The following is a 230686-nucleotide window of genomic DNA, read 5'->3' as shown; positions in this document are numbered from 1 at the left end:
ACGCTTTCCCGATGATAGCGCATTAATTCTGACTCGCCAGAAGGGAAAGCTGTTGTCTTAATAATAGTGACGATAAAGAGATAATTATGACTACGTTAAAAAAACTTCCATTAGCCATGGCGGTTATCGCCGCGCTTTGCCCGGTATCTGTGCTCGCTCAGGAATACACTCAGGAACAGATTGACGCCATGGTGGCGAAGGCCGTGGATAAGGCGCTGGCCGAGCGCCAGGCAAAAATCGACGCCGCCATGAACAAGAAAGCCGATGTGGTCACCGAGCCGCAAAGCCCCGCCCAGACGCCGGATCTGGCTATCCCGTTCGGCGTGAAGTTCACCGGTTACGCCCGCTATGGCGCGCATTACCAGAGCGGCGACCAGAAATATGTGGCGGTCGACGGCTCCTATAACGGCGCCTCCGCGATTGGTCGTCTCGGCAACGAAGGCAACGGCGGCGAATTCCAGCTCTCGAAAGCCTTTAAAGGCGGCAACGGCGCCATCTGGGATGTCAACGTGATGTTTGACCACTGGGGCGACGAGGTGAACCTGAAAAAAGCCTACGCGGGCGTCACTAACCTGCTGGAATCCAACCCGAACGCCTATTTCTGGGCTGGTCGCGATTTCCACCAGCGTCCGCAACAGGGCATTAACGACTACTTCTGGATGAACCACGACGGCCAGGGCGCCGGGGTGAAAAACTTCGATCTGGGCGGCGTGCAGTTTGATGTCGCGGTCGTGGCCGCCGTGGAATCCTGTAGCCCGGAAGTGATGGAAGACGAGGCGAACCCGTCGCGCATCTCCTGTACCGGCGGCTCCGGCACGGGCGACAAAGGCAACTACGCGGCGACGTCTAAAATTCACGGTATGAAAGTCGGCCCGCTCGATCTGGAGCTGTACGCCAACTACGGCTTCGACTCAAAAGCCGTGGATCGCGACGATCGCCTGAAAGCCTGGCAGGGCGGCGTGGTGCTGAGCCACACTAATGACAGCGGCGTGAATAAGCTTATCGCCCGCTACTCCGACAATTCAGATAACAGCGTTTATAACAAAACTGACGATCTGACCACGGTGTATGCGAGCTTTGAAGGGCTGCATAAATTCACGCAACAGGCGCAGGTGGAGTATCTGCTGGCGTTCCACGATTACGATAACGACCGCGATGACCGCGATAACCGCCGCAATTACAACGCCATCGTGCGCCCGATGTATTTCTGGAACGACGTTCACTCCACCTGGCTGGAAGCGGGCTGGCAGCGCGTCGATTATCAGGAAGGCGGCGATAACGACGGCTGGAAAGTGACGCTCTCGCAGAATATGTCTATCGCCATGGGCCCGGAATTCCGCCCGATGCTGCGCTTCTACGTCACTGGCGGCGAGGTGGATAACAAACGCACCGCGCGCGTCAACAATACCGACGACACCACGCTTGATTCCCTGAACATCGGCGCGATGTGGGAAGCCTGGTGGTAATAACTCCCTGCCGCGCGGCGCACGTCGCGCGGTCTCCCTCCCTTTTTTCATGGGCTGACGTCAGATGCAAACACTGCAACAATGAACCGGTATACGTCATCTCTCTTGCGAGCCACGTTTCCGGTCGCAGGGTGACATGAGAAAGCGTGTCATGCCTGTCTGTGACCTGACGCTGCAACGCCCGAGAATGCGGCACATCATCGCGCGCGATTTGCTGGCAGAAACAGGCCGTATTCCGATGGGATATTTGACAGAAAGTGTGTGTCTTGTACTGACCTAATCCCTGTCATCACTCGCCGTCCGGCGCATTACACTTTTCCTTTCTTACTCTGCAGGATGCCTTGTCATGAATAAGCTCTCCAGTGCACCGCGTGCCCCCCTTAATTTTCAACCGTTGACGTTGGAAGCGCCCCGCATTAAAGCGCATCGCTGGTGGTTGAAAGTATCCGCTGTCAGGCCGGGCGACATTTTGCTGGTGCAGAACACCGGGTTACAGAGCGCAGGGATCCGCTTTGCCGATGGGAGTTTGTTTTCACACGCGGCGCTCTGGATGCATAGCGGGGAGCAGTTTCAGCCGGTACGCCTGGCGGAGGCCGATGGGCACGGCATAGGATTTACCGACCTTCCTGTCATCACCATTGATAATGAGGGAGTAAAGAGTGATGTCTGGCTTATGCCAGGCAATCCACGTCATTGCAAACTGCTGCGTCACAGGGATATCGGGTCGGTTCCCGAAAGCATCGCGAAACAGGCTGCAGAAGAGATGCGAAACGACTGGTTCTATAGCGATTACGCTTATCTGCATCGCCTGGCTGACGCCAGCCGTCACCCACCCGCAGTGCGCCGCCTCTACAGCGTCATGCTTCAGGGTATTGATAGGGTCGCCAGTAAAAAACATGGTCGCAAAACGCTCTTTTGCTCCGAACTGGTCGCGGTGTACTACGAAAAAATCGGGCTGACGTTATTTGATCCGCCTAGAGATCCGGCGCTGGTCTCGCCTGCGTCACTGGCCCAGCATGCCGTCGGTCTGTATGAAGTTCAGGGGGCGTTTGTGAATACCGACGCTTTAGCGGATACGGCCATCGCAAGTGGACTGCATCTCGACGATCCGCGCGCGCAAGGCTGGCTGCCGCTGCATGTCAACCAGGCGCGTAAGGGCTATCAGTTGGATAAGCTGGACAGCACGTTGAAGGAATCGATCGCCACCCTGCGTAAACACAACCTGGAAAACTATAGGGCGGCGCATGAAGATTGCTTAAACAGGCTGGCGAAGCTAGAGCAGCTGGCGTTAATCGTTGATAAACCGCAGGCGATGAAAAAAATTACGACTTACCGTAAGTCTGAACAGGGTCTTTATAATCTGCTGGTTAACCTCGAATCATCCCTGCCGGTGACCCATGCGGCAGGACATACGCTGACGCTTAGCGACGAGCAAGAGTTTCATCTGTCGCTGAGAGTGCTATCGTTACTCGCTCAGCTGCGTTTTTCCGTCTGGAAGCTTAACCTCACGTTATTAAGACACGTGCTGCGTGGCTCAAAACGAGCCCGTAAACCCTTCAATACACAGCGTCCCCTCAAACTCGCCCGGCTTTACCAGATTTACCGTCAGTTGCGCGAGGGCCATACCCGGAGAAGCAACACGCTTGAAGCAGAGATTAAAAAAAGTGCTGAAGGGCTGAGTGCAAACGATGTTAAGCATATGACTCAGTGGCTGCAGGCTTACCCGTAAACCTATATGCGCGGCGGTTTAGTCCCGCCGCGCTCACGGTTTTAGTGAGTCTGTGGCTGCGTCTGCAGCGTGCCCTCCTGCGGTTTTTCCTCTTCCGGCGCGTCAGGCTGGATAATCACACGGCTTGGCAGCGCCAGCCGCACGCCCAGCTCCTGTAGCCCTTCCATGATGCGCAGGTTGATCTCCTGCTGCAGATCCATGTACTGGTTGTAATCCGCCGTATTAATGATGTGCACCACTTCATAGGTCAGGCGATCCTGATCGAAAGTGGCAAAGTGGGCGCGGTCGAAGCGAGTATCGCCACTCTTCTCAATAATCGACTTCACCATCGGGCCAATCTGGCGCAGTTTTTCGGGCGGCGTGGAGAGCGAGACGCCAAACGTAAATACGATGCGGCGCGTCTGCATACGCTTATAGTTGTGGATCGTCTGCTGAAGCAGGATGGCGTTCGCGCAGACGATCTGCTCGCCGCTTAAGCTACGGATGCGCGTGGTTTTCAGCCCGATATGTTCAATGGTGCCGGACACGTCGTTAAAAACGATGAAATCGCCAATTTCAAACGGCTTATCGAAGCCAATTGAAAGCGAGGCGAACACGTCGCTCAGCACCGTCTGCACTGCCAGCGCGATGGCGATACCGCCGACCCCGAGGCTCGCCACCAGCGCGGTGATATTGACCCCGGCATTGGCGAGGATCGACAGCAGCATCACGGCCCAGATCAACGCGCGGATCATCAGCCCCAGAATAATCGTCGTCACCGGGTTGCGATGCGTGCCTGGGCGCATTAGCGAGTGGCGCAACCATGACTGTACCGCCTGATCGAACCAGAGCGCGATTTGCAACGCCAGCACCAGGAACCAGGCGTGGGAAATCGTACTGTGCGTCCGGTCAGGCAGGCTGACAAACTGCAAACTGAAGAGAAACGCGGCAATCAGAATCAGAATGCGCCGCGTCTTTCTCAGCACGTCGAGAAAGACTTTATACGCGGTGCTGTTGTTGTGCTCCTCCGCCCAGCGCGCGATGCGCTTGTGCAGTATATCGATGATTTTACTCACGACCCAGTAAGTGACGGCAGTTATCGCCAGCACCAGCAAGACATTTCCCCAGAACGTTAATGATGTCATCAGGCGCAAAAAATTGGTGTGCAGAATGTACTCCATCCTTCCTCCTTGTCGGCTGCCCTAAAGTGAAACCTGAGTATAGACCATCGCTAAGCGCCCCTTTTTCATTGGGTTATAACGGTACTCCCCATAAAAAAGCCCCTTCATCAGAAGGGGCTTAATCGCGCAATTAAAGCGTAAGGTTCACGGGCCGGTCGGGTTAATACCCTTTACCGCGGGAGATTTTATCCAGATACCCCATAACGAACGCCGACAGGACAAACGTAAGGTGGATAATCACATACCACATCAGTTTATTATCCGGTACGTTCTTCGCATCCATAAAAACGCGCAGCAGGTGAATGGAAGAGATAGCGACAATCGACGCCGCCACTTTATTCTTCAGCGAACTGGCGTCCATTTTGCCAAGCCAGCTCAGCTTTTCCTTACCTTCATGAATATCGAGCTGAGAGACAAAGTTTTCATAACCGGAAAACATCACCATCACCAGCAGCCCGCCTACCAGCGTCATATCGACCAGCGACAGTAACAGCAGGATCAGATCCGACTCGGCGACAGACAGAATGTTCGGCAGAACGTGGATAATTTCCTGGAAGAATTTGACGGTCAGCGCCAGTAAAGCGAGAGAAAGCCCGAAGTAAACCGGGGCCAGCAGCCAGCGCGAGGCGTACATTGCGTTTTCGATAAAGCGTTCCATAGCGTCCTGAAAAATAGCCAGAATGGCTTTCAGTATAACGCACAGAGACGATGGTCTGACAACAGCGGCGCCAGGGCTACGGCGTTCAGACCAGCGTGATATCCACCTGCGGGCGCTCATACTCCGGCCAGACGATGGCCACCAGTTGCGGATACGCCTCCTGGCTGAATTCATGGAAGCAGTGGCGCAGGTTGAGCACTTCGATATCGGAGAAGGTGACTAACTCACCGTTCAGACAGCGTTTTTTTAAATTATCGTAATATTTATAAACCGCTGAATTAAGATTACTGCAACGGCGCTGCGCCTCAAATAAACCCGGTGTGGCGTTGAGCTCTTCAAATGTCATTTTTTTAATGGTGGCGTTAGTAAAATCAATATATTCGTGATTAACGCGCCAGTACCACAACGGAGTAATTGCGTTAAGTAACGCGGAGAAATGGTCTTCACCCTCTTCTTTGTTACGCGGCGGGATCGGGTCTGCGCCAGAACCGTTGTCTGGTTTATTGGCACCATTTTCTTTCATAAAAAAAAGCACGCCGCTTAAAAGCAGCAGCAAGGTAATGACAGAATAAAAAATACTGTTCATGCGCAGGCTCCGTTTTTTTTGATTTTAATTTTACGGCATGTTATTGTCAACGAAAACCATCCGGCGTATTTCTTTATCCTTCTGATATAAAAGGAAATAACATCAATGTTGCCCGACAATCTTGTGCCGGCGCGTTATCGTATTCCCACACCCGACAACCACTCCTCTGGCGAACAAAATAGCGAAAATTTAACTCAGGGAAAGCCAAAGCTCGAAGAATATGAAACGGACATATTGAGCGGCAAATCTCTGGCGGGCCAGAGCGGCAACGTACTGCTGGAAGAACGCGACCGGCATATTAAAGCACGCCTGCTCAGTGTGGTTAAAATTGAGGCGTACACTAAAGTCCTGAATAAACTGGTCGAAGATAATGCTATTAGCGCTGAAGAATTGGCTGAGCTGATCGCCACCAAAACCGCGCAGATAAATGAAGCGGGTAATAAAATTTGGCTTAATCTCATTACCCAGGAAAAAGACGCCCCCGTTTTTTATAAGTTCGAGGATTAACTGGCGTGACGGAAATAACCTCCAGCCACCAATATTTCACTTTAGATAAGCAAGAAGAACAGAAATTTATCTTAAGTCAGAATTTGCAGGCGCTGATTAATGAAAAAAATGAAGCCATAGCCGGGTATACCCGGGCCGTGCTAATGATCCCGGCTGCCCTGGTGCAACTGAAATGGCAGAATCGCCGCGAAATCTATCCGTTTCTGGTAAAAGAAGAGGTCTATGGCGCCGTACTGGAAGAGATAATGAATCGCCATCCGCAGCTGCGCGCGCAAATGATGGCGGCGATAGAAGAGCATTATCAGCAGATTAAAGCGCAGGAAGCCGAAACGCTGATGCTAAGCCGCAAGCTCGCCGAAGGTAGCTACCAGACCTCTTCCGTTACGCCGCTTCCTGAAACGCCCGCCGCCTCACCCGACAAGTAGCGCGCCCGCTTTCTGTCCGCCGTTTTCCTCCTGCGTTATCACCTCCGTCACCTGTTCCAGTGTTCCGATTTGCACCTCGCCGGTACGATTGCGTTTGCTACGGTCTATCAGCAACAGCGATTGCGCCGCCCGGCGCAGCAACAGCGTTTTATATTCCGCATTCCACGAGCGCGCGTCCCAGATGCCGCCTGCCTCATCAATGCCCTGACACGAAAACAGAAACAGATCGATATCGATATGCTTAAGCAGCGCAGGCAGCGACGGGTTTTCATAACAGGCCGCCTGCCGATGCAGAATGCCGCCCGTGCTGATAAGCGTTATCTGCTCACGCCTGGCGACCTCCTGCCCGACCCGCACGCTGTTGGTGAAAATCGTGAGCGGCACGTCCGGCAACTGACGCGCCAGATACCAGCACGTGGTACTGGCGTCGAGCGCCACCACCATACCGGCGTCGAGCCAGTTCAGCGCGTTGCGCGCGATATCCAACTTATGCGCATGATGGCTCTTGAGGCGCGCCTGAAACGGATCGTCATGGCTTTGCACATCGCGACGCAGCACCCGCGCGCGTCCGTGGCTGCGCAGAATCTTCCCGGCGCGCTGAAGTTCGCTCAGATCGCGCCGGATGGTCTCGTGGCTCACAGCAAGGCGACTTGCCAGCGCCTGGGTCGTCAGCGCCTCATGCGCCCATAAGAGCCTGATAATCTTCTGCTGACGCTCATGTTTCATCCTGCTGCTCCGTCGATAACGCGTCTGGGTTGCCTGCTGTTCATTATTGCAGCAGGCTCGCGAAAAGGAGAACCGGCCCGCGCCGGAAATACAGAAAATCCTGATAATTTCCGCCAGCGCAGCATGAGGCACTACCCTTAAAGGACGCTTTGATAACGAGGAGGAACTTATGGCGAACGACCAGAACAAGATCCAGGACCCGACGACCCAGTATTTCACCGGGGAATATCCAAAGCAGAAACAGCCTGCGCCGGGGATTCAGGCCAAAATGGAGCCGGTGCCGGACTGTGGTGAGAAAAGCTACAAGGGCAGCGGGCGTCTTCAGGATCGTAAGGCACTGGTGACAGGGGGCGATTCCGGTATCGGTCGCGCTGCCGCCATTGCTTACGCGCGAGAAGGCGCGGACGTGGTGCTGAACTACCTCCCGGACGAGCAGCAGGACGCCGAAGAGGTCAAGGCGCTGATTGAAGAGGCAGGCCGCAAAGCGGTGCTGATCCCAGGCGATCTGACCGATGAGAAATTTGCCCGCGATCTGGTGCATCGCGCCATTAAAGAACTGGGCGGGCTGGATATCCTGGCGCTGGTGGCCGGTAAACAGACGGCGGTGGAAGATATCGCGAATCTGACCAGCGAGCAGTTCCAGAAAACCTATGCGACCAACGTGTTCGCCCTGTTCTGGATAACCCAGGAAGCGCTGCCGCACCTGAAACCGGGCGCGAGCATTATTACGACGTCGTCTATTCAGGCGTATCAGCCAAGCCCGCACCTGCTGGATTATGCGTCCACCAAGGCCGCTATCCTTAACTACAGCCGCGGGCTTGCCAAACAGGTCGCGGAAAAAGGCATTCGCGTGAATATCGTGGCGCCTGGCCCAATCTGGACACCGCTGCAGATTTGCGGCGGCCAGCCGCAGGAGAAAATCCCGCAGTTCGGCCAGCAGACGCCGCTTAAGCGCGCAGGCCAGCCGGCTGAACTGGCGCCGATTTATGTGTATCTGGCAAGCCAGGAGTCAAGCTACGTTACCGCTGAGGTTCACGGCGTGACCGGCGGCGAACATCTGAGCTAACCCCCATTCGGGACAATAAAAAAGCGCGGCACAGGCCGCGCTTTTTCTTTGCCTGAAGGCTTAAGCGTTACTTCGCCTTCGTCACTTCCTGGCCGACCAGCCCGATTTTCAGATAGCCCGCCTGATGCAGCGTATCCATCACGTTCATCATGGTTTCGTAGTCAACGGTTTTATCCGCGCGGAAGAAAATCGTGGTGTCTTTCTTGCCGCCGGTCTGGGCGTCGAGCGCGCTAATCATGGAATCCCGCGTCACCGGATCGTTGCCGATAAACATCGTTTTATCCGCCTTCACCGACAGATAAACCGGTTTTTCCGGACGCGGCTGCGGCTCGCTGGACGCCGCCGGCAGGTTCACCTTCACATCAACCGTCGCGAGCGGCGCGGCCACCATAAAGATAATCAGCAGCACCAGCATCACGTCGATAAACGGCGTGACGTTAATTTCGTGCATTTCGCCGTTATCATCGAGATTTTCGTTAAAACGCATCGCCATAGGATTAACCTAAACGCAGTTTTTGAGCAGTACGCACCGGCTGCGCGTGCGCGCTCGCCTCAAGATCCAGATCGCGGCTTTGCAGCAGCAGCACCTGGGCGGCCACGTCGCCGAGCGTCGCTTTATAGCCGCCGATCGTGCGCGCGAAGATGTTATAGATAACCACCGCCGGGATAGCGGCGATAAGACCGATGGCCGTCGCGAGCAGCGCTTCGGCGATACCCGGCGCCACGACCGCGAGGTTGGTGGTCTGCGACTGGGCGATGCCGATAAAGCTGTTCATGATGCCCCACACGGTGCCGAACAGTCCGACGAACGGCGAAATCGCGCCGATGGTCGCGAGATAACCGTTGCCGCGCCCCATGTGACGCCCCGCCGCGGCGACGCGACGCTCAAGACGAAAACCGGTGCGCTCTTTAATGCCTTCGTTATCTTCGCAACCCGCCGACAGTTCACGCTCATTCTGCGCTTCTTCAATAAGACGCGCGCTCAGGCTTTTCGGGCCGAAACGTTCGGCCATTTCACGCGCGTCGTCCAGCGTGCGGGCGCCAGCCAGCTCCTGCTGTTCGCGCTTAAGGCGGCGTTTGTGGCCTGACAGCTCAACGCTTTTGCTAAAGAAAATCGCCCAGGTTACGACGGAGGCCAGAATCAGGCCAATCATGACGATTTTCACTACGATGTCGGCATGTTGATACATGCCCCAGACGGAAAGATCCGTCTGCATCAAATTATTTCCCACTGTGCATCTCCAGGACGAAAGTCACAAAACTGCTCACAATGATATCAAAATGACATCGAATTGATAGTAGTTCTCATTAGTATTTGCATGGTGCGCCAGCGCCGCTTTTTTTTCTTTGCGCTCAGACAGGAAAGGCGTTCAGATGATGTTTTTTCATCTTTTGCATCATAACGAAATCAGCGCGAGGCGGCGGCGATTTTCCGTGGTAACGTAGGTTTAGACATCCAGACGTTCAGACAGGGGAAATCCATGACCGACAAACACATTGAGACGGCGCTGATCCAGGCCGGACGCGCAAAACGTTACACGCAAGGCTCGGTGAACAGCGTGATTCAGCGTGCGTCATCGCTGGTGTTTGACAGCGTCGACGCGAAGAAGCAGGCCACAGCCGGGCGCGCGCAGGGCGAACTGTTTTACGGCAGGCGCGGCACGCTGACCCACTTTTCGCTTCAGGAGGCGATGTGCGAGCTGGAAGGCGGCGCAGGCTGCGCGCTGTTTCCCTGCGGCGCGGCGGCGGTCGCCAATACGATTCTGGCGTTTGTCGAACAAGGCGATCACGTGCTGGTGACCAACAGCGCGTATGAGCCGACCCAGGATTTCTGCACCAAAATTCTGACGAAATTCGGCGTCACGACCACATGGTTCGATCCGCTGGCGGGCGAGGGCATCGCGCAGCACCTTCAGCCCAACACCAAAGTGGTGTTTCTGGAATCGCCTGGTTCTGTCACGATGGAAGTGCATGACGTGCCCGCGATTGTCGCGGCGGTGCGTCGCGTCGCGCCGGACGCCATTATTATGATGGACAACACCTGGGCGGCGGGCATTCTCTTTAAGGCGCTCGATTTCGGCGTCGATATCTCGATACAGGCAGGCACCAAATATCTGGTGGGGCACTCCGATGCAATGATAGGCACCGCCGTAGCTAACGCCCGCTGCTGGGAGACGCTTCGCGAGAACGCTTATTTAATGGGCCAGATGGCGGACGCCGATACGGCGTATGTCACCAGCCGCGGCCTGCGCACGCTGGCGGTGCGCCTGCGCCAGCATCATGAAAGCGGTCTGCGCGTGGCGCAGTGGCTGGCGGCGCATCCGCAGGTGGCGCGCGTGAATCATCCGGCGCTGCCGGGCAGTAAAGGCCATGAATTCTGGAAGCGCGATTTCAGCGGCGCCAGCGGCCTCTTCTCTTTTATTCTCGATAAACGACTGAGCGACGCGGAACTGGCGCGTTATCTCGATAATTTCAGGCACTTCAGCATGGCCTATTCCTGGGGCGGCTATGAATCGCTGATCCTCGCCAACCAACCGGAGGAGCTCGCGGCGATCCGTCCGGCGGGCGGCGTCGACTTTAGCGGCACGCTGGTGCGCCTGCACATTGGGCTCGAAAACGTGGAAGATTTAATCGCCGATCTGGACGAAGCCTTCCGTCGCATCGCCTGAAGTGAAAAAAAAACGACTTATCCCAGGAAAAGAGAGGGTTTGTTGAAGCTGTAGTGCAGATGCGGCGATACATTTAAGGGTACAATAGGGGCAATTCCGCTGTTCCACAGGATCTCCCATGGCTGTTATCCAGGATATTATCGCTGCGCTCTGGCATCACGATTTTGCCGCGCTGGCGGACCCGCATGTCGTTGGCGTTGTCTGGTGCGTGATGTTTGCCACGCTGTTTTTAGAAAACGGTCTGCTGCCGGCGTCGTTTCTGCCGGGCGACAGCCTGTTGTTATTGGCGGGCGCGATGATAGCCCAGGGCGTCATGGATTTTGTACCGACGCTTGTGATCCTCACCTCTGCGGCGAGCCTCGGCTGCTGGCTGAGCTACGTACAAGGGAGATGGCTCGGCAATACCCGCATCGTGCGCGGCTGGCTTGCGCAATTACCGGCGAAATATCATCACCGCGCCACCTGCATGTTCGATCGTCACGGCCTGCTGGCGCTGCTGAGCGGCCGTTTCCTGGCGTTTGTGCGCACGCTGCTGCCCACCATGGCGGGCATCTCCGGGCTTTCTAACCGCCGCTTCCAGATCTTCAACTGGCTGAGCGCCGTGATTTGGGTCGGCGTGGTCACCGGCTTTGGCTATGCGCTCAGCATGATCCCGCTCGTGAAACGCCATGAAGATCAGGTGATGACGTTCCTGATGATCCTGCCCATCGCGCTGCTGGTGATTGGCCTGCTCGGCGCGCTGCTGGTGGTATTAAAGAAAAAAGCGCACTAAGACTTTCCCGGCGGAGCGCAGGCTCCGCTCACGACAGCGCGCGCAGGCGCGCGGCATCCTCTCCCGGCGTCACCCCAAAATAGCGTTTAAATTCACGACTGAACTGCGACGCGCTCTCATACCCCACCTGCATCGCCGCCGCGCTGGCCTTCATGCCGTTATGCGCTATCAGCAGCCGTGCTTTCTGCAACCGCCAGGTTTTCAGGTATTGCAGCGGCGAGGTGCTGGTTACCGCTTTGAAATTATGGTGAAACGCCGACACGCTCATGTTGGCTTCCGCCGCCAGTTGCTCCACCGTCAGGCTTTCGGCGTAGCGCGTTTCAATGCGTTTTAGCGCGCGGCTTATCAGGCTGAAATGCGTCTGGCGGCTTACCAGCGCCATCAGCGCCCCGCCGCCCGGCCCTTTCAATACGTGATAGAGGATTTCGCGCACCAGTTGTTTACCCAGAATGCGCGCATCCAGCGGCGTTTCCAGCACCTCCAGCAACCGCTCGACGGCGCAGAGAATCTCATCGGTCAGCACGCCGGAATTAATCCCGCAGGAACAGGGCGCGGGCCGAAAGTGGTCATCCTCGCCAATCTCCATCACCAGCGCCTGAAGCTGGAGCAGATCGATATTAATGCGGATGCCCGCGAGCGGCTCCTGAGGCGTGGCGAAGGTCTCGCACTCAAACGGCAGCGGCACTGTCAGCAGTAAATATTCACGCGGATCGTAACGGAAAACCTTATCGTTGAGATAACCCGTTTTATAGCCGGAAAAGAGAAATATGATGCCAGGCTGATAAATCACCGGCGTGCGCGCGCCGGGCGTCGTACCGTACAGCAGGCGCACCTCCGGCGGCAAAAAACTCAGCGTTTTTTCTTTCTCTTTTAGTCGTTTAATCTCATCGGTGATATTCCGACACACTGCATCGCGGTTCATGAACAGCGGCTCCCGTTCGCCCTTTAATCCGGCGTTCAGTGTGCGCAAAAAAAATGGTTTTCTCCAGAGTCAAAGAGAAATGGGCAAGAGAAAGGCAGGAATGAGCATTGAGGCTGCGCGCTCCCGCGCCGAGAATAGTCTTCAACCTTCCACGCCGTTGCGTGACGTTTCTTCCCTGAGGAGTATTCGATGAACAACTTTAACCTCCATAACCCGACCCATATCGCCTTTGGCAAAGGCGCCATCAGCGAGCTGCGCGCGCTCATTCCGGCCGACAGCCGCGTACTGGTGACTTACGGCGGCGGCAGCGTCAAAAAAACCGGCGTGCTGGATCAAGTGCATAGCGCGCTGAACGGCCTCGACGTGCTGGAGTTTGGCGGCATTGAGCCTAACCCGTCTTACGAGACGCTAATGAACGCCGTTGACCTGGTGCGTAAAGAAAAAGTGACGTTTTTACTGGCCGTCGGCGGCGGTTCGGTGCTCGACGGCACCAAATTTATCGCGGCCGCCGCGCACTATCCGTCATCGCGCGATCCGTGGCATATCCTCGAAACCCGCGGCAGTGAAATCGCCAGCGCCATCCCGATGGGTTCCGTCCTGACGCTGCCTGCGACCGGCTCGGAATCAAACAAAGGCGCGGTCGTTTCGCGTCGCGCCACCGGCGACAAACAGGCATTCCACTCTCCGTATGTTCAGCCGCGTTTCGCCATTCTCGACCCGGTTTACACCTACACCCTGCCGCCGCGTCAGGTGGCGAACGGCGTGGTGGACGCCTTTGTTCACACCGTGGAGCAGTACGTCACGTATCCGGTAAACGCCAAAATCCAGGACCGCTTCGCGGAAGGCATCCTGTTGACGCTTATCGAAGAGGGCCCGAAGGCGCTGAACGAGCCGGAAAACTACGACGTGCGCGCCAACCTGATGTGGGCCGCCACCCAGGCGCTGAACGGCCTTATCGGCGCAGGCGTGCCGCAGGACTGGGCGACGCATATGCTCGGCCATGAACTGACCGCGATGCACGGCCTGGATCACGCCCAGACGCTGGCGGTCGTGCTGCCGGCGCTCTGGAACGAGAAGCGCAATGAGAAGCGCGCCAAACTGCTGCAATACGCAGAGCGCGTCTGGAATATTACTGAGGGCAGCGACGATGAACGCATCGATGCCGCGATTGCCGCCACTCGCCGCTTCTTCGAAACCATGGGCGCCCCGACCCGCCTGAGCGATTACGGTCTGGATGGCAGCTCCATCCCGGCGCTGCTGGCGAAGCTTGAAGAGCACGGCCTCACCGCGCTTGGCGAGCACCAGGATATTACGCTCGACGTGAGCCGCCGCATTTACGAGGCCGCCCGCTAAGCTTTTTGCCTGCGAACTTTCGTTTTTGGCTATTTCGACCAGACTTAACTCACTGACTTGCGCCGGGGCAGTTTGCCCCGGTGTGTTAGCTCAAAAGGAGGAAATATGGCAAATCCAGGCGTAATTAAGCTGCATGACGGCAACCTGATGCCCCAGCTCGGCCTCGGCGTATGGCAGGCGACCAACGATGATGTCGTCACCGCTATCCATAAAGCGCTGGAAGTGGGCTACCGCTCCATCGATACCGCAGCGGCCTATAAGAATGAACAAGGCGTGGGCGACGCGCTGAAAAGCGCGGGCATTGCGCGCGATGCGTTATTCATTACCACCAAACTCTGGAACGACGACCAGAAGCGTCCGCGCGAAGCGCTGGAAGAGAGCCTCGAAAAGCTGCAACTCGACTATGTGGATCTCTATCTGATGCACTGGCCGGTACCGGCTATCGACCGCTATGTCGATGCCTGGAAAGGCATGATTGAGCTTCAGCAGGAAGGGCTTATCAAGAGCATCGGCGTCTGTAACTTTAACGTTGAGCACCTGCAACGGATCATCGATGAAACGGGCGTGACGCCGGTTATCAACCAGATTGAGCTGCACCCGCTGCTGCAACAGCGCCAGTTGCACGCCTGGAACGCCACGCACAAGATCCAGACGGAATCCTGGAGCCCGCTGGCGCAGGGCGGCGAAGGCGTGTTTGACCAGAAAATCATTCGCGAACTGGCGGATAAATATGGCAAGACCCCGGCGCAGATTGTGATTCGCTGGCATCTCGACTGCGGTCTGGTCGTTATCCCGAAATCCGTCACCCCGGCGCGTATCGCCGAAAACTTTAACGTCTGGGATTTCCGCCTGGATAAAGACGAGCTGAGCGAAATCGCAAAACTCGACCAGGGCAAACGCCTCGGCCCGGATCCGGAACAGTTCGGCGGTTAATCGCGACGGTTGGCGGCAAACAGAAAAAACAGCATACTACGCAAGCCTGTTTACGGACGTTTGAGGACCTGTTCCGATGAAGCACCGCTTAGCGTTAGTTATGCTGTTTTTTTCCGCCAGCACGCTGGCGCAGGGGGACGCACAGACCCCTACGCAATTTCTGAAATCGCTCTACCAGAGTTACGCCAAAGGCAACGAACCGGTGGATTTTGCCAGCACCGGCGAGCAGCAGATCCTCTCCGAGCGCCTGCTGAAACTGGTAGAAGAAGATACTCGTCTCTCCGGCGGTGAAGTCGGCTTTCTCGATTACGATCCCATCTGCTATTGCCAGGACTGGGACGATCTGGCCGTTGATAAGATTAACGTGACCAACAGCGACGCCACGCATGCCAAAGCCACGATCACCTTCCGTCCGTTCCGCAGTTCGCCGGATGCCACCACGCAGAGCTTCGCGCTGATTAACGAGAAGGGCCGCTGGCGCATCGACGACATCATGAACGGCAACGGCAGCCTCTATAAGTCGTTGCAGGAGAGCGGCCAGCAGCTGCGCGCCGATAGCACGAACAACGATACCGTCTCTCCCTGAATCCGTTGCAATAAAAAACGGCTTGCCACTGGCAAGCCGTTTTTGTCTGCGTCCGCGTTACTTCGCCGGGCCGCCCGCCAGTTTATCCAGCATCATCACGCTGGACGTTTCGATGTATTTTGGCAGCTCGGAGAAGAGATGAATGATGTGCGCCGATTGCAGATGTTTTTGCAGCAGTTCGCGGCTCTCCCACTCTTCCGTCCAGACAAAACGGCGCGGGTTTTCCGTGTCGCGGTTGAGCTGATACACGATACAGCCCTCTTCGGCGTGCGTTTTTTCGATGACGCCGCGAAACAACTGCTCAAGCGTCTCTTCCTTGCCAGGTTTACTGACGAAAATGGCCACTACCGGAACGGTCATGTTGTACTCCTGCGATCATATTTACTAAGAGAAGCGGCGCGGCTTCTGCCCGTCGCGTTTATTTCGCCTGTGCGCTTAACAGCGCCACCTGAGTCTGCGTCGATACGCGCTCGATATACGCGCTCACCTGCGGGCCGAACGCGGCGCCTTTTACGATAGTGAGCGAGCGCAGCAGCGGGAAGAGGATGAAATCGGTGGTATCAATGGCGCGCCGTCCGGCCACCAGCGGCTCAAGCGCATTTAGCTGCGCGTTGACCTGCGCCAGCAAGGCAGGCGTCTGCGCGCGCAGCGCGGCTAAATCGCCAAACGCGCGCTCTTCACGCGCGGTATAGGCGCGACGGGCCTCAGTGGTCGCCAGCTCGGCGAAATCGCCCTCGGTAAAGCGTGGGATCGCCAGATTAAACAGCGGGGTCGAAACCGACTCGCACCACTGTTTAATCGCCTCATCAACCGGCGCGTCGGTCACGCGCGGCGGCGCAAGCCCATCCACGTAACGCACAATATCCATGCTCTCTGGCATATACGTCCCGTCGTCCTTTTCGAGGATTGGCACCACCTTGCGCCCGACCATGCGGGTCGGGGTCTCGGCGTCGCCTTCCATAATGACCGAGATCTCAACCGGCAGCTTTTTCAGGCCGACAATCATCAGGGCGCGAACGCAGAACGGGCAGTGCTCGTAGATATGCAGCTTCATGCAACTCTCCATGGGGGGCGCGGCGACCGTCACTTATCGCTCGCAAAAAAGACTACTGATGAGTAACCTTACTCGATAGTAACATAACGGGTTTGCGTGACAAGCGCGACGAAAATGCCCGACGCGATACCGTTGCCGCCTGGCTTGCAGTAAGCTAGCGCCGTTTACGCGACCCAAGGAGAGAGGATTTGCAGACTGACGCTGACCACCCGGAAAGCCAGAAACCGAAACGGGGCGCCGCCACCCGCCGTCGGCTGTTGAAACACGCCTGCGCCGAATTCGCGCGGCTTGGCTATCACAGTACCAAAGTCAGCAATATCGTGAAGGCGAGCGGCCTGAGCCAGCCCACCTTTTATCTCTATTTCGCAAGCAAAGAAGCCGCCTATGAAGAACTGGTCAGCGAATTTCGCCTGCGCCTGGAGCGGCTGACCGAAACGCTGCTGATCCGCGATCGCGTCGAGGGCGAAGCGCTGGTGAAAAGCGTGCAGCAGAGCTTTCTCAAGCTGCTCCATTTCCTGGCCGAAGACAAAGCGCTGACCGAAATCGGCTTCTTTCAGCCGCCCGGCTGCACCCAGACCAAAGCCACGCTGGTTAACGCCATCGCCAGTAATATCGCCAAAGAGCAGACCCTCGGCCTGTTTCGCAATGACATCGACGCGCTGCATATGGCCCGCTGCTGTGTGGGCATGATAGACCAGATGGCGCGCGTTCCGGCGCATGAATCCGACCCGCAGGCGCTGGCGCTGGGCTGCGCGCAGCTCTTATGTGAAGGGATCTGGGTGCGCAGCCAGCATCACGACGCCTGAGCCTTTCCCGCCTTCTGCGCCCGGATGACCCGCGTCGGCGCACAATTGCGCAGTACAATGATTGATAAGCCAAAAGTCATCGGCGAAGATACGCGCTACCGCTTCGCTTCGCGATGCCAGCCACGGTTTTTAACCGTTTGCGTGCGCCGAAGCTTTCCTGAACCAGATTATGCCCATTGCGCCAGAAACCAGCGGCATTACCTTATCGCAATAGCGCTTTTCAAGACCGGCAGCCAGAGGAATGGACGATGCAACACCGTCTCACCATTAAAGACATCGCGCGTTTAAGTGGCGTGGGGAAATCCACCGTGTCGCGTGTGCTCAATAACGAGAGCGGCGTCAGCGAACGCACCCGCGAAAAGGTCGAGGCGGTGATGCGCCAGCATGGCTTTTCCCCTTCCCGCTCGGCGCGCGCGATGCGTGGGCAGAGCGATAAAGTGGTGGCGATTATCGTCACCCGTCTGGATTCGCTGTCGGAAAACCTGGCGGTGCAGACCATACTGCCCGCGCTGTATGAACAGGGTTACGATCCCATCATGCTGGAAAGCCGCTTCTCTCCGGCGCTGGTGCAGGAGCATTTAGGCGTGCTGAGCCGCCGCCATATCGACGGCGTGATTTTATTCGGCTTTAGCGGCATCAGCGAGGTGCTGACGACCGCCTGGCAGGAATCGCTGGTGCTGCTGGCGCGCGACGCGCCGGGCTTTGCGTCGGTCTGCTACGAAGATGACGGCGCGATACGGCTGTTGATGCAGCGCCTGTACGACCACGGTCACCGCCATATCAGCTTCCTCGGCGTGCCGCACAGCGATATTACGACCGGCAAGCGGCGCCACGAGTCGTATCTTAATTTCTGTCACGCGCACGGGCTGACGCCCTGCGATACGCTGCCGGGGCTGGCGATGAAGCAGGGTTATGAACACGCCGCCGATGTGCTGAATGAAGAGACCACCGCGCTGGTCTGCGCCACCGATACGCTGGCCATCGGCGCCAGTAAATATCTCCAGCAGCGCGGCGGCGCGCCGGTACAGCTTGCGAGCGTCGGCAATACGCCGCTGCTGAAATTCCTGCACCCTGAAGCGATCGCGGTCGATCCCGGTTATGGCGAAGCCGGGCGCGCGGCGGCGAAACAGCTTATCGATCAGATAACCGGCCGCGCCGCTCCGCGCCAGATAGTGATCCCCGCCCGTCTCGACTAAGCTCCTCTTTTGGCATGTTTATTGTGATCGCGCTCTGTTTTCGGGAACGTTCCCGTTCACGCCATACCGGTTAAAAGTTACTCTGCGCCACAGGCCATCCGCGCCTCGTACCTACCTCTGTGACAGGGCTTCAACATGAGCAAAGTAAACCAACAGGATATCGATAAGCTGATAACCCTCGTGGGTGGCCGCGAGAATATCGCGACCGTCAGCCACTGTATTACCCGTCTGCGCTTTGTGCTGAATCAGCCATCCAAGGCCGATCCGAAAGCGATAGAAGAGCTGCCGATGGTCAAAGGCTGTTTTACCAACGCCGGACAGTTTCAGGTGGTGATCGGCACCAATGTCGGCGATTACTACCAGGCGCTGATCGCCACCAGCGGCCACAGCGCCGCCAGTAAAGATCAGGCCAAACTGGCCGCGCGCCAGAACATGAAATGGCACGAGCGCCTTATCTCCCACTTCGCTGAAATTTTCTTCCCGCTGCTGCCCGCGCTCATTAGCGGCGGTCTGGTGCTCGGCTTTCGCAACGTGATTGGCGATGTGCCGATGCACGACGGCAAAACGCTGGCGCAGATGTTCCCGGCGCTCAAAACCATCTACGACTTTTTATGGCTTATTGGCGAGGCTATCTTCTTCTATCTGCCGGTCGGGATCTGCTGGTCGGCGGTGCGTAAAATGGGCGGCACGCCGATCCTCGGGATCGTACTTGGCGTGACGCTGGTTTCTCCGCAACTGATGAACGCCTACCTGCTCGGCCAGCAAACGCCGGAGGTATGGGACTTCGGGCTCTTTACCATCGCCAAAGTCGGCTATCAGGCGCAGGTGATCCCGGCGCTGCTGGCGGGCCTGGCGCTCGGCATGATTGAAATTCGCTTAAAACGCCTGGTGCCGGATTATCTCTATCTGGTGGTCGTGCCGGTCTGTTCGCTGCTGCTCGCGGTGTTCCTGGCGCATGCGTTTATCGGCCCGTTCGGCCGTCTTATCGGCGACGGCGTGGCGTTCGGCGTGCGTCATCTGATGACCGGCAGCTTCGCCCCCATCGGCGCCGCGCTGTTTGGCTTCCTCTACGCGCCGCTGGTCATCACCGGCGTCCATCAGACCACGCTCGCCGTGGATATGCAGATGATCCAGAGCATGGGCGGCACGCCGGTATGGCCGCTGATTGCCCTGTCGAATATCGCCCAGGGCTCGGCGGTGGTGGGCATCATCATGACCAGCCGCAAACATAACGAGCGCGAAATCTCCGTGCCGGCGGCTATCTCCGCGTATCTCGGCGTCACCGAACCCGCCATGTACGGCATCAACATGAAATATCGCTTCCCGATGCTGTGCGGCATGGTGGGCTCCAGCATCGCCGGGCTGCTGTGCGGGCTGAGCGGCGTGGTGGCGAACGGCATCGGCGTCGGCGGTCTGCCTGCCATTCTCTCCATCCAGCCTGACTACTGGCAGGTGTACGGCATGGCGATGCTGGTGGCTATCATCATTCCTTTCATCCTGACGGTCTTTGTCTATAAGCGAAAATCCCGCCAGGGAACGCTCTTAGTCGTCTAACTTTTATGGTGGTGCGGGGAGCGTTTCGGCGCTCCCCTTTAGCAACAGCGGGAACGCGTTATGAATAACACTCTGCCGTGGTGGCAAAACGGGGTGATTTACCAGATTTACCCGAAGAGTTTCCAGGATACGTCCGGCAACGGCACAGGCGATCTGGCGGGCGTCACCCAACGTCTCGATTATCTGCAAAAACTTGGCGTGGACGCCATCTGGCTGACGCCCTTCTATCTCTCTCCGCAGGTCGATAACGGTTATGACGTGGCGAACTACACCGCCATCGATCCGGGCTACGGCACGCTGGAGGAGTTCGACACGCTGGTGGCCGACGCCCATGCCCGCGGCATCCGGGTGATTCTCGACATGGTGTTTAACCACACCTCGACACAGCACGCCTGGTTTCATGACGCGCTGACCCGCGAGAGCGCGCACCGCGAATTTTACATCTGGCGCGACGGCACGCCGGAAGAAGCGCCCAACAACTGGCGCTCCAAATTTGGCGGCAGTGCCTGGCGCTGGCATGCCGAGAGCGGCCAGTACTATCTGCATCTCTTTGCCCCTGAACAGGCGGATCTCAACTGGGAAAATCCGCAGGTGCGCGACGAGGTGAAAAAGGTCTGTGAATTCTGGGCCGATCGCGGCGTGGACGGCCTGCGTCTCGATGTGATCAATCTGATTTCGAAAGATCAGGATTTCCCGTCGGACGATCGCGGCGACGGGCGGCGTTTTTACACCGACGGACCGCGTATTCATGATTATTTGCAGGAACTGAGCCGCGACGTGTTTCAGCCGCGCGGGCTGATGACGGTGGGCGAAATGTCCTCCACGACGCTTGAGAACTGCCAGCGCTACGCCGCGCTGGAGGGCCACGAGCTCTCGATGACGTTTAACTTTCATCACCTGAAAGTGGATTATCCCGACGGACAGAAGTGGACGCTCGCCGCGCCCGATTTCGTGGCGCTGAAAGCGATTTTCAATCACTGGCAACAGGGGATGCATGGTGTGGCCTGGAACGCGCTGTTCTGGTGTAACCACGATCAGCCGCGCATCGTCTCGCGCTTCGGCGACGAGGGCGCGCTGCGCGTGCCGGCGGCGAAAATGCTTGCGATGGTGCTGCATGGCATGCAGGGCACGCCCTATATCTACCAGGGCGAAGAGCTGGGCATGACCAACCCGCATTTCACGCGCATCATCGATTACCGGGACGTGGAGAGCCACAATATGTTTGCCGAGCGGCGCGCGCAGGGGCAAAGCCCGGAGACGCTGCTCGCGATCCTTGCCAGCAAATCGCGCGATAACAGCCGCACGCCGATGCAGTGGGACGACAGCGACAACGGCGGCTTTACCACCGGCACGCCGTGGATCGGGCTTTGCGATAACTATCGCGAGATCAACGCCGCGCGCGCGCTCGACGATCCGGATTCCGTTTTTTACGCCTATCAACATCTCATCAGGCTGCGTAAAGCGCACCCGATTTTCACCTGGGGCGACTATCACGATCTGCTGGCGGAGCACCCTTACCTCTGGTGCTATCGCCGTGAATGGCAGGGCCAGCAGCTGGTGGTCATGGCGAATCTGTCGCGCGAAGCGCACTGGTGTACGCCGGGCGACTTCGGCGGCGCGTGGCAGGTGTTGATGAGCAACTACCCTGACGCCGCGCCCCGCCCCGGTGAAATCAACCTGCGCCCGTTCGAAGCCGTGATATGGCTGCAGGGGGAAGCGTAGCCCAAAGGGTTAACGCACCAGCGCGTTAACCCGGCTCAGCCACTGCGCGACGCCCGCGTCAAGGTCGGCGTCGCTCAGCACGTGCGTGCCCTGAATCAGCGCTGGCGGCTGCCAGATCATGCCGGTCATGTTGGCCATCGCGTGGAACGGCAGCCAGAATTCTTCTATCGGGTAGCGGTTATAGCCCTGCGGCGAATAGGCCTCTGCGTTGCCGCCGGTCGACACCATCAGCATAAACGGTTTGCCGTGCAGGCGGTCGCCGCCGGTGCCGTAGGCAAAACCGTGCTCCAGTACCTGATCCTGCCACTCTTTTAAAATCGCGGGCGAGCTGTACCACCAGAACGGAAACAGCATTACCACCGCATCATGCGCCAGCAGCAACGCCTGTTCGCGCTGCACGTCTATTTTAAAATCGGGGTATTCACGCGTCAGCTCATGCACGGTCACCTGCGGCAGCGTCTTCAGCGCATCAATGGCGGCACGGTTGACGCGGGATTCATCCGGGTAACGGTGCCCGGCCAGAACCAGAACTTTTTTCATTTTTACTCTCCTCAACGATGGGGTTGAGGTAATGTTGGCATGACGCAGGGTTAACCTGTAGTACAGCTCCAGGCATATCTGTTTCAACCAAAGGTATCAACCATGACGCTTACTCCTGACGTGCATCGCTTATTGCCTGCGTTTCTGGCCGCCGCGCAGAGCCAGAGCTTTTCCGCCGCCGCCCGCCTGCTGGGCGTGACGCCTGCCGCCATCAGCAAAAGCGTTCGCCAACTGGAGGCGCGCCTGGGCCGCGTGCTGTTTCAGCGCAACACGCATTTTGTGGTGCTGACGGAAGAAGGCGCGGCGCTGCGCGATCGGGTGGCGCCGCTGTGGCATGCGCTCACGCAGGCGCTGGAAAAGCCCACCGACGAGCCGCAGGGACTGGTGCGCGTGAGCGTCATTCCCGGCTTTGGGCGTTACCGGCTGATGCCAGAGCTGCCCGCCTTCCAGCAGCGTTACCCGCAAGTGCGGCTGGATCTGGCGATGGACCCGCGCCGCGTTAACCTGATTGGCGAGCGGATGGATGTCGCGATTGGCCAGCGAACGGTGCAGGACAGCCGGATAGTGACGCGCGAAATCCGCCCGATGCGCATGATGCTTGCCGCCTCGCCCGCTTATCTGGCGCGGTTTGGCGCGCCGCAACAACCGCAGGATTTGTTGCATCATCGCTGCCTGGTGCACCGTAATCCCGGTAACGGCAAACTGCAGAGCTGGCTTGCTGACGAACTGGCGATGGAAGAACAGCACGCCTTTCTTATCAGCACCGTTCCCGACGTCCTGGTAGATGCCGCGCTGGCGGATATGGGCATTGTTTCGCTCGCCGACTGGTATCTGGCGCCGCCCATCGCCGCGGGCCGTCTGGCGCCAGTGATGGAGACGCACTGGCCCGCGCCGCAGCCGCTGTGGGTGAAGTATCCGCACCATCGTCTGGCCCCGCGCGTGCGGGCATTCGTCGATTTTTTAATCGAAAAATTCACTGTGTAAATATTTCGACCTCCAACGCAGACCGTAAGCGCGCTCGCCGCTTTGCTTTGTCCTGCATCAATAAAAACGCAAACTTGTTTGATGCAAATCACTATATATAGACATTAGAATCCCCGGCGGCCCAATATCTTGTATTTTCAGGCTAAACTTTCAGCAATCCGGCGTGGATGAAAATCCCGCGCTGCTGTGGATAAAACGGGCCAGTTCCGGCGTTACCGGGGGTTTATTCAGTCAAAATCCCTCTGGCCGCGCGACGGAATGTCTGTGGATAACCTGTGCTTAATATGGAGTGATCATGACACCGCATGTAGTGAAACGAGACGGGTGTAAAGTACCTTTCAATTCAGCGCGCATTCACGAAGCGATTCTTCGTGCGGCGCAGGCAGCGGGAGTCGATGACGCAGACTATTGCGCCACCGTCGCGGAAATCGTCAGCAGCCAGATGCAGGGGCGTCGTGAAGTGGACATTCACGAGATCCAGACGGCGGTAGAAAACCAGCTGATGGCGGGCAATTACAAGCAACTGGCGCGCGCCTATATTGAGTACCGCCACGACCGTGATATCGCCCGTGAAAAACAGGGCCGCCTGAATAAAGAGATCCGCGGGCTGGTTGAACAGACCAACTCGGCGCTCCTGAACGAAAACGCCAATAAAGACAGTAAAGTCATCCCGACCCAGCGCGACCTGCTGGCGGGCATCGTCGCCAAGCACTATGCGCGCCAGTACCTGCTGCCGCGCGACGTCGTGCTCGCCCACGAACGCGGCGAAATTCACTATCACGATCTCGACTACTCGCCCTTCTTCCCGATGTTCAACTGCATGCTGATCGACTTAAAAGGCATGCTGACGCAGGGATTTAAAATGGGCAACGCCGAGATAGAACCGCCGAAATCCATCTCTACCGCCACCGCCGTGACGGCGCAGATCATCGCCCAGGTGGCGAGCCACATCTACGGCGGCACCACCATCAACCGCATCGACGAAGTGCTGGCCCCGTTTGTGACCGCAAGCTTCGAGAAACACCGCCGCACCGCGGTGGAGTGGGAAATCCCGGATGTGGAAGGCTACGCCCGCGCCCGTACCGAGAAAGAGTGCTACGACGCGTTCCAGTCGCTGGAATATGAAGTGAACACGCTGCACACGGCTAATGGTCAGACGCCGTTCGTCACCTTTGGCTTTGGCCTCGGCACCCGTTGGGAATCGCGCCTGATCCAGAGCTCGATTCTGCGCAACCGCATCGCGGGCCTCGGCAAAAACCATAAAACGGCGGTGTTCCCGAAACTGGTGTTCGCGATTCGCGACGGCCTGAACCATAAACCTGGCGATCCGAACTACGACATCAAGCAGCTGGCACTGGAGTGCGCGAGCAAGCGCATGTACCCGGATATTCTTAACTACGACCAGGTTGTGAAAGTGACCGGTTCGTTCAAAACGCCGATGGGTTGCCGCAGTTTTCTTGGCGTGTATGAAGAGAACGGCGAGCAGATCCACGACGGGCGCAATAACCTCGGCGTGATCAGCCTTAACCTGCCGCGCATCGCGCTGGAGGCGAAAGGCGATGAAACCGCGTTCTGGGCGCTGCTTGATGAACGCCTGAAACTCGCCCGCAAAGCGCTGATGACGCGTATCGCTCGTCTTGAAGGCGTGAAAGCGCGCGTGGCGCCAATCCTTTATATGGAAGGCGCGTGCGGCGTGCGCCTTAAACCGGATGACGATATCGCGGAGATTTTCAAAAACGGCCGCGCGTCGATTTCGCTCGGGTATATCGGCATTCATGAAACCATTAACGCGCTGTCCGGCAACCAGCATGTCTATGACAGCGAGGCGCTGCGCGCCAAAGGCATCGCGATTGTCGAGCGTCTGCGTGAGGCGGTAGATCAATGGAAAGACGAGACCGGCTACGGCTTTAGCCTTTACAGCACGCCGAGCGAGAACCTGTGCGATCGTTTCTGCCGCCTCGATACCGCCGAGTTTGGCGTGGTCCCTGGCGTCACCGACAAAGGGTATTACACCAACAGCTTCCACCTGGACGTAGAGAAGAAGGTGAACCCGTACGATAAAATTGATTTCGAAGCGCCCTACCCGCCGCTCGCGAGTGGCGGCTTCATCTGTTACGGCGAATACCCGAACCTTCAGCATAACCTGAAGGCGCTGGAGGACGTGTGGGATTACAGCTATCGCCACGTACCCTATTACGGCACCAATACGCCGATTGATGAGTGTTACGAGTGCGGATTCACCGGCGAATTCGAGTGCACCAGCAAAGGCTTTACCTGCCCGAAATGCGGCAATCACGACGCGTCGCGCGTCTCCGTCACCCGCCGCGTCTGCGGTTATCTCGGCAGCCCCGACGCTCGCCCGTTTAACGCCGGTAAGCAGGAAGAAGTGAAGCGCCGCGTGAAACATCTCGGTAATGGGCAGCTGGGTTAGTCTGGCACGGCGGGTGCGCGTGGCTTACCCGCCCTACGCGTTTCGTTTTTGTAGGGTAGGTAAGCGCAGCGCACCCACCGGGCAACGACTCTGCGCACCCACCGTTCGCCCACCTGCCACGAGGAAACCATGAATTACCATCAATATTACCCCGTTGACGTCGTCAACGGCCCCGGCACGCGCTGCACGCTGTTTGTCTCCGGGTGCGTCCACGAGTGCCGCGGCTGCTATAACAAAAGCACCTGGCGGCTGGACTCCGGTGTGCCGTTCACGCAGGCGATGGAAGATCGCATCATCGCCGATCTGAACGATACGCGCATTAAGCGGCAGGGATTGTCGCTCTCCGGCGGCGATCCGCTCCATCCTGGCAACGTGCCGGACATCCTGCGGTTGATCACGCGAGTGCGCGCCGAATGTCAGGGCAAGGATATCTGGCTGTGGACCGGCTACCGGATCGATGAGCTGACCGCCGCGCAACGTGAGGTGGTGGAACTGATCAACGTGCTGATCGACGGCAAGTTTGTGCAGGATCTGAAAGATCCGGCGCTTATCTGGCGCGGCAGCAGCAACCAGGTGGTGCACCACCTGCGTTAATGATAAGGGCGGACGCCATGTCCGCCTTTGGTGTTTTCACGGCAACGGATGCGGCGTCCAGCCACATCGCTATCCCCTTACGCATAACTCGCTTCGCTACGGCGTAACGCCTGCGGCAGCCCCTCCGTTACCGCATCAATCAATGCCTGGTCCGTCACCTGCTGCGGGTAGACCCCTATCGACTGACTGTAGAGCGGCGGCAGCGTCTGGCACCAGGCGGTCAGTTCGCTTTGCGGAATGGAGGGCACCACGTATTGCAGCGAGTACGGATTTTCAGCGGGCAGCGCCTCTTCCATGGTGGAGCCATACGCGCCTAAATCCATCAGGCTGGCGGCGGAGGTATCATGCCCGAGGGTCAGCACAAAGGTGCCAAATTTCGGGTGCCCGAGGTACTGCAGCGTGCGCTCCCCCTCCTGCTGGAAAAGCTGGTGACGCAGCTGCGCCCAGGCGCGGGTCGTGAGCATAAACGGCGTGTGCGCCGGCGAATGGGCCTGGTTGCCGGGTAAACAGAGCATCAGGTTGCCGAAGGCGTCCAGAAACGCCACCGAACTGCCCTTTCCGCCCTGCTCCACATCGCGCGCTGCCGCCTCCAGCAGCAAGGAGGCCAGCCCAACGTCAGGGGTTCCGGGAGACGGCGCTTTATAGCTCAGGGCCTGGGGATAGACCGCTTTGAGGGCGACGACAATCGGATCGTCAGGTGCCAGGGTCGCCGGGTCGAGCAGTTCGTCGAGGGGCAGATCGTGATTCACGGTATCCTGAACCGTCCCCAGGGTGGCTTCAAAGATCGACAGGCACAGCGCCTGGGTGTTCTGGTCGATAACCGTCTGGCTGAAAAAATCCGCTACCGGTGCCGAGGTAGCTGGCCGGGCAAAGCAGCTGTCACCGTTGACTTCCGGGTAGCTGAACGTCGTTTGCGCCATCGCTCTGAGCGCCGGGGTGAGGGAGGGAAAATCGGCCTGGGTGGTGTAATTGATGCCGGAAAAGGTGTCGAAGGCGGCGGAAACCACGTTAAACCCGCTGCCCAGGATCGCGCCGGAACACATGCAGCACGGATCCAGCGAGGTGACGATAGTGATCGCTTCCGGCGGCGGTAACAGCGCACCCTGCGACAGCTGATCGTAATACCAGTCAATTAACTGGCGCTCACCGTGCGCGGTGGGGTCAAACGTCATCCCCGCCTCCACAACGTTATTGTGCAGCGCGTTCAGCACATACCCGGTATTGTCGAGCATCACGCCGCCGACGCTGAACGTGCCCTGGCAGCAGGCGTGAACCGCCTGATTCGCCGCTTCATTTACCGCGCCTTCTACCGTTTCATAATTCAGGGAGAGCGGTGTGCCGCCCCGGAAAGAACCGTGTCGAATATCCATTTTCATTACCTTACGAATAAGAACCCATCGAATAAACCTGATGCAGGCTTATTTCCTGACGCGTTGTCGCGCCGGGGTAGTATTCGAATACGTGCGGGATGAATTCTGTCGCGGGCTTCACAGTGCAGGCGTGAAACATAATTGGTTACGCTTCCTTATGGCGAACCAATCAAAATTTAATATGGTTCAGGCGTGATTAATTATTACCAAATATCATTCTGCTGCGGCGAGCATGGAAATAAACTGCTGGACCATCGGCGGCTGTTCGTCGCCATACCACAGGGCGTAGAGATCCGCCGGAATCGTCTCCTGCAGCGGAACGAAGGTCACGCCGGGCCAGTGGATCAACCCGCAGCTCGCCGGCAGCAGGGATACCCCCACGCCGGCACTAACCAGCGCCAGCGCGGTCTGAGGCTCCCGAACCTGATGGGTGATGTGCGGATAAAACCCGGCGCTGACGCAGCGCGCGTAGATCTGTGCGGGAAAATCGCTATGGTCAAAAGACAGCGAAATAAACGGGTGATGGGCCAGCGCGGTGAGCGCCAGACGCGGCCGCTGGCTCAGGGCATCCTGCTGCGGTACGGCAACCTGCAGCGTCTCGCGGGTAATGCGCCGGGCGTGAATATCCCGCTCAACGTGCGGCGACAGGCTGCGCTGAATGGCGATATCAATGGTGCGGGCCTTTAACGCCTCGATTTGGGTGAACTGAGACAGCTCGTGCAGCTGCCAGATCACCTGCGGGTAGTGCGCTTTGAAGGCGCTCAACCGGGGAAGCAGCGCGCCCCACAGAGCGCTGCCGATGATGCCAATCTGGATCTGCTGATGCGCATGCCGGCCAATCTGGCGCACGTAGTTGAGCGACTGCTCGGTGGCGCTTAACAGCCTGTCCACCTCCGCTTTCAGCGCGGTACCCGCCGATGAGAGCACTACCTTGCGGCTGGTGCGCTCAAACAGGGCGGTGCCGATGCACTCCTCCAGCTCTTTTATCTGCACGCTCAGGGGCGGCTGGGAGATATTCAGGCGCTGAGCTGCGCGCCCAAAATGCAGCTCCTCCGCCAGCACCTGAAAATAGCGCAGCATGCGCAGGCTGATGCGGCTGTTGGCGTTCAGTTCTGTCATCGTCATTCGCTCCGCAGAAATGATGCCGCATCATGCACGGCCGGTTTACCCGGCGTCAAACTTCCGTGACCGCAGGCTGATGCAGGCGTTCCGCACGGCTACAGGCTATTGCCGCAATCAGCACAACCAGCAGCACGCCGTAGGCCACGGTGGAGGTATTTACCGCCGCATGCAGGCCGTAGTGCTGATTCACCAGCGACGAGACGCTGGCAAACACCAGCGTGCCCACCGTCCCGCACGTCAGAAGTGCGGACACAAGCGTCGGTGAACTCTGGCTGATCTGCAGCGAACCGTAGCTCATCAACCCGGAAAACAGCCCGGAATTGAAGAAGCCGAACACACCGCAGGCCACGAGGATAAGCGGGGTATGCGCGCTGTTGGCGATAATGCCGATGGCGGCGAGTCCGGCCAGGGTGCAGATCAGCAGAAAGGTGCGTAGCCGCATCCACTTGACGGTGAACTGGTTCAGAAACAGACCAATTGCTTTGCTCACCCAGTAGACGGTGGTAAACAGCGCCGCCTCTTCCGCCGGCAGCGCAAAGCGATACTGGAGATAACCCGGCGTCCACATGGTGAAGATGGGTTCCGCCAGTAAAAATGCGAACAGCGCAAAGCAGAGCAGGTAAACGGCAGGCCCCCAGGGTTGCGCAGCCGGTTTTTCAGCGCCCGGTGCGGCGGTTTCCGGCTGAGCGGTGGGAAAGCGGCAGCGCAGGCTAAGCGCGAGCATCAGGGCGCCCAGGGCGCCCATAATGCCGTACATGGCAATCCAGGTAGCGCCCAGCGTAAACAGCCAGGCCAGCAAAAACGACAGCGTTGCCCCGGCGAGGCTAAAGAAAAAGTCGGTGAAAATCAGGCTGGCGGAGCGGCTTTTTTCATCCGGATTGATACGTACCACCAGATAGCTGCCGAGGGTCATGAATATCCCGCCACAGGCACCGATCACCAGCACCGCGATACTGAACGTGGTCAGCGTCGGCGAGATAAACAGCACCAGGCTCATCAGGATAGTCAGGGCCGCCGCGCTCACCAGCGGTGACTTCAGCCCCCATTTTTTCATCAGCATGCCGCCCAGCATGATCGGCACAAACATGCCGAGGTTCATCAGGGTGAACACCTGGCCGATAAAGGCCGGTTCTTTGTTAAATGCCTGGCACAACGGGCCAAGTACGATCCCGAGGGTAGAGACAAGCGCCCCGACGAAGTAGTAGCTGAGGTACGAGATAGCATTCAGATTAGCGCGAGAAACGTTCTGCTGTGTCATGGTGCGGCTCCTGAAGACGGGCAGCGCCCTGCCCGTTGCGCGAGAATTAACGTCCGTAAGATGCAATGAACTGGCTGATAAGACGGATAAAGTCATCGGTCACCGCGGCGGCGCACTTCAGGGTTTGCTCATGGGAGAGCGCCACATCGCTCAGCCCTTCTGCCATGTTGGTGATGGCCGAGACCGCCAGCACCTTCAGCCCGCAGTGGCGCGCGGCAATCACTTCCGGCACCACCGACATCCCGACCACGTCGCCGCCCATGCGCTGCATCATGCGGATCTCGGCTGGGGTTTCGAAGTTCGGCCCGGTGTAGGAGACGAACACGCCGTCATGCAGCGTGATGTCCTGTGCTGCAGCGGCGCGGTGCAGCTCCGCACGCAGCGCGGCGTCATAGGCGTTGGCGAGACTGAAAAAGCGCGGCCCGAAACGTTCGTCGTTCGGTCCTTCCAGCGGCGAGGTGGGCATGGTGTTGATGTGGTCGCTGAGGGCGACCAGGCTACCCGCCGGAATAGCAGGATTGAGCGAACCGGCCGCGTTGGTGCAGAGCAGCAGCTCGCAGCCGAGCAGTTTGAAGGTGCGTACCGCGGAGGTCATCACGCTCATCCCCCGTCCCTCGTAAAAATGCCCACGCCCCTTCATACAGATCATATCGATACCGTGCAGCGACCCCATCACCACCTCGCCGGCATGGCCGACCACGGTGCTGACCGGAAATCCCGGCAGCGCGTCACAGGTCAGCGTGGTGGCGTTGTGCATCTGGTCGGCAAGTGCCCCGAGGCCGGAGCCAAGAATTAAGGCGATGCGCGGCTGAAAGCCCGGCTTTGCGGCCCGCAGCAGGTCAGCGGCCTGGAAAGGTGAATTGGCGCAGTGTGAAAATGTCATGGTAACCCCGAAATAGTGAACGTCCCGCCATTGTGCGAAGCCGCTTTCAGGTAAACCAATTCATTAAGCGGCACGATTGATACGATTTGCGAATCGATGACGCCTGTAAGGGAATTTAGTAATAACTATCAGAGGGTTAACAACAGGCTGCCGACGTACCATGCGCCCGTGCCTGAGGGTGTAATATTCAAAATCGTGACCCTCTTCACGCGCCGCCTCTGCCGTTAACGCATGGTAGATCAAGCCGTTACGGGTTCAGCACAGGCGATCAGAAACGGGTGACGCACTCGGTGGCGACCGCGAGAAAGCCGTCAAAATCTCGACACTCCCTGAGCCGCGGCATGGCGCGCTCGCGCAGGAAGGTGACGAACAGATCGTAAATCGCCATCGCCTCTTCGTACTCGCTTTTGCTGATGGCCAGCAGGAAGATAACGTGCGCCGTTTCATCCCCCCAGGCAATGCCCTGAGGGGCCAGCACGGTATAGACGGCGGTCTTGTGGGCCAGCAGGGCAAACACCCAGGCCAGCATGCGGTCGCCAGGCTGCGCGGTGTGTTCCGTTTGTTGACATAGTGCGTCGCTCATTACCGCTCCGTTGTTAACGCTGAATATATTCTCTGTTGCAATGCGGTAACACTAACGGCGGCGGGCGGGGGTTTGTAGCGAGTTCTTTTCCACTTCAAGGTGGAAGCGCGGGCGGCGGCAGTGATCCATTCCACATAAAAGCCGTGAATAGCTACTTTCTGCTGTATTTATGTGATGAATGTTACCTACGGTAGGGCAACGCGGGGTGAAGAAAGAAGGTTCTGTTTTGCGGCCTGCGCCGAAGGAACGGCGGGCAAATAAGCGCGGCTTATGACAGGGTGTAAAGCGAACGTGCGGCGGCGAACCGCCGCACAGAAAAGGGCTTAGCGATACTTCTTGTGGTAGGTATTGCGGGTGGTTTTGAATTCTTCGGCGCTCGCCTGCGCCTCTTTGATTTTGCCTTCGTCAACGAGCTTGAGCGCGCCGTCAATCTGGCTTACCAGCGTATCAAGACCGTGGCGGAAATCTTTCATTTCCGGGCTGTCAGCCGGTTTATCTTCCAGCTTCGGCGGAGTTTCTTTTTTGGCGTCCAGCGCCGCCTCGCGCATTTTCGTCAGCGCGGTTTTCATTTCGGCCGCATCGCTGGTCTTCTGCACGACTTTCAGGTTTTCATTCAGGGTGTCCATGTTGTCTTCCAGATCCGCCCACGCCGCGGCGCTGGTGAACAACAGAGAGGAGACCGCTAACATCGCTAACGCTTGCTTACGCATTGACTCACCTTTTTATTGTTATGACGAAAAAAAGGCGCCGCAGCGGGCGCCCTTGCCTTACTCACCGGCGATTTTCATCTCCGGCAGCAGTACTGAACCACACTGAATATTGCTACGTGTTTCAATATCGTCACCAATGGTAACCATATTGCGCCACATTTCTTTCAGGTTGCCGGCAATGGTGATTTCGCTCACCGGATACTGGATTTCGCCGTTTTCCACCCAGAAGCCCGCCGCGCCGCGCGAGTAATCGCCGGTGATGCCGCTGACGCCCTGGCCCATCAGCTCGGTGACGACCAGGCCGGTGCCCATCTCTTTCAGCAGTTGCTCAAAGCTCAGGCCGCGGCCTTTGATGCGCCAGTTGTGGATACCGCCCGCGTGACCGGTGCTTTTCAGCCCCAGCTTGCGCGCCGAGTAGTTGGTAAGCAGCCACTGTTGCAGCACGCCGTCTTTGATAATGTCGCGGCGCGAAGTCGCCACACCTTCGCTGTCAAACGGTGTGGAAGCGAGACCTTTCAGAAGATGCGGGTGCTCTTCAATCGTCAGCCACTCCGGCAGGATCTGCTTGCCGAGTGAATCGAGCAGGAACGTGGATTTACGGTAAACCGCGCCGCCGCTGATGGCGCCCACCAGATGACCAAACAGCCCGGTCGCCACTTCACGGCCAAAAATCACCGGCGCTTTCATGGTCGGCAGTTTGCGCGGCGAGAGGCGCGACAGCGTGCGGCGGGCGCACTCTTCGCCCACCCACTCCGGCGATTCCAGATCGCCCAGCGCGCGGCCAATCGTATAGGCGTAATCGCGCTCCATGTCGCCGTTTTCTTCGGCGATAACGCAGCTGGAGAGCGAATGGCGCGTCGAGCTGTAGCTCTGCAACATGCCGTGGCTGTTGCCGAACACTTTGATGCCGTAGTGGCTGTTAAAACTGCCGCCTTCGGTATTGGTGATGCGTTTATCCGCCTTTAAGGCCGCCTGTTCGGCGCGCGCGGCGTAGTCGATAGCCTGTTCCGGTTCGATCTCAGCCGGGTGGAAGAGATCGAGATCCGGAGCGTCAAAGGCCAGCAGATCTTTTTCCGCCACCCCCGCGCACGGGTCCGGCGAGGTGTAACGGGCGATATCCAGCGCCGCCTGTACAGTGCGGGCGATAGCATCCGGGCTTAAATCGGTCGAGGAGGCGCTGCCTTTGCGATTCTGGTGATAAACCGTGATGCCAAGCGCCCCGTCGCTGTTGAACTCGACATTCTCCACCTCACCGTAGCGGGTGCTGACGCTGATGCCGGTCGTTTTGCTGACCGCCACTTCCGCGCCGTCCGACTTGCCGGACGCCAGCTCCAGCGCCTGAGAAACCGCCTGTTCCAGCGCTTTGCGCTGCGCTTCAACTTGTGTGATTACTTTCATCGCGAGTGCCATAATGTAAGGTGAAACTGAAAAGCCACATTTTGTGAGTCTAACAGAGAACCATTTCGCAGTGCGCGCCTTAACTGGTAGTATTAGCCTCTTTTTTTGAGGAGCCTGAGATGACAAAGCAGCCCGATGACTGGCTCGATGAAGTGCCCGATAACGAAAACGACGACGATGATGATGAGATTATCTGGGTCAGCAAAAGTGAAATTAAACGCGACGCCGAAGAGCTGAAGCGCCTTGGCGCCGAACTGGTCGATCTTGGTAAGAACGCGCTGGAGAAAATCCCGCTGGATGACGATCTGCGCGCGGCGATTGAACTGGCGCAGCGCATTAAGAAAGAAGGCCGCCGCCGCCAGATGCAGCTTATTGGCAAAATGTTGCGTCAGCGTGACGATGAGCCGATCCGCCAGGCGCTGGATAAGCTGAAGAACCGCCATAACCAGCAGGTGGCGCTGTTCCATAAGCTGGAACAACTGCGCGATCGTCTGATTGAAGAAGGCGACGACGCAGTACCGGACGTGCTGAACCTGTGGCCGCAGGCGGATCGCCAGCAGCTGCGCTCGCTCATCCGTAACGCCAAAAAAGAGAAAGAAGGCAATAAACCGCCGAAATCCTCACGCCTGATTTTCCAGTATCTGCGTGAACTGGCGGAAAGCCAGCAGTAACGCCCCCGGCTCAGGCGCTGCCTGAGCTGTTTTCCCTTTTTCTATTCCTTTTAGTGATGGTTTATCGCCGCTTTCAGGCGTGGCTTAACGTCGCGTATTATTCCTCTCTTTTTAGCTGAATCGTTAAAGCTAAAACGCCCATTACTCACAATTTTAGTTGCTGCATTCCATACATTTTCATTCTTAATGACTTCTTAATCACAGTTGTCAGCGTAAAAACAGGCTTTTTTTAGACAATTGAAAACGATCACGTTTTCTTTACCTGCGATCCGCCAGGCTGCACGGGCAAAACAAAAATCGATTCAGCTAAAAGGAAGAAAAGATGAACAAAACCGTATGGCTTACCCCGCTTGCCCTGCTGATTTGCGCTCAGGCGAGCGCGCAAACCTGGGTGCTGACCGATGCTGAACAGGGCGTCGAGAAAGGAAACTGGCAAATCAGCAGCCAGAAGCTGAAGCTTTCCGGCGCGCCGTTCAGCATTGAGCAGAAAGTGCTTCATGGCGGCAAGCAGGAAGGCAGCAAAATCATTACCATCACCAGTAAAGACGGCCTGACCATCGTCTTAAGCCCGACGCGCGGTATGAATCTGCTGCGCGCCGACGGGTTTGGCGTGCGCATGGGCTGGGATTCGCCGGTGAAAGAGGTGGTCAACCCGGCGTATATCAATCTGGAAAGCCGCAACGGGCTGGGCTGGCTGGAAGGCTTCAACGAGATGATGGTGCGCTGCGGTTATGAATGGACCGGCCACCCGACCACTGCTGACGGCCAGCTTTACACGCTGCACGGCAAAGCCGGCAACACGCCAGCCTCGCGCGTGGAAGTGGAAGTGAGCGACAGCGCGCCGTATGAAATCAAAGTGCGCGGCCTGCTGAAAGAGAGCACGTTCAAGAAAGCGGATTTGCAGACCCTGACCGAGTTGCGCTACGTGCCGGGCAGCAACCGTTTCAGCATTAACGATGTGCTGACCAACCACGCGGATTACCCGCACGACTACCAGATTATCTACCACAGCAACTTCGGTCAGCCGATTCTGGAAGAAGGCGCGCGCTTTATCGCGCCGCTGGAAAAAGTGAGCCCCTTCAACGATTACGCCAAAGGCGGCCTGAAAGCATGGAACACCTACAGCGGGCCGACCAAAGGCTTCGACGAGATGGTCTTTAACCTGACGCCGCTCGGCGATGCGAAACAGGAGACGGTCGCCGCGGTTGTTAACAAGGCGGGCGACAAAGGGGCGGCGATTAGCTTTAACCTGCAGCAATTGCCGGTGCTGACGATGTGGAAAAACACTGACACCCTGAAACAGGGCTATGTGACCGGCATTGAGCCAGGCACCAGCTACGCCTACCCGGTCACCATCGAGCGCGAACAAAAACGCGTGAAACAGCTTGCGCCAGGCGAAAGCACGCGCTTTGACCTGACCTATACGCTGCTGCATAACGCGCAGCAGGTCTCTGACGTCGAAAAACGCATCGCCGATATCCAGGGCGATAAACAGACCTCGCAGGAAGAGACGCCCATCGCTAAAGAGTAAGCCGGGCCTTAAAAAAAAAGCCTCCGCATGCGGAGGCTTTTTTATCAGCGGAAGCGGCTCAGAGCGCCTGCGCTTTTTCAGCTTTTTTCGCCAGCGCATCCAGCAGTTTCTGATGAATGCCGCCAAACCCGCCGTTGCTCATCACCAGAATGTGATCGCCCGGCTGCGCGGTTTTGACAATCATCTCCACCAGCGTGTCGATGTCAGCGCTCCAGTGCGCCGGCTGAATGCAGGCGTCCGCCACTTCCGCGACCTGCCACGGAATATGATGCGGCTGGAAGAGGAACACTTCGTCGGCGCGTCCGAGCGACGGCGCCAGATCGTCTTTGCAGACGCCCATTTTCATGGTGTTGGAGCGCGGCTCAAGCACGGCGATGATGCGCGCCGTACCGCCCACTTTGCCGCGCAGCGCGGCAAGCGTGGCGAGGATAGCGGTCGGGTGATGCGCAAAATCGTCATACACCGTGACGCCGTTGGCTTCGCCACGCAGCTCAAGGCGGCGACGCGCGTTCACGAACGAGCCGAGCGCCTGCGCGGCATCGGCAGGCGTGACGCCCACATGACGCGCCGCGGCGATGGCCGCCAGCCCGTTCTGCATGTTGTGTTCGCCCACCAGTTGCCACTCCACCTGGCCCACGCATTCGCCGTCCAGCCAGACTTCCCATTTCGAGGCGTCGTTAGTGAGTTTTTTCGCCTGCCAGCGGCCCTGCTCGCCGAGCTGTTCCTGCTCGCTCCAGCAGCCCATCGCCAGCACCTGTTTGAGGTTGATGTCGTTTTCGGGCCAGATGATTTTCCCCTGCCCCGGTACGATGCGCACCAGGTGGTGGAACTGTTTCTGGATGGCTTTCAGATCGTCAAAGATATCCGCATGATCGAATTCCAGGTTGTTAAGCACCAGCGTGCGCGGCGCGTAGTGAACAAACTTGGAGCGTTTATCAAAGAACGCGCAGTCATATTCATCGGCTTCAATCACAAAGAACGGGCTGTCGCCAAGGCGCGCGGAGACGTCGAAATTGCCTGGCACGCCGCCGATGACAAAGCCCGGCTTGTAGCCGCAGGCTTCGAGGATCCAGGTGGCCATACCGGCCGTGGTGGTTTTGCCGTGGGTGCCCGCCACCGCCACAACCCAGCGGTCGCGCAGCACGAAATCGTGCAGCCATTGCGGGCCGGACATATAAGGAATGCCCTGCTCCAGCACCGCTTCGACGCACGGATTGCCGCGGGTCATGGCGTTGCCGATCACCACCAGATCCGGACGCGGCTCAAGCTGCGAGGCGTCATAGCCCTGAATTAAGTCAATCCCTTGCTTTTCCAGCAGGGTACTCATCGGCGGGTAGACGTTCGCGTCCGATCCCGTCACTTCATGACCCAGCGAGCGCGCCAGCATCGCCACGCCGCCCATAAATGTGCCGCAAATTCCCAGTATATGAATACGCATAGGTACAGTCCTTATTAAAACTGAGGCACATTCTACCTGTTTGAAGCGGGGCGAATAAACGCATTTCAGGATAATCCGCATTTTGCTGGCGCGATTCACCTGTGCGCTACAATTTGAATGTTTGTTAAGATTGTTGCGATCGCTTTACTCAACTTCAGGATGCAGGGAAAGTGTTATGAAAACGTTAGGTGAATTTATTGTCGAAAAGCAGCACGAATTTTCTCACGCCACCGGGGAACTGACGGCGCTGCTGTCGGCAATAAAGCTTGGCGCTAAGATCATCCACCGCGATATCAATAAGGCCGGTCTGGTCGATATCCTGGGTGCCAGCGGCGTCGAAAACGTACAGGGCGAGACGCAGCAAAAACTCGATCTGTTCGCCAATGAAAAGCTCAAAGCCGCGCTTAAAGCACGCGATATCGTGGCGGGCATCGCCTCCGAAGAAGAAGACGAGATTGTCGTTTTCGAAGGCTGCGAACACGCGAAGTATGTCGTCCTGATGGATCCGCTGGATGGCTCTTCTAACATTGATGTCAACGTCTCTGTCGGCACCATTTTCTCAATCTATCGCCGTGTGACGCCGGTCGGGACGCCAGTCACGATGGAAGATTTCCTGCAACCGGGCAGCCAGCAGGTCGCCGCGGGTTATGTGGTTTACGGCTCTTCCACCATGCTGGTATATACCACCGGCTGCGGCGTGCACGCCTTTACCTACGATCCGTCGCTCGGCGTGTTCTGCCTGTGCCAGGAGCGTATGCGCTTCCCGGCCAGCGGCAATACGTACTCCATTAACGAAGGGAATTACATTAAATTCCCGATGGGTGTGAAGAAGTACATTAAGTATTGCCAGGAAGAGGATAAAGCGACCCAGCGCCCGTATACCTCGCGGTATATCGGTTCACTGGTGGCGGATTTCCACCGTAACCTGCTGAAAGGCGGGATTTATCTCTACCCGAGCACCGCGAGCCACCCGGAAGGCAAGCTGCGCCTGCTGTATGAGTGCAACCCGATGGCGTTTCTGGCCGAGCAGGCGGGCGGCAAGGCGAGCGACGGCAAGCAGCGTATCCTGGATATTAAACCGGACAGCCTGCACCAGCGCCGTCCGTTCTTCGTCGGCACCGAGCAGATGGTGAATGATGTCGAGCGGTTTATCCGCGAATTCCCGGACGCGTAAGCGCGTTGTCGGAAGATGAAAAAAGGCAGCCACGGCTGCCTTTTTTGTTGGCGGGTAACAGGGACAGGAAAGATGGCGGGTGCGGTTAAAATACGGCGGGCGCGCTGCGCTTACCCGCCCTACGGTTATCTCATTGTTTATTTGTAGGGTGGGTAAGCGCAGCGCACCCACCAGCCTGAAGCGCGCCCACCAGACACCCGTAAATCTTTAACCCGCCGCCTGCAACCGGAACGACGCCATCGCCTCCACCAGCTGTTGCGCCTGCTCTTCCAGCGAGCGGGTCGCGGCGGAGGATTGCTGCACCAGCGCCGCATTCTGCTGGGCGGTTTCGTCCATCTGGCTCACGGCGATATTCACCTGCTCAATGCCGCGGCTCTGCTCCAGCGACGCATCGGCGATTTCACGCACCAGCTTCGTCATTCGCAACACCTCTTCGGCGATCTCATCCATCGTCTCCCCGGCCTGCATGGCCAGTTCGCTCCCCTCGCCTACCTGGCTTTGCGAATTACTGATAAGCGTGCGGATCTCTTTCGCCGCCTCGGCGCTGCGGCTCGCCAGCGTACGGACCTCACCGGCGACGACGGCGAACCCGCGCCCCTGCTCGCCTGCGCGCGCCGCTTCCACCGCCGCGTTCAGCGCGAGGATATTGGTCTGGAACGCAATGGCGTCAATCACGCTCAGGATGTCGCCAATCCGGTCAGAACTGCCGGAAATATCGCGCATCTTCTCAATCACATAACAGACCATCTCACTACCGCGATCGGCGGTATCGGAGACCGCTTTCGCCAGCTGATGCGCCATCCCGGCGTTATCGGCGTTCTGTTTCACCGTCGCGGTGATCTGTTCCATACTCGCCGCGGTCTGCTCAAGCGACGTGGCGGTAGATTCGGTACGCTGCGCCAGATCGACGTTACCCGCCGCCAGCTCGCGGCTCCCGGTATCGATCTGCGCGCTGGCGTCACGCACGCGCATCACCGACTGCGCCAGCGACAGACGCATCGCCTCGATAGCGCTTACCAGCCGCCCCAGCTCGTTATTGCTGGTCGCGGTCAGCGAACGGGTCAGATCGCCTGCCGCCACATGTTCAAGTTGTTCCACCGACTGCGCCAGCGGCCTGAGCAACACGTGCCGCAGCGCCAGCCAGACCAGCGTCATCACCGCCGCGGTCAGCAGCGCCACCAGACCAATCAGCGCCAGCATCACCTCTTTTTGCGTCAGCACGCCGTCCACTTCCTGGCGCCCGCGCGCCTCGCCCCAGCGTTGAAACGCCTGTACGTCAGTGTCAAAGGCGCGGGTCAGCGGGATAAGCCCGTTGCCGAGCAGATCGTAGTAATCATCCGGGCTCTGCTTGTTGAGCGCGGCCATCATCGGCGCGAGCCCCTGCCCGTTCAGCGCGTTAAAGCTCTGGTTAAGTTTGCCGAGCAGCAGCGCGCCCTGTTCGTCATCGACCTCGCTGGTGAGCACCGTTTTCAGCAACTGCTGACCGCGCACCAGCTCGCCCGCGATCGTTTTCACGGACGCCGTCGCGTCGTCCACCATGCCGATTTCCATCTGACGCACCGCCTGACCTGCCTCGTTGCGCGCGCGCAAAAGCAGCGTATACCCTTCGTTCAGACGCATCATTTTTTCGCCCTGCAGCGCGTTAATACGCTGTAAGGACGCAGAACTTTGTGTGAGTGAATAGATGCCCATGGCGCTCACGAGCAGAAGCAAAAAGGCCATAACCGCCAACAGCGCCAGCAGGCCGGTACGGATAGAGAGATTTCTCAACATGGTGGGGTCCCGGTAATCGCGATAGCTTAATCCATTGAAGAAAAAACTATCGGCAATTACCGGAGAAAGTTTATACAGATCAGTCAGATCAATATCTTATTACTGAAAACTTAGTGCGGCGTCACACGGGTGACGTCAGCGCTCTGGCGGTTTTCCCACAGCACCGTCAGCCCGCGCTGCAACGCGATAAAAATAAACAGCAGGAGCCCGATGGCGATTTTAGTCCACCAGGAGCTTAACGTGCCGTCGAAGTTAATATAGGTCTGGATAAGCCCCTGGATAGCCACGCCAAACAGCGTGCCGAGCACCGTCCCTACCCCGCCGGAGAGCAGCGTGCCGCCGATGACCACCGAGGCAATGGCGTCCAGCTCGACGCCCACACCCGCCAGCGCGTAGCCCGCCGAGGTGTAAACCGAAAAGACAATGCCCGCGAGCGTGGCAAGCCCGGTAGAGAGCATGTAAATGCGCACGGTCACGCTGCGGGTGGAGATGCCCATCAGGTTCGCGGACGTGGCGCTGCCGCCGATGGCGTAAACCTGATTGCCAAACCGGGTGCGGTGCGCGAGGAAAATCCCAATCACCACCACGCCCAGCATTAGCAGGCCCATTGCGCTCAGCCGCCCGCCACCAGGGATTTTCCATGCGAGGCTTGAGAGCGTGTCGTAAATCGGGTGGTCAATCGGGATCGACTCCTCAGACACCAGATAGCTGACGCCGCGCAGAAAGAACATCCCGGCGAGCGTAATGATAAACGCCGGGATTTTGAGCGCATCGATAAGCCAGCCCATTAACGCGCCGAACGCGCAGCCCATCAGCAGGACCAGCGGGAACGCCACCAGCGGCGACATGCCCCAGAAGCCGATCGCTTTGGCGAGGAACACGCCGGTGAAGGCGATCACCGAGCCGACGGAGAGATCGATGCCGCCGGAGAGGATCACAAACGTCATGCCGACGGCGATAATGCCGAGAAAGGCGTTATCGGTCAGGATATTGCAAATCACGCGCGTGGAGGCGAAACCGGGGAACTGCGTCAGGCAGTAGAGGTAGCCGAGCACAAATACCGCGAGCGTGATGGTCAGCGGCAGGTTACGTTTTATCATGGCGGCGCACTCCTTTAATCAGACCAATAAATCGCGGCGACTGAACAATCAGCACGCACAGCACCACAACCGCTTTCACGACCTGGTTCAGCTCTGGCGGAAAGCCCGACAGCAGAATCCCGGTATTCATCCCCTGAATAATCAGCGCGCCGACGACCGACAGCGCCAGATTAAAGCGCCCGCCCATCAGCGACGCGCCGCCAATCACCACCGCCAGAATCGCGTCGAGCTCAAGCCACAGCCCGGCGTTGTTGGCGTCCGCGCCGCGAATATCCGCCGCGACGATGATCCCGGCAATCGCCGCGCACAGGCCGCTTAGCATATAGGTAAGCATGACGATAAGCCGGGTACTGACGCCCGCGTTTTTCGCCGCGCGAATGTTGATGCCGACAGCTTCAATAAACATGCCGAGCGCGGTTTTGCGGGTAAAGAGCCAGAACGCCAGCAGCGTCAGAATCGCGATAATGACCGGCGTCGGGAAGAAAAACAGCGAGCCGCTGCCAAGCCAGGCGAGCGACGGTGAGTTGAACGTCACAATCTGCCCGGACGTAATGAGCTGCGCCACACCGCGCCCGGCGACCATCAGAATCAGCGTCGCCACGAAAGGCTGGATCTTCAGCACCGCCACCAGGATGCCGTTCCAGAGACCGGCCAGCACGCCGACGCCAAGCGACGCCAGAATCACGACAGCGAGACTGTGCCCGCCCACGGTCAGCGTCGCGGCGGTCGCGCCCGCAATCGCCATCACCGCGCCGACGGAAAGGTCAATCCCGCCGGTGGCGATGACCAGCGTCATGCCGATCGCGAGCAGCGCCACGGGCGCGGCGCGGTTGAGGATATCTATCGGGCTGCCGAAGAGCCGCCCGTCCTGAAGCACTATCTGGAAAAAGTGATCCGCCACCAGGCCGTCGACCAGCAGCACCAGCATCAGCGCCGCGATTTGCGGCATGCCGGGCGGAAAGCGTAAGCGCCGCTTCGGCGCGCCCGTATCCGGTAATGAACGAGGCATCACGCGTAGCTCCTTATGCCGCAATGGCATTCATAATGGCGCCGACCGAGAGATCCTCAAGCGGGATCTCCGCCACCTGCTGGCGGTCGCGCAGAATAATCACCCGGTCGGCGTAGCCCACCAGCTCTTCCAGCTCAGACGAGATGACCAGCAGGGCCAGCCCGTCGGCGCACAGGGTTTCGATAAGCCGGATGATCTCCGCATGGGCGCCGACGTCGATGCCGCGCGTCGGCTCGTCGAGGATCAGAAACTGCGGTTTCGTCAGCAACCAGCGTGAGAGCAGAACTTTTTGCTGGTTGCCGCCGGAGAGAAATTCAATCGGCTGCTCCGGGCCCGGCGTGCGAATGCCGAGCTGGCGGATAAAGCGGGCGGCAATCTCATCCTGCTCGCGCCGCGGGATCGGACGCAGCCAGCCGCGCTGGGCCTGCAGCGCCAGAATGATGTTTTCGCGCACCGAGGCGGCGCCGATGATGCCGTCGGTTTTCCGGTCTTCAGGGCAAAAGCCGATCCCGAGCCGTGACGCCTGCTGCGGCGAGCGCAGCGTTTGCGGCTTGCCTTTAATAGCGGCGGTGCCGCTGTCTGCCGGGTGAATGCCGAAGATGACTTCCGCCGTTTCGGTGCGTCCTGAGCCGAGCAGGCCCGCCAGGCCGACGATTTCGCCGGGACGCACCTCAAGCGTAAACGGCGCGATAACGCCTTTTTTGCCGTAATCCTGGAATGCCGCGACCGGTTTTTCACTCAGCAGCGTGCGCCCGGCGCGCTGCAGCGCGTTACTTTCAAGTTCGCGCCCCAGCATCATTTTCACCAGTTCGATTTGCGGCAGCTCGGCGGTGTCGCGCGTGCCGACAAATTTCCCGTTACGCAGCACCGTGATGCGATCCGTGACTTCATAGACCTGATCGAGAAAATGCGTGACGAAGATAAGACTGACGCCCTGCGCGCGTAGCTGGCGCATCAGGGTAAAGAGCATCTCGACCTCTTTGGCGTCGAGGCTGGCGGTGGGTTCATCGAGGATCAGCACGCGCGCCGAGAGATCGATGGCGCGGCAGATAGCGACGATCTGCTGCATCGCGACCGAAAAGCGGTTCAGCGGCTCGCGAACGTCAAGATGAAACCCGTAGGATTCGAGCAGCGCCGTGGCGCGCTTTTCCATCTCTTTACGGCGCAGCAGGCCAAAGCGGCGCGGCTCACGGCCAATAAACAGGTTGTCCGCCACCGACATGTTGGGCAGCAGGTTAACCTCCTGGTATACGGTGCCAATGCCGAGCTGTTGCGCATGTGCGGTGTTGCGCGGCCGCACAGCCTCGCCGCCGAGATAAATGGTGCCGCCATCGGGCTGGTAAACGCCGGTCAGCGCTTTAATCAGCGTCGATTTACCGGCGCCGTTTTCGCCGAGTAACGCCATAATTTCCCCGCGACGCAGGCTGAAATCGACATGGTCGAGGGCCTTTACGCCAGGAAACGTTTTGCTTAAGCCTTCCGTTCGCAGGATTTCCTGATGGTTATCGTTATTCATGGTCGGGCTCTCCTGTCGCCTCAGGATGGCGGGTTGTTGGTTCACATGGCGTTGGTTGGGGCGCGGCGGGTGCGCTACGCTTACCCGCCCTGCCTGTCAAAAAGCAGGCAATATGTAGGGCGGGCAAGCAACGCGCACCCGCCGTCAGGGCCGTAAGAAGCGCATCACGCCGGTGAATCAATACCCCATCGTTTTCTTCTTCTCTAACATCTCTTTGGCGGTATCCGGCAGATACAGCACCGACTGGGTAATGGTCAGCTTCGGAGGCTGGGTGCCGTCCTTCTTGAATTTCTCCAGCGCGTCAAACGCCGGCCCCGCCATGTTCGGGGTCAGCTCCACGCTCGCGTTCGCCTCGCCGTCCACCATCGCTTTGAAAATGTCCGGCACGCCGTCGATAGAGCCCGTCAGGATATCTTTGCCCGGTTTCAGCCCGGCCTCTTTAATGGCCTGAATGGCGCCGATCGCCATATCGTCGTTATGGGCGTAAACCATGCAGATGTTTTTGCCGTTGTTCTCGGCCTTGATAAAGCTCTCCATGACTTCTTTACCTTTCGAGCGGGTAAAGTCGCCGGACTGAGAACGGATAATCTTGATGTTCGGCGCTTTGGAAATCGCCTCGGCAAACCCTTTCTTACGATCGATAGCCACGCTCGCGCCGACGGTGCCCTGTAACTCCACCACGTTGCACGGTTTGCCCGCGGCAGTTTTCACCAGCCAGTCGCCGATAAGCTTGCCTTCCAGCACGTTGTCGGCGGTGACGGTGGTCATGTAGAGCGACTTATCTTTGACATCAATGGAGCGGTCCAGCAGCATCACCGGGATCTCCGCGTCTTTCGCCTCTTTCAGCACCGGCTCCCAGCCCGTCGCCACCACCGGCGCGATAAAAATCGCGTCCACGCCCTGGGCGATAAACGAACGTACCGCTTTAATCTGGTTCTCCTGCTTCTGCTGACCATCGGCGACTTTCAGCGTGATGCCGCGTTTTTGCGCCTCGCTTTTCGCAACGCTGGTTTCCGCCGCGCGCCAGCCCGATTCAGAGCCGACCTGTGAAAATCCCACGGTTAACGGGGCGGCTAATGCCATAGACGACATGGCTGCCGAAACTGCTGTGACAACAAGTAAGCGCTTCCACATAAGGGTATCCTCGTAAGGTTATTGTTGGGTAAGAGTCCACCTCAGGCGAAACTATAGACAAGCGTGGATGTAACTGAATGCGTTACATCACAATTCAAAAAAGTAACGAAAAAGTTAAAAATCAGAAGACACGGGATTCCACGCCAGCCGTTATACGGCGCGGCAAGCGCCAGTACGGCCCTGGGCAAAAATTTTTAGCGTAAAAACGCCCGGAAATAACACTTTGTAAACGTTTTCAGTAATTTATTGAGGATGCAGCTGGCTTTATGGATTAACGTGTCATGGGAAAACGCTGAAAGCAGCAGCAGGCGCGCAGGCGAAAGAAAAGAGTCCACGACATTCCAGTGCAGTTGGCTATAATACCTGGCACTTGTTTGCCATACATTTTTAAGGAAACAGACATGAGCTTACTGAACGTACCTGCGGGCAAAGATCTGCCGGAAGACATCTACGTTGTTATTGAAATTCCGGCTAACGCTGATCCTATTAAATATGAAGTGGACAAAGAGAGCGGCGCGCTGTTCGTTGACCGTTTTATGTCCACCGCGATGTTCTATCCGTGCAACTACGGCTACATCAACCACACCCTGTCTCTGGACGGCGACCCGGTTGACGTGCTGGTCCCGACGCCGTACCCGCTGCAGCCTGGCTCCGTGATCCGCTGCCGTCCGGTTGGCGTGCTGAAAATGACCGACGAGTCTGGCGAAGACGCCAAACTGGTTGCGGTACCGCACACCAAACTCTCTAAAGAATACGATCACATCAAAGACGTGAATGATCTGCCGGAACTGCTGAAAGCGCAGATCACGCACTTCTTTGAACACTACAAAGATCTGGAAAAAGGCAAGTGGGTTAAAGTGGAAGGCTGGGAAAACGCCGAAGCTGCTAAAGAAGAGATCCGCGCCTCTTTCGAACGCGCGAAGAAGTAATTCGCCGCGAATGAAAAAACACCGCCCGAAGGCGGTGTTTTTTTATGGGCGTTACGCCAGCGCTTCATCCCGGTGCGCCGCCAGACGGAAGACGCTGACGGAATCCAGCAGCTTCTCGGCCTGATACTGCATCGACTGGGCCGCCGCGGCGGATTCCTGCGACAGCGCGGCGTTCTGCTGCGTCGAGGCGTCCATCTGCGTCACGGCGATATTCACCTGATCGATACCGGTGCTCTGCTCGCGGTTCGCCATCGAAATGGTTTCCACCAGCTCGCTCACGCGCTGCACGCTTTTCAGGATATCTTCCATCGCGCTGCCCGCGCCTTTCACCAGACTATTGCCTTCGTCGATACGGCTGACGGAGCGGTCAATCAGGTTACGGATATCCTGCGCCGCGGAGCTGGAGCGCTGCGCCAGCGCGCGCACTTCCGCCGCCACCACCGCAAAGCCGCGCCCTTCCGCGCCTGCGCGCGCCGCTTCGACCGCCGCGTTGAGCGCCAGGATGTTGGTCTGGAAGGCGATGCCATCGATAACGCTGATGATATTGCTGATTTCGGTCGAGAACTGGTGGATTTCGCTCATGGTCTGCACCACGCGCTCGACCACCTGACCGCCCTGCCCGGCTACCTGACACGCGTCGCGCGCGATATCGCTCGCAAAGCGGGAGTTTTCGGCGTTGTTTTTCACAACCGACGTTAGTTCTTCCATCGACGCCGCGGTTTCTTCCAGCGCGCTCGCCTGCGCTTCGTTGCGTGCCGAGAGCTCACGGCTGCCGGTAGCGATTTGCGTCGACGCGGTAGCGATGGTTTCGGTGCCGTTGCGCACGCCCGCCACGATGCGGGTGAGGTTGACGTTCATCTCCTGAAGCGCGCTCATCAGCTCAGCGGTTTCATCGCGACCGCTGATGGTAATCGCCGTCTGCAAATCGCCGGCGGCGACGTTACGCGCGATGGTCACGGCCTGCGCCAGCGGACGCGTAATACTGCGCACCAGCCAGAAGGTGATCATAATGCTCGCGATAAGCGTCAGCGCCATTGTGATAAGCAGCATGGTGCGAGTCTGCTCATACTGCGACAGGTTGCGCGCTTCGGTCTGACGGGTCAGCGCATCCGCCTGCTTCAGCGTTTTCGCCACCACCTCGTCGATCATCCGGGTCGGCTCGCGGTCGATGCCGCTCACCAGCTTATCGACGCGCTGGGCGCTCGTCGGGTCGGCAATGTTGTATTGCGCAATCGCCGCCAGATAGCTTTTTTCCAGCCCTTCGTGCAGCGCAATGGTCTGGCGGACTTCATCCACGTTCATACCAAGCTGCGGCAGAAGCGTGGTCAGGCGATTCAGCAGCGCCTGGGTTTTATCACTCTGATCGACAAACGCGGCTTTGTATTTATCAAACGCCGCCTGCCCCTGCGTGCCGCGCAGCAGGGTGTTTTTCCACTCCTGTACCTGGATTTTGAACTGCACCTGCGCGTTACGCGCGGTGTCGATGCTCTCTGCTATCACCTTTTCCGTGGCCATAATGTTGTTATTTTGCTCAAGCCCGTCGGCGTTGATAGTCAGGCCGCGAATGCCGATAAAGAGCACCGCGATAAGCAGTAACGCCGCCAGCAGACCGAGTCGTTGCCCGATTGTCAGGTGGTTTAATTTCATACGTTGTTTCCCATGGTGTAGGCGCGCCTGAAAGGAGGCGCTTCGGATCTATCGGCCTGCGAAATACGAGCTTTATGGGGGGCGAACGCGTGGAAATAGTAGCAGCAGTTAAGTACTTAATTAGTCACACTAAAACTTTTATGACAGTTTTATGACACTGCAGAGTCATGGCAGATTATTCGCCTGAGCAACCGGAAACAGGCGAGCGTACTGCGCACGCAGGCGGGCTGTCGCGAGCGCATCGCCCCTGTGCTGCGTAATCACTATCATGCTTTGCCAGATGTTTTTATCGTTATGGCGCAACGAGTAACGCGCAGCCCAGGCCATGAACGTGTTGAGATCGGCCTCGTTATGGGTGCGGTTGTAGTCAATCAGAAGCGCCACGTTTTGGTCGAACGTGGCGCGCTCGCCCTGAAACGCGAAATACCATGGCGCAGGGCGCGGAAAATTCGCCAGATGGCCGCGCTCAAGGAGGGTGAGCTGATAACCGGCGTACAGCGCGGTCAGGCTAAAAGCCAGCAGCGCAGCAGCAACACTGCCCGCCGCGAGCCGCAGCCCGGGACCTGCACGCACCGTCTGGTTCAGCGGATTATCAATAACGCCCAGGCGCAACAGCAGAATAAACAGCCCGAAATGCACGAACGACTGATAGAACGGATATTCCAGATTGAGGTGTACCAGCAGCGGAATAATCAGCAGCGCGTAGCCCGTCTGCATCCGACCCTGCCGCCAGGCGGTAATGACGATTTTCACCCAACCCGCAAACAGTAAAAGCATTCCTGCCAGCGCCACCACACCGCCCTGGAACCAGGCATAAAGCAGTTCGTTATGTGGGTGAGTCACGATGCTGGAATAGGTATAGCCATATTCCGGGTGCGCCAGCACAAAACGGCTAAAAGCATATTCAAACGTGCCGTAGCCCCAGCCGAGCCACGGTTTTTCCATGATCATCTGCCAGGTAATGGCCAGGATTTTCCAGCGGGCATGTGTTGAACTGGCATAGTCGCGCGCCATGGAGTACGGCACGCCGTTGACCAGCACCGTCGTATGCTGCGTGATGTACCAGGCGGTTGCCGCGCTCATCGTCATCAGTATTAATGCCGCCGCAATGCGCGCCGGGTGCTGACGCCACAACAGCGCGGCGAGGCACAGGACAATCAATATCGCGCCGATTTCGCCAGCGCGGGACTGATTCAGCACCAGCACAAACGTCAGCAGGCCCAGCCCGGCGATACACAGCAGCGCGTTTCTACGCAGGCGTTGCTGGAGCAGCAGCAAAAAGCCGCAGCCGATGCCGGATGCGAGAAAACTCGCTAACAGATTGACCTGCTGGAAGATGCCATAAGGCCGCCCCTGATTGCGCAGCCAGTCATATTCATAGAGCCGCATGGCGAGATGCGGCATGAAGGTTTGAATCAGTCCAATGACCGCCTGCGCCAGCGCGAGAATAAACACCACCAGTAGTACCTGACGTTTTTGCAGCCAGGTAACGTAAAGGTGTGTTAAACCACACCAGAAAAGCAGCCCGATAAGGAAGGCAATACTTACTTTATCTTCCGGCGAGCGCAAAGCTGCCGCGAATAACAGGACACTCACACCCAGAATAATGAACTTGCAGTGTGGTTTATTGATTGTCACTTTTGAACCACAGCGATTGTGAAAATCACGGCGCCAGCCCAAACGAGCACTACTACATTGTAAGGCAGTAATAGTCCCGCTCCACCAGAGTTTGGGAGATATACTATGGTAGCGAACACAAGAAGCACCAGGAAAACATTCTTAATGTAATTTAGATTCACTACAGGGTTGCCCATTAATAATGGAAAAGGGAAAGGCAAACCTTTCCCAAACAAAAATAAATTAATAAGGCATCATGACTAATACACTACTACCGGTATGATAACCCTCTTTGGTTACGCCAGTCAGATAATCTTTTACATGTAAGGAAGAATCACCTTCTGGCAAATCAACTTTCGTGTTTAGCGGAACATCATTTACTGAAATTTCCGACTTACCATCGTCAAGATAGATATATTTATCATTAGAAATGATATTAAAAGTTACCGCCATCTGAGTAGTGCATTGCACCCCCATTTGAGCAGACGCTGAACTTCCTTCAGCTTCTTTTAATGAAATAGTACCATGATCCAATAACAGTTCGGGTGTCGTTATTTTGCACCATTGATCCGCTGGAGGAACGGTTAAGCATCCACCTGGTGTTTTTATATAGGCCCAAGGAACCTGGTTAGCCATAGCAATTGTTGAATAGGCATATGCCACACACTCCATAAATGGAATATTTGGTCCCTCATGGACTACTCGAGCATGAGTTGGGCTTCCAAGTTGTTTGTATAAGGCAATACCAAGCTCGCTGAGGGATTGTCTCCCATTCGTTTGAAGAAAACCGTTAGAAACAAAAGTATCATTCTTTGATGGGCTATTATCTGCATGACGATGACCAAAAATTATATATCCTCCTGATGGAGGAATCTCATCGACAGAAGGACCAATGTCTATAAGCTTCTCAGTAACATCATAATTCGCTCCCGAACTAACATACGTCGACTGAATCGAGGTAATAATAGGGTATTGTGAGGCTAATGCCGCGTTTATAAAAAAAAGTAATACAAACAGTTTTTTCATTTTATCTATCCTTATTGATAAGTTAATAAAAAAGTACTTATCACGGCAAAGTCTCCGGCTATCAGGCTTTTGCTGGTAATCGCCGTTGGCTGGGCTTGCACGAAGGCATTAAATGTTAATGAGTTAGTGCCGCGAGTCAGTTGGCTGTAAGGGCTTGCTTTGTTAATAGCAAGCGGTGTGCCATCCGGCAGTTCGATTCCAATTGCAACACCTTTTGCTGTACTTGAAGCGTCTAGCGCAAGCATCGTTGTTAATTCTGTGTCTGTTTCGCCCCGGAAAGTCACGCTGACAGAACTCATTAATGTCGGATCACAATCTTCTAAATGGATTGAAAATGACTGGCTTTTTGTCCGCTGATATTGATAAAGATATTTTTCAATGACCGTACCGAAATCCAGAGAGATATCAGTATCCTTATCAGGCAAAGTGCAAGGCTCCGCCACGAGAGCGCCGGAGAAATGCACATTGTCTTCCGCAGCAACAGCGCTCGTTACCATGGTAATGCTCAGCAATACCCCTGGCAGAAAGTTAATAATTTTCATACTTTCCTCTTAGAGATAATCCGTACGCAGGGTCATCGTTGCCTCAAATGCACCTTCTGTCAGAGTAATAGCCTGGTCCTGAACTGGTACGGCTTCTATCTTCGGCGGAGAAGACGGATTGGCTATAGCGACACGCTGGGCAAAGGTCACTGGTACGCCCTCGACCAGAATGCGTATACCCAGGCCGGTTTTATTGGTGCTTATCGCTGAATTGTCAAAAGATGCAGGTGCAGTAGTATCTATAACAATCGCCAGGTTATTCGCCGTATAGCCGGCTTCACAATTCACGGTATAGTTCACCGGCTGCTTGTAGTTATTACCGTCAATTTTATTCACACCCAAATCGTTTCCGAATGCCACTTCAATCGTTTTGCCCTCGCTAATGGTGCAGGGCGGTGCTATCAACGTACCATGGAAGGACATATTTTCCGCGCTGAAGGCGCTTAGCGGCAATAATGCCGACAGGCTCAAAAGCACTATTAAATTTTTCACTGGTAATCCACCGTCATGGTTGCGCCTGCTGTAAAGCCACCCGTTGGCAAACGCGCACCGGGTTTACCCTGCAGAACGGCTACCAGGTTTGGCTTGCTGGTTGTAGTTGCCAGCGTCAGATCCGTATTCAGCGGAAAATCAGTACCGTCTGCTTTTAACTTTATTGCCAGTTCCGGAATGCTGGTTTGCAACAAGTCCGCATTAAAATCTGCGCCCGTACCACTGATACGCATTTTTAATGTCTTTGCTGTATCCGCATTACTGCAATCAAGCATGTAATTAATCGTTTTTTCGACGGTTCCGGCCATGACATCGGTAGTAATAACGCTGTCACCAAAATCAACGTCGATGTTCTGGTTATTGTTAATCTCGCAAGGCGATGCATTGATAGTCACCGATACGGTCACCATTACTGTATTTTGCTGATCTTCAGCCAACGCATTGCCTGCGAACACTAACGCCAGGGGAAATAAACTTGTCGCCAGCCATAGCTGAGATTTCATGGCGTGCTCCTACTCATAAATCATGCTGAAGTTAATCACCGAGTGATACGTGCCTGGCGTAAAAACTGCGCCATTCCGCTCGGCTGCCAGGGTAAAAGTGACCTGGTTTTGGCCGGGGCTCAGCAGGATGGCATCGCCGGTACGGCTCAGCACTACGGATTTGCCGTGGCTGTCGCGCAGGCGCAGGCCAATACCGGACGCCCCGGTGACTTTGATCAGCTCCGGATTAAACGTATCCGCAACCCCTGTAAAGCGCGCTTTATAAGACGGCTGTAAGGTACTGGCCGTGGTAGTCATAGGGGTAATATTGGTGCTCCAGCTCACCATTTCGGGGCAGTCGCGCAGGTAGATTTTCACGGTTACCGGACGAGTCGCTTTGCCCACCAGATTAAAATCCCCTCGCGACGCCGTGCCGAGATCGACCTCCTGCCAGGCGGAGTCCATATCCATTCGGCAGGTATTGTCCTGAAGCACGCCGTGCACATACAACGCGCCGGTATCCACTTGTGATTCTTCATCCGCCGCCGCGCCGCCCGAAAGCGCCAGCAACAGACTCAGCGCTAAAAGCTTATTTGTATTTCTGTTCATTGTTTGCGTCTCCCTCGCCCCGGTTTGCTTATTTGTCTTTCAGCAATTTCGCCGTGCAGCTCGCGCCGCCACAGGTGAACTGAATTTTTGGGCGTCCGCCGTAGTCGTTTACATACGTTAGAACCGGGGTATTGCCCAATGCAGCGGCGCTGGCGTCAATCGCCGCACTGCCTTTCGGAGCGATCATGATGGGCTGAAAACCCACCGGTTTGCCTTTAGGGCTCGCCGCGCCCTCAACGATCGTCAGGAAATACGGCGTTGGGTTATTCACCAAATATTTATCGCCCTGGCGCGCCAGCGTGACTTTCTCTACCCAGTCGCCGTTCGCCGCCTCAGTTTTATCCAGTGCTATCGCCGCCGGACGGTAAAACAGCTTAATACGGGTCTGCAGGGCAATTTGCAGCGTGTTCGGCTTAGTGCTGCGGGGTGGAATTTCACGCAGGTTGAAGTAGAACAGGCTTTCTTTGTCCTGCGGCAGTGACGCTACCGCCGCAGAAGCCTGCACTTTCACCTGGCTTTTCGCGCCCGCTTCCACGCGCTGCACTGGCGGCAGCACATTCAGCGGTGAGGTGACCTTGTTACCCTGCGCGTCTTCAATCCACGCCTGGGCCAGATACGGCAGATTTTTATTTTCGTTGCTGATAGACAGACTGATCGATTTTTCGCCGCCGTTATAAACTACACGGGTGCGATCAAGCGCAATAGCTGCAAAAGCCTGTTGGGTTGCCATGACGCCAGCGAGCGCAAGGGCAGCGGCGAAAACAGTTTTGTTGATGGTTAACATAATAAATGACCTGTTAAGTTAATCGGTTTACCGCCGCGCCTTAATGGCACGGCAACAGCAGATTTTGGTTCTCGCTCGTCCCTTGCAGGTGTTCTGGCAGCGTGACCACACACTGTGTCGCACCATTCCAGTTGACCTGTAATTTATGGCCCGCTTTAAGGCCGCTCAGGTATGCCTGGCCTTCATCATTGACGATGCCGACTTCCTGTTTTTCGGCGTTAAGCACCGTAGCGCCGAACGGCGGGAAGGTGCCGTCTGCAAGGCGAATGATCGCCATCGCCTTGATGCCTGAAATCACATTAAATTTGCGATAACCAATCGCCCCTTCGGTCAGGGTGGCCTGCACCACCGATGCGGACGCTTCGGCATTTTCAGGCAAGTTGTTGATATCGATGTTCAGGCTGTTTTTGCTGTAGTCGCTGACTTCAGTCACCACAGCCTTACCAAAATGGTTAGTTTTGGTCGTGCCGGCATAACCCTGAACCGGAACATCCGCTGCGTCGCCGGTATCCAGCAGCACGCGCGTCCCGCCCATGACGTTCGCGCGATGTAACGCAGCGCCTTTCGCTGTGGCCGTCATCCCACCGCGCAGCGATACCCCGGCAGAGCTGTACTGCCCGTGCTGGTAATCCACGTTGCCGGTCACCTCTGCCAAATCGCCCGGATGATCGTAATAACCACTCAGATTACCGCCGTCATCGCTACCGCCTGCGGCGATACGGTAGTTATCGCCATTGCCGAGCCGATTGAAGTAGCTCAGGTTATGGGTACTGGTATCACCGCTAAAGGATGAATTCAGTCCCAGCGAACCGGTATCGCCCATCGGCACGGACATAGAGACATACATGCCATCGTCATTTTCGCCGTTAAATTTGTTGCGATACGCGGTCAGCGAGGCGCTAATATTTTTCATCTTCCCGATATCGAAATAGCGCGACAGCGACAGGCTATAGCGATCTTCCGCCGGATTATTCCAGTAGGTCTGATGCGAATAGTTCAGGTAAGCGCTCAGCCCAACGCTTTCAAATTGCTGGCTGAAGGAGACGGTGTACATCTCTTTGTTCTGCATGAAATCGCCGTTATCTGCCTGATAGTTCAGATAATCGTTAAAGCTCATAAAGTCTTTTTCGGCGAAGCGATAACCTGCAAAGGTCACCTGGCTTCCGGTATCATCAAAGCGCTTCGAGTAGCTCACACGATAAGACTGTCCGTGCCGTTCTTCACCGTTATCCAGCTTCGCACTGGAGCGTGTGATGTCGAACGCCAGCGCCCCCAGCGCCATAAGATCGCGCCCTACACCCAGCGCTGTGGCCAGATAGTTGCGGCTTGCCACCAGGCCACCGTAGAGCGACCAGCCGTTGCTGACCCCCCAGGAAAATTCGCCTGAGCCGAAACCACTGCCTTCGCTATGGTGATCGTAGGTGCTTGGCCGACCGGCATACATCTTGTAACGCACGCTGCCAGGACGCGTCAGGTACGGGATCGAGGCCGTATTCACTTTATATTGCTGCACCGAACCGTCCTGCTCCTGCACGCGCACATCCAGCGCGCCGGAGACGGAGTTATTCAGGTCCTGAATCGCAAACGGGCCTGCGGCGACCTGGGTTTCATAAATCACGCGGCCCTGCTGCGAAATGGTCACCTTGGCGTTGGTTTTCGCCACGCCGGTCACTTCCGGTGCGTAACCCCGCAGGTTGGGCGGCAGCATATTGTCGTCCGACACCACACTGGCGCCTGCGAAGCGCACGCTGTCGAACAGATCGGAGTTCATGTAGTCTTCGCCGACCGTCAGCTTCGCACCCATCTTCGGCAACGCGCGGTACATCTGAAAGCGGCTCCATGTCCACTTTTTCTGACCACTGGTATCTGAGCGATCGTCATAATTTGCCTGCCAGTCGGCACGCAGACGCCACGGCCCCATGTTGGCGCCGACAGTACCGTTACCGGAAACCGTGTTTTCATCGCCGCCCTGACCGCCTTCGTTATGACGCGTCTGGGCGTTAACGTTGTAATCAGCAAGCAGGCCAGCGATACCGTCATCCCACATCGACGGCGGCACCCAGTCATCAGAGGTATATTCCAGATACGCCTGGGGTACGCTTATCATCAGCGTACTGTTGCCGAGATCCGGCGTGACCTCCACGCCTTGCAGCGCCGTGATATCCACACATTGGCCGTTATGCCAGCTTTTAAACTGCGGCAGATATTTCTCTTTAAAACCAAATTTTTGAATCTGGTCCTGCGTAAAGCAGACAATCGACTGGGTTTTATCATTCTCAGCGGCAAACACGCTGACCGGTTGTTCTTCCAGTTCGTTTTGATTAACTTTTATTTTGAAATCGTAATTGCCCGGCATAATATAGCCGCGCTTTGAAAACTGACTCAGATCGATATTCTTTTTGTCTTTCACGTCTAATACATCGGTATTAAACTGGATATCATCTGCCGCCATTGCGGGAGTCCGTAAACACGCGCAGATGCATAAAGCCAATGCTGACGGCACTATCAGTTTCGTTATAGTGGCTTGTTGATTATGTATTCTGGCCATATCTCTTTTGCCGGTTTACGGGCAATCTCTGTCAGAAAATAATTTAAAAAGAGGCAGTAATTAAAAATAATCAATGCGGTATTTAATGATCGACGAATAATCACCTGGCCGTAACGCCTCATGGTTTAATTTCAGGCGTAATTCGTAATCCAGTTTGATATCGTCATCAGAGATTTCGGTATAAGACAGTGGCTGCCCTGGGTGAATTTCTTCACCGTTTTTACTGGCAATCTCTAATGCCACGCCGCCCGCGTCGCCCGTTACCTGAAATAACCCGTCGTCGTCTGCGCCATCAAATGTCACCTGAAGAAACTGCCACGGCGCGCTATCTGCTTCACCATTATCAAAAGTGCAGTCGACCAGGTGAATGGAAAACGGTTTTGCAGTGCCTTCTCCGGCACGCTTGATTACGCTAATGGACATGTCCGGCATTTCGATGGATTGGTAACGACTTTCCATCGCGATATCGCAGGCTTTTGAAACGATGGAGCCTTGCATATTCACTCGGCCATTCAAACCGATATCAAATTCGGAAGCTGGCTTGGCGGACTGCGATGCGTGCACGGCCCATGCTGTAGTTCCGATGGCCAGCGCCATCGCATAACATGTGAATCTGGTCATGAGGTCCATCTCTGGAAGCAAAAATCATACGTCCGCATGCGCGGACGTATGCTGCCCTGTAACGCTAAACTTACTCGTAAGCCAGGGTAAAATCAGCCACTGCAGTGAAGTCGCCCGGGGTTACGGTTGCGGAAGCACCTTCGCCCTGCAGATAAGCGGAGAACAGCAGCGTGTTGTTACCGTTCTGCAGTTCATGCGCTTCAGACGCTTCACCCAGTTTGATCTGCTCACCGTCACCGTTAGTCAGGACAATGCTGGCACCTTTCGCCGTACCGGTGATGCCCAGAGCGCCATCAATTGCCCCTTCTGCGCCGGTAAACGTGGTTTTCACGGTTTTCAGCGTAGTGACGTCACAGTTTTCCAGCTTGATTTCAAAGTTGCGCGGTACGGAAGTGCCGGTGTTGCCGTTGGCTTTCAGTGCCACGTTTGAAATCTGGCCCATACTTACGGTCTGATCGATGCTGTCCGGGTTAATGGAGCACGGCGCATCAATGATAGAGCCGGTAAAAGTGACTTTCCCGTGACCCTGATCTTTCGCGTTAGCCATACCTGCTGCCAACATCAGACCCATAGCCGCTGCCAGAGAAACTTTGCTGAATTTCATGTTATTTCCTTGAGTAAAATTAAAGTCATTCCTTACAAACGTATTCCAGGGCGGGGCATATAAAATTCACCACACTAATATATGATGCGCTTTATATTTACCAGCCCTTGGATTGACGAGAATTTTATGTTCCCGATAAGAATGCATCAAGGGATATAAATTCTAAAAAAAGAACAGCAACACCATGAGGGATGCAAGGCTGTTAACCATATGAAATAATTAATAAAAATTCATTATCGGGATAACTGATGCGGGTTGATAAATATCATCTCCCATCAATTCAAAAGCGTCATTTTTTATAAAAAAATCAGTGTATAAATTTAAGAATAAAGCAATTAACCTCTATTAAAAAACATATTTAATTAAATTACAGATAATAAAAAACCACGCCGGAGCGTGGTTTCAGGGAAGAACGATTTTACCTGTCGAGCCAGTTACCGCTCTCGATGCGGGTAAGCCCTTCGGTAGAACGCTGGTACACATACATCCAGGCGCTGCCGTACGGCGTCTGGATAAGCTGGCGTTTATACTCGCCGCGCGCAGTGCGCAACGCGTCCAGCTCCGCAAGCGTCGTGGCGTCGATACGATACACCTCGCCGACTACCGAGCCCTCTCCTGGCACTGCCCCAGGGTAGTGCCCCAGGCTGAAGAGCTGGTAGTTTTCGATGTCGTAATCGCCCAGCCACTGGGCGTTCGTCATCCAGTGGCTGTTGCCTTGTTTGCGTCGTAAACTGCCGTAGACAAATATTCGCATTGCTAAAACTCAAACTGATAGAGCACATCAAGTGCCTGATCTACGCCAGACACCGCTTCCAGATACAGCTTAGGCATCAGGCGATACCTTAGCGTGAGCGTCGCCAGCGAGTCAAAAATGCCCACGCCGTATTTCACCTGGAGACCCGGCAGTACATAGCCACTGACCACCACCTGGGAGGAATCGCCCACCCCTTCGGTGTCCAGCGCCAGATTGCTTACGCCAAACGTCTCGCCGATTTTACCCACAACCTGACCACTTTGTGCAACCCCCAGGCCAATTAGCATGGAAGTCATCGCGTCGCTGTCGCTCTGGCCGCTCTCAAGCCCCTGGCCGCGCAGAAGATAAGAGAGCGCCTCCTGCTGCGACATGGCCGGGTCGGAGAAGACTTCCACCTTCGGCTCGTCGGTTTCGCCAGTCACGCGCACGCCAGCTATTACGTCGTTCTCGGTGGCGTCAGGGTTGCGGATCGCCTCGATATTCAGCAGCGGCCTGTCCGGCGGCCCGGAGAACAGCAGCTCGCCTTTACGCACCAGCAGATCCTGGCCGTAAGCGTGGAAGCGCCCTTGCGGAATATTGATCTGCCCGTTCAGGCCAAGACCCTGTTTATCCTGCGCCACTTTCAGATCGCCCGTGAGACGCGCCTTCAGCCCAAACGCGTCTATCCGCACGTTATTTCCAACGTGAACGATAAGATTACTATTGATTGGGATGGACGCGCGCTGCTCCTCTTCCGGTTTCAGATTTTCATCGAGTAAAACTTCATCACTGGAGACGCCGACCGCGCTTTCCGGCAGATCGTGCACCACGATGCGCGCCCAGGGCACATCGACGCTGCCATCAAGCGTAATCAGGCTCGGCGTCGCCTCCAGCACCACATCCGGCGAAACATCCAGGCGCACCATCGGCGGCACGGTGATCCGCACGCGACTGCCGCGCGCCGCCACTCTGGCGCGCCAGTTATCGATCTGGCTCCAGTCGGCGTTACCGTTAAGCGTGATTTCGCCCTGTTTTGTGCGTACCACGCCCTGCAACGTCGAGCTCATGCCGTTGAAGTTCATCGCCAGCTGGCTCGGCTGCATCTCGAACGGCATAAAGTTGCCTTCGATATCCACGCCGTTAAGTTGCATCTGGCCGAACAGTTGCGGCTGGCGGGCGTCGCCGCCAAGACGCAGGTTCGCGCTCAGAATACCCGCCGCTTTCTCGCCGCGCGAAAAGACCGGATTGGCGATCGCCAGCGAGAAATTACGAATATTGATATTCCCGGAAAGATTGCGCCGCTCCTGCGGGTCCGCCACCTGAATATCGCCATCGAACTGGCCGTTATTCGCCAGTCGAATCAGCCAGTTGAGCCGCGCGCGGTTATTGCGCAGCTCTGCGTTCAGGTTCAGCGTGTCAAACGCCACCAGCAGCGGATTGCCGTTAACCAGTTGGGTCACACGCACGCCGCGCCCGGCGAGCTGCACCTGCCCCTGCGGCAGTCCTTCTTTCGTCGTATCCCAGCTGACATCCGCTTTACCCGTAAAGCGCCCGCTCGCCTGGGTCTCTTCCGGCATAAACGGTTTGAGCATCGCGAGATCAAAACGGTTGAGGTCCACCTGCGCGCGCCCGGCGGCCCCCGCATCAATGGTTTGCGGGACGCACAGCTCGGCATTCGGGTTGCGCCAGCAGTGCGGGCCGATAGCGATTTTCTGCTCCTGACCGCGGTAATCGAGCGTGAGCGCGCGGCTCAGCGTCCACGGGCCGACCGGCGTGGCGAAGCGCGTATTATCTATCTCGCCGCGCCAGCGCATCGCCTGGCGATCAAAACTGCCGCGCAGGTCGAGCTGGCCGGAGACCGGTTGGCCCTGCACCCGCAGCGCCATCTGGTGTGATTTCTCGTTGCCTTTGGCCGCAAGCGTAATCAGCCGCAGGTTGATATCGCCCTGCACCAGACGCTCGACGCGCAGATCCAGCGAACCGCCTATCTGATCGGTGGATTTCACATCGCCGAGCAGGCGCACCTGCGCGACGGAGAGTTCCTGCCAGCGCAGATTACGTGCGGTGACATCGGCGTTGAGTTCCGGCGCTTCAACATTACCGCGGATTTTCACCAGCCCTTTCGCCGTGCCGCCGAGGCCCGGCAGCGCGTTATCCAGCGCCGGGGCGTCAATCGTCGCGTCCAGCGCCAGGTCTTTAACGCCAAGCTCACCCTTCACATCCGCTTTATTGCGGCCCAGCTCCAGATGCAGGCCAGGGATCGTCCACTGCAGATAACTGTTGCCCTTAAGCTGGCCATCAACCTTCACCTTGTTCTGTTTGACGTTGCCCGCAAGCTTCAGCGCCGGCACGTCAAGCTGCCAGGTGCCGCCATAGAGGCTGCCGCGCAGCTTCATCAGCCCGTCGAGTTTCGATGGCCATTCCGGGTACTGTTTCGCGGTATTAATACCTTTTAGCGCGAGTTCACCGCGCCAGCTGATGGCCTGCTGCCAGTCGAGCAGCGCCGTCAGCGTGGTGTGGCCTTCGAGCGCGGCGACGTCCAGCTTATCGATGTTGATCTGCTGCTCGTTGCCTTTGCCGTCGAGCGTAATGGTGGCGGGCGGCAGCTGATCGCCCTTCACGGCGGTACGGAACGACAGCGCGTAGTCGGTCATTTTGCCGGAGAACTTCAGCTTCAGATCATCCGCCTGATACTGCTTCGGGCCGGTCAGCGGCCAGTAGAGCTGCTCGCTGGTTATATCCAGATTGAGCGGCAGGCCCGCTTCGGCAAGCTTCGTCTGCCCGCGCAGCACCACATCCACCGGGCCGGAGAGATTGACGCCGAACTCCAGCTGGTCGCGCAGCGCGCCGCCCACTTTGAGCTTCACTTTTTCGCCCTTGAGCGGCTCCACGTTCAGCGTGCTATTAAGCGTAATATCCACCGGCCAGTTATTGCGCAGCTCCGCGCTGCCGCTGGCGTTAACCGTGCCCTGATTCGAATCGATATCCAGCGTGTCGAGCTTCGTGACGCCATCCACGCTGCTGATTTTCACCAGCAGATTGCTCACCGTGATATCGGTGTCGCCGGTAAGACGCAGCTGTTCGCCGTGAAAATTTTCCACCGTCAGGTTCAGCGGCAGGTGCACATCGGCCATCTCCGGCAGCACCGGTTTAGCGAAGAGTTCACGCAGCGTCTCGCCGAGTGGTTTTTCCTGCGGCTGCGGGTTGTTGACCTTCGGCTCGACCACCTCTTCCTGCGCGACATCCGCCGCTTTGGGCAGCGCGATCAGCAGCCCTTGTAAGGAGGTGGGTTTGAGCGTCAGGTTGCGGTCCTCCCAGGCAAGCCCCGAGCTAAAATCCATTACCGATACCCGCGTATCGTCGATTTTGATATTGACGTTATGCAGCGCCGCCCGGCTCAGCGTGATCGGGTACGGCGTGGAGAGGTCGAGCGGTCCGCTCTCTTCTTCTTCCACTTTCGCGGCGGGCGGCATTTTTTTGGTGTCGACGACCACGTTCACATCTTTCAGTGAGAAATCATTCACGCACAGGCTGCTGTCGCGCAGGCAGGCGAGCTTGACGGAAAGATGGATTTCCCCGGCGTTGACGTCCACGCCCGGCTGCTGGTAGCGCAGCGATGTCAGCGTCAGGTTACGCCAGCCGCCGGTGACGCGGCCGATCTCCAGCCCCGGCACCCAGCGATTCGCGGCATTGAAAATCAGATGTAAGCCCGTTGTAGTCCCGATCAGAAACCCGACGGTCGCGATAAGCAGCACGATAACGGCCAGCACGGCGAGGCTGATTTTTTTCATACGACTCATAATTCAGGCCCCAGACCGATGTAGAACTGCAAACCATGCTCCTCTTTATCACCGACCGGCACCGCGAAATCGAGCTTGATCGGGCCGACCGGCGACTGCCAGCGCACCCCGACGCCCGCGCCGGTTTTGAAATTGCTTTGCTTGATGTCGTTAACCGCTTCGCCGGAATCGACAAACACCGCGCCCCACCATTTGCCGGTCACGTTGTATTGATACTCCAGCGAGCCGGTGGCGAGTTTTGAGGCGCCGGTCAGCTTACCGTCGTCGTTCTCAGGCGAAATCGATTTGTACTTATAACCGCGGATGCTGCGGTCGCCGCCGGCAAAGAAACGCAGATCCGGCGGCACGCGCTCGAAATCGTTGGTTTCAATCCAGCCCAGATTGCCGCGCGCCACAAAGCGATGCTTGTCGTAGAGTGTGCGGATCCAGACGTTTTGCGCCTGTAGCACCACGAAATCGACATCCGAGCCCCAGGCGCTGTCGGAGTAGTCGATGGAATAGCGCTGCGAATCGCCCCACGTCGGCATCAGGCCGCCGCGCGAGCGGGTGCGGCTTAACATCACGCCCGGATAGAGCAGCATCGTGGTATGGGTGACGTTGGCCTGGGTAAAGTGGTCCAGGCTCCAGCGCAGGTTGATGGCGCGCTGCCAGCCGCTGGAGAGATCCCAGTAGCGTGAAACCGCAAGCTTGGTGGAATCGGCTTCGGTGTCGTTCAGATCGGTGCGCTTAAAGCCGCCCTGCACCAGATAATATTGCTCCAGCGGGTTCTTCAGCAGCGGTATTTTGTAGCTGAAATCGAGCTGCTGTTCCGGCGCGGAGATGCTGGTCGAGGTGGTCAGGCTGTGGCCGTAAGAGTTCGTCCACGGCTTACGCCAGCTTGCTTTAAGGCGCGGCCCGACGTCGGTGGAGTACCCGGCGCCGACTTCCACGGTGTTTTTAATGCGCGGCGATACCACGCCCCGCAGCGGCAGCACTTTGGTCTTCCGGGATTTTTCGAACTCCGGCGCCACGACGACCGAATTAAACCAGCCGGTGGCGGATAAACGGCGGCTCAGCTCCGCCACGTCGCTCGACTGGTAGTAATCGCCCTTTTTAAACGGCACAAGATTTTGCAGATACTCTTCGCGGATCTGCGAACCGCTGAAGGTGACATCGCCGAAGCGGTAACGCGGGCCGCTGTTGTAGTCGATATCCCAGAACGCCAGGCGGCGCTCTACCGAAACGCCAAGCTGGCTTTTAATGAATTCGCTGTCGAAGTAACCGCGACGCAGCGCCAGGCTGGTCAGCCCTTTTTTGAAACTGTCGTAGTCGTTATGGTTCAGCACCGTGCCAATGGCGGGACGTTTTTTCAGCAGCGCCAGATAATCTTTATCATCGCGCGCGCCGCCGCGCAGAATCACGTTCGTTCCGCCGATAAGCACCGGCTTGCCGGGATTCACGCGCGCCAGTAAGACCTGACGCCGCCCGCCCGCCGGCGGTTCGCGCAGTTCAAAGTCGATGGTTGGTTCGTAATAACCCAGCGCTTTCAGCCCGTTGCGGATGGCGTCATCGACGCGCGCGCGAAAGCGGCGGTCCGGCGTCACTTCATCTACCTGAATGGTGGAAAGCTGAGCGCGGACGTTTTTTTGCAGCGCGCCGGTCAACCCTTCTACCTGCAAACGGACGGGCGCAGCGATCGAGGCGCTCGCCATCAGCAGCGTGGCCCAGCACAAGTTACGGATTAATGGCACGTTTTCTCCTGAATATCCCTTATTCCCACCCCTGGAAGGAAACCTGACGCCGCTCCGCGGCCTGACAAAACTCCGGTAAATGGAGTTGAAATAAAGACGATCACCCAAATATTTCTTATGTTTAATTTAGTCGTATTTAAAAGGTTTATTGTGGGCAAAGAGCCGCTTCGTGACAACCGCAGGCGAGAATTTGCACGCGCAACATTTTTCAGGAGGTCGGCCCCATGAGTTTTTTTGATAAGAAACAGATGATTACCGAAGAGGAAGCCCTGCCGGGACGTAACACCCGTATGCCAGTGGCCGCTTTACATACCGTCACCGGCCATTCAATGACCAATGTACCGGAAGGCATGGAGGTCGCACTGTTCGCCATGGGCTGCTTCTGGGGCGTGGAGCGACTCTTCTGGCCCCTGCCGGGCGTCTACAGCACCGCAGCGGGCTATACCGGCGGCTATACGCCAAACCCGACCTATCGCGAAGTGTGCAGCGGACAAACCGGCCATGCCGAAGCGGTACGCGTGGTGTATGACCCGAAAGTCATCAGCTACGAACAGCTGTTGCAGGTGTTCTGGGAAAACCACGATCCGGCGCAGGGGATGCGTCAGGGCAACGACGTTGGTACGCAATACCGTTCGGCAATTTACCCACTGACGCCAGAGCAAGAGGCTGCAGCCCAGGCAAGCCTTGATCGTTTCCGCGCGGCGATGGAAGCGGCAGGCGACTATCGCCACATCACTACCGAGATAGCCCCGGCAAAACCGTTTTATTATGCCGAAGATGACCACCAGCAGTACCTGCATAAAAATCCGTACGGCTACTGTGGTATCGGCGGGATTGGCGTCTGTCTGCCGCCCGAAGCGTAACAATTCATCACTTCATCACTCATCGTTTTATCAGGATTTGTGATAACTGATGAGAGGCGCTAAGACACGCGCCCATGGTATGCCTCAACCGACCCTGGTGACGAAGACATGCCATGAAACTTACCACGCTGTTACGTTCGTTGATCCCGGTTATCACCGGCCTGAGTGCCTTTTCTCCGCCTGGGTTGGCCCCAGGCGCATGCACTCTGCGCTTATCACCCTACCGCAGGCGATGACGCCATCATGATGTACGATATGCCGACGCATCTTCTGACTACGTCCGGCTACGAAACCAGCCGGAAACCACCTGCGACAACACAGCGGACAGCTCCGCCTGGTGGGCGCCCACGATGAAGCTCCGCGCTGGCCGCCGGGAAAACAGAGATAGCGTGGTATATCGGCGGCGACCATAAGAACAATAACGACACGTTCAACCCGGCTGGCACCACAGAAAACCTGCTGCTGATGCTCCCGGCGTATAACACTACGCCGCAAATCTGACCCTTCGCCCCGCCGCCGCTTATCCGCGCGGCGGGCGCTTTCTTCACCCGTTGCGCAAGCCCTCTGGCAGCCCCACAGGGGCTTACGCTATACTACCCTTTGAATTTGCAGGCCTCCTTCTCTACAGACCTGCGTTCACCGTGTTTTCACACAATAATCAACTTCCCTTCCGAGGATCCGGCTATGGCTGGATAAGATATGTTAAACAGTATTTTACTGATACTTTGTCTCATTGGCGTCAGCTCCTTTTTCTCGCTTTCCGAGATCTCGCTTGCCGCCTCCCGTAAAATCAAACTCAAGCTGCTGGCCGATGACGGCAACATCAACGCCCAACGGGTGCTGAAGATGCAGGAAAACCCCGGCACCTTCTTTACCGTGGTGCAGATTGGCCTCAATGCCGTCGCCATTCTTGGCGGTATCGTGGGCGATGCGGCGTTTTCCCCGGCGTTCTACACGCTGCTGGTGCGGTTTATTTCGCCTGAGGCCGCCGAGCAGGTGAGCTTTATCCTCTCCTTTACGCTCGTCACCAGCCTGTTCATTCTCTTCGCCGACCTGACCCCGAAACGCATCGGTATGATTGCGCCTGAAGCCGTGGCTTTGCGTATCATCAACCCGATGCGCTTCTGTCTGTTCATCTTCCGCCCGCTGGTGTGGTTCTTTAACGGCATGGCGAATGTGATCTTCCGCATCTTCAAACTGCCGATGGTTCGTAAAGACGACATCACGTCCGACGATATCTACGCGGTGGTGGAAGCTGGCGCGCTCGCGGGCGTGTTGCGCAAACAGGAGCACGAGCTTATCGAAAACGTGTTTGAGCTGGAGTCGCGCACCGTGCCGTCCTCCATGACCTCCCGCGAAAACATCGTCTGGTTTGATCTGCATGAAGATGAGCAGAGCCTGAAAAACAAGGTGGCGGAGCATCCGCACTCCAAGTTCCTGGTCTGCAATCAGGATATCGACCACATCATCGGGTATGTCGATTCCAAAGACCTGCTGAACCGCGTGCTGGCCAATCAGAGCCTGTTGCTGACCAGCGGCGTGCAGATCCGCAATACGCTGATCGTGCCGGATACGCTGACCCTCTCCGAAGCGCTGGAAAGCTTCAAAACGGCGGGTGAAGACTTCGCGGTTATCATGAACGAATACGCGCTGGTGGTGGGGCTTATCACGCTGAACGACGTGATGACCACGCTGATGGGCGACCTGGTCGGTCAGGGGCTGGAAGAGCAGATCGTCGCGCGCGACGAGAACTCCTGGCTTATCGACGGCGGTACGCCGATTGACGACGTCATGCGCGTGCTGGATATCGACGAGTTTCCGCAGTCGGGCAACTACGAGACCATCGGCGGCTTTATGATGTTTATGCTGCGCAAAATCCCGAAACGCACCGATTCGGTGAAGTTCTCCGGGTATAAGTTTGAAGTGGTGGATATCGATAACTACCGCATCGACCAGCTGCTGGTGACGCGCATCGACAACAAGCCGGGTGTACTGACGCCTAAACTGCCGGACGAGCAAAACGCCGCCTGAGCCTCAAAACACTAACGGCCCCATCGGGGCCGTTTGTCTTACTGCATACGCACAACGCTGTCGTTACGCCATCTCGGTCTGGAGACGCATAACCTGACGGTTGACTTCGGACATGACGGAGTAGTGCTGTTTGTCCTTCACTTTCGGGACGAGGATTTTGCCTTTATCAAACTCGAAAGCGCCAACATCCTTGATATACAACCGTCCACGAAACAGGATCTTCACGTACTTCGCCACCTGAAGCGGGTTGTAACGTTGGAAAATTTTCATTGTTCTCTCCTGCTGAATTACGCCCTCGTGGTACCACATTTGGACCATCATGATTAAGGCGCAAAATTTGTTGCCAGATGACTATAGACCAGTTCGTCGGGAGGACCCACTCTGCCTGACTTTATTTACGCTTTTATTACATTCTTTCAGAATTTTCTTTTCAAAACTCTAAAAAGCGCAGGAGAATGCCGCTTTTTACGCGGGTTATGTGCGTTCGCCCGCAAACTGGCACTCTGGTTGCGTGAAAACAGAAAATTAACAATTAAGCTAAAAAGCAATGGACCCAAGTGGTCCGATCACCTGCAAAACGAAGAAGGAGCCACCTATGACCCTGCGCGGAATGCTGGCGCTGAGCTGCCTGCTGCTGCCACTGATGGCCTCGGCACACAATTTCAAAGAGAACGAGCGCGTGCCGCCTGTCGGCATTAACGACAAAGGCGAACTGATGCTGAATAAAGATCAGTTTAGCTACAAAAACTGGAACAGCGCGCAGTTACCTGGAAAAGTGCGAGTGCTGCAACATATTGCCGGACGGACCTCGGCGAAAGAGAAAAACGCGGGGCTGATTGAGGCCATCAAAGCCGCGAAATTCCCGCATGACCGCTACCAGACCACAACGGTGGTCAACAGCGACGACGCTATCCCCGGCACCGGCATGTTTGTTCGCCACAGCATTGAGAGCAACAAACAGCAGTACCCGTGGTCGCAGTTTATCGTCGACAGCAACGGCGTGGCCCAGAAAGCCTGGCAGCTGGAATCGGGAAGCTCGGCGATCGTGGTGCTGGATAAAGACGGGCGCGTGCGGTACGCGAAAGACGGCGGCCTGACGCAGGAAGAAGTGCAGCAGGTAATGAACCTGCTGCAACAGTTACTCAGTAAATAGTGACCCGGAAGCTGGGGTTCAGGAACGATTCACGCGGCGTGTAATCCAGCGTTTTGCCCTGCCAGTCGTGAACCTGCGCCCCGGCGGCGACCGCCACGGCGTGGCCTGCCGCCGTATCCCAGACGTTGGTCGGCCCGAATCGCGGATAAAGCTGCGCCTCTCCTTCCGCCACCAGGCAGAATTTCAGCGATGAGCCTACGGATGTGGTCTGGTGTTCGCCAAGCTGTTGTAAATAATCCTTAAGCTCGGCGTTGTCGCCGTGGGAGCGGCTTATCACCACGCGCGGCGGACGCGCGTCGCGCACCTGAATCTGCTTGCGCACGCCGCACTCTTCTTTCCACGCTTTGCCTTCCGCCGCGCTGTACATGACGTTCAGCACCGGCGCGTACACCACGCCGAGCACCGGCTTACCGTCTTCAATCAGCGCGATATTGACCGTGAACTCGCCGTTGCGCTTGAGAAACTCTTTGGTGCCGTCGAGCGGGTCCACCAGCCAGTAGCGCTGCCAATGCTGACGTACGTCCCAGCCAGGCGGATCTTCTTCGGAGAGCACCGGCACCTGCGGCGTCAGCGCTTTCAGCCCGGCGACAATCACCGCGTGCGCTGCGATATCCGCCGCCGTCACCGGCGAATCATCAACCTTTTGGGTGGCTTCCAGCGGCTTGTGACCCTCGTAGACTTCCATGATGGCGCTGCCTGCCTCGCGCGCCAGTTGGCAAATCTGTTCTAACATTGTCATCCACCTCTTTCTCGTTTCGCAGTCCGTCGCGGCTGCGGATTTAACACCTTGTTTTATCGATATGATTTTTATATCGCATTGCGTCTTGTTCCGCTATCTGTGAAGCGATTCCGGTTTCCCTGCCTTTTTTTCTGGCAGGATTCACATTTTTGTAAGCAACAAACGATAGATACATAAACTTTTGTGGCTTCGATCTGAAAAAGGACCTGCCTGATGATTAAGTTTAGTGCAACGATGATAGCCACGCTGGTCGCCGCCAGCGTGAACGCCGCCACGGTGGACCTGCGCATTCTGGAAACCACCGACCTGCACAGTAACATGATGGACTTTGACTATTACAAAGACGCGCCTACTGAAAAGTTCGGTCTGGTGCGAACCGCAAGCTTAATCAAAGCCGCGCGCCAGGAGGCCGCCAACAGCGTACTGGTAGATAACGGCGATCTTATCCAGGGCAGCCCCCTTGGCGATTACATGGCCGCCAAAGGCCTGAAAGCGGGCGACGTGCATCCGGTGTACAAAGCGCTGAACACGCTGGATTACGCCGTCGGCAACCTCGGCAACCATGAATTCAATTACGGTCTCGATTACCTGCATAAGGCGCTCTCTGGCGCGAAATTCCCCTATGTCAATGCGAACATCATCGACGCCAAAACGCAAAAGCCGCTGTTTACGCCTTATCTGATTAAAGAAACCGAAGTAAAAGATAAAGACGGCAAGCCGCATACGCTAAAAATTGGCTATATCGGTTTTGTGCCGCCGCAAATCATGACCTGGGATAAAGCGAATCTCAGCGGCAAAGTCACGGTTAACGATATCACCGACACCGCCCGCAAATATGTGCCGCAAATGCGCGCGGAAGGCGCCGATCTGGTGGTCGTGGTCGCGCACTCCGGGCTTTCCGCCGAGCCATACCAGGCCATGGCGGAAAACTCCGTCTATTACTTAAGCCAGGTGACGGGCGTTGACGCCATTCTTTTCGGCCATGCGCACGCGGTCTTCCCGGGTAAAGATTTCGCCGCCATCAAAGGCGCGGATATCGCGAAAGGTACGCTGAATGGCGTTCCGGCGGTGATGCCGGGCATGTGGGGCGATCATCTGGGGATCGTCGATCTGGTGCTGAATAACGACAGCGGCAAGTGGACAGTGACGCAAAGCAAAGCCGAAGCGCGCCCGATCTACGACACCCAGGCGAAGAAATCGCTCGCCGCTGAAGATCCGGCGCTGGTGAATGTCCTGAAAGCGGATCACGACGCCACGCGCCAGTTTGTCAGCCAGCCGGTCGGGAAATCTGCCGACCCGATGTACAGCTACCTGGCGCTGGTGCAGGACGATCCGACCGTACAGGTGGTGAACAACGCCCAGAAAGCGTACGTCGAACACTTTATTCAGGGCGATCCGGATCTGGCGACGTTGCCGGTGCTCTCCGCCGCCGCGCCGTTTAAAGTGGGCGGGCGTAAAAACGATCCGGCAAGCTTTGTGGAAGTGGAGAAAGGCCAGCTGACGCTGCGCAACGCCTCCGATCTGTACCTCTACCCGAATACGCTGGTGGTGGTGAAGGCGACCGGCGCGGAAGTGAAAGCGTGGCTGGAGTGCTCCGCCGGGCAGTTTAACCAGATTGACGTCAACAGCACGAAACCGCAGGCGCTGCTGAACTGGGACGGTTTCCGCACCTATAACTTCGACGTTATCGACGGCGTAAATTACCAGATAGACGTGACGCAGCCCGCCCGCTATGACGGTGAATGCCAGGAGATAAACCCGAAAGCGGAGCGCATTAAAAACCTGACGTTCAACGGCAAGCCCATCGACCCGAAAGCGACGTTCCTGGTGGCTACCAATAACTATCGCGCTTACGGCGGGAAGTTTGCGGGCACCGGCGACAGCCATATCGCCTTCGCGTCGCCAGATGAGAACCGCGCGGTGCTGGCCGCCTGGATTGGCGCCGAAACCAAACGCGCAGGTGAAATCCACCCGGCGGCGGATAACAACTGGCGCCTCGCGCCGATCGCGAGCAGCCACAAGCTCGATATTCGCTTCGAGACATCGCCTTCCGACAAAGCGGCGGCATTTATCAAAGAGAAAGCGCAATACCCGATGACCAGCGTTGGCAAAGACGATATCGGTTTTGCGGTGTATCAGCTGGATCTGACGAAATAACAGCATTCAGCGCCGGATGTGGCGGCAGCCGCACCCGGCGCTCACGCCAACCACTCCCCTCGTAGGCTGGGTAAGGCGCAGCCGCACCCGGCATCCTGTCTTCAGCGCCAGAACCCGGCGCTCAGGCCGCCCGGTCTCCACGGTTCGCCAGCACCTGCGGCAGGTTGACTTCTATCCAGTCGGCCAGCGCGGCCACCTTCTCGCTCACCTCCATGCCGAGCGGCGTCAGGCTGTACTCCACGTGCGGCGGCATCACCGGATAAGAGACGCGGTCGACAAAACTGTCCTGCTCCAGCGCCTGTAACGACTGCGCCAGCATTTTTTCACTCACGCCGCCCATTTTCCGCCGCAGATCGCTGAAACGGTGCGTGCCATCGCGCAGCGCCACCAGGATCAGCACGCCCCAGCGGCTGGTCACATGTTTCAGCACATCGCGTGACGGGCACTCTTCGGCAAACAGATTGCCGTCGCGTAACTGCTCGCTCAGGGTGGGAAGGGTCATTTCATACTTACCTTTTTGTACGTACTTACTAAAAGTTAGCTTGAGTGATAGTGTGCCACAACACCCACCTGATACAAAGGAAAAGACCATGATTGCGATTACCGGAGCCACCGGCCACCTTGGCCAGCGCGTGATTGATACCCTGCTGAACACCGTGGCGGCACAGGAAATTGTCGCCATTGTCCGTAACCCGGCGAAAGCCGCGACGCTCGGCGCCAAAGGCGTCCAGGTTCGCGCGGCCGATTACGGCGACGTGGCGGCGCTTACCGCGGCGCTCGCGGGCGTGGAAAAATTGCTGCTCATCTCTTCAAGCGAAGTGGGCCAGCGCGCGCCGCAACACCGCAACGTTATCGACGCCGCGAAAACCGCCGGCGTTAAGCTCATCGCCTACACCAGCCTGCTGCATGCCGACCGCTCGCCGCTGGGGCTTGCCGACGAACACGTCGCGACCGAAAAGATGCTCGCGGATGCCGGTATTCCTTACGTTTTGCTGCGTAACGGCTGGTATACCGAAAACTATCTGGCGAGCGTGCCGCCTGCGCTTGAGCACGGTGTGTTTATCGGCAGCGCAGGCGACGGGAAAATCGCCTCCGCCAGCCGTCAGGATTACGCCGAAGCCGCCGCAAAAGTGCTGACGCTTGATAACCAGGCCGGTCGCGTTTACGAACTGGCGGGCGACAACGCCTGGACGCTTCGCGATCTGACCGCGCTGTTAAGTAAAGAGACCGGCAAAACGGTTGCGTATCAGAATCTGAGCGAGGCGGATTTCGCCGCGGCGCTCGCGGGCGCGGGCCTGCCGGAAGGCTTTGCGAAACTGCTGGCGGATTCCGATATCGGCGCGTCTAAAGGCGGCCTTTTTGACGACAGCCGCCAGCTCAGCGCGCTTATTGGCCGCCCTACTACCTCGCTTGAAACGAGCCTGCGTGAGAGTCTGAAACCGTAATATTAAATCTGGCAGGCTGCTTTCCCTGTGCCTGCCGGATACAATGCGAGCGCCTGCCAAAGGCGCTCAAAACAATAAACCGAAAACAGGGATCTTCATGAAAGCACACCTTCTCGCACTCCCGCTGCTGCTGTGCAGCGCCGCCGCGTGGTCCATGAGCTGTGATAACCCGCGCAGCCCGTATGACGTCACCTACTGCGCCGCGCTGGAAATGGTTCAGGGCGACCGCGATCTCAACCAGCAATATAAAAACACCATGTCGGCGCTCTCGCCTGCGCAAAAACAGGTCGTGAAAAACGCCCAGATCTCCTGGCTGAAAGTGCGCGATCACGAATGTGCGGAAGGCTCCACGCTGCTGCTCGGTTGCGCGAATGAGAAAATGGCCGCTCGTATTACGCTGCTGAAAAGCATCGAGCGTGAGTGCCGTAACGCCGGCTGCAACGACGCTGACCTCTCCCGCATCGAATAACCGTCAGGTTAATTAATTGTTAATTGCGGTGGCGAAGGCCACCGTTGTTCTTATAATGGCAGCTCACCCCTTTGTGGAGAGCTCCCGTGCATGGCGTACCCGATCAGTTCACCGACGAACGCGACAGCGCCCGCTTCCGGCAATTGTCTGCCCTGCCAGGCGTTGAGCTTTATCACGCCCATATCGCGCAATACGCCTTTGAGCCCCACACCCATGAAGCCTTTGGCATCGGCGCTATCGAACTCGGCGCCGAGCGCTTTCGCTATCGCGGCGCGCAGCACGTCGCGGCGGTCAACTCGCTGGTCACGATGAACCCCGATGAACTGCATACCGGCGAGGCGGCGACCCAGCAGGGCTGGCGCTACCGGATGATCTATCTGGAGCCTGAGACGCTGGCGCAACTCACCGGCGAGCGTCACTGGTGGTTTGGCGACGTGGAGCGTCACGATCCGCTACGCGCACGCCAGACTGGCGAGCTTATCGCCGCGCTCTGGTCAGCGCCGGATACGCTGGCGCAACAGGGGCTGTTGCTCGATCTTATCGATACGTTCCGCCCTTACGCGCGCCACCCGCCGCAGACCACCGAAGGCGCGCACCGTTTTGACCGGGTGCGCGATTTTCTCTACGAAAACTATATGCAGCCGCTGACGCTGGATGCGATTGCCGCCGAAGCGGCGCTCAGCCCTTATCATTTCCAGCGCCAGTTTAAAGCCCGCTATGACGTGACGCCGCATCAGATGCTGATGGCGGTGCGGCTGTGGCGCGCCAAACAGTTTCTCGCCGCCGGGCTGCCTCCCGCCGAGGTCGCCGCCGCCGTGGGTCTTGCCGATCAGCCGCACCTCACCCGCGCCTTTACCCGTCGCTACGGCATTACGCCCGCACGCTACCAGAAACAGGTGGCGCGTTAGCCTCCCGCCCGCGTCGTGCCCGGCTATAATTCAGGCACATTTATGAGGGAGAAGACCGATGGAAAATCTGGCGGACTGGCGCTGGCTGAATGAACCCGCACGCTGGCGGCATGAAAGTGACGCTCTGCATGTCACCACCGATGCGCAAACCGATTTCTGGCAAACCACCTGGTATGGCTTTCAGCGCCATTCCGGGCATGTGTTCGGTACGGAGGTCACCGGTGAGTTTACCTTCCAGGTGCGCGTCGAGGGCAATTTCACCACGCTGTATGACCAGGCGGGGCTGTTCCTGATGGCGGACGAGCAGCACTGGCTGAAAGCGGGTATTGAGTATAACGACGCGCAGCCGATGATTGGCAGCGTGTTGACGCTTGAGCGCTCCGACTGGGCGACCGGGATTTTCCCTGCGGCGCAAAAGCATTTCTGGCTGCGCCTGACGCATCAGAATCACTGCCTGCGTCTGCAATACTCCACTGACGGTGAAACCTGGCCGCTGCTGCGCCTGTGCCCGTTCCCGGACGCTGAACGCTATTTCCTCGGCGCGATGTGCTGTTCGCCGTCGCGCGCGGGGCTGGAGATTGTCTTCTCCGATTTTCGCCTCGGGCCGCCCAACGGCAAAGATCTGCACGATCTGAGCTGATGCGCAGCAAGCTGGTACAAGACGCGCGTTTTCGCCCGCCGCTACACTCATGCGCTGAACAGCGACGTGAGTGATAATGATGTTAACTGGCGTGTTATATGCCCTGCTGGCGGGGCTAATGTGGGGGCTGATTTTCGTCGGCCCCTTGCTGGTGCCGGAATACCCGGCGGTATTGCAGTCGATGGGGCGCTATCTGGCGCTGGGTCTGCTGGCGCTGCCGCTGGCGTGGGCCGGGCGCGGGCGGTTAAAACAACTTACCGGGCGCGACTGGCTGACCGCGCTGACGCTGACCATGATGGGCAATCTTATCTATTACGTCTGTCTCGCGAGCGCCATTCAGCGCACCGGCGCGCCCGTTTCCACGATGATCATCGGCACGTTGCCGGTGGTCATTCCGGTCTTCGCCAATCTGCTCTATAGCCGTCGCGACGGCAGGCTGCCATGGCGGCGGTTGTGCCCGGCGCTGGCGGCAATTTTCTGCGGGCTGGTTTGCGTTAATTTCGCCGAGCTACGCCACGGTCTGCCAGGCTTCACGCCGGGCCGTTACGCGAGCGGCATCGCGCTGGCGAGCGTGTCGGTCATGTGCTGGGCGTGGTATGCGCTGCGTAACGCGCGCTGGCTGCGGGAAAACCCCGACAAGCACCCGATGATGTGGGCGACGGCGCAGGGGCTGGTGACGCTCCCGGTATCGCTGGTGGGTTATGTTGCGGCGTGTGTGTGGCTTTCGGCCGATAACAGCGGTTTTGCGCTGCCCTTCGGCCCACGTCCTGGCGTGTTTATCGCCCTGATGATCGCCATTGCGCTCTGCTGCTCATGGATTGGCGCGCTGTGCTGGAATATCGCGAGTCAGCGCCTGCCGACGGTGATTCTCGGGCCGCTTATTGTCTTTGAAACGCTGGCCGGGCTGCTCTATACCTTTTTGCTGCGCCAGAGTATGCCGCCGCTGCTGACCCTGATCGGCATCGCGCTGCTGGCGGCGGGCGTGGTGATGGCGGTACGGGTGAAAATCGTGCCGGTCGCAGCGCGCGTGACGCAAGAGGCGCCATAAAAAAAGGCCCGTCAGTGACGGGCCTTAAGGCTCAGAAGGTTTCCCAGTTCTCGCTGCCGCCTGCCGGCGCGGCTTTCAGGCTCGCCGCCGGAGCTGGCGCGCTGAAGGATGGCGCCTGCGGGGCAACGCTCGCCGTGCGGCTGTGGGCGCGGTTGAGTTTGAATACCGCGACCGCTTCGTTCAGCTTGCCTGCCTGATCTTCAAGGGCAGCGGCAGCGGCGGCGGACTCTTCCACCAGCGCGGCGTTCTGCTGCGTCACTTTATCCATCTCGGAGACCGCAAGGCCCACCTGATCGATACCGCGGCTCTGCTCATCGGACGCCGAGGCGATTTCACCCATGATGTCAGTCACGCGCGTCACCGCGCCGACCACTTCTTTCATGGTTTCACCCGCTTCGCGCACCAGCTGTGAGCCTGCATCGACGCGGTTGCCGGAGTTTTCGATAAGCGCTTTGATCTCTTTCGCCGCCTGGGCGCTGCGGCTTGCCAGCGTACGGACTTCACCCGCGACGACCGCAAAACCACGGCCCTGCTCGCCCGCGCGCGCCGCTTCCACCGCGGCGTTGAGCGCGAGGATATTGGTCTGGAACGCGATGCCGTCGATAACGTTAGTTATCTGGGCAATCTGGTTAGAGCTGGCGGCGATTTCATCCATGGTGCGGACCACGCCGTCCACCACTTCACCGCCTTTCAGCGCGGTTTCCGACGCGGTACGCGCCAGTTGCGTCGCCTGACGGGCGTTATCGGCGTTCTGTTTCACTGTCGCGGTCAGTTCTTCCATGCTGGCGGCGGTTTCTTCCAGCGACGCGGCCTGCTGTTCGGTACGCGAGGAGAGATCGTTGCTGCCCGCGGAGATTTCGCTCGCGCCGGTAAAGATGGTATCGGTGCTGTCGCGCACGGTGCTGACCGTACGAGCCAGCGACTGCTGCATCTCGTGAACGTTGCGCGCCAGCAGCGCCATTTCGTTGTGGCCTTGCGCATCAATAGGCTGCGTCAGGTCGCCTGCGGCAATCGCGCGGATGTGGCTGATAACCTCATGCAACGGCAGCAGCAGTACGCGGCGCATCGCCACCCAGCTGATGATAATCACGGCCAGCACCATCACCATGATCGTTGACAGGATCCACAGAATGCGCTGGTAGTCGCTTTCGTTGTCCTTCACGCCCTGGCTTGAGAGCTTCGCCTGGTCAGCGCGCCATTCGCGATAGACTTCCTGCATGGCGTTTTGCTTCTGCTCGGCGTTCTGCTTGAACATCCCTTCCAGATTGCCTTCGGCCAGAAACTTGTTCATTTTCGCAAGCGTCGAGGAGTAGATGCGGTACTGCTCTTCCAGACGATCAACCAGACGCTCGTCCATGCCCGGCGTTTCCGGCAGTTTAAAGTACTTATCGTAGTGGCTCTTCGCGTCCGCCAGCTGTTGGCTGGCTGTCGTGACCAGCTCATTGAGCTGCCCGCCGTTGATCTGGCTCGCCATGTTGCCTTGCAGGCGCAGCATGCCGCGGTTAAGCGTGACGCGCGTCTGGTTGAGGCTTATCCAGGCGTCGGTAAATTCCGCCACGTTCTGGCTGGAGATTTGCGACACGTTAAAGTTGTCTTTGTCGTTGTTGAGCGCGCTAATGAAAACGCCCGCGGCGATAAGCTGCATCGCGCCCAGCACGATCAGTACAGTAATTAAAAGGGTTATGACTTTTATACGTTTAAACATGAAAGACCTTTTTGCAGGTGTAATCCAGGGTGTATCTATCGGCAGGTCATTCAGGTTATTTAATCAGCGAAGCGGCAAGCGGCGGGGTTTCCAGTTATTTCCTGATAGCGATCAGCCAGTTAGCCATAAAAATATTTTTGTGACACACCTCACATTTTAATCCCCCTCCTCTAAAGGGTTATAGCCTCGCTATAAAGATGCATTTAATATACATCTTATTAAATGATGAGTGAGGTACTGCTATGGCCTTCCGTGACCAACCCCTTGGCGAACTGGCGTTAACCATCCCGCGCGCCTCCGCGCTGTTCCGTAAATACAACCTGGATTTCTGCTGTGGCGGCAAACAGACGCTGCTGCGCGCGGCGACGCGCCAGGCGCTCGATCTGGAGGCGATTGAAAGCGAGCTGGCGGCATTAGCCGAGACGCCGCTGGAGAAGGACTGGCAAGCCGCGCCGCTTGCTGAAATCATCGATCATATCATCGTGCGCTACCACGACCGCCATCGTGAACAGCTGCCGGAGCTGATTTTGCAGGCCACCAAAGTAGAGCGCGTCCACGCCGATAAACCGGGCGTGCCGAAAGGGCTCGCGAAGTATCTGAGCATGCTGCATGAAGAACTGACGAGCCACATGATGAAAGAAGAGCGCGTACTGTTCCCGATGATTAAACAGGGCATGGGCAGTCAGGCGACGGGGCCGATTAGCGTGATGGAGAACGAGCACGATGAGGCGGGAGAACTGCTGGAAGTGATTAAGCACACCACGAATAATGTGACGCCGCCGCCGGAAGCCTGCACAACGTGGCGCGCGCTGTATAACGGTATTAATGCGCTGATTGACGATCTGATGAATCACATCAGCCTTGAGAACAACACCCTTTTCCCGCGTGCCCTCGCAGGCGAAAAATAAAAGGCGCCCTGTCGAGCGCCCCGGTAACTTGACCTTTTGGGCCCGATACGTGGGCCCTTTTTTATGGCTTAGCGGCGGAAGTTCGCCAGGCGTTTCTTGCCGATAAACAACCAGCACACGCCCAGCACCACAAACCACAGCGGCGTTACCATCAGCGCCTGACGGGTGTCATCTTCCAGCGTCAGCAGGGCGATAACAAACACGAAGAACGCCATGCAGACCCAGCACATCACCTTACCGAGCGGCATTTTGTAGATCGATTTCTCATGCAGCTGCGGGCGCTGCTTACGGTATACCAGGTAAGAGCACAGGATGATGGTCCAGACGAACATAAACAGGATCGCCGACACGGTGGTGATCATCGTAAACGCGGTAATAACGTTCGGGTTGATATAGAGCATCACCACACCGCCCAGCAGGCAGATGCAGGAGAAGGTCAGCCCTTTCGCCGGTACGGCGCGTTTAGAGAGTTTGGCGAACGCTTTCGGCGCCACGCCGTCTTGCGCCAGACCGTAGAGCATACGGCTGGTGGAGAAGACGCCGCTGTTGGCGGAAGACGCTGCCGAGGTCAGGACCACGAAGTTAATCAGGCTCGCCGCCGCAGGTAGCCCCACCAGCACAAACAGCTCGACGAACGGGCTCTTGGTCGGCACGACGGAGCTCCACGGCGTCACGGACATGATGATAATCAGCGCGAAGACGTAGAACATGATGATGCGAATCGGAATCGAGTTGATCGCGCGCGGCAGCGATTTTTCCGGGTCTTTGGTTTCGGCGGCGGTGGTGCCCACCAGCTCAATACCCACAAACGCGAAGACCGCAATCTGGAAGCCTGCGAAGAAACCGCTCAGCCCTTTCGGGAACCAGCCGCCTTCATTCCACAGATGTGCAAAGGACGCTTCAACGCCGGTCGGCGATTTAAAGTGCATCAGCACCATTACCAGCCCGACCACGATAAGCCCGACGATGGCGACGATTTTGATCATCGCGAACCAGAACTCCATCTCGCCGAACATCTTCACGGTGGCGAGGTTAAGAGAGAGCAGCAGCACGACCACCGCCAGCGACGCGACCCAGTCCGACAGGCCGGGGAACCAGAACTGCGCATAGGCGGTAATGGCCACGACATCCGCCATGCCGGTGACGACCCAGCAGAACCAGTAGGTCCAGCCGGTGAAATACCCCGCCCAGGGGCCGAGTAAATCGGCGGCGAAATCGCTGAAAGATTTATATTCGAGATTCGAGAGCAGAAGCTCGCCCATCGCCCGCATGACGAAAAACAGCATAAAGCCGATGATCATATAGACGAAAATAATCGACGGGCCGGCGAGGCTGATGGTTTTGCCGGACCCCATAAATAACCCGGTGCCGATAGCGCCGCCGATAGCAATCAACTGTATATGACGATTCGTAAGATTACGCCGCAGCGACTGCTCAGCCGGCGCCTCAGCAGCGTCAGCCACTTTGATCTGATCTGACATGTTCTTTTCCTGTACCTGTCTGTGTTGTTGAGGCTCTGCTGGCCTCTATTTACGTGTCGAAATGACGATGTCACTGGCAAAACATCATCGATATTAGGTAAGAATCGGAGGGTTGAATACTAAGATTTAAATATAATGTTAATTTTATGTTTAAAATGGGTGGCAAATCACTTTCACTTCGCGAAATGCATCACAAAAATACCCGCAATCCGCCTATTATCAAAATAAAATCGCGTTATTTCACTTACGGAAAAACAAATCCCCGCCGCAGCGGGGATATGAAACCCTTACAGGATTTCCAGCAGTTCGACTTCAAATACCAGGGTGCTGAACGGCGGAATGGACGCGCCCGCGCCGCGCTCGCCGTAGGCCAGGTTGTGCGGAATCGTCAGTTCCCATTTGGAGCCGACCGGCATCAGGGTCAGTGCTTCAATCCAGCCCGCGATAACGCCGGTGACCGGGAATTCCGCCGGTTCGCCGCGCGCGACGGAGCTGTCAAACACGGTGCCGTCGATAAGCTTGCCGGTGTAGTGCACGCGCACGCGATCCTTACGGGAAGGGATCGGGCCGTCGCCCTGCGTCAGAACGCGGAATTGCAGGCCGGATTCGGTGCTGTTCACCCCTTCGCGCTCGCGGTTTTCGTCCAGATATTTCTGGCCTTCTACCGCCATCTCCTGCTGGCGTTCGCGACGCACGGCGTCGGCGCGTTCGTGGATTTCACGCAGCGCGCGATGCACCACGTCAACAGGAACGGCTGGCTGGTTGCCTTCCAGCGCGTCACGCAGCCCCGCCACCAGCGCCTCCGGCAGCAGACCCTGTAAGCCCGACTCGCGCAGTTGCTGTCCGACCTGTAAGCCAATGCCGTAGCTTGCCTGCGCTTCAATGGTGTCAAAAGAAGGGGTTGTCATGGGGTTATCCTTTCTCAATGGGAAAATTAGCGGGCAGCATAACAGCAGCGCCACGTCGGGTAAAATAATCCTCCGGCAAGGTGGTAAGGTCAGGGATGCCAGCGCGCTCACGAATGCGCGCTTTTCTACCGGCATCAAACAGTTAGAACGCTATAATGGTACACTGGCACGGCGAAGCGTTTCAGTGAATGAGGAGAAGACATGCCCGGACGAATTAAACCGTTGCTGGCGCAGGTATGGCACGCCCCGGACCACCTCCGGCTGATGGACCCGCTGCCCCCGCGCACCGACGCGGCATTATTCTTTGCGCGGCCGTCATCGCGCTGTGCTTTTTATGGCCTTCTCCCGACGAGCCGGAAACCCCGCAGCGACGTGACGCGCAGCTGGACTTCAGCCGCGCGCCGGAGACCCCGGAAGCGCCGGTACAGCCGCAGGTAATCGCGCCATCCCGGACGCCGGAGGAAAGCGTCCAGCAACCGGCTTCCAGCGCGCCGGTGCAACCGTTCCAGAATAACGATATTAAACAACAGTGGCGCACCTATCGCGTGGAATCCGGCAAAACGCTGGCGCAGCTGTTCCGCGATCACAGTCTACCGCCGGAAGATGTGTACGCGATGGCCAAAGTGGAAGGCGACGGCAAGCCGCTCAGTAATCTTCAGCAGGGACAGATGGTGCAGGTGCGGCAGAACGCCAGCGGCGTGGTGACGGCGCTGACTATTGATACCGGCGATAATCAGCAGGTGCTGTTTACCCGCCAGCCGGACGGCAGTTTCCTGCGCGTGCGCTGAGATTTTCAGCGTGTCAGAAAAGCAAAACGCCGGCACAAGGCCGGCGTCTTTACGTGCAGTTGAGTAAAAACTTACTCAGCAACCACGTTTACAGTCAGTTTAGCGAATACTTCGCTGTGAACCTGGAAGTCCACTTCGTGTTCGCCAGTGGTACGCAGAACGCCGTTCGGCAGACGAACTTCGCTCTTAGCCACGTCAACGCCCGCTGCAGTTACAGCGTCAGCGATGTCGCGAGTACCGATGGAACCGAACAGTTTACCTTCGTCGCCCGCTTTGGACGCGATGGTAACAGAGCCCAGCGCATTGATTTTCTCTGCGCGAGCTTCAGCAGCGGACAGAACGTCAGCCAGTTTGGCTTCCAGTTCAGCACGACGTGCTTCGAAGAACTCAACGTTTTTCTTGGTAGCCGGCACAGCTTTGCCCTGCGGAACCAGGAAGTTACGAGCGTAGCCCGCTTTAACGTTTACCTGGTCGCCCAGGCTGCCCAGGTTTGCTACTTTATCAAGCAGAATAACTTGCATTACCTTATCCTCTCAAAGTCGTATTAATGGACCGTGACCGATTACTGATGACGATCAGTGTACGGCAGCAGGGACAGGTAGCGAGCGCGTTTGATAGCGCGAGCCAACTGACGCTGATATTTTGCACGGGTACCGGTGATACGGCTCGGGACAATCTTACCGCTTTCGGTGATGTAGTTTTTCAGCGTAGCGATATCTTTATAGTCGATCTCTTGAACGCCTTCCGCGGTGAAACGGCAGAACTTGCGACGACGGAAATAACGTGCCATTTGGCTAGTCTCCAGAATCTATCAATTCAATCTGCTCGGCATGCAACACCATTTTGCTCAGTCCGTTCTTTGCCTTGTGGCAACTGATGAACCCCTGAACGGTGATTTGCGTGCCGACCGTTATACTGTGAGTAATGGCCTGGTTCTCGTGCCCGCTGATTATTACAGGCATCTGGCACCACGCCTGCCGGTGGAAACCGGCCTCCTCCTGCACAGAACGATGCTCAAGCACGAACTGGCAATGAGGAATTCCTGATGGGCTGACCTTTCGAAGGGGTGCCCTGCACACGGTGCCGGACAACACCAGACGGTTGGCCATCAGAATTACTCTTCAGAATCCCCAGCTTCAGCATCATCAGCGGTTTCGTTAGCGAAATCATCGCGACGCTCACGGCGCTCGTCTTTCGCTTTAACCATCGGAGAGGCTTCAGTTACGGCGTGTTTGGTGCGCATAACCATGCTGCGGATAACGGCATCGTTGAAGCGGAAGGTAGTTTCCAGCTCATCGATAACTTCCTGCGGCGCTTCAACGTTCATCAGAACGTAGTGGGCTTTGTGCAGTTTGTTGATCGGGTAAGCCAGCTGACGGCGGCCCCAGTCTTCCAGACGGTGGATCTTGCCTTCTGCACCAGTGATGGCAGCAGAGTAGCGCTCGATCATACCCGGAACCTGTTCGCTCTGGTCAGGATGGACCATAAAAACGATTTCGTAATGACGCATCGAATTGCTCCTTACGGATTATTCAGCCTCCTGTCTGGGTCAGCCGCGGCCCGGGGAGGCAAGGAACGTGATTAAAGGGCGGCTGAAAAATTGACGCGTCATTCTAATGGCGGACCATGACAAACACAAGGCCGCTGGTAAAAAAAGCCGCAATCCCGGTTTGCGCGGTCTTTAAAGATGGCGAAGGAAAAACGTGACCGTCGCGTCCAGCGCTTCGGGCGTAATCCGGTGCTTCACACCCGGTTGCCACTGGCAGGTCAGGTTTTTATCGAGCGCCTGTTCACGCAGCGCGTCGGCTAAACGCAGGCTTTGCGCCGCCGGCACAACGTCATCATCTTCGCCATGCCACAGCAGCAACGGGCGGTCCGCCAGACGCGGCAGCTGGCTTTGCGCGTCCCAGGGCGCCAGCGCGGCCCTCACCGTTTCAGCCTCAGCGGCATCCGGCGGAAAAAGCGTATGGGAGAGCGAGGTAAACCAGCCGGAGCCCATCAGGCTTGCGACGCATTTTACTTGCGGATGATGCGTCATGATGCCAAGCGCGGTCATCCCGCCCATCGACGCCCCGCCGACCGCAAGCCTGCCGTCAGCCACCAGCCCTTCATTGATAATCGCGTCACGCAGCGCCGGGTATTCCGTCAGCGTTTCGTGAAGGATTTGCCAGAACTGCGTCATCCGCCTTTGCGCATCGCCGCTAAAGCGCGCGCCGTGACCGGGCGCATCCGGCATGATCACCCGGAACCCGGCCTGCGCCAGCGCGACGGCGAAATAGCTGTAGACCGTTTTGGACGAGGCAAAGCCGTGATAAAACAGCACCGTCGGCAACGCCTTGTTACCTATCCCCGCAGGCGTCGCGTGCAGTACCTCATTATCCGCAAAACGGCGGGTCGAAATTTCAATCATACTTATCTCCTGCAAAACGTCTTTTTGGCCGACAGGCCATGATGCTAAAACCAGCGCAACGCATGGATTTTTATCATGTTGAGAGCCAGATTACGCTTTTGCGATTTTTCATGCTCAAAAGCGCGCCTTAGTCGGCAGAACCGGCACAGGGCGGGCCCTTATTCCCTTACACTTACTACAATTAATGCCTGAGGTAACGAGAATGCATATGCGACGGCTCATTTCTTTATTGATGGTGGCGACATTGACCGCCTGTAGCGCCCTGCAGGGCACGCCGCAGCCTGCGCCGCCGGTGGCGGATCACCCGCAAGAGATCCAGCGCTACCAGACGCAGGGGCTCGTCAAAATGGGCACCGTCACGACGCTGCAGTATGGTTCGCCGGATGACGCGCTGCGCGATATCGCCGCACAGGCAGGCGCCGCAGGCGCGGATTACTACCAGGTCATCGCCAATGATGACACTCTGCTGCCTGGCCGCTGGCACGCCCAGGCGATTTTGTACCGAAAGTAAGCGTAAGCCGTCGTTTTATTTAGCGAAATTTACACTGCTTTGCGTGCATTGATCGTACCTGCTGCACAATAACTTTCGGACTGCGCCGGGAACCGGAGCGCTGCATTTATCGAAGAGGTGTAAGGGAGCTGACAATGAAACGATCGCTGGCATTAACGTCGCTGTTGTTATCTGCGGGTCTGATTACCACTTCTGCGCAGTCTGCTGAAGAGGTCAATGCCGACAGGGTCACGGGCTTAAATGAAATTGGCGTGATTTCGGTGAATGATATTTCCGGCACGCCGCAAGAAATTGAAAAAGTCATCGCCTATAAAGCGGACGAACAGGGCGCTGCCTATTATCGAATTATTCAGATGCATGAAAATCAGCGGCCCGATAACTGGCATGTACAGGCAATTATCTATAGTTGAACGTTCTTTAGCTAAATTTCAGTTTTTATTTAGCTTTGCCATGATCTAAATCAAAATAGATTGAAACAAACAGTTACATTTACCTGTTAAATATTACTGCTCAGCTGCCGTTGAAGGTGCCAAATACTCGTGCACAAGAGCTTATTTATGACACTTTCAATTCAACGCTGGGGACTGGGCGCGAAGCTCTCATTCCTTACGGGCGTCGCGGTAGCGGCCCTTTTTTTATTGTTCACCTTCGCATTAAGTCACAAAGCCAGCGAGCAACTGGAAGCGCTGGCGCTTGAAGATCTGCATAACCAGACCACAAGCGTGGTGGATATGGCGCAGATGTTCGACAGCAGCCTCAATGAAGAGGTGGCAAGCTTCACGAAACTCTTCAACAGCTTTATTCCACAACCCATCAGCCGTGATGAAAGCCAGATGCAGAGCATCAACGGCATCAGCGTGCCCATGCTCAAGGGCGCTGACACCTCCCTGCATGAAAACAACGCGCTGCCCGACGACTTTCTGACCCGCACCGGGGCCATCGCCACGCTGTTTGTCCGAAGCGGCGATAACTTCGTGCGCGTGGCGACATCGCTGCGTAAAGAGGACGGCAGCCGCGCTATCGGCACGCAGCTCGATACCGCAAGCCCGGCGTTCGCGCCCGTGATGAAAGGCGAAACCTACCGCGGCCTGGCGCTGCTGTTCGGCAAACGCTACATCACGCAGTATGAGCCGGTGAAAGATACCAGCGGCCAGGTTATCGCTATTCTGTTTGTCGGGGTGGATATCACCCACTCCTGGCAGGTGATGCGCAATAAAATCCTGAACCGCCGCCTGGGCGAAAGCGGTCGCTTTTACGTGATTAATCGCGCGCCGGGCAAAACCTACGGCCAGTTCCTTTTCCACCCGAGCGACGAAGGCAAACGCCCGACATGGCCGGACGCCATCTTAAAACCGGTACTGACCGAGCAGCAGGGCACGCTGGAGATGGAAAAAGAGGACGGTCGCACCGCCCTTCTGAGCTTTACGCAACTGCCGGGCTGGAACTGGGCGATTGTCGGGGAAGTGGATAAAGCGACGCTGCTCAGCGGCGTGACCAGCATGCGCAATCAGTTCCTTGCGGCGGGCGTTATCGTCTCGCTGCTGTTTGCCGCTGCCTTTGTCTGGACCGTACGCCGCTGGCTCACTACGCCGCTGCGCAACGTCATTACGCTTGCGCGTCAGTACGCCGCAGGCGATCTGCGAGAGACTATCGATACGCGTCGCCAGGATGAAGTGGGCCAGCTTATCGACGCCATTAACGGCATCGGCAACGGCTTACAGCAGATTGTGAATCAGGTGCGCGACGCCGCAGGCGATATCAGCCACGGCACCCGCGCGCTGGCGTCCGACAGCGGCGAGATCAGCGAGCAGATCAACAAGCAGGCGAGCAGCGTGGAGGAAACCTCCGCGAGCATGGAACAACTGGCGGCCACCGTGTCGCAAAACGCCGCCAACATGGAGCAGACGCAAAGCCTGGTGAAAGAGGCGTCCGACGCCGTTCAGCACGGCGGCGAAACCGTCAGCAACGCGGTCACGACCATGAACGACATTCGCAGCGCTTCACAGCGCATCGCGGATATCACCCATGTGATTGAGTCTATCGCCTTCCAGACCAACATCCTGGCGCTGAACGCCGCCGTGGAAGCGGCGCGCGCTGGCGAGCACGGTAAAGGCTTTGCGGTCGTAGCGCAGGAAGTGCGAGCGCTGGCGGCACGCAGCGCCAACGCCGTGAAAGAGATAGAACAGCTCATCAGCGACACGCTCGCTAAAGTCAGCGAGGGTCACGCGCTCTCTGAGCAGACGCGCAAGGCGATGGAAGCCATCATCAGCCGTATCGGTCAGATCAATCAACTGGTGACGGAGATAAACCACGCCTCGCACGAGCAGTCTGCCGGTATTGGTCAGGTGAATATCGCCATGCATCAGATTGGCGAAGCCACCCATATCAACGCCGAGCGCGTGACGCGCAGCGAGCAGACCGCGCAGGTGTTGCGTGAGAAAGGCAACCACCTGAACGAACTGGTGAGTCTGTTCCGCCTGAAGGCGTAATCAGCCCGCCCCACCCGTGGCGCGCAGCAGCGCCTGCGCCAGCACCGGCTCCGCCAGCGGGGTGTCGCCACGGGTATCCAGCATCATCCGGCACCAGGCCTGCGCCAGCGGCGGCGTCAGCGAACGCAGCACCTGGGCGCCGGTCGCCAGTAAAAAGAGCTGCGTGGTAATGGCGCGCCCGGCCGCTTCATCGGGCCTGCGCAATTGCCCCGCCAGCTGTCGCCAGGCGCGGTCGAAATGCCGGTCCTGTCCTTTTACCGCCTCAAACTCATTGCTCAGCATCTCCAGCACGCCTGGCTGGCGCGTCAGCACGCGCAATACATCAAGGCACATGATGTTGCCGGAGCCTTCCCAGATACTGTTAACCGGCATTTCACGGTAAAGGCGCGGCAGTTCGCTCTCTTCGCAATACCCGATGCCGCCGAGCGCCTCCATCGCCTCCGCCACAAACGGAATGCCGCGCTTGCAGACGCCATATTTCGCGGCGGGCGTGAAGAGGCGTGCGAACGCCACCTCGTGCGGCGATTCGCGCTGCTCCCACGCGCGGGCCAGACGAAACAGCAGCGCGGTGTGCCCTTCCAGCTCCAGCGCCATGCGCCCGAGCACCTGGCGCATCAGCGGCTGATCGATAAGATTCTTGCCGAACGCCTGACGCTGATGCGTGTGGTAGATCGCTACTGCCAGCGCGCGGCGCATCAGCCCGTGGCTGCCAAGCGCGCAGTCAAAACGCGTCATGCCGCCCATACGGAGGATCTGGCGCACGCCTTCGCCCTCTTCACCCAGCAGCCAGCCGAGCGCGTCGAGAAATTCCGCCTCGCTGCTGGCGTTCGAGCGGTTGCCGAGTTTATCTTTCAGACGCTCCAGCCGCACCGCGTTGCGCTGTCCGTCCGGCAGAAAGCGCGGTACGAAGAAACACGAAAGGCCGCCTTTGGTTTGTGCGAGCACCAGATGCGCGTCGCTTTGCGGCACCGAGAAAAACCATTTATGGCCCACCAGCCGGTACGCCTCACCGGCGCCGCGTCCCGCCACGGGTTCCGCACGGGTAGTGTTACTGAGCACATCCGACCCGCCCTGTTTTTCCGTCATGCCCATGCCGATAAGCAGCCCGCGCTTTTGGGCGCCGGGCAGCAAATGGGAATCATAGCGATCGCTTGCCAGCGGCGTCCGCCAGTCGGCGAACAGCGGCGGCAGATGGGCCTGTAACAGCGGCGTGGCGGCGAATGTCATGGTAATCGGGCATAACGTGCCTGCTTCCACCTGCGCGTGCAGAACGAAACGCGCGGCGCGAGCGACCAGCGCGCCATCGCGCGCCGTCTCAAGCCACGGCAGATTGTGAACCCGGTTAGCGCACAGCCCCTGCATCAGCAGGTGCCACGCCGGATGAAAGCGCACGTCGTCGAGACGTTCGCCTCGCGCGTCATAGCGCAACAGCTCTGGCGGATGGGCATTCGCCAGTCGTCCCAGCTCCAGCGATTCCGCCGTGCCGAGCTGCTGGCCGATGCTTGCGAGCAGCTCCGCGTCCCAGGCCGCGCCTTCGCGCAGCACCGCCTCGCGCAGCGCCGTATCGGAAAGAAAAAGATTGCTGTTATTGAGTGCGACGGGCTGATTGAACACCGTGTGGGTTTGCCAGTGCATAATCCCTCTCCTTACCTGTGACCACTCTGTTAAGTATGGAGGGAGAGGGAAAAGAAACCGCCCGCTTGCTTCACAAAAGCGAAAACCCGTCAGCCGGCGATATAGTGAGGAATGAAACGCGAGGTGTCTTTGGTGATAAGCGAGCCATCTTCGCGGATGCCGATGCCCGCAGGCTCATCGCCGACGATCCAGCTGCCGAGCAGCGTATAGCTGTCACCAAACCGCGGCAGCGCCTGAAACGCCTGCCAGATAACGGGCTCGTTGCCGTAATCGCCTTCTTCATGAGCCAGCACCTGGTCGGCGTTATCAAACAGCGTCACGTTGCCGCCTTCACGTGAAAATAGCGGTTTGCGAACGTACCCTGCGTAACCGGAAAGCGCCTGCGCGACGTCATGCCGCTCGCGCGCGAAATCGTCGTTAAACCACGCCGGTAACAGGTTTGGATGGCCGGGGAACTGCGCCCAAAGCAGCGGCAACAGCCCTTTATTGCTGAGAATGCTTTTCCACAGCGGCTCATACCAGCGCTCGGCGCGCTTACAGAGCAGCGGGCCGTTGTCGTCACGCATCATCCACTCCAGCGGATAGAGCTTAAACGCCTGCCGGATGACGTTATCGTCTAAGTCCGTCAGCACACCGCCAAGGCCAAGACCGATCTCTTCGATATAGATAAAACGCGTCTCAAGGCCCGCCTGCCGCGCGCAGTCTTCCAGGTACAGCACCGTGCCGCGATCCTCCTCGGACTCCTGACAGCAGCTGAAATAGAGCGGCTCAGGCGTCGCTATCTCAGCAAGACGCGCGATGAGCTTCTCCTGGAGGCTGTTGAACTGATCGGCATCGCGCGGAATAACCCCCTGGCGGCGCGCATCCTCCAGCCACTGCCACTGGAAATAGGCGGATTCATAGAGCGAGGTGGGCGTATCGGCGTTGTATTCCAGTAACTTTACCGGCCCCTGCCCGGTCCAGACAAAATCCATGCGCCCGTAGAGCGATGGATCCTGGTCTTTCCAGCTTTGGGCGATGGCGTCCCAGTAAAGCTCAGGAATGGCGAGCCGCTCCAGGATATGCGCATCGCGCACGGCGCGGTCGACCACGTCAAGGCACATCTCGTGCAGTTCCGCGGTGGGCGCTTCTATCTGCTCTTCAATCTGGCGCAGCGTAAAGCGGTAGGCGCGGCTTTCATCCCAGTAGATTTCATCATCGATGATATGAAAGTGAAAGCCGTGTTCGTGCGCGATACGCGCGAGATCCGGGCGCACCGGCGTCTGATGGCGCAGCATTTATCCTCCCCAGCTACTGCGGGAGCTGGATGAGCGGCCAAAGCCGCCGCGGGAAATCGTTGTGGCGCTGCGGGTCACGGTGCTGTGACTGCTGGCGCTGGCACCGGAGCGCTGCCCGCCGCGCCAGACATAATCGCCAGACGCGTTTTGCCAGACGGGGCGCGTGTAGTAGTAGTGATAGCCGGAGCTTGAGGTGTAATACGACGACGAGGAGTCATCCAGCTCGCGTTTTTTGTCCCTGTTGCTCGCCAGCAGGAAGCCCGCCATCATCGGCACCCAGGTTTTCGCCGCGCTGTCGTAATAGCAGTTATTGCCATACGCGGTGCTACAGGCGTCCCAGGTGAGTTTCGGCGGGATATCTTTTTCAAATTCGGCTTTGGCGGTATTCCAGGCGTTGGTGCAAAGATCTGCCGGATTCCCGTCCTCACGGCACTCCTCGGGCGTCGAGTAATAAACCCCGTCGCCGTCATTGTCGTTATCGCCAGAATCCTGACAGGCTTTGAGGCCGAAAAACGCCGCGCCGCCCATGATGGCGAGCGTGAGTATTTTCGGCCCTTTTCGTTCCGGCTCCGGGCGTGGAAGAAATTTCAGATCCGAGGTATTAGCAACCGGATGCCCACTTTTTTTCTTGCCACGTCTTTTCCTTGCTGCCGTCATATCCTTCCTTGTGATTGCCTTTTACCAGGTCATACAGGCCGCGTTCAGAATACCGCCCGCCAGCGACGCCACGCCCATAAATATGGCGGCCGCAACGTTACGGTTAATAATTTTCTCGCTCAGTTTCGGCATGTATAAACGCACGCCGCCGTAGATTATAAGCTGGACGACGAGCGCGATCGCCCCCCAAATCAGATAGTCTGTAATGCTGACGGAGTTGATCGCCGCACTGGCGAGCGGCACCACATAGCCTAAAATCGCGCCGCCGAACGTAATCGCCGCCGCGCTGTTATTCTCTTTGATTAATGTCCACTCGTCATGAGCGGTGATGCGGGTGTAGATGAACATAAAACAGTTAATCATCGCCAGCCCGATAAAAAAGTAAGCGCAAAACGCCATCAGTCCGTGGAATGTCTGCACGGTTGCATCTCCTGAGTCCAGTTAGAGGTATTGATTAAACAGGCAAATAGCCTGTGGCGCTTATAGTAGCAGCGGAGTTTATCGTTTCTGGCGCTTTAATAAAACTTTACACAGGAATTGGACGCAATAAAAAACCCTCCGCAGAGGGTCTTAAGATTAGCTGCGCTGACGCACGGCTTCGAAGAGACAGATGCCGGTCGCCACCGAGACGTTCAGCGAAGAGACGCTGCCCGCCATCGGGATGCTGATAAGCTCATCGCAATGTTCACGGGTAAGACGGCGCATCCCTTCTCCTTCCGCGCCCATTACCAGCGCCAGGGGGCCGGTCATTTTGCTCTGGAAGAGGGTGTGATCCGCTTCGCCCGCAGTGCCGACGATCCAGACATTCTCTTCCTGCAACAGACGCATGGTGCGCGCGAGGTTCGTAACGCGGATCAGCGGCACGCTTTCCGCCGCGCCGCAGGCGACTTTTTTGGCGGTCGCGTTGAGTTGCGCGGAGCGATCTTTTGGCACGATCACCGCATGCACGCCCGCCGCATCGGCGCTGCGCAGGCAGGCGCCGAGGTTATGCGGATCGGTTACGCCGTCCAGGATCAGCAGGAACGGCTGGGCGTGCGCCGCGAGCAGATCCGGCAGATCGTTTTCGCCATACTGACGCCCCGGCTTTACGCGCGCCACGATACCCTGATGCACCGCGCCATCCGCTTTTTCATCCAGCCACTGGCGGTTTGCCACCTGTACCGGCACGCCCTGCGCTTCCAGCGCGTGGATCAGCGGCAGCAGACGTTTGTCTTCACGCCCTTTAAGAATAAACACTTCCTGAAAACGCTCGGGCGCGCTTTCCAGCAGGGCCTGCACCGCGTGGATGCCGTAAATCATTTCACTCATGAATGGTACTCGTTATGGGCGGCGAGCCGCCCGGTGTTAGGCAATACGTGATCAATCGGGCCTGGCGTGCAGGCCCCCACGATTACTCGTCGCGCTTTTTCTTCGACGCGCGCTTCGCTTTAGTCGCGGCCGCGATTTTTTGCGTCTTCGCCGACGGTTTTTTACCGCTTTTCGCCGGTTTTTCGCTCTTCTCCGGTCTCGCGGCGCCGCCGTCTTTCGTTACCTTTCCGCGCCCTTTCTCGTTACGAAAGGCTTCGTTAGGCTCAAAATTCTGACGTTTGCCGACCTGACGGCGGCTGCGATTTTTACCGCCACCGCCACCGCCACCATTACCGCCTCTCTTCTCGCGCTCGCGCGCGGTTTTACCCACGTTACGCGGTCCACGCTCGCTGGAGATCAGCGAGAAGTCGATTTTACGCTCGTCCATGTTAACCGCTTCGACTTTCACTTCGACGCGATCGCCCAGACGGTACGTCTGGCCGCCGGATTCGCCGATCAACCGCTGACCTACCTGATCAAAGCGGTAGTAGTCGTTGTCCAGCGACGAGACATGCACCAGGCCGTCGATGAAGAGATCGGTCAGGCGCACGAAGAAACCAAAGCCGGTGACGCTTGAAATCACGCCGGAGAAGGTCTGTCCGACTTGATCCTGCATGAAGTCGCACTTCAGCCAGTCCGCCACTTCGCGGGTGGCTTCATCGGCGCGGCGTTCGGTCATGGAACAATGCTGGCCCAGTTGCAGCATCTCTTCCATGGTGTAGTGCCAGCCGCCGCTTTCGGTGGTGTTGCCTTCATGGCCCTGCTCTTTCGCTATCAAATATTTGATAGCGCGGTGCAGCGTAAGATCCGGGTAGCGGCGAATCGGCGAGGTAAAGTGCGCGTAGGATTGCAGCGCGAGGCCGAAGTGGCCGCGGTTTTCCGGATCGTAAATCGCCTGCTTCATCGAGCGCAGCAGCATGGTTTGCAGCATCTCGTGATCGGGACGATCGGCGATGGAATCCAGCAGCTCGGCGTAATCGCGCGGCTCCGGCTTGTTGCCGCCCGGCAGCTCCAGGCCCAGCTCCGCCAGCACAGAGCGGAACGAGGTAATCGCTTCGTTGGTCGGACGGTCGTGAATACGGAACAGCGCCGGCTCTTTATGTTTCTCGACAAAGCGCGCCGCCGAGATGTTGGCGAGGATCATGCACTCTTCGATAAGCTTATGCGCGTCGTTACGCTGGGTCTGCTCAATGCGATCGATACGGCGCTCAGCGTTGAAGATAAACTTCGCTTCTTCGCTTTCAAACGAAATGCCGCCGCGCTCGGTACGCGCTTCTTCCAGCGCCTTATACAGCACATGCAGCTCTTCGAGATGCTTCACGAGCGGCTGATACTGGCTGCGCAGATCTTCATCGCCCTGAAGGATATGCCATACCTTGGTGTAGGTGAGGCGGGCGTGCGAGCTCATAACCGCTTCATAGAACTTATAGCCGGTGAGACGGCCTTTGGCGGAGATGGTCATTTCGCAGACCATACAGAGGCGATCCACCTGCGGATTCAGCGAGCACAGGCCGTTGGAGAGCACTTCCGGCAGCATCGGGACAACCTGCGACGGGAAGTAAACCGACGTGCCGCGGTTGCGCGCTTCGTTATCAAGCGGCGTAGGCGGGCGTACATAGTAGCTGACGTCGGCGATAGCCACCCACAGGCGCCAGCCGCCGCCGCGTTTTTTCTCACAGAACACGGCATCGTCAAAGTCGCGGGCGTCTTCGCCGTCAATGGTGACGAGCGGCAGGTTGCGCAAATCAACGCGCCCTACTTTAGCCTCTTCAGGCACTTCTTCTTTCAGGTGCGCAATCTGTTCTTCGACGGCTTTCGGCCATACGTAAGGGATTTCATGGGTGCGCAACGCCATATCGACGGCCATGCCGGTACCCATGTTGTCGCCAAGCACTTCCACTATCTTGCCGATAGCTTTGGTGCGGCGGGTCGGGCGCTGGGTCAGTTCGACGACCACCACATAACCCATGCGAGCGCCCATCACCTCTTCCGGTGGAATCAGGATATCGAAGCTCAGACGGCTGTCGTCCGGCACGACAAAGCCGACGCCCGCATCGGTGAAATAGCGTCCGACAATATTGCTCTGCTTGGGCACGAGCACGCGCACAATGCGCGCTTCGCGGCGGCCTTTACGGTCTGATCCGAGCGGCTGCGCCAGGACGATATCGCCGTGAATGCAGGTTTTCATCTGCTCCGAGGAGAGATAGAGATCGTCTTTCCGGCCTTCGACGCGCAAAAAGCCATAGCCGTCGCGATGGCCGATCACGGTGCCTTTTTGCAGATCAAGACGTTCCGGCAGCGCATAGCACTGGCGGCGGGTAAAAACTAACTGGCCGTCGCGCTCCATGGCGCGCAGGCGGCGACGCAGCGCTTCCAGCTGCTCCTCGCCTTCAATACCGAGTTCGGACGCCAGTTCATCGCGGTTAGCCGGTTTTTCACGTTTTGTTAAATGCTCGAGGATAAATTCCCGGCTCGGGATGGGGTTGGCGTACTTTTCAGCTTCTCGTTCCTGAAAAGGATCGTGTGACATAGCGGTTCCTCCGTTGTCATCAGTGGCGCGAATGCGTCATTCCACCAGCAATAATTTGTAGAGCGGCTGGTTTTCCTGCACTAAATCGGCCAGCGTGTAGTTATCCAGTTCCTGAAGAAAACGCGCCACTGCGTCACCCAGCACCTGTTTCAGGCGACACGCAGGGGTGATGTGACAGAACGCGCTACTACAGTTCACTATAGACAGGGGCTCCAGCTCACGCACCACATCCCCAATGCGGATGGTTGCGGCTGGTTTGCCAAGGCGGATCCCGCCGTTTTTACCCCTCACGGCGGTCACATAGCCCGCACGACTAAGTTGGTTGATAATTTTGACCATATGATTGCGGGATACGCCGTACACCTCAGTGACTTCAGAAATGCTGGTCATGCGGCCTTCCGGCAAGGACGCCATATAGATCAAAGCCCGTAGCCCGAAATCGGTAAAACTCGTTAACTGCACATCAACCTCAGAATATGGGAGGGGAAAAACGCGGTTCGCCCAGAGGGCGATATGTTGATGATAAACCAGCCAGATGTCAGGCGGCTAATTTATTTGAAAAAGGCGGGTAAAAACCGGGTAAACAAAGGGCGCGTTTACCGCGCCCTGAAGTGGTTATGCGTCGAACGGATCGCGCAGGATCATGGTTTCGGTACGATCCGGACCGGTAGAGATGATGTCGATCGGCACGCCGGTAACTTCTTCAATACGTTTGATGTAGTTCAGCGCCGCCTGCGGCAGGCCGTCACGCTCTTTCACGCCGAAGGTGGATTCAGACCAGCCCGGCATGGTTTCGTAAATCGGCTCGATACCTTCCCAGTCATCCGCCGCCATCGGGGTGGTGGTGACTTCACGGCCGTCAGGCATACGGTAAGCGACGCAGATTTTCACCTCTTTCAGCCCGTCCAGGACGTCCAGTTTGGTCAGGCAGAAGCCAGACAGAGAGTTGATCTGCACGGCGCGGCGTACCGCTACCGCATCCAGCCAGCCGGTACGACGGCGACGGCCAGTGGTAGCGCCGAATTCATTACCTTTTTCACACAGGAATTCGCCGATGTCGTCGAACAGCTCGGTCGGGAACGGACCTGCGCCAACGCGGGTGGAGTAGGCTTTGATGATGCCGAGCACGTAGTCCACATAACGCGGGCCAATGCCGGAACCGGTCGCTACGCCACCTGCGGTGGTGTTGGAAGAGGTCACATACGGGTAGGTGCCGTGGTCGATATCCAGCAGCGTGCCCTGCGCGCCTTCAAACATGATGAAGTCGCCGCGTTTACGCGCCTGATCCAGCAGGTCGGAAACGTCTACCACCATGCTGGTCAGCACGTCGGCAATCGCCATGACGTCGTCGAGCACTTTCTGGTAGTCAACCGCTTCGACTTTATAGAAGTTCACCAGCTGGAAGTTGTGATATTCCAGCACTTCTTTCAGTTTGTCAGCGAAGGTGGCTTTATCGAAGAGATCGCCCACGCGCAGACCGCGACGTGCGACTTTATCTTCATAAGCCGGGCCGATGCCGCGACCGGTGGTGCCGATGGCTTTGGCGCCGCGCGCTTTCTCACGTGCGACGTCGAGCGCAACGTGGTAGTCGAGGATCAGCGGGCAGGCTTCGGATAACAGCAGACGTTCACGAACCGGGATCCCACGGTCTTCCAGTTCCTTCATCTCTTTCATCAGCGCGGCAGGCGACAGCACAACGCCGTTACCGATGATGCTGGTGACGTTATCGCGAAGAATGCCTGATGGAATAAGATGGAGGACGGTTTTTTCACCGTTGATTACGAGAGTATGGCCGGCGTTGTGACCGCCCTGGTAGCGCACAACATATTTAGCCCGTTCAGTCAGAAGATCGACGATCTTCCCTTTACCTTCGTCACCCCATTGGGTGCCCAGTACGACGACGTTGTTACCCATTTTTCAAAATCACCGTTTGCTTAAAAAAGGATTCTAACACCAGCTTTGCTGATGTTCAGCCCTTTTTGTATACAAATTTCGTCGATTTTGCCCGATTTTTATTCAGTTAATCGTTTTCCTCAACATGTAGTAGATCACTATCCCGGCAACCACAAGACCACCACCGAAACGGCGCAATAAAGTGTCCGGCATTTGCGTCATAGAGAGGATCATCCGCCGCCACAGACGTGGAAAAAGCAGCGGGCCAAGCCCTTCAACCACCAGCACCAGCGCTAGCGCCAGTAAAACCGTTGTATTCATTGTGCGTAAAACCTGCATAAAAAAAGAGCCGGTGATAACCGGCTCTTGTTAAGGGTTAGGGCTTAGCGTGCGCTATTGGCCGGCGTTTTCATATAGCGGAAGAAATCGCTGTCCGGGCTCAGCACCATGACGTCCTGATTGGAGTTGAAGCTGTTCTCATACGCACGCAGGCTACGGATAAAGGCGTAGAAATCCGGATCCTGGCTGAACGCGTCAGCGAACAGTTTCGCGGCTTCGGCATCACCTTCACCACGCAGGATACGCGCCTGTCGTTCGGCTTCTGCAAGCGTACGGGTCACTTCATAATCCGCCGCCGCGCGCAGTTTTTCCGCTTCTTCCTGGCCCTGCGAGCGGTGACGACGGGCGACCGCTTCACGTTCAGCGCGCATACGGTTGAAGATAGCTTCAGAGACTTCCGCCGGCAGGTTGATCTGCTTAATACGCACGTCAACCACTTCAATACCGAGCGCCGCCATACTGTTCGGGTTGATAACCGGCACTTTACCGTTAGTTTCTTCGGTTACGCGTTTCGCCGCAGAAGCGATAGCGTCATCCGCCGCTGGCGTTTCGACTTCATCTTCAGTACCCGCAGAACCGGAGTTCAGCGCTTCGCGTACCTCAGAAGTCAGGCGACCACGGGAATCGGTGACGATGTCTTTGACGTCAAGACGACCGATTTCAGAACGCAGACGGTCCGAGAACTTACGTTTCAGCAGGACTTCCGCCTGAGAGAGATCGCCGCCGCCTGTCGCCAGGTAGTAACGACTGAAATCGCTGATGCGCCATTTGATGTATGAATCGACGATCAGGTCTTTCTTCTCTTTGGTGACGAAACGGTCCGCCTGGTTATCCATGGTCTGGATACGGGCGTCCAGCGTCTTCACTGACTCGATAAACGGCAGTTTAAAGTGCAGGCCAGGCTCGTACACTTTCGGCTTGTTATCGTTGTCGCGCACGACTTTACTGAATTGCAGGATGATGCCGCGCTCACCCTCTTTCACCACAAAAATTGAGGTGTAAAGCACCACCAGCACGATGATGATTACCGCAATGACTGACTTACGCATCGTTATTCACTCCCTTCGCGCTGGTAATCGTTACGCTGCGCGTTGGCACGGCGTTGATCCATAATATCGCCACGGCCAGAGGACGCGCTGTTGCTCGCGCCGCTGTTGCCGCTGCCGGAGGCCGGCGGCAGGCGCAGCAGCGGGTTGCCGCTGTTGTTGTCGTCGCTCGCGGCAGGCGCGGAACCGCCTTTCAGCATCTGATCCAGCGGCAGCACCATCAGGTTTCCGCCTTTGTCATTAACCAGCACTTTACGGGTGTGGCTAAGCACTTTTTCCATGGTTTCGATATACAGACGCTCGCGGGTGATTTCCGGCGCGGCTTTATATTCCGGCAGGATCTTCGCAAAGCGCGCCACTTCACCCTGCGCTTCCAGGATGGTCTGCGTTTTATACGCGCGGGCTTCTTCCAGCGTACGCTGCGCCTGACCGTTCGCGCGCGGCTGGACTTCGTTGGTGTACGCTTCCGCTTCACGGATGTATTGCTGCTCGTTTTCACGTGCGGCAATCGCGTCGTCAAACGCGGCTTTCACTTCTTCCGGCGGACGAGCGGCCTGGAAGTTGACGTCCAGCAGCGTGATGCCCATGTTGTACGGACGGATGGTTTCTTCCAGCTCGCGCTGGGTATCGCTACGGATAACGGTACGGCCTTCCGTCAGAATGCGGTCCATGGTGTATTTGCCGATAACGCCGCGCAGGGCGCTGTCGGTTGCCTGGCGCAGGCTGTCGTCGGCGTTGGCGACGCTAAACAGGTAGCGACGTGGATCGGTGACGCGGTACTGCACGTTCATCTCAACGCGCACCACGTTTTCGTCAGAGGTCAGCATGATGCCGGAGGCAGCCAGCTCGCGCACGGCTTCCACGTTGACCGGCACCACTTCATCGATAAAGGTCGGTTTCCAGTTAAGGCCAGGCTCAACCAGATGACTGAATTTGCCAAAGCGCGTCACAACGCCGCGTTCAGCTTCTTTAATGGTATAGAACCCGGTGACGGCCCATAAGATGACCGCAGCGGCCGCGACGATGCCTACAATGCGCCCGCCGACCGGGCTGCGCGGCTCTTGCGAAGAACCGCCGCCTTTACCACCGCCAATACCGCCCAGCTTTTTACTGAGCTTACGGAAGATATCATCCAGATCCGGCGGCCCTTGCTCGCGACCGCCTTTATTTCCCCCAGAGTTGCCGCCAGGCTTGCTGCTTCCCCACGGGTCGCGGTCCTGTCCGTTATTACCGGGCTGATTCCACGCCATGTTTATGCTCCATATTTGTTATGCGGTGATATACCTTTCGTTCTTCAGACGGCGTGATGCCGTGCGTTTTCGCCATGCCAGGAGCGAAAAGCGCGGGCGTCATTACCCCGCCTGAGTCCATCCGGGTACCCCCCAAAGGGGAATATTTTCAGGCTTCGGCCAGCCGGTTAGACCACGTAGTCAACCAATGCCGGTTCCTGTTTACAGAGGCGACGCCAGTCAACAATCGGCATGCGAACGTGCAACCCGACGCAACCGTCCTCCTCCATCCACTCTTTTTCGATCGCCTGAAGCTGGTAAAACCGGCTCCGCAGACGTCCGGCTTCCGGCGGAAGGCGCAGCGCATGCTGGACTATTTCGCCGGAGAGACGTTCCGTCAGGGCCTGGAAAAGCAGTGGCACGCCCGCCCCCGTCTGTGCGGAAAGCCACACGCGGATGGGCACATTCTCGTCGTTTCTGTCGATACGCGGCTCGAAATCCTCCAGCATGTCGACTTTATTCATCACCAGCAGCGTCGGGATCTCGTGGGCGTCTATCTCTTCGAGTACGGTATTAACCGCCTCGATGTTTTCCGCCATGCGGACATCCGCCGCGTCGATCACATGCAACAGCAGCGTCGCCTGACGCGTCTCCTGCAATGTGGCTTTAAACGCGGCGACCAGATCATGCGGCAGATGACGGATAAACCCAACGGTATCCGCCAGCACCGTTTCGCCGACATCCGCGACGTCTATGCGGCGCAAAGTCGGGTCGAGCGTGGCGAACAGCTGATCCGCTGCATACACCTCAGCCGTGGTGATTTGGTTAAACAGGGTGGATTTGCCGGCGTTCGTGTAGCCCACCAGAGAGACGGTGGGAATATCGGCTTTGGTACGTGACCGACGTCCCTGCTCTCGCTGCTTCTCGACGCGCTCCAGCCGCGAGAGGATCTGAGTAATACGGTTACGCAGTAAGCGACGGTCAGTTTCCAGCTGGGTTTCACCCGGACCGCGCAGGCCGATACCGCCTTTCTGGCGTTCAAGGTGAGTCCAGCCGCGCACCAGTCGCGTAGCTAAATGGCGCAGCTGCGCCAGCTCAACCTGCAGCTTACCTTCATGGGTACGCGCACGTTGGGCGAAAATATCAAGAATCAGGCCGGTGCGGTCGAGAACGCGACACTCGCACAGGCGCTCCAGGTTACGTTCCTGGGCCGGGGTCAACGCATGATCAAAAAGGACAACTGACGCCCCAGTGGCTTTGACTGCATCGGCAATCTCAACGGCTTTACCTTCACCAACAAAATACTTTGGGTGCGGCGCTTTACGGCTACCGGTAATCACCTGTAATGCTTCGACACCGGCGGAAGAGACCAGGGATTCGAACTCCTGGAGGTCTTCCATATCTTTGTCTTGCGTAAAATAGATGTGTACCAGCACCGCCTGCTCACCGGCATCATAACGGTCAAACAAGCGTAAACCCTCTTAAAATACCAGCGGGGAACACAGACGAACTGGTCCCCCGACATGGAGCAACAGCCAGGCCTTACTCGGCGTCTTCGCTATCCTGAGAGGCAGCGGAAGATGGCTGTGCGTTGTTGCTGTGATGGTAGTTACTGGAACCGCCACCCGCGTTGTTGCTATGGTGAGAAACCGGACGAGACGGCACCACGGTCGAGATCGCGTGCTTGTAAACCATCTGGCTGACCGTGTTTTTCAACAGGATCACGAACTGATCGAAAGATTCAATCTGACCTTGCAGCTTAATACCATTCACCAAATAAATAGAAACTGGAACACGTTCCCGACGCAGAGCGTTGAGGAACGGATCTTGCAAAGATTGCCCCTTAGCCATTCTATCTTTTCCTTATATGCTTGTTGTTTATACTCTTGAACCCTTGGGCTCTGAAAAACTGCGTAAAAATCCGCGCACGATACGGTTCAATTGTACACATTCATTGTTGCTTCGCACCAATAACCTGTAACACATCGCTGTACGCCTGTTCAGGCATTTCACTGTCGAGCCAGTGTACGCCTTCCCAACCGCGCAGCCAGGTCATTTGCCGCTTCGCTAACTGTCTCGTGGCGCAAATACCTCGATAAACCATTTCGTCATATGAAATTTCACCCGCCAGATAAGACCACATCTGCCGGTAACCCACACAACGAATGGAAGGCATGTCCGTATGCAAATCTCCACGGGCAAATAACGCCCGGACTTCTGCCTCAAAACCTGAAGCCAACATCTGGTGAAAACGCTGCTCAATGCGCTGATGGAGCAGTTCACGGCTCGCCGGGGCGATGGCGAACTGATGCACCTGATAGGGCAGAGCTTCTCCTGACGTCTGCGTCAGTTCCGTTAAAGTTTTACCCGAAATGAAAAAAACTTCCAGTGCCCGGGAAAGCCTTTGCGGATCGTTGGGATGGATTCGCTGCGCCGCGACAGGATCTATTTCCTGAAGCTTGCGGTGTAATGCGTCCCATCCCTGCTCTGCGGCCTGTCGTTCAATCTCCGCTCTGACGGTCGGATCCGCCGACGGAAGCGGCGAAAGCCCTTCCAGCAGCGCCTTAAAGTAGAGCATGGTGCCGCCCACCAGCAGTGGTATGCGCCCGGCGGCGACAATATCCGCCATCTCTTTTAGCGCATCGCGGCGAAAATCGGCCGCGGAGTAAGCCTGCGCGGGATCGATAATATCCAGCAAGCGGTGCGGCGCCTGCGACAATTCGTGCGCATCAGGCTTAGCGGTGCCGATATCCATGCCCTTATAGACCAGCGCGGAATCCACGCTAATCAACTCTACCGGCAGCGTCTGGCGCAGGCGAATGGCTAACGCCGTTTTGCCCGATGCTGTCGGCCCCATCAGAAAAATCGCCTTAGGAAGGCCAGTTTTACTTACGTCATTCATGTGTCAGGGCATTCATCGCCGGTTGTAAATCAATAAGTTGCAATAAACCACCCGGCGGCGTTTTCACCATCTGCGGACACAGCCTTTCAAGCTCCGCCAGCGTCGCGATGGCTTGCGCGACGCTCCACGGTTGCGCGATAACCAGATGGCGGGCAAGCCATCCGGCAACAGCGGCGTCGTAAGCGTTTGGTTGCTGCGCCAGGTAGCCTATCAGTTCAGGAATCAAGATTTGTAAATTTTGTTGGCGTAAGGGTAAAGGCACTGCACGAATTGTCACGTGATGCCCGTCGAGGACGATTTCAATACCCAGACGCGCCAGTTGCGGCTGCGCACGCGTCATCACCTCGCGCTCATCGCCAGAAATTTTCAGACGAACCGGAATCAGCAGCGGCTGTGCGCAGGGCGCTTCATCACGCGGCAACAGCTGCGCCTGTTTGAGACAACGCTCCGCCACGCTTAAGGCCAGCAGCATTAATTTGCCGTCGCGCTCAAGCAAAGCCACGTTTTCAGATACCAGCGTCAGTACTCGCCCAAAACTGTGCGAATGCCCCTCCAGCGCAGGCGCAGGCGGCGCCGTTTCACGCGTTGCGGCAGTCGCGGGCGCGACAGGCGACGTGACGGCGGGCGTCTCCAGCAATTGCTTATACAACGCGCCTTGCTGTTTCTGGTAGCCCGGCGTCGCATTCGGCCAGCCGCCGTTACTGGCGCCGCTGCGCCCGGTACCTGCTGACGCACCGCCGGAGGCATGGCGCGGCGCATCGCTTTCGCGGATGGTTGCGCGTTCACGCTCGCGCGGCGCCGGGTCGGCGAACTGGTTTTTCCCCGCCGCGACGCGGTTTTCCGGATGCCAGCGCGGCGCGTCTTCGGCAGGCTCATTCAACGAGAGCGGGTTTGCCGCCTGCTGCTGAAGCACGCTCACCACACCCTGATAAATAAAGTCGTGCACCAGCCGCGACTGGTGAAAACGCACCTCATGCTTGGCCGGATGCACATTCACATCCACCTGATGCGGATCGATTTCCAGATACAGCACATACGCAGGCTGCTGATCGATGCCGAGTTTATCTTCGCAGGCCTGACGAATCGCGTGATTGATCAACCGGTCGCGCATCATACGGCCATTTACATAGCAATACTGGATTTCGGCCAGCGCCGCCGTGGTGGCTTTCGGCTCCGCCACCCAGCCATGCAGCGCCAGATCGCCATGCTGCCACTCAATAGCCAGCGCCTGCTCAAGAAACGCCGGGCCGCAAATGCTGCCAAGACGTCGCTCGCGCGGCGCGTTGCCCTGTACGGCCCGGTACTGGCGCATCATTTTGCCGTTGTGGCTGAGATTAATCGTTACGTCAAAACGCGCCAGCGCGATACGCCGCACCACTTCGTCAATGTGCGTGAATTCGGTTTTCTCGGTGCGCATGAATTTGCGCCGCGCGGGGGTGTTGTAGAACAGATCCAGCACTTCAAGCGTGGTGCCGACCGGGTGCGCCGCTGGTTTGACGGTCACATCCATATCACGGCCTTCGGCGTAAGCCTGCCAGGCTTCATGCTGATCGGCGGTGCGAGAAGTCAGCGTGAGACGGGATACCGAGCTGATACTGGCCAGCGCTTCGCCGCGAAAGCCGAGGCTGATAATGGCTTCGAGATCGTCCAGCGAGGCGATTTTACTGGTGGCGTGACGCGCCAGCGCCAGCGCCAGCTCGTCTTTCTTAATGCCGCCGCCGTTGTCGCGAATGCGGATAAGCTTCGCGCCGCCACGCTCGATATCGATATCAATGCGCGTGGCGCCAGCGTCGAGGCTGTTTTCTACCAGCTCTTTCACGACCGACGCAGGGCGCTCCACCACCTCGCCCGCGGCGATCTGGTTCGCAAGCTGCGGCGGCAGAACCTGAATCGGCATGAATTCTCCTTACTGAATCACGGTGACCTGGCTTGTGGCGTTGTCAGCGGAGCGGGCGGTCTGCCCCGTTCCGCCGTCACCCTTTGGCGCGGCCTGGAGCGGATGTGCAATAAAGTAATTGCGCAGCCCCTGATAAATCGCTTCGGCGATTTGCTGCTGATAATCGTCGCTTGCCAGCAAGCGCTCTTCGCCGTTATTGCTGATAAAACCCGTTTCTACCAGTACCGACGGGATATCGGGCGAGCGCAGTACGCCGAGGCTTGCGTGTTCCGGCCGGCGTTTATGCAGTGAGCCCACCTGCTGAAGCTGCCCCAGCACGCTGGTGGCGACATCATAACCGACGCGCTGCGAATGGCCGAACTGCAAATCCAGCACCGCCTGGCTCAGGTACGGGTCCGCCTGGCTGTTAGCCAGCACGTCGCCCGCGCCGCCGAGCAGTTCCGACTGCTTCTCATGCTGCTCCAGCCAGCTCGCCATTTCGCTGTTGGCGCGGCGGTTAGAGAGCACCCAGACGGACGCGCCGGTGGCGTCGCGGTTAGGCGCGGCGTCGGCGTGAATCGACACGAGCAGGTTCGCGTTTTGCTGGCGCGCCACATCGGAGCGGCCCATCACCGAGATAAAATAGTCGCCGTCGCGGGTCAGCACGCCTTTGAACATCGGATCGTCATTGAGCAACGTACGCAACTTACGGGCGATGGCGATGGTGACGTTTTTCTCGCGCACGCCGCCGGGGCCGATAGCGCCAGGGTCTTGTCCGCCGTGTCCTGCGTCGATAGCCACCACCACGCGATCGGATGTCGTCGCCCGACTGACGCTGCGCCCCGGCCGCGTCACGGTATTGCTGCCGACGACGCTGGTGATGCGGTCGTTATCCGAGCGGAACGGGTTGCGCGCAGGCTCGGACGATCGAACGGGTGCGGCGACAGGCTCACGCTGCGCCACTACGGGCGGCGGAGGTGGAGGCGGTTCATCGGCATCGATCGTGAAGACGACGTTATAGCCTGCGCCCTTTTGCTGCTTCACGGCGCGGGCTTTGCCGTCTTTGGTTAAATCGACCACCAGGCGCAACGACTGATTATCGTTGGGCTGACCGGCGCGAATGCTTTTGACCAGGTTTTCGCCGCTGAACATCAGCGGCAGCCCCTGAATCACGCCCGTCTGTTTAATATCAAGGGCGACGCTGCGCTTACCCTGCTGCGAGTAAGCGTATTCAGGATCGCCCATAAAACTTAAGGTGATCCGCGCCTGGCCATCGCCGTTGGAAACCTGAATATCGGACAGCGTCGCCCCGAACGCGGGCGCGCATATCGCCAGCAGAAGCGCCACTACCCAGTTTTTCATGCGTGTGATCATCCTGTCGTCCTTGCGTTCAGGCGAGGCGAGCCAGCAGCGCGTCGCCGGCGGCGGAGACCGCTTTCACCCGCGCTTCACGCCCCTGATCCTGCCATGACAAGTGGATTTCGATGTCTGGCGGCGGCAACACGCCCGCCCCCTGCTGCGGCCATTCGACAAGACAAATGGCGTCATCGGTGAAGTAATCGCGGATGCCCATAAACTCCAGCTCTTCCGGATCGGCCAAGCGATAGAGATCGAAGTGGTAAACCATTCTGTTTTCCAGCGTATAAGGCTCTACCAGCGTGTACGTCGGGCTTTTGACATTGCCCTGATGACCACACGCTTGCAGGAACCCACGGCTGAACGTGGTTTTGCCCGCGCCCAAATCGCCGTAAAGGTGGATAACGGTCGCGCCTGTGCAGGCGCGCGCCACGCGTGCGCCAAGGTCGAGGGTGGCCTGCTCTTCGGGTAAAGGTATAACGCGATTAATCATGATTCTGGTCTGTGTCTATATCCGGGTTAACAAAACGATAGAGCGTGGAAAACAGATCGGTCGCCAGCATGCCGCGCGTGCCAAAGCGCTGCGCGAGCGCATCCGCCGCCGCGCCGTGGGCCACGCCGCCTGCGCAGGCGGCGTCATAGGGGTTAAGCCCCTGCGCCAGCAACGCGCCGATAATCCCTGAAAGCACGTCGCCCATGCCGCCCGTGCCCATGCCGGGATTGCCGACATCGATAATGCCGCATTCGTCCTGCGGTCCTGTTACCACCGTTCCCGCGCCTTTCAGCACCACGCAACCCCCGTAGCGCTGCGCCAGCTCTCTGGCGCTAAGTAAGCGGTCACTCTCAATTTCTGCCACGCTACGGTTAAGTAGCCGCGCGGCCTCGCCGGGGTGCGGCGTAAGAATGCGATTGTGACTGGTATCGGGAGCGATTGCCAGAAGGTTAAGCGCGTCCGCATCCCACAGCATCGGTTTGTCGCACTGGCGCACTTTCGCCAGCGCCGACTTGCCCCACTCCTGCTGCCCGAGCCCCGGCCCGATGACCACCACGTCGGCCCATTCCAGGCTCGCGTCGAGCGCGTCGCTGGTGAGTTCATGCACCATCAGCTCCGGGCGTGCGGTGACAAGCGGCGCAATGTTTTCCGCGCGAGTAAGTACTCGCACCAGACCTGCGCCCGCACGCAGCGCCGCCTCGCCGGTCATGCGGATAGCGCCAGCGGTGCCATGATCGCCGCCGATAATTACCAGCTTGCCGTTATCGCCTTTGTGCGAGCCTGCGCGGCGCGGCCTGAGCCAGCGGGAAAGCTGCGTTGCGTCGAAGCGCGCATACGGCGCCTGTTGCCCGACAAGCCACGCCTCCAGACCCAGCGCGTGATAATGCAATCGCCCGACGACGTCGCGAGCGCGGCCAGTGAGCAGGCCCGGCTTGAGCGCGATAAACGTCACGGTGTGCGCGGCATGGATGACCGCGCCCGGCGCGCCGCCGGTTTGCGCCAGCAGGCCGGAAGGAATATCGAGCGCCACCACGGGCGCGCGATGCTGGTTCGCGTGTTCAATCAGCGTGGCGATGTTCTCACGCGGCGCCTGCGAAAACCCGGTGCCGAGCAGCGCGTCGATGATCAGATCGCATGTCTCCGGCAGCGGCGTGTGCGGCGCATGGATTTCGCCGCCTGCGCCGAGCCAGGCCTCACGCGCGGCCTGCGCCTCTTCCGGTAAAGGTTTGTCGCTCTCCAGCGCCAGCAGCGTTACCTCAATGCCCGCCGCCTGCGCCAGGCGCGCCACAACATAGCCGTCCCCGCCGTTATTGCCGTGGCCGCACAGCACCAGCCAGCGCTGGCTGTGCGGATACGCCGCGCGCGCCACCTGAAACGCCGCATCGCCCGCGCGTTGCATCAGTTCGTATAACGTCAGCCCGAGGCTGTCCGCCGCCTCACGCTCCGCCGTACGCAGCCAGTCTGCGGGCCAGACGGAGTGTGGTATACTGGCGTCGTTTTTGTTCATCCCGTGGTCCGTCATGTCTGAACCCCTCGATCTCAATCAGTTAGCGCAAAAAATTAAACAATGGGGTGCCGAGCTGGGTTTCCAGCAGGTCGGTATTACCGATACCGATCTCAGCGCCAGCGAAGGCGCGTTACAGGCGTGGCTGGATAAACAGTACCACGGCGAGATGGAGTGGATGGCGCGTCACGGTATGTTGCGCGCCCGCCCGCATGAACTGCTGCCCGGCACGCTGCGCGTTATCAGCGTGCGCATGAATTATCTGCCTGCCAATGCGGCCTTTGCCAGCACGCTGAAAGATCCCTCGCTCGGCTACGTAAGCCGTTACGCCCTGGGGCGCGATTACCATAAGCTTTTGAGAAACCGCCTGAAAAAACTCGGCGAAACGCTGCAACAGCATTGCGCGTCGCTGAATTTTAGACCTTTTGTCGACTCCGCGCCCATCCTTGAACGCCCTCTCGCCGAAAAAGCGGGCCTCGGCTGGACCGGCAAACATTCCCTGATCTTAAGCCGCGATGCCGGGTCGTTTTTCTTTCTTGGCGAGCTGCTGGTGGATTTGCCGTTGCCGGTGGATAAGCCCGTGGAAGACGGCTGCGGGCGCTGCGTGGCCTGCATGACCATCTGCCCCACCGGCGCGATTGTCGAGCCGTACACGGTCGATGCCCGCCGCTGTATCTCCTATCTCACCATTGAGCTTGAAGGCGCCATTCCGGAAGAATTTCGCCCGCTGATGGGCAACCGCATCTATGGGTGCGATGACTGCCAGCTGATTTGCCCGTGGAACCGTTTTTCACAGCTCACCGACGAAGCGGATTTCAGCCCACGCCAGGCGCTGCATGCGCCGAAGCTGATTGAGCTGTTTAGCTGGAGCGAAGCGCACTTTCTGAAAGTTACGGAAGGATCGGCGATTCGCCGCATCGGCCACTTACGCTGGCTGCGTAATATTGCGGTCGCGCTCGGTAACGCGCCCTGGGATGAAGCCAATATCACGGCGCTGCAGCAACGCAAAGGTGAGCACCCACTTCTTGATGAGCATATTGACTGGGCGATTGCGCAACAAACAGACAAACGTAATGCATGCGTGGTGGAAGTGCAGTTGCCGCAGAAACAGCGACTGGTCAGGGTGATCGAAAAAGGATTGCCGCGCGACGCCTAAAGGCGTTTTCCTGTGAATAAAATTAAAAAAGTCTTGTCATTCAAAGGCCCTGTTTATCAAAAAGCCTCAAAAATAACATTTGGTAATAAATTATTTATTTTAAATATCAATAAGATAAAGAAAAGATGTGAATAAAATTATCATTCTCGCTCGCAGGATAACTTTCTGCGATCTGTGGATAACTCTGTTCAGAACTGTTTTGGATAAACGTAAAAAACCCGCCGTAGCGCGCTTTATCGCTGTGGATAATTTGTACAATCGAGGAGATTTGGAGCGGGAAACGAGACTCGAACTCGCGACCCCGACCTTGGCAAGGTCGTGCTCTACCAACTGAGCTATTCCCGCTTGGGTGGTGTTGCCTTACGGCATTTCAAATTTTGGAGCGGGAAACGAGACTCGAACTCGCGACCCCGACCTTGGCAAGGTCGTGCTCTACCAACTGAGCTATTCCCGCTTAATCTTTGTCTTTCTGACTGCCACTGCGTTGGCTGCCTTCACTCATCTTAGTCACTTACTTAAGTAAGCTCCCAAGAATTCGTTCCGTTGCCGCCTTGTCGCAATCCGAAATACGTTGATTGGGTGGTGCTGCCTTTCGGCGATTTCAAATTTTGGAGCGGGAAACGAGACTCGAACTCGCGACCCCGACCTTGGCAAGGTCGTGCTCTACCAACTGAGCTATTCCCGCTCTGCGTAATTCACATTTCTGTGTCGTTACGGGAGGCGCATTATACGAGAAATGATTTCTACCGCAACCCCTTAAACGCTTTTTTTCGTGATTTTTGTCTGACTGCTTTTTTATTCGCCAAAGCGATCACTTTATCAACAAAAGAGGGGCTTAGCCCCTCGTTGGCGTCACAGTTTAATAAAATGTTCGCGGTAATAAGCGAGTTCCGCCACCGATTCGCGGATGTCGTCCAGCGCCTGATGGGTATTTTGTTTCTTTAAGCCGTCGAGCACTTCCGGCTTCCAGCGGCGCGCCAGCTCTTTCAGCGTGCTCACATCGAGATAGCGGTAGTGGAAATACGCTTCCAGCTCCGGCATGTACTTAAACAGGAAGCGGCGATCCTGGCCGATACTGTTGCCGCAGATGGGTGACTTCCCGGCGGGCACCCACTGCTTGAGAAATTCGATCGTCGCCAGTTCCGCTTCGCGATCGCCCATCGTGCTGGCCTTAACGCGATCCACCAGCCCGCTGGCGGTATGGGTGCGCACGTTCCAGTCATCCATGAGCGCCAGCTGCTCGTCAGACTGATGTACGGCGATAACCGGCCCTTCCGCCAGAATGTTGAGGTTGGCATCGGTCACCAGGGTGGCTATCTCGATGATGCGATCCTGTCGCGGGTCGAGCCCGGTCATTTCCAGATCGATCCAAATGAGGTTGTTTTCATTGGCACTCATGCTATTTTCCATCCGTTATCGCGTCACGCTGGGGTGACAGGCAGTTAATTCATTTACAATAGCTGGTATCATAGAGGTTTTGCCCACCAGGGGCGACCAGGAGCCATTAAGATTGAGCAAAAATAAACTCTCCAAAGGTCAGCAACGCCGCGTATCAGCGAACCATCAGCGCCGGCTCAAACAGACTCCGGAGAAAGCCGATCCCGACGACTCGCAATTTGGTGAGCCTCGCGACGGCCGCGTTATCAGTCGTTTTGGTCAGCATGCCGACGTCGAATCGTCTGACGGCGGGGTGCACCGTTGTAACATTCGCCGCACCATCCGGTCGCTGGTCACTGGCGATCGCGTCGTCTGGCGCCCGGCGAAAGAAAATGTCCAGGGCAAAGGCATTGTCGATGCGGTGCACGAGCGCACGTCTGTCCTGACGCGTCCGGACTTCTACGACGGCGTAAAGCCTATCGCCGCGAACATCGACCAAATCATCATCGTCTCAGCTATCCTGCCGGAGCTGTCGCTGAATATTATCGACCGCTATCTGGTGGCCTGCGAAACGCTGGACGTTGAACCGTTACTGGTCCTGAACAAGACCGACCTGCTTGATGAAAAGGGCCTTGCCTTCGTCAATGAGCAGATGGATATCTATCGCCGTATCGGCTATCGCGTCCTGCTGGTTTCCAGCTACAAAGACGAAGGGTTGAAAGAACTGGAAGAGGCGCTCATCGACCGCACCAGTATCTTCGCCGGGCAGTCGGGCGTGGGTAAATCGAGCCTGCTGAATAATCTGCTGGGCCTGAAGGACAATCAGATTCTGGTTAACGACGTGTCTGATAACTCCGGTCTTGGCCAGCACACCACCACCGCCTCGCGCCTCTACCACTTCCCCGGCGGCGGCGAAGTCATCGACTCGCCGGGCGTGCGCGAGTTCGGCCTGTGGCACCTTGAGCCGGAGCAGATAACCCAGGGCTTTATCGAATTCCACGACTACCTGGGCCTGTGCAAATTCCGCGACTGTAAACACGGCAACGATCCTGGCTGCGCCATCCGCGAAGCCGTGGAGCGCGGCGACATCGCCGAAACCCGTTTCGATAACTATCACCGGATTCTGGAAAGCATGGCGCAGGTCAAAACGCGTAAAAACTTTTCCGAAAGCGACGACTGACAATGACGCCCGGCGTCGTTAGAATCAGCCCCCTTTTTCTGACAGGCCCGGCGTTCAGCCGGGCCAGGAACGATGAAACACTGGCCTGGAGGCTACCTTGTTAAACGAAATCAAACTTTCGCTGCAATATATTCTGCCTAAACAGTGGCTCACCCGCCTTGCCGGCTGGGGCGCGAGCAAACGCGCAGGCTGGCTGACCAAACTGGTCATCGATCTGTTCGTGAAATACTACAAGGTCAATATGAGCGAGGCGCAGAAGCCCGATACCGCCAGCTACCGCACCTTTAACGAGTTTTTCGTGCGTCCGCTGCGTGATGAAGTTCGCCCGCTGAATACCGACCCGAACGTGCTGTCTATGCCGGCGGATGGCGTTATCAGCCAGCTCGGACGCATCGAAGGCGATAAGATTTTGCAGGCCAAAGGCCATAACTACACGCTGGAAGCGCTGCTGGCGGGCAACTATCTGATGGCCGATCTGTTCCGTAACGGCACCTTCGCGACCACTTACCTGTCGCCGCGTGACTATCACCGCGTGCATATGCCGTGCAACGGCATCCTGCGCGAAATGATCTACGTGCCGGGCGATCTCTTCTCCGTAAACCACCTGACCGCGCAAAACGTGCCGAACCTGTTCGCCCGTAACGAGCGCGTTATCTGTCTGTTCGACACCGAATTCGGACCGATGGCGCAAATTCTGGTAGGCGCGACGATTGTGGGGAGCATCGAAACCGTCTGGGCTGGCACCATCACCCCGCCGCGCGAAGGCATCATCAAGCGCTGGACGTACCCGGCGGGCGAAAGCGACGGCGCCGTGGCGCTGCTGAAAGGCCAGGAGATGGGCCGCTTTAAGCTGGGCTCTACGGTTATCAACCTGTTCGCGCCGGGCAAAGTGGAGCTGGTCGAGCATCTGCAAAGCCTCTCCGTCACTCGTCTGGGCGAGCCGCTCGCGGTTTCGGTCGAAGCGGTCGCAGCCGATGTCGCGCCTGCGGTGATTTCAGCCGAAGAAGCTGAAGCCGAGCGCGATGCCAACCCACTGGTAGATAACGACCACGACCGTTAAGAAAAAGGTAAAATGACGTGCGCCTGATCCTTTACGTGCTGCTGGCCTGGAGCCTGAGCTTTTGGGCGAACGCCGCGACAGCGCCTGATGAAAAACAGATAGCGCAGGAGCTGGAGCAGGCCAAAGCGGCCAAAAACCAGCCCGATCAGGCGCAAGTGGTTGAAGCCTTACAATCTGCGCAAAACGCGCTTGAGGAACGAAAAGCCTCCCTGGAGCGCGCGAAGCAATATCAGCAGGTTATCGATAATTTCCCAAAGTTATCGCAGTCGCTGCGCCAGCAACTCAACAACCTGCGCGATGAGCCGCGCCGCGTGCCTACGGGGCTTACCACCGACGCGCTCAATCAGGAGATCCTCCAGGTCAGCAGTCAGCTGCTGGAGAAGAGCCGTGAAGCGCAGCAGGAGCAGGATCGCGCGCGTGAAATCGCCGACTCCTTAAGCCAGCTTCCCCAGCAACAAACCGACGCGCGCCGTCAGCTTAACGACATGGAACGCCGCGCGGGCGCGCCGACCGGCTCCAGTGCGCTCGGGGCCGCGCAGCTTCTCAGCCAGCAGGCTGAATCAGCCCAGCTCAAAGCCCGCGTTGATGAACTCGAACTCGCCCAGCTCTCCGCCAGCAACCGCCAGGAGCTGGCGCGCCTGCGCGCCGAACTTGCGCAAAAGCAAAGCGAACAGCTGGATGCTTATCTCCAGGCGCTGCGCAATCAGCTTAACAGCCAGCGCCAGCAGGAAGCTGAGCGCGCGCTGGAAAGCACCGAACTGCTGGCCGAAAACAGCGCCAACCTGCCCCCCGCCATTGTCGAGCAGTTCAACGTCAACCGCGAACTGTCGCGCGCGCTGAACCAGCAGGCGCAGCGCATGGATCTGGTCGCGTCCCAACAGCGTCAGGCCACCAGCCAGACCATGCAGGTGCGTCAGGCGTTAACCACGCTGCGTGAACAGTCGCAGTGGCTCGGCGTTTCCAACGTGCTTGGCGAGGCGCTGCGCGCGCAGGTGTCGCGCCTGCCGGAGATGCCAAAGCTTCAGCAGCTTGATACCGAAATGGCCCAGCTGCGCGTCCATCGCCTGCGCTATGAAGATCAGCTCAACAAGCAGCCGCAGCTGCGCCAGTTGCGCCAGACAGACGGCAAACCGCTGACGGCGGAGCAGAACCGCATTCTTGAGGCGCAGTTGCGCACCCAGCGCGAACTGCTCGGCTCCCTGTTGCAGGGCGGCGATACGTTAATCCTTGAGCTTACCAAGCTGAAAGTGGCGAACAGCCAGCTTGAGGACGCGCTGAAAGAAGTGAACGAGGCGACGCACCGCTATCTGTTCTGGACCGCCGATGTCAGCCCGCTCAGCATCAGCTGGCCGGTGGATATCGTGCAGGATTTGCGCCGTCTTATCTCGCTCGACTCTTTCGGCCAGCTTGGCAAAGCCGCCGTGATGATGGTAACCAGCAAAGAAACGCTGCTGCCGTTGTTTGGCGCGCTGCTGCTGGTAGGCTTTAGCATCAGCTCCCGACGTCACTTTGCGGCGTTTCTGGAGCGTTCCAGCGCGCGGGTCGGTAAAGTCACGCAGGACCACTTCTGGCTGACGCTGCGCACAGTTTTCTGGTCGATTCTGGTGGCGTCGCCGCTGCCGGTGCTGTGGGCGACGCTCGGCTATGGCCTTCGCGAAGCCTGGCCCTACCCTATCGCCGTGGCGGTCGGCGACGGCGTCACCGCCACGGTGCCGCTGCTGTGGGTTGTGATGATTTCAGCCGCCTTCGCGCGTCCCAATGGCCTCTTTACCACGCATTTCGGCTGGCCGCGCAACCGCGTCGCCCGCGCGATGCGCTACTACCTGATGAGCATTGGCTTTATCGTACCGCTCATCATGGCGCTGATTACCTTCGATAATCTCAACGACCGTGAATTTTCCGGCTCGCTGGGGCGGCTCTGCTTTGTGCTTATCTGCGGCGCGCTGGCGATCGTCACGCTCAGCCTCAAGCGCGCGGGCATTCCGCTTTATCTCGATAACGAAGGCAACGGCGACAACTGGGTCAACCGGCTGCTGTGGAACATGATGCTGTGCGCGCCGCTGATGGCTATCCTCGCCGCAGCCGTCGGGTATCTCGCGACCGCGCAGGCGCTGCTGGCGCGTCTGGAAACCTCCGTCGCCATCTGGTTCCTGCTGCTGGTGATTTACCACATCATCCGCCGCTGGATGCTTATTCAGCGCCGTCGCCTGGCCTTTGACCGCGCCCGCTCGCGTCGTGCGGAAATTCTGGCCCAGCGCGCCCGCGGCGAAGAAGAACCGCATCACGGGCACAGCACCGAAGGCAGCGTGGAGGTGGAAGTCGCGGAGCTTGATCTCGATGCGATCAGCGCCCAGTCGCTGCGCCTGGTGCGTTCGATCCTGACGCTTATCGCGCTGCTGTCCGTGATTGTGCTGTGGTCGGAAATCCACTCGGCTTTCGGCTTCCTTGAGAACATTTCGCTGTGGGATGTCACCTCGACCGTGCAGGGTGTGGAGAGCATTGAGCCGATTACGCTTGGCGCGGTGCTGATCGCTATCCTGGTGTTTATCGTCACCACGCAGCTGGTGCGTAATCTGCCCGCGCTGCTGGAGCTGGTAGTGCTGCAACACCTGGAGCTGACGCCTGGCACCGGCTACGCCATTACCACCATCACCAAATATCTGCTGATGCTGATTGGCGGCCTGGTGGGCTTCTCCATGATTGGCATTGAGTGGTCGAAGCTGCAATGGCTGGTGGCGGCGCTCGGCGTCGGGCTCGGTTTCGGTTTGCAGGAGATTTTCGCCAACTTTATTTCCGGCCTGATTATTCTCTTTGAGAAGCCGATCCGCATCGGCGATACGGTGACGATTCGCGATTTAACCGGCAGCGTGACGCGTATTAATACCCGCGCCACCACTATCAGCGACTGGGATCGTAAAGAGATTATCGTGCCCAATAAGGCGTTTATCACCGAGCAGTTTATCAACTGGTCGCTCTCGGATTCGGTCACGCGTGTGGTGCTGACGGTGCCTGCGCCGTCGGATGCCAACAGCGAAGAGGTGACGCAGATACTCTATCGCGCCGCCGAGAAGTGTTCGTATGTGATTGATAACCCGCCGCCGGAAGTGTTTCTGGTCGATTTGCAGCAGGGTATTCAGCTGTTTGAGCTGCGTATTCACGCCGCTGAAATGGGACACCGTATGCCGCTGCGCCACGAAATTCATCAGCTGATTTTGCAGGGTTTCCGCGAGCACGGCATCGAGATGCCGTTCCCGCCATTCCAGATGCGTCTGGAGACTCTCGACGGCAAGCGCATGGCGCGAACGTTAAGCTCAGCCGGGCGCACTACCCGCACGCCGGGAAGCATGTAAAGAAAAAGGAGCCTAAAGGCTCCTTTTTTATGGCGGTGAATACGCGTAGTACATGAGGCGGGTGCGCTGCGCTTACCCCCCTACAAAGGTTGATATCGTTTTAACAGGGCGGGTAAGCGCAGCGCACCCGCCACAGATTACCGACCGTTACGCCCGGTCTACCGTAAAGGCGATCACGTCAGCGAGGCTCTCCGCGCCCAGCGCCAGCATAATCAGGCGATCCACGCCCAGCGCCACGCCGGAACAATCCGGCAGGCCCGCTTTTAACGCTTCCAGCAAGTTGTAGTCCACCGGCTGCTGCGGCAGACCGCGCTGGAGGCGTTTGCGATTATCCTGCTCGAAACGCTGCTGCTGTTCGCGCGCGTCGGTCAGCTCATGGAAACCATTCGCCAGCTCAATGCCTTTGTAATAGACCTCGAAGCGCTCCGCCACACGGTGATCTTCGGTGCTGATTTGCGCGAGCGCCGCCTGGCTTGCCGGGAAGTGATAAACAAACACCGGGCGATCTTTACCGATATGCGGCTCAACGCCCATGGAGAACAGCAGTTGCAGCAACGTATCGCGATCTTCTTCGGTATCCGCGATATTGCTCAGATCAAGCTTCGCCGCCACTTCACGCAACTGGGTTTTATCCGCCGACAGCGGATCTATCTCCAGATGACGCTGGAAAGCCTGCTGGTAGGAGATCGTCTCGGCGGGCTGGCACTCCAGCACCTGCTGCAGAAGATCGTCCACCTCGTTCATCAGGCGGTACATATCATAATGCGGGCGATACCACTCCAGCATAGTGAATTCCGGGTTGTGGTGACGTCCCATCTCTTCATTGCGAAAACTGCGGCACAGTTGGTACACCGGCCCACACCCTGCCGCCAGCAGGCGCTTCATATGATATTCCGGGCTGGTCATCAGATAGAGATTGATCCCCTGAGAATGGCCGGGGCCGACGAAACGCGTTTCGAACGGGAACAGGTGAATATCGGTTACCGTCGCCTGGCTCATGCAGGGGGTTTCCACCTCCAGTACGCCGCGGTCCGCGAAAAAGCGGCGGATTTCCGCCATGATGGCGGCGCGTTTTAACAGGTTGGGGATGGATGCGCTCGGCTGCCAGGTGGCCGTCTCGCTCATGGTACTTTCTCCGTCGTCAAACAAGGGCACGAAGTCTACTCGTATCCCGTTCGCCAGACAAATTTTGCGCACATTTTCCCTCCCGCGCACCGGCTTTGCATTTTGTGAGCCACTTCAATTAACCCGCCGGGTAAAAGGCGTCGTAACGCCCCAAAAAATCGAACACATCAAATTTCCCCTTTGGGGCTAAGGTTATACTCAGCTACCCAAAAAGGAGCAGGGGAACGCTTTACCCCCGCGCAGCCCCGAGTTTTCACCTTTGTTACCGCGCGGTGGGAATAACTAAAACCCGGAGGAATGTCGTGCATACTTTTCAAGCCGATCTCGCCATTATCGGTGCCGGCGGTGCGGGACTGCGGGCAGCCATTGCGGCGGCCGAGCGTAATCCCAACGCTAAAATCGCACTGATTTCAAAAGTCTATCCCATGCGCAGCCATACCGTCGCCGCCGAAGGCGGTTCGGCGGCCGTGGCGCAGGATCATGACAGTTTTGAGTATCACTTCCACGACACCGTCGCCGGCGGCGACTGGCTGTGCGAGCAAGACGTGGTGGACTATTTCGTTAAGCACTGCCCGCGCGAAATGTCTCAGCTTGAGCAGTGGGGTTGCCCGTGGAGCCGCCGCCCGGACGGCTCGGTTAACGTCAGACGCTTTGGCGGCATGAAAATCGAGCGCACCTGGTTTGCCGCTGATAAAACCGGCTTCCATATGCTCCACACCCTGTTCCAGACCTCCCTGCAATTCCCGCAAATCCAGCGCTTCGACGAACATTTTGTTCTCGATATTCTGGTGGACGATGGCCAGGCCCGCGGCCTGGTGGCGATGAACATGATGGAAGGCACGCTCGTGCAGATCCGTGCGAACGCGGTGGTGATGGCGACCGGCGGCGCGGGGCGCGTCTATCGCTACAATACCAACGGCGGCATCGTCACCGGTGACGGTATGGGCATGGCGCTGGCGCACGGCGTGCCGCTGCGCGATATGGAGTTCGTGCAGTATCACCCGACCGGCCTGCCGGGCTCCGGCATTCTGATGACGGAAGGCTGTCGCGGCGAAGGCGGCATCCTGGTGAATAAAAACGGCTACCGCTACCTGCAAGATTACGGCATGGGGCCGGAAACGCCGCTCGGCGAGCCGAAGAACAAATATATGGAGCTGGGGCCGCGCGATAAAGTGTCGCAGGCCTTCTGGCACGAGTGGCGCAAAGGCAACACCATCGCCACGCCACGCGGCGATGTGGTGTATCTCGATCTGCGCCACCTCGGCGAGAAAAAACTGCTGGAGCGGTTGCCGTTCATTTGCGAGCTGGCGAAAGCCTACGTGGGCGTCGATCCGGTAAAAGAGCCGATCCCGGTACGCCCGACGGCGCATTACACCATGGGCGGCATCGAAACCAATCAGCAGTGCGAAACCCGCATCAAGGGGCTGTTTGCCGTCGGCGAATGCTCATCCGTGGGGCTGCATGGCGCTAACCGTCTTGGATCGAACTCGCTGGCGGAGCTGGTGGTGTTTGGTCAACTGGCGGGTACACAGGCGATGGATCGCGCAATGGAAACGACGTCCGCCCGCGACGACGCGCTGAACGCACAGGCCGCGGATGTCGAAGCGCGCCTGCATACGCTTGTTCACCAGGAAGGCAATGAAAGCTGGGCGAAAATCCGCGACGAAATGGGCCTGTCGATGGAAGAAGGCTGCGGCATTTACCGCACGCCGGAGCTGATGCAGAAAACCATCGATAAGCTGGCGGAGCTGCAGGAGCGCTTTAAGCGCGTGCGCATCAGCGATACCTCCAGCGTGTTCAACACCGATTTGCTCTACACCATTGAGCTTGGCCACGGCCTGAACGTCGCCGAATGTATGGCGCACTCCGCGATGGCGCGTAAAGAGTCGCGCGGCGCGCATCAGCGTCTTGACGAAGGCTGCACCGAGCGCGACGACGTTAACTTTTTGCGTCATACCCTCGCCTTCCGCGACGCTGACGGTACGACTCGCCTCGATTACAGCGACGTGAAGATTACCACCCTGCCTCCGGCGAAACGCGTGTATGGCGCGGAATCGGAAGCGGCCGATAAAAAGGAGACGGCGAATGGCTGAGATGAACACGCTACGCATTGAAGTGGTGCGTTATAACCCGGAAACCGATAACGCGCCGCACAGCGCGTTTTACGACGTGCCCTGGGATGAGCAAACGTCGTTGCTGGACGCGCTCGGCTATATCAAAGACAACCTGGCGCCGGATTTAAGCTATCGCTGGTCATGCCGCATGGCTATCTGCGGATCCTGCGGGATGATGGTCAACCGCGTGCCGAAACTCGCCTGCAAAACCTTCCTGCGCGACTATACCTCCGGCATGAAAGTCGAGGCGCTGGCGAATTTCCCGATCGAGCGCGATTTAGTGGTCGATATGACCCACTTTATCGAGAGCCTTGAGGCCATTAAGCCCTATATCATCGGCAACACGCGCACGCCGGACCAGGGGCCGAACACCCAGACGCCGGCGCAGATGGCGAAATACCATCAGTTCTCCGGCTGCATCAACTGCGGCCTGTGCTATGCCGCCTGCCCGCAGTTCGGCCTGAACCCGGAGTTTATCGGCCCGGCGGCGATTACGCTCGCGCACCGTTATAACCTCGACAGTCGCGATAAGGGCCAGAAGGCGCGCATGCCGCAGCTCAACAGCCAGAACGGCGTCTGGACCTGTACGTTCGTCGGCTTCTGCTCGGAAGTCTGCCCGAAACATGTCGACCCGGCCGCGGCTATCCAGCAGAGCAAAGTGGAGAGCTCGAAGGATTTCTTAATCGCCATGCTGAAACCCGGCGCAAGGAGTGAATAATGACCTCGAAACGTAAGCCTTATGTACGGACGATGGAATCAGGCTGGTGGAAACAGCTGCCCTTCTACCGCTTTTACATGCTGCGCGAAGGCACCTCAGTGCCCGCCGTCTGGTTCAGTATTGTGCTGATTTACGGCCTGTTCGCGCTCAAGCATGGCCCGGAGAGCTGGGCCGGTTTCGTCGGTTTCCTGCAAAACCCTGTCGTCGTGTTACTGAACATCATCACGTTGCTGGCGGCGTTGCTGCATACCAAAACCTGGTTTGAACTGGCGCCGAAAGCCGCCATCGTGGTGGTGAAAGACGAAAAAATGGGGCCAGAGCCGGTGATCCGCGGGCTGTGGGGCGTGACGGCCATCGTCACGATTGTCGTGCTGTTTATCGCCCTGGCCTGGTAAGGAGGATATCGTGATTAATCAACACCCGAAACGTTCCGACGAACCGGTATTCTGGGGCCTGTTTGGCGCAGGCGGCATGTGGTGCGCGATTATCGCGCCGGTAATCATCCTGCTGGTGGGCATTCTGCTGCCGCTCGGCATGGGGCCGGAAGGCGCGTTCAGCTATGAACGTGTGCTGGCGTTCGCCCAGAGCTGGGTGGGCCGTCTGTTTCTGTTCCTGATGATTGTGCTGCCGCTGTGGTGCGGGTTGCACCGTATTCATCACGGCATGCACGACCTGAAAATCCATGTCCCGGCCGGGAAATGGGTTTTCTACGGCCTGGCGGCTATCCTGACGGTCGTGACGCTGATTGGCGTGATAACGCTCTGACATTTCTCGCCGCTTCTTCGGGAGCGGCGCTTTCCCGTCTCAGTATTTCTTTTCCCTGCTATTACAAAAGCGCAACGGGCATCTACACTTAGCAGTAAAACAGAAGGATCCCGCCATGCGTATTCGACTACTCCCTGTTGTAGCTACCGTCGCGACCGCGGCACTGCTGGTCGCCTGCAGCACCCCTACTCCGCCGAGCGGTGTGAGGGTCGTGGAAGATTTTAACGTTAACCGTTATCTCGGTACGTGGTATGAAATCGCGCGCTTTGACCACCGCTTTGAGCGCGGCCTGGAGCAGGTCACCGCGACCTACAGCCTGCGTGGCGACGGCGGCCTGAACGTTATCAACCGCGGCTTTAACCCGGATCGCAATAAATGGCAGCAGAGCGAAGGTAAAGCTTACTTCACCGGCAATACCCGCCGCGCCGCGCTGAAGGTTTCGTTCTTCGGCCCGTTCTACGGCGGGTATAACATTATTGCGCTGGATAAAGATTACCAGCACGCGCTGATCTGCGGGCCGGATCGCAGCTATCTGTGGATCCTCTCCCGCACGCCGACGATCAGTAAGCAAGTGAAAGAGGATCTGCTGGATTCCGCTACCCGTCAGGGCTTCCCGGTGGAAAAACTGATTTGGGTAAACCAGCGCGCCCGCTAGTGGGTGCTGAGCTTCAGGCCAATAATCCCCGCGACGATAAGCCCCAGGCTTATCAGCCTCGCGGGGCTTGCCGATTCACCTAACAGCAGAATGCCGGTGATGGCAGCGCCCACCGCCCCGATCCCCGTCCAGACGGCGTAGGCCGTGCCGGTTGGCAGGCTTTTCATCGCCCATGAGAGCAGCACAATGCTGACGATCATCGCCGAAACGGTGATGAGGCTCGGCACAACGCGTGTAAACCCGTGGGTGTATTTCAGGCCGACGGCCCAGACCACTTCCAGAAGACCGGCGATAAACAGAACGAACCAGGACATATTCAGCTCCAGGTTTTTGGGGCCGTCCCCGTTCAACATGACGCGCTTGCAGGTCGTCCCGCAAGGCCAGGTGATTAAACAGCGCGATCATCCCTTCTCTCTGCGCGTTTTGCAACCGTGTTTTGCCTAAACCAACACATTCTCATCAGTTAAGCCAGGAAATAGCCGCGATTGTGCGCGTACATCACGGGTTCAGTTAGCAATAAATCTCCCTATGATGAAACACTTTCCTGCTGGCTTCAGCAGGGCCTTCTTCTCTCCATAATGAATCCGAGCATGTATAAAATTTTACTGGTTGACCGCTGTCATTTCAGCCGTACCGGGCTCGAAAGCTGGCTCAATCACGCTGAAGATTTCGCTGCGCCGTTCCATGTGACGGCAACCGATCATTTGCTGCGCGCGCGCGAACTTCTTATTCAGTGGCAGCCCAATATGGTGATTGCCGATCTTCACGGATTTATGGGAGATGTTCACCACGTAAATCAGTTCTCCTCGATTTTTGCCGCTTGCGGCAACACCACGCGTCTTATTCTGCTGCAAAGCGGCCACTCAGACGTGCTGGACGACTATTGCTCGCAACAAATTACCTGGCGCATTGCGAATAAAAATATTCCGCTGCGTGAGCTGGGCCAGATGATTGGCAAAGCGCTGATGTCCCGTCCGCCATTCGGTGAGCCTAAAACGGTGACGCCGCTGCTGACGTTACGTGAAGAACGCATTCTGGAGTGGTGGAGCGAAGGAATGAGTAATGAGGAGATTGCACGCAAAATGGGGATCGCCGTAAAAACGGTTTACACTTATAAACGCAATATTCGTATGAAACTGGGCGCCGATAACCGCTTTTCGCTGTTCGTGCCGCTGCCGGAGATGTGCGCGAGATAACGGTACGACGCCTGAAGGAGCCGTACCGTCGTCGCAAAGATTACTGCGATGCGCGCGTTGCGGCGCCAGAAATCGCGTTGCCGCCGTCCTGAATGTCTTCGCCCACGCCACGGGTGGTGTTACAGGCCGTCAACAGTGAAGAAAGGACCAGTGCTGAAAAGAGCGCCGCAATTGTTTTCTTAACCATAATCTCTTCCTTTTATTGCCTAAGTTATTTGTGTATAGCCATTTAAGCATAGACAAAAACTGACACGCTGGCGGAAGGAAACGATTTTTAGGAACAGAAGAACTATTTTGCCGCGCGCTCAATCGCGCCGCCGAGATGCTGAATATCTTCGCCAAAGCCGCGCGCCGTATTACAGGCGCTCGTAAGCGAACAAAGCAGCAGAATTAAAAGGGAACGTAACAGCGGGGTTTTCATGGGGCGGTCTCTGCAAATATGCGGCGTGGCGACACCACGCCGCAGATAACAGTCGAAATTATTTTACGCGGGAAACGTATTCACCAGAGCGGGTATCCACTTTGATGACTTCGCCGATCTGTACGAACAGCGGTACTTTTACCACAGCGCCGGTAGACAGGGTCGCCGGTTTGCCGCCAGTGCCCGCGGTATCGCCTTTCAGGCCCGGATCGGTATCAACGATTTCCAGCTCTACGAAGTTCGGCGGGGTTACGGAGATCGGCTGGCCGTTCCACAGGGTCACGATGCACTCAGCCTGGTCCAGCAGCCATTTAGCGTTGTCGCCAACCGCTTTCGCGTCCGCGGCCAGCTGTTCGAAGGTTTCGTTGTTCATGAAGTGCCAGAACTCACCGTCGTTGTAGAGGTAAGTCAGGTTCATATCCACAACGTCAGCGCCTTCGGCGGAGTCGGTGGATTTAAAGGTTTTCTCAACGCGGGAACCGGTCAGCAGACGGCGCAGCTTAACGCGCGCAAACGCCTGACCTTTACCCGGCTTAACGAATTCGCTGGATTCAACGGCGTACGGTTCGCCGTCCATCATGATTTTAAGACCGGCACGAAAATCGTTGCTAGAATAAGTCGCCATAAGGCCCTCTGAAATTGTTAACTGGTAGCTAAGCCACAAAATGGCGCATATTGTAACCCTAAAAACCCCATCCCGAGAAGATTGGTTATCGCAACTTGCCGATGTTATCACCGATCCCGACGAGCTCCTGCACCTTCTCAATATAGACGCCAGTGAAGAATTGCTGGCAGGCCGCGACGCGCGCCGGTTATTTGCGCTGCGCGTACCGCGGGCATTCGCCGCGCGGATGGAGAAAGGCAACCCGCAGGATCCGCTGTTGCGCCAGGTATTGACCTCACGCGAGGAGTTTGTCGCGGCGCCCGGTTTTACCACCGATCCGCTTGAAGAGCAAAACAGTGTGGTGCCTGGCCTTTTGCATAAATACCACAACCGCGCGCTGCTGCTGGTAAAAGGCGGCTGCGCGGTGAACTGCCGCTATTGCTTCCGCCGTCATTTTCCGTATGCGGATAACCAGGGGAATAAGCGCAACTGGCAGGCCGCGCTGGATTACATTGCCGCGCACGCGGAACTGGATGAAATTATTTTCTCCGGCGGCGACCCACTGATGGCGAAAGATCACGAGCTGGAATGGCTGGTGGCGAATATTGAGGCGATCCCTCACATTAAACGCCTGCGTATCCACAGCCGTCTGCCTATCGTGATCCCGGCGCGTATTACCGATGCGCTGGTCCGGCTGCTCGGCGAGACGCGGTTACAGGTGCTCCTGGTGAACCATATCAACCATGCGCAGGAAATTGACGACGCGTTTCGCGCGGGAATGACGAAACTGCGCGCAGCAGGCGTTACGCTGCTCAACCAGAGCGTGCTGCTGAAAGGCGTGAACGATAACGCCGCGACGCTGACGGCGCTGAGTAATGCGTTATTCGACGCAGGCGTGATGCCTTATTACCTGCATGTGCTGGATAAAGTGCAGGGCGCGGCGCATTTTATGGTGAGCGACGACGAAGCCCGGGCAATTATGCGCGAGCTGTTGTCGCAGGTATCGGGTTATCTGGTGCCGAAGCTGGCGCGTGAAATCGGCGGCGAGCCGAGCAAAACCCCGCTGGATTTGCAGCTGCGCCAGCGTTGATGCTTTTACCTTCGATGACGGCTGGCGGGGCGCTGACGCTTACCCGCCCTCGTTGAAACAAACGCGACGTAAAAAAACGTAGGGCGGGTAAGCGAAGCGCACCCGCCTTTTTATCCTGAAATACTCGTTAACGCGTAAAAGTCACCCTCAGTTCGGGCACTTATACACCTGACCGACCATTTTGCTGGACGTCGGGACAAAGCTTGAAAGCAGGTTCTGGGTCGGGCTGCTTACGCCATAAAGCACGTTGCCTCCCATGGCTGCGGCCTGGTTACGCAAATCATTTGCCGCGCCGCGCATAGAGCCGCCCTCTTCGCCGTGCTGTCCGGAAAGCCAGTTGCTCTGCTCGCCGGTCGCGGTGCCCAGTAAGCGGCACTCTTTGCCTGGCTGCTCTTCAACAAAACGCACGCTCTGACCCGCGGTCGAGAGTGAGTTACCGTTGCTGCATCCCGCCAGCAGCAGCGCTGCGACAACCATTCCTGTAGTGACTTTCAAGCGCATGTTGTTCCCCATTATGAATAGCTGGTGATAGCCTGGGCTGCGTATGCCCGCTAAGACCTTATACTAAAAGAAGACCAAAAGAAAAACCCCGGCCATTTCTGACCGGGGTTTTCTGTTTTTAATCGAATAATTCAAGTTGCAGGCAGGCGGCAAGTTCATGAATCCCGGTCGCTTACATCAGTAAATGACCGGGGTGAATGCATGCAGCCAGGGCCCCTGCGGCTTGAAGTATGAAGATTAAATTACATCATACCGCCCATACCGCCCATGCCGCCCATACCTGCAGCGCCTAAGTCGGCTTTATCTTCTTTCGGCAGATCGGTAACCATGCACTCGGTGGTGATCATCAGGCCAGCCACAGAAGACGCGTACTGCAGCGCAGAACGGGTTACTTTGGTCGGATCCAGGATACCCATGTCGATCATGTTGCCGTATTCTTCGGTCGCCGCGTTGTAACCGTAGTTACCGTCGCCCGATTTAACGGTGTTCGCAACCACTGACGGCTCTTCGCCGCAGTTCAGCACGATCTGACGCAGCGGCGCTTCCATTGCACGCAGTGCAACTTTGATACCGACGTTCTGATCTTCGTTCGCGCCACGCAGATCGCTCAGTTTGCTTGCTGCGCGAATCAGCGCTACGCCGCCGCCAGCAACCACGCCTTCTTCCACCGCAGCGCGGGTCGCGTGCAGGGCGTCTTCAACGCGTGCTTTCTTCTCTTTCATTTCCACTTCGGTGGCTGCGCCAACCTTGATAACCGCAACGCCGCCAGCCAGTTTAGCTACGCGCTCCTGCAGTTTTTCACGGTCGTAGTCAGAGGTCGCTTCTTCGATCTGCTGACGGATCTGACCAACACGGCCCTGAATAGCGGACTCTTCGCCCACGCCATCAATGATGGTGGTCGCGTCTTTGTTGATAACAACGCGTTTAGCCTGACCCAGATCTTCCAGGGTCGCTTTTTCCAGCTCCATACCGATCTCTTCAGAGATAACGGTACCGCCGGTCAGGATAGCGATATCCTGCAGCATAGCTTTACGACGGTCGCCGAAGCCCGGTGCTTTCACCGCAGCGACTTTCACGATGCCGCGCATGGTGTTAACGACCAGGGTCGCCAGCGCTTCGCCTTCAACATCTTCAGCGATGATCAGCAGCGGTTTGCCTGCTTTCGCAACGGCTTCGAGAACCGGCAGCATTTCGCGAATGTTGGAGATTTTTTTGTCAGCCAGCAGGATGAACGGGCTTTCCAGTTCAACAGCGCCAGTTTCCGGCTTGTTGATGAAGTACGGAGAGAGGTAACCGCGGTCGAACTGCATACCTTCAACCACATCCAGCTCGTCCTGCAGACCGGTGCCTTCTTCAACGGTGATAACGCCTTCTTTACCCACTTTCTCCATTGCTTCGGCAATCAGTTTGCCTACGGTTTCGTCGGAGTTAGCGGAGATGGTGCCGACCTGAGCGATCGCTTTGGAGTCGGAGCACGGTACGGAGAGCGCTTTCAGCTCTTCAACTGCGGCGATAACCGCTTTATCGATACCGCGTTTCAGGTCCATCGGGTTCATGCCTGCCGCAACGGCTTTCAGGCCTTCGGTGATGATAGCCTGTGCCAGTACGGTTGCGGTGGTGGTGCCGTCGCCTGCCGCGTCGTTCGCTTTGGAGGCCACTTCTTTCACCATCTGGGCGCCCATGTTTTCGAACTTGTCTTCCAGCTCGATTTCACGTGCTACGGACACGCCGTCTTTGGTGATGGTCGGCGCACCGAAAGATTTATCCAGCACCACGTTACGGCCTTTCGGGCCCAGGGTGACTTTCACTGCGTCTGCCAGTACGTTTACGCCGCGGAGCATTTTCACACGAGCGTCGTTACCGAATTTTACGTCTTTAGCTGCCATATCGTTATTTCCCTTGAATTCGTACGTTCAGTTTTGTTCGCGCGTGAGATTACGCTTCAACAATTGCCAGAATGTCGCTCTCAGACATGATCAGCACTTCCTGATCGTCCAGCTTCTCGGTTTTCACACCATAGCCATCGTTAAAAATGACGATGTCGCCTACTTTCACATCCAGCGGCTTCACTTCGCCATTTTCAAGGATGCGGCCATTGCCAACAGCCAGCACTTCGCCACGCGTGGATTTACCCGCAGCGGAGCCGGTCAGAACGATGCCGCCAGCAGATTTAGATTCAATTTCTTTACGCTTGACGATCACGCGATCATGCAATGGACGAATATTCATTGATAGCTCTCCTTTGAGAAAGTCCGTATCAGTTAGGGATTGAGCCGGCCCATGAAGGTTTCCGGCTGGTGCCCAGAGAGATGGGGTTGGGGTTTTCCCCCTTCAAGGGGGGAAAAGAAAAAATTTTTGGTTTTTTTATCGCGAATCGCGATCCTGGTCTTCGAGGCGCTTAGGGCCGGCGTCTTTGCGCTGATACTCGCCGTCAAAGGTATTGCCGCCCTGCGACGAGGCGCCAAAACCGCCGCCCGGCATCCGGCCAAAGCGCAAATGCGGCATCAGGCGCAGGGTAATGAGTTTTTGTACCGGCGGCAGTAACAGCAGCAGGCCTAAGAAATCGGTAAAGAAGCCCGGCAGCAGCAGCAACAGACCGGCAATGATCAGCGACACGCTCTTCAGCATCTCCGCCGCCGGGCTCTCGCCCGCTTCCATTTTCTGCTGCATCAGCATCAGGTTTTTAAAGCCCTGGTTGCGTACCAGCGACATCCCAATGACCGAGGTGAAAATCACCAGCAGTAAGGTCAGAAAAACGCCGAAAACATGCGCCACCTGAATAAAGATGGAAATTTCAATGTAGATGTAAAGAAAGAAAGCGATAAAGGGTATCCAGCGCACCGGGTTCTCCTGTAAAAAGCAGGCGCCTTCAGGCGCCTTAGAAATAGATGTGCAAACGCATATACACTGAGATGGAGGCGCCTTAGTCAAAGTTCAATCACTTTGCACGGAGATTTTTTCTGGAAATTTTTAAGCGGTGACCCATTTCACAGTTTAATAATTGTCGTCAGACGCGGCCGGGAATAAGTGATCCAGGTTACTGCTTTTCGCTATCATCAGCATATGATCGTGGGCACCAGACCGATTAAGGACATAAATGTCGGTCATTTTACTTCCATAACCACATATATCCTGTGCGTTTGGTGCATTCTTAGTCAGCTTAAGTAAGAAGGTTCACATGTTAAACAACATTCGTATCGAAGAAGATTTGTTGGGTACCAGGGAAGTTCCAGCGGATGCCTATTACGGTGTTCATACTCTGCGAGCGATTGAAAACTTTTACATCAGCAACAGCAAAATCAGCGATATTCCTGAATTTGTTCGCGGCATGGTAATGGTGAAAAAGGCGGCGGCGCTGGCCAACAAAGAGTTGCAGACCATTCCGCGCAAAATCGCCGACACGATTATCGCCGCCTGCGATGAAGTGCTGAATAACGGAAAATGCATGGATCAGTTCCCGGTAGATGTCTACCAGGGCGGCGCGGGCACTTCCGTTAACATGAACACCAACGAAGTGCTGGCGAACATTGGCCTTGAGCTGATGGGGCATCAGAAAGGGGAATACCAGTTCCTCAATCCCAACGATCATGTGAACAAATGCCAGTCCACTAACGACGCCTACCCGACCGGTTTCCGCATCGCGGTTTACGCCTCTATCGTGAAACTGATCGACGCCATCAAAGAGCTGGGCGAAGGCTTCCAGCGCAAGGCTGTAGAATTTGAAAACATCCTGAAAATGGGCCGCACTCAGCTTCAGGACGCGGTGCCGATGACCCTCGGCCAGGAGTTCCACGCATTCAACGTGCTGCTGAACGAAGAGACCAAAAACCTGCTGCGTACTGCGGAACTGCTGCTGGAAGTGAACCTCGGCGCGACCGCTATCGGCACCCGTCTTAATACGCCTGACGGCTACCAGCAGCTGGCGGTGCAGAAACTCGCGGAAGTCAGCAATCTACCGGTCGTTCCGGCGGAAGACCTGATCGAAGCGACCTCCGACTGCGGCGCTTACGTCATGGTGCACAGCTCGCTCAAACGCCTGGCGGTAAAACTCTCCAAGATCTGTAATGACCTGCGTCTGCTCTCGTCGGGTCCGCGCGCGGGCTTAAACGAAATCAACCTGCCGGAGCTGCAGGCGGGTTCATCCATCATGCCTGCCAAAGTGAACCCGGTCGTGCCGGAAGTCGTGAACCAGGTCTGCTTTAAAGTCATCGGCAACGACACCACCGTGACCATGGCCTCTGAAGCCGGTCAGCTGCAGCTGAACGTGATGGAGCCGGTGATCGGCCAGGCGATGTTTGAGTCGATTCATATTCTGACCAACGCCTGCTACAACCTGCTGGAAAAATGCGTCAACGGCATTACCGCGAATAAAGAAGTGTGCGAAGGCTACGTCTACAACTCTATCGGTATCGTCACCTATCTCAACCCGTTTATCGGCCACCACAATGGCGATATCGTCGGGAAGATTTGCGCCGAAACCGGCAAGAGCGTGCGTGAAGTCGTGCTGGAGCGCGGTCTGCTGACCGAAGCAGAGCTGGACGATATCTTCTCCGTCCAGAACCTGATGCATCCGGCTTACAAAGCAAAACGCTATACCGATGAAAGCGAACAGTAATCTCCTTTCGCGGTACACTAAAAAGGCACGTCTTCGGACGTGCCTTTTTCGTTTAATGGATACCAAATTATAACTTTTAATTATCCAATAATTAACCATCAAGGAAGCCATCATGATAGTTGTCGAACTTATCATCGTTTTACTGGCCATTTTTCTTGGCGCCAGGCTTGGGGGCATCGGCATCGGGTACGCCGGGGGGCTGGGAGTGCTGGTCCTCGCCGCGATTGGGGTGAAACCCGGTAATATTCCTTTTGACGTTATCTCCATCATCATGGCGGTGATCGCCGCTATCTCCGCCATGCAGGTCGCGGGCGGGCTCGATTTCCTGGTTAATCAGACGGAAAAGCTGCTGCGCAAAAACCCTAAATACATCACGATACTGGCGCCGATCGTCACGTACTTTCTGACGATTTTCGCCGGTACCGGGAATATCTCGCTCGCCACGCTGCCGGTTATCGCCGAAGTGGCGAAGGAACAGGGCGTGAAGCCCTGCCGTCCGCTCTCCACCGCGGTGGTCGCCGCGCAGATAGCCATTACCGCGTCGCCTATCTCCGCCGCCGTGGTGTATATGTCCTCGGTGATGGAAGGCCACGGCGTCAGCTACATTCATCTGCTGATGGTGGTGATGCCGTCCACGCTCGCGGCCGTACTGGTGATGTCGTTTCTGGTCTCCGTGCTGTTTAACTCGAAGCTTTCCGACGATCCGGTTTACCTCAAACGGCTGGAGGAAGGGTTAATCGAACTGCGCGGCGACAAGCAAATCGACATCAAACCGCGCGCCAAAACCTCCGTGTGGCTGTTCCTGGTAGGTGTTATCTGCGTCGTGGCGTATGCGATTATCAACAGCCCAAGCCTGGGCCTGGTGGCGAAACCGCTGATGAACACCACCAGCGCTATCCTTATCATTATGCTGAGCGTCGCGACGCTCATTACGCTTATCTGCCGCGTGGAAACCGACACCATTCTGAACTCCAGCACCTTTAAAGCCGGGATGAGCGCCTGTATCTGTATCCTCGGCGTGGCGTGGCTTGGCGACACCTTCGTTTCCGCCAATATCGACTGGATCAAAGCGACGGCGGGCAGCGTGATTCAGGGCCATCCGTGGCTGCTGGCGCTGATTTTCTTTATCGCCTCCGCGCTGCTTTACTCCCAGGCGGCGACCGCAAAAGCGCTGATGCCGATGGCGCTGGCGCTGAACGTCTCCCCGCTGACGGCAGTCGCCTCTTTTGCCGCCGTTTCCGGCCTGTTTATTCTGCCGACCTACCCGACGCTGGTCGCCGCCGTGCAGATGGACGATACCGGCACCACGCGCATTGGCCGCTTCGTCTTTAACCATCCGTTCTTTATTCCGGGCACGCTCGGCGTCGTGCTCTCCGTCTTCTTTGGTTTCCTGCTGGGCAGCGTGATGCTGTGATCCTTCCGGGGCGCTGCGGCGCCCCTTTTTACTTCGCGGTATCCCACGCCTGCGCGCATCGCTAACGCGCGCTTCTCTGCCGTTGTATAGTAGCCGTTCACACTTTTCAGGCTGGAGGGCTTTATGCTGGATGAAAACACCATTACTCACGCCGCGCCGGACGCGGTCGTTGTGCTCTGCACCGCGCCGGACGAAGCCACCGCGCAGGATCTGGCGGCTAAAGCGCTGGCGGAAAACCTCGCCGCCTGCGTGACGCTATTGCCGGGCGCCACGTCGCTCTATTACTGGGAAGGGAAACTGGAGCAAGAGTACGAAGTGCAGATGGTGTTAAAAAGCGATACCACGCGCCAGCAGGCGCTGCTGACGTGTCTTAAAACGCATCACCCTTATCAGACCCCCGAACTGCTGGTGATCCCTGTCATTCATGGAGATAAAGACTACCTCTCATGGCTCAACGCATCCTTACGCTGATCCTGCTTTTTTGCAGCGCTCAGGCCCCGGCCTCGCTGTTCGGCCAGCAGAACGCCTCGCAGTTCGTGCCGGCAGACCAGGCCTTCGCCTTTGATTTTCAGCAGCAGCAAAACCAGCTGACGCTGAACTGGCAGATCAAGCCCGGCTACTATCTTTATCGCCAGCAAATTCACGTGACGCCCGCCAACGCGAGCGTGTCGCCGCCTGCGCTCCCCACCGGGGAGCCGCATGAAGATGAGTTCTTCGGCAAAAGCGAAATCTACCGCGACGCGCTCAGCGTGCCGATCACGGTGGAGCAGGCCTCACCCGGCGCGACGCTAACGGTGACGTACCAGGGCTGCGCCGCCGCCGGTTTCTGCTATCCGCCGGAAACCCGTACGGTGCCGCTGAGCGCGGTCGAACAGAAGAACAGCGTGAAACCCGAAGCCGCACAGCCTTCGCCCACAACCGACGAGCAGACCAGCGACAGCGGCGATGCGCCGACAGCCACGCTGCCATTCTCGGCGCTCTGGGCGCTGCTCATCGGCATTGGCGTCGCTTTCACGCCCTGCGTGCTGCCGATGTACCCGCTTATCTCCGGCATCGTGCTGGGCGGCGAAAAACGCCTTTCCACCCGGCGCGCGCTGCTGCTGGCGTTTATCTACGTACAGGGCATGGCGCTCACTTACACCGCGCTGGGGCTAATTGTCGCCGCCGCGGGCCTGCAATTCCAGGCGGCGCTGCAAAGCCCGTGGGTGCTGGTGGCGCTCTCCGTAGTCTTTATTCTTCTGGCGCTCTCTATGTTCGGGCTCTTTACGCTGCAACTGCCCGCATCGCTGCAAACGCGCCTGACACTGATGAGCAACCGCCAGCGCGGCGGCTCGCCGGGCGGCGTTTTTGCGATGGGCGCGATTGCAGGGCTTATCTGCTCGCCCTGCACCACCGCGCCGCTCAGCGCCATTCTGCTCTACATCGCCCAGAGTGGTAATCTGTGGCTTGGCGGCGGCACGCTGTATCTCTATGCGCTGGGTATGGGGCTGCCGTTAATTCTGGTCACCGTTTTCGGCAACCGGCTGTTGCCCAAAAGCGGCCCGTGGATGGAGCAGGTCAAAACCGCGTTCGGCTTTGTTATCCTGGCGTTGCCGGTGTTTCTGCTGGAGCGAATAGTGGGCGAACCGTGGGGGTTGCGGCTCTGGAGCGCGCTTGGCATCGCGTTCTTCGGCTGGGCGTTTATCGTAAGCCTGAACGCGAGCAAACCCTGGATGCGCACGGTACAGATCGTTTTTCTGGGCGCCGCGTTAATTTGCGCCCGCCCGTTGCAGGACTGGGCTTTCGGCGCACCGACGGCGGGCTCCCAGGCGCATCTGGCTTTCACCCGTATCGCCACGGTGGACGATCTCGATCGCGCGCTGGCGCAGGCCAAAGGCAAGCCGGTGATGCTCGATCTCTACGCCGACTGGTGCGTCGCCTGTAAAGAGTTTGAGAAATACACGTTCAGCGCGCCAGACGTGCAGCGCGCGCTCGACGGCACCGTGCTGTTGCAGGCAGACGTTACCGCCAACAGCGCAGCCGATGTGGCTTTGCTGAAACGCCTTAACGTGCTCGGATTGCCCACAATTATTTTCTTCGATGCGCAGGGCAATGAGATCCCGAACGGCCGCGTCACTGGTTTTATGGACGCACCCGCGTTTGCAACGCATTTGCACAATCGCCTGCGGTAAACAACACTTGGGTGGGAGAAACCGTTGGGCTAAACGGAGAGGAGTAGACCGTGCAACGTGAAGAAGTGCTTGAGCAGGCCCTGCATGTCCTTGAACAGGAAGGGATTGCTAATACCACGCCGGAAATGGTGGCCGCCGCTGTGCAGTGTCCGACGGAAGAGATCCACCGCTACTGGCCGGATCGCGAAGCGCTGCTGTATGACGCGCTGCGCTATTTAAGCCAGCGTGTGGACGCCTGGCGTCGCCAGCTGATTTACAACGAGGAGCTGAGCGCGGAACAAAAACTGATGGCGCGCTATCAGGCGCTGACGGATTGCGTCAGTCAGGATCGCTATCCCGGCTGTCTGTTTATCGCCGCCTGCACGTTTTATCCGGAGGCGTCGCACCCTATTCATCAGTTAGCAGATCAGCAAAAACGCGCGGCGTACCACTATACGCACGAGCTGCTGACGCAGCTCGAAGTGGACGATCCGGCGATGGTTGCCGAGCAGATGGAGCTGGTGCTGGAAGGCTGCCTGAGCCGTCTGCTGGTAAAACGCAGCCAGGCGGACGTGGATACCGCGCGCCGTCTCGCCGAAGATATCCTGCGTTTCGCCCAGTGTCGCCAGGGCGGCGCGCTGACCTGATAACCCCTTAACAGGCGCATTTTTGACTGAAAATCAGCCAGTCAGCACAGATTGACCGATTTTTTATGACAAAGCCGTTGACGCCTTCGGGCCTTTACGGTTTAATGCGCCCCGTTGCCCGGATAGCTCAGTCGGTAGAGCAGGGGATTGAAAATCCCCGTGTCCTTGGTTCGATTCCGAGTCCGGGCACCACTCATTTAAAGAACCCGCCCACAAGGCGGGTTTTTGCTTTTGGCTAGCCGGACTCTTCATCGAACTGCGTTCGATGATTCGCACCCTACCCGCCTCCTCTCCTTTCCCGCTGCTCTCAGATACTTTCATCGTTATACTTGCTGGATGCTCATTCACGGGATAACTGCATGTCGACTGCCATCCTGAACCGCCGCTGGCAACGCCCTGGCGCGCTGCTGTTAACGCTCTGCGCGCTGGGCGTGGCGTTTTTCCTCTACAGCCACTGGAGCGCCTTCGTACAAGGGGTGTTTAACCTCCAGATCGCGCTGCACCGTTATCTGGTGCTCTATCTTTTACAACTCAATAACCACCAGTATACCGGCGGCATCTGGCTTATCAGCGGCGCGTTTATTTACGGCGTGCTGCACGCCATCGGGCCGGGTCACGGCAAATTTATCGTCAGCGCGTATATCGCCACCAACCGCGAAAGCCTCTTCGCGGCAAGGCTGGTGCCGCTCGCGGGCAGCCTGATGCAGGGCGTCAGCGCCATTGCGTTTGTCTTTATCCTGGCGGTGGGCTTTAACCTGGCCTCCGGCGATCTCAGCCAGAGCCGCTGGTATCTCGAAAAGGCGAGCGCGCTGCTTATCGGCGCGTTTGGGCTGTTTCTTATTCTGCGCGCCGCAAAAAGCCTGCGCGCGCCGCGCCTGAAAATTCATACGTTGACACCCGCGCCACCGCACACGGAAAACTGCGGCTGCGGCCATCACGGCGTCGGCAGGGAAACCCATGAGAGCGACTGGCGCGCCCGGCTTGGCGTTATCGCCGCCATCGGCGCGCGGCCCTGTAGCGGCGCGATCATGATTATGTTGTTTGCCAATGCGCTGGGCATGGCGAGCTGGGGAGTGGCCGCGGTGATGTCGATGGCGATCGGCACAGCGCTCTCCATTATGGCGCTGTCGCTCGGCGTACAGTATGCCCGCCGCACCACCACACGGCTCTTTGGCGCGCAAACCACGGCAGGTCAGGCGCAGCGGATCGCCGCTCTGCTGCGAATCGCAGGCGGGCTGGCGCTGCTGCTGTTCGCCGCCGTCCTGTTCATGACGGTGATCCCCGTCAGCCCGAACGGTGATTACATCGCCGCAGGCTGCTAAGAGCCGTAATGCCACAACCGGATAACAGGCGAGTACGCCCTCGCCTGCTACACTCGAAAACGCGAACCGGAAGGCCGGTTTATTACTTACTCATCGCGCGGGATAACATTATGTCTCAAAACGAATATCAGCCACCTAAAGTCTGGACCTGGGAACCGCAAACTGGCGGCGCCTTTGCAAACATCAACCGTCCTGTTGCGGGGCCGACGCATGAGAAAACCCTGCCGGTCGGCAAACACCCGTTGCAGCTCTATTCGCTCGGCACGCCGAACGGCCAGAAAGTAACTATCCTGCTGGAAGAGCTGCTGGCGCTCGGCATCAGCGGCGCGGAATATGACGCGCATCTGATTCGCATTAATGAAGGCGATCAGTTTTCCAGCGGTTTCGTTGAGGTTAACCCCAATTCCAAGATCCCGGCGCTGCTGGACCGCTCCGTCACGCCCGCGGTGCGCGTGTTTGAATCCGGCGCGATCCTGCTTTATCTCGCCGATAAGTTCGGGCAGTTCCTGCCGGAAGATTACGCCGGACGCGCCGAAGCGCTGAACTGGCTGTTCTGGTTGCAGGGATCAGCGCCCTATCTCGGCGGCGGTTTCGGCCACTTCTATCATTATGCGCCGCAGAAAATCGAGTACGCGATTAACCGCTTCACCATGGAAGCGAAACGCCAGCTTGATGTGCTGGACCGTCAGCTTGCGCAGCACCGCTTTATCGCAGGCGATGCCTATTCGATTGCCGATATCGCCATCTGGCCGTGGTACGGCAACCTGATTATCGGTGGGCTGTATGAGGCGAGTAAATTCCTGCAGGTTGATGAATATAAAAATGTGAAACGGTGGGCGGAAGCGGTCGCGCAGCGTCCGGCAGTCCAGCGTGGGCGCATCGTTAACCGCACCTGGGGCCCGCTCAACGAGCAGCTTCACGAGCGCCACGACGCCTCCGATTTTGAGCTGCAAACCGAAGACAAACGCAGCGCGTAAGCCACAAAAAAGCCTCGTCGCTGACGAGGCTTTTTTTATGCGCGTGACGGTTAACGCAGATCTTTCACCGCGACGTGATCCATATCGTCAAACACCTGATTCTCGCCCACCATTCCCCAGATAAAGGTATACGCGCGCGTTCCAACGCCAGAGTGAATCGACCAGCTCGGCGAAATCACAGCCTGCTCGTTTTGCACCACAATATGCCGCGTCTCCTGCGGCTGGCCCATCATGTGAAAGACGCAGCTGTTCTCTTCCAGACCAAAATAGAAATACACCTCCATGCGACGCTCGTGCGTGTGACACGGCATCGTATTCCACAGGTTCCCCGGCGCCAGCTCGGTCAGGCCCATGCTGAGCTGGCAGGTCTCCAGCACGTCAGGAATAAAATATTTATTGATGGTGCGGCGATTGCTGGTCACGTCCTCGCCGAGATGCACCGGGGAGACATCCGCCGGCGTCACGCGCCGGGTCGGGAATGTCGTGTGGGCCGGCGCGCAGTTATAGTAAAAACGGGCCGGGTTCCCCGCCTCCACGCTCTCAAACACCACTTCTTTCGCGCCCTTGCCGACATACAAGCCGTCGCGACTGTTCATTTCATAGCGCGTGCCGTCTACGGTAATAAGCCCCGGCCCGCCGATATTGATCACGCCAAGCTCGCGGCGCTCCAGAAAATAGCTCACGCCCAGTTGTTTACCCACTTCGCTGCCCACGCTCACCGTGCGGTTTACCGGCATCACGCCGCCCACAATGATGCGGTCGATATGGCTGTACGTCATCGTGTACTCATCAGCCACAAAAATCTTCTCGATTAAGAACTCGCTGCGAAGCCCGGCGGTATCCAGGGTTTTCGCGTGCTCGCTATGAATGCTTTGACGAACGTCCATTCTGACTCCTCGTGACGTTGCGGGGAACCGTGCCCCCGGTATCAGATAAGCGTAAAAAACCCAATTAAATAACAATGGATTTACATAAGTTTTCGCTGCGTTTGATGCTATCAAACATGTGAATCAATAATGTGATCGAGATAACCAAAACAGCGTTTCATTTCTATTGAATCAATATTCCACAAGAGAGATAGTAGCACCAGTTACTTCAATAGCGGGATAAGTCGCCACCAGACCATTCTCCATTCTTATAAAGATGATGATAGCCGCCGCTGCCTCACCACGGCTGCCCTACGCAAAAAACCAAACTAAGTCGATGAAAATAAATAATTTTTGTCGAGGGACACTTTTGACTTTAATTCAGCCTGGGCTGAATAAAACCGCTGAGGTTTATCATGAAGATTAAAGCTACGATGGAACGCATTCCGGGAGGGATGATGCTTATCCCGCTGTTACTGGGAGCGATTTTAAATACGCTGGCGCCGGAAACCGGCAATTATTTCGGTTCGTTTACTAAAGGAATGATTAGCGGAACGGTGCCTATTCTCGCCGTCTGGTTTTTCTGTATTGGCGCCTCTATTGATTTACGCGCAACCGGAACGGTATTGCGTAAATCCGGCACGCTGGTACTGACTAAAATCGCCGTGGCCTGGGTGGTGGCGATGATTGCGGCGTCTTTTATTCCGGACACCGGCATCCAGACCGGCTTTTTCGCCGGGCTGTCGGTACTGGCTATCGTCTCTGCGATGGACATGACCAACGGCGGTCTTTACGCCAGCCTGATGAACCAGTACGGCACGAAGGAAGAGTCCGGCGCGTTTGTGCTGATGTCGCTGGAATCGGGCCCACTGATGACGATGGTGATTCTGGGCTCCGCCGGTCTCGCTTCTTTTGAGCCGCATCACTTCATCGGCGCGGTGCTGCCGTTTCTGATTGGCTTTACGCTCGGCAACCTTGACCACGATCTGCGTGCGTTCTTCAGTAAAGCCACACCCGTGCTGATCCCGTTCTTCGGCTTCGCGCTGGGCAATACCATCAATCTGCGCGTGATTATGGAAACGGGCCTCCTGGGCATTGTACTGGGCGTAGGAGTGATCATTATCACCGGCATTCCGTTGATTATGGCGGATAAATTCCTGGGCGGCGGCAACGGTACGGCAGGCGTGGCGGCCTCTTCGGCAGCGGGCGCGGCGGTCGCGAACCCGGTCATCATCGCGCAAATCAACCCGGCATTTGAACCGGTCGCTGCCTCAGCCACGGCGCTGGTGGCCGCGAGCGTCATCGTGACGGCGATTCTGGTGCCCATCATTACCGCGCTTTATGCCCGGCATGTGGCGAAACAGGCGCCTGCGGCGCCGCATACTGAAAGTGCCAGCACGACCACCCTGCACCGGTAAAGACGGATACCCGTAATAAGAAACCCCGCTGGCGCGGGGTTTTTTAGCGGTCAGAGCAGGAAAATCTCTTCCATCAGCGCATTGACCAGCCGCCTTGCGGAGCAGATCCGCGGCATACCCAGCGACACGCTCTGCCAGGTTTGCGTCACCGACCAGCTGACCGGCTGGCGCTCCCCGTCATGCTCCGCGCCCAGCCAGCAGAGCATATCTTTATGCTCCAGCAGGCCCGGCTGCGGCGGCGTGTGCAGCCATTGCTGATAGAAATGCCGCGTGTGGGGCGATGCATTAACACTGTGCGCCAGCCGGAGAGTCGTTTCGTCATACACCGGTTGCAACAGCGCGTTTTTTTCATCCGGCTCGCCTAAGCGCAAGGCGTCGCCGAACGCGCCCCAGCGCAACTCCTCCAGCGCCACGTAACAGCGCCCGGCGGGCGACCAGCCGTTAAACTCGCCGTTTTTCCAGCGCGCCATGACTTCGCCCACGTGGCGCTGCGCCGCCGCCGCTAAATCCTGCTGGCGCAATTGCGCCTCCAGCCGCGCGGCGCTATGTTGATAGTGCCCGGCCGTCACCTCAAGCGCCTGTGCGAAAGGCGCTGAAACGCCCTTCTCACTAAGACGCTGGCTGCGGCGCGCCAGGGCCTGCGCCGTCAGGCTTAACGCCAGATGCCCGGGCGGGCTCTGGCGCGAAAGCGATTCCAGCCTGTGCAGCGTCGCCATCTCCGGCGGGGCCACCGCAGGCCCGGCGGGGACCAGCAACTTTTGCAGCCGATCGCGCACCTTTTGATGCTGCGGATGCGAACGGCCGTAGCGCTCTTCTTCTTCGCCCTTCGCCAGGTCCACCATCAATCGCCCGCGCAATGCGCGCAAATGTCGGCCCGGCCCTTCCACCAGTGACCCGTTCATGGCGTTCAGTGCTCCACGGAAAACAGCGTCTGGATATCATCACGCAGCGCACGCGCGTCCTCGTTAATGTCACGCGCAGTGCGGGCGCACTGTTGTAGCTTCTCACGCAGCGCGTTGCGCGCCGTTTCGCTCTGCTGGCGCGCCGCGAGGCTCTGCTGAAGATTCGCTTCAATCGCCGCCATCGCCATCTGGAACTCGGCGAAAAACGTCGCCATGCCCGCCGTCACGGAGATATCCACCTGGGCATTCATCGCCTGGCGGATCTGCGCGCAGAAGCGACTAACGTAACGGCTGAGCGTCTGCTTCAGTTCCTGCAGGTTGATCACGTAGCGCGAACGCATGGCGGTACAGTCATCCCACCCCAGATCCTTGCTGGTGATCCAGCGCGCCACGGTACCGCGCACGCCGTTATTACGCGACGCGCTGGCGACCGGCACGCTCTCTTCTTCAATGACATCGTTAAAGAGCTGATGCGCGTTGAAGTTAAGCTGGCTGCGCTGAAAAACCGGCAGCGTGATATGCGCGCGAAAGCCGGTACGCCGCAGCCCTTCAGTCACGCGCAGTTCCAGCGGCGCCAGGGCGGCGCGCAGGATATCCCCAAGCGCCGTCTCCAGATCGCTGAAGTGGGCGGCGAGATCGCGGGTCAGATTCTCCTGCACCGACAGCAGGATCAGCTCGCAGGAGGCGCGAATTTTATGCAACAGCATCCGCGCGTCGCTCTCCTGATCCAGAATCAGCTGTTCGCTGCCCGCATCGAAATCGCTTCCCCATGTCACCGCGCGCCGCACCGGGCTGCTGAGTGAAAGCGACGGCACCTTGCCCGTCTCAAAATAGCTGGCGATATCCGCCAGTACCTTCTGTTCATGACCCGCAATAGTTTCCGACGCGCGCCCCAGCGCCTGAACAACCTGTTCCTGAATGGCTTTGCTGGCGTCTGCCTGGCAACGTTTTAGCTGTGCGATGTCATTATTCATTTGAGAGATACTCTCCACCAGTTGGTCATTTGCGATATCGAGCCCCTGACAACGAAAATCCAGGTAGTCTCGGGTGCATTGCGCAGAGTGAATTAATTTTGCGCAGGCCGAACGCAGCGCGTAGAGCGAAGCGTGAGCGTGCGCGGTGTGCAGAATCGCCCGAATGGGCGCTTCGAAAAGGGAGTCTTCCCACAGCAGATCGGCGGCGTGGCGCAGGTGCGCGGCGTCGGTGAAGTCGGCATGACGCCAGCGGCGGCCCAGTGCCGCTTCGGCGAAATCCTGCACCCAGCGCTGCTCGTCATACGGCGGCAGCGTGCCGTGCGCGGCAAGCTCCTGACGCGCGCGATTGGCCAGATAGCCCCACATAGAAGAAACCGGGAAAATATGCGCCGGATCGATGGCGCCTTTCATCAGCGTCCCGGCGACCAACGCCCGCACCTGATCTTCATCGTCGCTGTTGCGATCCAGTTGATCGAACTTATTCACCAGCGCGTAGAGCGGCACCGATTCCCCCACCGCCGCGAGCGCCATGCGCACCTCTTCATCGGAGGTGGATTTCAGCTGCGTGTAATCCATCACCGCCAGTACGGCGGAGGCGCGGGCGATCTGCTCCTGTAACATCTTTTGCAGGTGCGGCTGTCCGGCTTCGTTCGGGCCGGGCGTGTCCAGCAGCGTCAGTTGGCCAAGCCCTCGTTCCATACCTGCAAGGTGAGTAAACTCCACCTCTATCACTGGAATATGTTCGATGGCCGCATACGCGCGAAACGGGAACGGCACATCAAGCACGGCCGAGAGCCGTACCAGATCGTTTAAGCTTTTCAGACAGTGGAAAATCGGCTGGGCGCCGAGATAGTGTTTTTCAAACGAGGTGCCGTTAAGGATGCGCGCCAGCAGAGCGTCCATGTCACGGTCGATTTCAAGACGCAGCGTCAGGGTGTCGCGTGAAGCGTTTTGTAAGCGCGCGCGTAGCGCCTGCATCAGGGTTTCTATAGGCCCGGCGTGCGAGAAATGCAGCACGGGCTCTGTCTGGCCTGGCGTGTGGCGAATCAGCGTCGGCAGCGCCGTCATGGGGCGATTGCGGTTCGGCAGGACTTCTTTGCCGACAATCGCGTTGATAGTGGTCGATTTGCCTGCCTTCATGGTGCCGACAATCGCGAGCACCATCTCCTGCTGGGTCGTTTTTCGCAGCTCAGCCTGCAGCATCTCCTGCTGCGCCTCTAGCCCGCGTAAGGAAAAATGAAGGGGATGCACGGCGGCGCGTTGTCGGCTGGTAACGTTCCCACGATCGCTCTGCACCGCCAGCGGCATTTGTTTCAGGGCGCTAAGATTATACAACGCCAGCTGAAGCAGCCGTTCCGCTTCCTGATTCATTTCAAATACAGTCTGTGTGTGCATGAAAAATCTTTCCTTAACACAAATTAAATGACCTTTTGCCTTATCTTTTTATTAGCTCAATGCGGCTTTTATAATTACGTGTGGAAAATATCCTGCGCGTCACAACGCTACCTGACGGAAACGTGGCGTAAAAAAATGCCATACCATCGTTGTGGTAAAATATGCATGAGACGATGGGAAAGGTTTCAAACCTTCATCTTCGTCAGGAAACCTAATAATCACTCTGTAAGACCAGTAGGCTGATCGATTTTTCAGAGCGAAAGAATATATCCTCACATCGGCCATTTGACAAAAATGTTCCGACTTCAGGGGATGGATTTAATAATTCAAACCAACATTAACCGCTCCAGAATAACACCGCCTGGCAATAAATCACGATATATGTTTTATCACTGCCAGTAAAAATGCTATCCCGCGTCAGACCCTGCGCGTTCGCGCCGCAGAGACAGGCCCGTAAAACGTAAGGGTTTAGGGTATAATCCCGCCTTTCATGCGCGCCGCGTAAACGGCCGCTTCTTGCGCAGCCCTCTTTTGCTGCCCCATTGGTTCACTTTGAGGAGAAACCATGTCACTACCAGCCTGCCCGCAATGCGGTTCTGAATATACTTATCTGGATAATAATCTTTACGTCTGCCCGGAGTGCGCCCACGAGTGGCGCGAAGGCGAAACCAGCGCAGAGAACGACGCGCTGGTGGTCAAGGATGCCAACGGCAACCTGTTGGTCGATGGCGACAGCGTCACAATTGTTAAGGATCTCAAGGTTAAAGGCAGTTCGTCGATGCTGAAGATTGGCACCAAAGTCAAAAACATCCGTCTGGTGGAAGGCGATCACAACATCGACTGTAAAATCGACGGCTTCGGTCCGATGAAGCTCAAATCTGAGTTCGTCAAAAAAAGCTGACGGCGCCTCAGGCCGCATTTTTCCTGGGCTGGCAGCCTTCGCTGCCAGCTTCAGGCCGCTTAGCCGCACATCAACTGGACGGAGCTCTGCTCAGAATAAAATAGCGTGCTCGCCCGATTTATCCCCGTGTTTCTTATGGACGGCTCCCTCCCACTGACGCGCCGTTAACGTGATTCCCCGCTTATTTTCACGTACTCTTTAAAAAAAGAATTAAAGAAATCAGAAAAGAAGCGTAAAATACAAACCAGATAACCCCCTCCTGTAAATACCCTTTAAAATCAACAAAATAAATAACAACTACACTTAAATGAAGCACCGCTTAACTTTTCACCAATTTCTTTTAGGAATATTATTAAAAGCAGCAAAATAAAATATTAATTCTCGTCGCTAAATATAATTATAAAATAACCAAAGAAAATATAAACCGGGAAAGTAACATCTTTAAAAATACTCTTTGCGGCGTCACAAATATAATTTAAGAAAAATAATGTTCTTTTTTCTTACCTGACTTAAGCCGAATATTAACATCTCTCATCGATGATTCCGTTAAAGGCAGGGCGATCTTCTCCTCCCTTTATTGCCTCACAATTCATCTGGCTGTCATGTTTGTTTAACAGTAGGGTCATATTAGGCCGTCAGGATGTGCGGCAACCTGCTTCCGGCGGCGTCCAGGACGTCCCGCAGCGTAGCGCAGCAGTATGGAGATTCTGATGACGTTAAATACCGCCTTTGATTCACCGGTGCATGATGCACAGCAGTGCTTTCGCCGCCTGCTAAAGGCCATGAGCGAGCCCGGCGTGATTGTGTCCTTACAGTTGCTTCGCCACGGCTGGCAGCCGCTCGGCGTGGCCACCACCAGCGTGCTGCTTACGCTTGTCGATAACGATACCCCTGTCTGGCTTTCACCGTCACTGGCAAATGATATTGTGCGCTCTAACCTGCGCTTTCATACCGGCACGCGGATTGCCGATACGCCGGACGAGGCGGTTTTTGCTATTGCCGATGAAAACCTGAACCCGCTTTTGCCCGATCGCCTCGCCCACGGCAGCGTTATCGCGCCGGAACACAGCGTCACGCTGGTATTGCAGGTAAACAGCCTGAGCGGCGGACGTATGCTGCGCCTGACCGGCGCCGGTATCGCGGAAGAGCGCATGATCGCGCCGCAGTTGCCGGAGTGCCTGATTGAACAACTTTCCGATCGCCTGCATGCCGGCTCGCTCGGCATCGATCTGCTGCTGACCTGCGGCGATCGTCTGCTGGCTATTCCGCGCACCACGCATGTGGAAATCGCCGACAGCGGCCATTAGCGCTCATCATCTTCATCCAGCCGTTGCTCTTCTTCTTCCAGGCGACGGCGCTCTTCATCCAGACGACGCTGACGCTCATCAAGCTGCCGGTGGCGTTCCTCAAGACGTCTGCGCCGCTCGTCGTAGCGCGTACGGCTGTCATCGTCATACTGACGGTTTTCCGACGCATCACGGTCATCCGTATCCGGATGATAAGCCTCATTGATAGCCTGGGTTACTGAGTTAATGGTGTCGTTAAAGACCGCATCCAGACCGTCCGCCAGCGCATGAGTGCTGGAAAGAGAGAGTGTGGCGCAAAGCAAAACGCGAAGATGTGATTTCATAAAGCCAGCCCTGTGTTTGACTGGTCTTAAAGTAAAGAGGGCAAAGGAAGGCAGACAGCGGAGGATTCTCAAATCGGAAATCGGGCGGCGAAGACCGCCGCCCGTCATACAAAGACTACAGTTGATAGCGCTCCATCACCTGACGGTGGCGCGTTTCATCAAGACCGCCCGTCATCGCGACATCCAGCCAGTGGATCGGATGCGTCCACCCCTGGGTGAGTTCACGCAGCATCGCGTCCACTTCCAGCGGTGAGACCGACTGCGGCATCGCCAGCATAAAATAGATGCCAGGCAGCGTTTCACCGCTTTCGCTGTCGGTAACCTGATAATCCGATTCGCAATGCACCCAGATGGCGCCGCCGCGCTGGCGCACGCCGTTGACAAACGCGTTGAACGTCTCTTCGCCCGGATCGACGCCGTCGATAAACCAGCTCGGCGCGTACTCGCTCTGCTCAAGGGTTTTCACCACGTTATGCACAGGGATGAAATTCTCGCGCTCTTTTTCATCTTCCGGCGGAGTATTCAGCAGATTGGCGTCAAACACCACCGACTCGTCCATATGCTGCGGCGCTTTACGCCATGACGGCTGGAAGACGCGCGCCGTCACCGGGCCGGTACGCTGGGCAAAATAGTAATGCTCGTCGTGATTTTCGAAGAAACGCAGACGAACGGTGCCCCACTGCTCCTCGACCGGGCCGTCATCGGCGCTAAACTGCATGCCGAGACGCGCGCCAGCTTCACGCACGGTCGTCCAGTCTTCGCTGGCGCTGGCGGCCGTCAGCAGATCCCACAGGACATTGCTGGCGTCCTCTTCGCGCGCGTCCAGCATCGCCACCGCCTCTTTCAGGTACGCCGTGGCGCGGTCATAGGCTTGCTGACGCATCGCCGCCTGGCCCGCCAGCATCAGCGGCGCGATTTTCTGCTGGCCTTGCGGCGTGGCGCGCAGCGCCTGGCTTACGGACTCCAGTTTTTCCCAGTCTTCCTGCGCCTGCGCCACCTGGGCTTCAAACCACAGCGCCACGTGCGGCAGCGCATCGCGATAGCCTTCGGCGAGCGCAAAGATGTCGTCATAACGGCGCGCGTTCAGAAGTGAGGAGAGCAGATGGAACAGCGGCGAGGCCTCTTCCTGCGGATGGCGTTTCTGCCAGCCGAGCAGGAGATCCGTCGCTTCGCCCTGCGCCTGGCACGCTTCCAGCGCGGCCGCCGCCAGCATCAGCAGTTCTTCATCGTCCGGACGCTGTGCGGATGCGAGCAGCAGCCACTGGGCCTCCTGCTCAGGATCGCGCGTCACGCCTTCCTGCTGACCGCGCTCTTCAAGCCACGCCATCAGCGAGTCGGCAGGCACCGGCAACTCCACCTGCGTTTCCATGCCCGCAACCTGGCTTGCAAACGCCGCCAGCGCGGCGTCTTCATCGTGCGGGTTACGCAGTTTTGCGGCGCACTGCTGCGCCAGCATCAGGGCTCGACGGGCGACCCAGGTCGCGCCGCGCGCCAGCGCCAGGCTGATATGGGTTTTCGCGACGATAACCGCTTCGCGCCACGCCTGCGCTTCCAGGCGCTGCTCCAGAATCAGCTGCAGCGCGCTGCCGGTCTGCCAGTTGTTGTAAGTCGGGTTAAGGCGAACCAGTTGCTCCACCACGCGCACCCAGCGCATGCGGTTATAGGCAGTGAGTCGGTCCCACGGCAGCAGCCATTCGCGGGCGTCTTCTTCACGGCCCATCAGCGCCAGCACTTCCGCCTTCATCATCATCATGACCTGGCGGGTCTGCTCGCTGCTGTTTTCCATCTCGTCTTCATGGAGCTTATCGATGATCGCCAGCGCTTCGTCATAACGGCCCAGCAACATCAGCGCCTGCGCTTCGTTCTCTTTCAGGCCGTTAACGTCCTCTTCGCCCGCCGCGCGGCGCTTTTCCATCTGTTGCTGCACAAACGCCAGCGCCTCTTCAACCTGACCTTTGTCGACCATCGCAAAGAACTGCTCCTCAGAAAGACACAGGAAGCAGCTGCGCAGCGGAGTGATTTTCGAGAGCGTCTCCTGGCAGACGGCGATACGCTCGTCCGCCCAACCGGGGCCGTCCACGTTGCTGTAGCAGGCGCTCAGATCCTGGGTGACGCAAATCGACTGCGGGCACTCAGCGGCATCGGCCTGATGGGCGCGCTCAAACAGCGCGACGACATCGCCCAGCGCTTTTTCACCTTCGCCAAGGTTGCCGATGCGATGACGCATCTCCCAGTGGCCCACCATAACTTCAATCCACGGATTGCCCGCGGTCTTTTTCAGCGCGCGCGCTTCCGGCAGCAGCGCTTCTGTTTTACCGGTCTGAACTTCAACAATGGATTCGATCAGCTTATCGACATGTTGCGTGATCCAGGGTTTGCCGGCTTCTTCCAGGTCCCGCTGATATTGCTCATACCATGCCCAGATATCCATTAGTTGCTTCCTTCTGTTGTCGGTGTAATAAGTTGCGCCGTGATGCAACTGAATGTCTCCAGCGCCTGGCGAAAGTCGTATTCACGGGAATCGCCCGTGGCCAGAGCAAGAATAATTTTGAGGCTTTTCAGCAGTTGCGTGGCGCCAGGCGCGATGGGCCGCCCGGCACGCCAGGCCTGTGATAACGCTTTTACCGCAGGATTATTAAAGTTAATGTAGAGGCGCACCGGCGCCTGCTGCTCGATTTTGCTGGCAAACTGACGCGCCAGCATCAGCGCGGCGGTGCTCATACGGCGATCGGCGTCGTCCTGCTCAAGGCGCGCTTTAAGTTCGGCATCGCGGTTTACTACCATCACCAGCGGCAGCGTCGCGGGTTCAAACGAAGACATCACGCACTCTTCGTCGTCGCGCAGTTGCTCGCTCCACCAGGCTTCTTCTTCCGCGCTGACGTCATGCAGCGCAAAGAGTTGTTCGTTGCCCGCCGAGGTGCCCACTTCCACCAGACGCGCGCCGTAAAGCGTCGCCCAGCGGCGCAGGAACGGTACGACCGCGTAACGATAGCCCAGCGCAACGGGACGCCCGGAAAGCCGAAACAGCATCTCTTCAAAGCCGCCCTCTTCGCTGAGCATCACATTCAGCGTGTTGTTCTGGCGCAGCGATTTAACCGGCAGATCGCCCTGAGACGTCGGGATCAACAGTTCATCTTTCAGCAGATCGAAGAGACGATCGTCGCAGATGGCCGCGCCGAGCAGCGCTTCGTTATGGCGCACCAGCACGCGCCGCCAGACGGCGGGCTGCTGCTTCGCGAGATCGGCCAGGCCGTTAATCAGCGCCTCGGTGAGCGCCGCCTGCGTGGCGTACCAGGTGACATCGCGCTGCAAATCCTCGCGGCTGGCCGTCGGCGTGAGACGGTTAGATTCGATGACGCCGCCGACAAACCCGGCCCACGGGGGCAGCAGCTCACGCGCCTGGTCGTCCAGCAGCATGCCGCGCAGAAACAGCGACAGGTTGCGGTTGTCGCTGGTGCCGTAGGTCGCGCCATCCTGAAGCCACAGCATGCCCACCGCGTCGCTGTCGCCGGATGGCTCCACCAGCAAGGTGCACAGCGGCGTAAACGCGCGCTCGAAGCGGCTGGCGAATTCGATATTCTGCTTCTGACGCAGCGCCGGATGCAGCGCGACGCCGTCCTGCGACGCGACGCGCCAGGGCGGCGACAGATGGTTTACCGCGGTCTGTTCTTCGCCGACAAACAGCGGCTCTTTCATTAATATGCAGTAACGGCCCAGCACATCGCCAAGCAGCTTGTTGTTAGCGAGATATAAAAACTCGTCTTTGAGGTGCAACGTAACGGTCGCCCCCGGCTCGCGTGGCGTTGCAGGCGTGACGCTGTACGTTTCGCCGCTGGCGGACGCGTAAAGCCAGCCTTCCTGCGGCGTTTTCCAGGAGGTGGTGTGCACCGTCACCCGCTCCGCCAGCACAAAGGCGGAAAGAAAGCCCAGGCCAAACATGCCGATAAGCCCGGTGTCGTCATCCTGCTGACGCAGGTGACGGGTGTAGCCGACGCCGACGGTCGCCAGGAAATCGTGGATCTCCTGCTCCGTGAGCCCTGAGCCGGTATCGTGAATAACGATAGTCCGGTTTTGCGAATCGCCCGTGACGCGAATTTCCGCAAGCCGGTCCGCAGCGCCCTCTTCCAGTCGACGTCTGACAATCGCGTCGTGCGCGTTTTGCACCAGCTCACGGATGGCGACCATCGGCGTGGAGTAAAGGTGTTTGCTGAGCACCTGCATCAACCCCGGCAGGTTCACCGGCGTCTCGTGTTGTCCTGTTAATGGCGCGCTAATGAGGTTATCCACTGTGACTCTCTTTATATTCCGGCTGTGGTTGTCGGTAGCCTGGCCGGGCGACGCATGACGCGCGCCTTCGCACAGGCATAAGGGAGAGATGATAAGGGTGTACGGCGGCCGGGTATACTATCATTCCCGATAGTTTTCAGCCGCAACCGGTACAGCGCCACGCTTTCTCTCTGTATCAGGATACACAACGCAGGCGTTGCTGCGTGCGCAGGCATAAAAAAGACACGCTCAATAAAAGATTAACGGAAACCGTTATATTCTCCCGTTACGTCTTGCGGTATTTAGCGGCAAAGATTTGCGAGGCTGATTCCATTTAATATGCAAAAAGCATTAATAAATTACATCAGGCTTTTTATTTAATTTTTCAGCAGAAAGATTATTATAAGCGCGGGTGCTTAAGGCTTTCTGTCTTAAGCAAACGTGAGGGACAGAAAGAAGAAAGCCCCGGGCAATATTTCTATTAACCCGAGGCTATCCCTCAACTCCGACAAGTTGAGATTAGCCTCTTACTCTTCAGAATGCAAGGAGTAAAAGGCATGAAGCCACTGCGTTATTTACTGGCCTGTTTATTCATGGTCTGCATCACTATTTTGATTTTTGCGTTAATGAATCAGGGTACGTTATGCGAACTTACCATCCGAAGCGGCAGTCAGGAGGTGGCGGCTAAGCTTGCCTGCACAGGCAGGTAAGGCTCTCCCGGGCGAGGGTTCCTCGCCCGGCTTGCCAGGAGCAGAGGCCTTAATGCACCCAATCCTTTTACTTGTTATTGTATTTATTCCCGCTGGCATTTTAATATTCACGTCATACTTTTAATGTATATAATTTATAAACCAGCCCAATGCAACAAGCCCAATATAAATTACATCGGCTTTTCTGTTTTAATTTAACAGGAAGAACATTATGATGAGCGCCGGGTGCTTAAGACTTTCTGTCTTAAGCCGACGCGAGGGACAGAAAGAAGAAAGCCCCGGGCAATATTTCTATTAACCCGAGGCTATCCCTCAACTCCACACAAGTTGAGATTAGCCGCTTACTCGCCGAAAGGCAAGGAGTAAAAGGCATGAAGCCACTCAAATATCTTTTCGCATGTTTCGTTGTATTTTGCGTCACGATATTAATTTTCGCTTTAATTAACCACGGAACGTTATGTGAGTTAACGATAAAGCAAGGAAATAAGGAGGTGGCGGCACGGCTTTCCTGCTCTGACCGGTAACGCTCTCCGGGCGGGGTTCGCTCCGCCCGACTTGCTGGCGTTGAGTGCTTAACGCACCCGTTTTTTTACCGCTTACAGCGCCTTCTCCGCGCTGCCGCCATAAAAAACCCCGCCAGAGGCGGGGCTTGCAGAAACGCAGACGTGCGGATGATTAATTGTTGGCGGTACTGTCGAACCGACCCAGCATTTCCCGCTCGTAAGCCTCCGCTTTTTTGCGGTCGAACTTGTGTTCCCACTTGGCGATAACCAGTACCGCCAGCGCATTGCCGACCACGTTCAGCGCGGTGCGCGCCATGTCGAGGATACGGTCAACGCCCGCGATAAACGCCAGACCTTCCAGCGGAATACCCACGCTGCCCAGTGTCGCCAGCAGCACCACGAACGACACGCCAGGCACGCCCGCGATCCCTTTCGAGGTCACCATCAGCGTCAGCACCAGGATAATCTCCTGACCCAGCGACAGTTCGATGCCGTAGAGCTGGGCGATAAAGATAGCCGCGATACTCTGATAGAGCGTGGAGCCGTCAAGGTTGAAGGAGTAGCCGGTCGGCACCACGAAGCTCGTGATAGACGCAGGCGCCCCGTAGGCTTCCATTTTCTCGATAATACGCGGCAGCACGCTCTCAGAGCTTGCCGTGGAGTACGCCAGAATCAGCTCGTCTTTAAGAATGCGGATCAGCGTCCAGACGCGCAACCCACACATCCGCGCGACCGCGCCCAGTACGATCAGCGCGAAGAACAGAATAGCCACGTAAACCAGGATCACCAGTTTGGCGAGCGGCCACAGGGACGCAAAACCAAAGTTCGCCACCGTTACGGAGATCAGCGCAAACACCCCCACTGGTGCATAGCGCATCACCATATGGGTGACTTTAAACATGGTTTCGGAAACGGAGCGGAAGACCGTCACCAGCGGTTCACGGTGCGTGGCGGGCAGCGAAGAGAGCCCCAGACCAAACAGCACCGAGAAGAAGATAATCGGCAGCATCTCGCCTTTCGCCATCGAGGCGAAAATGTTGGTCGGCACCAGCGACAGGATAGTCCCCATCAGGCCGTGTGCATGGCTCTGCACCTCTTCGGTCGTGTGCTGATATTTTGAAATATCCACGGCGGCCAGCTGTGACATATCAATGCCGCTACCTGGCTGGAACACGTTCGCAAGCGTAATGCCAAGGATAATGGCGACGGTCGTGATCACTTCAAAATAGAGGATGGTCTTCGCGCCGATGCGCCCGAGCTGTTTAGCGTCGCCGACACCGGCAATGCCCACCACCAGCGTGGAGATAACAATCGGCACCACGATCATTTTAATCAAATGAATAAAAATGTCGCCGGCGGGCGAAAGGAGATTGGTCACCAGCCATTCGCGGCTATCCGTCTGATAATGGAGAAAACTGCCCAGAAGAATACCCAGCACCAGGGCCAGCAGGATCTGCCAGGCCAGGCTGATTTTACTGTTTTTCATAACGACTTTACTTCCTAAATTACAGCGCCATTCCCACGCGTGCTCGAATGAGAACGACGCAAGCTGAAAGGGGTATGACAAACGTTGGGTGATATTGTGGGGTTTTTTAACGCGTTTAATCAGTACCACTTGCACGGCATCCTGCGCAACCCTTTAAGAACAGGCATATTCACTGAAAATTGGCTTAATAACCCTAATTTATCGCGTTAATCATTCATAAGTTAATGTTATTTAAGAGGTTATAAAATCGATCTAGCAAATAATACTTAACAGCAATTATTTTCCTTGAAAGATTCGTTTGATGAATTTTCATGCAGTTTCGGCAATGCGTGATCTGCCGCCCAAAAAGTAAACAAAGCTATTCGCAAGTCTGTTCTTAACTTTTGCGTGACATATCATTAACATCTAAAAGGAGAAAAAAGCCATGAGCCAAATCCATAAACACCCTATTCCCGCGACTATCGCGGAACGCTGCCTGATTACGCCGGAACAATATGATGCGAAATATCAGCAGTCCGTGCATGACCCTGACGCGTTCTGGGGCGAGCAGGGCAAAATCCTTGACTGGATCACGCCCTACCAGAAGGTAAAAAACACCTCTTTCGCACCCGGCAATGTCTCGATTAAATGGTATGAAGACGGCACGCTGAACCTCGCGGCGAACTGCCTTGACCGACACCTCAACGAGCGCGGCGATCAGACCGCCATCATCTGGGAAGGCGACGACGCCTCCCAAAGCAAACACATTAGTTACCGCGAACTTCACCGCGACGTCTGCCGCTTCGCGAACACCCTGACCTCTCTCGGCATTAAGAAAGGCGACGTGGTCGCTATCTATATGCCGATGGTGCCGGAAGCCGCCGTCGCGATGCTTGCCTGCGCCCGTATCGGCGCGGTGCACTCGGTTATTTTCGGCGGCTTTTCGCCGGAGGCCGTCGCCGGGCGCATTATCGACTCCAACGCGCGTCTCGTTATCACCGCCGATGAAGGCGTGCGCGCCGGCCGTACGATTCCGCTTAAGAAAAACGTCGATGACGCGCTGAAAAACCCGGGCGTCACCAGCGTGGAACATGTGGTGGTGTTTAAACGCACCGGCGGGAATACCGAATGGCATGAAGGGCGCGATCTCTGGTGGAACGAGCTGGTTGAAAAAGCCAGCGCGCATCATCAACCGGTGGAGATGAACGCCGAAGATCCGCTGTTTATCCTCTATACCTCCGGCTCGACCGGTAAACCGAAAGGCGTGCTGCACACCACCGGCGGTTATCTGGTCTATGCGGCCACCACGTTCCTGTACGCCTTTGACTACCATCCGGGCGATATCTACTGGTGCACCGCGGATGTGGGCTGGGTGACCGGCCACAGCTATCTGCTGTACGGACCGCTCGCCTGCGGCGCCACCACGCTGATGTTTGAAGGCGTGCCGAACTGGCCCTCCGCCAACCGTATGGCGCAGGTGGTGGACAAGCACAAGGTCAATATTCTCTATACCGCGCCGACGGCCATTCGCGCGCTGATGGCGGAAGGCGACAAGGCTATCGACGGGACTGACCGTTCGTCGCTGCGCATTCTTGGTTCCGTCGGCGAGCCGATCAACCCGGAGGCGTGGGAGTGGTACTGGAAGAAAATCGGCAATGAAAAATGCCCGGTCATCGACACCTGGTGGCAGACCGAAACCGGCGGCTTCATGATTACGCCGCTGCCCGGCGCGACCGAGCTGAAAGCCGGCTCCGCCACGCGTCCGTTCTTCGGCGTGCAGCCTGCGCTGGTGGATAACGAAGGCAATCCGCAACAGGGCGCGACAGAGGGCAACCTGGTCATTACCGATTCCTGGCCGGGCCAGGCGCGCACGCTGTTTGGCGATCACGAACGTTTCGAGCAGACCTATTTCTCAACGTTTAAAAACATGTACTTCAGCGGCGACGGCGCGCGTCGTGACGAAGACGGTTACTACTGGATAACCGGGCGCGTGGACGACGTGCTGAACGTATCGGGGCACCGTCTCGGCACCGCTGAAATTGAGTCCGCGCTGGTCTCACATCCGAAAATCGCCGAAGCCGCGGTGGTGGGCATTCCACACAGCATTAAAGGCCAGGCGATCTATGCTTACGTGACGCTGAACCACGGCGAGGAGCCGTCGGCGGAACTCTACAGCGAAGTGCGCAACTGGGTACGTAAAGAGATTGGCCCACTGGCGACGCCGGATGTGCTGCACTGGACCGACTCGCTGCCGAAAACCCGCTCCGGCAAAATCATGCGTCGTATTTTGCGCAAAATCGCGGCGGGCGATACCAGCAACCTCGGCGATACCTCAACGCTTGCCGATCCGGGCGTGGTGGAAAAACTGCTCGAAGAGAAGCAGTCCATCGCGATGCCGTCGTAACAACGCTTTCCGTTTACCTTTCGACCTAACCCTCTCCCCACATGGGAGAGGGAATAATAACAACCCCTACCTTACTTCTGGAGACTGCGATGATGAATAACGATATTTGTCAGCAGATAGAGAACAGTGCGCCTTACAGGGAGTTAATTCATAAGCGGCAACGGTTTGCCTTCACCCTTTCCATCATCATGCTGATTATCTATGTCGGTTTTATCCTGCTTATCGCGTTTGCGCCGGGCTGGCTTGGCACGCCGCTTTCGCCGGGCAGCAGCGTGACGCGCGGCATCCCTATCGGCATCGGCGTGATCCTTATTTCGTTTATTCTCACAGGCGTCTATGTCTGGCGCGCCAATACGGAATTTGACCGGCTGAATAACGCCGTGCTGAAAGAGGTGCAGTCATCATGAAAAAGGTCCTTTTCCCGCTGCTGATGGCGTTGTCGCCTGCCGCCCTGGCCGATGCGCTGACCGGCGATGTGCAGCGCCAGCCAACCAACTGGCAGGCCATCATTATGTTCCTCATCTTCGTGGCGCTGACGCTTGGCATCACGTACTGGGCCTCCAAACGCACCCGCTCGCGCAGCGATTACTACACCGCGGGCGGCAACATTACCGGCTTCCAGAACGGGCTTGCCATCGCGGGCGATTTTATGTCCGCCGCGTCCTTTCTCGGCATCTCCGCGCTGGTTTATACCTCCGGCTACGACGGGCTTATCTACTCGCTGGGCTTCCTGGTGGGCTGGCCGATTATCCTGTTCTTAATCGCCGAGCGGTTGCGCAATCTCGGGCGCTACACCTTCGCGGATGTCGCCTCGTATCGCCTGAAGCAGCGCCCCATTCGCCTGCTCGCCGCCTGCGGCTCGCTGGTGGTGGTGGCGCTTTATCTCATCGCGCAGATGGTTGGCGCGGGCAAGCTTATCCAGCTGTTGTTCGGCCTGAACTATCACATCGCGGTGGTGCTGGTGGGCGTCCTGATGGTGATGTATGTGCTCTTCGGCGGCATGCTGGCCACCACCTGGGTGCAGATAATCAAAGCCGTCCTGCTGCTGTTCGGCGCCAGCTTTATGGCCTTTATGGTGATGAAGCATGTGGGCTTTAGCTTCAACAACCTGTTCTCGGAAGCGATGGCGGTCCACCCGAAAGGCAGCGCCATCATGAGCCCCGGCGGTCTGGTGAAAGATCCGGTCTCTGCGCTGTCGCTCGGCCTCGGCCTGATGTTCGGCACCGCCGGTCTGCCGCATATTCTGATGCGTTTCTTTACCGTGAGCGACGCCCGCGAGGCGCGTAAAAGCGTCTTCTACGCCACCGGTTTTATGGGTTACTTCTACATCCTGACCTTTATCATCGGCTTTGGCGCCATCATGCTGGTGGGCGCGAACCCGGCGTTTAAAGATGCCACCGGCGCGCTGATTGGCGGCAACAACATGGCGGCAGTTCATCTGGCCGATGCCGTGGGCGGCAATTTGTTCTTAGGCTTTATCTCGGCGGTCGCCTTCGCCACGATTCTGGCGGTTGTCGCGGGCCTGACACTCGCGGGCGCGTCGGCGGTGTCGCACGATCTCTATGCCAACGTGTTCCGTAAAGGCGCGACCGAGCGCGATGAGTTGCGCGTTTCCAAAATCACCGTGCTGGTGCTGGGTGTGGTGGCTATCCTGCTCGGCATCCTGTTCGAGAAGCAGAATATCGCGTTCATGGTGGGCCTGGCGTTCTCGATTGCGGCGAGCTGTAACTTCCCGATCATTTTGCTCTCGATGTACTGGTCGAAGCTCACCACTCGCGGCGCAATGATTGGCGGCTGGCTCGGTCTGTTGACCGCCGTGGTGCTGATGATCCTCGGCCCGACCGTCTGGGTACAGGTACTTGGCCACGCCGCGCCGGTCTTCCCGTATGAATATCCGGCGCTGTTCTCCATCGCCGTGGCGTTTATCGGGATCTGGGTCTTCTCGGCAACCGACAACAGCCCGGAGGGCAAGCTGGAGCGCGAACAGTTCCGCGCGCAGTTTATCCGTTCACAAACCGGTCTGGGCATCGAACAGGGCCGCGCGCACTAAACCTTCTGCCCCGGCCATTCTGGCCGGGGATCACACTTTTCCCCTTCCGCCCTGTCCCGTGTCTCTGGTCGCGCTACATTAGAAAAATGAAACGTTGTTTTTATTTTACCTATACAACATATCATTTTGGCTGAGAGGAGCATGGCTATGAAAAAATACGCCCTGGTGGGAACCGGCGGGCGCGCCGGGATGTATATCGAGGCTATCGGCAAGACGTTTCGCGACAGCGCGCAGATGGTCGCTTTCTGCGACACCAACCAGACCCGTATGCGCTACGCCTGCCGCCTGCTGGAAAACGCCGGCGCCCAGGCGGTGCCCTGTTTTGTCGCCGCGCAGTTTGAAGAGATGATCCGCGAAACGCAGCCCGATATCATCATCGTCACCACCATGGACCGCACCCATGACGACTACATCGTGCGCGCGCTTTATGCGGGCTGCGATGTCATCACCGAAAAACCGATGACCATCGACGAAGCCCGTGCGCTGCGCATTCTTAACGCCATTGAAGAGACGGGCCGCGAGGTGCGCGTCACGTTCAACTACCGCTACGCGCCGCACCACAGCAAAGTGCGCGAGCTGCTAATGAACGGCACCATCGGCGAGGTCTTTTCGGTCCACTTTGAATGGCTGCTGAATACCGAACATGGCGCGGACTATTTTCGCCGCTGGCACCGCGAGAAACGCAACAGCGGCGGCCTGCTGGTGCACAAATCCACCCATCATTTCGACTTAATGAATTTCTGGCTCGGCAGCTACCCGGCGCGCGTCTACGCCGAAGGCGCGCTGCGTTTTTATGGCCGTGAAAATGCCGAGAAGCGCGGCGTCTCGCAGTTTTATCCGCGCGCCCACGGCTATCCGGCGGCGAAGAACGATCCGTTCGCGCTGCATATGGAGGAGAGCGCGCAGCTCAAAGCGCTCTATCTGGATGCCGAACATGAAGACAGCTACTTTCGCGATCAAAGCGTGTTCAGCGACGGCATCACCATTGAGGATACGCTGTCGGTACTGGTGAAATATCAGAACCAGACGCAGCTCACCTATTCACTCAATGCCTATCTGCCCCAGGAAGGGCTCAATGTGGTGTTCAACGGCAGCCGCGGACGGCTTGAAATGAAGCTCGTGGAGAACTCCTACGTCAACGGCGGCGGGCTGCGTGAAGCCGAAGGTAGCCTTGACCGTTGCGATATCACGGTGTACCCGATGTTCGCAGCGCCCTGGAAAGCGGATTTTACGCTGGGCGAAGGGGGCCACGGCGGTGGCGACAACGCGATGCTGGCGGATCTGTTTGGCGAGCCGGGCGACGACCCGCTGCAACGCGCCGCCGATCACCGCGCGGGCGCGATGTCTGTCCTGACGGGCATTGCGGGGAATCTCTCAATGCAGCAGCAGCGACCGGTGAATTTTAGCGAGTTTGAACTGGTGCGGCGGCTGGCGGGGAGGTAAAAAAAACCGCCGGAACGATCCGGCGGTTTCGGTTATTTGCGCTCCATCAGCAGCGCTTCGAGCAGGTCCATATCGTGCAGTATCTTTTGCAGCGTCTCGTTGCTGATCTGCCGCGTGGCGCGCAGGTGGTACAGCTCGGCGCGCTCCGCACGCAGCGCGGTCAGGCGGAAACGGCGCTCAAGGTTTTCTTCAAGCTCGCTGTTTTCCACATCGTTACGCCCATCGGCGCGGCGACGCAGGTTCCCCACCACGCGCGCGGACACCTCTTTCAGCAGCTGATCGTCGATGTTCTCTTCGGTATTTGCGGCCAGACGCTCTTCCATTTTCTGGATGGCGGTAATCGCCACTTCCGCCGTCGCCGAGCGCGCCATGCGTTCCTCTTTGTGCGCCAGGCCGTGATCCGGAGTCTCAACCTGTTGCAGCAGAATCGGCAGCAGGATCACGCCGACAAACAGCGAGAAGAGGATCACGCCCGCGGCCAGGAACACCAGCTCATAGCGCGCCGGGAAGGGCGAACCGTCCGGCAGCAGCAGCGGAATGGAGAGCACACCCGCCAGCGTGATGGCCCCGCGCACCCCGGCGAATGACGCAACCAGTAATTCGCGCGTGGAGTATTCGCCAAAGCTGAGCGGCTTTTTCTTCAGAAAACGCAGGCTAAAGCGCTTCATGATCCACAGCCACAGGAACCGCACGCCAATCAGCGCCACGTAGATCAGGACGATGTCCATGAACAGCATCCAGGTTTCGACGTTCGGATCCAGTTCGGCGGCGGCCAGCGAGGTTTCCATAATGCCCGGCAGTTGCAGACCGAGCATCAGGAAGACCATGCCGTTAAACACAAACTCCAGCATCGACCAGACGCTGTTGGCGCGCAGGCGCATCGCCAGCGGCGCGGTGCGCATTACGCCGGAGCGGGTAATGGTCATCCCGGCGGCTACTGCGGCCAGAATGCCGGAGAAGCCGATATGTTCGGCAATCAGATAAGAGGCGAACGGCAGCAGGAACAACAGCACGATCTGTGTGGCGGGTTCATCGCCGCCCCAACGGCTCAGCAGGCGCAGCGAGCGGCCATACAGCCAGCTCACCGCGATACCGGCGAGCAGGCCGCCAATCGCCACTTTTAAAAATTCCAGCGACGCGCCGCCTACGGTAAAGATCATCGTCCCCATCGCAACCGCCACGGCGAATTTCAGCGACACCAGGCCGGAGGCGTCATTCATCAGCGCCTCGCCCTGCAAAATCCCCATGATTTTTTTCGGGATGCGGCCTTCGCCGACAATACCGGAAAGCGCCACCGCATCGGTTGGCGACAACACCGCCGCAAGCGCGAAAGCGGGGATCAGCGGAATGCCCGGCACCATCCAGTAGATAAGAAAACCGATACCCACGACGGTTATCACCACCAGCGCCAGCGCGAGGCCGATAATTTCGCGACCGTGATCGAGGAATTCGCGGGTCGGGGTTTTCCAGCCGTCGGCAAACAGCAGCGGCGGAATAAACAGGACCAGGAACAGCTCCGGATTAAAGTCGACGTGCAGACCGAACGTAGGCCAGGCGAGCAGCGCCCCGATGGCTATCTGCATCAGCGGCAGCGGGATCTGGAATGGCAGCATACGGGTGACGACCCCGGAGAGCGATACCATGAGGGTCATGATGAGGATGGTAAAAAAGATTTCCATGCGGTCTGAGCGGCTCCTTATTATCTGTGATGTAAGACTCACCTTTGATAATAGAACATTGACGCGCCGGAAAAGGAATCAGGTTGTGCCCTGAAAGCAGGAAAAAGCGGGCCGTAGCCCGCTTTATTAAAGAAAGGTTTAGATTGCCCAGCCGCCCGCGTAGAAAGCGACCAGCGCGATGGCGATAATCACTGTGCCGATATTAAGCTTGCGGAACTCGCCCGAGACGATGCGGCCAATCACCAGCGACGCAAAACCGATCATGATGCCGGTCACGATGTTGCAGGTCAGCACGATAAACACCGCGGTGATAAGCCCCGCCATGGCGTCAACGAAATCGGCGAAATCGATTTTCGCCACGTTGCTCAGCATCAGCAGACCGACATACATCAGCGCAGGCGCCGTGGCGTACGCCGGTACCAGGTAAGAGAGCGGCGAGAGGAACAGGATAAGCAGGAACAGTACGCCGACGGTAATCGCCGTCAGGCCCGTTTTACCGCCCGCGGCGGTGCCAGCGGCAGATTCGATATAAACCGCAGCCGGCGCCGCGCCCACCAGGCCTGAGAAGACGCTGGAGAGGGAATCGGTGGTCAGCGCTTTGCCGCCGTCGATGATCTGGCCGTCTTTATCCAGCAGATTCGCCTGGCCTGCGACCGCGCGAATGGTGCCGGTGGCGTCGAACACGGCGGTCATCACCAGCGCCAGCACGCTCGGAATAACCACGGGATCGAGCGCGCCCATGATGTCGAGGCTGCCAATCAGCGAATTTCCGTTTTCATCGCTCAGCGACGGCATGGCGAACAGGCCGGTGAATTTCACCGTCGGGTCGAAGATCAGGCCAACAATTGAAATGCCAATAATGGTCAGCAGAATGCCGCCCGGCACTTTCAGTTTCTCAAGACCGATAATCACCGCCAGCCCAATCAGCGACATGATAACCGGGAAGCTCGCGAAATGACCGAGCGCCACCGGCAGGCCGTCGAGCGGGTTTTTAATGACCAGGCCTACGCCGTTGGCGGCAATCAGCAGCAGGAACAGACCGATGCCGATGCCGGTGCCGTGCGCCACGCCCTGCGGCAGGTTGCGCAGGATCCAGCTACGAATGCCGGTTGCAGAAATAACGGTAAAGAGCACGCCCATCAGGAAGACCGCGCCGAGCGCGACGGGTACGCTGATGTGCTGTCCGAGCACCAGGCTAAACGCCGTAAAGGCGGTCAGCGAAATGGCGCAGCCGATAGCCAGCGGCAGATTCGCCCACAGCCCCATCACGATGGAACCGACGCCAGCCACCAGACAGGTGGCGACGAACACGGCGGCAGGCGAGAAACCGGCTTTGCCAAGCATCCCCGGCACGACAATCACGGAATAGACCATCGCAAGAAAAGTGGTGAGACCGGCAACAATCTCCTGGCGCACGTTACTGCCGCGCGCGGAAATTTTAAAAAAGGCGTCGAGTGAACCGCCGTTACGCGCAGAAGGCGTAGACATAATGAGACATCCCCTGAAAGTGATAGTTTTTAAAGCTCGCGCGTGGCAAACAACCCGCTGCGGATCAAACGTTAACTCCCTGCGTTCTGTTTGTGGTTTTGGAGGGGCCACAAAAAGCAAACGTTTAACTCCACGCGCAAAAAACGACAAAATTTTTAGGCAAACGATTATCCAGCCTTAGGACGGGGTTTTTCAACTGAACTTTATGGCTTTTGGCAAAAAGTTACGTCGGCTGATGAATAATTCAGCGCAGGCTGCGCAAACGATATCGTTGATGCGCAAAAAACAGGCCTTCGGGTGAAGGCCTGCGTAATTAACTGCCGGGGATCTCCAGCGGACCGCCTTTTTCAATCGCGCGCTGCCAGGCCGGTCGCGCCTGAAGATTGGTGAGCCAGGCGCGAAGCTGACGGAACTCGCCGGATTCGCTGCGCGCCAGCAGGGCGATAATCGGGAAGCTCATCTGAATATCCGCCATGCTGAACGTCTGCCCGGCAAACCAGGGATGCAGCGTCAGGTGATCTTCCATAAAACGCGTGTGGGTGGCTATCTGCTTATTGAGCCAGGCTTTCTGCACGCCCTGCCCAAGCGCTTTGCCGATGGTGCGAAGCCCGAGCGGGACAGGCTTTTTACCGAGGCTGCCAAACACCAGCTTCATCAACAGCAGCGGCATCAAAGACCCTTCGGCGTAATGGAGCCAGATGCGGTACTGGATTTTCTCCTCCGCGCTCAGCGGCTTCAGGCGCTGTTCGGTGTCATAGGTTTCCTGGAGATATTCCAGAATCGCGCCGGACTCGATAATTTTCTGGCCTTTATCTTCCAGCACCGGCGACTTGCCGAGCGGATGCACTTTCTTGAGCGCAGGCGGCGCCAGCATGGTCGGCTCGCGCTGGTAACGCACCAGTTCGTAGGGTAAACCGAGCTCTTCAAGCGCAAAAAGAATGCGCTGCGAGCGGGAATTATTCAGATGGTGGACCGTCAGCATGGCGTTTTCCTTTCGCTTTTCATTGCATTAACTATAGAGAATCCACCATTGACGCACAGAATTTGTTTGCGCGCCGCTTATTCGTCTTCCAGCAGACGCGCCCCGCTGCCCTGCGCGCCCAGACGGTCCTCGGGGTTGCGTAGCGGACAATCGCGGTGTGACAGACAGCCGCAGCCGATGCAGCCGTCGAGATCGTCGCGCAGCGCGGTCAGCGTTTTAATGCGCCTGTCCAGCTCCTCACGCCACTGGGTGGAGAGCTGCTTCCAGGCCTTCGGGCTCAGGTTATGTCCTTCCGGCAACACGCCGATAGCCTCGCCAATCGTCGCCAGCGGAATGCCGATGCGCTGGGCGATTTTAATGATCGCCACCTGACGCAGCACGTCGCGCCGGTAACGACGTTGATTGCCGCTGTTACGGGTGCTTTTAATCAGCCCTTTGCTTTCATAAAAGTGCAGCGCGGAGACCGCAACGCCGCTGCGCTTCGCGACTTCGCCTGGCGTCAGCAGCGATTTGATTCTGGGTGCTTTCTTTTCCATCAGGGGCTTTACCTCAAGTTAACTTGAGGAATTATACTCGCTGACCATAAGAACGGCTAACCCAAAACAGAGGAAGAGGACGGCTTATGTCACATCAGGAAATTATCCACGCACTGACGCAATGGATTGATGAGCATATTGACCAGCCACTGAATATTGATGTGGTGGCAAAGAAGTCGGGCTATTCGAAATGGTATTTACAGCGGATGTTCCGTACCGTCATGCATCAGACGCTGGGTGAGTATATTCGCAAGCGTCGCCTGCAACTGGCGGCGCAGGAGTTACGCACGACCCGACGGCCGATTTTTGATATTGCAATGGATTATGGCTATGTGTCGCAGCAGACGTTCTCGCGAATTTTCCGCCGTCAGTTCGACCGCACGCCGAGTGATTATCGTCAGAGCGCCTGACGATTAACGGTGCAGCTCTGCCAGCCCGGTATTCCCCGGGCGTCATCCTGTTGCAGCCAGGCGACAAACTCCTGACGCGGCAGCGCTTTTGAGAAATGCCAGCCCTGGCAATACTGCACGCCACGCTTTAACAACCAGCCCACCTGTTCGGCGGTTTCCACGCCCTCGGCGATAATTTTCAGCCGCAGACTCTGGGCCATATCGATAATATGCTCCGCAATCAAATGGCTGGTGCTGTTCGTGGTTAAGGTATCAATAAACGATTTATCAATTTTCAGAATATCGACATTCAGCGAATAGAGATTATGAAGATTGGAATATCCGGTGCCGAAATCGTCGATAGCAATCTCAAAGCCCGACTGGCGAAACGCCTGAATAACCGGCGTGGTGCGCGGCACGTCAATAAAGCCCCGTTCGGTCACTTCAATCTTGATTTGCTGCGCCCGCACCCCGTGCTGGCTATTTTTCCCTTCGATTAACGCAATCAGGCGCGACGAATGGAAATCCGAGGCGGAAAGGTTAATGGAAATATAAATTTGCGGGTGGGTCGCCAGGAAATGGCCTAAGTCATTAAACAACTCTTCTACCACATAATCAGTCACCTGCGCGATCATCCCGGTTTTTTCCGCAAGCGGGATAAACTCCGCCGGGCTCATCACCTGACCGTTATAGCCAGGCCAGCGCAGCAGCGCCTCGGCCCCGACGCACATGCCGTGTTTGATATCCATAATCGGCTGATAATGCAGGCGCAGCGCTCGTTTTTGCAACGCGCGCTGGAGCTGGCGGCCTGGCGAGTTGAAACGGTTGCGGGTACGCGAGCCGAGAAAAACCAGCAAACCGCCCATGATAAGCCCGAGCGGCAGCATAACTGACATCTGACGGCGCCACGCCTGCCAGAACCAGGCGTCGCTTGTTGAGACGGCAACGGCAATCGGGCGCTTACCGGACAGCACGATTGACCAGAAACGACCATCCTTCTGGAAATCGGCGTTTTGCGAACGCGCAAAAGGCGCAAACGCGCGGGCGTCGGCTTTTTCACTTACCGAAAAGAATTCCCGGGTAACGGTGTCATACACGCCATAAGAAATGGTGGCGTCACTGGATAATATTTCGCTAAAGGAAAGTGGGTTAACCACAGCGACATAATTTCCCTTACGCAAATAAATCATCTTATGGCCGGAAAAGAACGGCGTATCACGATAATAATAATAAGCAACATCTGGCGTGCGGGTATAATTAGCGGGAGACAGAATAAAAGGCTGATCGAACAGGGTCGAACATAATAACTCGTCGCCTTGCGCGTAAATTAAATCTTCGATGAATATTTGTCCGCGAGAAATATCCAGCATATTTCGTTGATGCGCCGAAGAGCATATTTCGCCCTGATATTTTTCGGCTTCGTTACGGGTTTCTTCGACGTGGCTTAACACCAGTTCGGTACGGTTGAGAACCAGTTGCGCGAAGGTATCCAGATGTGCACGCGTCTCATTGACCGCCCGGTGATGGGCGATCCAAAGCGCAAGCATCACAGGCAGTAAGACCACCATGATTATGCCTGAGATTCGCAACGCCTGACGTCGTGCCCTGAAATTCATTATGGCCTCATATCCCTGCTTTCTGTGTCACATTAATCGCATGATGAGACACATCGCAAACAGGTGTTTACGTTGCATCAATCAGCACGCATTGGCAATAGCCATTTCCAGTTATCCATCCACTATTTCGCGCGAAACATTAAAATTTGCCATAAGGAAAATAGGGAATGGCTAATTAATTTTTCTTAAGTGAAATATTGGCGTTAATGTCGGTGCTAAAAATTCATCAACCACTTCAGAAAGCGTTTTAAGTTAAATTACTCGCAGCTGTCGAAAAAATGTACGGCCCGCCTTTTTTTGTGTCGAAATGAAAATTTATGCATCGGCAAAATCCGGCGAGGATTTTTTAAGCGCGTTCTTTTTGACCATTTTTTTATTCCGCACGGTCATCGGTCAGCACATTTATCGTGCGTTTTTCCATCAAAACGCACCCGCCAGACTGGCGAATAAAACAACAAATGTGATACAGTTCACACTTAGTGTGCAAGTTTACATACTTGCCGTCACGTTAAATTTTAGCGCCGCGCCAGGCCAGTGCTGTCTCTCCCCGGCCCTCCGCGCGGCAGATTGTTTTTGAGGACAGGTTTCATGGCTACGCTTACCGCCAGCATGGTACTGATGCGCTGGCAACTTCTGGGTGCGGTTTTAATGTTTCTTGCCAGCACGCTTAATATTCAGTTTCGTAAATCCGACTACCAGGCGCTGGCAGTGATCAGCAGCGGGCTGGGTATCGTCGCTTCCTGCGTATTCGCGACCGGGCTGCTCGGCGTCAGCCTCGACTTTCACGCTATGTGGCACAATATAAAAGACGTGATGGTGGAAGTGATGAGCCACACGCCGCCGGAATGGCCGATGGTGGTGACCTGATAACACCGCCGCCTTTCCTTTAAGCCCCTGCATCAGGGGCTTTTTTGTTTCCTGCAACGCCCTTACATACAGCCCGCGCAACTGGTGCAGCGCCAGTCCGCTTTATTCACCGCCCGCCAGAAGGCGCGGTAGTAGCGCTCCTCCAGCGGAATGTCATTATCGAAAAACCAGTCGGTCAGCCATTCGACGTTCTCGACAATCCACTCATCTTCTTCCAGCCCGTCGGCGAACGTCTCATCCTCGGGATCGATAATCGAGTAGATCCCCCAGGTGTTCATCGCCTTATCCTGCCAGTGTTGCGGCAGCGTCACCGGGCGCGCTTCGAACGTAATGATCCAGTGGCCATGGCAGAGCAGATTACCGTTACGGCTCCAGGCGGCGGTAAACGGATTATGTTCCTGTGTCATCGCTTGCATTCCCTGTGTGAAATTCACCTGCGGGCGGCAACTGGCGCGCACGTCAATAAACGCCGTCGCACAGGAAGGAATCGCAGAGCATGGCACTTCGACACCACCAGGAAAATGCTAACTAAGGAGTACCCAGGGGTTATTTTTTATCCGTTTTAATCTCTGAATCAGTATGTTAATCCGCTATCACCAGGCGGTTTCGCCCCTGCTGCTTACCGGCGTACAACATTTTATCGGCGCGATTAAGCGCTTTTTCAAACGCCTCGTCCTTGCCAAAGGCGCTGAGAGCAAGCGTCGCGGTGACTTCACGTGGGTTTTTATCGGTCTGGCCGACCCACTCCTGAATCCGCGTCAGCAGCCGCTCCGCCACCCGTCTGGCGTCTGACAGCGACGTATCCGGCATCAGGACCAAAAACTCTTCGCCGCCCCAGCGCGCCACGATGTCGCTTTCGCGCACGTTGTCGGTAATCGCCCGCGCGATGCGCTGCAAAATCATATCTCCGTAACTGTGGCCGCAACTGTCGTTAATCGTTTTGAAATGGTCGATATCCAGCAGCAACAGCGCCACATTATGGGTGCCGGGTTCTTTTTCCAACAGGGACACCTGATGCATAAAGTGGCGTCGGGTATACAGGTTCGTCAGGCTGTCGCGGCTCGCGGTGTTAAAAAGATCCAGTTTCATCGTATGGGTGAATTCGACTGAACGCAGCGTGGTATACATTAAAAAGCTAATCGCCATCACCGCATTGGCGATGCCGATACCATTCAGCACCGACGGGCTTAACCCCGACGCCGTACCGGTGTGGTGCCGCAGGGCGTAACCCACCGTTCCGAGAACCGCAATCGCCCCCAGGAACAGCGCGCGCCGTACCGGCACTTGCTGGAAGCTGAACGACACTATCGGTATCAGCGAAAAAACAAACAGATAAAAATTACTCTCCCAGCCCAGCAACACCGTAGTGGCAACGGCATGCGCCAGAATTTCCACACTCATCAGGGTACCGACATACAGATACCGGTAGTGCTCTATCTCATTCAGGCAGTGGATATAAACCATCACGCTGAAGATGTTAAAAATAGCGAGCGTCGGAATGCTCATCGACAGAAACAGGAAAATCAGCCCGACGTGAATCATCAACGCCAGCCAGACGATCGGAATTATGTGTTGCCAGTACTGGTCGGTCGCCTGGCTAAGGAGTTGGTCGCGATCTCTTTCTGACATGGGCTAACCTGAACTTGGGGCATCCCTGCCGAAAACGTACGGAACGTATGAATACTTCATGAAACCTATATCGGCATTCGTCCGGTGAGATTTAGCGCCGCGCCGTGTAAAAGCGCCATGCCCTTCATTTGATGACAGTTTAATCGTGCCAGCCGGGGAGGCTATGAGGCGTGGTTTGCCATTATGAAGTGCGCCATGGCGGCAAGCGCTTGCAGGCAGACGAGCCTTTCTCGTGCATTCAGGCAGAAAGCGCCGCACAACCAGGCTGAAAAAGGGTAAAGAAAAAGCCCTGCCGGAGCAGAGCTTTTCAATGCATTCTGAAGCAGGGCATTCCGGGCGGAACGCCGCGTTATCAGAACGGGATATCGTCATCGAAATCCATTGGCGGTTCATTAGAAGGCGCTGGCGCCTGCTGCTGCGGACGGGACTGTGCGCCGCCGCTGAACTGCGCGCCGCCGCCCTGCTGCTGCTGCTGAGGCTGACCCCAACCGCCCTGCTGCTGGCCGCCGCCCATGTTGCCGCCTGCCGGTGCGCCGCCGCCCTGACGGCCGCCCAGCATCTGCATGGTGCCGCCGACGTTAACCACGACTTCGGTAGAGTAGCGATCCTGACCGCTCTGATCCTGCCACTTACGCGTGCGCAGCTGACCTTCGATGTAGATCTGCGAGCCTTTGCGCAGGTATTCGCCCGCCACTTCCGCCAGCTTGCCGTACAGCACAACGCTGTGCCATTCGGTCACTTCTTTCATCTCACCGGTCTGCTTGTCGCGCCAGGATTCGGAAGTCGCCAGGCGCAGGTTCGCCACGGCCCCGCCGTTCGGCATGTAGCGTACTTCCGGGTCCTGCCCCAGATTACCGACGAGAATCACCTTGTTTACGCCTCTGCTGGCCATGATCGTGTCTCCTGAAAACATTTCTTAATAGTGTAAACATTCCATTCTACCACGTCAGCCTTCAATGTTGATAGCTGCGAGACGGCTTCAGGAAATGTTCACACAGTATACACGGTTGCACATAAATACTGGATATCCATTCAGGTTAAATTGTGTCATAATTAACCGTTTCTGGCCACCGGTTGTCCTTCAAACACCCAGGCATTAGCGTTCAAATCCAGGAAAGGTGAATGGATAAGATAGAAGTTCGGGGCGCCCGCACCCACAATCTCAAAAATATCAACCTCGTCATTCCGCGCGACAAACTGATCGTCGTGACCGGGCTGTCGGGTTCCGGCAAGTCTTCACTGGCTTTCGACACGCTCTACGCCGAAGGCCAGCGCCGTTATGTCGAGTCGCTTTCCGCGTACGCGCGTCAGTTCCTGTCGCTGATGGAAAAGCCGGATGTCGATCATATCGAAGGGCTGTCGCCTGCTATCTCCATCGAGCAGAAGTCGACCTCCCATAACCCACGTTCTACCGTGGGGACCATCACTGAAATTCACGACTACCTGCGTCTGCTGTATGCCCGCGTCGGCGAACCCCGTTGCCCGGATCACGACGTCACGCTGGCTGCGCAAACCGTCAGCCAGATGGTGGATAACGTGCTGGCGCTGCCGGAAGGCAAACGCCTGATGCTGCTGGCGCCCGTCATTAAAGAACGCAAAGGCGAGCACACCAAGACGCTGGAAAACCTGGCAAGCCAGGGCTATATCCGCGCCCGTATTGACGGCGAAGTGTGCGATCTTTCCGATCCGCCGAAGCTGGAATTGCAGAAGAAACACACCATCGAAGTGGTCGTAGACCGCTTCAAGGTACGTGAAGATTTAGCGCAGCGCCTGGCCGAATCGTTTGAAACCGCTCTGGAGCTTTCCGGCGGTACGGCGGTGGTGGCGGATATGGATGACGCAAAAGCGGAAGAGTTGCTGTTCTCCGCCAACTTCGCTTGTCCGATCTGCGGCTACAGTATGCGTGAGCTTGAGCCGCGCCTGTTTTCGTTCAACAACCCGGCTGGCGCCTGCCCGACCTGTGACGGCCTTGGCGTGCAGCAATATTTCGATCCGGATCGCGTGGTGCAGAACGGCGAGCTGTCGCTTGCGGGCGGCGCCATTCGCGGCTGGGATCGTCGCAATTTCTACTATTTCCAGATGCTGCGCTCGCTTGCCGACCACTATAAGTTCGACGTCGAAGCGCCCTGGAATACGCTCAACGAAAAAGTGCAACACGCGGTGCTGTTCGGCTCCGGTAAAGAAACCATCGAATTCAAATACATGAACGATCGCGGCGATACGTCCGTGCGTCGTCATCCGTTCGAAGGCGTGCTGCATAATATGGAGCGTCGCTACAAAGAGACCGAGTCCAACGCGGTGCGCGAGGAGCTGGCGAAATTTATCAGCAACCGTCCCTGCGCCACCTGTGAAGGCACGCGCCTGCGTCGCGAAGCGCGCCACGTGTTTGTCGAAAACACGGCGCTGCCGACCATTTCCGATATGAGCATCGGCCACGCGATGGAGTTCTTCAATAACATGAAGCTCTCCGGCCAGCGCGCCAAAATCGCCGAAAAGGTGCTGAAAGAGATTGGCGATCGCCTGAAATTCCTGGTTAACGTCGGCCTGAACTACCTGACGCTCTCCCGTTCGGCGGAAACGCTTTCGGGCGGCGAGGCGCAGCGTATCCGTCTGGCAAGCCAGATTGGCGCGGGCCTGGTCGGCGTGATGTACGTGCTGGATGAGCCGTCCATCGGCCTGCATCAGCGCGATAACGAACGCCTGCTCGGCACGCTGATTCACCTGCGTAATCTCGGCAACACCGTGATTGTGGTGGAGCACGATGAAGACGCCATCCGCGCCGCCGATCACGTAATCGACATCGGCCCTGGCGCTGGCGTGCATGGCGGCCAGGTGGTCGCGGAAGGCCCGCTTGACGCCATTATGGCGGTGCCGGAATCGCTGACCGGGCAGTTCATGAGCGGTAAGCGCAAGATTGAAGTGCCGAAGGAACGCGTGAAAGCCGACCCGGAAAAAGTACTGAAGCTGACCGGCGCGCGCGGCAACAACCTGAAAGATGTGACCCTGACGTTGCCGGTAGGGCTCTTTACCTGCGTGACCGGGGTTTCCGGTTCAGGTAAATCGACGCTTATCAACGATACGCTGTTCCCGATTGCCCAGCGCCAACTCAATGGCGCGACCATCGCCGAACCTGCGCCGTATCGCGATGTCCAGGGCATGGAGCATTTCGATAAGGTTATCGATATCGACCAGAGCCCGATCGGTCGTACGCCGCGCTCGAACCCAGCGACCTACACCGGCGTGTTTACGCCAGTGCGCGAGCTGTTCGCAGGCGTACCGGAAGCGCGTTCGCGCGGCTATACGCCGGGCCGCTTTAGCTTTAACGTGCGCGGCGGGCGCTGTGAAGCCTGCCAGGGCGACGGGGTTATCAAGGTTGAGATGCACTTCCTGCCGGATATCTACGTGCCGTGCGACCAGTGCAAAGGCAAGCGTTATAACCGCGAAACGCTGGAGATCAAATACAAAGGCAAGACTATCCATGAAGTACTGGATATGACCATCGAAGAAGCGCGTGAGTTCTTCGACGCGGTGCCGGCGCTGGCGCGCAAGCTGCAAACGCTGATGGATGTCGGTCTGACCTACATCCGTCTGGGGCAGTCCGCCACCACGCTTTCCGGCGGTGAAGCCCAGCGTGTGAAGCTCGCCCGCGAGCTCTCAAAACGCGGCACCGGGCAGACGCTCTATATTCTCGATGAACCGACGACCGGCCTGCACTTCGCGGATATCCAGCAACTGCTGGCGGTACTGCATCAGCTGCGCGATCAGGGCAACACGATCGTGGTGATTGAGCATAACCTGGATGTGATCAAAACCGCCGACTGGATCGTCGATCTGGGCCCGGAAGGCGGCAGCGGCGGCGGCGAGATCCTCGTCTCCGGCACGCCGGAAACCGTGGCGGAGTGCGAAGCCTCGCACACGGCGCGCTTCCTGAAACCGCTTCTGCAGTAACCCTCAGCGCGTCGGGTCATATGGCCCGACGCGCCTCTCGTTTTTCCTCAATGCTTTTTGATGATGTTTTCTGTCACGCGCGTGAGCAGCGATGATTTGCGCGCGCCGCTTTCTGATGCTGAATTTCACACAGAACGGGCAAACGTACGAGGACATCATGACCCATGTATCGACGCCAACGCTTTCCGGGCGAAGCTGGCTGCTGTGGCTGGCCGTTGTGCTTTCAGCCTGTAGTCTCATCGACAATTACCAGCCGCGGGCGCATGCGCAATTAACCGACCTGATGGCGGCGCATTTGCAGTTCATCGACGATTTTACCGCGCCGTCCGGCACACTGGACACCACAGCGTTGGCTGATGAGGACCGCCATCTGCGGCTGCGCTTTGCCGAAGCCATTGCTTATTCCGAAAGCCTTCATGACCCGTTACGCACCGATAATCTGCGTCTGTTGCAGGCAATTTACCGTGAAGACCATGCCCGTTTGCTCAGACAACAGCGTCCTTTTACCCCGGCGCAGGCCGCGCTCTGGCGCGACCAGGCCCGGCTGGCTTATCTCGAAGCCGTCCGGGGTGAATGCAGCCGACCCGCTTCGCCATGTCAGTAAAGGAGATTGCCCATGAGTGCATTGATTAGCGCCATCAGTCAGCTGCTGGCTTCCCCGTCGTTCCAGAAAAGCGCTGGAAAGATTGCCGCGGACGAATTTATGGGCCTGTTAAAGCAGGGCGTTGAGGATCGTGACACGTTTATCAGAACCAGCACGGAGATCGCCGCGCAGGCGCTGTTCGATCGGGCGCAGGGAGTGATCGATAAAGAAGAACTGGCGGCAGTGTTAAATAAACAGAAAGCGATCGCGCAGATCCACGCTAACAGTAGCGAAATAGCGTTGCGGACGCGGATCCAGTCAGTGACGATGCGGCTGCTGGATCTCGCGACCGGCACGATCGCCAGTAAACTGAAATAAAAGCCCCGCCGAAGCGGGGCTTGAAAGGATTAATGATGGCTATATGTGGAAGAAGAACCTGAAGAAGGTTCCGAATGGGTATCAGGATGATGATCCGGTTGCGGAGCTGGGGCTGGCATCGGAGTATGACCACCATTGTTATCCGGTTGCGGAGCTGGAGCTGGCATCGGAGTATGGCCATCATTATTATCCGGATTCGGAACTGGCCCGTTATCCGGGATATAATCCGGCGTGATCGTACCTTGGTTATCTACCGCGCCGCTGATGGTGACACTCTTACCGTCAATCGTCGCGCCATTTGCATTTTTCAGGGACTGAACGGTAAAGCGGATATCGCTGTCGCTGCCGATAGAACCTGTGTTTGTCACGTTGTAGCCATGCCAGTTCAGCGCATCGCCTGCTTTAATGGCACCTTCGTTGACAAAGTTGGTCTTATCGGTTTGCACCGTCATCGCGCCGCCCGCAGTAATTTTGCCTTTGTTATAGTTGATCTCAGACTGGTAACTATGCGCATCACCTACGGTGAGCAATAAATCGCCCAAAGCTGTGATAGCCCCGCTGTTATTGAACATGCCGCTGGTATGAAGATTAACATTGTCCGCCTTGATTTCACCTTTACTGTCAGAGGAGAAATCATAAGCATTAATGTTGATATCCTGAGCCGCGGTCACTTTACCGTTGCCGTTGCTGAACTGGTTACGTTGATCAATAGTCAGCGATTTTGCAGCATCGATAACACCGTTATTGTTATTGATTTCCTGGGTGCTGGTGATGTGCAGATCGGTATTTTTTCCAGTAGAAACGATACGACCTGCTTCATTATCCAGCAATGCAGCATTAATAGTGGATTCACCCGTCATATAGTGAGAGTGGGTATTGTTGCCATCACTTTCACCGGCGTAAATCCCTCCCGCCTGATTTTCCCCTTTCCAGTTTGCACTGGCGACGAAATCATCACTGTTCGTGTTGACAAGCTTAGCGGCATTTAACGACAACGCTTTGTTGGCAGTAATCAGACCGCTATTGTTATCAATGTTAGCCGTCTGGATATACATGTTGCCGTTGGAAGCAATCACGCCGTTCTCGTTTTTAATAGCATAAACGGAAGGATCCTCATGATTGCTGAAATTGTAGTTGACATTAAGATCCCCGTTACTGCTAATCACGCCGTTTCGGTTGTCGAGCGTAGCGCCCGTCAGAGACAGGTTGTCTTTAGATTCAATAATACCGTCCGTATTATCGGCATTACCGCCATGAATGGAAACGTTATTACCAGAGATCTTACCGTTGTGGTTGTTGATATCCTGGTGTGTAGTGAGCACCAGATCGCCGGCATCAGAGCGGATTTCACCATTGCGGTTATCCAGCGACTGGCTATTAATAGAGAGCGCAGCGCCGGATGCAATCACGCTGTTAATGTTTTCAAGCTTACCGCTTGTCGAAATTGAAAGCCCATTTTGCGCAGTGATATCGGCATGATCCAGACGCACGCCCATACCATCTTCGGTACCCACCATCGTGATTTTACCGGCATACATAGAACCAAGCGAAGAGACATCCAGCGCTACAGTAGGCGCAGCGCCTTCGGCTTTAATCTTTTCTTTTGTACCATTCATATTGATACGATTTGCACCCGTGATGATGTTCAGGTTATTTGCCTGAAGCTTCGCATTCACTTGTACAGAGCGTGCGTAAATATCCGTCATCTGCGGTTTCGCGGCATTATTAACATCCATGCCAGCACCAGTGATAGTTACCTGCCCTTTCTGAACGTCAAAACCGGTCAGTTTGCCCGTATCATCGAAATTCGCCGTACCGGTGGCCAGGGTAGCATGGTTGGTGTTAATAAAGCCGCAGCCGTTACAACTAATGCCTGACGGGTTGGCGATAATCACTTGAGCGGATTGCCCTGCCACTTCTACCATGCCATTCAACTGACTCGGATCGGAGGAACGCACTTCGTTAAGGATAATCGTTGCGCTGTTACCTGCCAGATTAGCGTTACCGTTAATATTGCCAGCCTGCTGCGTAGACGTATTGGTCGTGCTGTTATTCAGCACCACACCATTTTTATCAACGTTAAACTCGGAATAAATATTGTGTGACACACCCTCACTGCTGGCCTTGTTAATATCAACAACCGTTGCGCCACTAGTACTGGTATGAATTCCCGGCTGGTTCGCAGCGCTGGTATCTGCGGTAATTGCCGCACCGGCGCTTTGCACCATGCCTAATGCCAAAAGCGTGGCGAAACAGACTGGGCCCATTTTAGCTCGCAACTCTTTCGGGGCGCGAAAGGTTGATCCATTTTTATTTTTCATTGCTCATCCTTATGACTTTTCAATAAACTATACTTGGAACGCATACCTTGAAGATGAGTAACAATCTCAATCAACAGGCGTTTTTAGTATAGGTCAATCATATATCCAAATAATAAAACAAAGCGCTTTTCAGATGTTTGATCGTTATTATCGAGAATGATTATCTGTTATTAAAAAACAATTTCCTTGTTTTTTCTGGATAAAATAAAAATAATAACTATTAGAATAGAGTAAAATTACACATATATTTTTTATATAAAGCACAATTGATCAGGGCAAAAATCAGCGTTCTGATAAAATGAATAATTCAAATAAAAAAAAATCCAGAAATGCAGCATTGCTGCGCTGCATTTCCTTCAGCGCGATGATGGCTATACCAACAATTGCTGGCGAATATGCTCCGGCAACTGTCCAACAACCTGCTGATACGACGCGTCGACCAGATAATAGATCTGCGAATCCGGCAATTCGCCATCGAGATAGATCGTGCTCCAGTGCGCTTTATTAAGGTGTGCGCTGGGAAACACGTCTTTATGCTCCTGACGCAACAGTTCCGCCAGTTCCGGGCTGGTTTTCAGCGAGACGGCAGAACGATTGTTGGCCTCATGCACCATCGCAAACATGACATCGCCCACTTTAATTTGCGCAGCTTTCCACTCCTGGTGTTCGCTCTGTTCAGCGCCCGGTTTATTCATACAGAAATCCAGCAAGTCCGAATTCGTCATAAAGATTCTCCTTGAAGCGTCGCGATTATCCGACGCGAACCGCCATGGTTACGATGTTCCCCAAGCCAGATCCCCTGCCAGGTGCCGAGCAGCAGATGCCCCTGCTTGACCGGCAATATCAGAGAAACGCCCAGCGAGGAGGATTTAATATGCGCGGGCATATCGTCCGGCCCCTCATCATCATGCTCGTAAAGTGCGTTATCGGGCACGGCACTGAGAAAATGACTCTCCATATCGCGACGTACCGAAGGATCGCAATTTTCATTGAGCGTCAAAGAGGCTGAGGTGTGCTGAAGTAAGAGATGTAGTAACCCGACCTGCACCTGTGAAAGCGCGGGAAGCTGGCTGACGATTTCATCAGTGATCAAGTGGAAACCCCGCGGCCTGGCTTTTAATCCCAGGGTTTGTTGAAACCACATACGCTGCTCCCTTAAAAATAGTGATCTTCTAAGTGTGCAGGCTGAGCGGCAAAAGGCAAAATTTCGCTGGCATTCTGCTGTAATTTTACACAGCGCGCCAGCGAACAGGATAAAAACGATGTCAGGTCGTCAGTATTGCCACTGCATGGCGAAACCAAGCGTGACGGGACTGGTATGCATTTCCTGAGGTTTCATGAGCGGCACGCCAGCAAAAAGATCGTAGCCAAATTTACCTTTTACGCCGCGTACACCCAGTGCTGCACCCGCCATATGTTTGCCGCTCCAGTAATCATTTTTCGAACCTTTGACTTCGCCATAGTCGACGCCAAGATAGGGCTGCATCCCCCACTGCGGCAGGTTGAGATTAATGTCGTTACGCACATACCAACCCTTATCAGCGTAGATCGTCGTTTCGCCATCGAAACCACGCACCGTCCAGCGGTTGCCGATCGTGAATTTATCCGGCTGCGTCAGGCGATCCGGCGACATCTGCGACATAAAATGCGGTTCATAGCTCAAAGAAAGGTTGCCGAGTCTGAACGGGAACGCGCCATCGACGCCCAACGTGATAATACGCGCCTGCGGATCGGCGTTGCCCACCTGCTCTTCGGCATCTTCCTGTTCATTGAACCAGTGCACGGCTTTCTGATAGCCGAGACTGGCTTTGAGCTGACCTAACGGCAGATACGCCAGATGCTCCAGCGACAGCTTCCAGTTACTGGTTCTGCGCCGCTGCACTTCAATCTCCACATCATTAAGCAGATAGGTGGAATTACGACGAAAGGCCTTTAATGCCAGGGTGGTCTTCTGGCTGGCGCTGCGGTAAATCACGCGACTGAGTTGTGCGCTGAGGTACTTTTCGATGCCGCTGTACAGATAACTGAATGCACCATCGTGGATAGTTTGCGTGTAACGGTATTTGCTGCCGTACAGTTCGAGCTGCCAGTATCCCCACGGGACAGAGTAAAACGCCGAGACGTTATCGCTGCGGTGACCATCTTCATTTTTAAATCCTCCGCCCCAGGCGACGTAAAACATATCGTTAAGCGAGGTCAGATTATCCAGATAAAAAGCCAGCCCGCCCTGGTAGCGCCCGGTATATTTGCTGCCGGAATCATCAGCCCAGGCACCAAGCCGCCAGTGTTTCGGTTGGTTGCGCGTCACTTCCACCAGCGTTTCGCCAGGCTTCGTTCCTGGCAATAACTGAATATTGGCCTCAGAACCTGGCGTGCGTTGCAGGTTCTCAAGCCCCTGTTCAAGGCCACGTAAATCAAGGACATCGCCCTGATGCTCAGGGAAGTTATTCATTGCATGTATATAATTCCCGCCGTCACCCTTAAAGACGATTTCGCTAATAGTTCCCGGGAGAATTTGAAATTTAAGCGTGCCGCTCTTGAGGTCCTGCGCCGGTATTAACACGCGTGTCGTAATATAGCCGTGTTCTATCAACCGGTTTTGCACCGCTTTATGAATAATTTTAAGACCATTGATGCCGACGCATTTTCCTTTCACGCTCCGCGCCACATCCTGAAAAGTCATCCAGTGCGCCACCGCGTTTTTATTCTCAAGCTGAATAGCATTCACCGGGTAACAGGGTTGCTCTTCAGGCAGGTTCAGCCCCTCTTTGGGTTTATCCGCTGCGGTTGAAAGTAATGATTTGCTCTCTGTTACCAGACTTTCACGGCGGGCTTCGTCTTGCTGTTGCTGGTTTAATGCTTGCTGGTTTGCAATGACTTCCGCATTAACCGGAGAATAAATGCCGGCCAGCAATGACAGGAGCGCGGTGTATCCGCGTAAACGACAGACATTCACAGTTATTCCTTAATCTTCCCTGATTCCTGGCTAACGATTTTTACCGCCGTACCAGTGGTTCCATAATTTGACTACGATAAAAAGGAATCTCAGGTATATATAGCGGCGTCCTGATCCCTACAAAGGAAAAATGTAAAAAAGAGTGAATGTGCTAACTAATTAATCCAGAGATTAAATAGATTCAATGAATGATACCCGCTGTAGCCACTTATTCATTGGTCGACTAATCACCAGAAATAATTAATACCCATCATATAAGCGCTATGAATTTTTACAACGAATGAAATGCAAGATAAACCAGCTGTTCAAATATTTCACAGCTGTTACAAATTAATGTGAAATCGATCAGAATTGGCGCAAGACGTGGGTAAATAAGAAAAAAAGCGCCGCCAGGCAGCGCTTTTAAAACACGTTACATCACGGCGGCAAACGCCTGCGCCACCTGTTTTACGTTACGGCTGTTGAGACCCGCCACGCACATGCGACCGCTGCTAATCAGGTAAACGCCGAACTCGTCACGCAGGCGATCGACCTGCGCGGCGCTGAGGCCGGTATAGCTGAACATCCCGCGCTGCCTGAGCAGATAATCGAAATTACGCCCCGGCACTTCCGTTTTGAGGACATCCACCAGCGCCTGGCGCATCTCCAGAATGCGGCTGCGCATCGCTTCAACCTCGGCGAGCCATTGCGCTTTCAGCGCGGCATCATTAAGCACCGTCGCCACCACCTGCGCGCCAAAATTCGGCGGGCTGGAGTAGTTGCGGCGCACAGTCGCTTTCAGCTGCCCCAGTACGCGCGCAGCGGTGTCTGCATCATTACAGACTACCGACAACCCGCCCACGCGCTCGCCATAGAGCGAGAAGATTTTGGAGAACGAGTTGCTGACCAGCGCCGGGAGGCCTGCGCTGGCGATAGCGCGAATGGCATAGGCATCTTCTTCCATGCCGGCGCCAAAGCCCTGATAGGCGATATCCAGGAATGGGATCAGCTCGCGCGCTTTCAGTACCTCAACGACGGCATCCCACTGGGCATTAGTGAGATCCGCGCCGGTCGGGTTATGGCAGCACGGGTGCAGCAGCACGACATCGCGCGCAGGCAGGGTGTTGAGCTTTTCCAGCAATGCCTCAAAACGCACGCCGTTGGTGGCTTCGTCAAACCAGGGGTAAGTGCTTACTTCAAACCCGGCGCCGCTGAAGATGGCCACGTGGTTTTCCCAGGTCGGATCGCTCACCCAGACGCGGGATTGTGGAAAGTAGCGTTTAAGGAAATCCGCACCGACTTTCAGCGCGCCTGAGCCGCCCACTGTCTGGATGCTGGCGATACGGCCTGCGGTCAGCGCCGGGTGATCGGCGCCGAACAGCAGCGGCGCAATCGCGCTGCGATAGTGGTTGAGTCCTTCCATCGGGAGATAAAGCGAGGCGCCGTGTGGCTGCGCGTTAAGGCGCGCTTCTGCCTGAGCCACGGCCTGTAGCTGCGGGATAATCCCCTGTTCGTTGTAATAAAGGCCGATACTCAGGTTTACTTTGTCGCTGCGTGGATCTTCTTTAAAGCGCTCCATCAGCGAAAGGATGGGGTCGCCGGCGTAGGCGTCAACATTCTGAAACACGCTTGGTTCTCCAGATTTACGGTGTGATGTGTCTTCACAATAAACCGGATAGCGCGGCAGATCGAGAGGGATGTGGCGGGTACGCTGCGTTCAGGAACATGGCGGGTGCGCTGCGCTTACCCGCCCTACAGAAGAAGCCCGGTGTTTGTAGGGTGGATAAGCGCAGCGCACCCACCGTCAGTCATTCACACGCCGGTGCGTTACCTTCACTCCAGGTAACGCATCGCCACCCTGGAGGTCAGCCGCGTAACAAGTTCGTAAGCACTCACTCCCGTTACTTCGGCGATACGTTCGACCGGCAGCGCTTCGCCCCACATCACTACTGTATCACCTGCTTTTTCCGGCGCATCGGGGCCTAAATCGACGCAGATCATATCCATCGCCACGCGCCCGACAATCGGCACTTCGCGGCCATTGACTAACACCGGCGTGCCGGTGGGCGCGCAGCGCGGATACCCGTCGCCATAGCCCATCGCCACGACGCCGAGCCGCGTGTCGCGCTCGCTCACCCAGGTGCCGCCGTAACCGACGGGTTCGCCGGCTTTATGATCGCGCACGGCGATAAGGCTTGAAATCAGCGACATCGCAGGCTGAAAGCCAAGCTCCGCGCCCCATGGGTGGGTATCGAGCGGCGACACGCCGTAGAGAATAATGCCGGGGCGTATCCAATCAAAATGCGACTGCGGCCAGAACAGGATCCCGCCGGAGGCGGCAATCGAGCGCTTGCCCGGTTTGTCATGCGTGAAGCTGTTGAAAATATCGAGCTGGCGCTCGGTAGCGCCGCAATCTGGCTCGTCGGCGCGGGCGAAATGACTCACCACGTTCACCGGCTGACGCACGTTTTTACAGGCCGCGAGCCTGTTGTAAAACGCCTGCGCCGCTTCCGGGCGCACGCCTAAGCGATGCATGCCGGTGTCGAGCTTCATCCAGACGGTGACGGGCTCTGACAGCGTCGCCTGCTCCAGCGCCGCCAGTTGCTCTTCGCTGTGTACCGCCGTGTGTAGCCGTTGCGCGGCAATCGCCGGTAGATCGTCGGCGTTAAAAAAGCCTTCGAGCAAAAGAATGGGTTGGGTAATGCCGCCTTCGCGCAGGCGCAGCGCCTCTTCGAGGCGGGCCACGCCGAACGCATCGGCATCAGGGAGAGTGCGGGCGGTCTCAAGAAGACCGTGTCCATAGGCGTTTGCCTTCACCACCGCAACCAGCTGGCTGGCGGGCGCCAGTTCACGCAGGCGTTGCAGGTTGTGACGCAGAGCGCGGCGGTTTACTACCACAGTTGCCGCTTGCATTGACTTTCCTTGCTTATTTAAAGAGTTACTGTAAATCCCCTAAATCATTCGCGTTGCAGGAAGGCGACAAGCTCGTGAATCCCCGGGAGCTTAGTGAACTAAGTGACCGGGGTGAGCGAGCGCGGTCAACGCACCTGCGGCGTGAAGGATGACGGGGATTTTATTCGTCGTCGTACTGGGGCCCGGCATAATTATCAAACCGCGACCACTGCCCGTTAAACGTCAGGCGCACCGTGCCTATCGGGCCGTTACGCTGTTTACCGATAATAATCTCCGCGATGCCCTTTAAGTCGCTGTTTTCGTGATAAACCTCGTCACGATAGATAAACATAATCAGGTCGGCGTCCTGCTCGATAGAGCCGGATTCACGCAGATCCGAGTTCACCGGACGCTTATCGGCGCGCTGCTCCAGCGAGCGGTTAAGCTGCGAGAGCGCCACCACCGGCACCTGAAGCTCTTTGGCCAGCGCTTTCAGCGAGCGGGAAATCTCGGCAATTTCCAGCGTACGGTTATCGGAGAGCGACGGCACGCGCATCAATTGCAGGTAGTCGATCATAATCAGGCTTAAGCCGCCGTGCTCGCGGAAAATACGGCGCGCGCGTGAGCGGACTTCCGTCGGCGTCAGGCCCGAGGAGTCGTCAATATACATATTGCGCTTCTCAAGCAGGATGCCCATGGTGCCGGAAATACGCGCCCAGTCCTCATCATCGAGCTGACCGGTACGAATGCGCGTCTGATCCACGCGGGAGAGCGACGCCAGCATACGCATCATGATCTGCTCGCCGGGCATCTCAAGGGAGAAGATCAGCACCGGTTTATCCTGCAGCATCGCGGCGTTTTCGCACAGGTTCATCGCGAACGTAGTTTTACCCATCGACGGACGCGCCGCTACGATGATCAGATCCGAGCGCTGTAAGCCCGCGGTCTTTTTGTTGAGATCCTGATAGCCCGTATCAACGCCTGTCACGCCGTCATGCGGCTGCTGGTAAAGCGATTCGATACGCGCGACGGTGGCTTCGAGGATCTGATCGATACTCTTCGGGCCTTCGTCTTTATTGGCGCGGTTTTCGGCTATCTGGAATACGCGCGATTCGGCGAGATCGAGCAGATCTTCGCTGCTGCGGCCCTGCGGATCGTAACCGGCGTCGGCTATCTCATTGGCGACAGAAATCATGTCGCGCACGACCGCGCGTTCGCGCACGATATCCGCATAGGCGCTGATATTCGCGGCGCTTGGCGTGTTTTTAGAAAGCTCCGCGAGATACGCAAAACCGCCGACGCTTTCCAGCTGTCCCTGGAGCTCCAGCGATTCGGAAAGCGTAATCAGATCGATGGGTTTGCCCATCTCCTGCAGGCGATGCATTTCGGTGAAGATCATGCGGTGCTGGCGGGTGTAAAAATCCTCGGCCACGACGCGCTCGGCCACATCGTCCCAGCGCTCGTTATCCAGCATTAAACCGCCCAACACCGACTGTTCCGCCTCCATGGAATGCGGCGGCATTTTCAGCCCGGCGACCTGCGGGTCACGCGGTTCAGTAGGTTTGTTGAAGGGTTTATTTCCTGCCATAGTGAATGGAGTTACCAAAAATCATCATCAGAGAGAATGAGGAGTGTATCTGATCTGAGTCGTTTTGTACTCAGTTTGCACGCTCCCGCGTTCATGCCCGACACTTAACAAGGAGTTCCTATGGCGACGCGTATTGAGTTCAGCCAGCATGGCGGACCAGAAGTGTTAAAAGCGGTGACGTTTACCCCGGCCGCCCCGGACGAGCTGGAAGTGCAGGTGGAAAACAAAGCCATCGGCATCAACTATATCGACACCTATATTCGCAGCGGTCTCTACCCGCCCCGGCGCTCCCGGCGGGCCTTGGCACCGAAGCCGCGGGCGTCGTGACGAAAGTCGGCAGCGGCGTGACGCACCTGAAACCGGGCGATCGCGTCGTCTACGCGCAGTCGGCGCTCGGCGCTTACAGCTCGGTCCATAACGTGCCGGCGGACAAAGCCGTCGTGCTCCCGGACGTCATCTCTTTTGAACAGGCGGCGGCCTGCTTTTTAAAAGGGCTGACGGTCTTTTATCTCCTGCGCAAAACCTACGAAATCAAACCCGACGAGATGTTTCTGTTCCATGCCGCGGCGGGCGGCGTCGGGCTTATCGCCTGCCAGTGGGCGAAAGCGCTGGGCGCGCGGCTTATCGGTACTGTCGGTTCTGCGGAAAAAGCCCAGCGGGCGAAGCAGGCGGGCGCCTGGCAGACCATCAACTACCGTGAAGAAAGCGTGCCTGAAAGAGTGCGAGAGCTGACCGGCGGCAAAAAAGTCCGTGTGGTCTATGACTCGGTGGGCAAAGAAACCTGGGAGTCGTCGCTCGACTGCCTGCAACGCCGTGGGTTGATGGTGAGCTTCGGCAACGCCTCCGGCCCGGTCACCGGCGTGAATCTCGGGATTCTTAACCAGAAAGGCTCGCTTTACGTCACCCGGCCGTCGCTAAACGGCTATCTGACCAACCGCGCCGAGCTGGAAGAAGCCAGCAACGAACTCTTTTCGCTGATCGCCAGCGGGGTTATCAAAGTGGAGGTAGCGGAAGGCCAGAAGTTCGCGCTCGAAGACGCCGCACGCGCCCATAAGACACTGGAGAGCCGCAGTACGCAAGGTTCCAGCTTATTGATTCCCTGAATGAATTAGGGCTTCCCGCAGGAAGCCCTTTCTTTTTTATTGTTCGCGCCGCATGTAGGGTACAGCGCTGATGAATTCGGTAACACGGCTGACATAGTGACAGATAGACTCAGCAAAGAACATGCTTTGCCGGCCAAAGCAGGCCGGAAAGTTGCGAGGTTGTGATCAACCCCGCAACTTATTAGTAACGCCAGCGATTCGTCCGGCTGTAACGTGAAGTGCGACGATAATCAGGCACTTTCGGCGCCTTCACCGTACGGATCACCCACACCACCGCCACCGCCAGCAGCAGCCACGGCAGCACTTTAATCATCAGCGCGAATATGCCGCCGAAAAACATCACCAGCGTCGCCACCATCAGCGCGGCGATAATGCCCAGCAACGACACGCCGGTCGCCAGCAGCATCAGGAAGAAAGCCACCACAAACAGCAGTTCAAACATTGTCGTTCTCCTTAAAAACGTTATGCCCTACTATTACAAGTTTCGTGCCAGAATTAACTTATTGAATTAAAAAGAAACGCCCCAGGCGGTTACCTGAGGCGTTAGTGAAATTGACCATATTGTGGCGAATCTTAACGTTTATCGGCCACCAGCTTCAGCGCCTGCTCCAGCACGTCAATACCGGCGCCTGGCTTGTGGGCGTTTTCGCTGAGATAGCGGCGCCACTGCCGCGCGCCAGGAATCCCCTGGAAGAGCCCCAGCATGTGGCGGGTGACATGGCCAAGATAGGTGCCTTTCGCCCGCTCGCCCTCAATATACGGATACATGGCGCGCACGACAGCCACCGGATCGGCATCCGGCGTATCAAGCCCGAAGATTTCGCGATCGACCGACGCCAGCAGGCCAGGATTCTGATACGCCTCGCGGCCCACCATCACGCCATCCATATGCGCCAGGTGCGCTTTCACGTCGTCCAGCGTTTTGATGCCGCCGTTGATCGACATCGTAAGTTGCGGGAAATCGCGCTTTAACTGGTAAACGCGCGGATAATCCAGCGGCGGGATTTCGCGGTTTTCTTTCGGGCTCAGGCCGGAGAGCCACGCCTTGCGCGCATGAATAATAAAGGTGTCGCACCCGCCCTGCTCCGCCACGGTGCCGACGAAATCGCAGAGGAATTCGTAACTGTCCTGGTCGTCGATGCCGATACGGGTTTTGACCGTCACCGGAATGGACACCACATCGCGCATCGCCTTCACGCAGTCAGCGACCAGCTGCGCCTCGCCCATCAGGCAGGCGCCGAAACGACCATTCTGAACGCGGTCAGACGGACAACCGACATTGAGGTTAATTTCGTCATAGCCGCGCGCCTCGGCGAGCTTTGCGCAGTGCGCCAGCGCCGCCGGATCGCTCCCGCCCAGCTGCAACGCTACCGGATGCTCCTCATCGCTATAGGCAAGATAATCGCCCTTGCCATGGATGATCGCGCCCGTGGTGACCATTTCGGTATACAGCAGCGCCTGCGACGAGAGCTGGCGCAGGAAATAGCGGCAATGGCGATCGGTCCAGTCGAGCATCGGCGCGATGGAAAAGCGATGGGCGGGGAAAGCGTTACGGGATGTGGACGTCATAATAGCTAAGCGAGTCGAAGTTCGGGCTGAAAAAGGGGCGCTACTATAGCACAAACTTCAGGCAGGGGCGCACTGCGCCCCTGCACACGGTCAGAAGGTCAGGCTCAGCTGCGCGCCTGCGCCCCAGGTTTCGTTTTCACCAACGATGCCGGTCAAATCGACATGCACGCGGTTAAACGGCGCGAAGCCGACACCCGCGGTAAACACATCGCTTTCGTTATCCTTCACGTCTGCCCGATAACCGGCGCGCACCGCCAGCCAGTTAAGCGGACGCACCTCGGCGCCGACGCCGACGAACTGCGAGTTCTCTTCGCTCTTAAAGCCTTTGGTTTCCGTCAAATCGCCATCGGCGCTCAGCGTCACCAGGTCGTTATGCCAGGCCACGCCAGCGGTGACCAGCGGCGAGATCTGATAGGTATCTTTATACCCGTTGACCTCTTTGGTCTCGATATCGCGCGACACCAGGTTCTGCCCGCTCACGCCCACGGTCCAGTTAGGGCCGAAATCCGCCGCCACGCCGGCATCGACGTTGAAACCGTTATCGTCGTTGCGATAGCGCGTGCTGTTCAGATCGCCGCTATCATAGTTATAAATCGAGGCGGTGTAGTTATAGAGCCAGGTTTTTTGCAGCTTCGGCGTAACGCCGACGGAAACCGGCACGTCGCCCACCTGGAACCGGTGCGCAAACGCCACGCCGTAATCGGAAACGATCGCCGCGCGGCCAAACGCCGTAGAGGTCAGGCGATCGGTGATGGTGTCTGAGCCGTTGATCGCCGCGTTAATAATCTGACCGCCAGCATAGAGATCGTCGTTCTGAATCCGGCGCAGGTAGTCGATGTCACTTTGATCCACGCGGGTGCTGATGCGGGCATGCGCATAGGCTTTCGCCACAAACGCCACCGCGAGCACATCGCTCGGGATACTCACCGCGATGCCGCCCGCCGCGCGTGCGCTTGCCGTTTTACCGCGCAGGTATTCCAGCTCGTCGCCAAGCTCGCCCGCCGCGCCCTGGAACTGGCGCAGCGTGCCGAACGGATCGGCGGCGATATCGCCAGGCGTCAGGCTGTTCACGACATCCCGGTAATAATCGACGCGATCGCTGATATGGTCGATCTCATCTTCAAGATTATCTTCATCAGAAATTTGCGCCTGTAAGGCCGGGAGAATAACGGTAACGTCATCTTCCGGTTGAGAGCGCGCCAGTAGCGCCGGGTTAATCAGCACGCCGCTGCCGTAATCGGCTGACGCCACGCCGGTGCCACCCATTGCATCGTTACGGGCCTGCGCCCAGGTATTTGCCGCACTCGCCTGATTGGCTATCACCAGAGAAAGGGCGACGGCTGCCACTGAAGGTTTGATTATATTTTTCACTGTTTACCTGCTTATTAGCAACATGAAGGACATCCTCTGTCGGTTCATGACAGAGACGATTTCTGTTGTGAAGAACGCACTACGCCAGAGGTTGAGGCTTTAACTCAACGGCAATGCCGGGCTCGTTTCGCGATCGCCCTCATTATTTATAGATTAGGGTTCTTAATTCGTGTAGGTAAGCCGTCGTGCGGGCCAAAAAATTGTGGCGGGTGGTCTATCCAGCGATCCGGGCGGGTGGCCGCATAGGGGCCATTAAGCGGGTAGTAAATTCGGTTTTCCGGTTTATTCGCCTCGCCCACGACCAGTAGCCGCACTTCGCTGTCGGTATTATTGATAAAGGTGTGGCAAAGGCCGGTGCCCGCCGGGAAGCCAACGCTGTCGCCCGGCTTTAAAGGCCACAACTCGCCATTGAGCCAGACCTCCGGAAACCCTTCGAGCACATAAACAAACTCTTCTTCACTGCTTTCCGCGTGGGGGTAAGAGGTACGACGCCCTGGCGGCAGGCGCTCATGGTGAATGCCAAGCCGCGTAAGCCCGGTGCGTTTCGCCAGCGGCGCGCCGATAGACATTAATTCATTGCTGTCGGGGTAGCCCGCGTCGTCGTTTCCTTCCACATCCTGCCAGTGACAAATACATTCAGGCCGCGTTTGCATATAAACCTCCAGAGAACACTCCTTAAAAGGTATAACACAGCCGGGATGTCGGTGTTTTGGCAGGTTCATGATAAAGTGATGACTCAGACCCAACTCATAGAGGATGCCGATGGATACGACGATTACGCAGGAAGTTCTGGCGCAAGCTGAAAAGCTCTGCCAGCAACGTAATGTGCGCCTGACTCCGCAGCGCCTCGAAGTGCTGCGCCTGATGACCATCCAGCCGGGCGCCATCAGCGCTTACGATCTACTCGATTTATTGCGTGAAACCGAGCCGCAGGCAAAGCCGCCGACCGTGTACCGCGCGCTCGATTTTCTCCTGGAGCAGGGGTTTGTGCATAAGGTGGAATCCACCAACAGCTATGTGCTTTGTCATCTGTTTGATACCCCGGCGCATACTTCGGCGATGTTTATCTGCGACAGATGTGGCGTGGTAAAAGAAGAGGCAGCAGAAGGCGTGGAAGATATTATGCATGCGCTGGCGGCCAGAATGGGCTTTGCGTTGCGCCATAATGTGATTGAAGCGCATGGGCTATGTGCGGTGTGTGCGGAAGTTGAGGCGTGTCGCCATCAGGGGCAGTGTGGTCATGACCACAGTATTACCGTGAAAAAGAAAGGGCGTTAAATCAGGGTGGGTGGTACATCCTTGTACCGTTGGGCAGGGCAGCCTCAGAGGGAAAATACCGTTTGAGGTGGTGGCCCGATTACCAGCGGTAATCGTGGCGGCTTTCCCAGTCAGTCACTTCCTTGTCGGCTTCATCTTTTGCGTAACCGTAACGTTCCTGGATTTTACCCACCAGCTGGTCACGTTTCCCTTCGATGATGGTCATATCATCGTCGGTTAATTTACCCCATTGCTCTTTCACTTTACCTTTGAACTGTTTCCAGTTACCGCCAGCTTCATCTCTGTTCATAGACGTCTCCTTAACATTCGGTAGTGAATCAGTCTCACAGGTTTTCCTGTGGGGGTTCAGCGCGGGTCATGTCATCATTTGCTGAACGTACTACTCAGTTTAGACGTCAATTTTATCCCTGGTGGGATATTCAGAATCTTTAACCACAACGAAGCGCTGAAGCCGACGATTTTACTCTTATCCGCAGCGATGTAATTTCAGCGATCTTGCCTAATGCAGCAAGCGACCGCGACGCCATAAATAACCGAGCGACAGTCCGCGCAGCGCCAGAAAAACGGTAAGCGCAAGCCAGAGTCCATGGTTGCCAAGCCGCGGCAGCGTCAGGAGCGTCAGGCCAAAGCCGAGCGCCGCGACGGCCATACTGTTGCGCATCTCCGCCCCGCGCGTCGCGCCGATAAACATCCCATCCAGCAGATAACACCAGACGCCGACCACCGGCAAAATCACCTGCCAGAAGAGATAGGGCTGCGCCAGCGCCTGCAATGACGGTAGTGAGGTTAACAGCGACACAATATACTGACCCGCCACGGCATAAAGCAGCGCGAATGCCAGCGCGACCATGCCTGCCTGGCGGCACGCCGCGCGCCAGACGCTGTGCAACTGCGATTTATCCCGCGCGCCGAATGCCTGCCCGGCATGGGCTTCCACTGCATAGGCGAAGCCGTCGAGCGCATAAGCCGTGAAGGTTAACAGCGTCATCAGAATGGCGTTAACGGCGACAATATCGCTGCCAAGCCGGGCGCCAAATACGGTGACCGAGGCAAAGCAGATCTGCAACAGCAGCGAGCGAAGCATGATGTCGCGGTTAAGCTTCAGCAGCCTGCCGATGCCGCCGCGCCACGCGGTTTTCAGCATCGACAAGGTAATGCCGCGCAGACGCAGCACGCGGGCCGCCATCATCAGCCCGATGCCGAGCGTCACGTATTCCGCTATCACCGTTGCCAGCGCCGCGCCCTGGACGTTAAGGCCAAGCCCCATGACGAACCAGAGATCAAGCGCAATGTTCAGCAGATTCCCGACCACCAGCAGGATAACCGGCGCGCGGGCGTACTGAACGCCCAGCAGCCAGCCCAGCAACACCAGGTTGGCAAGCGACGCGGGCGCGCTGAGCCAGCGGATCTCCAGAAACCGTCTGGCCTGCGCCAGTACGGCGTCGCTGCCGCCAGTAATATGCAGCGCCAGCTGAATCAGCGGCTCGCGCAGCGCGATAATCAGCCCCCCGGCAATAAGCGCCAGCGCCATGGGCTGCACCAGCGCGCGGGCCAGCGCTGCCGGATCGCGCGCGCCAAATGCCTGGGCGGTTAACCCGGTGGTGCTCATACGTAAAAAGAGCAGCATCATAAACAGGAAGCTGGTGGCCGTCGCGCCAACGGCGACGCCGCCCAGATAGACGGGGCTATCGAGATGACCAATCACGGCGGTATCCACCAGGCCCAGCAGCGGCACGGTGATGTTGGAGAAAATCATTGGCAGCGCGAGGCGCCAGAGAGCTTTATCGGTAGGAGTGAGAAAAGGCATATGGCGTTCCGATGCCGTTACGCGAAGAAGGAAAAGTATAAAGCGCATGAGTCGCGCAGAGGAGCCATTACCGTAACCGGGGCGGGCCAGTTACGGTAATGCGGCGTCAGGAAGCCGGGAAAGGCCTCAGAGCCATTCGCCGTTACGGATCACGCCGACCGCCAGACCTTCGATAGAGAAGTTATGCTCGCGCAGATCGACAACGATAGGTTTGAACTCGTTGTTCTCTGGCAGAAGTTCAACGATATTCCCCTGTTTTTTGAGGCGTTTTACCGTCACTTCATCATCGATACGCGCGACAACTACCTGGCCGTTGCGCACATCCTGCGTTTTATGAACCGCTAACAGGTCGCCGTCCATAATCCCGATATCTTTCATCGACATCCCGCTAACACGCAGCAGGAAATCGGCGTTCGGCTTAAAGAGGCCTGGATCAACCTGATAGTGGCCTTCAATATGCTGCTGAGCCAGCAGCGGCTCGCCCGCGGCGACGCGCCCCACCAGCGGCAGGCCCGTTTCTTCTTCCTGCAGCAGACGAATACCGCGCGACGCGCCGGACACTATTTCAAGCACCCCTTTGCGCGCCAGCGCCTTAAGGTGTTCTTCCGCCGCGTTTGGCGAACGGAAACCCAGACGCTGCGCGATTTCCGCACGTGTAGGCGGCATGCCGGTCTGGCTGATGTGATCCCGAATGAGATCAAACACCTCTTGTTGCCTGGTAGTTAATGCTTTCATTCCGCCCCCTGGGTGCATATACAGTTATGCTGTGAGTATATACAGCTAAAGGTGATTTTAAAACCATAACCGGTTAAAAAAGCGCTTCTTTCGCGATTTCTGGAAAACTTATCGCAAATGCTGCCAGAGCAGCGTGACCCACACGACCAGCGCGAGGATAATCGACAGCAGGACCGCGGCGGAGCCCATATCCTTGGCGCGCCCCGAAAGTTCATGAAATTCAGGGCCGATGCGATCGACCACCGCTTCGATAGCGCTGTTGAGGATTTCAACGATCATCACCAGCGTCACGGAGCCAATCAGCAGTACGCGGGTGATCGGGTCGACATCCAGCCAGCAGGCGATAAGAATGGCCGCTATCACGGCAACTCCCTCCTGGCGAAATGCAGCCTCATTTTTCCAGGCGGCGCGTAATCCCTTCCAGGAATAGCCGGCAGCGTTAATAATTCGGGTTAACCCCGTGGTGTTATTGGCCATGACAAGAAACCTTTTTTAAATTCAGGCGTCAATGCTAATGCGCTTCGATAAAGAAGCACCACAGAAATTCTATGGAGTTTCTGATATTCTTGCGCCGCAATTGCATTATTAACCAGAGGCTTTACATCGTTTATGTCCGGTTGGCCACGAATTTACTACAAATTACTTAATTTACCATTAAGCGTGCTGGTAAAAAGCAAGTCCATCCCGGCGGCGCCCTGCCCCGAACTTGGGCTCGATACGTCACGCCCCATCATGTATGTGTTGCCGTATAACTCGAAGGCGGATCTCCTGACGCTGCGGGCCCAGTGCCTGGAGCACGATCTACCGGATCCGCTGGAACCGCTGGTTATCGACGGCACCGAACTGCCGCGCTATGTGTTTATCCATGGCGGCCCCCGCGTGTTTACTTACTACACGCCGAAGGAAGAGTCGATCAAGCTGTTCCACAATTATCTCGATCTGCACCGCAGCAACCCGGACCTCGACGTCCAGATGGTGCCGGTGTCGGTCATGTTCGGCCGCTCGCCGGGGCGCGAAAAAGGCGAGGAAAACCCGCCGCTGCGTATGCTGAACGGCGTTCAGAAATTCTTCGCCGTCTCCTGGCTTGGCCGCGACAGCTTTGTGCGTTTCTCGCCGCCGGTGTCGCTGCGCCGCATGGCGACTGAGCACGGTACGGACAAGCGTATCGCCCAGAAACTGGCCCGCGTGGCGCGCATGCATTTCGCCCGCCAGCGCCTCGCCGCCGTCGGCCCGCGCCTGCCTGCGCGCCAGGATCTCTTCAACAAGCTGCTCTCGTCAAAAGCTATCGCCCGCGCCGTTGAAGACGAAGCGCGCACCAAAAAAATCTCGCACGAGAAAGCCCAGCAGAACGCCGTCGCGTTAATGGAAGAGATCGCCGCAAACTTCTCTTACGAGGCGATTCGCCTTACCGACCGCGTGCTTGGGTTTACCTGGAACCGTCTCTACCAGGGCATTAATGTTCATAACGCCGAGCGGGTGCGCCAACTGGCCCATGACGGCCACGAGATTGTCTATGTGCCCTGCCATCGCAGTCACATGGACTATCTGCTGCTCTCTTACGTGCTCTATCACCAGGGGCTGGTGCCGCCGCATATCGCCGCAGGCATTAACCTGAACTTCTGGCCAGCCGGGCCGATTTTCCGCCGTCTGGGCGCGTTCTTTATCCGCCGCACCTTTAAGGGCAACAAGCTTTACTCCACCGTATTTCGCGAATATCTCGGCGAACTGTTCAGCCGCGGCTACTCGGTCGAGTATTTCGTGGAAGGCGGGCGCTCACGCACCGGTCGTCTGCTCGATCCGAAAACCGGCACGCTGTCGATGACCATCCAGGCCATGCTTCGCGGCGGTACGCGTCCGATTACGCTGGTGCCGATTTACATTGGCTATGAGCATGTGATGGAAGTGGGCACTTACGCCAAAGAGCTGCGCGGCGCTACCAAAGAGAAAGAGAGCCTGCTGCAAATGCTGCGCGGCTTAAGCAAGCTGCGTAACCTGGGTCAGGGCTATGTGAACTTCGGCGAACCGCTGCCGCTGATGACCTTCCTGAACCAGCACGTGCCGGAGTGGCGCGATTCCATCGACCCGATCGAAGCCGTCCGCCCGGCGTGGCTGACCCCGACGGTGAATGAGATTGCCTCACAACTGATGGTGCGCATCAACAATGCGGGCGCGGCTAACGCCATGAACCTGTGTTGTACCGCGCTGCTGGCGTCGCGTCAGCGTTCGTTAACGCGCGAGCAGTTAACCGAACAGCTGGATTGCTACCTGAGCCTGCTGCGTAACGTGCCGTACGCCTCAGATGCCACGGTACCGGACGCTACGGCGACGCAGCTTATCGAACACGCGTTGCAGATGAACAAGTTCGATGTCGAGAAGGATACGATCGGCGATATCATCGTGTTGCCGCGCGAGCAGGCAGTGCTGATGACCTATTACCGTAATAACATCATGCATATGCTGGTGTTGCCTTCGCTTATCGCCGCTATCGTGACGCAACATCGTCGCATCAGCCGTGAAGCGGTGCAGCAGCAGGTTGAACTGCTGTTCCCGATGCTGAAGACGGAGCTGTTCCTGCGCTGGGAAAAAGAAGAGGTGTCAGCGGTTGTCGACGCGCTGATCAATGAGCTGGCGCAGCAGGGGCTGATCCTTGCCGACGACGCCTGGCTACAGGTGAACCCGGCGCGCTCCCGTACGCTGCAACTGCTGGCCGCAGGCGTGCGCGAAACGCTGCAACGCTACGCGATCACCTTCTGGCTGCTGAGCGCTAATCCGTCCATCAACCGCGGAACGCTTGAGAAAGAGAGCCGCACCGTGGCGCAGCGTCTTTCCGTGCTGCACGGCATTAACGCGCCGGAGTTCTTCGATAAAGCGGTGTTCTCAACGCTGGTGCTGACCCTGCGTGATGAAGGTTATATCAGCGATACCGGCGATGCCGAACCGGCGGAAACCATGAAGGTTTACCAGATGCTGGCGGAGCTGATGACGTCCGATGTGAGGCTGACCATCGAGAGCGCGGCGGCACAAGCGAGCGCGTGATTAAGCGTAATCGGTGACAGTGAAAAGGCGGGGAAACCTGCCTTTTTTATTGGTGTACAGCGTGGCGACAGGAATGGATGGTAGTCGTTGATGCTGGCGGGTGCGCTTTGCTTACCCGCCGTCACAGCGCTACCGCTAATAAAAAAGCGGGTTTCCCCGCTTCTCTTTCAGAATTTCAAATAACTCAGCGCCAGGCCGATAAACACCAACAGCCCTACATAGTTATTATTCAAAAAGGCGCGGAAACAGGCGTCGCGATCGCGCCCGGCAATGATTTTCTGCTGCCAGATAAACAGCGCGCCTGCGCCTGCAAGGCTTGCATAATAAAACGCGCCCAGCCCGTTCAGCCAGCCCACCACGCCCAGCAGCGCCAGCACGGCAATCTGCAACAGCCCGATAATCAGCTTATCGTGGCGTCCGAAAAGAATAGCCGTCGACTTCACGCCGATTTTCACGTCATCGTCGCGATCGACCATCGCGTATTCGGTGTCGTAGGCCACCGCCCAGCAGATATTCGCGAAAAACATCAGCCAGCAGCTTAACGGCAGCGACTCGCTCACCGCGCAAAACGCCATCGGAATCGACCAGCCAAACGCCGCGCCCAGCACGACCTGCGGCAGATGGGTATAGCGCTTCATGAAGGGGTACATCCAGGCCAGCGCCAGCGCCGCGACCGAGAGCAAAATGGTTTTCACATTCAGCGTCAGCACCAGCAAAAACGACAGCAGCACCAGGATGACGAACAGATTGCGCGCCTCTTTTTCGGTCACATCGCCGCTCGGCAGAGGCCGGTGCGCCGTGCGCTTCACGTGCCCGTCAAATTTACGGTCGGCATAATCATTCACCACGCAGCCTGCGGCGCGCATCAGCCAGACGCCCGCCACAAACACCGCCAGGATCCACAGCGGCGGCACGCCGGGCGACGCCACCCACAGCGCCCACAGCGTCGGCCAGAGCAGCAGTAACGCGCCGATCGGCTTATCGGTGCGCATCAGGCGGTGATAGGCGAGCAGCTTATTCTGCGTCAGGCTCCACTCCATTATTTTTCCTCTCTGTACAAGGGTGATGCGGGTAAAAACAGTTCGGTCAGCAGCAGCGGCTTGCCGGACAGCCTCAACAGGGAGCGACGCCCCCAGAGCGCCTCGCTGCGGCCCGGCTGGATAAAGTCACGCGTAAGGGTGGATGAGGTAAACAGATAACGACCCAGCGGCGTGGTGCCAAGCTGCTGCAACGCCAGTTCTGGCCCACACAGTGTAGACTCCGGCACCAGCGTGCGCCCGACCAGCCACGGTACGCCGTCACCGCACAGCAGGATTTCGCGCAGCCAGTAGCGCGGCTCATGAGGTAAAAACGCCCCCTCGTCTTCCAGCCTTTCAGGGCCGACAAAGCCTTCAAACAGCATCTCGACCGTCACGCGATCGCAAAAACTCTCGAAACGGCGGGTCATGGAATCTTCCAGCATCAGCCAGTCGAGCAGCGCGCTATCCAGCGTGCTGATATCGTCAAAAAAGGACAACGCGCGCAGTTGTCTCAGCGCGGGATGGGACATGCGTGACTCTCCGGGGCCAAAAGTGGACGTATTGTAACGCAGAACCGGCAAAACGGGGGCGGGGAAACAAGGGGTACGAACAAAAGCGCAACATGGGTGCAACAGAACGGCATGCTGCGCCAGGAAAAAAGGTGCGCGCAAGCGCACCAGGTGTTGCAAACATCAGCAGCGTGGGGAGACGGTCACCCCTTGCCTTTTACGCTGCTGATAAAAGTCTGACGAGCCGTGGTGGAGCCGAGACGCTCAGCTTCATCCAGCAGTTTCAGCGCTTTATCGACATCGCCTTTAGCGACAGCGTCCTTAATGGCGCGATTGAAATAGGCTTCGGTGTCGTTAAGTACCGGTTCGCGCTTCGCGGCGGGCGCTGGCGCGGCAGCTGGTGCGGCAGGCGCCGGAGCGGAATAGGCGGTTGCAGGTGCTGCGGTGTTGCCGACCGTCACAGACGACGGGCCGGAGGAGCCAAACAGCGGGCCGACCAGAACGCTGGATGCGGAGTTAGTGCTTACTTTCACTTTAAGCTTGCCGTCAGGCGTGTGACGGGCCACCGGATCGGCGATATCCGGCACGGCGTTACCCACCCCTTTGGCGTAAGCCTTCGCCGGGTTGGTCATGGTCGTCGTCTTCTGCAGATCCTGCGGCGTGGTAAAGACCAGCAGGTACAGTTTCTGCTGTCCCAGCGCTGGCGTCAGCTTGATGACGCCTTCGAGGCGGTCTTCAGACACCACGCCCGGCTCCTGATAGGTAAAATAGCTGCTCGGGAAGTAGGCGGCAGGCGTTAAGTTTTGATCCAGCACCAGCACGTTCGGGGCATAAATGCCGGTCTGCTTGTTCGCAAGGCTGGTAAGCGTAATGGTCAGTTCGCCGATATTCGCCGGCACGCTATAGGCGGCGACTTTACCGGTAATGCCCGGTACGTTGAGGGTCTGCCCCACGGCGGCGAGATCGGTCGTCTGAGTCTGCGACTGCGCGACAGGCGTCCAGGTCAGGCGCTGTAACTCACCCGCCGGAACAGACGGCGCGGCGGAGGTGTTCTGCGGCACGATATTCACATCAGCGAAGCTGACGGCGGGCAGGCCTGCAAGCAGCCCTGCGCTTAAGCATAATGCGACGAGACGTTTTTTCATTTTTATTACCTCGGATGGAAAGGGAAACGGTAGCCAGGCAATAGCGCGCTTCCCGAAAATCGGTACTTTTCAATGAGGGTTAAGAGGGGCTTGCGCCCCTCTTGTTACTGCAATTACGCGTGATTACCACCAGATTTCCATCTGGGCGCCGAAGCTCCACTCATCGCTGTCGCCGCGACCGAAGCTGCCACCGTTAAAGCCATCTTTAACCGCGTAGCCATAGTTGGCGTTATTGCTCGGGTTGCCCTCACGGTCATAGCCCCATTTTTCATCCCACTTGGCGTAGGTTGCGAACACACGCAGCGCCGGGCGAGACCAGATGCTGTCGCCTGCCTGCCACTGTTGCGCCAGGGTGATTTTGTACTGGTTGTTGGTTTCGTCAGTACGCTGGGATTTCACGTTGTCATAGCCAACTTCCAGCAGGGTGCTCATGATAGGCGTCCATTTAAACATCGGGCGCACACCTACGGTCCACCAACGGGTGCCGTTGTTGTTATCCCAGTCGATGTCCTGGTACATACCGACATACATCATGTCCCAGCGATCGCCCATGGAAATTGAGCCGTGATCGATTAAACGCAGCATGTGACCGTTGTTGTTCTGCGCATACGCGAACTTAGGATCGGTGTCGCTGATGCCAATGCCAGAGCCCTGAGACAGGCCTTTACCCTGAGAGGTCAGCGCATCTGTCGCATACTGAACGACAAACTTGTTGAAGCCGGTACCGATAGTCTGAACGTGTTCTGCGGTGAACATCCAGCCATCTTTGGTCGCGTCGTCAGCCAGATAGTAGTCGTCACGCGCGTTGGCACGACCGTAGTCGACACCCAGTTCCAGCGTACCGCCCGGGTTCACTTCCAGGCTGCCTAAGCGAACGTCAAAAACGTCGTTAGCCGTGCTCTTGTTATAGTCATAAATGCTGTCGCTCTGGAAGGTTGCGGAGCCGCCAGCTTCAGAGGAGCGGGTTGCCGCAACAGAGAGCTTACCAAAGCCAAGATCGACGTTTTCAAGACCTGCGCCCGGGCCGGAGATATCCCAGTAGTAGAAGTCGATCATGTGAACGTCGTGACGCTGATAGAAGCGTTTACCGGCCCAGATGGTTGAACCCGGCAGCGCGTCAATCAGGTTTTTACCCTGTACGTTAGCTTCGCGGAACGCCGGGCTGGTCGCTTCCCAGTCGTTCTGCTGTGCAACGGAATAGGCCACGTTAGTATCGAAATAGAAGCTCTTGTCGCCTTCTTTCCATACTTCCTGACCTAATTTAAGTTCCGCATAGGTTTCACATTCATTACCCAGACGGTATTTAGCGCCGGCACCGGTTGCCTGGAAGCACTGCTGTTCGCCACCACTACCGGTCCAGCCGATGCCGGAACGGGCGTAACCTTTGAAGTCCACAGCGGAGGCCTGAGCGGCGAAGATGCCCGCCATCACGGCCACAGCCAGAGGGAGTTTACGCAGAGTTATCATCATTCTATCTCCTGAGATCATTGCTTTTCTTTGTAAGCGGGGGCGCTTAAACGCCCGGCTCTTTATGCAACCGACGACAGGCGGTGCCATCTTCCCGAAAAAGATGACAACGCTCCGGCGGCAAGCCGATAGCGAATGTGGCGCCCTCTTCTACCAGCACGACGTCATTCTGGCGGTAGACCAGGTTCTGACGCAGCGCAGGGATTTGGATATGAATCTGAGTCTCATGACCTAACTGTTCGACCACCTGCACATCGCCTTCAAGCGTTACATCGGCGATATCGCTTGGCAGGAGGTGTTCGGGGCGGATGCCAAGGGACATATTGGCCCCCACCTGAACATGGGTACTTTCTACCGGCAGCCAGACCAGCTGGCGGTTCGGCAGTTCTACCTGCACCTGATCGATAGCGGTGGCGGTGACTTTCACCGGCAGGAAGTTCATTTTCGGCGAGCCAATAAAGCCCGCGACGAAGCGATCGGCCGGGTAGTGATAGAGTTCCAGCGGCTTGCCCACCTGGGCGACGCGGCCTGCGTCCAGCACCACGATTTTGTCGGCGAGCGTCATCGCTTCGACCTGATCGTGGGTGACGTAAATCATGGTGCGCTGAAGGCGCTTATGAAGACGGGAGATCTCAATACGCATCTGCACGCGCAGCGCGGCGTCCAGGTTTGAGAGCGGCTCATCGAGCAGGAACACGGAAGGCTCCGCCACCAGCGTACGGCCAATCGCCACACGCTGACGCTGGCCGCCGGAGAGCGCCTTCGGGCGACGGTCCAGCAGGTGCGCCAGTTGCAGCACTTCCGCCACCTGCGTGACGCGCTGGTTGATGGTTTCTTTACGGGCGCCCGCCAGCTTCAGACCGAAAGACATGTTTTCGGCCACGGACAGATGCGGATAGAGCGCGTAAGACTGAAACACCATCCCCACGCCGCGCTCGGCAGGCGGCACGTCATTCATACGCTTGCCGCCAATATGCAAATCGCCGCTGGTGATGGTCTCAAGTCCGGCAATCATACGCAGCAGCGTTGATTTCCCGCAGCCCGACGGCCCGACAAATACGACAAACTCGCCTTCGGTAATGTCGAGGTTGATATCTTTCGACACCACAACGTCGCCCCAGGCTTTTGTTACGTTGCGAAGCTGAACGCCTGCCATTCCCTTCTCCCTTGTTTACTTCACCCGATTTCACGGGAAAAACACGTTGACGGCACTATGCCCTTCAGATGAAGGCAAGCCATCCTCCACCCCTGCCTTTTTTATGGGGGAGGAGACGGGAGGATGAGGGGGTGGCAGCTGTCCTGCGGCCGGGCGGCCCCCGGCGATTTTCGTGATGCAAGCGGCAAAAAACGCAGCGGTTTTCTGTGCGCGGGACCACAGAAAATCCACTTATGTTACGTAGATCACACTACGAAGCGGTGGGGCGTAGAGGAAAGGAGGATGAGAAGCGCTTGCCAGATGCCCAGACTGTTACACGTAAAGCCAATACGTGTATCCACGCGCAAACCACTAAAAGGATAGGAGTTATGAAAATTAAAAGCGGCGTACGCCTCCTCGCCCTCTCAGCGCTGACGACGGCGCTCTTTTCTGCCTCTGCTCTGGCCAAGATCGAAGAAGGTAAGCTGGTTATCTGGATCAACGGTGATAAAGGCTATAACGGCCTGGCCGAAGTGGGTAAGAAGTTTGAGCAAGACACCGGCATTAAAGTCACTGTTGAACACCCGGACAAACTGGAAGAGAAATATCCGCAGGTAGCAGCAACCGGCGACGGTCCGGACATTATCTTCTGGGCGCATGACCGTTTTGGTGGCTACGCGCAATCTGGCCTGCTGGCGGAAATCACGCCGGAGAAAGCATTCCAGGACAAGATTTATCCGTTCACCTGGGACGCGGTGCGCTATAACGGCAAAATCATTGCCTACCCGGTTGCCGTGGAATCTCTGTCGCTGATCTACAACAAAGACCTCGTACCAAACCCGCCGAAAACCTGGGAAGAGATCCCGAAACTCGATAAAGAACTGAAGGCGAAGGGCAAGAGCGCGCTGATGTTTAACCTTCAGGAACCGTACTTCACGTGGCCGATTATTGCCGCTGACGGCGGTTATGCCTTTAAGTTTGAGAACGGCAAATATGACGTGAAAAACGTCGGCGTCGACACCGCGGGCGCCAAAGCGGGCCTGAACTTCCTGGTCGAGCTTATCAAAGATAAACATATGAACGCTGACACCGACTATTCCATCGCGGAAGCGGCATTCAACAAAGGCGATACCGCCATGACCATCAACGGTCCGTGGGCGTGGGCCAACATCGACAAAAGCAAAGTTAACTACGGCGTGGCGCAGCTGCCGACCTTCAAAGGCAAGCCGTCTAAACCGTTCGTCGGCGTGCTGAGCGCGGGTATCAACGCGGCCAGCCCGAACAAAGAGCTGGCGAAAGAGTTCCTGGAAAACTACCTGCTGACCGATCAGGGCCTGGAAGCGGTGAATAAAGACAAACCGCTGGGCGCCGTCGCGCTGAAGTCTTACCAGGAGAAGCTGGAGAAAGATCCACGCATCGCCGCCACCATGGCAAACGCGAAAACCGGCGAAATTATGCCTAACGTGCCGCAAATGTCTGCGTTCTGGTATGCCGTACGTACTGCGGTAGTTAACGCCGTCACCGGCCGTCAGACCGTCGATGAAGCGCTGAAAGACGCACAAACCCGCATCGCCAAGTAAGCGATAGCGGCAAACGGCGGGTGGCGCTTCGCTTACCCGCCCTACAAAACCATTCACAGAGACAGACGGTGGGTTAGCGAAACGCCCCCACAAACGCCAGGTAGGGTGGGTAAGCGTAACGCACCCACGAACACAAGCAGGCAGGTAAGCGAAACGCCCCCGCCACACCCTGTAAAGAGTTGCATCGTGGCACGGCCACACCTACGTTTTCATCGTTGTTGAGGATTATCCCCATGGATGTCATTAAAAAGAAACACTGGTGGCAAAGCGACGCGCTGAAGTGGTCGGCGATTGGTCTGCTGGGCTTACTGGTGGGTTACCTTGTCGTTTTAATGTACGCACAGGGGGAATACCTGTTCGCCATCATGACGCTGATTTTAAGCTCGGCTGGCCTCTATATTTTCGCGAATCGCCGCACCTATGCGTGGCGCTATGTGTATCCGGGGCTCGCGGGCATGGGGCTGTTCGTGCTCTTCCCGCTGGCCTGCACCATCGCCATCGCCTTTACCAACTACAGCAGCACCAACCAGCTCACCCAGGAGCGCGCGCGTGACGTGCTGATGGACCGTAAATACCAGGCGGGCGAAAGCTATGCCTTTGGTCTGTATCCCGCAGGCGAGCAGTGGCGACTGGCGCTCACTGATGGCGCCAGCGGCAAATACTTCCTCTCGGAGCCGTTTAAATTTGGCGGCGAGCAGAAACTGAAACTTACCGCCGCGCCAGCCCTGCCGGAAGGCGAACGCGCGAGCCTGCGCGTGATCACCCAGCATCGCCAGGCGCTGAACCAGATAACCGCCGAACTGCCGGACGAAAGCCAGCTCGTCATGAGTTCGCTGCGCCAGTTCTCCGGCACCCGTCCGCTCTATACGCTCGCCGGCGACGGCACGCTCACCAACAACCAGAGCGGCGTGAAGTACCGCCCGAATAATGAGATTGGCTTTTATCAGTCGGTTAACGCCGATGGCCAGTGGGGCGATGAGAAGCTGAGCCCCGGTTATACCGTGACGATTGGCTGGGATAACTTCTTACGCGTCTTTGCCGATGAAGGCATCCAGAAGCCGTTTATGGCGATTTTCGTCTGGACGGTCGTCTTTGCGGCGCTGACCGTGGTGCTGACCGTGGCGGTCGGCATGGTGCTGGCGTGCCTGGTGCAGTGGGAATCGCTGAAGGGTAAAGCCATCTACCGCGTGTTGCTTATCCTCCCCTATGCGGTGCCGTCGTTTATTTCTATTCTGATTTTCAAAGGGTTGTTCAACCAGAGCTTTGGTGAGATCAACATGATGCTGAGCGCGCTGTTTGGCATCAAACCGGCGTGGTTTACCGACCCGACCACGGCGCGCACCATGATCATTATCGTCAATACCTGGCTTGGCTACCCGTACATGATGATCCTGTGCATGGGGCTGCTGAAAGCTATTCCGGACGATCTGTATGAGGCTTCCGCGATGGACGGCGCAGGCCCGTTCCAGAACTTCTTTAAAATTACGTTCCCTTTGCTTATCAAGCCGCTAACGCCGCTGATGATCGCAAGCTTCGCGTTTAACTTTAATAACTTCGTGCTGATCCTGCTGTTAACCAACGGCGGCCCGGACCGCATCGGCACCACGACGCCTGCGGGCTATACCGACTTGCTCGTGAGCTACACCTGGCGTATCGCCTTTGAAGGCGGCGGCGGACAGGATTTTGGCCTCGCAGCGGCTATCGCCACGCTTATCTTCCTGCTGGTGGGCGCGCTGGCGGTCGTGAACCTCAAAGCCACGCGCATTAAGTTTGATTAAGGAGATCCCACATGGCTATGGTTCAACCAAAATCGCAAAAGCTGCGTCTGCTGGCGACACACCTGCTGCTGCTGGCCTTTATCGCCGCCATTATGTTTCCGCTGTTGATGGTCGTGGCGATTTCGCTGCGCCCCGGCAACTTCGCGACCGGGAGCCTTATCCCGGATCAAATCTCCTGGGAACACTGGCGGCTGGCGCTCGGTTTCAGCGTGGAGCACGCCGATGGCCGCGTGACGCCGCCGCCGTTCCCGGTGCTACTGTGGCTGTGGAACTCGGTGAAAATCGCGGTCATTACCGCGGCAGGCATCGTGGCGCTCTCCACCACCTGCGCCTATGCCTTCGCCCGTATGCGTTTCCCGGGTAAAGGCGCGCTGCTGAAAGGCATGCTGATTTTCCAGATGTTCCCGGCGGTGCTGTCGCTGGTGGCGCTCTACGCGCTGTTTGACAGGCTCGGCCAGTACATTCCGTTTATCGGGCTTAACACCCACGGCGGCGTGATCTTCGCCTATCTGGGCGGTATCGCGCTGCATGTCTGGACTATCAAAGGCTATTTCGAAACTATCGACGGCTCGCTTGAAGAAGCGGCGGCGCTGGATGGCGCAACACCGTGGCAGGCGTTCCGGCTGGTGCTGCTGCCGCTGTCGGTGCCGATCCTGGCGGTGGTGTTTATTCTTTCGTTCATCGGCGCGATTACCGAAGTACCGGTCGCCTCGCTGCTACTGCGCGATGTCGACAGCTACACCCTGGCGGTGGGCATGCAGCAATATCTCAACCCGCAAAACTACCTGTGGGGCGATTTCGCGGCGGCGGCCGTGCTGTCAGCCATCCCGATTACCGTGGTCTTCCTGCTGGCGCAGCGCTGGCTGGTGAGCGGCCTCACGGCGGGGGGCGTTAAAGGTTAAGCCTCTTCATCGTTATTTTGCCACTGCAGTACCATTGTATCCCTGACTAAGAAGTCACTTTTGGCGGCCCCGTGCCGCCTTTTTTTATATGCGTTTGCCCAGCCCGGGCGTTAAAAACGTCACGAGCGTCTATAGTTAAAGGTTCAGGTTTCGCCTGGCCCGTAAGAGGCCCGCGCATCGTAACGCTTACTGATAACAGGGAAAGAAAATGAAAATAGCCTGCCTGCATACGGCGCAAAGCAACGTGGCGGTTTTTGATGAGGCCGCCCGCGCGCTAAATCTTCCGCAAGACGCCTTAACCCATAAAGTGATGCCGCACCTGCTCGAACAGGCGCAAGCCGCAGGCGGCGTCACGCCCGAGATTGAAAAAGAGGCCATAGCCTCGCTGGCGGATCTGCGCACTGACGCCGACGTGGTGCTGCTTACCTGCTCGACGCTGGGCTCAGCTGCCGATTTCCTGGCGCAGGATCCGGGCATTATGCGTGTTGACCGCGCGCTGGCGCAGGCGGCGGTCACCGCCGGACAGCCCGTGATGGTGCTCTGCGCCGCGCCGACCACGCTGCACCCCACCGCCGCGCTGTTTCGCGCCACGCTCGCGCCTACTACGCCGCTTGGGGTTGAGATTATCCCGGAGGCCTGGGCGCTGTTTCAGAGCGGCCAGCACGAGGCTTTTCATCAGCGCATCGCCCAGGCCGCTGAGCAGGCGTTCGCGCGCGGCGCAGGCTGCGTGGCGCTGGCGCAGGCCTCGATGGCGGGCGCGGAGCGTTATTTCAGCCATCCCAACCTGCTCACCAGCCCACGCGCCGCGCTGGCGCAGATTGTCGCGCGCGTTGAGCGGGAGCGCGCGTGATGACGACGTCCGTGCCTGAATTGCGTGAAGTGGCCGTGCGCGATGTGACCGTCGGGCGCGACGTGGTGATTTATCAGCCCGCCAATGTGTATGGCTGCGAGCTGGGCGATGAGGTCTTTATCGGCCCGTTTGTGGAGATCCAGCGCCATTCCCGTATCGGGCGCGGCACACGGGTGCAGTCGCATACATTTATTTGCGAGTACGTGACCATCGGCGAAGCGTGTTTTATCGGCCACGGCGTGATGTTCGCCAACGATATGTTTCGCGACGGCGAGCCGGACCCGAATAGTGAAAACTGGGGGCGGATTGTGATTGGCGATGGCGTATCGATTGGCAGCAATGCGACCATTCTCGCGGTGTCGATTTGCGACGGCGCGGTCATTGGCGCAGGCAGCGTGGTGACAAAGTCGATTACAGAGAAAGGCGTGTACGCCGGTAACCCGGCGCGGTTGTTGCGGCGATTGTAAGCGTAAAATCGTGTGGCGGGTGCGCTGCGCTTACCCGCCCTACGAAATCCCCCTGGGTAAGCGCAGCGCACCCCCCGTTCCACATGCGTTCCCTGGACCTGAACCCACCGCACTATTACCGGAAGTTCAGGCTCTTATCGCTGGTCATGCTGTAGAGATCGAACTTACGGCCCAGCATCTGGCCGCCGTCACGGGTGAGCGGCGTCCAGCCGATCGCGGCGCGGCTGCGGGTCGGGCTGGTGGTGAAGAGATCAAACGGCACCGACACATAGACGCCTTTGGTGAAATCGCCCTCGCCGTACTCTTCCGGCGACACGTTAGTGATAGTCGCGTACGCGCCCACCACAATCCCGCTGTCGAAGTGCTTCGAGACTTCCAGCGTGCCGCCTTTATCCCCCGCCAGATACTGTCCGACGCTCGCTTTAATCAGCACATCCTGCGCAAACGGCGGCGTCCAGTACGCGGTCAGGTGACCGGTTTTCACGCTGTAGTCGGTGAATTTCATCATGTTCTGCGGGCTGGTCCAGTCACGCTGCTTCACGTAGTTGCCGTTAACGCCAAACGCCCAGTTGCTGTCCACCGGACGCCACAGCACTTCCGCGCCGGCACCGGCATACATGGTTTCCAGATAGCCTGCGTAGATCTGGCCGTAGAAATCGCCGCCCAGATGCTGGAAGTAGTTCGCCTGCAGGTTGTTAACGTAATAGTTGTTCTCCACGTATTCACGCACGCGGGTACGCACGCGCGGCAGCGGCGAGCGGTCTTTCGGGTCGGTGTAGCTGAACTTGTCGTAGTTGTTCGCCAGGTTCACAAACACGCTGCCGGAGGTCAGCAGGTGGTCGGTCATCCACAGATCGGCGGTGCCCATCAGGCCCAGCTGATACATGTAGAAGTTTTCCGGGCCGCCGATGGACTGATTCAGCACCGGGTTGATCGCGACGTTAAAGCGCGATTTCTCGATATACCAGCCCTGCTCCGGGTTTTCCGCTTCGATCGGCGTCATGCGCTGCTGCGCCAGCGGCGTTTCATGGCCGAGCGGTTCGCCTTCCAGATGACGCTTCAGGCTCGCCACCTCAGTTTCCGTGGTGACCTGCGGCATATTGAGCCGCGTTTCGGTCACGCGGATGCGGTTCACGCCTTCCGGCAGGTCATTCATGATGATGCGGTTAGCGCGCTCGATCCCTTCGCGCGAATCACGGTATTTATACTGCTCGCCCGTGACGTAGAGCGTATCGCCCTTCACCTGAATCTGCGGGTCGTTCAGGCCCGCGTTGTATTTCAGCGAGGTGAGCTGGTTCGCCACCACGCTGTGCTGCAACATCGCGTCCTGCGGCTGCGGATCATACTCAGGGCGGCGGTTATCGTTATAGGACGGGCGCAGATCGTTAAAGTTGGTGCGCAGCGTAAAGCCGAACATCACCGTGTTGCCGCGCTCGTAACTCAGGTTAACGTCCGCCCAGTCGGCGACGCGATAAATCGCGCCCACGTTGAATTTGCTTTTCTGATCGATTTTGCCCGCGAAGTCCTGGGTGTAGTTGTTGCCTTCATACTCCAGCTTCAGGCGCAGCGGTTGCCACGGCGTCTGGTATTCGATACCGCCGAAAATCGCCGCCGGGCCGTGGAACATGGTGCTGCCGTCAATCGAACCCGCACGCTGGTAGCTCGGGTCGCGGTAGCAGAATTTATCGTCGTACTGGCAGAACGGGTTCTTCACGTTGCCGTTCGTCCCCAGATAACCCCAGCCCAGACCGAGCGAGAAATCAAACGGGCCCCAGGCTTTGCTGGCGACAAGGTATTCGGCGTCAAACAGCCCCGTACCGCCGATATCGCGCGCGCCCACCGCCACCTGCGGCAGCCAGTAGCCCTCTTCCCACAGGCGCAGCTTGAGATCGAACGCTTTATCTTTGTAGGTCTGATCCCCGGAGAACGCATCCACGTTAGAGTATTCACGGGTACGCACGTCGGTGTAGCGCAGCGTGGTTTCAAGCCACGGGAAAAGCTGAATGGAGGCAGAGTAGTAGCGATACTGATCGTTATCGTGATAGTTAAGACTCAGCTCACCCTCGCGCGCCATGCGCGCCGTCGGCGTCTGCATCAGGCCGACGCCGCCGAAATCTGTCTGCGAAGGGCCTACCGGCGCCGGATACGTTTCGGCATGGCAGGCGGAAGCGACCGCCAGCGCCAGCAGGCTGAAGTAGTAATGTTTTTTCATTAATCCGGCACCCGATGCGTCAGAGAAGAGATGATTTGCTCGTTCAGCCCGTCATACGCTGAGGTAAACGTATGGTCAGCGAAGCCGACATACAGAATACTGCCGGGCATCGGCTCGACGTGGCGCTTATTCCAGTACGCCACCGGCACCTTTTCCACGCGCCCGGTCGGCTGAATCAGCCAGGCGTAGCTGCGCTCGGCGCCGCTCAGACGGCTGACCTCATCCAGGTAATCGGTCACTGGCTTACCGGGGGTAAACGTTTTTTTGCCAGGCGCGCTGACAAGCCCGACAAGCGTAATGGTGGACGGCTGCGGGCCCACCCATAACTCGTAGTCGCCTTCCAGCGGCGGGTTGTTGTGCGGACGCACCCGCACACGATCTGGGTCGAGGATCACTCTCTGACGGCCTGTCACTTTGATGGCCTGTAACTGCTGGCGCACGCGATTAATCGCCGCGCCGTCATCGCCGCCTTCTTCAGCGGCAAGAGACGCCAGGCGATTGAGCAGCACCTGATGCTGCGCCTGCGCTTCAACGCTTGCCTGACGTTCGCTGATAACCGCGCCCAGCCACCAGCTGCCGGTTAACTGCGGTTGAGAAACCAGATCGGCGAGATGTTTCGCGCCGGAGACTTTTAGCGGCTGTGCATGGTCCCGATAAACGGTAATGGTGCCATCGGCGAAAGCGCAAAAGCTGCCGAGGCTAAATATCAGCGAAGCGATAAGTGTGGTTTTCATTATTTCGCTGCCTTCAACAGAATGGTGGTGACCGGAAAATAGCCCGCACCCAGATATTGTTTTGACTGACGAATCTGTCCATCGCTGTCCACCCAGAAGCGGTTGTGCCAGGTGGCGGCTTCTGTGGTCACTTTTTCATCCAGAATGCGCACCGGCGTGATGTCGCTGCCCACTTTCAGGGTATCGGTACCGTCCCAGGTAAAGGTGGAACGGGCGGTGGCGTAACGCACCTGATGGCGCTCGGTCCAGCCCATCGTGCGGGTCCAGGTAGCGCCGTCGATAATCTGGTTGGCATGCACCAGCGGGTCGGCGGCCAGGTTATTGATGTCTATCAGGTTGTCGGCGAGGCTTAAGGTTTTAACGACGCGCCCGTGCTGCGTTACGATGGTCGCGCGGTCCTGCGTCACCCATTTTTGCTGGCCGTTTTCAGAAAAAGCGAGAACCACAAAGAGTTGCGGGCCGTTATTCAGCGTCATGTACTGGCTGGCGTAGGGCATGTTCTGGATATCGTCATCCGTAAGCTGCACGCCATCCGGGCCGAAAATACTTTGCCTGAGTGAGTTGCCGAGTCCCTTGGTCGTGGTGGAGCAGGCCTGAATCATCAGGCACATCAACACAATCGCGAGTCGCTTCACGATATTTCCCCAAAAAAAGTCAAAATAACCACACCGTAGTGTGGTTATGGTTAAAGCCCCGAAGGGTTTACTGGGTGGTCGTGCTGGTGGTGGTGGTGGTGGTGGTCCCGGTATTGGAACCATCGCCGCCGCCGGTGGCGGCAAGCGCCACACCGACAACTGACCCTACAGTGCTTGACGCGCTGGCGCTGGAGCTGCCAACCGACACGGAGGTCGCTGCTGAGCCTGCCGCTTCACCGACGCTAACCGGTGCAGCCTGGGCTGAGACAGCGCCAAGCGCTGCAATGGCGAAAACGCCACTAAGGATTTTCTTCATATCAATTTCCCTTCATTGAATGAATGGAGATTTACCCGAAAAGCTTTTCAGGCGCTTCCGAGTATACACAACAACGTCTGTCGGTTTACGACACAGGGAAATAGGCACAGGGTTTTAGGATAATTAGACAAACTGCGCGGGATGGCGTAATGGATTTTATATAAATCGCCTGTTTTTCAAGTTGTTATAATATATCTCTGCAAAACGGAAATCCGGTTTATCTGAAAGGCTTCAGACGCGCAGAGGCCTGACAAGGCGATTTTCGGATTAACCTCAAGATTAAAGAGTAGCGGGACGCGGGCGAACAACAAGATTTATCTGAGAAAAAAATGCCGGCATATTGCCGGCATCATTACGCTTATTTTTCACGCTTATTTTAAATCAGCCGCGCCAGGCTTTATAACGGTTAATTAAGCCGTTGGTCGAGCTGTCATGGCTGTCGACCGATTTATCATCGCCCAGCTCCGGCAGGATGCGGTTAGCGAGCTGTTTGCCCAGCTCCACGCCCCACTGGTCGAAAGTGAAGATATTCAGAATCGCGCCCTGGGTGAAAATTTTGTGCTCATAGAGCGCAATCAGCGCGCCCAGGCTGAACGGGGTAATTTCACGCAGCAGGATGGAGTTGGTCGGGCGGTTGCCTTCAAACACTTTGAACGGCACCACGTTTTCCAGCTGTGCCGGATCTTTACCCTGGTCGCGGAACTCTTGCTCTACGACCTCACGGGATTTACCGAACGCCAGCGCTTCGGTCTGGGCGAAGAAGTTAGAAAGCAGCTTCGGATGATGATCTGACAGCGGGTTATGCGTGATGGCCGGCGCGATGAAATCGCACGGAACCAGTTTGGTGCCCTGGTGGATCAACTGATAGAACGCGTGCTGGCCGTTGGTGCCCGGTTCGCCCCAGATAATCGGGCCAGTCTGGTAATCCACGGCGTTGCCGTCACGGTCAACGTACTTGCCGTTGGATTCCATGTTGCCCTGCTGGAAGTACGCCGCGAAGCGGTGCATGTACTGGTCGTACGGCAGAATCGCTTCGGTTTCCGCACCAAAGAAGTTGTTGTACCAGATGCCAATCAGCGCCAGCAGCACCGGCAGGTTTTTCTCAAACGGCGTGGTGGAGAAGTGTTTGTCCATCTCGTGCGCGCCGGAGAGCAGCTCGACAAAGTTGTCGTAACCCACGGACAGGATGATAGAGAGACCAATCGCCGACCACAGGGAGTAACGGCCGCCGACCCAGTCCCAGAACTCAAACATGTTCGCCGTATCGATGCCGAAGTCGCCAACCGCCTTCGCGTTGGTGGAGAGCGCCGCGAAGTGCTTCGCTACGTGCTTTTCGTCACCGGCGGTTTTCAGGAACCAGTCGCGCGCGCTGTGGGCGTTGGTCATGGTTTCCTGGGTGGTAAAGGTTTTGGACGCCACCAGGAACAGGGTGCTTTCCGGGTTCACCTTTTTCAGCACTTCGGCGATGTGGGTGCCATCGACGTTGGAGACAAAGTGCATGTTGAGGTGGTTTTTGTACGGGCGCAGGGCTTCGGTCACCATGAACGGGCCAAGATCAGAGCCGCCGATACCGATGTTCACCACGTCAGTAATAGGCTTGCCGGTGTAGCCTTTCCACTCGCCGGAGATGATGGCTTCGGAGAATTTTTTCATCTTCTCCAGCACGGCGTTCACTTCCGGCATCACATCTTTGCCGTCAACCAGAATCGGCGTATTGCTGCGGTTGCGCAGCGCCACGTGCAGAACGGCGCGGTCTTCGGTGCGGTTGATTTTTTCACCGGAGAACATGGATTTAATGGCGCCCGCCAGATCGGTCTCTTTCGCGAGATCCAGCAGTTTGCTGAGCGTTTCTTCCGTGATGCGGTTTTTGGAGTAGTCCACCAGCATCTGATCGTTGAAGGTGGCGGAGAATTTACCGAAGCGGTCAGCGTCTTTGGCGAAGAGGTCTGCGAGGGTAACCTCTTTCATCGCGTCGAAGTGATTTTGTAGTGCCTGCCAGGCAGAAGTCTGCGTTGGGTTGATGTTTTTCATAGCAATACTCTTGTGATTTGAGAATTGTGACTGCGGTCGATTGTAGCGCCAGTCACTGAAATTGTGATGATTTTTATCATAAGGCCGGACGCCAGCCTCCCCGGCGACAAAAGAAAAGTATAGTCGTTATAAGTTATTTTCCTGGCAGCCTGCGTAATATGAAAAATCCCCATGACCGTATCGTTGACAATCCCCCGGCCAACCCTTTATTTATGAATAAGTACCGGCCCGACGCGCCCTGCGCACGCCTGGCCGGTCTTTTTTCCGCGGTTTCAGCAAACGTTCACGCAACCTGAAGCCGCCGGTAACGCCCGCTTTTTGTTTTGCGCGTTGCGGCGATAAGGCAATAGCACGGCGTCAGCGTTTTTCAGAGGAGTTCGGGGTGTGGCGAGCGCAACCAACGCCGTCACAGCCTGAAACAGGAAAGTACGATTTTCAAACGGTGTGGGGTTACGCGAAGGCGGCGACGCAGCGAATCCCAGGAGCATACAAGAGTATGTGACTGGGGTAAGCGAGGAAAGCCAACACACGCGTAGCCACAAACAGGAAGAAAATCTTTGTTTTCCAACATAGTTCGGGGTGTGGCAAGGCGGTAAGCGAGCGAATCCCGAGCAGAACATAAACACGATTTTCAAACGGTTTGGGGTTACGCGAAGGCGGCGACGCAGCGAATCCCCAGGAGCATACAAAAGTATGTGACTGGGGTGAGCGAGGAAAGCCAACACACGCGTAGCCACAAACAGGAAGAAAATCAAAGGAAGAGGCGCGTCGGCCAGGTAACGTGTGCGAGGAACCCGTCCCACGACCACACGTGAGGGGGAACGACGCCGAGGTGGCGTGCTGTCTGGTAAGGCGCGTCATCGGCTGCAGGGGCTGAATCCCCTGGGCTGTCACCCGAAACGACGGCAGTCGAACGTTTCGCAAGGTGGAGCGCTTCTGGGTGTATCGTAACGTTGGTGTTGTCCTCCTGCGTCCGCCCCTTTACTGCGCTTTCCTTGTGCCCAGGCTGAACAGATTCCGCCATACATGATGAATGGCGCCCTGACACGAGGTTGTTATGACAGATTCTTTAGTGGTCGCTAAATTTGGCGGCACCAGCGTGGCGGATTTCGACGCCATGAACCGCAGCGCCGATGTCGTCCTGGACGACGGCCACGTCCGTCTGGTGGTGCTTTCCGCTTCCGCCGGGATCACTAATCTACTGGTGGCGCTGGCAGAAGGCCCCGAAGCGACCGAGCGTTTTGTAAAGCTCGACGCTATCCGCAAAATTCAGTACGACATCCTGGAGCGCCTGCAAAACCCGACGGTGATCCGCGAAGAAATCGACCGTCTGCTGGAAAACATCGGCACGCTTTCAGAAGCCGCGTCGCTTGCGACCTCAACCGCGCTCACCGACGAGCTGGTCAGCCACGGCGAACTGATGTCCACCCTGCTGTTTGTCGAGATCCTGCGCGAGCGCGGCGTAGACGCGCGCTGGTTTGACGTGCGTAAAGTGATGCGCACTAGCGACCGCTTCGGCCGCGCCGAGCCGGATGTCGCGGCGCTTGCCGAACTCTGCACACAGCAGCTCGCGCCGCGTCTGGCGGAAGGGCTTGTTATCACGCAGGGGTTTATCGGCAGCGAAGCCAAAGGGCGCACCACCACGCTTGGCCGCGGCGGCAGCGACTATACCGCCGCCCTGCTCGCCGAGGCGCTGAAAGCGCGCCGCGTGGATATCTGGACGGATGTGCCGGGCATCTACACCACCGATCCGCGCGTGGTGCCCGCCGCGAAACGCATTGATGAAATCGCGTTTGAAGAAGCCGCCGAGATGGCGACATTCGGCGCGAAAGTGCTGCACCCGGCGACGCTGCTGCCTGCGGTGCGCAGCGACATCCCGGTGTTTGTCGGCTCCAGTAAAGATCCGAAAGCGGGCGGCACGCTGGTGTGCAACAAAACCACCAACCCGCCGCTGTTTCGCGCGCTGGCGCTGCGCCGTAAGCAGACGCTGCTGACGCTCCACAGCCTGAACATGCTGCACTCGCGCGGTTTCCTCGCGGAAGTGTTCAGCATCCTGGCGCGGCATAATATTTCGGTCGATCTGATCACCACCTCGGAAGTGAGCGTGGCGCTGACGCTCGACACCACCGGCTCAACCTCGACCGGCGACACGCTGCTCACTCAGGCGCTGTTGACCGAGCTTTCCTCACTCTGCCGCGTGGAGGTGGAAGAAAACCTGGCGCTGGTGGCGCTGATTGGCAACAACCTCTCTAAAGCCTGCGGCGTCGGCAAAGAGGTGTTTGGCGTGCTGGAGCCGTTTAATATCCGCATGATTTGCTACGGCGCGTCGAGCTATAACCTCTGCTTCCTGGTGCCGGGCAACGATGCCGAACAGGTCGTCCAGAAGCTGCACCAGAATCTTTTTGAGTAAGTAAAAAAATGGCCTGACATTGTCAGGCCATCACCGTGTCATAAAGCAGCTTATCTAACAGACTCGCCTGCGCTTGTTCGCTGTGCGGCAGCTCAGGCGGGGTTTCGCCGCGCGCCAGTTCTGCGGCGATAAACGCGTGTATCCGCGGCATCGCCGCGCCATACTCAGCCTCGCCCGCACGCTGCTTTCTCGCCAACAGTACGTCGATTTCTTCCCGCAGCAGCGGATCGCTCACCGTGCCATCCAGGAGCGTGCGAAAGCGCATCGGCGGCGCGCCCTTACCGGCTTCTACCCAGCGCACCGCAAGCAGCGGGCGCAGCACGTAGAAATATTTCTTCAGCCGCACCGTCTCGCCCTGCAAATAACTGTGAAAGTTTTTGCGGGCCATTGAGTAGTAGTGCCAGCGCGCCCGCTCGGCCGAGAACCAGAGCGGCACCTGATCGCGCAGCGCGCTGAGGGTAGTCTCATCCTGCCGGTAGACTATCGGCGAATCGAGCCACTCGATAAGCGTCGGGTTCGCCCGTTTGAGCAGCCCGAGCGCTTTGCGCCACTCCCAGCCGCAGACGTCGAGCGTGTCGTCGATGGGCAGTTCGATAACATCGCGCGGCGCATCGACCCGTAAATACCACTCCGGCGGATGCACATAGAGAAAGCGCACGTCGTAGTCGCTGTCCGGCGAGGCAAAGCCCCAGCCCCGGCTCCCCGATTCGCAGGCGTAAAGCACCTTCACGCCATACTTTTTTTCTACCTCGTTTAACACCTGCCGCACGCGCTCGCGCATGGCGGCGTCCACACCGTTCAGTTCCATGTTGTTACCCTTCATTATCCTTTAACGCACACCACCTGACGCAGCGTATGCACGATCTCCACCAGCGACGATTGCGCGGCCATGACGGCCTCGATGTCTTTATACGCCATCGGGATCTCATCGATCACCTCGCTGTCTTTACGGCACTCAACGTGCGCCGTCGCGCGAATTTGATCTTCCACCGTGAAGCGTTTTTTCGCCGCGGTACGGCTCATGGCGCGCCCTGCGCCGTGGCTGCATGAACAGAAGCTCTCTTCGTTACCCAGCCCGCGCACAATAAAGCTTTTAGCGCCCATGGAGCCTGGAATGATCCCCATCTGGCCTTTCTGCGCCGATACCGCCCCTTTGCGCGTCACCAGGATCTCTTCGCCAAAGTGCGTCTCTTTCTGCACATAGTTATGGTGGCAGTTCACGGCCTCCTGCTGCGTCATAAACGGCTTTGTAATGATCGCGGAAAGCGCCGCCAGCACGCGGTTCATAATCACCTCACGGTTCTGGCGCGCGAAATCCTGCGCCCATTCCACAGCCTCGATGTAATCGGCGTAGTGCTTGCTGCCTTCTTCAAAATAGGCGAGATCGCGGTCCGGCAGATTCGCGATATGTCGCTGCATATCTTTCTGGGCAAGCCCGATGAAATGGGTGCCGATGGCGTTACCCACGCCGCGCGATCCGCTGTGCAGCATTACCCAGACGCGCTCCTGCTCATCAAGGCAGATCTCGATAAAGTGGTTACCCGTACCGAGCGTTCCCAGATGCTGATGATTATTGGTCTTCAACAGGTTGGGATATTTATCCGTCAGACGCTTAAAGCGCGATGCAAGCGGCGCCCAGTGATGATCGACATCCTGCGGCGTGTTCGACCATGCGCCTTTATCACGCTGGCCGCGCCCTGTGGTACGCCCGTGCGGGACAGCCTGTTCGATGGCGCTGCGCAGCCCGCTCAGGTTATCCGGCAGATCGCGCGCCACCAGCGACGTGCGCACCGCGATCATCCCGCAGCCGATATCCACACCCACCGCCGCCGGGATAATCGCCCCTTTGGTCGGGATCACACTGCCGATGGTCGAGCCTTTACCCAGATGCACATCCGGCATTACCGCGAGATGTTTAAAAATAAAAGGCATTTTCGCCGTTTTCAGCAGTTGCTCACGCGCTTCCGGCTCTACCGGCACGCCGTGGGTCCACATTTTTACCGGCGCGCCGTTAGCCTGCGCCAGCGTCTGATAGTGATTATCTTGCATTGTCATACCCCTTTAATCTGTACCAGCCCCTGCAGCACCTGATCCAGGCCGCCGAATACGGAGATCTTATCGATACGCTCCGCCACTTTTTCCAGGGTTTCGAGCTCTTTCAGTCGCAGCGCGACCGGGTTGTTTTCCATCACTTTCGCGGTGTTCAGCAGCGAACGGGTCGCGGCGGTCTCTTCACGACGGCGGATAACATTGGCCTGCGCGGATTTCTCCGCTTCCACCAGCCGCGACAAAATCGTTTTCATGTCGCCCGGCAGCACGATGTCTTTCACGCCGGTCGAGGCCACTTCGATACCAAACGGCGCCATGCGTGCGATGACCTGCGCGCCCACCACGTCGTCGATAACCTGTTTATTTTCCAGCAGCTCATCGAGCGTGCGGGTGCCGACCGCCTCGCGCAGCGCAAACTGCAGCTCGCGGTATAAATGCTCCAGCGGTTTGGTGAGCTGGCTGTAGGCCTGCAATACCTCCTGGTAGCGCCAGTTGGCCCCCAGATTAATGCGCAGGTTCACTTTATCTTTGGTCAGGATCTCCTGACCGGACACTTCCATCGCCTGAAGGCGCGTATCGATGACTTCCGCCTCCACCAGATGGTTGATTTTCCAGTACGCGCTTAAGCCTGGCGGCAGCAGCGGCTGGGTGACGCCGTCGATTTTCAGCACGCCCACGTGCCAGGCGGGCACATTGACGGTCAGGATGGCGTCGCGCCCTTTTACCGCCGCATCGCGGCCGCGCGGTTGCAGCACCGCGGTCATTATCTCCGTCGGCACATGCACGTCGCCGGTATCCAGATGCACGGCACGCAGGCTGTCGCCGTCGCGCCAGAAGAGACGGCGCGCGCCTGGCGGAATAATTTCCACCAGCACGTTATTGCGCCACAGCGCCGCGGTTTCGTTATCGGCGGTATCGACCGCCAGGCAATACGTCTCTACCCATTCTGGCTGAAAACGGCGCAGATAGTCGGCCAGTTCAGGCGCCACGTCGCCGCTGTTCATCTCCACCAGCGTCACGTCCGGTTTGTTAAACCACGGCAGGCGATGCTCGCCCGCTTCCAGCACCTGATAAAAATCGCCCTGTTTTGCCAGTAAACCCAGCTGGCCCTTACGAATCGTCACTTTGTTATTCATTTTTTTCCCTTACTGTTGTGGCTGACGCGAATAACGGCGCGAAGCGGGAGGGGGAAGCAACCTCTGTTCCGGTCTTTTCTGCCTGCCGCCCGGCGCCGTTACCGGCGTCAGTGTGTGGCGGTCGCTAACGACTCAACCGCCGGGGTACTGCTTCTAATGCTTCTCTGGAAGGAGAACGAAAATTCAGGAGTCGAACCTGATAAAACCGACAGTTTTCCGCGTCATTGCACTGGCGGAACGCCCCCTGGATAACGTGTTACCGTTCCTGGTGCGCCGGCGGGGTCATAAGCCCCTGCATCTCCAGCGTGCTGACAGCGTAATAATTGCCAGAAGCGTGCCAGTTTCGCTTAAGGGAAAAATAAATTTTTAAGTTATTGATTATTAATCATAAAATATTTAATGCGATGCGCGACGGCCATAACAGAAAGGGGTATGATTTATCTTTATATATCGTTACTTATCTTTAAGGATAAAATATGCAAAAGCGTCGCGTGGTGATTGGCATGTTGGGCACCGTGCTGGACCGGCGCGGTAAACGCGCCAACCGCTGGAATAAATGGCGTCCGTCCGTCGCGCTGTGCCAGCAGCCCGGTTTACCTGTCGACCGCTTTGAACTGCTGTATCAGGCCCGCGACGCGTCGCTCGCAGAGCGGGTGATGGAAGATATCGCGATCGTTTCTCCGCATACCGAAATGCGTCCTCATACCGTGGTGATGGACGATCCGTGGGATTTTGAGGAGGTGTATGCCGCCCTGCTGGATTTCGCCACGCGCTATCCCTTTGACACCGACAATGAAGAGTATCTGGTGCATATCACCACCGGTACGCACGTAGCGCAGATCTGCTGGTTCCTGCTGACCGAAGCGCGTTATCTCCCGGCGGCGCTGTTACAGACCAGCCCCGATCGCCGCGGCGAGGATGACGAGCAGAAAACCATCGGCACGGCGTCGGTCATCGATCTTGATTTAAGCCGCTATGCCACACTGACGAGCCGTTTCCAGCGCGAGCAACAGCAGTCGGTGTCGTTTCTCAAATCCGGCATCGACACCCGTAACGCTACCTTTAACCGCCTGATCGACCAGATCGAGCGCGTGGCGCTGCGATCCACCGCGCCCATTCTGCTGACGGGGCCGACCGGCGCGGGGAAATCGTTCCTCGCAAAGCGCATTTTCCAGCTGCGCCAGGCGCGGCATCTGGTACAGGGAAAGCTGGTGTCGGTGAACTGCGCGACGCTTCGCGGCGATAACGCGATGTCGACGCTGTTTGGCCATGTGAAGGGCGCCTTTACCGGCGCGCAACAGGCGCGGCCAGGGCTTTTGCGCGAGGCCGACGGCGGCGTGCTGTTTCTGGATGAAATAGCCGAGCTGGGGCTCGATGAGCAGGCGATGCTGCTAAAAGCGATTGAGGAAAAAACCTTTTTTCCGTTCGGCTCGGATAAAGAAGCGCAGAGCGATTTCCAGCTGATCGCCGGCACGCACCGCGATCTGGCGACGTGGGTCGCTGAAGGGCGCTTTCGCGAAGATCTCTACGCGCGCATTAATATGTGGGCCTTCGCGCTGCCGGGCCTCGCCCAGCGCCGTGAGGATATCGCGCCGAACGTCGAATATGAGCTACAGCGCTTCTCGGCGCAGCAGCAGACGCAGATCCGTTTTGATAAAACCGCGCGTGAAAATTATCTCGCCTTCGCCTGCTCGCCACAGGCGCGCTGGCCGGGCAACTTTCGCGAGCTGGGCAGCTCGGTGGCGCGCATGGCGACGCTTGCCGAACAGGGGCGTATTACCGACGCGTTAGTCGAGGAAGAAATCGCCCGCCTTACCGCAAGCTGGCAGCCGCCCGCAGGCCCCGCCGCCGCGCTGCCCGTCGATACCGCGACGCTCGATCTTTTCGACCGCGACCAACTGGCGGCGGTTGTTGCCGTGTGCCGGCGCAGCGCCTCGCTCTCCGAGGCCGGACGCACGCTGTTTGCGGTTTCGCGCCAGAAGAAAGCCAATCCCAACGACGCCGACCGCCTGCGTAAATATCTGGCGCGCTTTGGGCTGAGCTGGGAGCAGGTTCACGCGCCTGAATGAGGGCTTTTCATCATAATTTGTTTGAATAACTTTCCTTCGCACGATAAACAATACCAATGGCCGGGCTCGATCCCGGCCTGTTTATAACAACACAACACAACATTCTCTCCCGGCGGATGCCGCGTTACGGCGACGGCTCACTACGGGGTGCAAGGAAAACACGATGCTCGCGACACTCACCCGGCTGTTCCCGCTTTGGGCGCTGCTGCTCTCGGTTATTGCTTATTACACGCCCTCCACGTTTACGCCCATCGGCCCGTGGGTCAGCACGTTATTGATGCTGATTATGTTTGGCATGGGCGTGCACCTGAAACTCGACGATTTTAAGCGCGTGCTGTCGCGCCCCGCGCCGGTGGCGGCAGGGATTTTCCTGCACTATCTGGTGATGCCGCTGGCCGCCTGGCTACTGGCGATGCTGTTCCATATGCCGCCGGATCTCTCCGCCGGGATGGTACTGGTGGGGAGCGTGGCGAGCGGTACGGCGTCTAATGTCATGATCTATCTGGCGAAAGGCGATGTGGCGCTGTCGGTGACTATCTCGTCGGTCTCAACGCTGGTGGGTGTGGTGGCCACGCCGCTGCTGACGCGTCTCTATGTTGACGCGCATATCCAGGTCGATGTGATGGGCATGCTGCTGAGTATTCTGCAAATCGTGGTGATCCCGATTGCGCTCGGGCTTATCGTGCATCATCTGTTCCCGCGCGTGGTGAAAGCGGTGGAGCCGTACCTGCCCGCGTTTTCGATGCTGTGCATTCTGGCGATTATCAGCGCCGTGGTGGCGGGCTCCGCTTCGCATATCGCGTCCGTCGGGCTGATGGTGATTGTGGCGGTCATTCTGCATAACAGCATCGGCCTGCTCGGCGGTTACTGGGGCGGACGCCTGTTTGGCTTTGATGAATCCACCTGCCGGACGCTGGCGATTGAAGTGGGGATGCAAAACTCCGGGCTCGCCGCCGCCCTCGGCAAACTCTATTTCTCGCCGCTCGCGGCCCTGCCTGGCGCGCTGTTCTCGGTGTGGCATAACCTTTCCGGCTCGCTGCTGGCGGGCTACTGGTCCGGCAAACCGGTGGACGGAAATGGAAAAAACGCGCGGCGTACCGCAAGCTAACCAAATAAGCCCGGCAAAACCGGGCTTATTTACTGAGTTACCTGCGGCGTTGCGTTACACTGGCGGCTCAACCCCTGAGGAGTCGCCCTTATGTCCCTGCCCCGACTGACCCAGAAAGAGATGACGGAAAGCGAACAGCGCGAGTTAAAAACTCTGCTCGACCGCGCCCGTATCGCTCATGGCCGCCCGCTCACGAATTCGGAAGCCAACCACGTCAAAAAAGAGTATATCGACAAGCTGATGGCGCAGCGCGAACAGGCGGCGAAGCAGACGCGCAAGCAGAAAAAAGCGCAGGCGTATAAACCGGACAGCGACGCGACCTTTTCGTGGTCAGCCAGCACGCACGTGCGCGGCAGACGTTAGGCCGCCATCGCCAGCGTCTCCCGACCGTTGTTATGCCGACGGGTAGACCATGCGCATAGTCCCGCGCGCCTGTTGTGCTTCGCCGACGACGATACTGATATCCTGTCCCAGGCGCATCAGGCAGGCCATCATTTTCGTTTCACTGATGCCGCGAAACTGGCCGCGCAGGAGCTGAGAGAGTTTCGGCTGGGTCATTCCCAGAAGGCGGGCCGCCTCCTGTTGGGTTAAGCCGCGCGCTTTGAGAATGTCACTAATCGCCATCGCCAGCTGCGCTTTTAGCTGCATCTCCTCGGCGTCGATAAGCCCGAGATCGTCATAAACATTTCCATTACTGCGTTCAATGTCTGCTGTCATTTCAGCCTCCGGCGTGGCGTTGCGCGGCTTTCAGCCGCTGTTCAATTTTGTCGATTTCCGGTCGGGGCGTGGCAATACCGGAAGAGGATTTTTTCTGGAATACATGCAGGACATAAATCGCATCGCCCAGACGAACGGTGTAGACCGCCCGAAAGGCATTCCCCTGATAATCCTCCACAACCTCAAGCACACCCGCGCCGCCAAAACCTTTAAGCGGCCTGGCCTGTGGATGGCGCCTGCCCTTCTGCGCCAGATAAAGCGCATAACCAAACAGATCCTGAACATCCTCCGGCAGCGCCTGAAGATCTTTTCTGGCCTGCCCGACCCAAAACAACGGTTTTATCATGTAGCGTTCCCTCTGATTATACCTATATGGGTATAAAAAACAGCGTCCGGCCTTCACGATAAAACAAAAAACCCCGCAGTCAGCGAGGTTTTTTGTCATCTTTCGGCATGTCTTCCAGATTATTCCTCCAGCCGCTCCTCATCGTCATCCGGCTGTTCGAGAATGCTGTAGGCCACGGCGCAGAACAGCGAGTTCAGGCGTTTCATATCGCCAAGCAGCCCCAGATGCAGGGCGCTGGTTTCAATACTCTGCACGTTTTGCTGATGCAGCCGGTCCACATGCGCATGGGCGTAGCGACGGTTGAGGATGCGAAAACGGTGTTTGTGGCGCCGCAGGCGCCGGGCGCTGGGTACGTCGCCTGCGAAAAAGACCGACAGGCTGAGCTTCAGGTTGGCGGTGAGTTTCTCCAGCAGGGTATCCAGCTCTTTCACGCCCTCCGGTGAAAACGCGCGGCGTGCGGCCAGCGATTTGTTCGCCACTTCGCTGCCCATGCGCTCAAGAATATCCGCCGCCTGTTCGAGGTTCAGCGACATCTCGATGATTTCCGCCCAGCGTTTCGCCTCTTCTTCCGCCAGATCTTCTTTCGGCATGCGCGCCATATAGAGCTTAATGGCGGTGTAGAGCACATCCACGTCGTCGGCGAGCCGTCGCAGCGTTTTCTCCTGGCGCGGTTCGCCGTGCATCACTTTGCCATAGACCTCCAGCATCTGCTCCAGCACGTCGCCGATGCGCAGCGTTTCGCGCGCGGCGTTGGCAAGGCCCAGCGCCGGCGTGTCCAGCGCGCTCGGGTCAAGGTGCCGGGGCTTCATGCGCAGATCGGTTTCCGGGGTATCCGGAATAATGCGCTGGCAGAGCCGCGCCATCATGCCCGCGAAAGGCACCATCACGAGGCAGCGGATAAGGTTGTAGAAGACGTGGAAATAGATAACCAGCTCCGACTCTTCCACCGGCAGCCTGTGCAGGGTTTGCGCCAGAAAAGGTACGAAAGGGAGCACCAGCAGGCTGCCCACCAGCTTAAATAGCAGACTGCCGAGCGCCACGCGCCGCGCCGCGGGGCTGGCGGCGCCGTTATTGAGCATCGCCAGCAGGCCGGAGCCGAGGTTCGCGCCAATCACCAGACAGAGCGCGACCTGAAATGAGATGACATCCGTGGCGTTGAGCGTGGCGGTCAGGAGGACCGCCGCCAGGCTTGAGTAGCTGATGACCGCGAATACGGCGCCTATCAGGGCGTCGAGCATGATATCGCCGGTGAGCGAGGCGAAAATGACCTGCACGCCAGAGGCCTGGGTGATGGGCGTGACCGCCTGCACGATAAGCTCCAGCGCCTGCAAAATCAGCCCAAGGCCGATAGCGACGCGCCCCAGCTGGCCTGCACGGCTCTGTTTGCGGCCAAGAAAGAAGATGACGCCGATAAAAATCAGCAGCGGCGAGAGCCAGGAGAGATCGAACGTCAGTACGCGCGCCATGAGCGCCGTACCGACATCAGCACCGAGAACAATGACCAGCGCAGGCGTCAGCGCCACCAGATCCTGCGCGACAAACGAGGTGACCAGCAGCGTGGTGGCATTGCTGCTCTGCACCAGCGCCGTCACGCCAATGCCCGCGCAGAAGGCGAGCGGTTTTTTCTCAACGCTGCGGCTGAGCACGCTTCTTAAGCGCGCGCCGAAGACGCGCATGACGCCGGTACGCACGATGTGAGTGCCCCAGACCAGCAGCGCCACAGCAGAAAGCAGGTGTAACAGCGTTAACACGGCTTCTCCTTATCGTTGTGTTTTCCCGAGAAGCAGACACGATGCCGCTCCTTTGATGAGTATAAGTAATTAACCAGAGGAAGTATTGGAAGGTGGGGGTATCAGGAGGCCGCCAGACGGTTGATGATTGAGGTAATGGCGGGTGATGACGGGAACGGCGGGTGCGCTGCGCTTACCCGCCCTACATGTTCGCCTTACGGATTTAATCCGTTGTAGGTTGGGTAAGCGGCGCGCACCCGCCGGAAAGCGGATGGCGCAGCCAGGCAAGAACGCCGAACGCTAATCCGCGTCGTAGCCGAGGTTCGCCGCGAGCCACCGCTCCACCTCGCTCACGCTCATCCCTTTGCGCCGCGCGTAATCTTCCACCTGGTCGCGCTGGATCTGCGCTACGGCGAAATATTTGCTTTCCGGGTGGCTGAAATACCAGCCGGACACCGACGCCCCCGGCCACATGGCGTAGGATTCGGTGAGCTTCATGCCGATGCGGTTTTCCACGTCGAGCAGCTCCCAGATGGCCGATTTCTCGGTGTGCTCCGGGCAGGCCGGATAGCCAGGCGCCGGGCGGATGCCCTGATAGTTCTCGCGGATGAGCTCCTCGTTGCTGAGGTTTTCATACGGCGCGTAGCCCCACAGCACTTTACGCACGCGCTCATGCAGATACTCGGCGAACGCTTCCGCCAGACGGTCCGCCACCGCTTTCACCATGATTTTATTGTAATCATCGTGCTGCGCGTCGAAGGCTTCCGCCAGCGCGTCCTCCTCCAGCCCGCCGGTCACCGCGAACGCGCCGAGGTAATCAGCTTTGCCGCTGTGTTTCGGGGCTACAAAATCCGCCATACAGTAGTTCGCAAAGCCCACTTTCTCGGTCTGCTGGCGTAAGTGATGACTTACTGACAACACCTGCGTACGCGTCTCGTCGCGGTAGATTTCGATATCGTCGCCGACGCGGTTCGCCGGGAAAATGCCCACCACGCCGCGCGGCGTCAGGGATTTTTCGGCGCTCAGTGCGTCGAGCATCTCGTTGGCGTCTTTGAACAGGCGCTGCGCCTCTTCGCCCACAACCTCATCTTCCAGAATGCGCGGGTATTTCCCGGCCAGCGACCAGGTCATAAAGAACGGCGTCCAGTCGATGTAATTACGCAGCGTCTCGATGCTCGCCACCACCTCTTCCACGCCCAGACGGTGCGCGGCGGGCGGCGTGTAGCTTTCCCAGTCGAACGCCAGATCGTTTTCACGCGCGGCGGCGAGCGTCACCGGCGGCGTGCGCGGCTTTTTACGCCCGTGCTGAATACGCACGGTTTCATACTCTTTGCGGGTGCGCGCGACGAAATCATCGCGCAGCGTATCGGAGAGCAGCGAAGAGACCACGCCCACGGTGCGCGACGCGTTCTGGACATAGACCGTCGGCCCGCTGTAGTTCTGCTCGATTTTTACCGCCGTATGCGCTTTCGAGGTGGTCGCGCCGCCGATCAGCAACGGCAGGGTAAAGCCCTGGCGCTCCATCTCTTTCGCCACGTTCACCATCTCATCCAGCGACGGCGTGATAAGCCCGGAGAGCCCGATGATATCGGCGTTCACTTCACGCGCCGTTTTGAGGATTTTATCCGTCGGCACCATCACGCCGAGATCGATAATCTCGTAGTTATTACACTGCAACACCACGCCGACGATGTTTTTGCCGATGTCGTGCACGTCGCCTTTCACGGTCGCGAGCACGATTTTGCCGTTGCTCTTGCCCACTTCCTTACTGGCCTGAATGTATGGCTCCAGGTACGCCACGGCCTGCTTCATGACACGAGCGGATTTCACCACCTGCGGCAGGAACATTTTCCCCTCGCCGAACAGATCGCCAACCACATTCATGCCATCCATCAGCGGGCCTTCAATCACCTGAATAGGACGTTCCGCCTGCTGGCGCGCCTCTTCGGTATCCTGCTCGATAAACTCGGTAATGCCTTTCACCAGCGAATATTCGAGGCGCTTTTTGACATCCCACGAGCGCCACTCGGCCTGCTGAGCGTCGGCGGCGCTGTCCGCTTTGCTGCCGCGGTATTTTTCGGCAAGCGCCAGCAACCGCTCGGTGCCGTCGGCGCGGCGGTTAAGGATGACGTCTTCCACCGCGTCGCGCAGTTCGGCGGGCAGATCGTCGTAAATCGCCAGCTGTCCGGCGTTAACGATGCCCATGTCCATGCCGTTGCGGATGGCGTAGTAGAGGAACACGGCATGGATCGCCTCACGAACCGGGTCGTTGCCGCGAAACGAGAACGAGACGTTGGAGACGCCGCCGGAGATCAGGGCATGCGGCAGCTCGCGTTTAATGTCTTCACATGCGCCGATAAAATCCTGCGCGTAGTTGTTGTGCTCATCGATGCCTGTCGCCACCGCAAAAATATTCGGGTCGAAAATGATATCTTCCGGCGGGAACCCGACTTCTTCGGTGAGGATGTTGTACGCCCGACGGCAGATTTCAATTTTGCGCTCGCGGGTATCGGCCTGGCCCACTTCGTCAAATGCCATCACCACCACCGCGGCGCCGTAGCGGCGCACCAGCCTGGCGTGGTGCACAAACGCCTCGACGCCCTCTTTCATGGAAATTGAGTTAACGATGCCTTTGCCCTGAATGCATTTCAGGCCTTTCTCGATAACGTCCCATTTCGAGGAGTCGATCATAATAGGCACGCGGGCGATGTCTGGCTCGCCCGCGATGAGGTTAAGGAAACGCACCATCGCCGCTTCGGCGTCGAGCATGCCCTCATCCATGTTGATATCGATAATCTGCGCGCCGCTTTCGACCTGCTGACGCGCCACATCCAGCGCTTCGCTGTATTTCTCTTCTTTGATTAAGCGCTTAAATTTGGCCGAGCCGGTGACGTTGGTGCGCTCGCCGACGTTCACAAACAGCGAATCGTCGCCGATGTTGAGCGGCTCAAGGCCCGCCAGACGGCAGGCGACAGGGATCTCCGGCAGTTTGCGCGGCGGTAAGCCTTCCACCGCGCGGCTCATGGCGGCGATATGCGCCGGCGTGGTGCCGCAGCAGCCGCCGACGATATTTAAGAAGCCCGATTCCGCCCACTCGCGGATTTGCGCGGCCATCACGTCAGCGTCTAAATCATATTCGCCAAAGGCGTTCGGCAGGCCCGCGTTGGGGTGCGCGGTGACGTAGCATTCCGCGATGCGCGACAGCTCCGCCACGTACTGACGCAGTTCATCCGGGCCCAGCGCGCAGTTAAGGCCGAACGTGAGCGCATCGGCATGGCGCAGCGAGTTATAAAACGCTTCGGTGGTCTGGCCCGACAGCGTGCGGCCGGAGGCATCGGTTATCGTGCCGGAAATCATCATGGGCAGTTCAACGCCGAGCGCCTCGAACTCCGTCTTCACGGCGAAAATCGCGGCCTTGGCGTTAAGGGTATCGAACACGGTTTCGATAAGAATCAGATCCGAGCCGCCTTCAATCAGCGCGCGCGTGGATTCGCGGTAGGCGTCCACCAGCTGATCGAAGGTGACATTACGGAAGGCCGGGTCGTTCACATCAGGAGAAATCGAAGCTGTACGGTTAGTGGGCCCTAACACACCGGCCACATAACGCGGTTTTTCCGGCGTGCGCGCGGTCCACTCGTCGGCGCAGGCGCGGGCCAGTCGCGCGGCTTCATAGTTGATTTCCGCCGACAGCGATTCCATCTGGTAATCCGCCATCGCGATGGTCGTCGAGTTAAACGTGTTCGTCTCGATGATATCGGCGCCCGCTTCGAAGTAGGCGTAGTGGATCGCGGCGATGATATCTGGCCTGGTGAGCACCAGCAGGTCGTTGTTGCCTTTAAGATCGCACGGCCAGTCGGCAAAGCGCTCGCCGCGGAAATCCTCTTCATCCAGACGATAGCTCTGGATCATGGTGCCCATACCGCCGTCCAGCACCATAATGCGTTCAGCTAATTGTTGGCGCAGCTGCTCAGATTTGCTACTCACATATGCTCCTGATACTCGACTCAACCCAGGCCACCAAGGCCAGCAAACCATACTGGCATAAAGCGATCGGACGGGAAAGGCGCGCGGCGGCAACGTGAGACATGTTCATAATTGACTGCTCCGATGAGTTGCCTGGCGGTTGCATTATCGCCAAATAAAACGAAAATGATTTCCACGATACAGAAAAGGAGGCCGTTATGGTCGCTACCGTACCCGCTAAACGTGGCAAAAAGCCCCGCAACGCCGCCACTACCGCCGCCCCGCAGGCGACGGGCCAGGTGCAGTCGCTCACGCGCGGCCTGAAGCTGCTGGAGTGGATAGCCGAATCGCAAGGTAGCGTGGCGCTGACAGAGCTGGCGCAGCAGGCCGGATTGCCAAACTCCACCACTCACCGCCTGCTTACCACCATGCAGCAACTGGGCTTTGTGCGCCAGGTGGGCGATCTCGGCCACTGGGCTATCGGCGCCCACGCCTTTATTATCGGCAGCAGTTTCCTGCAAAGCCGTAACCTGCTGGCGATTGTGCATCCGATTCTGCGCACGCTGATGGAAGACTCCGGCGAAACCGTGAATCTCGCGGTGCTGGATAAGAGCGATCATCAGGCCATTATTATCGACCAGGTGCAGTGTACTCAGTTGATGCGCATGTCCGCGCCGATTGGCGGCAAGCTGCCGATGCACGCCTCGGGCGCCGGGAAAGCGTTTTTGTCGCAGTTAAGCGATGAGGATGTGTCTGCGCTGCTGCACCGTCAGGGGCTGAAAGCCTATACGCATGCGACGCTGGTGGCGCCTGCGCACCTGAAAGACGATCTCGCCCAGACGCGCAAGCGCGGCTACTCCTTTGATGATGAAGAGCACGCGCTCGGCCTGCGCTGCGTGGCGGCCTGTATTTACGACGAGCATCACGAGGCATTCGCGGCGATTTCTATCTCCGGCCCGATTTCACGCATGACTGACGATCGCGTGACGGAGTTAGGCGCGCTGGTGATCCGCGCGGCAAAAGAAGTAACGCTGGCTTACGGCGGCGTTCGTTAAGCGGCTGGCGGGCGTCAGACCTTTTCCCCTGACGCCTTCGCCTTATTCCTCGCCCACGACCGAGGGCGCGATATTCGCAACGGCGGACTCAGGGGAGCCGTTGTGATTTTTCCAGCGCACGCAGAAACGCTGGCGTCGGCGGTACGCGTACACATCCTCCACATACCCTTCACGAATGCGGGTCTGTAGCGCGCGCCAGTAGCTGGCGCTGAACAGATCGCTGTGCATCTCTTCAAACAATGGACCGATTTTCGGGTCGGCGCAGAGCCAGTGGCGAAACTCCTCCGGAAAGACGTCGCCGGGCGCCACGCTGTACCAGGGCTCGGCGCTGAGTTCGTCCTCCGGGTAGCGCGGCGGCGGGATATCGCGAAAATTCACTTCGGTCATGTAGCAGATCTCATCGTAATCGTAGAAGACGACCCGCCCGTGGCGCGTGACGCCGAAGTTTTTAAACAGCATATCGCCGGGGAAGATGTTAGCGGCGGCGAGCTGGCGGATGGCGTTGCCATACTCTTCGATAGCGTCGCGCAACTGCTGGCCCGTCGCCTGCTCCAGCCACAGATTGAGCGGCACCATACGGCGCTCGATATAGAGATGGCTGACAGAAATTTTATCGCCCATGTCGGTGAGTTTTTGCCCGACCTCCTGGTGCAGCAGCGCCATCAGATCCGGGCTGATATGCCGTTTTTCAATGACGAAGTTTTCAAACTCCTGGGTATCCGCCATGCGTCCGACGCGATCGTGCTCTTTCACCAGCTGGTAGCAGGCGCGCACGTGCGCTTCGCTCATCTCCTTTTGCGGAGCGAAGCGGTCTTTGATGACTTTAAACACCCGGTCGAACCCCGGCAGCGTGAAGACCAGCATCACCATGCCGCGAATGCCTGGCGCCTCGATAAACTGTTCGTCGGCGTGACGCAGATAGTGGAGATATTCGCGGTAGCTTTCGGTCTTGGCGTGTTTCTGACAGCCAATCGCCATATAGAGCTCGGCCGTGGTTTTGCCCGGCAGGATCTCGCGCAGCCATTCGACAAGGGCGGCGGGCAGCGGCGCGTACACCATGAAATAAGAGCGGGCGAAGCCGAAAACGATGCTCGCCCCGGCGCTGCCGGTGAGGCAGGTGTCGACAAACAGTTCGCCGTCGTCGCTGCGGTGGACAGGCAACAGAAAAGGCAGCGTGACGTCGGGCAGACGTAGTTTACCCACCAGCCAGGCGGCTTTGTTGCGGTAGAAGAGTTCATTCGCCACTTCCAGATGCGCCTGCGCGAGACGCGCCGGGCCGAGCGTTTCGTTAAGATGCGCGATGATGTAGCGGACATCGCGCGGCAGATCCTGCCACGGCAGGCGCAGAGGGAGATCGGAGAGCAAAGTCGTCAGCAGCGGCTCCCAGCCCTGCTCCGGAAAAAACGTTTTCGCGAGCGGCCGCGGCATGGTGCGAAAGCGTCGCTCAGGCTGGGAGCTGAAAATAAACAACCGGTCCGGCGTGAGCGAGCGGTGATCGTAAAGCCTGCAATAAACGGAATTAAAAAAGCTTTCGGCGATTTCAAAGCGCGGGTAATCGGGAAGCAGATCGGTGTAATGGCGCTTCACGCGCAGCAGAAAATCGGGGTCGGTGGCTTTCCCTTCCATAATGCAGCGCAACTGCTCAACCACCAGCCCGACATGGTGATCGTAGAGATGGATACGGCTTTTCATCGCCTGCTGGACAGCATGCCAGTCGGCCTGTTCAAAGCGGTGTTGCGCGCCCGCCGTGATTTCCAGAAAACGACCATATTGCGCGTCAAACCCTTGCAGGATGGTTTGGGCGATGAGTAGCTCGAGTCCACGCGACGGCATAGGCAGGCTCCGTGTGTGAAAATAAAAGGTATGGCAGATCATGCGCATCCGCCATACGCATGTGGTGGATGCGCTGCGCTTATCCACCCTGGACAGGATCAAAGCGGCTGTAGGGCGGGTAAGCGACGCGCACCCGCCGCTGACTCCCGGTGGATGCGCTCCCTGAGACAGCGTCAGAACTGCGCTTCTTCGGTCGAGCCGGTTAACGCCGTCACGGACGACACGCCGCCCTGGATAATGGTCGTGACATTATCGAAGTAACCGGTGCCCACCTCCTGCTGATGCGACACGAAGGTGTAACCCTCTTTACCTGCGGCGAATTCCGGCTGCTGCACTTTCTCGACGTAATGCCGCATCCCTTCGCCCTGGGCGTAGGCGTGGGCGAGATCGAACATGTTGAACCACATGCTGTGAATACCCGCGAGCGTAATGAACTGGTATTTGTACCCCATCGCCGACAGTTCCTCCTGGAAAGAGGCGATGGTTTTGTCGTCGAGTTTTTTCTTCCAGTTGAACGACGGCGAGCAGTTATACGCCAGCAGCTTGCCGGGGAAGCGGGCATGGATGGCTTCGGCGAAGCGTCGCGCCTGGTCGAGATCCGGCGTGGAAGTTTCGCACCACACCAGATCCGCGTACGGCGCATAGGCCAGCCCTCGGCTGATCGCCTGCTCGACGCCCGCGCGGGTACGGAAGAAGCCTTCGCTGGTGCGCTCACCGGTAATAAATTCACTGTCATACGGATCGCAGTCGGAGGTGATGAGATCCGCCGCATCGGCATCGGTGCGCGCAATCAGCAGCGTCGGAACGCCCATGACGTCTGCCGCGAGCCGCGCTGCGACCAGCTTCTGGATAGCTTCCTGGGTGGGTACCAGCACTTTGCCGCCCATATGACCGCACTTTTTCACCGAGGCGAGCTGATCTTCGAAATGCACCGCCGCCGCGCCGGCTTCAATCATCGCTTTCATCAGCTCGAACGCATTCAGCACCCCGCCAAAACCCGCCTCGGCATCGGCCACGATCGGCAGAAAATAATCGACATAGCGCGGATCGCCAGGCTCAATGCCCGCCGCCCACTGGATCTGATCGGCGCGACGAAACGTGTTGTTGATCCGCGCCACCACTGCCGGCACGGAGTTCGCCGGATAGAGCGACTGATCCGGATACATGCTGGCGGCAAGGTTGGCGTCTGCCGCGACCTGCCAGCCGGAAAGATACACCGCCTCGATCCCCGCCTTCGCCTGCTGCAATGCCTGTCCACCGGTCAGCGCGCCCAGGCTGTTGACGTAGCCCTTTTTCGACTCGCCGTGCAGCAGACGCCACATTCTTGCTGCGCCAAGCTGCGCCAGCGTGCATTCCGGATTGACCGAACCGCGTAATTTCACCACGTCCTGCGCGCTATAAGGGCGGCGAATGCCCTCCCAGCGCGGGTTTGTCCATTCCTGCTCTAACTGCTGAATCTGTTGGGTACGTGTTGTTGTCATGGCAGATGCTCCGTGTTGTTGTGGTGTAGGATCAGGCCAGCAGGCGATAGCCCGGCAGCGTCAGGAAGTCGATGAGGTCGTCGGACGTGGTGATTTGCTCCATCAGGCGAGCGGCCTCGTCAAAACGGCCGTGGCTGTAGCGCTGCTCGCCAAGCTCCTCCTGAATCACCCGCATCTCTTCGGCCAGCATCTGGCGGAAAAGCGCTTTGGTGACTTTGCTGCCGTTGCTGAGCGTTTTCTGATGGTGTATCCACTGCCAGATGGAAGTGCGTGAAATTTCCGCCGTCGCGGCATCCTCCATCAGCCCGTAAATCGGCACGCAGCCGTTACCGGAGATCCACGCTTCGATGTATTGCACCGCCACGCGAATATTGGCGCGCATCCCCTCTTCCGTGCGCTCGCCGGGACATGGCTCAAGCAACTGCACGGCGGTGATGGGCGCGTCGTCTTCCCGCAATATATGCAGCTGGTTTTTACGCTCGCCCAGCGCGGCATTGAAGACAGCCATAACCGTATCGCCAAGACCGGGGTGGGCAATCCAGGTGCCGTCGTGACCATTCGCCGCTTCCAGCTCTTTATCTGCCTTCACTTTGTTGAGCACCCAGTTGTTGCGCTCGGTATCTTTGCTCGGGATGAACGCCGCCATGCCACCCATCGCAAACGCGCCGCGCCGGTGGCAGGTTTTAATGAGGAGCCGTGAATAGGCGCTCAGGAAGGGCTTATCCATAGTGACGGATTGCCTGTCTGGCAGGACGCGGTCCGGATGGTTTTTGAGGGTTTTGATATAGCTGAAGATGTAATCCCAGCGACCGCAGTTAAGCCCGACGATATGGTCGCGCAGTGCGTGCAGGATTTCATCCATCTGGAAAACCGCGGGCAGGGTTTCGATAAGGAGCGTGGCTTTGATGGTGCCGCGCGGCAGGTTGAAGCGGTCTTCGGCGTAACTGAAGACGTCGCTCCACCAGGCCGCCTCCTGCCAGGACTGTGTTTTCGGCAGATAGAAATAGGGGCCGCTGCCTTTTGCCAGCAAATTTTTGTAGTTGTGGAAGAAGTAGAGCGCGAAATCAAACAGGCTGCCGGGCACAGGCTCGTCGCGCCAGGTGACATGTTTCTCCGGCAGGTGCAGTCCGCGTACGCGGCAGACCAGCACGGCGGGATCCGGCTTGAGCTGATAAATCTTGCCCGCCTCGTTGGTCCAGGCGATCGTGCCTTTAATCGCATCGCGCAGGTTGATCTGCCCCTCGATCACTTTACTCCACGCGGGCGCCAGTGAATCCTCGAAATCCGCCATAAATACTTTAACGTTCGCGTTGAGCGCATTGATGACCATTTTGCGTTCAACCGGACCGGTTATCTCGACGCGCCGGTCGAGGAGATCCTCAGGAATGCCGCGAATTTTCCAGTCGCCATTTCTAATGGAAGCCGTTTCCGAAAGGAAGTCAGGCAGCTTTCCGCCGTCAATTTCTTTCTGTACCTGCTGACGTGTAGCAAGCAGGCTATTGCGTTGCGGCGTAAAGCGCGCCACCAGTTCGGTAAGAAAGTCGACAGCTTCCGGCGTCAGGATCTGCCGTTCCTGCTCGCCAAAAGGGTGGCTGAAAGCCAGTTCTGCGGTCATTGCCTGTTGATTCATAGCAGCGCTCCTCGGTTTTGATCCAAAAGATTCCCCATAGCAGGCGTACGCGATCTCTTACGTTCAGATTTCGTACAGCATCATTAAGACTACTCATTCTTTTACCAAAATCAAAAACAATTTCCATTTTAATATAGAAATTGAGTTAACTAATTGATTAGAAAGTGAATAAAATAGCTCAACTGAGTGAATCGATTTTCAAAAACAAAAAAGGCACCCGAAGGTGCCTTATGAGGAGTGCTGAAACGCTTAAGGATCGCGTATGCAGAAGATTACTCGAGGGTGGGATTCATATGGCGCAGATCGTATGGCGTGATCTGATACACGTAGTAATTGAGCCAGTTGGTGAAAAGCAGATTACCGTGGCTGCGCCAGGTCGCGCGCGGCGTTTTCGTCGGGTCGTCGCCGGGGAAATAGTTATATGGCACAGGCGGCGCCAGGCCGGCCTCAACATCGCGGAAATATTCGCCGGCAAGCGTTAAGGCGTCATACTCGGGATGGCCAGTAACGAACGCGATACGTTTGTCTTTACTGGCAAACAGGTAAGCGTCGCCCTCTTCCGATTCGGCCAGAATATCGAGATCGGTATAGTCGCGGATAAGCGCCGCCGGGAAATCAGCATAACGCGAATGCGGCGCCAGGAAAGAATCGTCAAACCCTTTGGTCAGCAGCGCGTGCGGCTGCGTGATGTGGTGCTCGTAAACGCCGGAGATTTTCTCCTGCCGCGTCTGTTTGGGAATGCCATAGAGGATATTTAACGCCGCCTGTACGGCCCAACAGACAAAAAGCGTGGAGGTCACATGCTCTTTCGCCCACTCGAGCACCTGCTGGATCTGCGGCCAGTAGGCGACATCATTAAATTCTACCAGACCCAGCGGGGCGCCGGTGACGATGAGACCATCGTAGTTGTCGTCGCAGATATCTTCGAAATTACAATAGAAGTTATTGAGATGCTCCGCAGGCGTGTTGCGTGATTCACGGCTGTCGATACGCAGCAGGCGGATATCCACCTGCAGAGGGGAGTTAGAGAGAAGCCGCAGGAACTGATTTTCCGTTTCGATTTTCTTGGGCATCAGATTCAGGATCAAAACCTTGAGTGGTCGGATCTCCTGAACGCTGGCGCGTGATGTGGTCATCACGAAGACATTTTCCTGACGCAGAAAATTGACGGCTGGTAACTCATCAGGCACCCGAATCGGCATAACCTTTTCCTCACAACATACGTTTATACGTTTAGACATCCAGACAGCCAACAATAACCAGGAATGGCACGAATGTCGAGCGGGAGTACGAAAGGTGAAAATGTTTCAAGGGGACTGATGCTGCGGTGTTAAGTATAAGAGGCCGGTAGAAAGGCGTGAGTGATGGTGAAGCGGGCAGCGGCTAAGTCGTATCTGTTTTCTCCTGAGCGCTAAAAAGCAAAAACCCCTCAGCGGCGCTGAGGGGTTCTTTAATTGATGCCTGGCAGTTCCCTACTCTCGCATGGGGAGACCCCACACTACCATCGGCGCTACGGCGTTTCACTTCTGAGTTCGGCATGGGGTCAGGTGGGACCACCGCGCTACAGCCGCCAGGCAAATTCTGTCTGTTCACCGCTTTCGCCATGAACATTATCCGTCACAAGCTGAATATCTCTCTCAACACGCCAGACTTCTTTGGCGTTGTAAGGTTAAGCCTCACGGTTCATTAGTACCGGTTAGCTCAACGCATCGCTGCGCTTACACACCCGGCCTATCAACGTCGTCGTCTTCAACGTTCCTTCAGGAGACTTATAGTCTCAGGGAGAACTCATCTCGGGGCAAGTTTCGTGCTTAGATGCTTTCAGCACTTATCTCTTCCGCATTTAGCTACCGGGCAGTGCCATTGGCATGACAACCCGAACACCAGTGATGCGTCCACTCCGGTCCTCTCGTACTGGGAGCAGCCCCCCTCAATTCTCCAGCGCCCACGGCAGATAGGGACCGAACTGTCTCACGACGTTCTAAACCCAGCTCGCGTACCACTTTAAATGGCGAACAGCCATACCCTTGGGACCTACTTCAGCCCCAGGATGTGATGAGCCGACATCGAGGTGCCAAACACCGCCGTCGATATGAACTCTTGGGCGGTATCAGCCTGTTATCCCCGGAGTACCTTTTATCCGTTGAGCGATGGCCCTTCCATACAGAACCACCGGATCACTATGACCTGCTTTCGCACCTGCTCGAGCCGTCACTCTCGCAGTCAAGCCAGCTTATGCCATTGCACTAACCTCCTGATGTCCGACCAGGATTAG

The 230686-nt window shown here is 57.3% G+C and carries 204 protein-coding genes, 4 tRNA genes, 2 rRNA genes, 4 pseudogenes and 1 riboswitch (1 of these 215 cut by a window edge); of the genes and pseudogenes, 82 read left to right on the top strand and 132 right to left on the bottom strand.

The annotated features are described in order from the left end of the window. Positions 1-86: 86 nt before the first annotated feature. Both AB8W27_RS03025 and AB8W27_RS03020 read left to right on the top strand, forming a co-directional pair. Positions 87-1466: a carbohydrate porin gene (locus AB8W27_RS03025; protein WP_041923935.1), complete on the top strand. Its 1380-nt coding sequence runs from the start codon at positions 87-89 to the stop codon at positions 1464-1466. 346 nt (positions 1467-1812) lie between these two features. Then, a complete protein-coding gene (locus AB8W27_RS03020; RefSeq protein WP_015742519.1) occupies positions 1813-3195 on the top strand; it encodes a hypothetical protein in 1383 nt (460 codons plus the stop codon). Between the two features lie 41 nt (positions 3196-3236). Here AB8W27_RS03020 and AB8W27_RS03015 read toward each other — a convergent pair whose 3' ends face one another. From AB8W27_RS03015 to AB8W27_RS03005, 3 genes are all read right to left on the bottom strand, one after another. Continuing rightward, positions 3237-4355, bottom strand: a complete 1119-nt coding sequence (locus AB8W27_RS03015) for a mechanosensitive ion channel family protein (RefSeq protein WP_015742520.1) — start codon at positions 4353-4355, stop codon at positions 3237-3239. Between the two features lie 160 nt (positions 4356-4515). Beyond that, positions 4516-5013, bottom strand: coding sequence for a TIGR00645 family protein (locus tag AB8W27_RS03010; protein ID WP_007764205.1), 498 nt, complete (start codon positions 5011-5013; stop codon positions 4516-4518). Between the two features lie 85 nt (positions 5014-5098). After that, positions 5099-5599 (bottom strand): ESA_00282 family adhesion-associated protein, encoded by a 501-nt coding sequence (locus AB8W27_RS03005; RefSeq protein ID WP_007764208.1) that lies wholly within the window; start codon positions 5597-5599, stop codon positions 5099-5101. A gap of 105 nt (positions 5600-5704) precedes the next feature. Between AB8W27_RS03005 and AB8W27_RS03000 the strand changes: the two genes are divergently transcribed. Continuing rightward, positions 5705-6106 (top strand): hypothetical protein, encoded by a 402-nt coding sequence (locus AB8W27_RS03000; protein ID WP_007764212.1) that lies wholly within the window; start codon positions 5705-5707, stop codon positions 6104-6106. Between the two features lie 5 nt (positions 6107-6111). Continuing rightward, a complete protein-coding gene (locus tag AB8W27_RS02995; RefSeq protein ID WP_007764214.1) occupies positions 6112-6531 on the top strand; it encodes a hypothetical protein in 420 nt (139 codons plus the stop codon). Here AB8W27_RS02995 and fucR read toward each other — a convergent pair. Next, entirely contained in the window at positions 6517-7257 is a 741-nt protein-coding gene (gene fucR, locus AB8W27_RS02990) for an L-fucose operon activator (protein WP_041923936.1), read from the bottom strand. The genes AB8W27_RS02995 and fucR overlap by 15 nt on opposite strands. Positions 7258-7426: 169 nt before the next feature. Between fucR and AB8W27_RS02985 the strand changes: the two genes are divergently transcribed. After that, positions 7427-8323 carry an SDR family oxidoreductase gene (locus tag AB8W27_RS02985; protein WP_007764218.1) on the top strand — a complete coding sequence of 299 codons (897 nt, stop codon included), beginning with the start codon at positions 7427-7429 and terminating at the stop codon, positions 8321-8323. Between the two features lie 67 nt (positions 8324-8390). On the opposite strand, the gene exbD is transcribed toward AB8W27_RS02985, so the two are convergent. Next, positions 8391-8816 carry a TonB system transport protein ExbD gene (gene exbD / locus AB8W27_RS02980; protein WP_004386053.1) on the bottom strand — a complete coding sequence of 142 codons (426 nt, stop codon included), beginning with the start codon at positions 8814-8816 and terminating at the stop codon, positions 8391-8393. Positions 8817-8820: 4 nt separating this feature from the next. Next, positions 8821-9555 carry a tol-pal system-associated acyl-CoA thioesterase gene (gene exbB, locus AB8W27_RS02975; protein WP_041923937.1) on the bottom strand — a complete coding sequence of 245 codons (735 nt, stop codon included), beginning with the start codon at positions 9553-9555 and terminating at the stop codon, positions 8821-8823. Between the two features lie 249 nt (positions 9556-9804). Here exbB and metC point away from each other — a divergent pair, with 249 nt between their 5' ends. Both metC and yghB read left to right on the top strand, forming a co-directional pair. Further along, complete coding sequence (metC, locus tag AB8W27_RS02970) at positions 9805-10992, top strand: cystathionine beta-lyase (protein WP_041923938.1); 1188 nt, start codon at positions 9805-9807, stop codon at positions 10990-10992. 118 nt (positions 10993-11110) lie between these two features. Next, the gene (gene yghB / locus AB8W27_RS02965) at positions 11111-11764 is read left to right on the top strand and encodes a DedA family general envelope maintenance protein YghB (protein WP_015742525.1); all 654 of its coding nucleotides are present in this window, start codon (positions 11111-11113) and stop codon (positions 11762-11764) included. A gap of 28 nt (positions 11765-11792) precedes the next feature. On the opposite strand, the gene AB8W27_RS02960 is transcribed toward yghB, so the two are convergent. Beyond that, positions 11793-12686 (bottom strand): AraC family transcriptional regulator, encoded by an 894-nt coding sequence (locus tag AB8W27_RS02960; protein ID WP_041923939.1) that lies wholly within the window; start codon positions 12684-12686, stop codon positions 11793-11795. Positions 12687-12875: 189 nt separating this feature from the next. On the opposite strand from AB8W27_RS02960, the gene yqhD reads away from it, so the two are divergent. The 3 genes from yqhD to AB8W27_RS02945 all read left to right on the top strand — a co-directional run bounded on the left by yqhD (position 12876) and on the right by AB8W27_RS02945 (position 15558). Continuing rightward, complete coding sequence (gene yqhD, locus AB8W27_RS02955; protein WP_015742527.1) at positions 12876-14039, top strand: alcohol dehydrogenase; 1164 nt, start codon at positions 12876-12878, stop codon at positions 14037-14039. Between the two features lie 105 nt (positions 14040-14144). Then, on the top strand, positions 14145-14972 hold the full coding sequence (gene dkgA, locus AB8W27_RS02950) for a 2,5-didehydrogluconate reductase DkgA (protein WP_041923940.1): 828 nt from the start codon (positions 14145-14147) through the stop codon (positions 14970-14972). 76 nt (positions 14973-15048) lie between these two features. After that, positions 15049-15558 (top strand): DUF3828 domain-containing protein, encoded by a 510-nt coding sequence (locus AB8W27_RS02945; RefSeq protein WP_015742529.1) that lies wholly within the window; start codon positions 15049-15051, stop codon positions 15556-15558. A gap of 57 nt (positions 15559-15615) precedes the next feature. Here the strand turns inward: AB8W27_RS02945 and AB8W27_RS02940 are convergent, their stop codons facing one another. After that, positions 15616-15918: a putative quinol monooxygenase gene (locus tag AB8W27_RS02940; protein WP_004386042.1), complete on the bottom strand. Its 303-nt coding sequence runs from the start codon at positions 15916-15918 to the stop codon at positions 15616-15618. 58 nt (positions 15919-15976) lie between these two features. Beyond that, positions 15977-16612, bottom strand: a complete 636-nt coding sequence (grxB, locus tag AB8W27_RS02935; RefSeq protein ID WP_015742530.1) for a glutaredoxin 2 — start codon at positions 16610-16612, stop codon at positions 15977-15979. A 188-nt stretch (positions 16613-16800) separates the two neighbouring features. Here grxB and AB8W27_RS02930 point away from each other — a divergent pair, with 188 nt between their 5' ends. The 4 genes from AB8W27_RS02930 (at position 16801) to treC (ending at position 21890) form a co-directional block, all read left to right on the top strand. Then, positions 16801-17418 (top strand): TetR/AcrR family transcriptional regulator, encoded by a 618-nt coding sequence (locus AB8W27_RS02930; protein WP_015742531.1) that lies wholly within the window; start codon positions 16801-16803, stop codon positions 17416-17418. Between the two features lie 248 nt (positions 17419-17666). Next, on the top strand, positions 17667-18614 hold the full coding sequence (gene treR / locus AB8W27_RS02925; protein ID WP_041923941.1) for a trehalose operon repressor TreR: 948 nt from the start codon (positions 17667-17669) through the stop codon (positions 18612-18614). Positions 18615-18749: 135 nt separating this feature from the next. Further along, positions 18750-20168: a PTS trehalose transporter subunit IIBC gene (gene treB / locus AB8W27_RS02920; protein ID WP_007764230.1), complete on the top strand. Its 1419-nt coding sequence runs from the start codon at positions 18750-18752 to the stop codon at positions 20166-20168. A gap of 60 nt (positions 20169-20228) precedes the next feature. Next, on the top strand, positions 20229-21890 hold the full coding sequence (gene treC / locus AB8W27_RS02915) for an alpha,alpha-phosphotrehalase (RefSeq protein WP_015742533.1): 1662 nt from the start codon (positions 20229-20231) through the stop codon (positions 21888-21890). Between the two features lie 9 nt (positions 21891-21899). Here the strand turns inward: treC and AB8W27_RS02910 are convergent, their stop codons facing one another. After that, on the bottom strand, positions 21900-22430 hold the full coding sequence (locus AB8W27_RS02910) for an NAD(P)H-dependent oxidoreductase (protein ID WP_041923942.1): 531 nt from the start codon (positions 22428-22430) through the stop codon (positions 21900-21902). Between the two features lie 102 nt (positions 22431-22532). Between AB8W27_RS02910 and AB8W27_RS02905 the strand changes: the two genes are divergently transcribed. The 3 genes from AB8W27_RS02905 to nrdG all read left to right on the top strand — a co-directional run bounded on the left by AB8W27_RS02905 (position 22533) and on the right by nrdG (position 26439). Beyond that, positions 22533-23414, top strand: coding sequence for a LysR family transcriptional regulator (locus tag AB8W27_RS02905; protein WP_041923943.1), 882 nt, complete (start codon positions 22533-22535; stop codon positions 23412-23414). Between the two features lie 295 nt (positions 23415-23709). Beyond that, entirely contained in the window at positions 23710-25845 is a 2136-nt protein-coding gene (gene nrdD, locus AB8W27_RS02900; RefSeq protein WP_015742536.1) for an anaerobic ribonucleoside-triphosphate reductase, read from the top strand. Positions 25846-25974: 129 nt separating this feature from the next. After that, on the top strand, positions 25975-26439 hold the full coding sequence (nrdG, locus tag AB8W27_RS02895) for an anaerobic ribonucleoside-triphosphate reductase-activating protein (protein ID WP_041923944.1): 465 nt from the start codon (positions 25975-25977) through the stop codon (positions 26437-26439). 77 nt (positions 26440-26516) lie between these two features. On the opposite strand, the gene AB8W27_RS02890 is transcribed toward nrdG, so the two are convergent. The 7 genes and pseudogenes from AB8W27_RS02890 to pmbA all read right to left on the bottom strand — a co-directional run bounded on the left by AB8W27_RS02890 (position 26517) and on the right by pmbA (position 33775). Beyond that, positions 26517-27809: a nucleoside deaminase gene (locus AB8W27_RS02890; RefSeq protein WP_049787160.1), complete on the bottom strand. Its 1293-nt coding sequence runs from the start codon at positions 27807-27809 to the stop codon at positions 26517-26519. A gap of 213 nt (positions 27810-28022) precedes the next feature. Next, positions 28023-28928 (bottom strand): LysR family transcriptional regulator, encoded by a 906-nt coding sequence (locus AB8W27_RS02885; protein ID WP_041923945.1) that lies wholly within the window; start codon positions 28926-28928, stop codon positions 28023-28025. 55 nt (positions 28929-28983) lie between these two features. Next, a complete protein-coding gene (gene tsgA / locus AB8W27_RS02880; protein WP_015742541.1) occupies positions 28984-30189 on the bottom strand; it encodes an MFS transporter TsgA in 1206 nt (401 codons plus the stop codon). A gap of 46 nt (positions 30190-30235) precedes the next feature. Beyond that, positions 30236-31072, bottom strand: coding sequence for a xanthosine phosphorylase (xapA, locus tag AB8W27_RS02875; protein WP_015742542.1), 837 nt, complete (start codon positions 31070-31072; stop codon positions 30236-30238). Between the two features lie 268 nt (positions 31073-31340). Continuing rightward, positions 31341-31583, bottom strand: a pseudogene (locus tag AB8W27_RS02870) (hypothetical protein); the annotation flags it as partial. 395 nt (positions 31584-31978) lie between these two features. Beyond that, the gene (gene cybC, locus AB8W27_RS02865; RefSeq protein ID WP_004385260.1) at positions 31979-32365 is read right to left on the bottom strand and encodes a cytochrome b562; all 387 of its coding nucleotides are present in this window, start codon (positions 32363-32365) and stop codon (positions 31979-31981) included. A 57-nt stretch (positions 32366-32422) separates the two neighbouring features. Beyond that, positions 32423-33775 (bottom strand): metalloprotease PmbA, encoded by a 1353-nt coding sequence (gene pmbA / locus AB8W27_RS02860; RefSeq protein ID WP_032806808.1) that lies wholly within the window; start codon positions 33773-33775, stop codon positions 32423-32425. A gap of 107 nt (positions 33776-33882) precedes the next feature. Here pmbA and yjgA point away from each other — a divergent pair, with 107 nt between their 5' ends. Both yjgA and AB8W27_RS02850 read left to right on the top strand, forming a co-directional pair. Next, the gene (yjgA, locus tag AB8W27_RS02855; RefSeq protein WP_007764250.1) at positions 33883-34434 is read left to right on the top strand and encodes a ribosome biogenesis factor YjgA; all 552 of its coding nucleotides are present in this window, start codon (positions 33883-33885) and stop codon (positions 34432-34434) included. 322 nt (positions 34435-34756) lie between these two features. Next, positions 34757-35965: an aldose 1-epimerase family protein gene (locus AB8W27_RS02850; protein WP_015742545.1), complete on the top strand. Its 1209-nt coding sequence runs from the start codon at positions 34757-34759 to the stop codon at positions 35963-35965. Between the two features lie 58 nt (positions 35966-36023). On the opposite strand, the gene mpl is transcribed toward AB8W27_RS02850, so the two are convergent. Next, positions 36024-37403 (bottom strand): UDP-N-acetylmuramate:L-alanyl-gamma-D-glutamyl-meso-diaminopimelate ligase, encoded by a 1380-nt coding sequence (gene mpl, locus AB8W27_RS02845; protein WP_015742546.1) that lies wholly within the window; start codon positions 37401-37403, stop codon positions 36024-36026. 175 nt (positions 37404-37578) lie between these two features. On the opposite strand from mpl, the gene fbp reads away from it, so the two are divergent. Next, positions 37579-38577 carry a class 1 fructose-bisphosphatase gene (fbp, locus tag AB8W27_RS02840; RefSeq protein WP_038856242.1) on the top strand — a complete coding sequence of 333 codons (999 nt, stop codon included), beginning with the start codon at positions 37579-37581 and terminating at the stop codon, positions 38575-38577. A 207-nt stretch (positions 38578-38784) separates the two neighbouring features. On the opposite strand, the gene AB8W27_RS02835 is transcribed toward fbp, so the two are convergent. The 5 genes from AB8W27_RS02835 to ytfQ all read right to left on the bottom strand — a co-directional run bounded on the left by AB8W27_RS02835 (position 38785) and on the right by ytfQ (position 45109). Then, positions 38785-40350, bottom strand: a complete 1566-nt coding sequence (locus tag AB8W27_RS02835; protein WP_015742548.1) for a methyl-accepting chemotaxis protein — start codon at positions 40348-40350, stop codon at positions 38785-38787. Between the two features lie 110 nt (positions 40351-40460). After that, a complete protein-coding gene (gene yjfF / locus AB8W27_RS02830; protein WP_015742549.1) occupies positions 40461-41450 on the bottom strand; it encodes a galactofuranose ABC transporter, permease protein YjfF in 990 nt (329 codons plus the stop codon). Further along, positions 41437-42462 carry a galactofuranose ABC transporter, ATP-binding protein YtfT gene (gene ytfT / locus AB8W27_RS02825; protein WP_105581152.1) on the bottom strand — a complete coding sequence of 342 codons (1026 nt, stop codon included), beginning with the start codon at positions 42460-42462 and terminating at the stop codon, positions 41437-41439. Before ytfT ends, yjfF begins: the two co-directional genes overlap by 14 nt. A gap of 10 nt (positions 42463-42472) precedes the next feature. Further along, entirely contained in the window at positions 42473-43975 is a 1503-nt protein-coding gene (ytfR, locus tag AB8W27_RS02820) for a galactofuranose ABC transporter, ATP-binding protein YtfR (protein ID WP_041923946.1), read from the bottom strand. A 177-nt stretch (positions 43976-44152) separates the two neighbouring features. Then, positions 44153-45109, bottom strand: a complete 957-nt coding sequence (ytfQ, locus tag AB8W27_RS02815) for a galactofuranose ABC transporter, galactofuranose-binding protein YtfQ (protein ID WP_032804944.1) — start codon at positions 45107-45109, stop codon at positions 44153-44155. Between the two features lie 401 nt (positions 45110-45510). On the opposite strand from ytfQ, the gene ppa reads away from it, so the two are divergent. Beyond that, positions 45511-46038, top strand: a complete 528-nt coding sequence (gene ppa, locus AB8W27_RS02810; RefSeq protein WP_007678689.1) for an inorganic diphosphatase — start codon at positions 45511-45513, stop codon at positions 46036-46038. 51 nt (positions 46039-46089) lie between these two features. Here ppa and AB8W27_RS02805 read toward each other — a convergent pair whose 3' ends face one another. From AB8W27_RS02805 to tamA, 14 genes are all read right to left on the bottom strand, one after another. After that, the gene (locus AB8W27_RS02805) at positions 46090-47685 is read right to left on the bottom strand and encodes a methyl-accepting chemotaxis protein (RefSeq protein ID WP_041923947.1); all 1596 of its coding nucleotides are present in this window, start codon (positions 47683-47685) and stop codon (positions 46090-46092) included. A 165-nt stretch (positions 47686-47850) separates the two neighbouring features. After that, positions 47851-49254, bottom strand: coding sequence for a PglL family O-oligosaccharyltransferase (locus AB8W27_RS02800; protein ID WP_015742555.1), 1404 nt, complete (start codon positions 49252-49254; stop codon positions 47851-47853). A gap of 291 nt (positions 49255-49545) precedes the next feature. Further along, positions 49546-50328 carry a hypothetical protein gene (locus AB8W27_RS02795; protein ID WP_282913970.1) on the bottom strand — a complete coding sequence of 261 codons (783 nt, stop codon included), beginning with the start codon at positions 50326-50328 and terminating at the stop codon, positions 49546-49548. Positions 50329-50339: 11 nt separating this feature from the next. Then, positions 50340-50870 carry a fimbrial protein gene (locus tag AB8W27_RS02790; RefSeq protein ID WP_015742558.1) on the bottom strand — a complete coding sequence of 177 codons (531 nt, stop codon included), beginning with the start codon at positions 50868-50870 and terminating at the stop codon, positions 50340-50342. Positions 50871-50879: 9 nt separating this feature from the next. Then, positions 50880-51362, bottom strand: a complete 483-nt coding sequence (locus AB8W27_RS02785) for a fimbrial protein (RefSeq protein WP_041923948.1) — start codon at positions 51360-51362, stop codon at positions 50880-50882. Further along, complete coding sequence (locus AB8W27_RS02780; protein WP_049787162.1) at positions 51359-51865, bottom strand: fimbrial protein; 507 nt, start codon at positions 51863-51865, stop codon at positions 51359-51361. Before AB8W27_RS02780 ends, AB8W27_RS02785 begins: the two co-directional genes overlap by 4 nt. A gap of 9 nt (positions 51866-51874) precedes the next feature. Continuing rightward, positions 51875-52453 carry a fimbrial protein gene (locus AB8W27_RS02775; protein ID WP_041923949.1) on the bottom strand — a complete coding sequence of 193 codons (579 nt, stop codon included), beginning with the start codon at positions 52451-52453 and terminating at the stop codon, positions 51875-51877. Between the two features lie 28 nt (positions 52454-52481). Beyond that, the gene (locus AB8W27_RS02770; protein ID WP_015742562.1) at positions 52482-53237 is read right to left on the bottom strand and encodes a fimbria/pilus periplasmic chaperone; all 756 of its coding nucleotides are present in this window, start codon (positions 53235-53237) and stop codon (positions 52482-52484) included. Between the two features lie 40 nt (positions 53238-53277). Further along, positions 53278-55785: an outer membrane usher protein gene (locus AB8W27_RS02765; RefSeq protein WP_015742563.1), complete on the bottom strand. Its 2508-nt coding sequence runs from the start codon at positions 55783-55785 to the stop codon at positions 53278-53280. 60 nt (positions 55786-55845) lie between these two features. Further along, positions 55846-56406, bottom strand: coding sequence for a fimbrial protein (locus AB8W27_RS02760; RefSeq protein WP_237656595.1), 561 nt, complete (start codon positions 56404-56406; stop codon positions 55846-55848). Positions 56407-56476: 70 nt separating this feature from the next. Next, entirely contained in the window at positions 56477-57010 is a 534-nt protein-coding gene (locus AB8W27_RS02755) for a fimbrial protein (RefSeq protein WP_041923951.1), read from the bottom strand. A 418-nt stretch (positions 57011-57428) separates the two neighbouring features. Next, on the bottom strand, positions 57429-57764 hold the full coding sequence (locus AB8W27_RS02750) for a gamma-glutamylcyclotransferase (protein ID WP_007764339.1): 336 nt from the start codon (positions 57762-57764) through the stop codon (positions 57429-57431). Between the two features lie 2 nt (positions 57765-57766). Further along, positions 57767-61543 (bottom strand): translocation/assembly module TamB domain-containing protein, encoded by a 3777-nt coding sequence (locus AB8W27_RS02745; protein WP_015742566.1) that lies wholly within the window; start codon positions 61541-61543, stop codon positions 57767-57769. Continuing rightward, complete coding sequence (gene tamA, locus AB8W27_RS02740; RefSeq protein WP_041923952.1) at positions 61540-63273, bottom strand: autotransporter assembly complex protein TamA; 1734 nt, start codon at positions 63271-63273, stop codon at positions 61540-61542. The genes AB8W27_RS02745 and tamA overlap by 4 nt, the downstream gene beginning before the upstream one ends. 224 nt (positions 63274-63497) lie before the next feature. Here tamA and msrA point away from each other — a divergent pair, with 224 nt between their 5' ends. The 3 genes and pseudogenes from msrA (at position 63498) to AB8W27_RS02725 (ending at position 66167) form a co-directional block, all read left to right on the top strand. Continuing rightward, a complete protein-coding gene (gene msrA, locus AB8W27_RS02735; protein ID WP_015742568.1) occupies positions 63498-64136 on the top strand; it encodes a peptide-methionine (S)-S-oxide reductase MsrA in 639 nt (212 codons plus the stop codon). Between the two features lie 113 nt (positions 64137-64249). After that, positions 64250-64516 (top strand): annotated as a pseudogene (locus AB8W27_RS02730) (hypothetical protein); the annotation flags it as partial. Positions 64517-64835: 319 nt separating this feature from the next. Further along, positions 64836-66167 carry a hemolysin family protein gene (locus AB8W27_RS02725; protein ID WP_015742569.1) on the top strand — a complete coding sequence of 444 codons (1332 nt, stop codon included), beginning with the start codon at positions 64836-64838 and terminating at the stop codon, positions 66165-66167. Between the two features lie 63 nt (positions 66168-66230). Here AB8W27_RS02725 and AB8W27_RS02720 read toward each other — a convergent pair whose 3' ends face one another. Further along, positions 66231-66437, bottom strand: coding sequence for a DUF1107 domain-containing protein (locus AB8W27_RS02720; protein ID WP_004387562.1), 207 nt, complete (start codon positions 66435-66437; stop codon positions 66231-66233). A 325-nt stretch (positions 66438-66762) separates the two neighbouring features. Between AB8W27_RS02720 and AB8W27_RS02715 the strand changes: the two genes are divergently transcribed. Then, the gene (locus AB8W27_RS02715) at positions 66763-67320 is read left to right on the top strand and encodes a YtfJ family protein (RefSeq protein ID WP_041923953.1); all 558 of its coding nucleotides are present in this window, start codon (positions 66763-66765) and stop codon (positions 67318-67320) included. On the opposite strand, the gene cysQ is transcribed toward AB8W27_RS02715, so the two are convergent. Next, positions 67310-68053 (bottom strand): 3'(2'),5'-bisphosphate nucleotidase CysQ, encoded by a 744-nt coding sequence (cysQ, locus tag AB8W27_RS02710; RefSeq protein ID WP_041923954.1) that lies wholly within the window; start codon positions 68051-68053, stop codon positions 67310-67312. The genes AB8W27_RS02715 and cysQ overlap by 11 nt on opposite strands. A 219-nt stretch (positions 68054-68272) precedes the next feature. Here cysQ and AB8W27_RS02705 point away from each other — a divergent pair, with 219 nt between their 5' ends. Beyond that, a complete protein-coding gene (locus tag AB8W27_RS02705) occupies positions 68273-70216 on the top strand; it encodes a bifunctional 2',3'-cyclic-nucleotide 2'-phosphodiesterase/3'-nucleotidase (RefSeq protein ID WP_041923955.1) in 1944 nt (647 codons plus the stop codon). 121 nt (positions 70217-70337) lie between these two features. On the opposite strand, the gene AB8W27_RS02700 is transcribed toward AB8W27_RS02705, so the two are convergent. Then, on the bottom strand, positions 70338-70718 hold the full coding sequence (locus tag AB8W27_RS02700; RefSeq protein WP_015742573.1) for a helix-turn-helix domain-containing protein: 381 nt from the start codon (positions 70716-70718) through the stop codon (positions 70338-70340). Positions 70719-70806: 88 nt separating this feature from the next. Between AB8W27_RS02700 and AB8W27_RS02695 the strand changes: the two genes are divergently transcribed. From AB8W27_RS02695 to AB8W27_RS02675, 5 genes are all read left to right on the top strand, one after another. Then, the gene (locus tag AB8W27_RS02695) at positions 70807-71661 is read left to right on the top strand and encodes an SDR family oxidoreductase (RefSeq protein WP_015742574.1); all 855 of its coding nucleotides are present in this window, start codon (positions 70807-70809) and stop codon (positions 71659-71661) included. Positions 71662-71758: 97 nt separating this feature from the next. Beyond that, the gene (locus AB8W27_RS02690; RefSeq protein ID WP_041923956.1) at positions 71759-72130 is read left to right on the top strand and encodes a lysozyme inhibitor LprI family protein; all 372 of its coding nucleotides are present in this window, start codon (positions 71759-71761) and stop codon (positions 72128-72130) included. Between the two features lie 86 nt (positions 72131-72216). Next, positions 72217-73038: an AraC family transcriptional regulator gene (locus AB8W27_RS02685; RefSeq protein WP_041923957.1), complete on the top strand. Its 822-nt coding sequence runs from the start codon at positions 72217-72219 to the stop codon at positions 73036-73038. 58 nt (positions 73039-73096) lie between these two features. Next, on the top strand, positions 73097-73678 hold the full coding sequence (locus tag AB8W27_RS02680; RefSeq protein WP_015742577.1) for a DUF1349 domain-containing protein: 582 nt from the start codon (positions 73097-73099) through the stop codon (positions 73676-73678). A gap of 79 nt (positions 73679-73757) precedes the next feature. Next, positions 73758-74726 (top strand): DMT family transporter, encoded by a 969-nt coding sequence (locus tag AB8W27_RS02675; RefSeq protein ID WP_041924213.1) that lies wholly within the window; start codon positions 73758-73760, stop codon positions 74724-74726. A 31-nt stretch (positions 74727-74757) separates the two neighbouring features. Here AB8W27_RS02675 and AB8W27_RS02670 read toward each other — a convergent pair whose 3' ends face one another. After that, positions 74758-76431: a methyl-accepting chemotaxis protein gene (locus tag AB8W27_RS02670; RefSeq protein WP_015742579.1), complete on the bottom strand. Its 1674-nt coding sequence runs from the start codon at positions 76429-76431 to the stop codon at positions 74758-74760. Positions 76432-76673: 242 nt separating this feature from the next. Here AB8W27_RS02670 and ytfE point away from each other — a divergent pair, with 242 nt between their 5' ends. Next, positions 76674-77339, top strand: a complete 666-nt coding sequence (ytfE, locus tag AB8W27_RS02665; protein WP_015742581.1) for an iron-sulfur cluster repair protein YtfE — start codon at positions 76674-76676, stop codon at positions 77337-77339. A 68-nt stretch (positions 77340-77407) separates the two neighbouring features. Here ytfE and cycA read toward each other — a convergent pair whose 3' ends face one another. Both cycA and fklB read right to left on the bottom strand, forming a co-directional pair. Beyond that, positions 77408-78820, bottom strand: coding sequence for a D-serine/D-alanine/glycine transporter (gene cycA / locus AB8W27_RS02660; RefSeq protein ID WP_007764376.1), 1413 nt, complete (start codon positions 78818-78820; stop codon positions 77408-77410). A 287-nt stretch (positions 78821-79107) separates the two neighbouring features. Further along, entirely contained in the window at positions 79108-79728 is a 621-nt protein-coding gene (gene fklB / locus AB8W27_RS02655; RefSeq protein WP_015742582.1) for an FKBP-type peptidyl-prolyl cis-trans isomerase, read from the bottom strand. A gap of 201 nt (positions 79729-79929) precedes the next feature. Here fklB and AB8W27_RS02650 point away from each other — a divergent pair. Continuing rightward, positions 79930-80516: pseudogene (locus AB8W27_RS02650) on the top strand (OapA family protein). 71 nt (positions 80517-80587) lie between these two features. Here the strand turns inward: AB8W27_RS02650 and rplI are convergent. The 5 genes from rplI to yjfP form a co-directional block, all read right to left on the bottom strand. After that, positions 80588-81037 (bottom strand): 50S ribosomal protein L9, encoded by a 450-nt coding sequence (rplI, locus tag AB8W27_RS02645; protein ID WP_007764384.1) that lies wholly within the window; start codon positions 81035-81037, stop codon positions 80588-80590. Positions 81038-81078: 41 nt separating this feature from the next. Next, on the bottom strand, positions 81079-81306 hold the full coding sequence (rpsR, locus tag AB8W27_RS02640) for a 30S ribosomal protein S18 (RefSeq protein ID WP_000135199.1): 228 nt from the start codon (positions 81304-81306) through the stop codon (positions 81079-81081). A 4-nt stretch (positions 81307-81310) separates the two neighbouring features. Further along, positions 81311-81625, bottom strand: coding sequence for a primosomal replication protein N (gene priB / locus AB8W27_RS02635; RefSeq protein WP_015742584.1), 315 nt, complete (start codon positions 81623-81625; stop codon positions 81311-81313). 5 nt (positions 81626-81630) lie between these two features. Next, positions 81631-82026, bottom strand: a complete 396-nt coding sequence (gene rpsF, locus AB8W27_RS02630) for a 30S ribosomal protein S6 (protein WP_001216673.1) — start codon at positions 82024-82026, stop codon at positions 81631-81633. Positions 82027-82197: 171 nt separating this feature from the next. Beyond that, the gene (gene yjfP, locus AB8W27_RS02625; protein ID WP_015742585.1) at positions 82198-82926 is read right to left on the bottom strand and encodes an esterase; all 729 of its coding nucleotides are present in this window, start codon (positions 82924-82926) and stop codon (positions 82198-82200) included. Between the two features lie 202 nt (positions 82927-83128). On the opposite strand from yjfP, the gene bsmA reads away from it, so the two are divergent. The 3 genes from bsmA to AB8W27_RS02610 all read left to right on the top strand — a co-directional run bounded on the left by bsmA (position 83129) and on the right by AB8W27_RS02610 (position 85926). Then, the gene (gene bsmA, locus AB8W27_RS02620) at positions 83129-83437 is read left to right on the top strand and encodes a biofilm peroxide resistance protein BsmA (protein WP_015742586.1); all 309 of its coding nucleotides are present in this window, start codon (positions 83129-83131) and stop codon (positions 83435-83437) included. Positions 83438-83571: 134 nt separating this feature from the next. After that, the gene (locus AB8W27_RS02615) at positions 83572-83847 is read left to right on the top strand and encodes a DUF1471 domain-containing protein (RefSeq protein ID WP_007702069.1); all 276 of its coding nucleotides are present in this window, start codon (positions 83572-83574) and stop codon (positions 83845-83847) included. A gap of 147 nt (positions 83848-83994) precedes the next feature. Further along, a complete protein-coding gene (locus tag AB8W27_RS02610; RefSeq protein WP_041923959.1) occupies positions 83995-85926 on the top strand; it encodes a methyl-accepting chemotaxis protein in 1932 nt (643 codons plus the stop codon). Here AB8W27_RS02610 and AB8W27_RS02605 read toward each other — a convergent pair whose 3' ends face one another. The 18 genes from AB8W27_RS02605 to nnr all read right to left on the bottom strand — a co-directional run bounded on the left by AB8W27_RS02605 (position 85927) and on the right by nnr (position 106028). Then, complete coding sequence (locus AB8W27_RS02605) at positions 85927-87561, bottom strand: isovaleryl-CoA dehydrogenase (RefSeq protein ID WP_041923960.1); 1635 nt, start codon at positions 87559-87561, stop codon at positions 85927-85929. Between the two features lie 89 nt (positions 87562-87650). Continuing rightward, entirely contained in the window at positions 87651-88838 is a 1188-nt protein-coding gene (locus tag AB8W27_RS02600; protein WP_015742589.1) for a glutathionylspermidine synthase family protein, read from the bottom strand. Beyond that, positions 88839-89495 carry a DUF1190 domain-containing protein gene (locus AB8W27_RS02595; RefSeq protein ID WP_015742590.1) on the bottom strand — a complete coding sequence of 219 codons (657 nt, stop codon included), beginning with the start codon at positions 89493-89495 and terminating at the stop codon, positions 88839-88841. A gap of 21 nt (positions 89496-89516) precedes the next feature. Further along, entirely contained in the window at positions 89517-89915 is a 399-nt protein-coding gene (locus AB8W27_RS02590; RefSeq protein ID WP_007764406.1) for a DUF350 domain-containing protein, read from the bottom strand. 156 nt (positions 89916-90071) lie between these two features. Further along, positions 90072-90803 carry a 23S rRNA (guanosine(2251)-2'-O)-methyltransferase RlmB gene (gene rlmB / locus AB8W27_RS02585; RefSeq protein WP_015742591.1) on the bottom strand — a complete coding sequence of 244 codons (732 nt, stop codon included), beginning with the start codon at positions 90801-90803 and terminating at the stop codon, positions 90072-90074. A gap of 82 nt (positions 90804-90885) precedes the next feature. Continuing rightward, complete coding sequence (gene rnr, locus AB8W27_RS02580; protein WP_015742592.1) at positions 90886-93372, bottom strand: ribonuclease R; 2487 nt, start codon at positions 93370-93372, stop codon at positions 90886-90888. A 36-nt stretch (positions 93373-93408) separates the two neighbouring features. Next, on the bottom strand, positions 93409-93834 hold the full coding sequence (nsrR, locus tag AB8W27_RS02575; RefSeq protein ID WP_004385299.1) for a nitric oxide-sensing transcriptional repressor NsrR: 426 nt from the start codon (positions 93832-93834) through the stop codon (positions 93409-93411). Between the two features lie 153 nt (positions 93835-93987). After that, complete coding sequence (locus AB8W27_RS02570; protein WP_007764441.1) at positions 93988-95286, bottom strand: adenylosuccinate synthase; 1299 nt, start codon at positions 95284-95286, stop codon at positions 93988-93990. 102 nt (positions 95287-95388) lie between these two features. Further along, on the bottom strand, positions 95389-95586 hold the full coding sequence (locus tag AB8W27_RS02565; RefSeq protein ID WP_007764444.1) for a DUF2065 domain-containing protein: 198 nt from the start codon (positions 95584-95586) through the stop codon (positions 95389-95391). Between the two features lie 62 nt (positions 95587-95648). Beyond that, positions 95649-96653 carry a protease modulator HflC gene (hflC, locus tag AB8W27_RS02560; RefSeq protein ID WP_007764447.1) on the bottom strand — a complete coding sequence of 335 codons (1005 nt, stop codon included), beginning with the start codon at positions 96651-96653 and terminating at the stop codon, positions 95649-95651. Positions 96654-96655: 2 nt separating this feature from the next. After that, positions 96656-97900: an FtsH protease activity modulator HflK gene (gene hflK, locus AB8W27_RS02555; RefSeq protein WP_007764448.1), complete on the bottom strand. Its 1245-nt coding sequence runs from the start codon at positions 97898-97900 to the stop codon at positions 96656-96658. A 167-nt stretch (positions 97901-98067) separates the two neighbouring features. Beyond that, positions 98068-99348 (bottom strand): ribosome rescue GTPase HflX, encoded by a 1281-nt coding sequence (gene hflX, locus AB8W27_RS02550; RefSeq protein ID WP_015742594.1) that lies wholly within the window; start codon positions 99346-99348, stop codon positions 98068-98070. Between the two features lie 73 nt (positions 99349-99421). Further along, positions 99422-99730, bottom strand: a complete 309-nt coding sequence (gene hfq / locus AB8W27_RS02545) for an RNA chaperone Hfq (RefSeq protein WP_007702119.1) — start codon at positions 99728-99730, stop codon at positions 99422-99424. A 100-nt stretch (positions 99731-99830) separates the two neighbouring features. Then, positions 99831-100781: a tRNA (adenosine(37)-N6)-dimethylallyltransferase MiaA gene (gene miaA / locus AB8W27_RS02540; protein WP_015742595.1), complete on the bottom strand. Its 951-nt coding sequence runs from the start codon at positions 100779-100781 to the stop codon at positions 99831-99833. After that, a complete protein-coding gene (gene mutL, locus AB8W27_RS02535) occupies positions 100774-102678 on the bottom strand; it encodes a DNA mismatch repair endonuclease MutL (protein WP_015742596.1) in 1905 nt (634 codons plus the stop codon). Before mutL ends, miaA begins: the two co-directional genes overlap by 8 nt. 9 nt (positions 102679-102687) lie before the next feature. Continuing rightward, entirely contained in the window at positions 102688-104031 is a 1344-nt protein-coding gene (gene amiB / locus AB8W27_RS02530; RefSeq protein WP_015742597.1) for an N-acetylmuramoyl-L-alanine amidase AmiB, read from the bottom strand. Positions 104032-104047: 16 nt separating this feature from the next. Further along, a complete protein-coding gene (tsaE, locus tag AB8W27_RS02525; protein ID WP_007702130.1) occupies positions 104048-104506 on the bottom strand; it encodes a tRNA (adenosine(37)-N6)-threonylcarbamoyltransferase complex ATPase subunit type 1 TsaE in 459 nt (152 codons plus the stop codon). After that, positions 104499-106028 carry a bifunctional ADP-dependent NAD(P)H-hydrate dehydratase/NAD(P)H-hydrate epimerase gene (nnr, locus tag AB8W27_RS02520; RefSeq protein ID WP_015742598.1) on the bottom strand — a complete coding sequence of 510 codons (1530 nt, stop codon included), beginning with the start codon at positions 106026-106028 and terminating at the stop codon, positions 104499-104501. The genes tsaE and nnr overlap by 8 nt, the downstream gene beginning before the upstream one ends. Between nnr and queG the strand changes: the two genes are divergently transcribed. After that, complete coding sequence (queG, locus tag AB8W27_RS02515; RefSeq protein WP_015742599.1) at positions 106027-107166, top strand: tRNA epoxyqueuosine(34) reductase QueG; 1140 nt, start codon at positions 106027-106029, stop codon at positions 107164-107166. The genes nnr and queG overlap by 2 nt on opposite strands. 269 nt (positions 107167-107435) lie before the next feature. Here the strand turns inward: queG and AB8W27_RS02510 are convergent. The 4 genes from AB8W27_RS02510 to orn form a co-directional block, all read right to left on the bottom strand. Next, positions 107436-107511 (bottom strand) — tRNA-Gly (locus AB8W27_RS02510). Between the two features lie 33 nt (positions 107512-107544). Further along, a tRNA-Gly gene (locus AB8W27_RS02505) sits at positions 107545-107620 on the bottom strand. Positions 107621-107775: 155 nt separating this feature from the next. Continuing rightward, a tRNA-Gly gene (locus tag AB8W27_RS02500) sits at positions 107776-107851 on the bottom strand. A gap of 167 nt (positions 107852-108018) precedes the next feature. Next, positions 108019-108564: an oligoribonuclease gene (gene orn / locus AB8W27_RS02495; protein ID WP_004385284.1), complete on the bottom strand. Its 546-nt coding sequence runs from the start codon at positions 108562-108564 to the stop codon at positions 108019-108021. Between the two features lie 112 nt (positions 108565-108676). Here orn and rsgA point away from each other — a divergent pair, with 112 nt between their 5' ends. The 3 genes from rsgA (at position 108677) to mscM (ending at position 114133) form a co-directional block, all read left to right on the top strand. After that, the gene (gene rsgA / locus AB8W27_RS02490) at positions 108677-109723 is read left to right on the top strand and encodes a small ribosomal subunit biogenesis GTPase RsgA (protein ID WP_015742600.1); all 1047 of its coding nucleotides are present in this window, start codon (positions 108677-108679) and stop codon (positions 109721-109723) included. Between the two features lie 97 nt (positions 109724-109820). Continuing rightward, on the top strand, positions 109821-110783 hold the full coding sequence (gene asd, locus AB8W27_RS02485) for an archaetidylserine decarboxylase (protein WP_041923961.1): 963 nt from the start codon (positions 109821-109823) through the stop codon (positions 110781-110783). A 17-nt stretch (positions 110784-110800) separates the two neighbouring features. Further along, entirely contained in the window at positions 110801-114133 is a 3333-nt protein-coding gene (gene mscM, locus AB8W27_RS02480) for a miniconductance mechanosensitive channel MscM (RefSeq protein ID WP_015742602.1), read from the top strand. 147 nt (positions 114134-114280) lie between these two features. On the opposite strand, the gene epmA is transcribed toward mscM, so the two are convergent. After that, a complete protein-coding gene (gene epmA / locus AB8W27_RS02475) occupies positions 114281-115258 on the bottom strand; it encodes an elongation factor P--(R)-beta-lysine ligase (RefSeq protein ID WP_015742603.1) in 978 nt (325 codons plus the stop codon). Positions 115259-115560: 302 nt separating this feature from the next. On the opposite strand from epmA, the gene frdA reads away from it, so the two are divergent. From frdA to AB8W27_RS02450, 5 genes are all read left to right on the top strand, one after another. Further along, positions 115561-117351 carry a fumarate reductase (quinol) flavoprotein subunit gene (frdA, locus tag AB8W27_RS02470; protein ID WP_041923962.1) on the top strand — a complete coding sequence of 597 codons (1791 nt, stop codon included), beginning with the start codon at positions 115561-115563 and terminating at the stop codon, positions 117349-117351. After that, entirely contained in the window at positions 117344-118090 is a 747-nt protein-coding gene (locus AB8W27_RS02465) for a succinate dehydrogenase/fumarate reductase iron-sulfur subunit (protein WP_015742605.1), read from the top strand. Before frdA ends, AB8W27_RS02465 begins: the two co-directional genes overlap by 8 nt. Continuing rightward, on the top strand, positions 118090-118485 hold the full coding sequence (gene frdC, locus AB8W27_RS02460; RefSeq protein WP_007764482.1) for a fumarate reductase subunit FrdC: 396 nt from the start codon (positions 118090-118092) through the stop codon (positions 118483-118485). Before AB8W27_RS02465 ends, frdC begins: the two co-directional genes overlap by 1 nt. Positions 118486-118495: 10 nt before the next feature. Then, entirely contained in the window at positions 118496-118855 is a 360-nt protein-coding gene (gene frdD, locus AB8W27_RS02455) for a fumarate reductase subunit FrdD (RefSeq protein ID WP_015742606.1), read from the top strand. Positions 118856-118976: 121 nt separating this feature from the next. Then, complete coding sequence (locus tag AB8W27_RS02450) at positions 118977-119510, top strand: lipocalin family protein (protein WP_032805693.1); 534 nt, start codon at positions 118977-118979, stop codon at positions 119508-119510. On the opposite strand, the gene sugE is transcribed toward AB8W27_RS02450, so the two are convergent. Beyond that, the gene (gene sugE / locus AB8W27_RS02445; protein WP_007702160.1) at positions 119507-119824 is read right to left on the bottom strand and encodes a quaternary ammonium compound efflux SMR transporter SugE; all 318 of its coding nucleotides are present in this window, start codon (positions 119822-119824) and stop codon (positions 119507-119509) included. The two genes, AB8W27_RS02450 and sugE, sit on opposite strands and share 4 nt — an antisense overlap. Before the next feature lie 276 nt (positions 119825-120100). Between sugE and AB8W27_RS02440 the strand changes: the two genes are divergently transcribed. Next, a complete protein-coding gene (locus AB8W27_RS02440; RefSeq protein ID WP_015742609.1) occupies positions 120101-120706 on the top strand; it encodes a response regulator transcription factor in 606 nt (201 codons plus the stop codon). A gap of 40 nt (positions 120707-120746) precedes the next feature. Here the strand turns inward: AB8W27_RS02440 and ecnB are convergent, their stop codons facing one another. From ecnB to efp, 3 genes are all read right to left on the bottom strand, one after another. Beyond that, the gene (gene ecnB, locus AB8W27_RS02435) at positions 120747-120893 is read right to left on the bottom strand and encodes a lipoprotein toxin entericidin B (RefSeq protein WP_007678873.1); all 147 of its coding nucleotides are present in this window, start codon (positions 120891-120893) and stop codon (positions 120747-120749) included. 102 nt (positions 120894-120995) lie between these two features. Further along, positions 120996-121127 carry an entericidin A/B family lipoprotein gene (locus AB8W27_RS02430; RefSeq protein ID WP_007764507.1) on the bottom strand — a complete coding sequence of 44 codons (132 nt, stop codon included), beginning with the start codon at positions 121125-121127 and terminating at the stop codon, positions 120996-120998. Positions 121128-121185: 58 nt separating this feature from the next. Beyond that, positions 121186-121752 (bottom strand): elongation factor P, encoded by a 567-nt coding sequence (gene efp / locus AB8W27_RS02425; RefSeq protein WP_004386068.1) that lies wholly within the window; start codon positions 121750-121752, stop codon positions 121186-121188. A gap of 40 nt (positions 121753-121792) precedes the next feature. Here efp and epmB point away from each other — a divergent pair, with 40 nt between their 5' ends. Beyond that, positions 121793-122821, top strand: a complete 1029-nt coding sequence (gene epmB / locus AB8W27_RS02420; protein WP_015742610.1) for an EF-P beta-lysylation protein EpmB — start codon at positions 121793-121795, stop codon at positions 122819-122821. Between the two features lie 147 nt (positions 122822-122968). Here epmB and AB8W27_RS02415 read toward each other — a convergent pair whose 3' ends face one another. From AB8W27_RS02415 to AB8W27_RS02400, 4 genes are all read right to left on the bottom strand, one after another. Next, on the bottom strand, positions 122969-123322 hold the full coding sequence (locus tag AB8W27_RS02415) for a DUF4156 domain-containing protein (RefSeq protein WP_007702174.1): 354 nt from the start codon (positions 123320-123322) through the stop codon (positions 122969-122971). 242 nt (positions 123323-123564) lie between these two features. Next, positions 123565-125208: a chaperonin GroEL gene (groL, locus tag AB8W27_RS02410; RefSeq protein ID WP_007764515.1), complete on the bottom strand. Its 1644-nt coding sequence runs from the start codon at positions 125206-125208 to the stop codon at positions 123565-123567. 49 nt (positions 125209-125257) lie between these two features. Further along, positions 125258-125551: a co-chaperone GroES gene (locus AB8W27_RS02405; RefSeq protein ID WP_004387018.1), complete on the bottom strand. Its 294-nt coding sequence runs from the start codon at positions 125549-125551 to the stop codon at positions 125258-125260. A 135-nt stretch (positions 125552-125686) separates the two neighbouring features. Further along, positions 125687-126163 carry an FxsA family protein gene (locus AB8W27_RS02400; RefSeq protein ID WP_015742612.1) on the bottom strand — a complete coding sequence of 159 codons (477 nt, stop codon included), beginning with the start codon at positions 126161-126163 and terminating at the stop codon, positions 125687-125689. Between the two features lie 337 nt (positions 126164-126500). Here AB8W27_RS02400 and aspA point away from each other — a divergent pair, with 337 nt between their 5' ends. From aspA to yghU, 8 genes are all read left to right on the top strand, one after another. Further along, entirely contained in the window at positions 126501-127937 is a 1437-nt protein-coding gene (gene aspA / locus AB8W27_RS02395) for an aspartate ammonia-lyase (RefSeq protein WP_041923963.1), read from the top strand. A gap of 112 nt (positions 127938-128049) precedes the next feature. Continuing rightward, positions 128050-129351 carry an anaerobic C4-dicarboxylate transporter gene (locus tag AB8W27_RS02390; RefSeq protein WP_041923964.1) on the top strand — a complete coding sequence of 434 codons (1302 nt, stop codon included), beginning with the start codon at positions 128050-128052 and terminating at the stop codon, positions 129349-129351. A gap of 123 nt (positions 129352-129474) precedes the next feature. Next, a complete protein-coding gene (gene cutA, locus AB8W27_RS02385) occupies positions 129475-129822 on the top strand; it encodes a divalent cation tolerance protein CutA (protein ID WP_041923965.1) in 348 nt (115 codons plus the stop codon). Next, complete coding sequence (locus AB8W27_RS02380; RefSeq protein ID WP_015742616.1) at positions 129798-131522, top strand: protein-disulfide reductase DsbD; 1725 nt, start codon at positions 129798-129800, stop codon at positions 131520-131522. Before cutA ends, AB8W27_RS02380 begins: the two co-directional genes overlap by 25 nt. A gap of 50 nt (positions 131523-131572) precedes the next feature. Then, a complete protein-coding gene (locus AB8W27_RS02375; protein ID WP_007764173.1) occupies positions 131573-132148 on the top strand; it encodes a transcriptional regulator in 576 nt (191 codons plus the stop codon). 116 nt (positions 132149-132264) lie between these two features. After that, positions 132265-132340 (top strand) — tRNA-Phe (locus AB8W27_RS02370). A 167-nt stretch (positions 132341-132507) separates the two neighbouring features. Then, positions 132508-133470: a nickel/cobalt transporter gene (locus AB8W27_RS02365; protein WP_015742617.1), complete on the top strand. Its 963-nt coding sequence runs from the start codon at positions 132508-132510 to the stop codon at positions 133468-133470. 110 nt (positions 133471-133580) lie between these two features. Continuing rightward, positions 133581-134447 carry a glutathione-dependent disulfide-bond oxidoreductase gene (yghU, locus tag AB8W27_RS02360; protein ID WP_015742618.1) on the top strand — a complete coding sequence of 289 codons (867 nt, stop codon included), beginning with the start codon at positions 133581-133583 and terminating at the stop codon, positions 134445-134447. Positions 134448-134497: 50 nt separating this feature from the next. Here yghU and kduI read toward each other — a convergent pair whose 3' ends face one another. Next, a complete protein-coding gene (gene kduI, locus AB8W27_RS02355) occupies positions 134498-135334 on the bottom strand; it encodes a 5-dehydro-4-deoxy-D-glucuronate isomerase (protein WP_041923966.1) in 837 nt (278 codons plus the stop codon). A gap of 395 nt (positions 135335-135729) precedes the next feature. On the opposite strand from kduI, the gene kdgT reads away from it, so the two are divergent. Continuing rightward, positions 135730-136731: a 2-keto-3-deoxygluconate transporter gene (gene kdgT, locus AB8W27_RS02350; RefSeq protein WP_041923967.1), complete on the top strand. Its 1002-nt coding sequence runs from the start codon at positions 135730-135732 to the stop codon at positions 136729-136731. Between the two features lie 50 nt (positions 136732-136781). Here the strand turns inward: kdgT and AB8W27_RS02345 are convergent, their stop codons facing one another. Beyond that, complete coding sequence (locus tag AB8W27_RS02345; RefSeq protein ID WP_041923968.1) at positions 136782-137633, bottom strand: diguanylate cyclase regulator RdcB family protein; 852 nt, start codon at positions 137631-137633, stop codon at positions 136782-136784. 5 nt (positions 137634-137638) lie between these two features. Next, positions 137639-140002, bottom strand: coding sequence for a clamp-binding protein CrfC (crfC, locus tag AB8W27_RS02340; protein WP_015742622.1), 2364 nt, complete (start codon positions 140000-140002; stop codon positions 137639-137641). 565 nt (positions 140003-140567) lie between these two features. On the opposite strand from crfC, the gene AB8W27_RS02335 reads away from it, so the two are divergent. Together AB8W27_RS02335 and phnH are read left to right on the top strand one after the other, a co-directional pair. Beyond that, a complete protein-coding gene (locus AB8W27_RS02335) occupies positions 140568-140903 on the top strand; it encodes a zinc ribbon domain-containing protein YjdM (protein WP_015742624.1) in 336 nt (111 codons plus the stop codon). A 710-nt stretch (positions 140904-141613) separates the two neighbouring features. Continuing rightward, positions 141614-142210, top strand: coding sequence for a phosphonate C-P lyase system protein PhnH (gene phnH / locus AB8W27_RS02330; RefSeq protein WP_015742626.1), 597 nt, complete (start codon positions 141614-141616; stop codon positions 142208-142210). Here the strand turns inward: phnH and yjdP are convergent. The 3 genes from yjdP to AB8W27_RS02315 form a co-directional block, all read right to left on the bottom strand. After that, positions 142207-142533: a DDRRRQL repeat protein YjdP gene (yjdP, locus tag AB8W27_RS02325; RefSeq protein ID WP_015742627.1), complete on the bottom strand. Its 327-nt coding sequence runs from the start codon at positions 142531-142533 to the stop codon at positions 142207-142209. The genes phnH and yjdP overlap by 4 nt on opposite strands. Positions 142534-142648: 115 nt before the next feature. Then, positions 142649-144964, bottom strand: a complete 2316-nt coding sequence (locus AB8W27_RS02320; RefSeq protein ID WP_015742628.1) for a hypothetical protein — start codon at positions 144962-144964, stop codon at positions 142649-142651. After that, positions 144964-146820 (bottom strand): ATP-binding protein, encoded by a 1857-nt coding sequence (locus tag AB8W27_RS02315; RefSeq protein ID WP_041923969.1) that lies wholly within the window; start codon positions 146818-146820, stop codon positions 144964-144966. Before AB8W27_RS02315 ends, AB8W27_RS02320 begins: the two co-directional genes overlap by 1 nt. Before the next feature lie 536 nt (positions 146821-147356). On the opposite strand from AB8W27_RS02315, the gene AB8W27_RS02310 reads away from it, so the two are divergent. Beyond that, positions 147357-147509 carry a Hok/Gef family protein gene (locus tag AB8W27_RS02310; RefSeq protein ID WP_015742630.1) on the top strand — a complete coding sequence of 51 codons (153 nt, stop codon included), beginning with the start codon at positions 147357-147359 and terminating at the stop codon, positions 147507-147509. Positions 147510-147880: 371 nt separating this feature from the next. Then, positions 147881-148033, top strand: coding sequence for a Hok/Gef family protein (locus AB8W27_RS02305; protein WP_015742631.1), 153 nt, complete (start codon positions 147881-147883; stop codon positions 148031-148033). 151 nt (positions 148034-148184) lie between these two features. On the opposite strand, the gene gltP is transcribed toward AB8W27_RS02305, so the two are convergent. Next, positions 148185-149498, bottom strand: a complete 1314-nt coding sequence (gltP, locus tag AB8W27_RS02300; protein WP_015742632.1) for a glutamate/aspartate:proton symporter GltP — start codon at positions 149496-149498, stop codon at positions 148185-148187. A 424-nt stretch (positions 149499-149922) separates the two neighbouring features. On the opposite strand from gltP, the gene acs reads away from it, so the two are divergent. From acs to AB8W27_RS02280, 4 genes are all read left to right on the top strand, one after another. After that, positions 149923-151881 (top strand): acetate--CoA ligase, encoded by a 1959-nt coding sequence (gene acs / locus AB8W27_RS02295; protein ID WP_015742633.1) that lies wholly within the window; start codon positions 149923-149925, stop codon positions 151879-151881. 92 nt (positions 151882-151973) lie between these two features. Then, positions 151974-152288 (top strand): DUF485 domain-containing protein, encoded by a 315-nt coding sequence (locus AB8W27_RS02290; protein WP_032807540.1) that lies wholly within the window; start codon positions 151974-151976, stop codon positions 152286-152288. Continuing rightward, the gene (actP, locus tag AB8W27_RS02285; protein ID WP_175572793.1) at positions 152282-153931 is read left to right on the top strand and encodes a cation/acetate symporter ActP; all 1650 of its coding nucleotides are present in this window, start codon (positions 152282-152284) and stop codon (positions 153929-153931) included. Before AB8W27_RS02290 ends, actP begins: the two co-directional genes overlap by 7 nt. Positions 153932-154078: 147 nt before the next feature. Further along, on the top strand, positions 154079-155374 hold the full coding sequence (locus AB8W27_RS02280) for a Gfo/Idh/MocA family protein (RefSeq protein ID WP_041923971.1): 1296 nt from the start codon (positions 154079-154081) through the stop codon (positions 155372-155374). A gap of 32 nt (positions 155375-155406) precedes the next feature. On the opposite strand, the gene AB8W27_RS02275 is transcribed toward AB8W27_RS02280, so the two are convergent. From AB8W27_RS02275 to soxR, 4 genes are all read right to left on the bottom strand, one after another. Continuing rightward, the gene (locus tag AB8W27_RS02275; protein ID WP_041923972.1) at positions 155407-157053 is read right to left on the bottom strand and encodes a Na+/H+ antiporter; all 1647 of its coding nucleotides are present in this window, start codon (positions 157051-157053) and stop codon (positions 155407-155409) included. A 138-nt stretch (positions 157054-157191) separates the two neighbouring features. Then, complete coding sequence (ghxP, locus tag AB8W27_RS02270) at positions 157192-158541, bottom strand: guanine/hypoxanthine transporter GhxP (RefSeq protein WP_041923973.1); 1350 nt, start codon at positions 158539-158541, stop codon at positions 157192-157194. A gap of 313 nt (positions 158542-158854) precedes the next feature. Further along, positions 158855-159523: a glutathione S-transferase family protein gene (locus tag AB8W27_RS02265; RefSeq protein ID WP_015742639.1), complete on the bottom strand. Its 669-nt coding sequence runs from the start codon at positions 159521-159523 to the stop codon at positions 158855-158857. Positions 159524-159600: 77 nt separating this feature from the next. Then, the gene (gene soxR, locus AB8W27_RS02260; RefSeq protein WP_004386207.1) at positions 159601-160059 is read right to left on the bottom strand and encodes a redox-sensitive transcriptional activator SoxR; all 459 of its coding nucleotides are present in this window, start codon (positions 160057-160059) and stop codon (positions 159601-159603) included. Positions 160060-160145: 86 nt separating this feature from the next. Between soxR and soxS the strand changes: the two genes are divergently transcribed. Next, positions 160146-160469, top strand: a complete 324-nt coding sequence (gene soxS, locus AB8W27_RS02255; RefSeq protein ID WP_004386206.1) for a superoxide response transcriptional regulator SoxS — start codon at positions 160146-160148, stop codon at positions 160467-160469. Here soxS and AB8W27_RS02250 read toward each other — a convergent pair. Continuing rightward, complete coding sequence (locus tag AB8W27_RS02250) at positions 160457-162064, bottom strand: EAL domain-containing protein (protein WP_161577415.1); 1608 nt, start codon at positions 162062-162064, stop codon at positions 160457-160459. The genes soxS and AB8W27_RS02250 overlap by 13 nt on opposite strands. Positions 162065-162652: 588 nt before the next feature. Between AB8W27_RS02250 and AB8W27_RS02245 the strand changes: the two genes are divergently transcribed. Then, positions 162653-162931, top strand: coding sequence for a YjcB family protein (locus tag AB8W27_RS02245; protein WP_007764568.1), 279 nt, complete (start codon positions 162653-162655; stop codon positions 162929-162931). A 62-nt stretch (positions 162932-162993) separates the two neighbouring features. On the opposite strand, the gene AB8W27_RS02240 is transcribed toward AB8W27_RS02245, so the two are convergent. The 3 genes from AB8W27_RS02240 to ssb1 form a co-directional block, all read right to left on the bottom strand. Beyond that, positions 162994-163338, bottom strand: coding sequence for a hypothetical protein (locus AB8W27_RS02240; RefSeq protein WP_015742641.1), 345 nt, complete (start codon positions 163336-163338; stop codon positions 162994-162996). A 175-nt stretch (positions 163339-163513) separates the two neighbouring features. After that, the gene (locus AB8W27_RS02235) at positions 163514-164560 is read right to left on the bottom strand and encodes a GGDEF domain-containing protein (RefSeq protein WP_015742642.1); all 1047 of its coding nucleotides are present in this window, start codon (positions 164558-164560) and stop codon (positions 163514-163516) included. 352 nt (positions 164561-164912) lie between these two features. After that, positions 164913-165452, bottom strand: coding sequence for a single-stranded DNA-binding protein SSB1 (gene ssb1, locus AB8W27_RS02230; protein WP_015742643.1), 540 nt, complete (start codon positions 165450-165452; stop codon positions 164913-164915). Positions 165453-165682: 230 nt separating this feature from the next. On the opposite strand from ssb1, the gene uvrA reads away from it, so the two are divergent. The 3 genes from uvrA (at position 165683) to AB8W27_RS02215 (ending at position 169469) form a co-directional block, all read left to right on the top strand. Then, a complete protein-coding gene (gene uvrA / locus AB8W27_RS02225) occupies positions 165683-168508 on the top strand; it encodes an excinuclease ABC subunit UvrA (protein WP_105581325.1) in 2826 nt (941 codons plus the stop codon). A 91-nt stretch (positions 168509-168599) separates the two neighbouring features. Continuing rightward, positions 168600-169112, top strand: a complete 513-nt coding sequence (locus AB8W27_RS02220) for a hypothetical protein (RefSeq protein ID WP_015742646.1) — start codon at positions 168600-168602, stop codon at positions 169110-169112. A gap of 12 nt (positions 169113-169124) precedes the next feature. Next, positions 169125-169469 (top strand): hypothetical protein, encoded by a 345-nt coding sequence (locus AB8W27_RS02215; RefSeq protein WP_015742647.1) that lies wholly within the window; start codon positions 169125-169127, stop codon positions 169467-169469. Positions 169470-169498: 29 nt separating this feature from the next. On the opposite strand, the gene AB8W27_RS02210 is transcribed toward AB8W27_RS02215, so the two are convergent. The 7 genes from AB8W27_RS02210 to dnaB form a co-directional block, all read right to left on the bottom strand. After that, on the bottom strand, positions 169499-171790 hold the full coding sequence (locus tag AB8W27_RS02210; protein ID WP_015742648.1) for a filamentous hemagglutinin N-terminal domain-containing protein: 2292 nt from the start codon (positions 171788-171790) through the stop codon (positions 169499-169501). A 371-nt stretch (positions 171791-172161) separates the two neighbouring features. Next, positions 172162-172515, bottom strand: a complete 354-nt coding sequence (locus AB8W27_RS02205) for an MmcQ/YjbR family DNA-binding protein (RefSeq protein WP_015742650.1) — start codon at positions 172513-172515, stop codon at positions 172162-172164. Then, on the bottom strand, positions 172512-172934 hold the full coding sequence (locus AB8W27_RS02200; RefSeq protein ID WP_015742651.1) for a secondary thiamine-phosphate synthase enzyme YjbQ: 423 nt from the start codon (positions 172932-172934) through the stop codon (positions 172512-172514). Before AB8W27_RS02200 ends, AB8W27_RS02205 begins: the two co-directional genes overlap by 4 nt. Before the next feature lie 129 nt (positions 172935-173063). Continuing rightward, positions 173064-174746 carry a ShlB/FhaC/HecB family hemolysin secretion/activation protein gene (locus AB8W27_RS02195; protein ID WP_015742652.1) on the bottom strand — a complete coding sequence of 561 codons (1683 nt, stop codon included), beginning with the start codon at positions 174744-174746 and terminating at the stop codon, positions 173064-173066. Between the two features lie 412 nt (positions 174747-175158). Next, positions 175159-176352 carry an aromatic amino acid transaminase gene (gene tyrB / locus AB8W27_RS02190; RefSeq protein WP_015742653.1) on the bottom strand — a complete coding sequence of 398 codons (1194 nt, stop codon included), beginning with the start codon at positions 176350-176352 and terminating at the stop codon, positions 175159-175161. A 206-nt stretch (positions 176353-176558) separates the two neighbouring features. Continuing rightward, a complete protein-coding gene (alr, locus tag AB8W27_RS02185) occupies positions 176559-177638 on the bottom strand; it encodes an alanine racemase (protein ID WP_041923975.1) in 1080 nt (359 codons plus the stop codon). 160 nt (positions 177639-177798) lie between these two features. Beyond that, positions 177799-179205 (bottom strand): replicative DNA helicase, encoded by a 1407-nt coding sequence (dnaB, locus tag AB8W27_RS02180; protein WP_007764598.1) that lies wholly within the window; start codon positions 179203-179205, stop codon positions 177799-177801. A 120-nt stretch (positions 179206-179325) separates the two neighbouring features. Between dnaB and AB8W27_RS02175 the strand changes: the two are divergent. Then, positions 179326-180308, top strand: a pseudogene (locus AB8W27_RS02175) (quinone oxidoreductase). A 181-nt stretch (positions 180309-180489) separates the two neighbouring features. Here AB8W27_RS02175 and pspG read toward each other — a convergent pair. The 4 genes from pspG to AB8W27_RS02155 form a co-directional block, all read right to left on the bottom strand. Further along, positions 180490-180750 (bottom strand): envelope stress response protein PspG, encoded by a 261-nt coding sequence (gene pspG / locus AB8W27_RS02170; protein WP_007764605.1) that lies wholly within the window; start codon positions 180748-180750, stop codon positions 180490-180492. A gap of 131 nt (positions 180751-180881) precedes the next feature. Further along, positions 180882-181877: a tRNA dihydrouridine(20/20a) synthase DusA gene (dusA, locus tag AB8W27_RS02165; RefSeq protein WP_041923976.1), complete on the bottom strand. Its 996-nt coding sequence runs from the start codon at positions 181875-181877 to the stop codon at positions 180882-180884. 90 nt (positions 181878-181967) lie between these two features. Further along, positions 181968-183248 carry a conjugal transfer protein TraF gene (locus AB8W27_RS02160; protein WP_041923977.1) on the bottom strand — a complete coding sequence of 427 codons (1281 nt, stop codon included), beginning with the start codon at positions 183246-183248 and terminating at the stop codon, positions 181968-181970. A gap of 146 nt (positions 183249-183394) precedes the next feature. After that, positions 183395-183901: a cupin domain-containing protein gene (locus tag AB8W27_RS02155; protein ID WP_015742659.1), complete on the bottom strand. Its 507-nt coding sequence runs from the start codon at positions 183899-183901 to the stop codon at positions 183395-183397. A gap of 109 nt (positions 183902-184010) precedes the next feature. Here AB8W27_RS02155 and zur point away from each other — a divergent pair, with 109 nt between their 5' ends. Beyond that, complete coding sequence (gene zur, locus AB8W27_RS02150) at positions 184011-184526, top strand: zinc uptake transcriptional repressor Zur (RefSeq protein WP_015742660.1); 516 nt, start codon at positions 184011-184013, stop codon at positions 184524-184526. 79 nt (positions 184527-184605) lie between these two features. On the opposite strand, the gene AB8W27_RS02145 is transcribed toward zur, so the two are convergent. From AB8W27_RS02145 to AB8W27_RS02130, 4 genes are all read right to left on the bottom strand, one after another. Then, positions 184606-184815, bottom strand: coding sequence for a CsbD family protein (locus AB8W27_RS02145; RefSeq protein WP_004388591.1), 210 nt, complete (start codon positions 184813-184815; stop codon positions 184606-184608). 210 nt (positions 184816-185025) lie between these two features. Continuing rightward, a complete protein-coding gene (dinF, locus tag AB8W27_RS02140) occupies positions 185026-186333 on the bottom strand; it encodes an MATE family efflux transporter DinF (protein WP_041923978.1) in 1308 nt (435 codons plus the stop codon). A 126-nt stretch (positions 186334-186459) separates the two neighbouring features. After that, entirely contained in the window at positions 186460-187068 is a 609-nt protein-coding gene (lexA, locus tag AB8W27_RS02135) for a transcriptional repressor LexA (protein ID WP_015742662.1), read from the bottom strand. 108 nt (positions 187069-187176) lie between these two features. Beyond that, positions 187177-187545 carry a diacylglycerol kinase gene (locus AB8W27_RS02130; RefSeq protein WP_004388588.1) on the bottom strand — a complete coding sequence of 123 codons (369 nt, stop codon included), beginning with the start codon at positions 187543-187545 and terminating at the stop codon, positions 187177-187179. A gap of 132 nt (positions 187546-187677) precedes the next feature. Between AB8W27_RS02130 and plsB the strand changes: the two genes are divergently transcribed. Continuing rightward, positions 187678-190104 (top strand): glycerol-3-phosphate 1-O-acyltransferase PlsB, encoded by a 2427-nt coding sequence (gene plsB, locus AB8W27_RS02125; RefSeq protein ID WP_041923979.1) that lies wholly within the window; start codon positions 187678-187680, stop codon positions 190102-190104. Between the two features lie 167 nt (positions 190105-190271). Here the strand turns inward: plsB and ubiA are convergent, their stop codons facing one another. From ubiA to malK, 5 genes are all read right to left on the bottom strand, one after another. After that, a complete protein-coding gene (gene ubiA / locus AB8W27_RS02120; protein WP_041923980.1) occupies positions 190272-191144 on the bottom strand; it encodes a 4-hydroxybenzoate octaprenyltransferase in 873 nt (290 codons plus the stop codon). Further along, entirely contained in the window at positions 191144-191653 is a 510-nt protein-coding gene (gene ubiC, locus AB8W27_RS02115) for a chorismate lyase (protein ID WP_041923981.1), read from the bottom strand. Before ubiC ends, ubiA begins: the two co-directional genes overlap by 1 nt. Before the next feature lie 182 nt (positions 191654-191835). After that, on the bottom strand, positions 191836-192783 hold the full coding sequence (gene malM / locus AB8W27_RS02110; protein ID WP_032806855.1) for a maltose operon protein MalM: 948 nt from the start codon (positions 192781-192783) through the stop codon (positions 191836-191838). Between the two features lie 117 nt (positions 192784-192900). Beyond that, positions 192901-194247 carry a maltoporin gene (locus AB8W27_RS02105; RefSeq protein WP_041923982.1) on the bottom strand — a complete coding sequence of 449 codons (1347 nt, stop codon included), beginning with the start codon at positions 194245-194247 and terminating at the stop codon, positions 192901-192903. A gap of 43 nt (positions 194248-194290) precedes the next feature. Beyond that, on the bottom strand, positions 194291-195400 hold the full coding sequence (malK, locus tag AB8W27_RS02100) for a maltose/maltodextrin ABC transporter ATP-binding protein MalK (RefSeq protein WP_007764642.1): 1110 nt from the start codon (positions 195398-195400) through the stop codon (positions 194291-194293). A gap of 368 nt (positions 195401-195768) precedes the next feature. Here malK and malE point away from each other — a divergent pair, with 368 nt between their 5' ends. From malE to AB8W27_RS02075, 5 genes are all read left to right on the top strand, one after another. Continuing rightward, positions 195769-196959 carry a maltose/maltodextrin ABC transporter substrate-binding protein MalE gene (gene malE / locus AB8W27_RS02095; protein WP_041923983.1) on the top strand — a complete coding sequence of 397 codons (1191 nt, stop codon included), beginning with the start codon at positions 195769-195771 and terminating at the stop codon, positions 196957-196959. A 233-nt stretch (positions 196960-197192) separates the two neighbouring features. After that, positions 197193-198737: a maltose ABC transporter permease MalF gene (malF, locus tag AB8W27_RS02090; protein WP_041923984.1), complete on the top strand. Its 1545-nt coding sequence runs from the start codon at positions 197193-197195 to the stop codon at positions 198735-198737. An 11-nt stretch (positions 198738-198748) separates the two neighbouring features. Next, positions 198749-199639: a maltose ABC transporter permease MalG gene (malG, locus tag AB8W27_RS02085; RefSeq protein WP_007764669.1), complete on the top strand. Its 891-nt coding sequence runs from the start codon at positions 198749-198751 to the stop codon at positions 199637-199639. A gap of 208 nt (positions 199640-199847) precedes the next feature. After that, on the top strand, positions 199848-200489 hold the full coding sequence (locus tag AB8W27_RS02080) for a hypothetical protein (protein ID WP_015742669.1): 642 nt from the start codon (positions 199848-199850) through the stop codon (positions 200487-200489). 11 nt (positions 200490-200500) lie between these two features. Continuing rightward, entirely contained in the window at positions 200501-200956 is a 456-nt protein-coding gene (locus AB8W27_RS02075) for an acyltransferase (protein WP_282913974.1), read from the top strand. 115 nt (positions 200957-201071) lie between these two features. Here AB8W27_RS02075 and AB8W27_RS02070 read toward each other — a convergent pair whose 3' ends face one another. From AB8W27_RS02070 to pgi, 5 genes are all read right to left on the bottom strand, one after another. Continuing rightward, positions 201072-203168, bottom strand: a complete 2097-nt coding sequence (locus tag AB8W27_RS02070; RefSeq protein WP_015742671.1) for a YjbH domain-containing protein — start codon at positions 203166-203168, stop codon at positions 201072-201074. After that, positions 203168-203902, bottom strand: coding sequence for a capsule biosynthesis GfcC D2 domain-containing protein (locus AB8W27_RS02065; RefSeq protein ID WP_041923985.1), 735 nt, complete (start codon positions 203900-203902; stop codon positions 203168-203170). The genes AB8W27_RS02070 and AB8W27_RS02065 overlap by 1 nt, the downstream gene beginning before the upstream one ends. Next, positions 203902-204537 carry a YjbF family lipoprotein gene (locus tag AB8W27_RS02060; protein WP_041923986.1) on the bottom strand — a complete coding sequence of 212 codons (636 nt, stop codon included), beginning with the start codon at positions 204535-204537 and terminating at the stop codon, positions 203902-203904. Before AB8W27_RS02060 ends, AB8W27_RS02065 begins: the two co-directional genes overlap by 1 nt. Before the next feature lie 67 nt (positions 204538-204604). Then, positions 204605-204853, bottom strand: a complete 249-nt coding sequence (gene yjbE, locus AB8W27_RS02055) for an exopolysaccharide production protein YjbE (protein WP_015742674.1) — start codon at positions 204851-204853, stop codon at positions 204605-204607. Between the two features lie 381 nt (positions 204854-205234). Continuing rightward, positions 205235-206884 (bottom strand): glucose-6-phosphate isomerase, encoded by a 1650-nt coding sequence (gene pgi / locus AB8W27_RS02050; RefSeq protein WP_015742676.1) that lies wholly within the window; start codon positions 206882-206884, stop codon positions 205235-205237. 750 nt (positions 206885-207634) lie between these two features. After that, positions 207635-207828: riboswitch (Lysine riboswitch) on the top strand. A gap of 113 nt (positions 207829-207941) precedes the next feature. Here pgi and lysC point away from each other — a divergent pair. After that, a complete protein-coding gene (gene lysC, locus AB8W27_RS02045; RefSeq protein WP_015742677.1) occupies positions 207942-209294 on the top strand; it encodes a lysine-sensitive aspartokinase 3 in 1353 nt (450 codons plus the stop codon). 22 nt (positions 209295-209316) lie between these two features. On the opposite strand, the gene AB8W27_RS02040 is transcribed toward lysC, so the two are convergent. The 3 genes from AB8W27_RS02040 to AB8W27_RS02030 are packed head-to-tail and all read right to left on the bottom strand — an operon-like array spanning position 209317 to position 212479. After that, on the bottom strand, positions 209317-210102 hold the full coding sequence (locus AB8W27_RS02040; RefSeq protein WP_041924214.1) for a nucleotidyltransferase domain-containing protein: 786 nt from the start codon (positions 210100-210102) through the stop codon (positions 209317-209319). Positions 210103-210116: 14 nt separating this feature from the next. Beyond that, positions 210117-211343, bottom strand: coding sequence for an RtcB family protein (locus tag AB8W27_RS02035; RefSeq protein ID WP_015742679.1), 1227 nt, complete (start codon positions 211341-211343; stop codon positions 210117-210119). 2 nt (positions 211344-211345) lie between these two features. Next, positions 211346-212479: a slipin family protein gene (locus tag AB8W27_RS02030; RefSeq protein ID WP_015742680.1), complete on the bottom strand. Its 1134-nt coding sequence runs from the start codon at positions 212477-212479 to the stop codon at positions 211346-211348. Positions 212480-212955: 476 nt separating this feature from the next. Between AB8W27_RS02030 and rtcR the strand changes: the two genes are divergently transcribed. The 3 genes from rtcR to AB8W27_RS02015 all read left to right on the top strand — a co-directional run bounded on the left by rtcR (position 212956) and on the right by AB8W27_RS02015 (position 216019). Beyond that, positions 212956-214548, top strand: a complete 1593-nt coding sequence (gene rtcR / locus AB8W27_RS02025) for an RNA repair transcriptional activator RtcR (protein ID WP_015742681.1) — start codon at positions 212956-212958, stop codon at positions 214546-214548. A 163-nt stretch (positions 214549-214711) separates the two neighbouring features. Continuing rightward, positions 214712-215656: a ketopantoate/pantoate/pantothenate transporter PanS gene (panS, locus tag AB8W27_RS02020; RefSeq protein ID WP_015742682.1), complete on the top strand. Its 945-nt coding sequence runs from the start codon at positions 214712-214714 to the stop codon at positions 215654-215656. Positions 215657-215746: 90 nt separating this feature from the next. After that, positions 215747-216019, top strand: a complete 273-nt coding sequence (locus AB8W27_RS02015; protein WP_015742683.1) for a DUF3811 domain-containing protein — start codon at positions 215747-215749, stop codon at positions 216017-216019. A gap of 30 nt (positions 216020-216049) precedes the next feature. On the opposite strand, the gene AB8W27_RS02010 is transcribed toward AB8W27_RS02015, so the two are convergent. The 4 genes from AB8W27_RS02010 to metH form a co-directional block, all read right to left on the bottom strand. Continuing rightward, positions 216050-216373, bottom strand: coding sequence for a helix-turn-helix domain-containing protein (locus AB8W27_RS02010; protein WP_015742684.1), 324 nt, complete (start codon positions 216371-216373; stop codon positions 216050-216052). A 1-nt stretch (position 216374) separates the two neighbouring features. After that, entirely contained in the window at positions 216375-216719 is a 345-nt protein-coding gene (locus tag AB8W27_RS02005; RefSeq protein ID WP_041923987.1) for a type II toxin-antitoxin system RelE/ParE family toxin, read from the bottom strand. Between the two features lie 119 nt (positions 216720-216838). Beyond that, the gene (locus tag AB8W27_RS02000) at positions 216839-218470 is read right to left on the bottom strand and encodes a Na/Pi cotransporter family protein (RefSeq protein ID WP_041923988.1); all 1632 of its coding nucleotides are present in this window, start codon (positions 218468-218470) and stop codon (positions 216839-216841) included. A 279-nt stretch (positions 218471-218749) separates the two neighbouring features. Next, positions 218750-222433: a methionine synthase gene (gene metH, locus AB8W27_RS01995; RefSeq protein ID WP_015742687.1), complete on the bottom strand. Its 3684-nt coding sequence runs from the start codon at positions 222431-222433 to the stop codon at positions 218750-218752. 197 nt (positions 222434-222630) lie between these two features. On the opposite strand from metH, the gene iclR reads away from it, so the two are divergent. After that, the gene (gene iclR, locus AB8W27_RS01990) at positions 222631-223467 is read left to right on the top strand and encodes a glyoxylate bypass operon transcriptional repressor IclR (RefSeq protein ID WP_015742688.1); all 837 of its coding nucleotides are present in this window, start codon (positions 222631-222633) and stop codon (positions 223465-223467) included. Between the two features lie 42 nt (positions 223468-223509). Here the strand turns inward: iclR and aceK are convergent, their stop codons facing one another. The 6 genes from aceK to AB8W27_RS01960 all read right to left on the bottom strand — a co-directional run. Beyond that, complete coding sequence (aceK, locus tag AB8W27_RS01985; protein WP_015742689.1) at positions 223510-225300, bottom strand: bifunctional isocitrate dehydrogenase kinase/phosphatase; 1791 nt, start codon at positions 225298-225300, stop codon at positions 223510-223512. A 173-nt stretch (positions 225301-225473) separates the two neighbouring features. After that, the gene (aceA, locus tag AB8W27_RS01980; protein ID WP_041923989.1) at positions 225474-226781 is read right to left on the bottom strand and encodes an isocitrate lyase; all 1308 of its coding nucleotides are present in this window, start codon (positions 226779-226781) and stop codon (positions 225474-225476) included. Between the two features lie 31 nt (positions 226782-226812). Continuing rightward, positions 226813-228411, bottom strand: coding sequence for a malate synthase A (gene aceB / locus AB8W27_RS01975; RefSeq protein WP_041923990.1), 1599 nt, complete (start codon positions 228409-228411; stop codon positions 226813-226815). Between the two features lie 272 nt (positions 228412-228683). Further along, entirely contained in the window at positions 228684-229613 is a 930-nt protein-coding gene (metA, locus tag AB8W27_RS01970; RefSeq protein WP_015742692.1) for a homoserine O-succinyltransferase, read from the bottom strand. Positions 229614-229870: 257 nt separating this feature from the next. Next, a 5S ribosomal RNA gene (gene rrf, locus AB8W27_RS01965) occupies positions 229871-229986 on the bottom strand. 90 nt (positions 229987-230076) lie between these two features. Next, a 23S ribosomal RNA gene (locus AB8W27_RS01960) occupies positions 230077-230686 on the bottom strand (it continues 2292 nt past the right edge of the window).

This window comes from Cronobacter turicensis, assembly GCF_041222865.1.
GTDB lineage: Bacteria > Pseudomonadota > Gammaproteobacteria > Enterobacterales > Enterobacteriaceae > Cronobacter > Cronobacter turicensis.
The sequence above is the reverse complement of the archived record's forward strand: the minus strand, read 5'-3'. Positions and strand labels throughout refer to the sequence as shown.

What these genes read in the sequence shown, in the direction of transcription:
- AB8W27_RS03025 (WP_041923935.1), top strand. Translation starts at nt 87, where the DNA reads ATGACTACGTTAAAAAAACTTCCATTAGCCATGGCGGTTATCGCCGCG.
- AB8W27_RS03020 (WP_015742519.1), top strand. Translation starts at nt 1,813, where the DNA reads ATGAATAAGCTCTCCAGTGCACCGCGTGCCCCCCTTAATTTTCAACCG.
- AB8W27_RS03015 (WP_015742520.1), bottom strand. Translation starts at nt 4,355, where the DNA reads ATGGAGTACATTCTGCACACCAATTTTTTGCGCCTGATGACATCATTA.
- AB8W27_RS03010 (WP_007764205.1), bottom strand. Translation starts at nt 5,013, where the DNA reads ATGGAACGCTTTATCGAAAACGCAATGTACGCCTCGCGCTGGCTGCTG.
- AB8W27_RS03005 (WP_007764208.1), bottom strand. Translation starts at nt 5,599, where the DNA reads ATGAACAGTATTTTTTATTCTGTCATTACCTTGCTGCTGCTTTTAAGC.
- AB8W27_RS03000 (WP_007764212.1), top strand. Translation starts at nt 5,705, where the DNA reads ATGTTGCCCGACAATCTTGTGCCGGCGCGTTATCGTATTCCCACACCC.
- fucR (WP_041923936.1), bottom strand. Translation starts at nt 7,257, where the DNA reads ATGAAACATGAGCGTCAGCAGAAGATTATCAGGCTCTTATGGGCGCAT.
- AB8W27_RS02985 (WP_007764218.1), top strand. Translation starts at nt 7,427, where the DNA reads ATGGCGAACGACCAGAACAAGATCCAGGACCCGACGACCCAGTATTTC.
- exbD (WP_004386053.1), bottom strand. Translation starts at nt 8,816, where the DNA reads ATGGCGATGCGTTTTAACGAAAATCTCGATGATAACGGCGAAATGCAC.
- metC (WP_041923938.1), top strand. Translation starts at nt 9,805, where the DNA reads ATGACCGACAAACACATTGAGACGGCGCTGATCCAGGCCGGACGCGCA.
- yghB (WP_015742525.1), top strand. Translation starts at nt 11,111, where the DNA reads ATGGCTGTTATCCAGGATATTATCGCTGCGCTCTGGCATCACGATTTT.
- AB8W27_RS02960 (WP_041923939.1), bottom strand. Translation starts at nt 12,686, where the DNA reads ATGAACCGCGATGCAGTGTGTCGGAATATCACCGATGAGATTAAACGA.
- yqhD (WP_015742527.1), top strand. Translation starts at nt 12,876, where the DNA reads ATGAACAACTTTAACCTCCATAACCCGACCCATATCGCCTTTGGCAAA.
- dkgA (WP_041923940.1), top strand. Translation starts at nt 14,145, where the DNA reads ATGGCAAATCCAGGCGTAATTAAGCTGCATGACGGCAACCTGATGCCC.
- AB8W27_RS02945 (WP_015742529.1), top strand. Translation starts at nt 15,049, where the DNA reads ATGAAGCACCGCTTAGCGTTAGTTATGCTGTTTTTTTCCGCCAGCACG.
- AB8W27_RS02940 (WP_004386042.1), bottom strand. Translation starts at nt 15,918, where the DNA reads ATGACCGTTCCGGTAGTGGCCATTTTCGTCAGTAAACCTGGCAAGGAA.
- grxB (WP_015742530.1), bottom strand. Translation starts at nt 16,612, where the DNA reads ATGAAGCTGCATATCTACGAGCACTGCCCGTTCTGCGTTCGCGCCCTG.
- treR (WP_041923941.1), top strand. Translation starts at nt 17,667, where the DNA reads ATGCAACACCGTCTCACCATTAAAGACATCGCGCGTTTAAGTGGCGTG.
- treB (WP_007764230.1), top strand. Translation starts at nt 18,750, where the DNA reads ATGAGCAAAGTAAACCAACAGGATATCGATAAGCTGATAACCCTCGTG.
- treC (WP_015742533.1), top strand. Translation starts at nt 20,229, where the DNA reads ATGAATAACACTCTGCCGTGGTGGCAAAACGGGGTGATTTACCAGATT.
- AB8W27_RS02910 (WP_041923942.1), bottom strand. Translation starts at nt 22,430, where the DNA reads ATGAAAAAAGTTCTGGTTCTGGCCGGGCACCGTTACCCGGATGAATCC.
- AB8W27_RS02905 (WP_041923943.1), top strand. Translation starts at nt 22,533, where the DNA reads ATGACGCTTACTCCTGACGTGCATCGCTTATTGCCTGCGTTTCTGGCC.
- nrdD (WP_015742536.1), top strand. Translation starts at nt 23,710, where the DNA reads ATGACACCGCATGTAGTGAAACGAGACGGGTGTAAAGTACCTTTCAAT.
- nrdG (WP_041923944.1), top strand. Translation starts at nt 25,975, where the DNA reads ATGAATTACCATCAATATTACCCCGTTGACGTCGTCAACGGCCCCGGC.
- AB8W27_RS02890 (WP_049787160.1), bottom strand. Translation starts at nt 27,809, where the DNA reads ATGGATATTCGACACGGTTCTTTCCGGGGCGGCACACCGCTCTCCCTG.
- AB8W27_RS02885 (WP_041923945.1), bottom strand. Translation starts at nt 28,928, where the DNA reads ATGACAGAACTGAACGCCAACAGCCGCATCAGCCTGCGCATGCTGCGC.
- tsgA (WP_015742541.1), bottom strand. Translation starts at nt 30,189, where the DNA reads ATGACACAGCAGAACGTTTCTCGCGCTAATCTGAATGCTATCTCGTAC.
- xapA (WP_015742542.1), bottom strand. Translation starts at nt 31,072, where the DNA reads ATGACATTTTCACACTGCGCCAATTCACCTTTCCAGGCCGCTGACCTG.
- cybC (WP_004385260.1), bottom strand. Translation starts at nt 32,365, where the DNA reads ATGCGTAAGCAAGCGTTAGCGATGTTAGCGGTCTCCTCTCTGTTGTTC.
- pmbA (WP_032806808.1), bottom strand. Translation starts at nt 33,775, where the DNA reads ATGGCACTCGCGATGAAAGTAATCACACAAGTTGAAGCGCAGCGCAAA.
- yjgA (WP_007764250.1), top strand. Translation starts at nt 33,883, where the DNA reads ATGACAAAGCAGCCCGATGACTGGCTCGATGAAGTGCCCGATAACGAA.
- AB8W27_RS02850 (WP_015742545.1), top strand. Translation starts at nt 34,757, where the DNA reads ATGAACAAAACCGTATGGCTTACCCCGCTTGCCCTGCTGATTTGCGCT.
- mpl (WP_015742546.1), bottom strand. Translation starts at nt 37,403, where the DNA reads ATGCGTATTCATATACTGGGAATTTGCGGCACATTTATGGGCGGCGTG.
- fbp (WP_038856242.1), top strand. Translation starts at nt 37,579, where the DNA reads ATGAAAACGTTAGGTGAATTTATTGTCGAAAAGCAGCACGAATTTTCT.
- AB8W27_RS02835 (WP_015742548.1), bottom strand. Translation starts at nt 40,350, where the DNA reads ATGTTGAGAAATCTCTCTATCCGTACCGGCCTGCTGGCGCTGTTGGCG.
- yjfF (WP_015742549.1), bottom strand. Translation starts at nt 41,450, where the DNA reads ATGATAAAACGTAACCTGCCGCTGACCATCACGCTCGCGGTATTTGTG.
- ytfR (WP_041923946.1), bottom strand. Translation starts at nt 43,975, where the DNA reads ATGAATAACGATAACCATCAGGAAATCCTGCGAACGGAAGGCTTAAGC.
- ytfQ (WP_032804944.1), bottom strand. Translation starts at nt 45,109, where the DNA reads ATGTGGAAGCGCTTACTTGTTGTCACAGCAGTTTCGGCAGCCATGTCG.
- ppa (WP_007678689.1), top strand. Translation starts at nt 45,511, where the DNA reads ATGAGCTTACTGAACGTACCTGCGGGCAAAGATCTGCCGGAAGACATC.
- AB8W27_RS02805 (WP_041923947.1), bottom strand. Translation starts at nt 47,685, where the DNA reads ATGAAATTAAACCACCTGACAATCGGGCAACGACTCGGTCTGCTGGCG.
- AB8W27_RS02795 (WP_282913970.1), bottom strand. Translation starts at nt 50,328, where the DNA reads ATGAAAAAACTGTTTGTATTACTTTTTTTTATAAACGCGGCATTAGCC.
- AB8W27_RS02790 (WP_015742558.1), bottom strand. Translation starts at nt 50,870, where the DNA reads ATGAAAATTATTAACTTTCTGCCAGGGGTATTGCTGAGCATTACCATG.
- AB8W27_RS02780 (WP_049787162.1), bottom strand. Translation starts at nt 51,865, where the DNA reads ATGAAATCTCAGCTATGGCTGGCGACAAGTTTATTTCCCCTGGCGTTA.
- AB8W27_RS02775 (WP_041923949.1), bottom strand. Translation starts at nt 52,453, where the DNA reads ATGAACAGAAATACAAATAAGCTTTTAGCGCTGAGTCTGTTGCTGGCG.
- AB8W27_RS02770 (WP_015742562.1), bottom strand. Translation starts at nt 53,237, where the DNA reads ATGTTAACCATCAACAAAACTGTTTTCGCCGCTGCCCTTGCGCTCGCT.
- AB8W27_RS02765 (WP_015742563.1), bottom strand. Translation starts at nt 55,785, where the DNA reads ATGGCCAGAATACATAATCAACAAGCCACTATAACGAAACTGATAGTG.
- AB8W27_RS02760 (WP_237656595.1), bottom strand. Translation starts at nt 56,406, where the DNA reads ATGACCAGATTCACATGTTATGCGATGGCGCTGGCCATCGGAACTACA.
- AB8W27_RS02755 (WP_041923951.1), bottom strand. Translation starts at nt 57,010, where the DNA reads ATGAAATTCAGCAAAGTTTCTCTGGCAGCGGCTATGGGTCTGATGTTG.
- AB8W27_RS02750 (WP_007764339.1), bottom strand. Translation starts at nt 57,764, where the DNA reads ATGCGAATATTTGTCTACGGCAGTTTACGACGCAAACAAGGCAACAGC.
- AB8W27_RS02745 (WP_015742566.1), bottom strand. Translation starts at nt 61,543, where the DNA reads ATGAGTCGTATGAAAAAAATCAGCCTCGCCGTGCTGGCCGTTATCGTG.
- msrA (WP_015742568.1), top strand. Translation starts at nt 63,498, where the DNA reads ATGAGTTTTTTTGATAAGAAACAGATGATTACCGAAGAGGAAGCCCTG.
- AB8W27_RS02725 (WP_015742569.1), top strand. Translation starts at nt 64,836, where the DNA reads ATGTTAAACAGTATTTTACTGATACTTTGTCTCATTGGCGTCAGCTCC.
- AB8W27_RS02720 (WP_004387562.1), bottom strand. Translation starts at nt 66,437, where the DNA reads ATGAAAATTTTCCAACGTTACAACCCGCTTCAGGTGGCGAAGTACGTG.
- AB8W27_RS02715 (WP_041923953.1), top strand. Translation starts at nt 66,763, where the DNA reads ATGACCCTGCGCGGAATGCTGGCGCTGAGCTGCCTGCTGCTGCCACTG.
- cysQ (WP_041923954.1), bottom strand. Translation starts at nt 68,053, where the DNA reads ATGTTAGAACAGATTTGCCAACTGGCGCGCGAGGCAGGCAGCGCCATC.
- AB8W27_RS02705 (WP_041923955.1), top strand. Translation starts at nt 68,273, where the DNA reads ATGATTAAGTTTAGTGCAACGATGATAGCCACGCTGGTCGCCGCCAGC.
- AB8W27_RS02700 (WP_015742573.1), bottom strand. Translation starts at nt 70,718, where the DNA reads ATGACCCTTCCCACCCTGAGCGAGCAGTTACGCGACGGCAATCTGTTT.
- AB8W27_RS02695 (WP_015742574.1), top strand. Translation starts at nt 70,807, where the DNA reads ATGATTGCGATTACCGGAGCCACCGGCCACCTTGGCCAGCGCGTGATT.
- AB8W27_RS02690 (WP_041923956.1), top strand. Translation starts at nt 71,759, where the DNA reads ATGAAAGCACACCTTCTCGCACTCCCGCTGCTGCTGTGCAGCGCCGCC.
- AB8W27_RS02680 (WP_015742577.1), top strand. Translation starts at nt 73,097, where the DNA reads ATGGAAAATCTGGCGGACTGGCGCTGGCTGAATGAACCCGCACGCTGG.
- AB8W27_RS02675 (WP_041924213.1), top strand. Translation starts at nt 73,758, where the DNA reads ATGTTAACTGGCGTGTTATATGCCCTGCTGGCGGGGCTAATGTGGGGG.
- AB8W27_RS02670 (WP_015742579.1), bottom strand. Translation starts at nt 76,431, where the DNA reads ATGTTTAAACGTATAAAAGTCATAACCCTTTTAATTACTGTACTGATC.
- ytfE (WP_015742581.1), top strand. Translation starts at nt 76,674, where the DNA reads ATGGCCTTCCGTGACCAACCCCTTGGCGAACTGGCGTTAACCATCCCG.
- cycA (WP_007764376.1), bottom strand. Translation starts at nt 78,820, where the DNA reads ATGTCAGATCAGATCAAAGTGGCTGACGCTGCTGAGGCGCCGGCTGAG.
- fklB (WP_015742582.1), bottom strand. Translation starts at nt 79,728, where the DNA reads ATGACAACCCCTTCTTTTGACACCATTGAAGCGCAGGCAAGCTACGGC.
- rplI (WP_007764384.1), bottom strand. Translation starts at nt 81,037, where the DNA reads ATGCAAGTTATTCTGCTTGATAAAGTAGCAAACCTGGGCAGCCTGGGC.
- rpsR (WP_000135199.1), bottom strand. Translation starts at nt 81,306, where the DNA reads ATGGCACGTTATTTCCGTCGTCGCAAGTTCTGCCGTTTCACCGCGGAA.
- priB (WP_015742584.1), bottom strand. Translation starts at nt 81,625, where the DNA reads ATGGCCAACCGTCTGGTGTTGTCCGGCACCGTGTGCAGGGCACCCCTT.
- rpsF (WP_001216673.1), bottom strand. Translation starts at nt 82,026, where the DNA reads ATGCGTCATTACGAAATCGTTTTTATGGTCCATCCTGACCAGAGCGAA.
- yjfP (WP_015742585.1), bottom strand. Translation starts at nt 82,926, where the DNA reads ATGATTGAAATTTCGACCCGCCGTTTTGCGGATAATGAGGTACTGCAC.
- bsmA (WP_015742586.1), top strand. Translation starts at nt 83,129, where the DNA reads ATGCATATGCGACGGCTCATTTCTTTATTGATGGTGGCGACATTGACC.
- AB8W27_RS02615 (WP_007702069.1), top strand. Translation starts at nt 83,572, where the DNA reads ATGAAACGATCGCTGGCATTAACGTCGCTGTTGTTATCTGCGGGTCTG.
- AB8W27_RS02610 (WP_041923959.1), top strand. Translation starts at nt 83,995, where the DNA reads ATGACACTTTCAATTCAACGCTGGGGACTGGGCGCGAAGCTCTCATTC.
- AB8W27_RS02605 (WP_041923960.1), bottom strand. Translation starts at nt 87,561, where the DNA reads ATGCACTGGCAAACCCACACGGTGTTCAATCAGCCCGTCGCACTCAAT.
- AB8W27_RS02600 (WP_015742589.1), bottom strand. Translation starts at nt 88,838, where the DNA reads ATGCTGCGCCATCAGACGCCGGTGCGCCCGGATCTCGCGCGTATCGCG.
- AB8W27_RS02595 (WP_015742590.1), bottom strand. Translation starts at nt 89,495, where the DNA reads ATGACGGCAGCAAGGAAAAGACGTGGCAAGAAAAAAAGTGGGCATCCG.
- rlmB (WP_015742591.1), bottom strand. Translation starts at nt 90,803, where the DNA reads ATGAGTGAAATGATTTACGGCATCCACGCGGTGCAGGCCCTGCTGGAA.
- rnr (WP_015742592.1), bottom strand. Translation starts at nt 93,372, where the DNA reads ATGTCACACGATCCTTTTCAGGAACGAGAAGCTGAAAAGTACGCCAAC.
- AB8W27_RS02570 (WP_007764441.1), bottom strand. Translation starts at nt 95,286, where the DNA reads ATGGGTAACAACGTCGTCGTACTGGGCACCCAATGGGGTGACGAAGGT.
- AB8W27_RS02565 (WP_007764444.1), bottom strand. Translation starts at nt 95,586, where the DNA reads ATGAATACAACGGTTTTACTGGCGCTAGCGCTGGTGCTGGTGGTTGAA.
- hflC (WP_007764447.1), bottom strand. Translation starts at nt 96,653, where the DNA reads ATGCGTAAGTCAGTCATTGCGGTAATCATCATCGTGCTGGTGGTGCTT.
- hflK (WP_007764448.1), bottom strand. Translation starts at nt 97,900, where the DNA reads ATGGCGTGGAATCAGCCCGGTAATAACGGACAGGACCGCGACCCGTGG.
- hfq (WP_007702119.1), bottom strand. Translation starts at nt 99,730, where the DNA reads ATGGCTAAGGGGCAATCTTTGCAAGATCCGTTCCTCAACGCTCTGCGT.
- miaA (WP_015742595.1), bottom strand. Translation starts at nt 100,781, where the DNA reads ATGAATGACGTAAGTAAAACTGGCCTTCCTAAGGCGATTTTTCTGATG.
- mutL (WP_015742596.1), bottom strand. Translation starts at nt 102,678, where the DNA reads ATGCCGATTCAGGTTCTGCCGCCGCAGCTTGCGAACCAGATCGCCGCG.
- amiB (WP_015742597.1), bottom strand. Translation starts at nt 104,031, where the DNA reads ATGATCACACGCATGAAAAACTGGGTAGTGGCGCTTCTGCTGGCGATA.
- tsaE (WP_007702130.1), bottom strand. Translation starts at nt 104,506, where the DNA reads ATGATTAATCGCGTTATACCTTTACCCGAAGAGCAGGCCACCCTCGAC.
- queG (WP_015742599.1), top strand. Translation starts at nt 106,027, where the DNA reads ATGTCTGAACCCCTCGATCTCAATCAGTTAGCGCAAAAAATTAAACAA.
- nnr (WP_015742598.1), bottom strand. Translation starts at nt 106,028, where the DNA reads ATGACGGACCACGGGATGAACAAAAACGACGCCAGTATACCACACTCC.
- orn (WP_004385284.1), bottom strand. Translation starts at nt 108,564, where the DNA reads ATGAGTGCCAATGAAAACAACCTCATTTGGATCGATCTGGAAATGACC.
- epmA (WP_015742603.1), bottom strand. Translation starts at nt 115,258, where the DNA reads ATGAGCGAGACGGCCACCTGGCAGCCGAGCGCATCCATCCCCAACCTG.
- AB8W27_RS02465 (WP_015742605.1), top strand. Translation starts at nt 117,344, where the DNA reads ATGGCTGAGATGAACACGCTACGCATTGAAGTGGTGCGTTATAACCCG.
- frdC (WP_007764482.1), top strand. Translation starts at nt 118,090, where the DNA reads ATGACCTCGAAACGTAAGCCTTATGTACGGACGATGGAATCAGGCTGG.
- sugE (WP_007702160.1), bottom strand. Translation starts at nt 119,824, where the DNA reads ATGTCCTGGTTCGTTCTGTTTATCGCCGGTCTTCTGGAAGTGGTCTGG.
- AB8W27_RS02440 (WP_015742609.1), top strand. Translation starts at nt 120,101, where the DNA reads ATGTATAAAATTTTACTGGTTGACCGCTGTCATTTCAGCCGTACCGGG.
- ecnB (WP_007678873.1), bottom strand. Translation starts at nt 120,893, where the DNA reads ATGGTTAAGAAAACAATTGCGGCGCTCTTTTCAGCACTGGTCCTTTCT.
- AB8W27_RS02430 (WP_007764507.1), bottom strand. Translation starts at nt 121,127, where the DNA reads ATGAAAACCCCGCTGTTACGTTCCCTTTTAATTCTGCTGCTTTGTTCG.
- efp (WP_004386068.1), bottom strand. Translation starts at nt 121,752, where the DNA reads ATGGCGACTTATTCTAGCAACGATTTTCGTGCCGGTCTTAAAATCATG.
- epmB (WP_015742610.1), top strand. Translation starts at nt 121,793, where the DNA reads ATGGCGCATATTGTAACCCTAAAAACCCCATCCCGAGAAGATTGGTTA.
- AB8W27_RS02415 (WP_007702174.1), bottom strand. Translation starts at nt 123,322, where the DNA reads ATGCGCTTGAAAGTCACTACAGGAATGGTTGTCGCAGCGCTGCTGCTG.
- groL (WP_007764515.1), bottom strand. Translation starts at nt 125,208, where the DNA reads ATGGCAGCTAAAGACGTAAAATTCGGTAACGACGCTCGTGTGAAAATG.
- AB8W27_RS02405 (WP_004387018.1), bottom strand. Translation starts at nt 125,551, where the DNA reads ATGAATATTCGTCCATTGCATGATCGCGTGATCGTCAAGCGTAAAGAA.
- aspA (WP_041923963.1), top strand. Translation starts at nt 126,501, where the DNA reads ATGTTAAACAACATTCGTATCGAAGAAGATTTGTTGGGTACCAGGGAA.
- AB8W27_RS02390 (WP_041923964.1), top strand. Translation starts at nt 128,050, where the DNA reads ATGATAGTTGTCGAACTTATCATCGTTTTACTGGCCATTTTTCTTGGC.
- cutA (WP_041923965.1), top strand. Translation starts at nt 129,475, where the DNA reads ATGCTGGATGAAAACACCATTACTCACGCCGCGCCGGACGCGGTCGTT.
- AB8W27_RS02380 (WP_015742616.1), top strand. Translation starts at nt 129,798, where the DNA reads ATGGCTCAACGCATCCTTACGCTGATCCTGCTTTTTTGCAGCGCTCAG.
- AB8W27_RS02365 (WP_015742617.1), top strand. Translation starts at nt 132,508, where the DNA reads ATGTCGACTGCCATCCTGAACCGCCGCTGGCAACGCCCTGGCGCGCTG.
- yghU (WP_015742618.1), top strand. Translation starts at nt 133,581, where the DNA reads ATGTCTCAAAACGAATATCAGCCACCTAAAGTCTGGACCTGGGAACCG.
- kduI (WP_041923966.1), bottom strand. Translation starts at nt 135,334, where the DNA reads ATGGACGTTCGTCAAAGCATTCATAGCGAGCACGCGAAAACCCTGGAT.
- kdgT (WP_041923967.1), top strand. Translation starts at nt 135,730, where the DNA reads ATGAAGATTAAAGCTACGATGGAACGCATTCCGGGAGGGATGATGCTT.
- AB8W27_RS02345 (WP_041923968.1), bottom strand. Translation starts at nt 137,633, where the DNA reads ATGAACGGGTCACTGGTGGAAGGGCCGGGCCGACATTTGCGCGCATTG.
- crfC (WP_015742622.1), bottom strand. Translation starts at nt 140,002, where the DNA reads ATGCACACACAGACTGTATTTGAAATGAATCAGGAAGCGGAACGGCTG.
- AB8W27_RS02335 (WP_015742624.1), top strand. Translation starts at nt 140,568, where the DNA reads ATGTCACTACCAGCCTGCCCGCAATGCGGTTCTGAATATACTTATCTG.
- phnH (WP_015742626.1), top strand. Translation starts at nt 141,614, where the DNA reads ATGACGTTAAATACCGCCTTTGATTCACCGGTGCATGATGCACAGCAG.
- yjdP (WP_015742627.1), bottom strand. Translation starts at nt 142,533, where the DNA reads ATGAAATCACATCTTCGCGTTTTGCTTTGCGCCACACTCTCTCTTTCC.
- AB8W27_RS02320 (WP_015742628.1), bottom strand. Translation starts at nt 144,964, where the DNA reads ATGGATATCTGGGCATGGTATGAGCAATATCAGCGGGACCTGGAAGAA.
- AB8W27_RS02310 (WP_015742630.1), top strand. Translation starts at nt 147,357, where the DNA reads ATGAAGCCACTGCGTTATTTACTGGCCTGTTTATTCATGGTCTGCATC.
- AB8W27_RS02305 (WP_015742631.1), top strand. Translation starts at nt 147,881, where the DNA reads ATGAAGCCACTCAAATATCTTTTCGCATGTTTCGTTGTATTTTGCGTC.
- gltP (WP_015742632.1), bottom strand. Translation starts at nt 149,498, where the DNA reads ATGAAAAACAGTAAAATCAGCCTGGCCTGGCAGATCCTGCTGGCCCTG.
- acs (WP_015742633.1), top strand. Translation starts at nt 149,923, where the DNA reads ATGAGCCAAATCCATAAACACCCTATTCCCGCGACTATCGCGGAACGC.
- AB8W27_RS02290 (WP_032807540.1), top strand. Translation starts at nt 151,974, where the DNA reads ATGAATAACGATATTTGTCAGCAGATAGAGAACAGTGCGCCTTACAGG.
- AB8W27_RS02280 (WP_041923971.1), top strand. Translation starts at nt 154,079, where the DNA reads ATGAAAAAATACGCCCTGGTGGGAACCGGCGGGCGCGCCGGGATGTAT.
- AB8W27_RS02275 (WP_041923972.1), bottom strand. Translation starts at nt 157,053, where the DNA reads ATGGAAATCTTTTTTACCATCCTCATCATGACCCTCATGGTATCGCTC.
- ghxP (WP_041923973.1), bottom strand. Translation starts at nt 158,541, where the DNA reads ATGTCTACGCCTTCTGCGCGTAACGGCGGTTCACTCGACGCCTTTTTT.
- AB8W27_RS02265 (WP_015742639.1), bottom strand. Translation starts at nt 159,523, where the DNA reads ATGCTGACGGTCCACCATCTGAATAATTCCCGCTCGCAGCGCATTCTT.
- soxR (WP_004386207.1), bottom strand. Translation starts at nt 160,059, where the DNA reads ATGGAAAAGAAAGCACCCAGAATCAAATCGCTGCTGACGCCAGGCGAA.
- soxS (WP_004386206.1), top strand. Translation starts at nt 160,146, where the DNA reads ATGTCACATCAGGAAATTATCCACGCACTGACGCAATGGATTGATGAG.
- AB8W27_RS02250 (WP_161577415.1), bottom strand. Translation starts at nt 162,064, where the DNA reads ATGAATTTCAGGGCACGACGTCAGGCGTTGCGAATCTCAGGCATAATC.
- AB8W27_RS02245 (WP_007764568.1), top strand. Translation starts at nt 162,653, where the DNA reads ATGGCTACGCTTACCGCCAGCATGGTACTGATGCGCTGGCAACTTCTG.
- AB8W27_RS02240 (WP_015742641.1), bottom strand. Translation starts at nt 163,338, where the DNA reads ATGACACAGGAACATAATCCGTTTACCGCCGCCTGGAGCCGTAACGGT.
- AB8W27_RS02235 (WP_015742642.1), bottom strand. Translation starts at nt 164,560, where the DNA reads ATGTCAGAAAGAGATCGCGACCAACTCCTTAGCCAGGCGACCGACCAG.
- ssb1 (WP_015742643.1), bottom strand. Translation starts at nt 165,452, where the DNA reads ATGGCCAGCAGAGGCGTAAACAAGGTGATTCTCGTCGGTAATCTGGGG.
- uvrA (WP_105581325.1), top strand. Translation starts at nt 165,683, where the DNA reads ATGGATAAGATAGAAGTTCGGGGCGCCCGCACCCACAATCTCAAAAAT.
- AB8W27_RS02220 (WP_015742646.1), top strand. Translation starts at nt 168,600, where the DNA reads ATGATTTGCGCGCGCCGCTTTCTGATGCTGAATTTCACACAGAACGGG.
- AB8W27_RS02215 (WP_015742647.1), top strand. Translation starts at nt 169,125, where the DNA reads ATGAGTGCATTGATTAGCGCCATCAGTCAGCTGCTGGCTTCCCCGTCG.
- AB8W27_RS02210 (WP_015742648.1), bottom strand. Translation starts at nt 171,790, where the DNA reads ATGAAAAATAAAAATGGATCAACCTTTCGCGCCCCGAAAGAGTTGCGA.
- AB8W27_RS02205 (WP_015742650.1), bottom strand. Translation starts at nt 172,515, where the DNA reads ATGACGAATTCGGACTTGCTGGATTTCTGTATGAATAAACCGGGCGCT.
- AB8W27_RS02200 (WP_015742651.1), bottom strand. Translation starts at nt 172,934, where the DNA reads ATGTGGTTTCAACAAACCCTGGGATTAAAAGCCAGGCCGCGGGGTTTC.
- alr (WP_041923975.1), bottom strand. Translation starts at nt 177,638, where the DNA reads ATGCAAGCGGCAACTGTGGTAGTAAACCGCCGCGCTCTGCGTCACAAC.
- dnaB (WP_007764598.1), bottom strand. Translation starts at nt 179,205, where the DNA reads ATGGCAGGAAATAAACCCTTCAACAAACCTACTGAACCGCGTGACCCG.
- pspG (WP_007764605.1), bottom strand. Translation starts at nt 180,750, where the DNA reads ATGTTTGAACTGCTGTTTGTGGTGGCTTTCTTCCTGATGCTGCTGGCG.
- dusA (WP_041923976.1), bottom strand. Translation starts at nt 181,877, where the DNA reads ATGACGTCCACATCCCGTAACGCTTTCCCCGCCCATCGCTTTTCCATC.
- AB8W27_RS02155 (WP_015742659.1), bottom strand. Translation starts at nt 183,901, where the DNA reads ATGCAAACGCGGCCTGAATGTATTTGTCACTGGCAGGATGTGGAAGGA.
- zur (WP_015742660.1), top strand. Translation starts at nt 184,011, where the DNA reads ATGGATACGACGATTACGCAGGAAGTTCTGGCGCAAGCTGAAAAGCTC.
- AB8W27_RS02145 (WP_004388591.1), bottom strand. Translation starts at nt 184,815, where the DNA reads ATGAACAGAGATGAAGCTGGCGGTAACTGGAAACAGTTCAAAGGTAAA.
- dinF (WP_041923978.1), bottom strand. Translation starts at nt 186,333, where the DNA reads ATGCCTTTTCTCACTCCTACCGATAAAGCTCTCTGGCGCCTCGCGCTG.
- lexA (WP_015742662.1), bottom strand. Translation starts at nt 187,068, where the DNA reads ATGAAAGCATTAACTACCAGGCAACAAGAGGTGTTTGATCTCATTCGG.
- AB8W27_RS02130 (WP_004388588.1), bottom strand. Translation starts at nt 187,545, where the DNA reads ATGGCCAATAACACCACGGGGTTAACCCGAATTATTAACGCTGCCGGC.
- plsB (WP_041923979.1), top strand. Translation starts at nt 187,678, where the DNA reads ATGTCCGGTTGGCCACGAATTTACTACAAATTACTTAATTTACCATTA.
- ubiA (WP_041923980.1), bottom strand. Translation starts at nt 191,144, where the DNA reads ATGGAGTGGAGCCTGACGCAGAATAAGCTGCTCGCCTATCACCGCCTG.
- ubiC (WP_041923981.1), bottom strand. Translation starts at nt 191,653, where the DNA reads ATGTCCCATCCCGCGCTGAGACAACTGCGCGCGTTGTCCTTTTTTGAC.
- AB8W27_RS02105 (WP_041923982.1), bottom strand. Translation starts at nt 194,247, where the DNA reads ATGATGATAACTCTGCGTAAACTCCCTCTGGCTGTGGCCGTGATGGCG.
- malK (WP_007764642.1), bottom strand. Translation starts at nt 195,400, where the DNA reads ATGGCAGGCGTTCAGCTTCGCAACGTAACAAAAGCCTGGGGCGACGTT.
- malE (WP_041923983.1), top strand. Translation starts at nt 195,769, where the DNA reads ATGAAAATTAAAAGCGGCGTACGCCTCCTCGCCCTCTCAGCGCTGACG.
- malF (WP_041923984.1), top strand. Translation starts at nt 197,193, where the DNA reads ATGGATGTCATTAAAAAGAAACACTGGTGGCAAAGCGACGCGCTGAAG.
- malG (WP_007764669.1), top strand. Translation starts at nt 198,749, where the DNA reads ATGGCTATGGTTCAACCAAAATCGCAAAAGCTGCGTCTGCTGGCGACA.
- AB8W27_RS02080 (WP_015742669.1), top strand. Translation starts at nt 199,848, where the DNA reads ATGAAAATAGCCTGCCTGCATACGGCGCAAAGCAACGTGGCGGTTTTT.
- AB8W27_RS02070 (WP_015742671.1), bottom strand. Translation starts at nt 203,168, where the DNA reads ATGAAAAAACATTACTACTTCAGCCTGCTGGCGCTGGCGGTCGCTTCC.
- AB8W27_RS02065 (WP_041923985.1), bottom strand. Translation starts at nt 203,902, where the DNA reads ATGAAAACCACACTTATCGCTTCGCTGATATTTAGCCTCGGCAGCTTT.
- yjbE (WP_015742674.1), bottom strand. Translation starts at nt 204,853, where the DNA reads ATGAAGAAAATCCTTAGTGGCGTTTTCGCCATTGCAGCGCTTGGCGCT.
- pgi (WP_015742676.1), bottom strand. Translation starts at nt 206,884, where the DNA reads ATGAAAAACATCAACCCAACGCAGACTTCTGCCTGGCAGGCACTACAA.
- lysC (WP_015742677.1), top strand. Translation starts at nt 207,942, where the DNA reads ATGACAGATTCTTTAGTGGTCGCTAAATTTGGCGGCACCAGCGTGGCG.
- AB8W27_RS02040 (WP_041924214.1), bottom strand. Translation starts at nt 210,102, where the DNA reads ATGGAACTGAACGGTGTGGACGCCGCCATGCGCGAGCGCGTGCGGCAG.
- AB8W27_RS02035 (WP_015742679.1), bottom strand. Translation starts at nt 211,343, where the DNA reads ATGCAAGATAATCACTATCAGACGCTGGCGCAGGCTAACGGCGCGCCG.
- AB8W27_RS02030 (WP_015742680.1), bottom strand. Translation starts at nt 212,479, where the DNA reads ATGAATAACAAAGTGACGATTCGTAAGGGCCAGCTGGGTTTACTGGCA.
- rtcR (WP_015742681.1), top strand. Translation starts at nt 212,956, where the DNA reads ATGCAAAAGCGTCGCGTGGTGATTGGCATGTTGGGCACCGTGCTGGAC.
- panS (WP_015742682.1), top strand. Translation starts at nt 214,712, where the DNA reads ATGCTCGCGACACTCACCCGGCTGTTCCCGCTTTGGGCGCTGCTGCTC.
- AB8W27_RS02015 (WP_015742683.1), top strand. Translation starts at nt 215,747, where the DNA reads ATGTCCCTGCCCCGACTGACCCAGAAAGAGATGACGGAAAGCGAACAG.
- AB8W27_RS02010 (WP_015742684.1), bottom strand. Translation starts at nt 216,373, where the DNA reads ATGACAGCAGACATTGAACGCAGTAATGGAAATGTTTATGACGATCTC.
- AB8W27_RS02005 (WP_041923987.1), bottom strand. Translation starts at nt 216,719, where the DNA reads ATGATAAAACCGTTGTTTTGGGTCGGGCAGGCCAGAAAAGATCTTCAG.
- iclR (WP_015742688.1), top strand. Translation starts at nt 222,631, where the DNA reads ATGGTCGCTACCGTACCCGCTAAACGTGGCAAAAAGCCCCGCAACGCC.
- aceK (WP_015742689.1), bottom strand. Translation starts at nt 225,300, where the DNA reads ATGCCGTCGCGTGGACTCGAGCTACTCATCGCCCAAACCATCCTGCAA.
- aceA (WP_041923989.1), bottom strand. Translation starts at nt 226,781, where the DNA reads ATGACAACAACACGTACCCAACAGATTCAGCAGTTAGAGCAGGAATGG.
- aceB (WP_041923990.1), bottom strand. Translation starts at nt 228,411, where the DNA reads ATGAATCAACAGGCAATGACCGCAGAACTGGCTTTCAGCCACCCTTTT.
- metA (WP_015742692.1), bottom strand. Translation starts at nt 229,613, where the DNA reads ATGCCGATTCGGGTGCCTGATGAGTTACCAGCCGTCAATTTTCTGCGT.